Below are 230,686 nucleotides of genomic sequence, written 5' to 3'. Positions count from 1 at the left end.
ATGATGGTTGTTTCCAACCGTCGATGCATAGCTGAGAGTTGAATCGTTGTTCCTGTAAGCAGGACCGCGCAAATGATCATCACGATTGCAACCACGGCTGCAGCAGCCGAAGCAACGCGCACGAGCTGGAAGACCTTCTCTAGCAGGTCACGCTGGTCGATTACGGAGTCCACCCCGTCGACCGTCGAAAACGCTTCGTTGATCACCGGATACTTCTCCGGGTCAACCAATGCAACACGGAAGGATTCAGGCAGCTGCTCAGGAGTGATCTGGTCAACTAGGGAAGAGTTCTCATACTGATCCAAGAAGTTCTTGTACGCCTGATCTTTCGATTCATAGGCATATTCCTTGATATACGGAGCCAACTGTTCGGACTTGAGAACCTTCTCAATGTTCTGCCGCTGAGCATCAGTGGCTTCATTTCCGCCACAGTTCGGCGAAGTGCTGGTGTCGTCACAGAGATAGATCGCTACCTCCATGCGGTCGTACCAGTAGCCCTTCATCTGGTTAATCTGCAGTTGCAGAAGAATCGACGCGCCAACGAATGTTAGCGAAACGAAAGTCACCAGGACGACAGAAACGACCATCACGACATTCTGCCGAAGGCCTTTCGCCGCTTCGCGGAGAATAAATCCTAGTCTCACTGGTCCTCGTCTTTCTGGTCCTCAGCAACCTGTGAATCTTCGTGGTGTTCAACAGCCGAATCGCCCACGAGTAGCTCGCGAGATCCGTCTTGGTTCACCACCGTGGTCATTGGCGTGTATTGACCTTCTACTTCGTCGCGGATCACCTGTCCGCGCTGCAGTTCAATCACGCGATGACGGTATTCGCTAACAAGCTCGTGTGCGTGCGTTGCCATCAAAACGGTTGTCCCGTTCTGATTAATGCGATTCAGCACGTTCATGACTTCGATGCTGTTCTTGCGGTCGAGGTTACCGGTGGGCTCATCGGCCAAAAGGATCGACGGCTTATTCACAATGGCGCGCGCTATACCGACACGCTGCTGCTCACCGCCGGAAAGCTCGGTAGGCTTGCGACGAGCCTTGTCTTCAAGTCCCACCAGCTTCAAGGCATCTGGGACGCGTTCACGAATCTGAGCACGCGAGGCGCCGATTACTTCCATCGCGAAGGCCACATTGTCAAAGACTGTACGTTCGCGCAGGAGGCGGAAGTCCTGGAACACGAACCCGATATCACGACGCAGTTTTGGCACACGTCGACTTGGGATCCGGTTCAGGTTCTGCCCTGCAACGTAAACAGCCCCGTCGGTAGAACGCTTTTCGCGTAGCACCAAGCTCAGGAAGGTCGACTTTCCGGAACCGGATTCGCCGACCAAGAAGGCGAATTCGCCGCGGCTAATCTCGATGTTTATGTCGTCCAAGGCGGCATTCTGCTGTCTTGGCTCATAAACCATCGAGACGTTTTCGAATTTAATCATGTCTTCAATCGCTAGTTTTCGTCGGGGCGCGACCCACGAATACCAATCTCGAGATCAAACGTCAATAGATGCGCCAGTGTTCCAAACACTATCGGTGCAAGCCGTCGAACCAGCATAATTCCTAGGTGTGTTGCCATATTCATCCGATAAGCACAGCAAAGATAAACCACTGAGATCATGCATTACTTGATGTATTTCGCCCTTGGCCAATGGGCCCGGTGACGATACTTACACTGCTTTTGACAAGTCCGTACTACTAGATAGGTATTCGCAGCATCTGCTATTTGCTTGGGCGGCGCTGTCCTGCGCGCCAGCGGATCCCTGCATCGATGAAATCATCAATCTCACCATCAAGCACAGCTTGAGTATTGCCTACTTCGTGTTCAGTGCGCAGATCCTTGACCATTTGATATGGATTGAGCACGTACGAACGCATCTGGTCGCCCCACGAGGCTTTCACATCACCAGCAAACTCTTTTTTCTGTGCGTCTTCCTGTTCCTTTTTCAGGAGCAGAAGCCTGGACTGCAAAACGCGAAGTGCAGCAGCACGGTTCTGAATCTGTGACTTTTCATTCTGCATGGAGACAACAACTCCAGTTGGAATGTGAGTCATGCGAACCGCCGAGTCGGTAGTGTTGACGCTCTGCCCACCAGGGCCCGAAGAACGGAACACATCCACGCGAATTTCCGATTCTGGAATTTCGATGCTGTCGGTCTGTTCAATAAGTGGAACTACTTCAACGGCAGCGAAGGAAGTTTGGCGACGTCCCTGGTTGTCGAATGGCGAAATTCGGACAAGGCGATGAGTTCCAGCCTCTACGGACAACGTTCCAAAAGCGTAAGGTTCGTCGATTTCGAAGGTAGCCGACTTCAGTCCAGCTTCTTCAGCATAGGACGTGTCCATCACGGTAGCTTTGAATCCGCGCTTTTCAGCCCATCGCAAATACATTCGCATGAGCATCTCGGCAAAGTCCGCAGCATCGACGCCGCCAGCCCCGGAACGAATTGTTACCACGGCACCTCGGGAATCGAACTCGCCGCTGAGCAAAGTAACAATTTCCAGATCATCGAGGGCCTTGCGGATGCCCATAAGTTCTTTTTCGGCCTCTTGCAACGTTTCGTCGTCATCTTCGAGTTCGGCCAACTCGACGAGTACTTCTAGATCATCAATCCGCGTCTTGAGCTTCGTGAGGCGCTCTAGCTCCGACTGGCGGTATGAAAGCTTGCTAGTGACAATTTGCGCTGCGGCAGGATCGTCCCAGAGATCAGGGGCGCCCGCTTCCTCGGAGAGCGTTGCAATGTCAGCCTTGATCTGATCAACGTCGCTAACATCTTCAATTGCAGAGAAAGTTGAGCGCAGTGTGCGGATTTCAGCAGAGAAGTCAGTTTTTGCCATGGTCCTCTAAGACTACGTCATTTCACCTCCGATCCCGGAGTCCCCTGTCAGCGACTCAGGACCGTCTGCGCAGTGGAGTTCACTGAAATCGGGACTCCATTCGGCACAATCCAGCCGACGATTGGAGGTCGTACAGTTCCCGATAGTTCTAAAGTGGCACCCTGCCCATCGGGGCGGATCTCCACTGAAGCTATCCGCAAATCATCGACTCTTCCGGCAGCTCCAACATCGAGGAGGTACTTACCTACGGCCTGCTGAACCCGTTGTTGGCTCAACTCGATTCGGGGGTTGGGCCCATCTGCCACGAATTCGAACTCATCTACGGCCGCGACCACTGCCCCGTCTGCGATAGACAATAATTGGCGTGCTTTCAGATTTACCGCACTCGCCGCCAGAACTACCGAGATAGTCAACAGAGTAATTGCGCAGAGTCCAATAGCAAGCACTAAGGATTGCCCATCTTCTGCAGATGCCCACTTCTTGTAGTTGCCATGGCTATCCAAATTGATCAACTCTTTGGGAAGCTGCTGAATCAACTGAAAAGGCTGATACATCGAACATCGCCGAGACAAAGGGCAACGGAACGTCCAATTCGACGGTGACCGTCACTACGCTTCCAGGACTCAAGCATTCAGAATCGCAAGAAATACTCGTTTTCGCGTTGGAATAGCCAAAATTATTCATCGCACGGCGTACCGTTTCTTTGGCATCTGCTTGCGCTTGAATTGGGGTATCGGCTAGCGCAAACACCTTAGCTGCCTGGTCCGCGGCTCCAACCACCGCATAGCTACCTGCCTGGAGATGACTTGCGGCAAGAATTAAGTAGACCATTGGAATCAAAAGTACTGTCGCCGCGAAAATAAACTCAACGATCGCGCTTCCGGATTCGTCCTGCGAAGTTTTGCGCAAAGCTGCCGAGATAGTTCTCTGTAAATTAGCCATACTTCACAGCTTCACCTTGTACATGCAGGTTCCATCCGTTGGGTAGTAAACCGACCAACGGCACCTTCGTTTCAACCGACACTGTGATCACGCTGCCCTCGCCGACATTCGCGGAGCGAACGCTAATGTTTCCGGCAAATCCCGAATGAAGACTCTCAGTGATCAAGTGCCGTGTCCGATCTTGCGCATCTGCCGTGGACCGATTCGCTAGCGCACCATAATGTGCGCCGTTTGCAGCCGCATCGATCAACGTATTACGAACGTGCAGGACAAGTGCGAGTTGAATTAGCGTCAACGCGATGAGAACTAACAGCGTCGTGATCATGACAAATTCCGCTACGGCTGATCCCTTGGATTCACCAAAGAACCGCCTAAATACTGGCGGTATTCCATTCGGCACGACGCGGCGCATGTTTGCCTTCTATCCCAACCCCGAAACCCGATCAATGGCTTGATTGAAGAGGTCCTGCAATCGCGGTCCTGCGATAGCTAAAAGTGCTGCGACCAAGACAGCCGACATTAAAGTAATCATCACCCAACCAGGCACGTCGCCTCTAGAGTCTCCAATTTTGGGCGAGATTTTTCCCCACAGCCTCTTTGCCACAACCACTAATCGTAAAAAGAGACCAATGAAAAATTCCTGTATGTTCAACATGGCGTGCCTTCCAGTGTTCGTAATTTCAAGGTTCGGAGTTACATCACTACTAATTTCGTTCAATAGCTCATCTCCAATAGCGCTAGTCCCGGGAATACCGCGAATACGATCGTCAACGGCAAAATGCCAAAGACAACGGGTACGAGCATGAAAATTTCTCGTTTTCCCGCAACTTCCATTAATTCGCGTTTCGATGCGTCTCGAACGTCTTGAGCTTGGTCTCTGAGTACTTGGGCTAGAGGAGTCCCACGTTCAGTGGCAACCACAATTGCATCAACAAATCTTGAGATCGTTCCGACTTGCATTCGATCAGACATATTTTGCATCGCATGAACCATAGGAGTTCCGGAATGAATGTCGTTCAACGTCTTCACGAATTCTTCACCTATGACTCCGTGGCAGATTCGGGAGATACGTTCGATTGCACCAGTAGTTGATTCCCCTGCACCGACCGTCAAGGCCAGGACTTCAGCAACCGTTGGGAATTGGGTCAATATTTTTCGAGCTCTGCGATGAATTTGTTCGCCAAGCCACCAGCCTCGCAACGCGTAACCCAACATCCCACAGCAAATAACGGCCACGATAGAAAAGACCAGCGAAAGGTCGTATTGCATTGAAATAAACGCAGTACAAACGGCCCCTGCCACAACTCCGGCCATTGCACAGATGATCTCTTGTGAGCGATAGTCAATTATGCTCATCTCAAGGCCAGCGGCATGGAGCCTTTTCTTGAGAATGTCATTGGAAGGGCTATGGCTACTGGCAAACTTTCTCATTTGCGAGATCAATGGCGATGCAAGTTGGGCCAGCGCTGAATGCCCCGACTCTGAATGCCAAGAGTCCTCAAGCATCCGCGAACTTCTGACGCCGACGCGGACATGTGGGGCAATTCGTTCGGCGAAAGCCATTTTTCTCCATCCGGGCAGATTGACCAGGATGATCCATATCCCTAGCCCGAACCCGAGTCCGCACAGGGCAGCCCATGAAACGTATGAGTTCATGACAGAACTCTCTCTTCCGCCGGTAACGTGCCCAACCGCAGCATGATTCGGTAACAGACGATTGAGATTAATACTCCTAGACCCAGGACAAGCACTCCACCGGCCGTCATGTACGCGTCTTTTGCCGCGTCCTGGGTTCCCAGAATCAGGAGCAGAATCCATGGCGCTGCCACAGCCAACCGGGCTGCGGAGACTATCCAGGACTGCCGAGCGGCCAGTTCGCCACGCGTGCGTACGTCATCGCGAAGGAAAGCAGACAAAGTTGCTAGGGTGTGTCCCAAATCAGTGCCACCGACTTCGCGAGTGATTCGAAGAGTGGTCAAGATCTTGTCGGCAACTGGGTCGGCCATTCGCTCACCAAGCTGTTCCAGAGCTACGTTAAAGTTGGCGGTGGCTCGATAGTCCAAAGCAAAGTCCCCGAATAGCGGCCTAAGTATTTTTGGTCCCACTGTTGCGAGTTGGCTCAGGGCTTCAGGCAACGACAGCCCGGCACGTATGGCGCTTCGCAGATGATCAACGACTTCAGGCCATTGTTCCTGCAATGCAGCCCGCCGCCTAGACGCTTGACGACGCAGAAATGCCCATGGGGCGAAAATTCCAAAGCTGAAAAATAGAAGGGCAAACAGCCACGCGCCAGTTAGCCCCAAGGTCAATAATCCTGATGCGACACCACACACCAAACAAATCATGAGGAACTTGGGCGGTGTCACATTTGTCATTCCAGCTTGCAGCAGGGCCCCCTTGATCGCTGACCTCCGCTTCGGAGCACGCACCCACGGTGCGAAGAGTAGCCAATCGACCAAGACAGCCAGCCCGAGACCACCAAGCAATGCAAAAAACGCGATCATCGCTATACCGCCATCAGTTCCGCGACGTTGATCCCGGCAAGATCGAATTTTTCGTGCTCCCAATCCGCGCCTGGCGAGGCGCGAAGACTTCCATCTCGTCTTTCAAACAAAGTAGACGATTCGATTTGTCCTGCTTCCACCCGGTTACGAATGCTGAGGACTTCATTTACGTATCGATTCCCACCAGGGCTGCGTACGCAATGCACGACTAGATCTATACAAGCAGCAACAGTTTTGACCGTGAAGTCGCTTGTGATGTTCGGACCGGCTAATAAAGGTAAAGTGCAAATCTTCGTAATCGCGTCCCTCGCAGAATTCGCGTGAAGGGTACAAAGCCCAGAAATCCCTGAATTCAGGGCGATGAGCATGTCCAGCGACTCGGCCTCACGGACCTCCCCCACAATAATCCTGTCCGGTCTCATACGAAGCGCCTCTTTGACTAGGCGACGCATCGTAATTTCGCCCATTCCTTCAAGGTTTGCGAGCCGCGTTTGCATGGCCACCACATCGCGCAAAGAAAGATTAAGTTCAAAAATTTCTTCAATGGTAATGATGCGCTCACGAGGACCAATTGAAGAGGCCAAACAATTGAGCATCGTCGTTTTGCCAGCCTGTGTTGGTCCCGTGACAATCACGTTCAGTCCCGCGTTGATGGCCGTTGACAGGTACAAAGCGGCCTGCCTACTCAAGGAATCCAATTCCACCAGATCATCCAGTTTCCCTACGCGCGCGATGAATTTGCGAATATTCACTGCCCAGTGCTCATGCGTAATATCTGGAATTACTACATGTAGGCGGGACCCATCCGGAAGCTGGCAATCTACAAACGGCTGCGACAGATCCAATCGCCGTCCGGAAGACTTGAGCATTCTCTCGACCAATGCGGCAATCTCTGAAGATTCCATGCGGATATGGGTTAGTTGGCTTTGCCCACCTCTGGCGCAGAACACTTGATGTGGAGCATTTATCCAAATTTCCTCAACAGTAGGGTCATCGAGAAGTGGTTGTAACGCGCCAAAACCTGCGACATTATCAAAAATTGTTTGACGGGCAGCGTCAAGTGAGCCCAGGGATGGTACTGCACCAAGCAGCGCACGCTCGTCATAGTCCTTGATTACTTCTTCGATCAAGGACTTGATCAAAGTCGGTTGCTTAGCCGGATCCAGTCCGCGGCGTCTCACCAACTCACGAACTTCGTCCTCAACGATAGACAGAGCTTCCACGACGCACCCCTGTGGCTCTTCGTAACAAAGAATCCCGAAGTCGGGGACCATCGGCGAGCGCATCGTCGGTGCAGCATTCATATTCGTATGACAAGGGATGCTATAGGCACTTCGCTTAGCTTTCAAGAGGTTTTCCTTTTGTGGATAACCGAAAATTCTTTCTCCACAGGCCGTTTTTTAGTTATGCGAGCAGGTGGACCATCACGCTTTTATTGGTCATACAAGGCTTGTCACATACGATCAGGATTCTTCATGCCCCGCTACGAATTTCTCTTGATATCGCAACTTTTCCAGCATCCACGGCAATTTGAATTGGTCTCGGCCGGGAGACTGACTGGAGACAAATTGTCGTCAATTCTCCTGTCATCTTTTCCCAACCAGTATTGGTATTTCGGACAAGACAGCCTGGAAAGCTTGGGCTCTTTAGCATCAGGCCAAAAACTGATTCTGAGCGATATTCCTCAGGTGCAACCTGAATACATCGATCAATCAGCTACCTTAAAGCTCTATGTCCCCCACGGCCCAGATTCTGGAGCTTGGATTTCTCTCACTCAAGGAGAGCATTCAATTGGCCGGGGGGCTCCACTGTGGCTCGAAGACCCACTTATTTCACGATGCCACGCGACTTTAAATGTTTCTACGCGTCGCCTACGGCTGGTGGCAGCAGCCAACCACCAGATAGCTCGTGAGGATGGGATTCTCTGCAGCTCAATGGACCTAGTTCTAGGTTCTCGGTTTCGTTTAGGAAATACGTTTTTCGTGGTTGGCGACCCGGTCGCCACGGAATCCAAAAAAACAATTCGAGATGAGGACTTGGAAGTCCATGTCCCTCCCAAGCCTGAAATGAGCCGGCTGGTGATGCTCTCGCTGGCTGCCCTCGTCCCGATCCTGACCGGCGTTCTATTGGCAATACTGATGGGAACGATGTTCTTTCTGATCATTAGTGGGATCTCTGCCCTCATGGGCTTGGCCCCGGCAAGCCAATTGGTGTCTGAGCTCAGACGTTGGAAACGAGCCATGCGCGCCCAACGGAATGCAGTAATCCAGAATCGATCCACGTATGCCGCTCCGTTGGGGCAAGCAATTATTGCAGGGCTAGACGCGACCGCCTTGAACATTAACTCGCCGTCCGTACCTCCGTTGGTTTGGGGCGACGGGCTCTGGTCTCCACAATTGCATGAGTCTCCACAGTCCGATGCTACGCAAAGATCACGGTTCAAGCTCAAGAGCCGGAAGCTAGATGCGCCCTGGCATGGTCCTGTCTTTTCTCCGCCAGTTCCTGGAGTTTGGCATTTGGTCGGGGCTCAAGGTCCGGAAACTGGAGAAGTCTTGGCCAGTGTTCTTGCACGTTTCTTACCGCTGATCGCCACGGGAAAACTATCGCTCTATATCGATCCGAGCATCCGTTGTTTGCCGGCTTCCTTATTGCTGATGAAGAATGTCACCGCTTCCAGCCCACCGATGCCCTCGGAGCAGAGTCCCTGGCAACGCGAAGTTCCTTTGCTTAAGTCCATTTATCTAACAGCCGCGCCGACTCGGCTCCTCCCCGAGACCTTAATAATCGGCCTTGGCCCTAGGCTCCCGGAGGCCGCAGAACACTGGATCGAAATTAACTCCCAATCAACTCACCTTCCTGACCAGCGCTTCGTACTCAAGAATTTGCACCGATTAAGCTTGATGCGATTCGACCGAACCGTCCAGCAGTTATTGCGTTTGCTGCCATCAGCGCCTATTGCCGCGCAACAAGCATTATCGGAACCTGCAAACAGCGTGCGAGCTGCTATCGGAGTCACCGATGAAGGAACCGAGGTAGCACTTGACCTAGATTCGGACGGGCCACACATGCTGATCTGCGGAACGACCGGGTCAGGAAAATCGGAAGCCCTGCGCCGCATAGTTGCGGATCTTGCACATAGCTTCTCGCCGCAGCATATAGCTTTCGTCCTTATCGATTTCAAAGGAGGCGCAGGATTATCAGTTTTTGAGCCGCTCCCCCACGTTCAACTTTTCGCTAGTGATTTAGACGAGCCCTCCGCACAGCGCACCCTTGAACAACTTGAATTCGAAATACGTCGTAGGGAAAAACTCCTTGCTGATAGCGGATGTAGCGATCTCGGCGAATATCAAATGCTCACGCCAGTTCCGCAACCATTGCCACGGCTTGTAGTCGTGGTTGATGAATTTCGGGTATTTGTCGAATCCCTGCCTACAGCTGGTCAGCGAATTGACCGGTTAGCCGCCGTAGGTCGGGCGTTAGGGATTCATTTGATCCTTAGTACACAGCGCCCCGCTGGTGCTCTTACTGGCCAAACACGCGCGAATATCAATGCCGTCATCGCGCTTCGAGTCAATGATCCCAGCGAATCAGTCGAACTCATTGGCTCCACTGCGGCAACATTGCTAAATCAGCCGGGGCAGGCAATTATGCGAAGTTCTTCGCGGCCAACCGGAAAAGTCCAATTTCATCTCGCTGTTGAGCCCGATCTCAAAGGCGAAATTTTTGAGCGAAACCGCAACAATATGGCAGTAGCCCCGTTCTGCACATTTGAACCTGAACATGAGCTATCCGGGACAGACCCGCTTACGGTACTTCTGGAGCAGCTAACGGCCCGTTGGATATCGGTGCCTCAACCTGTCTCGGGATTTGCATCCCCTCTTCCTTTGACCTCCGAAGAGGCACTAATTCCAACAGGCTGGCCCGGGAAAGACACGGGCACCATCTTTTGCGGCGTTCGGGACAACCTATCGGGTGGCACGTTAGAACCACTGGTCGTTAACACCGCAAAAGGGCATTCTTTATTGATATGCGGTTTGCCGGAAGCTGGTGCTCGGAAGTCATTGAACTACTTGGTCTCATTGCGCCGCAAAATATTGTGTTTTGGACCAGAGCCGGTAACTGACGCACAGCAGCATGCAAATCTGAAGGTCATCACTGGCAATGACACATACGCTTTTTTGGATGCTCTGGATTACCTAGAATCGCTTCCGAGGGACGATGGCTTGATCATCATGGTTCATTCGTTGGCTCAACTTCAATCGGTGCTGCACCCGCAGCACTTTCAACGATTCGATGAGGCGTTGGGTTCGCTTTTGCGCTTAGGTTCTCAGCGGTCACCGTTCATAGTTTGCGCCGTCGATAGAGATCAGAATTGTCTAAAATCCACCGGCTTGTTCACGACCCAATGGTACTTTCCATACAATTCCACGGAATCACTAAAAATGATCTGGCCCAAAATTCCGGCTTGCGCTCCCATTACCGGCCGAGGAGTAATCGTAACTGCGGACAACCCGCCTCAGGTTTTTCAGCTTGCGCCAGCTCAAGCAGTTCCCCGCGAGGACGACAACTGGAACGTTGCCAGTCCAGAGGTCAGTGCGTATAGCCAGGCACCACACGAAGCATCCCAGCTACTTGGCTACTGCCCGTTTACCGGTCGCCCGATAGCCCGGCCACAACAAGCTCGCTTGATCATGATCTGTCCCGACGCTGACGAGAGGCTCAAGCTGTCGCTTCTTCTAGCGGATCGTTGGAATGCTTCCCACGCCAATGGCATAGAAGAATTAGCTTCAAGAATCGATGACTTCGAATCGGGGAAACAAGATAGTCCGGCCATGCTTTGCGTTTATTTGGAGAACACAGCACAGCCACGACTCATGCCTGCCATCGAAAAACTCGGAGCAATCAATGTGCCCGTCGTTTTCTTCACGCCGCCCTCGGCAAGGCTGGCGTATGAGCTCGGACTATCCGCGCTTGGATTAGATGACCGGGAATTCGCAGTCGTTGAGTCCGAGCATTCCCAGGACATGCAACCAATGCAATGGCCTGCACTTCATCATGAGCCATCGGCTGAAAACAGACCGTACTGGCGCGCCATCATTTCTCGCGATGGACAGCCACGGATGATTCACATCCCCCGGGACATTCGTAGGAAATAACTAATTTGATGGCCGATCGCCAAGAAAGGCCGTGGTCTTTGGAGCGAAAAGCAGGACCACGCTCGAACCGGCAATCACGATAGATGCAAGAGCAGCTATCTTGACCATCGGAATATTGGAGCTAAGGAATGAGACAGACAAGATCAGTTGGAACAATTGCCACACGATAATTGGGGCTCGCGTGAATGCCTTACCCTTGAAGAAGTTAGCGGCAACGGACCCCTGCCAGATGGCCAGTAAAAGGCAAAGTGCCAACATGAAGATTTGTCCGCCGACGTTCACCGCACCGTCGGTCGATAAGTTGCCTAGATAGCTAATGGCATATCCCAATACGGCCAGCGCTTCAAGCATTACTAATGCTGCAACGATGACTACACTGATCGGTCGGGGCATATTACTGTGTTGGTGGCTCACGTCAACAATCTTCGTTGACGTCTGGCAGGAACTCAAACTGCCCCGACTACTTCTTCTGTAGTGGACGCCACACCAACTGGCACTAGCGGACTTGCCACCCAAATGCCATGTGAGAAAGCACTCAGGCATTCAGCAACATTTCGCTATCATGACCCTTGTTTACTTCCTCGTAACATGAAAACCTTATGTGGTCGGTTAAACGAGGAGCCCAATCGGTCCTCACCGAAGATCAGAAGAGCCAATCGGTAACCATTGGCTAATCAGGATTTCATTTTTCCTAATTAGTTGTTGCCTCACCGTTGCCTGCCGTTGGCCCTTCAGACCCCCTCTCAGATTTCAAGGAGCATCAATAAGCATGGATTGGCGTAGCCGCGCGGCGTGTCTGGAAAAGGATCCGGAACTGTTTTTCCCAGTTGGGAACACCGGTCCGGCCCTGTTGCAGATCGAAGAGGCCAAGAGCGTCTGCCGTCGATGTGAAGTAACCGAAACTTGCTTGCAGTGGGCTATTGAGTCTGGTCAGGATGCAGGCGTATGGGGCGGTATGAGCGAAGATGAGCGCCGCGCTTTGAAGCGCCGCGCCGCACGTGCTCGTCGCGCTTCATAATTATGCGCTCGAGGTAAATCTCGCAACCCGAGACGCCAAACGAATTCCGCCAGAGGTCAACACCCCTGGCGGAATTCGAGTTTAACCGGCATTTTTCCAGCTCCCCTAGGTAGATTAAAAGTAGTATTCATGTTCGAAAGGATCTGTTAGTGACTTTGGCCTGCTTCGCGCGCACAATTCAGGCGGGTGCAGACGGGAAATGAGCTCAGCCCTGACAGACCCGCATTTGGGCAAGACTCTCGACGGCAGATATCGGCTCGACCATCTGCTAGCTCTTGGCGGAATGTCCCGCATCTACCGCAGCATGGATAAGCGGCTTCACCGCGCTGTCGTCGTGAAAATACTGAACGACAATTTCGCGAGCGAACCCACTGTCCGTGAGCGCTTTCAATCTGAAGCCGTAATCGCCGCGAATATCACGCATCCGAATGTCGTTTCTATTCGCGACCATAATGTCAGCGACAATCTCGTTTACCTCGTCATGGAGTATGTCCGTGGACGGAACCTCGATCAAGTTATCGCTGAGCGGGGTCATTTCACGCCCCGCCAGATGTTGAGCGTTCTGGATCAAATTTGCAATGGACTAAGCGCTGCTCACAGCGAAGGCATCATTCACCGGGACATGAAACCAGCAAATGTCCTGCTCGCGGACACCGGAGAGATCAAGCTGACCGACTTCGGCCTGGCGCGAGCAGCCAGCGCCCATACCCAATCAGCAACATTGCTGGCAACGCTGTCCCATGTTTCACCGGAGCTCGTTTCTGGGGCGGCAGCCGATTCTCGCAGCGATATCTACGCGCTGGGCATCATGATCTATCAAATGCTCACCGGCAAACTGCCATACTCGGAAACTAATCCGGCCGCCATGATGAAACACCATCTGGACTCCCCCATGCCGTTGCCTTCGCACACGGTTCCTGGTCTTGCCGAAGATCTGGATGAGCTGGTTCGCTGGTGCACCGAAAAAGACCCTGAAAAGCGTCCTCAAGATGCCTCGCTCTTGCTAGAGGAAGTCCGCCAGATCCATGCGACCCTCTCCGATGAACAGCTGGACTTTGGTGTCGAAACGCTGGGAACCGTCGCAGATCTGATTCCCAAAACCTTCACCCACATGCCGACCACCTTGCAGCAACGGCTCGACGACATGCAACGCGACCGGGAGATTGAACGTGAACAGCAATGGCTAGCGCTTAACTCCACTTCCGGTGACGGCGAATACGAGGTCGACGACGACCAGGCGAACGAATCGCCAACCACGATCATCGCTGCCGGCGCCGCGACCGAGGTCCTGGACCTGCGAGACGCCCAAGCAACCCGTGCACTGCCCCAAGGCGAGAGCATTCCGGATGGCGCAGGCCTGAATGCCACCACCGCTTATGCGCGCGATGAGCTTCCCCATAGCGCGCCAGAAGCTGCCGATACTGCGCCTTCCGCACGCGATGCAAAGCGCGCGCAAAAGCAGGCAAACAAGCGCTGGCGCAAAGAAGCCCAAATTCCAACGCACCGCCTGCGCAAGCCGCGCACGGGGACCCAGAAGATCGTCATCACCTTGATGTGGATCCTGATTGTGGCGCTCGTTGCCGGCGCTGGGTGGTTCTTCGGTCGCGGACCCGGAACGATCGTGCGCATTCCTTCGCTGAACGGCATGCTCCAAGAGCGGGCGATCGCCCAAATGGATAGCCAAGGCGTCCCCGTTAAGGTCAGCACGGCCTACGACGACGAGATCGCGATTGGCCGGGTGGTCGATTCACACCCGGGCACCGGGAAGAACATCATGAAGTTTCAGGGCATCGAGCTTACAGTCTCACAAGGACCGGAGCTCTTCGACGTTCCTGACGTTGAAGGCTTGGCATTGGAAAGCGCCAAAAAGTCATTGGCCAAGGCCGGCTTCAAGAACCTGAGCACCACCGAAGAGTATTCTTCGTCGGTGGATTCCGGCTCGGTAATCAGCGAAAGTCCTGGCACCGGGCAACGGGTGCCGAAGAAGAACACCATCAAGCTCACTGTTTCAAAGGGGCCGGCACCAGTTCAAGTACCCTCGGTGATCGGCCTGAGCCAGGAACAGGCCACGGAAAAACTTCGCGCGGCCGGATTGTCATTAAAGGCTGGTGCTGAAGTCCATTCGGCACAGGTGGAAAAGGGCTTGGCAGCTTCCCAAGATCCAGCAACAGGCACCGCCGAATTCGGCAGTTCCATCACTGTCAATTTCTCCTCCGGGCCAGAATACATTCAGATTCCATCGGTTGTCGGACTCGACGTCAATGACGCTACGGCACGGCTGGAGGAATCTGGTTTCCAGGTGAAGACCCACAGCGTTTTCGGTGGTCGCAACCAGATCGTGCGAATGCAAACTCCGCTCAATCAGGAAGCTGTACGCGGTAGCGAAATCAGCATCTACGCTTTCTAGCGGTTACGCCAAAGGCTCAGTTCCCTTATGGGGAACTGAGCCTTTGGGTTATGCCTTAGCGATTGCGGCTGCGGCTTTGCAGTGCCGAGGAGACCAAGAAGGCCATTTCCAGGGACTGGCGGTGGTTCAGTCGCGGGTCGCAGACCGACTCGTAGAGCGAGTCGAAATCTTCCTCACGAATTGGGTCAGCGCCACCGAGGCACTCGGCCACGTCGTCGCCGGTCATCTCGACATGCAGGCCGCCCGGGAAGGTGCCCAGCGAGTCGTGCACCTCGAAGAAGCCGCGGACTTCGTCCATGACATCCTCGAAGTTGCGGGTCTTGTAGCCGTTCTGGCTGGTGACCGTGTTGCCGTGCATCGGATCGGTAACCCACAGCACCTGGGCGCCGGAGGCAGTGACCTTCTCGACCAGGTTTGGCAGCTTCTCGCGAATGTTCTTCGCACCCATGCGGGTGATGAAGGTCAGTCGGCCTGGTTCGCGGTTCGGATCGAGCTTTTCAATCAGGCGCAGCGCGTCATCTGGCTCGGTGTTCGGGCCAAGCTTCACGCCAATCGGGTTGCGCACACGCGAGAGGAAGTCGATGTGTGCGTGGTCCAGCTGGCGGGTGCGTTCGCCGATCCACAGGAAGTGGCCGCTGGTGTCGTACGGCAGGCCGGTACGCGAATCGGTGCGGGTCAAGGCACGCTCGTAGTCCAGCAGCAAGGCTTCGTGCGAAGCGAAGAACTCGGTGCGCTTGAGCGCCTCGAAGTCCGCGCCGCAGGCATCCATGAAGCGGATGGCCGAGTCGATTTCGCCAGCCAGCTGCTCGTAGGCGGAGTGTGCCGGGTTGGCCATGAATCCGCTGTTCCACGAGTGCACGCTGCGCAGGTCGGCGAAGCCGCCCTGGGTGAAGGCCCGGATCAGGTTCAGCGTGGCCGATGAGGTGTTGTAGGCCTGCACCATGCGCTTCGGATCGTGGGCACGTGATTCCTCGGTGAAGTCGTAGCCGTTGACGATGTCGCCGCGGAATGCCGGCAGGGTTACGCCATCTCGGGTTTCGTCATTCGAGGAACGCGGCTTGGCAAACTGGCCAGCCATGCGGCCCATCTTGATGACCGGCATCGATGAGCCATAGGTCAGGACAACGGCCATCTGCAAGATGGTGCGCACACGTGCGGAAATCTTGTCAGCGGTAGCATCGGCAAAGGTCTCGGCGCAGTCGCCTCCCTGCAGGAGGAAAGCGCGGCCCTGGGCGGCCTCGGCGAGGCGTTCACGCAGGACATCTACTTCGCCGGCAAAAACCAGAGGAGGACGCGAACCCAATTCGTTGATGGAGGACTGATAGTCCTTGTGCTCGCGCCAGGTTGGCTGCTGGGCAATAGGCAATTCACGCCACAGGTCTAGTTGCGGATCAGTGGCGGGGCCGGCTACAGAGGAGCCTGGCAATGGGGTTCGGTTTACTTCGCTCACCTTGAAGATTCTACGTCGCTGATCGGCAAAGCACCGCGACGAATGTAACAACAGCGCGTAATACTGTGAACCAGCTTCTACTTTTTAGCTTTCCGGGGTGCATAAACGTCGACATAGCTCTGTCCAGACAGCGCATTGATAGCCTGCCGGATCTCATCGGCGCAGGCCCGTAGCGCCTGCGGATCGCCATGTTTGCCCGCCAAATGCTCGAAGTGCAACGGCTCGCCGATCTTGATTCCGATCTTCCCCGGATGAGGCAGGCCCTGCCCGATAGGCTGGACCTTTTCGGTGCCGATCATGGCCACCGGAATCACCGGCGCCCCGGATTCCAGAGCGAGGATGGCCACGCCGAGCTTTGCGCGGTACAGCCTTCCATCCGGTGAGCGGGTGCCCTCTGGATAGATCCCCAGAATTTTTCCTTCATCCAGGGCCCGCTTGGCACTAGCCAGGGAAGCGGCTGATTTCTGCCCGCCGGAACGGTCCATTGGCAGCTGATTGATATTGCGGAAGAACCATGCGGTGATGCGCCCCTTGAGTCCGCGGCCGTTGAAATACTCGTCCTTGGCCAGGAAGATTACCGGGCGATCGAGCATCGCAGGCAGGAACACCGAGTCGCTGACTGACAGGTGATTTGAGGCCAGGATGGCCGCTCCGGTGCCCGGAACGTTGTTGATGCCTTGCAGATCCACGCGGAAGAAGATCCTCACCAGTGGCCGAACGGCGAATCGCTTGAGGAAGTCATACAGCACGGCAGAAAATTCCTTTTTCTCGAGGTTCGGCTTTGTCACGGGACATGGATTGATCACAGAACTTGTGGCACTGTCCGCACCCTTCAATTGTGCACTACGCTCGGAGGTATAAGCAGAAAATTGGAGTGGTCACGATGAATAATGAAGCACGGAATAGCTCTGGGCACTCATTGCCCAAGGGCTCAGCAGTGCTGCTGATCCATGGCTTCACTGGCTCCCCCACGGCCATGGAGCCCTGGGCCAGATCCCTGCAGGGAGCAGGCTTCACTACAGCCGTGCCTCTGCTTCCAGGCCATGGCACCCGATGGCAGGACATGATTCCGGTGGGCTATAGCGAATGGATCCAGGCAACCGAGCAGGCTTTTGACGACCTGGCACGCACGCATGGCACCGTGTTCGTGGCCGGTTTGTCCATGGGTGGAGCGCTGGCACTGCATTTGGCCACAAGGCGCAATGTCGCCGGGATTTCATTGGTCAATCCCGGGCTCGTGGTTGACTCTGCGCTGGCCCCGATGACGCCATGGTTGAAGCACCTGATGCGCAGTGTGGCGCCGATCAGCAACGATATCGCCAAGCGCGGAGTGGACGAGGGGGCCTATCCGCGCACGCCCGTGGCCGCGGTGGCTCAGCTCCATGCGCTGTTCGCGCAAACCCGTTCACGGCTGGAACTCGTCACCGCTCCGGTGCAGCTGTTCAGATCGACCGTAGACAATGTGGTGTCCGAAGCTTCCATGCGGGAGCTGGTAGCAGGGCTCAAGCCAGGAACACTGGCCGAACACCACATGCTGCTTCACTCCAAACACGTTGCAACACTGGATTATGATGCCGAGCAGATTTTCCACGAATCGGCCCGATTCTTCTCCCAGCTCGCCAGCACGGCGCACACTCGGACAGGAGGGCCCGTATGAGCCAGTCCGATGCCACTCCGCCGGAGCGCGAAGATCCCCGCTGGGATGATCTGGTGAAAAATTTTCAGCAGCTTGATGCGCAGGCCCCTCGGGAACCTAGTGCCCAAGAACGAGCAGATCACCTCAAGAAGCTCTTTAACACTGGGCCAGGGGCCATGAATGGCCCGCGTGATTTCGCGCCCGAAGAATCCGATGAATCCTTTGTCCCCGACGAGCCGGCGGCACTGGGCTCCGGGGATCCGATGCTGAATCTCGCGTGGACCGCGGCAGCAGGTGGACCCATCGGCTTGTTGCTGTGCGTGCTGTTCTTCCGTTCAGCTCCGGCCTTCGTTGTCATTGGCTTGGCCCTGGCGACCGTCGCCGGGATCGTCTACTTGCTTAAACGTCTTCCTACTGAGCACGATCCGGGAGATGATGGGGCCCAGGTCTGAAGTGAACTTGGAGCGCCAAACATAGTAAGTTACCGTAAAGTAATAAAGTGTGATGCGGATTACCCGACATTGCTCATGGGGACACATACAGTTTCAGGAGATGAATACCAGATGCGCGAATATAGCTCGCCAATTCGCATCCATACGCCTCAGCAGTCAAATATCACCGATCTGTTGCTGCGGCACGCCAATTCGGCCGCGAATCCAGCCTTGTTCGCCAAACCTGGCGACGGCTCCTCCTGGCAGGATGTCACCGCATCGCAATTTGCCGCGGACGCGAAGGCCATCGCCAAGGGTTTCATTGCCAATGGCATCAACCCCGGCGCACGCATCGCGCTGATGGCAAAAACCCGCTACGAATGGACCCTCGTCGACTTCGCCATCTGGTTTGCCGGATGCGTCACCGTTCCCATCTACGAAACCTCCTCCCCCAGCCAGGTAGCCTGGATTGTCGCCGATTCCGAGGTCAAGGCGATCGTTCTGGAATCGGCAACCCACGAAGCCGTGGTGCGCCGCGCAGCCCATCAGGAACAGCTCGATACCCTCGATAACATCTGGCAGTTCGAGAGCGGCCTGGAACAGCTGGCCGAAGACGGCAAGGATATTGATGACGAGCAGCTCGAAGCCCGCCGCTCGGCTGTCGCCTTGAGCGACATCGCAACCATCATCTACACCTCGGGAACCACTGGACGGCCCAAAGGCTGCGAACTGACCCACGGCAACTTTGTGGAGCTGGCAGAAAATGCTGCCGCGTCCCTTCCCCAGGCGGTGTATCCCGGTGCCTCCACCATCATGTTCCTGCCACTGGCCCACGTCTTCGCACGATTCATCTCCGTGATCAACGTGGCTGCCGGTTGCCGCACCGGGCATACCCCTGATGTGAAAAACCTGCTGGGTGATCTCCAGTCCTTCAAGCCGAATTTCATCCTTGCCGTTCCCCGCGTCTTCGAGAAGGTTTACAACTCGGCCATGCTCAAGGCCGAAGACGGTGGCAAGGGCAAAATATTCCACGCTGGCGTCGACGTGGCCGTGGCCTATTCCAAGGCGCAGCAGGCCGGCAAGATTCCGCTGGCGCTCAACCTCAAGCACAAGCTCTTCGACGCCTTGCTCTACAAGAAGCTGCGCGAGGCCATGGGCGGCAATATTCGCCATGCCGTCTCCGGTGGCGGCCCGCTGGGAGAGCGCCTGGGCCATTTTTTCAACGGCATAGGGGTCACCGTGCTCGAAGGCTATGGGCTGACCGAAACCACCGCGCCGATCACCGTGAATACCTTGGAACGCATCAAGATCGGCACCGTCGGCAAACCGCTCCCGGGCAACGCGGTTCGCATTGCCGAAGACGGCGAAATTCTTGCCAAGGGCTTGTGCGTGATGCGCGGATACCACAATCGCCCGGAGCTGCAGGAGGAAACCTTCACCGACGGGTGGTTCCACACCGGCGACATTGGCGAACTGGATGCCGACGGGTTCCTCAAAATCACCGGCCGCAAGAAGGAAATCATCGTCACTTCCAGTGGCAAGAACGTGATTCCGGCACTGCTTGAAGACCAGATCCGTGCCGACGCCCTGGTATCACAATGCGTCGTGATCGGTGATGGCCGGCCATTCATCGCGGCTTTGGTCACTTTGGATCCTGAAGCGCTTCCGGGCTGGCTTGAACGCCACCAGCTCGATAAGAACACTTCGCTGGAGGAATTGGCCACGCATCCGACGGTGCTGGAAACCATTGAGAAGGTCATCGCCAAGGCCAACACCTCGGTGTCCAAGGCCGAGGCAATCAAGTCCTTCCGCGTAGTGCCCGCTGACTTCACCGAGGAAACCGGCCATCTGACTCCCTCGATGAAGATCAAGCGTGCTGTGGTGCTCAAGGACTATAACGAGCTGATCGAGGAGATCTACTCGGCTCCCAAGCCCACAGCGTAATCCAGCACTGCTGTAACCAGCTCCCACGATTCGCGTGCCGAAGCGGCCCAGGGCAACCTGAGGCCGCTTTGCTGTGTCCGGGCGAAGTAGCTGCGCGGCAAGACTACTCGGTTGAATGCAGGGAGTTCTGCAACGCTGTGCCCTTCGTCGAGCACCGCGAAGATCAGGTTCTCCGCCAAGGACTGGCGGCCATTGGCCAGCAGCCACTGCACCAATTCCATCAGCTGGTCTTCGCCTGCGGGCCCGGTTTCTCCGACGACCACGAGCACGTCAACGCCGGCGAACTTCCCCTCGAGGACCGACTGAACGCGTTGCGGTCCGGCGGTGGACACCTCGGCACGCAGCTCCAGCTCGCCAAATTGCTCAGCCAGATGCTCGGCAATTTCGAAGAATGGCAGATGGGTGCTGAGGGTGAATACCAGCACGCCCAGGCGATCGCGCCCGGCAGCGGCCTCGCTTGCTCGTGCTGCCACCTCTGCGGGCGCTGCCCCTGCTGGAGTTTTATTTGCTCGCCTCACGGCTCTCCTTGTGCTTGATCTGCGTTGTGAATCATTGCGGTGAGCACAGGGGCTCGCAACCATGGTTGCGAGCCCCTGTGCTCTATGTGGCGTGCTATGCCAGCTGCTACTTCGGTTCGATCACCAACAGCAGGTCGCCACCTTGGACCTGGCTGGTGCCATCGAGGGTGATCTGGGTGACGACTCCGGTGGCGTTGGCGGTAATGCCGGCCTCCATCTTCATCGCCTCGATGGTTGCCACCGACTGTCCTGCCTCAACCAGGTCGCCGGCCTTCACGGTCACCGTCACGGCGCCGGCGAATGGCGCAGCCACATGCCCGGCATTGTTCGGATCAGCCTTTGGCGCGGACTTGACGGTGGACTCCACCGACTCGTCGCGGACCTTGATCTGGCGCGACTGGCCGTTAAGCGTGACCACCACGGTACGCAGGCCCTTCTCGTCAGCCTCGGACACCGAAACCAGCTTGACCAGCAGGCGGACACCGGTGCCCAGCGAGATGACGTGCTCGAAGCCCGGGGTCAGGCCATAGAGGTAATCGCGGGTGTGCAGCACCGACAGGTCGCCGAAGTTCTCCACCGACTTCTCGAAGTCGCGAGTCGGGCCGGCGAAGAGCAAGCGGTTCAGGGTGGATCGGATCAATTCCGATTCCCCGCGCAGCGCCTGGGCGTCCTCTGCGGACAGATCCTCGACGCGGGCCTTGACGTTGCGTCCCTGGAGCGCCTTGGTGCGGAATGGTTCCGGCCAGCCTCCTGGAGGGTTGCCCAGTTCTCCGGAGAGGAACTGGATGACCGAGTCCGGGATGTCGTAGTTCTGCGGATTAGCCTCGAATTCAGCAGCAGAGACGCCCGATCCGACCAGCTGCAGGGCCAGGTCGCCCACCACCTTGGACGATGGGGTGACCTTGACGACGTTGCCGAGCATCGCGTTCACCGAAGCGTACATGGACTCGATGGCTTCGAAGCGCTCGCCCAGGCCCAGCGCGATGGCCTGCTGGCGCAGGTTGGAGAGCTGTCCGCCAGGGATCTCGTGCTGGTACACGCGGCCCGTTGGTGCTGGCAGTCCCGATTCGAATGGCTTGTACAGGGCACGCACCGCTTCCCAGTACGGCTCCAGCGAGGCTACGGCATCCAGGGACAGGCCCGGATCGCGCTCGGTGAATTCCAAGGCCGCGACGAGTGCGGAGGCCGATGGCTGGGAGGTGGTGCCGGCCATGGCGGCGCTGGCAACGTCTACTGCATCCACGCCGGCATCGATGGCTGCCATCAAGGTGGCCAGCTGCCCTCCGGAGGTGTCGTGGGTGTGCAGGTGGACCGGCAGGTCGAAGCGCTCGCGCAGCGCGGTGACCAGCTTGGTGGCTGCCGCAGGGCGCAACAGGCCAGCCATGTCCTTGATCGCAATGATGTGTGCGCCTGCGTCAACGATTTGCTGCGCCAGGTCCAGGTAGTAATCCAGCGTGTACAGCTTCTCGTTGGCATCGAGCAGATTGCCGGTGTAGCACAGTGCCACTTCGGCAACGGCCGTACCGGTCTCGCGCACGGCCTTGATCGCCGGCGCCATCTGCGACACGTCGTTCAGTGCATCGAAGATGCGGAAGATATCGATGCCGGCCGCAGCTGCTTCCTTGACGAACGCGTCGGTGACTTCCGTGGGGTACGGGGTATAGCCAACGGTGTTGCGGCCACGCAGCAGCATTTGCAGCGGGATGTTCGGAAGTTCGGCCCGCAGCAGTTCCAGGCGCTTCCAAGGGTCTTCGCCGAGGAATCGCAGGGCAACATCGTAGGTTGCTCCGCCCCAGACTTCCATGGAGAACAGCTGTGGCACGCTGTGTGCATAGGCAGGCGCGGCCGCGAGCAGGTCGCGGGTACGCACGCGGGTTGCCAGCAGGGACTGGTGCGCGTCTCGGAAAGTGGTGTCGGTGATGCCCACTGCCTTGGAATCGCGCAGCAACTTGGCGAAACCCTCGGGACCAAGTTCCAGCAGTTTCTGGCGCCATCCATCAGCCGGCACTGCCGACTTGGATGGGCCGTCAAAGGGCGAGCGCTCCGGCTCGTCGGACTTGTCCCCCGGGAAGGCAGGAAGCTTCTTGCGAGGGTCGATGCCCTCGATGCGTTCGCCATTGGGGTGGTTCACGGTGACGTGCGCCAGGTAGTTCAGGGCCTTGGTACCGCGGTCCTGGGACTCGTTGCCGGTGAGCAGATCCGGCCGCGAATCGATGAAGTCGGTGGCGACATCGCCGGCCAGGAACTGTGGATCGCCCAGCACGTTCTGGATGAACGGGATATTGGTGGCCACGCCACGGACACGGAACTCAGCCAGCGCGCGCCGGGCACGAGCCACGGCGGTCTGGTAGTCGCGGCCGCGGCAGGTGAGCTTCACCAGCATCGAGTCGAAGTGAGGTGAAACCTCTGCGCCGGTGTAGATGGTTCCGCCATCGAGGCGCACGCCCGAGCCGCCGGCGGAGCGGTACACGGTAATCGTTCCAACATCCGGGCGGAAGCCGTTTGCAGGGTCCTCGGTGGTGATACGGGACTGCAGAGCCCAGCCGCGCACCTGGATCGTGTCCTGGCTGATTCCCAAATCCGCCAGCGACTCGCCGGCAGCGATGCGCATCTGCGCCTGGACCAGGTCGATATCGGTGACTTCCTCGGTCACGGTGTGCTCGACCTGGATGCGCGGGTTCATCTCGATGAACACGTGCTGGCCGGCGCGCTCGCCCACGGTGTCCACCAGGAACTCGACGGTTCCAGCATTCTGGTAGCCCAGGGTCTTGGCGAACTTCACAGCGTCGCGGAACAGCGCCTGCCTGATCGATTCGTCCAGGTTCGGAGCCGGAGCGATTTCGACAACCTTCTGGTGGCGGCGCTGCAGCGAGCAGTCGCGTTCGTGGAGGTGGACGATATTGCCGTGTTCGTCAGCGAGGATCTGCACTTCGATGTGCCGCGGGCGAAGAACTGCCTGTTCCAGGAAGACGGTGGGATCGCCGAAGGCGGTGCCTGCTTCTCGCATGGCCGCACCCATCAGCTCTGGCAGATCCTCGCGCTTGTCCACGCGGCGCATGCCGCGTCCGCCACCGCCGGCCACTGCCTTGACGAAGATTGGGAAGCCGATCCGGTCCGCTTCAGCAATCAGGAAATCAACGTCATCGCTTGGCTCGGAGGATTCCAGAACCGGGATGCCCGCCTGGCGGGCGGCCTTCAGCGCGGCGACCTTGTTTCCGGCCAGTTCAAGCACGTCCGCCTTTGGACCGATGAACTTGATGCCTTCGGCCGCTGCAGCACGAGCCAGATCGGGGTTCTCGGACATGAATCCGTAGCCCGGGTAAATTGCGTCCGCACCGGCTTCTTTGGCGACGCGGATAATCTCGTCGATGTCCAGGTAGGCGCGGACCGGGTGGCCCTCTTCGCCGATCTGGTAGGCCTCTGCGGCCTTCTGGCGGTGAATCGAATTGCGATCCTCGTGTGGGTAAACCGCAACTGTCTTTGCACCTAGCTCGTAGCTGGCACGGAAAGCACGAATTGCAATCTCACCGCGGTTGGCGACCAAGATTTTTTCAAACATAGTGTCCCTACATCGAATCAGTACAGGTTGGTTGGGCTCGGTCCAAGGGTTTGATTTCCCTGGTCCGAAGTGAGACATCAACAGCCTGTCGGGTCTCGAAAAGCAGCAAGCTTTTGCCACTTCTGTGAAACACACTACACGGACGCCGAGTTGAACGTCCAAACATTTCACGATGTGGTCAGACCACATGAAATATTTGCCAGACGTGATCTTTTAATCACTAAGTTGGATTCATAACCAAAAACCGACGTTGCAAAGTCGGGGAAATGGACTCCGGCACACTATGATGATGAGAGACTAAATATTCGGTGGGACGTTAAATTAGCGAACAGTGAAAGGCGTGGTCTGGTCCGTGCACGTAGTGAGCATCAGCAGCCTCAAGGGTGGCGTGGGAAAAACCTCCGTAACGCTCGGCCTGGCTTCAGCAGCACTTGCCGCCGGCATCCCGACTCTCGTCATTGACTTGGATCCCCACGCGGATGCCAGCACTGGCCTCGGAGTCCGGGCGAATGGAAAGCAGCCAATTGGGCAGATGCTCAAAAACGCTCGCCGAGCCCGCCTGCAAGATCAGGTTGTCGCCAGCGCTTGGCAGTCGAAGGCAGCAGAGAAGAAATCGCGTACTCGCATTCCGGTGCTTGATGTAGCTGTAGGCGACGCCTACACCGGCATTTACGACCGTCCGGACCTGCGAACCAGGGATCTTCGCCGGCTTACCCAGATCCTCAGCCGCACCAGCGGTTATCAGCTGGTGCTGATCGATTGCCCTCCGTCGCTGAATGGCCTGACCCGCATGGCATGGAGCGCTTCGGATCAGTTGTTGCTGGTGGCAGAGCCAAGCCTCTTCTCCGTGGCTGGCACCGAGCGCACACAGCGCGCACTGGATCTTTTCCGTCGTGAATTCGCCCCTTCGCTTGGACCAGTCAAGGTCGTTGCCAACCGGGTTCGCAAGGATTCGGCAGAACACACCTTCCGCTTGGGAGAAATGCGCCAGATGTTTGGTGATTCCATGGTCAAGCCAGAAATCCCAGAGCACCCGGAATGGCAGCAAATTCAGGGTGCCGCCTATTCGGTGCACCATTGGCCTTCAAAGGCCACCGGGCCAATGCTCAACCAGTTTGACGCACTGCTCAAGGAAATCATGTCGACCGCTGGCTCTTCGAATTCCTGACGTTCATCAGACGTCGATCACATAGACTTTGGGCCGGACCACCGATCGGTGGTCCGGCCCAAAGTCTATGCAGCTCTATTTCAGATTGATTAGCCGACGTTGCGCGCGGCCTTGGCAGCACGACGGGCAGCCAGCTCATCTTCGGGCAACGTCTGCTCTGCAGAGCTTTCCGAAGGCAGTTGCGCCAGCGAGCCTTCTACTTCACGCCAGACTCGTCCTACGGCGATGCCGAACACTCCCTGGCCCTTCTGCACAAGATCAATGACCTCATCAGCACTGGTGCACTCGTATACCGAGGCGCCATCGCTCATCAGGGTGATCTGCGCCAGGTCTTCGACCCCGCGTTCCCGCAGGTGCAATACCGCAGCCCGAATCTGTTGCAGAGATACTCCGGTGTCCAGCAGGCGCTTAACGACCTTGAGCACCAAGATATCGCGGAAGGAGTACAACCGGTGGCTGCCGGACCCCTTGGCACCACGAACTGCCGGCTCTACTAAGCCGGTGCGTGCCCAGTAATCAAGTTGGCGGTAGGTGATTCCTGCGGCCCTGCATACGACCGGGCCGCGATAGCCGGCATGCTCATCGAGCTCGGGCAGGTCATCGGTGAAGAGCAGCCCTTGTGTATTGGAATGCTTGATGCCACCGTCGGCCCCATGACGAGGCTCTGTCTGGCGTGACTCCATCCAATTGCTCCTTGCGTATCAGCACGTTTCTAAGCGAGTAATGAGGCGACCAAATTAGAACCGTGCAGATGCGAGCGATGATCACAAAAACAGTTCCTGTTTAATGTCCCTATGCATCGACGGTACGGCCATCTGACCTAATGGTCAAAGACCTTCAAGCTTAACTTTAAGCCGTGTCGCGCAAGCGATTCGAATATCCCAAATGAGAGTCGATAATTCGCTGAATTCAGCAATGCTTCAACTACGAAGAAAAATCTTCGGGATCAATATTGTCCAAAAATTCACGGAACTCACGCAGTTGCTCCTCGGGAGCTTCTTCGCCATCGCTATCCGTCTCGATGGAAACGCCAGCTTCTTCCAATACGTCTTCTGCGCACATAATCGGGCACTTGGCACGAACCGCCAGAGCCACCGCATCGGAAGACCTGGAATCAACGCGCTTGCCATTGGAAAAAACAAGCTCGGCAACGAAAACAGCATTATGCACGGAAACGATTTCAATTCGTTCCAATGTCACGCCCAGCGCTTCAAATACGCTAATCATCAAGTCGTGCGTCATCGGGCGAGGCGGAGTCAGGCCTTGTTCCGACATGGCGATTGCCGATGCTTCAGGCGCTCCGATCCACAATGGCAGGTAGAGATTCTGTTCCGGATATTTAAGCAACAGCAGTGGCTGATTCGCAGGCAGTTGAATGCGAATCCCGGAAAACTCCAGTTCCAGCATGCCGGCCTCCTAGAGTTGTAAATGCCTGTTGAAATTCAGCCTAGCGATCAAGTTGCGAAATAGCACGCTGCACGAGGGCATCGTGAATTTCTAGGCACTGGCGAGAAATTTCTTGCGCTTCTTCGGCGGCCCGGGCCCTTGCCGAAACTTCAGGCTTCTTCAAGTCATTGCCGACGATTGATTCGATCAATGAAAATTCGCGATCAGCTGCGGTACGGAACTGGCGCAAATGCCTGGGCTCAACACCGTGACTCGCGAGTTGCACGGCAGATTGGGTCACCTTGATGCAGCTCGAATCAAAAAGTCCTGCCTGCGCTTCGACGAGTCCAAATTTGAGTAGTTCGTCAACTAGTTCTTCGCTGGCACCTGTCAGCCCCTGCAGCTCTGCTAGTGATACGAGACGGGTCTTGCGCTCTACAGCTTCAGCCATATCGCTATTGACCAATTGCGGAGCGGCTGGTGCTCCCCCAGGCAATGCCTCTGGAGCTTCACCTCGGTCGATGGCATCCAGGTGGTCCTTGATGACCTTCAGAGGCAGGTACTGGTCACGCTGCACGGCGAGGATGAAACGAAGGCGGCTGACGTCCGACGCGGTGTACTTGCGATATCCGGCAGAAGTGCGCTGCGGGATAATCAAGCCCTTGTCCTCCAAGAAGCGGATTTTAGAAGCCGTTACTCTCGGGAACTCATCTTTCAGTTCCGAGAGCACTTCGCCGATATTCAGCGCTGCCTGCCGGACAGGCTCGTGGCGCGATGCCTCGAGTCGTGGGCTGCGGGCTGCGTCAAAGATCGGCAAAGGGTCTACACCTCGGAAGTAAAAATATCTCGACGGACTGGCCGCCGGTGGAAATCTAGAACTCTACCAGTTTAAAGGTTCGGTACGCTCTGGTAGAAATTCAAGCGGAACTTGCCGATCTGCACCTGGACTCCACTGCTCAGCTGAATTTCGTCAATACGGTCGCCGTTGATGTAAGTACCGTTCAGCGAACCAATATCGCTGAGCAGGAAGCTCTCGCCATTTCTGGTGAACTTCGCATGTCGACGCGATACCGTGACATCGTCCAGGAAAATATCCGCGTTGGGATGGCGGCCAGCGATGCTTTCATCGGTATCCAGCAGGAATCGGGCTCCCTTGTTGGGACCCGAGTGAGCAATGAGCAAGGCCGAGCCCGATGGGAGTGCTCGAACCGCGTTCTTCTCATCTTCGCTGAGTGTGTAAATCACTGAAGGCTCTGAAGCCTTGTTCATCGAAGGAAGAGCAATATTGGTCGTCTCGGAGGCAGACTCATTATGCGGGGCAACCGGCCCATGTTCCGACATGTGGGATCCTCCAGAAAATCTTGCTTACAGTTCGTACGCGACGACATTGTGTTCTGATTTGGCATAGTACGCAATACCAAACTATCTACAGATTAGCCTACTCACCACCCAAGTGATAACAGAAATATCGATATTTTCCGATGCGTGGATTTCCTGTCGATCCTTCCACTGCTGAAAGACCATTGATGCGGCCGTCGCTATAGCATCAGTCTTTCGCGGTATAGGGTGGCAGTGCAAGCGTTGACCGGAACTTCGCAGGTGGACAATGACTGAAATACTGATTAAGCGCGCCTATGCGGAACCAGAGGACAAGGACGGCTACCGAATACTGGTTGACCGTTTATGGCCAAGAGGACTTACCAAGTCCAAGCTCAAGTTGGACCAGTGGGCCAAGTCCTTGGCTCCTAGTACCGAGCTCCGCAAGGCGTGGAACCACGACTCGGATCGTTTTGAAGAATTTGCCCGGTTCTACAGGGCCGAGCTAAATCAGAATCCGGCGGTCGACGACTTTCTGGAGCTGATCGAACACCTGCCCACGGTGACTCTGGTTTTTGCCGCTCGCAATGAACAGGCTAATCACGCGATGGTCCTGCGTGAGTATCTGCTTGACCAGTTGAAGCGCCAGTAGTCGGTACGAAACACACACCGTCGGCGCACACGAAGTCCGATTCAACAACTTGCTGAAGGTCAAAACTGAACTCCTGGCTCATTGCACCATCCTTTCAATGAATCATTTCACCGGTCACATGCTTCAACTTGCCGAACCCGCGGAATATTCCTCAGACAGACATCGGGAAACGCAGCAGAGGTAGCGGCCGCTGCCGACCGGACCTCTGCTGCGTTCTGAGGTAGCGGCCTAGATGCGTGGAACCAAGACATCGTCAAAAAAGCCTGCGAGATCCTGAATGGAATCCAACGGCAGAACATGGGACACGTACATATCCGGGCGGACGATGATGATCGCGCCCTCGCGCGAAATCTGGCGCTCTTCGAAAATATCTGACGATTCCCACGCCGCATAGACCTTTTCATAGTCCATGAGTCCCAGCTCGCCAACATTGGGCCGGAAGATTTTCGGAGCGTCATTGATGTTCATCGAGGCGTAATCCTGTTGGTAGATCACCTTCACGTCAAACAGGGAATCAAGATCAGCATCCTGCGGTGTGAAGCGGCGCACCGGGGATTCGTTCGATTCCAATAGCCAATTCGCCAGCGTGGCAACTTTGCCTGGTTCGCCTATTCGGGCTCGATCGGCAAAGACGTAAATTCGATAGCGGCCATCGGCCCGATGGTGGTGCCCCAAGTGCCTTGGACTGGCATCGGCGACCCGCATGACTTCCGAAGATCTGAATCGCTTCCCAATGGGGAATCCTGCCGCCAAGTCCTGGTGCTCGTGGACGGCCGTTAGCACCGAGGGAGCATATTCAGTCATGAAACCAGCGGGGAACTCGGCGGTACGCACGTAGAACTCGGCGGCGCCCTCTTGGCCCTGCAGCGCTTCCGGCGTGGCCGCCATGATGGAGGACCACTGCTTATCAAAGTCGATGAGGTCCCTGGCGATCATCTTTCGCTCTGTTGAATACGTGCGCAGAAGGCTTTGTGGGGACCGACCGGTCAGGACATACCCCAGCTTCCAGGCCAGATTGAACCCGTCCTGCATTGACACGTTCATTCCCTGTCCGGCCTTCGCCGAGTGGGTATGGCAGGCGTCGCCGGTGATGAAGACCCGCGGTTCTCGAATGCAAGTCTCATCCGGCGCAACGTCATCAAAACGATCTGCGAGACGATGCCCGACCTCGTAGACGCTATGCCATGCAATGTCCTTCACATCCAACGTGTAGGGATTCAGAATCGCTTTGGCACGTTGAATGATTTCTTCCAGCGGCGTTTCGCGAACTTTGCCGTTGTCACCTTCGGGGACTTCGCCCAGATCGACGTAGAGCCGGAAGAGCTGGCCGCCTTCACGCGGGATCAGCAAAATTGAACCGGCCCCGGAGTGAATCGCGCATTTGGTTCGAACGTCAGGAAAATCGGTGAGTGCCAAGGTGTCCATAACACCCCATGCGTGGTTCGCTTTGTCTCCAGAAAGCTTTGCTCCGATAGAACGACGGACGTTGCTTCGCGCGCCATCCGCGCCAACAACGTATTTAGCGCGCACCACTCGCTCAAGGCCCGCAGCTTCGCCTCCGCAGGCAAGCAGGGTGACCTTCACTGGATACTCGTGGCCATCTTCAACCACCAGTTCCTTGAACTCCCAGCCGAAATCCGGGGTGATCCGCGCTGGCGAGTTATAGGCATACTCGGCGAAATAATCAATCACGCGGGCTTGGTTGACCACCAGATGCGGAAATTCACTGACACCAGTTGGATCATCCGGGGTGCGGTCGGTGCGCATAATGCATTCCGGGTTTTCCGGGTCGGGATTCCAGAATGTGGTTTCTTTGATGATGTACGCCTCGGAGGTAATGCGTTCGGCAAATCCAAATGCCTGGAATGTCTCAACGGTTCGAGACTGGATGCCGTCGGCTTGTCCAATTTCCAGGCGGCTCGGGCGTCGGTCAATGATTCGCGTGTGCACTTGAGGGAACTGCGAGAGCTGGGCAGCGGCGATGATGCCCGCTGGCCCGGTACCGACAACCAGCACATCCATTTGATCAGGAAGCTGCTTTGGGCGGTCTATTCCCGTACCGGCAGCTGGCTGTTTACGCGGATCAGCGGAAACGTATCCGTTGTGGTGAAACTGCATTGTTCCATTCCCCATTTCTCTAGCAGTGCGATCAAGCATTTCGCTCAAAGTTCTATAAACGAACATAGTAATCATTTATCGCACACTAATCATATACAATCTGTGAGCTCACGCACAAGAAACCTGGCGGCGCCGCGAAATACGGCTGGCTCCGGGCATGGAAAACGCCCCAGCAAACCGCAAAGGTTTGTTGGGGCGTTCGAGCCGCGCCTAGTTGGCGCTGCTCGCAGGCGAAAGCCGATGAGGGCCATCGAGTTGGCAAACTCTACTGAATAACCTGTACGTGACCATCCTGTACCTGCAATCGGTGCAAGGAACCGTGCTCCTTGAGTTTCTGCTGCCATCGCCGATCATGGCTCACGGTGACTACAGTTCCGGGAAAGGCCACCAATGCACCTTCAAGCTGTTCGACCAATGCCGGCGAAATATGGTTCGTGGGCTCGTCCAAGAACAGGATGTGCGCCTGGGAGCTCACAGCGATTGCCAGTTCGAGCCTGCGTCGTTGCCCCACGGACAAGGCCAGGGGGTGGCGCAAGAAGTCCTGGGGCGCAAATAGCCCAAGCTTGGCCAGCACTTCGGCGGCATCTTCAACGTATTGATCTGTCGCCAGCGCAAAGGCTTCGATCAGGCTCTGCCCCGGCACCTCGCCGAGTTCCTGCCGCAGCCAGGCACAGCGCAATGGCTGGGTCAATTGAACCCGGCCCCTGTCATAGGACAATTCGCCGGCCAGCATTTTGAGCAGCGTCGTTTTCCCGGCCCCGTTCGGTCCGGTCACCATCCAGCGTTCGCCGAGCTTGATCTCGAACGATCCGGTGCGCAGCGCCGGCAGTTCCGAGCGTTGGGCCTTTTCCACGCGGATCAAGGTCTTGGCGGTTTCTGGAACGGTGGCGCCTGCCGGCATGGAAAATTCAAGTTCAGCGGCTGGTTTGGGCGCCGGACTGGCTTCCAGCTCTTCGATCCGCGACTTGGCCTGGCGGATTTTGGAGGCCGACCCGTGGCTCCGTTCCCGTAGACGGAAATTGCCGTGCCCAAAGCCAGCCTTTTCCATTTTTCGTGGAATCGCCGCGGCACGCGCCACGTTCTTCTCCACCAGCTTCCGCGAATGCTCCATTTCAGCCACCCAGGTGGCATAGGCTTCCTGAGCCGCGATCCGTTCCTGCTCCTTGGCATGGAGGTAGCCATCGTATCCATTGCCATATCGGCTCAGTTGCCCAACATGGACTTCGAGGATCGAACGTGCAAAGCGCTTGAGGAACATGCGGTCGTGAGTGATCAGCACCAAAGCCCCTCGGTGCCTGTCCATACTGCGTTCCAGCCAGGCCAACGCAGCCTCATCAAGATCATTGGTCGGTTCATCAAGCAACAGCAGCTGCGCGCCAGAACACAGCACGCAAGCCAATGCGAGCCGGGATCGCTGGCCACCGGACAGGCGCGAGACTCCGCGCTCTCGATCCAGCTCCCCCAATCCAAGTTGTTGCAGGGCGCTGTCCAGCCGCTGGGCCAGGGTATAGCCGTCGGCCGCTTCGTAGATATCAGTCACCTGTTGCAGCTGGGCCAACAGGCGTTCAGCAGCAGGGCCCTGTGCACCTTGGAGCTTCAGGCTGATGATCCGCATCAGATTCTCCAGCTCGCGAAAGCGGGCATGATACGAGTCGATGACTTGCTGAATGCTCATCGAAGCGGCGAAGCGCGGATTCTGCGCGGCATAGGCCACGCCGCCCGGGGCGTTGATGTGCCGTTCCCCTCGCTCGACCTCCAAGTTTCCAGCGATGACACGCATCAGCGTGGACTTGCCTGATCCGTTATCCCCGAGCACAGCTAGCCGCTCCTTGCCGGAAATCGACAAATCGCAGTCGACCAACACGTCGCGTTCGCCAAAGCTGACACTGAGGCTTCGAAGGGAAACGATGTAGTCAGGGCCGTGCTCGGGATTCTCGAGCGCTGGCTGGCGCTGATCATGTGGATGGGTCATGGGATATTCCTGCCTGACGCCAACGGCCCACCAGAGTACTTTCCGGAGGCTGGCGAAGATTGGGCATCACAATGATGCAAAAGAGAAGAGAGGGAAGGTGCGGCGTGCAATCGCCTGCTGCCTGGAGGAATCAGATCCCGGAAATTATCGTGCCCATCTTTCAAGGCTAGGCCTCTTGCCTGGAGCTGGCAAGAATTTTTGTGGCTAGAGCTCGATGGTTCCGCTGATCAATATCGAGGTAGCGCCGCCAACCCAGAGCTGATTGCCGGCCACGCTCACATGCACTTGGCCGTCGCGGCCAGCCTTTGCGCCTTGGCAGTTGACCAGTGGCGCACTGGCATATCCAGCGTCGATCAGCCATTGGGTTCCGGCACCGTTCAGGCTTCCAGTCACCGGGTCTTCGCGCAATGCCCCGTCTTCTATGGTCAACGCCCGGACTTCAAACTTTTCTGGCCATCGCTCCTGTGGCAGGGCACCGAAGACCCCGATCTTCCATCGGCCTGGCCGCTGCGGAATTTTCGGAACAATATCCAGGACCTGTTCCGAATTTTCCAGCAGTATCCCGGCCCACCCAGGCCCGTTGTCAACCCATTGGGCGTCCTTGACTGCGGCTGGATCAATGTCCAGAATCCCTACAAGTTCCGCTAGTTCCCCGGGCTCCAGCTCGCCGGAGCGAATGGCAGGCGGAGAAGCGAAGGAAAGCAAGTTCCCATCAATGTTGATGGGCACCAATCCAGCGCCGCACTGCGCGACGAGCTGGCGCGGATTGCGTGGCACTCCCCCTGCTTCCAGCCAAGCACGGGCGGTGCCGAGGGCAGGATGCCCGGCGAAACGGTACTCGTGCTGCCGGGCGAAAATGCGGAATCGGAAATCTGCCTGCTGTTCGGTGGCCGGCAGGACATAAGTGACTTCGGAAAGATTGGACCAGAGCGAATAATCTTGCATCGCTTCCTTCTGCAAGTCCTGTCCGTCAAGCACCACGCCCAGCGGGTTGCCCTTGTAGGGAGTGTCGCTGAAAACATCAACCTGGTAGAACCGACGCTGCATGGGGCTGGCCTTCCGAACTAGTTCCCGAATGCGCAAAACCCCGCCGAGACTGGTCTCGGCGGGGTTGCGCTATTTGGTCGGGCTAGCGGGATTTGAACCCACGGCCTCCTCACCCCCAGTGAGGCGCGCTACCAAGCTGCGCCATAGCCCGATGCCTCCGCAGCCGTTATCCCCGAGTCGTGAGAACCAAGGGTGCCGTCTGCAAAAGCTCCGTTATTACCCTACACCAAGTGAAGGGCTAATTTCGAACTCTAGCGCTTGCGACCGCGTCGTTCGCGGATTCGCATCGATACTTCGATCGGCGTTCCTTCAAATCCGAAGGTCTCGCGCAGGCGGCGCGTGATGAATCGGCGGTAGCCAGGATCGAGGAATCCGGTGGTGAACAGCACAAAGCGCGGCGGGCGGGCCGAGGCCTGGGTGCCGAAGAGGATGCGTGGCTGCTTGCCGCCGCGGACCGGGTGCGGGTGGGCTGCAACCAGTTCGCCGAGGAAGGCGTTGAGCTTTCCGGTGGGAATGCGCTTGTCCCACGAGTCCAGGGCGGTGTTCAGCGCGGGGACCAGCTTGTCCTTGTGCCATCCGGTTTTAGCCGAAATGTTCACCCGCGGGGCCCATTCGATGTGCGCGAGGTCGCGGTCGATTTCCTGGTCCAGGTAGTAGCGGCGGTCCTCGTCCACCTCGTCCCACTTGTTGTACACGATGACCATCGCGCGGCCGGCCTCGATGGCCAGCTGGATGATGCGCACATCCTGCTCGGAAACGATCTCGTTGGCGGCCAGCAGGATCACTGCGACCTCGGCCTTTTCCAGCGCAGTCTGGGTGCGCAGGGATGCGTAGTAATCCGAGCCCACAGCCATGTGCTGGCGGCGGCGGATGCCTGCGGTATCGACAAAGCGCCAGATGTTTCCGCCGAGCTCGATCAGTTCGTCAACCGGGTCGCGGGTGGTGCCGGCGTAGTCGTCGACTACTACGCGCTCGGAACCAGCCAGCTTGTTCAGCAGCGAGGACTTGCCCACGTTGGGGCGTCCGATCAGGGCCACGCGGCGAGGTCCACCGGAAGGAATCAAGCCGCCAAAGGCGGAATGCTCAGGCAGCTTCTCCATGACGGCATCCAGCAGGTCCGCGGTGCCGCGGCCGTGCAGCGCCGAGACCGGCCAGGGCTGGCCGAAGCCCAAGCCCCAGAGCATGGCCGCTTCGGCTTCCTGGTTGAAGTCGTCCACCTTGTTGGCAACCAGAAAGACCGGCTTGCCCTTCTTGCGCAGCATCTTGACCACGGCCTCATCGGTCGCGGTGGCGCCAACATGCGAGTCCACCACAAAGAGGATCGCATCGGCGACATCGGCGGCAATTTCCGCCTGGTCAGCCACCGAAGCGTGGATGCCCTTGGCATCGTGCTCCCAGCCACCGGTATCAACGATGGTGAAGGGGCGGCCCATCCACTCGGCAGAGTAGGACACGCGGTCGCGGGTCACGCCCGGGGTGTCTTCCACCACGGCTTCGCGGCGGCCCAGGATGCGGTTGACCAGGGTGGACTTGCCCACGTTGGGGCGGCCGATCACGGCGAGCACCGGTGGAATGACCACATCGGCGTCGTCGTCATCAAAGTCGTCCAGACCGGCGAGCAGGGCCGAGTCTTCCTCGTCCAGTTCGTAGTCTTCCAGTCCGCTGAGCAAAGCCTGCGCGCGGATGGCGGCTTCTTCCTCGCTCAGTTCGGCCAGGCGCTCGGCGATATCGTCGTCTCCAACGGGGATGTATTCCTCGTCGTGGGTGGAGTTGTTCTCGCTCATGATTTTCCCTTCACAGCGATCGTAATCTTCATCGGCTCTCGCCGAGGATGGGCACCAGCTTGTGGCTAGTTTTTCGTTGCAGTACTGATTGCGTCAAGCACCGCGGCGATGGTTTGTTCAAAATCCAGGTCCGAAGAATCCACGGTCATCACGCCGTCGGCAGCCTTGGTGAAGTTCACCACCGTGGAGTCCTTCGCGTCGCGAGCCAGCACCTGGTTGGCCAGCTGCGAATCGTTCTGCGTGCCGCCCAGCTGCAATCCGCGGCGGCGCAGCCGGGCCTCTTCCGAGGCGGTGAGCAGGATGCGGGCGTCGGCATCCGGGGCCACCACGGTGGTGATGTCGCGGCCTTCGGCAACAATGCGGAGGTTGGCCTTGATGATTTCCTGCTGGCGGCGCACCAGTTCGGCACGCGCGTCCAGGTTGGTGGCCACGGTGGAGACCTGTTCGGAAATGCGCGGCTCGCGGATCGCGGCGGTGACATCCACGCCGCCGATCTCTACCAGCTCGGCGTCCGGATCCACCGAGATTTCCAGCTGGGCATCGCGCACGGCCTGGGCAATGGCGTTGGCGTCCGACAGGTCCGTTCCGTCAGCGAGCACCGAGTAGGTGATGGCGCGGTACATGGCGCCGGTGTCCAGGTAGGCTGCGCCCAGTTCGCGGGCGACGGCCTTGGAGACCGAGGACTTGCCCGAGCCGCTGGGGCCGTCGATGGCGATGACGAGCTGGTCGTTGTTCAAGGTGCTCACTGGGCTACTTTCCATCCGTTCTTGGTCAATACGTCAATCAGTTCGTCCCGGCGTCCGGGAACCACCGAAACATCCACCATGCCGACCTGATGGCCAGCAGAGTGCTCCATGCGCAAATCTTCAATATTAATGCCCGCTTCGCCGATTTCGGCCAGCAACCGGGCGATCTGCCCCGGCCGGTCATCCACCAGCACCGTGACCAGGGCAAAGGCCTGCGGCGGGGCGCCGTGCTTGCCCGGGATCCGGGCCTTGCCGGCGTTGCCTTCGGTCATCAGCTGGGAGAGATCCAGCAGGGCCCCGGGGCCCTGCGGGTTCTGCAGGGTGTTGATCAGCCGGTCCAGGTCTTCTTTCATCCCGGTCAAGATCGGCACCAGCGCCTCGGCGTTGTGCGAGAAGATCTGGATCCAGAGCTTCTCGTCACTGGCGGCGATGCGCGTGGTGTCCCGCAATCCGTTGCCGGCCAGGGCCAGCTGGTGCGCTTCGGCATTGAGCAGGCGCGAGGCGATCATCGAGCTGGCCGCCTGCGGGAAGTGGCTGATGAGGGCCACCGACTGGTCATGGTCGGCCACCGACATCCGGTGCATCGTGGCGCCAAGGTCGATGGCCAGTGCTTCAGCCACCTTCACCCGTGCCGGATCCGCGCCGCCATGGGCGCAGATGACCCACGGCATCGAGGTGAACAGCTCGCCGCGGGCTGCGGCCGGGCCGGACTTTTCGCGTCCGGCCATCGGGTGCGTGCCCACATAGCGGGAGGTTTCGGCCTCGCCCAGTCGAGCATCGGCCAGCACTGCCGAAAGGATCGAGCCCTTGACGCTGGCGATATCCACCACGGTGGCATTGGGGTAGGCCAGCAGGGCGTCGGCCACCAGGGCGGCGGTGACATCCGGCGGAGCGCCGATCACCACAAGCTCCGGGGCAATGGCGCGCTGTTCAAGCAGGGCGCCGGCCCCGATGTCCTGGGCAACCCCAGCGGCCGTCGGGGAAACATCTGCAAGATAGACCGGCACGCCTTTGGCGCGCAAGCCCAATCCCACCGAGGTGCCCAGCAGCCCGGTGCCGATGACCAGAACTGGGCCGGCAAGGTGAGAGGACAGCATGGGCTACATCCCCACCATGGCCATCAGATGCCCGACTTCCTGGTTGCCCAGGGAGCGGATGGTGCCCTGTTTCTGGTCGCCGAGCAGGATCGGTCCCACGGCGACACGCACCAGGCGCTGGACCGGGTGGCCCACGGCGTCGAACATGCGGCGCACAATGCGGTTGCGGCCCGAGTGCAAGGTGACCTCGACCATGACATGCTTCGGGGTGGTGGCGATGATCTTCAGGTCATCGACCTTGATCCAGCCGTCTTCCAGCTTGATGCCCTCGCGCAGCTGGTTGCTCACCGCGCGTGGCAATGGCCCAGGAATCTGCACCAGGTAGGTCTTGGGGACCTCGTACTTCGGGTGCTGCAGGCGGTTGGCCAGCTCCCCGTCGTTGGTCAGGATCAGCACGCCCTCGGTCTTGTAGTCCAGGCGTCCGACGTGGAACAGGCGCAGCGAGTGGTGCTCGTTCTTGAAGTAGTCGGCGATGGTGCGGCGGCCCTCGGGGTCATCCATCGTGCACATCACGTGCTTCGGCTTGTTGAAGACGAAGTAGCGGTTGGCCTGGTTCGTCTGGATGCGCATGCCGTCGACGTGGATGGAATCCTTGGCAGGATCCACGCGGGAGCCCAGCTCGACCACCAGGTTGCCGTTGACCTCGACGCGGCCTTCGAGGATCATTTCCTCGCAGACGCGGCGCGATGCGACGCCGGCGTTGGCCATGGCCTTCTGCAGGCGGATGCCGTCCTGCTGCTCGCCGTTGATTTCGCGGGAGGCCTGGCTCTCGGCACGGGCCTGGGCGCGGGCGCGCTGGGTCGGGCGCGCGTAGTTGGTGGGCACGGAGTTGCCGAAGCGCTCCTTGCCGAAGGCGCGCTCGGAATTCTTGCGCGGGGCCGAGGTGTTGCGCTTGGCCGAATTCGACTTGGCGCCCGGCTTGCCCGAGGCCGACTTGTCATGGGGCTTCTCGCCGAAGGACTTGCCGCCCTGCTGCTTGCCGCGTCCGCCTGCTGGCTTGCCGCCAAAATTGGAATTGTTGCCGCGTGGTGTGCGGCCGGAGGATGATCCCCTGCTCATGCTTCGCTATGTCCCTTGCTGTTGCGTTTCACTGCGCGGGCCCATGGATTTGGGGCTTCACGCGTGGTTAGTCCGTTGTAGCCGCCAGCTGGCTGCTACTTAGTCGTCGTAGGTTGCCGAATCGAGCGATTCAAGATCGGCCACCCCAGGAAGATACGGGGATAGCGCAGGCAACTCATCTAGCGAGCCCAATCCCAGTCGTTCCAGGAAGTATTCAGTGGTCTGGTACAGCGTTGCACCGCCATCGCCAGTTTCCGGATACTCCGTGATCAATCCGCGGGTGAGCAATGTGCGCACCACAGAATCGACGTTTACACCTCGAATCGCCGAAATACGTCCACGCGAGACCGGCTGACGGTAAGCGATGACAGCCAGGGTTTCCAAGGCGGCCTGCGACAAGCGCGCGCTCTGCCCGTCGAGCACAAAGCTGGAGACGAAATCGGCGTAATCGCTGCGCGTATAGAAACGCCACCCGGAGGCGACACGACGCAGTTCAAATCCGCGCGGGCGATCCTTTCCATCATACTCGGTTGCCAGTTTCTCCAAAGCTTCGGCAACTCGCGCTGCCGGCACCTGGAAGATTTCGGCCAAACGCCCCGAGCTGACGGGGATATCCGCGACCATGAGCACCGCTTCCAGGCCCGATTCCAGGCCTCCTGGCAGCTGGTCAATGGGTGCAATCTCACTCATGATTCACCTCACCACCGCTCCCCTCATACTCGTCTTGTACTGCTTGGGCATCGAAGGAGGACTCCGAAGCCAGGGCGATCCGCAGCGGGCCGAGCGGGTCTTCTTGCTCAAAGCTGATCGCTCGTTGCCGGAACATCTCCAACAATGCCAGAAAACGCACCACAACCACCAGATGAACTGAAGCGTCGGCGACCAGTTCGCGGAAGTCCAGCGGTCCGCGCTCCTGCAGCAGGGCGGTGATGGACTCGGCTTCATCGGCAATCGTGACATTGGCCCCATGCAAGTGGCCGATTCCCACCTCGGTGATCGGCTCCGGCTTCGGCGCCAAAGCGCTGGCCGCCAAGGCTGCCAGGGCGTCGGGGCCAATGCTGAAAATCAATTCAGGCAGCAGGGAGGCAAACTGCGGTTCCAGGGAGACCTCGCGCGGATGGCGCGAACCTTCAGCCTCGTAGCGCTCGCCCAGGAATTCGGCGGCCTGCTTGAACGCCTTGTACTGCAATAGCCGGGCAAAGAGCAGGTCCCTGGCTTCGAGCAGCTCGAAGTCCTCTTCATCAGCCATTTCCCCGCGCGGCAGCAAGCGGGCCGCTTTCAGATCCAGCAGGGTGGAGGCAACCACCAGGAATTCGGTGGTCTCATCGAGCACCTTCATCCCGTCATTGCCTTCGGCGACGCTGGCCTGCAGCTCACGCAGGTAGGCAATGAATTCGTCGGTCACTTCCGCCAAGGCCACTTCGGTGATGTCCAGCTCGCGCTGGGTGATCAGGTGCAGAAGCACGTCAAAGGGCCCGTTGAAATTGTCCAGGGCAAGGCGAAAACCGCCAGACGATTCCTGCTCAGCTGCTGCTGGCTCGGCGGAATCGTTGGCGGTTTGCTCGGTGAGCGTGGTGCTCATTACGGGGCGCCACCGCGCCAAATCAATTCGCGCGCCAGATTGCGGTAGGCCTCGGCACCGGGGTGGTTGGCCGCATAGGTGGTAATCGGCTCGGCAGCCACGTTGGCATCGGCGAATTTAATGGTTCGCTTGATCACCGTTTCAAAGAGCTTGTCGCCGAAGGCCTCGTCCAGGCGGGTGATCACTTCGCGGCTGTGCAGGGTGCGCGCGTCGTACATGGTGGCCACCACGCCGTCGAGCTCCAAGACCTGGTTCAGCCGGTCCTTGACCTTGTCGATGGTTTCCATCAGCAGGGCCACGGCACGCAGGGCGAAAAATTCTGCAGTCAACGGGATGATCACGCCATGGGCTGCGGTCAGCGCATTGATGGTCAGCAGGCCCAGCGATGGCTGGCAGTCGATCAGCACTACGTCGTAGTCGTCGATCACGTGGCGCAGCGCGCGCTCGAGAACCTGCTCGCGCGCGACCTCGTTGACCAGTTGCACTTCAGCGGCCGACAGGTCGATGTTCGCTGGCAACAGGTCGATGTTTTCCACATCGGTGTGCAAGATCGCGTCCGTGATTTTCACCTGGCGGTCCATCAGCACGTTGTAGACGGTGATGTCCATTTCATGCGGGTTGGTGCCGAAGCCGGCGGACAATGCGCCCTGCGGGTCGAAGTCCACCAGCAGCACCTTGCGGCCGTACTCGGCGAGCGCCGCGGCCAGGTTGATGGTGGAGGTGGTCTTGCCGACGCCACCCTTCTGGTTCACCATGGCGATCACGCGTGCTGGGCCGTGCGAAGGCAACGGTGCTGGCACCGGGAAATCTGTCAATGGCTTGCCAGTTGGACCCATCGGACGAGGCTCCTTGAGCATCCCCGCCCCGCGGTGCTTATTTCCCTGTTCCTCGCTCACGATGGGTAAACCACACTTCCCGTTCGATACACCAAATTCTTTGAGCTGTAGGCTCATTTCAAGGTTATCGGTCGAAGCAAAAGATCCCGGTTTTTTGGGTTCATTCACGGCGAGCCTTTACCTTGAACCTTAGCTCTAATGTTGTATGCGAGCTGGATGCGCACTGGCATTTCACGAAAGGACACGATGAGCACCATTGTGAAGTTCATCAGCCTGGCCGAGGCCGAGCCGGAGAGCGAGGAAGTCAGCGTTTCCGTGCTGCTCCAGGCACAGCTGGATGACGGGCGGCTGGTCGTCGTGCTCGATGACCGGGGCTGGTCCACCAACTGCAGCTGGCCGCAGGCGGTACCGGCTGATATCCGCGAAACCGCGCTGGTGGTGGCGGGACCGGATGAACCGGCCCCTGGGGCAACCGCGGCCCAGGCCCTGCACGATTACTGGGAGTACATCCAGACGCTCCTCGCTGCGCAACAGCTGCACCTGCCGGTCCATGAGCTGATGGCCCTGGAGCATGAAGTCCAGTTCGGCCCGCGCCTGCAAAACCTGCTGGCCGCGTCCGGCCATTGACCCCGCCTGGGATTGGGCAGGAGACTTGAACCATCATGAACAAGGAATCCCGGACCATGCTCGCTTCCCTGGAGCACTCGTTGCAGCTCGGCGGCCGGCTCGTCGAGAACATTGCAGGCACGCAGTGGAACGCGCCCACGCCGTGCAGCGATTGGACGGTGCGCAAGCTGCTCGAGCATGTGGTGGGCATGAATCTGGTCTTTGCCGCCATGCTGTCCGGGCAGCGCCCGCCCTCTCGCGATGCCGATGTGCTGGGCGAGGATCCGGCCAGAGCCTACACCCGCTCAGCGCAGCTGCTGCTGGCCGCCTTTGGTGCCCCGGGGGTGCTTGAACAAAGCTTCCAGAGCCCGATGGGCACGGCCACCGGCTTCGAGCGGCTGCAGATCCGCAGCTACGATTTGCTCGCCCACCTCTGGGATCTGGCCCAAGCCACCGGGCAGGTGCTGGAGGATGATCCCGTGCTGGAATCCTCAGCGCAGCAGGCATGGGAATTCGCCCGCGGGCAGCTCGCTGATTCTCCGCGCTCCGGGCGCTTCGATCCACCGCAACCGGTCAGCGACGAGGCGCCGGCGCTGGACCAGCTCGCGGCGTTCCTCGGCCGGCCAGTGCCGTGGACCCCACACCGATAATTTGCCCTCGATCCGGCGAAGTCCTTGAACCGGGCGCACCCCGGTGGTCAAATGGTGCCACACACCAGGATCAGGCGGCATGAGGGGCGAGGCAGATGTTCACGGGAATGCTCGGCAATTGCACGGTATCGGATGTGGCCCGCGCCGAGCACTGGTATGCCCGGCTCTTTGGCAGATCCCCCGATCAGCGGCCCATGGACGGATTGCTCGAATGGCATCTGGCCCCGGGCTACGGCGTCCAGGTGTACTGCGAACCCGAACGCGCCGGGCACAGCACCCTGGTCTTGGAAGTTGCCGATCTCGACGCCCAGGCGTCGCGACTGCTGGAATCGGGCATCGAGCACCACGGGCCGCAGCCCGGCGGCGGGGCGCGAATCCTGCAGCTTCAGGATCCCGACGGCAACCGGATAGTGCTCGCCTCCCCATTGACCGGCCTCGCGCGCTGAGCCCGGCATCAGGAACTCAGGCTTGCTCCGCCGCCCAATCGAATGACAACGGCAGCAGCTCGCGGGCGCTGACGCTGCGTGGCCCGTTCGGGGTATCGACGATGACTCTCAGCTGCGGGTAGTTATCCGCCATCACCTGGCGGCAGCGACCGCACGGGTTCTTGATTCCGCGGCCCTCGTTGCCCACCGCAACTACCACCTGCGGATCCATGGCCCCGGCGGCACGGGCCGCCCCGAAAGCCACCAGCTCGGCACAGGGCCCACCGGTGAAGTGGTTGAAATCCACGCCCGCGTGCATCGTGCCATTGGCAGCCAGCACCGCGGTGCCCATGGTGTGCACCCCGTCCCCGCCATCGGGCGCATCGGTGGTGGCCTCGATTATCTGCCGGGCCAGCTCAACCAGAGCCTTTTCGTCATCAGCCAGTTCTCGATAGTGCAGCTGGTGCGGTGTCGCATTCATGGCTCCAGCCTAGCTGCCACATCCTGAAGCCAGGCATCCCAGGCCCCGCCGGCCCGACCGGCCAGCAAGTCGTATCCTGCGGCGCGTGGATGCGCCCCGTCATCGGCAGCTACTTCACGGCGCCACAGGTCATTGCCGGCCAGGTCTTCGTGGACGCCCAGATACGACACCATCTGCGAGCGGCAGAATGCCCGCATCTGCGCGTCCAACTCAAGCAGCTCCGCGTTCAAGGCATCATCGGCGATCGCTGGCGGCCCGATGATCAATATCGGCCAGTTCCGTTCCCCGGCCGCACCCAGGATTGCCGCGAGGTTGGGGATCCGATCTTCGACTGCCACCCGTGGCTTCGCTCCCCAGCGGATGACGTCGTTGACGCCGAAGGAAAACACCACGCCCACCGCATGGTCCCCTGGCGGAAAACGCGCAGCGCATTCAGCTTCGAATCGCTGCCTGATCATGGCGCTGGTATCGCCGCGCACCCCGAGGTTGTAGCCGGTGAGCGCGTAGCCGCGTTCGATTCCCCGGGCGATCAGCCGTCCTGCCCATCCGCGGTGGGTTTCATCGCCGACTCCCGCGACAAATGAATCCCCGACGAAGCACACTCGCAGCGCTGCACCCATGATGTCCTCTCGACCGGTTGGCTGTCTCGCCGCCCAAGGCCAATCCTCCCAAAGATTCCAAGACGCAAAAAATCCGCTACCCGAGCACTTCGGATAGCGGATTCTTCACTGCGGGCTAGTGGCCCTCGACGCTGGTTTCGTCGAACGGACGGTTGCCGGCCAGCACGGCCTTCGCCTGGTCCATGTCAATTTCCCTGGTCCACTTGCCGATCAGCAAGGTGGCCACGGCGTTGCCGGTGAAGTTGGTCAGCGCGCGGGCTTCGGACATGAACTTGTCGATGCCCACGATCACGCCCATGCCGTCCAGCAGTTCCGGACGGTGCGACTGCAGCCCGGCGGCCAAGGTGGCCAGGCCTGCACCGGTCACGCCGGCGGCGCCCTTGGAAGCGACGATCATGAAGACCAGCAGGCCGACCTGCTCGCCCAGGTTCATCGGCATGCCCATGGCGGTCGAAACGAACAGGGCAGCCATGGTCAGGTAGATCGCGGTGCCGTCAAGGTTGAAGGAGTAGCCGGTTGGCACGGTGATGCCGACGACCGGCTTCGAAACACCGGCATGCTCCATCTTGGCGATCAGGCGCGGCAGGGCCGACTCGGAGGAGCTGGTGGAGAAGATCAGCAGGTATTCGCGAGCCAGGTACTTGAGCAGCAAGAAGATGTTCAGACCGGTCACCACGCGCAGCAAGGTGCCAAGGATGACGACGATGAACAGGGCGCAGGTCAGGTAGAAGGCGCCCATCAGGATCGCCATGGAGCCGATGGCGGCCCAACCGGTGGCACCGACCACTGCGGCAATGGCGCCGAAGGCACCAATCGGGGCAACCCACATGATCATCATCATCAAGCGGAAGACCACGGCCTGGATGTGCTTGATGCCGTTGAGCACCGGCTCGCCGGCCTTGCCCATGGACTGCAGCGCGAAGCCGACCAGCAGGGCCAGCACCAGGGTTGGCAGCACCGGGATGTCGCCCGGGATCAGTTCCAGCAGGAAGGCGACGGTGGCGTTGTCTCCCCCGCCGGTGCTCGCCTCATAAGGCTCGAGCTTCAGTCCGGATCCGGGGTGGATGATGTTGCCGACGACCAGGCCGATGGCCAGGGCGAAGGTGGACATGGTGATGAAGTACAGCAGCGCCAGGCCGCCGACCTTGCCGACCGTGGCGGCCTTGGCGATGGAGCCGACGCCGAGGGCGATGGTGCAGAAGATCACCGGGGCGATCAGCATCTTGATCAATGCCACAAAACCGGTGCCCAGGGGCTTGAGCGCCTTGCCGAGGTCCGGGGCGAGCAGTCCGACCGCTGCGCCGAGCACCACGGCGGCAATCACCATGATGTACAGCCAGTGGGTCTTGTCTTTTTTCTTCGTTCCGGCCTGGGCTGAGTTGCCGCCCGGCTTCATGTCGTCAGTGACAGTCATGTGGTTAGTCCTACCCTTGAAAAGTGCCTGCAACCGCCCCTGGCGTCCTTGCCAAGCCGGTATTACGTAGAATCGTTCTGTTCAATGGTGCGCGCCGAGGTGATGTGCATCTCTATTGCGTTCATATTGGTCACGCGATAGCACTCCAAAGGAAGACACCGCAAGAGGAGGAGCGCAACATGACAGACCACTTCACGGACCTGTCCTCGCCCCGCGAGGCTCAGAACGATGCAATCCCCGCTCCCCTGAGCCGCAACGGCTGGTCTTTTGCGGTGCTGATCTTCGCCGCGCAGATGCTCGTGGTCATTTTGGTGGTCATTGGAATGGCGGTCTCCACCTACCAGCAACAGGCCCGGGTCATCCTCGACGACAAGCAAGCCACCGTTGCCACGATCTCCATTACGCTGGCCAACGACCCTTTCGTGGGCAACGCGCTGGCCGGGGATCACCCCTCGGAACTGCTGCAGCCCTACACCAACAAGATCCTGGACCGCGGCCAAGGTGTCGATTTCATTTCGATCATGACCCCGGACACCAAGCGCGTCACCCACCCCAATCCCGAGCGGATTGGCCAGAACTATGCAGGTTCGACCAAGCAGGCGCTCGCCGGCCAGACCTATAACGAGGTGGCGCTGGGAACCCTGGGACGCTCGGTGCGGACCATTGCGCCGGTGTACCACGACGGAAAGCTTGTCGGGCTGGTGGCCACCGGAATCACCCTGGAAAACCTGCAGACGATTTACCGCAGCGAGCTGCCGCAAATCCTGCTGGTTTCCGCACTCGCCCTGATCCTGGCCGGCTTCACCTCGTGGTGCTTCTCGCGCTACGTCAACCAGGCGACCTTGGGCTTCGGCCCGCATGGCCTGCGCCGGCTCTACGCCTTCTATTTCTCCGCGCTGCATTCGGTGCGCGAAGGGCTGGTGCTGCTCGATCGGCGGCATCGGATCGTGCTCTATAACCAAGAGGCCGCGAAATTGCTGGATTTGCCCGATGAGGTACCGCCTCATGGCCTGGATCTCGACCAGGTCCAGATGCCCGAAACCCTGCGCACGCTCATGGCCACCGGCCGCAGCTGCAAAGACGAAATCCATCTGGGAGCCCGCAGCGTACTGTCCATTTCCCAAGGTCCCGCACGCTTGACCAACGCGGGATTGCCCCGGAGAGGCGGCGCTCCCCGGCGCTGGCTTGGCGTGCAGCCGCTCACCGGCCAGGTTCTGACCTTGCGCGACCTCACCGAGGTGCAGGAACTGGCCGGCGAGGTCCAGTCGCTGAAAACCTTCTCCACCGCCCTGCGAGCGCAAACCCATGAGCATGCCAACCGGCTGCACACCATCGCCACGCTGATAGAAAATGGCCAGAACGAGCGGGCCTTGGCCTTTGCGGTGGACGACCGGCAGCATTCGCAAAAGCTTACCGATGCCATCGTGCATTCCATCGATGACGCCTACCTTTCCAGCCTGCTGGTGGCCAAAGCCGCCCAAGCCCATGAGCGCGGGGTCAAGCTGGATATCACCGCGCAGGGATTCATCCCTGCCGATGCGGTGGCAGCCAGCGATATGGTCACCATCGTGGGCAACCTCTTGGACAATGCCTTGGATGTTTCCGCCGGCACCAGGGAATCCACCGTCTGGGTGGAGGTCACCGCGGGGCATGGGGAGCTGATCATATCCGTGGCCGATTCCGGGCCCGGCATTGAACCGGAATTCCTCGACCAGCTGCTGCGTTTCGGGGTGAGCACCAAAAAGGGGGCACAGCCGCGCGGTCTGGGCTTGGCCCTGGTGCAGCAGGCCGTGCTGCGCCTAGGTGGCACAATGAATGTTGACAATGATGCCGGGGCGATCTTCACCGTGACCCTTCCGCTAGAGTCCAGCAGCTAGCCAAGGAGAGTTCCATGACAGGTCCCCGCATCGTCCCACCCGCCCCGTCTTCAAGCAGCGAGGACATCATTGTGCTCGTGGTCGACGACGAGCCCGAAACCGCGGCATCCCACGCCAAGTACGTTAATCGGGTCCCCGGATTCGCGACCGGCGCGATCGCCAACAACGGGCAAGAAGCATTGTCCCTGCTCACACGCGCCCGGAATTCAGGGGCTGCCTTCGATCTGGTCCTCCTGGACATGACCTTGCCCGATTTGCACGGGATCGACGTGGCCAAGCGGATGCGCGGGTTGGGCCTGACCACCGACATCATCGCCATCACCGCGGTCCGCGATCTTGCCGTGGTCCGCTCCGCTGTCGCCACCGGCATCACCCAGTACCTCATCAAGCCCTTCACCTTTGCGGCCTTCAGCGAGAAGCTTGAAAATCACCGCCGCTTCATCTCCACCATGCGGTCCACCGGGCCGGACACCAGCCAGGCCGCCTTGGACACCGCCTTTTCCGCGCTGCGCACATCTACCGCTTCCGCTTCCCTGCCCAAGGGCCTGATCCCGGAGACCTTGGCACAGATCAGCGAGCATCTGGCCCGGCAGGCCGAACGCTGCTTTTCAGCCACCGAACTGGGCGAAGAACTAGGCATCTCGCGGGTCACCGCTCGGCGCTACCTGGAGCACCTGTTCGAAACCAGGGCAGTGCTCAAACAACCGCGGCATGGCACCAGGGGCCGCCCGGAATATGAATACCGGGCAGCTCCTCGAAGCTAGGCCGCCGGCCTAGGCTTGCGCGCGCAGCAGCGGCATCAATTCATCGAGCACTGCGGGGTCCTCGATGGTGGATGGAACGGTGTACTCCTTGCCGTCGGCAATCTGCCGCATGGTCTTGCGCAGGATTTTGCCCGAACGGGTCTTCGGCAACGCGGCAACCACCGTGACTTCGCGGAAGTCCGCCACGGCGCCGATCTGCCGGCGCACCAGGGCGACAATTTCCCGCGCCAAGGTTTCGCCGTCGATCTGAACGCCGGATTTGAGCACCACATAGCCACTGGCGCGTTGCCCCTTGAGCGCATCGGCCAGGCCGATCACGGCGCATTCCGCGACCGCCGGATGGCTGGCCAGCACCTGCTCGATGGCGCCGGTGGACAGCCGATGCCCGGAAACGTTGATCACGTCATCGGTGCGGCCCATCACGAAGAGGTAGCCGTCCTCATCCAGGAACCCCGAGTCCCCGGTCAGGTAGCACCCCTCGATCTGCGCCAGGTACGTATCGATAAAGCGCTGGTCGTTGCCCCACAGCGTGGTCAACGCACCCGGTGGCAATGGCAGGCGGACAACAATATTTCCCTCCTGGCCCGCTGGCAGCTCCTCGCCCAGGCCATCGCGAATCTGCACCGCGAAACCAGGCACCGGGGTGGTGGGCGATCCCGCCTTGGCCGGCAGCGCTTCCAGCCCCAGCGGATTCGCGGCGATCGGCCAACCGGTCTCGGTCTGCCACCAGTTATCCACCACGGGAATCCGCAGAAGATCGGAGGCGAAGTGGAAGGTATCGGGGTCCAGTCGCTCTCCGGCGACAAACAGCGCGCGCAGGGTGGACAAGTCATGGCTGGCGATCAGCGCGCCCTGCGGATCCGCCTTGCGCACGGCACGCAACGCAGTTGGCGCGGTGAACATCGTTGTGACCCCGTGGTCCTCGATAATGCGCCCAAAAACTCCGGCATCCGGCGTGCCCACCGGCTTGCCTTCATAGAGCACCGTTGTCGCGCCGGCGATCAGCGGCGCGTACACAATGTAGGAGTGGCCTACGACCCAGCCGACATCGGAGGCGGTGAACATGGTGTCCCCGGGATGCACATCGTAGATTGCGTTCATCGAGTACTGCAGCGCCGTGCCGTAGCCACCTGTGTCGCGGACCACTTTTTTCGACGCCCCGGTGGTGCCCGAGGTGTACAGCACGTAGAGCGGGTGGGTTGATGGCACGGGCACGGCCGCGGCGGGTGCTGCCTGCTGCGCCTGCTCATCCCAGTCCAGCCAATTGACCTGTTGGCCGTTGATCGGCTGGTTCCGGTAGTCGGCGAGGCCATGCTCGAACCCATCGCGGTGGGCCACAATCACGTCCTTAACGGCTGGTTCCGCCAGGGACAGCGCCTCAGCCACCGCCGGCAGGTATTCGATGCGCCTGCTTGGCTCGATGCCGCCGGAGGCGGTGACCACCGCGACCGGCGCGCAGTCGGTAATACGCGCCGCCAGCTCCTTCGGGGCAAAACCGCCAAAGACCACCGAATGCACGGCACCGAGCCGGGCGCAAGCGAGCATGGCGATCACGGCCTGCGGGATCATCGGCAAGTAGATCAGCACCCGATCCCCCATGCCGACCCCGCGCCCTGCCAATACGCCGGCAAAGGTTTCAACTTCGCTCAGCAGCTGCGCGTAGGTGTAGCTGACGACGCTGCCCAGCATCGCTGAATCATGGATCAGCGCGGTGTGATCTGCGCGGCCGGCGGCAACATGCCGATCGAGCGCATTGCTGGAAAGGTTGAGCTTGCCATCGGGGAACCAGGAATAGAGCGGCTTGCGCGAATCGTCGATGGCTATTTGCGGCACCGTGTCCCATTGGAGATCCTGGGCCGCTTGCAGCCAGAAAGTGGCGGGGTCGTTGGTAGCCTGGGCGAAGGCCCGGCGGTATTCCTGTGCCATTGTTCTTTCCTCCCGGCACCGGGCGTCATTGCCCGGCCCCTGCGTGGTGACTGAGATCGTCCTCGCCGTCAACTCTATGAGCCAAGTCACTCCAACACAAATTTTATGTATACATAACTTGAAAGAATCTTGGGATATATTCTCAAATCTCCCAATTATCCACGGTCCGTGTATACAATTGCAGCATGAGAGCAAGCGACAAGGTCTACGAGAGCCTGCGCGCCGACATTGTCGAATGGCGCTTGGCTCCGGGCACCGTACTCGCAGAAGTCGAGCAGTCAGAACGCCTGGGCGTTTCGCGCACACCGGTTCGCGAGGCGCTGGGGCGGCTGGTTGCCGATGGACTGGCGGTAGCGCAACGCGGGCGAGGCACGGTGGTCTCGGAGGTCAGCGAAGATCACGTAGAAGACCTGTTCGTCCTGCGCGTAGCACTGGAATGCGCCAGCGCCCGGCAGGCAGCCGGCTCAGCGCAGCGAGCAAGCTTCGACGAACTGGCGCTGCGCTTTGAGGCCGCCGCCCTAGAAATAGAGATCCCCGGATCCCGCGAATCCTACTACCAGCTGGTGCAGCTGCTCGACGATTCCATCGACGAGGCTGCGAACAACAAGTACCTGTCCAACGCATTGCGCACCCTGCGGGTTCACCTGCAACGGATTCGGCGCATGGCCAAGGACAACCCCCAACGGCTCAAGGCCTCCGCCGGCGAGCATGCTGCCATAGCGCGAGCGATCGCCAGCGGGAATCCCGAGGTTGCCGCGGCGGCCACCACAGTTCACCTGCACCAATCCTTCACCCACATCATGGCCCACGCGGCCGGATCAGAAAGGCAATGACCATGATCAAGCACCCTGTACGCGTATACCGCTCCGAGGAAAACCTGGCTCGCGAAGACCAGCTGGCGCACAAGATCGCCACGGTGGCCGCCGATCCGGTAGAGGTCACCGCAGAAGTGGCCGACATGATCATCAACCGCATCATCGACAATGCCTCGGTGGCCATCGCTTCGCTGAACCGCGGACCGATCATTGCCGCCCGCGCCCAGGCACTGACCCACGCCCCATCCACCGGCGGGGCGGGCGCCAGCGTCTTCGGCATCTCCGAAAAGGTCTCCCCGGAATGGGCAGCCTGGGCCAACGGCGTGGCCGTGCGCGAACTGGACTACCATGACACCTTCCTGGCCGCCGAATACTCGCACCCGGGCGACAACATCCCGCCGATCCTGGCTGTCGCCCAGCACACTGGCGCCTCGGGCAAGGACCTGATCCGCGGCATCGCCACCGGCTACGAAATCCAGGTGGACCTGGTCAAGGCCATCTGCCTGCACAAGCACAAGATCGACCATGTCGCGCACCTGGGCCCATCGGCCGCCGCCGGCATCGGCACCCTGCTGGGCCTGGATGTCGAAACCATCTTCCAGGCCGTGGGACAGGGCCTGCACACCACCACCGCCACCCGCCAGTCGCGCAAGGGCGAAATCTCCACCTGGAAGGCCCACGCCCCGGCCTTCGCCGGCAAGATGGCCGTCGAGGCCGCGGACCGCGCGATGCGCGGCCAGACCTCCCCAGTGCCAATCTACGAGGGCGAAGACGGCGTCATCGCCTGGATGCTCGATGGCGAGGATGCCGCCTACGAGGTGCCGCTGCCAGAGGCCGGCGAAGCCAAGCGCGCCATCCTGGACACCTACACCAAGGAGCACTCGGCCGAGTACCAGGCCCAGGCCTGGATCGACCTTGCCCGCAAGCTGCACGGCGAGCACCCGGAGGCCACCGACCCGAAGAACGTCACCTCGGTGCTGATCAAGACCAGCCACCACACCCACTACGTCATCGGCTCCGGCGCGAACGACCCGCAGAAGTACGATCCCACCGCCAGCCGCGAAACCCTGGACCACTCGATCCCGTACATCTTCACCGTGGCCTTGCAGGATGGCGCATGGCACCACGTGGATTCCTACTCCCCTGAGCGTGCCGGCCGCGCCGACACCGTGGAGCTGTGGCACAAGGTCACCACCGAAGAAGATGCGCAATGGACCCGCCGCTACCACTCGCTCGACATCGCCGAGAAGGCCTTCGGCGGCTCGGTCGAGATCACCCTGGCCGATGGCACCGTGATCACCGATGAAATCGCCGTAGCCGACGCGCACCCGCTCGGCGCCCGTCCTTTCGCCCGCGAGCAGTACATCAACAAGTTCCGCACCCTGGCCGCCGGCCTGGTGGACGACGCCGAGATCGACCGCTTCATCGCGGCCGCAGAAAACCTTGAAAACCTGGCCGCCGGCGAACTGGACCAGCTGAACATCGCCGCCGCCGCGGGCGTCATCGACGCAGCGGCCGCACCGAAGGGCCTGTTCTAGCATGCTGTACTCGACAAGAACCCCTGCGGCAAAGCGCCTGGCGCTGCGCGAAATGCTCACCCCGGGTGCCGCCCGCCAGTTCCCCGGCGCTTTCAACCCGCTCTCGGCGAAGCTGATCAGCGAGAAGCAGTTCGACGGCATCTACATTTCTGGTGCGGTGCTCGCCAACGACCTTGGCCTGCCGGATATCGGATTGACCTCGCTGACCGAGGTAGCCACGCGTGCCGGGCAAATCGCCCGCATGTCCGACCTGCCCGCGATCGTGGATGCCGATACGGGATTCGGCGAGCCGATGAACGTGGCCCGCACCATCCAGGAACTCGAATACGCTGGACTTGCCGGGTGCCACATCGAGGACCAATTCAATCCGAAACGCTGCGGACACCTGGACGGCAAGAACGTGGTGGACACCGACACCATGCTCAAGCGCATCGCCGCCGCCGCTGATGCACGCATCGATCAGAACTTCCTGATCATGGCCCGCACCGATATTCGCGCGGTCGAGGGCCTTGATTCGGCCATCGACCGGGCCAAGGCGATGGTCGACGCCGGAGCCGACGCGATCTTCCCCGAGGCGATGAAAAACGTCGCAGAGTTCGAGGCGGTGTGCAACGCCGTGGATGTGCCGGTACTGGCGAATATGACCGAGTTCGGCAAGTCCGAGCTATTCAACCGCCAACAGCTGGCAGATGCCGGTGTCGCGCTGATCATCTACCCGGTCACCCTGTTGCGCAGCGCCATGGGCGCGGCCGAGCGGGTGCTGGATGCCATCAGCGAGGATGGTACCCAGCAGCGCGAAGTGGATAACATGTTAACCAGGTCACGCCTCTACGAGCTCGTGGACTATGAAGCCTACAACCGCTTTGATACCGGAATCTTCAATTTCCAGGTCCCGACCTTGGACATTGATTCCAATAGCGCCAACCTCTAGATTCGCACCATAGCAGTATCACCAATGCATTATTTCTCCGGCAATGAAGAGGAGCAAGAATGACTACCCCAGAGGAAATCAAAAAGGGCCTGGCAGGCGTTGTCGTTGACTACACCGCCGTCTCCAAGGTCAACCCGGAAACGAACTCGCTGTTGTATCGCGGTTATCCCGTGCAGGACCTGGCCGCTAACAAGTCCTTCGAAGAGGTCGCACTGCTCTTGTGGACCGGGGAATTGCCGAGCCAGAGCGAATTGACCGAGTTCACCGCCTTCGAACGCGCCAACCGCGCTTTGGATCCGCGGGTCAAAGCCGCCATTGATCTGCTGCCTGCCGACTGCCACCCCATGGATGTCGGACGCACCGCAGTGTCGGTGATCGGCGCAAACCACCCCGAGGCAGGCAATTCCTCGCCCGAGGCCGAACTGCTCAAGGCCAAGGAACTGTTCGCTGCTTTCCCGGCAGTGGTTGCCTACGACCAGCGCCGCCGCCGCGGCCTGGAGATTGTCGCCCCGCGTGAAGATCTAGACTACTCGTCCAACTTCTTGTGGATGACCTTTGGCGAAGAAGCCGCCCCGGAGGTTGTCGATGCTTTCCGCGTGTCCATGGTGCTCTATGCAGAACACTCTTTCAACGCCTCGACCTTCACCGCCCGAGTAATCACTTCGACCCTGTCGGATCTCCATTCGGCGGTCACTGGGGCCATTGGAGCGTTGAAGGGTCCGCTGCATGGTGGAGCCAACGAAGCGGTGATGCACACCTTTACCGAGATCGGCATCAACAAAGACGAATCTCGCGAAGATGCAGCAAAGCGCGCCAAGGCATGGATGGTGGAAGCACTGGCCGCGAAGAAGAAAGTCATGGGCTTCGGGCACCGTGTTTACAAGCACGGCGACTCGCGCGTCCCGACCATGAAGGCCGCGTTGGACCGGATGATTGAACACTACGATCGCCACGAAATACTGGGATTGTACGACGGCCTGGAAGCTGCCATGGATGAAGCCAAATCCATCAAGCCAAACCTGGATTACCCGGCCGGCCCGACCTATCACCTCATGGGCTTTGACACCGAGATGTTCACCCCGATCTTCATTGCGGCACGCATTACCGGCTGGACGAGCCATATCTTCGAACAGCGCGCAGCCAACGCGCTGATCCGACCGCTCTCTGCCTATAACGGCTCGGAGCAGCGCGCACTGTAAAAAGTTCAGCTCGCAACAAAGGCCACGGGGACAAAGCAAGCACTTCCACCTCGTGGCCTTTGCCATGTCCAGGACCGGAGTGCACCAGTTAGCCGCCACGCAGGCTTGCAGTATCGAACGAATCGACCTATCGTTTAACGATAGAAACACTTCGAAGAACGATAAGGTATCTTGCCATGGGAAAATTCAGCATTGTCGGGTTGAAGGTAATTCTGGCTGTGATTCTAGCTGGCACATTCTTTGTCCAGCTATTCATGATCCCGATGATTTTCATCCACGAATCACCGAGCGACGGGACGGAGAAGTTCTTTCAAGGTTCCTTCCTCAGCTACCTTTTTCTCGCAGGGCTCATCATTGAAACATGCGTTTACTGCGTGTGGAAATTAGCGACGAGAGTCAAACGCGGGACTGTTTTCGACCCGGCCTCTTTGGGTTATGTAACGCCCATCATCATCGCCTTCGCGGTCGGCGCCTTGGCCACGCTTGCACTCGGCGCCATCTTCGCTGCCAGCACCGAAATAGCCCCCGGCGTTGTGCTTCTTGTCGGTGGGGCCGGACTCCTGATGATCGGCATCAGCATCATCGTGCTCGTCCTGCGCCAGCTGCTCGAACAAGCGGCAATGACCGAAGCCCAAGCTGCCGAACTTCGCACCGAATTGGGTGGCGTTATCTGATGGGAATTCGAGTAGATATCGACGTGATGCTAGCCAAGCGAAAAATGGGGGTTGGCGAACTATCAGAGAAGATCGGCATCACGCCTGCGAATCTTGCCGTGCTCAAGAATGGACGGGCCAAGGCAGTCCGGTTTAGCACCTTGGAAGCGTTGTGCCGTGAATTGGATTGCCAACCTGGCGACCTGCTGATTTTTGAACCCGACGCCGGCTAGGACAGAGAACGGCATCGGATCAAGATCAATCCCAGGGGTCAAAATCAATCGTTTGCACCGAGATGTTGTCGGAGGCCAGAACTATCCTTGCGGTGAACCTCTGGCCGGCGGCCAGCTGGGGCAGCCAAGTTTTCGAGTCCTGCCACATCTCATCGACGGGCAATTGGTCGATGCGGAACCACAACGGTTCGAGCTCGTCGCTGCTGGCTGCTTGCCCCTCGGCAGATCGCGCGATAAAGGTCATGCAGTCCATGTCAGCGGCGGGCAGCGAACTGAACCTGAATTCAATTCTTGCCGCCAGTTGCAGTTCCGGGCCAGAGACCCTCAGACCCGTTTCTTCGAAAAATTCCCGAACAGCCGCTTGCCTGCTCGACTCGCCCGGTTCATTTTTCCCTCCGGGAAGGACGATCTTTCCTTGCCCGAATCCGCGCAACTTTCGCCCCAGCAGAATTTGGGCATTCCCATCCCGTTCAGCGAGCAAGGCAACCAACGCCACCGGGCGAGGATTAGACGAGTGGCTATTCCCAGACATGGTCATTCAACCCTTGGATGCGCCAGTTGATAGGACTCACGCAGCGAGTCCACCGTCACTTTGGTATAAATCTGCGTTGTAGTCACCGAAGCGTGACCCAGGAGTTCTTGCACTACACGAACATCGGCACCGCCCTCTAGTAAGTGGGTGGCGAAGGAGTGGCGCAAGGTATGCGGCGAAACTTCGACATTGATTCCCGATCGCTGCGCAGCCTTGCTGATCAAGAGCCAAACTGACTGTCGAGACAGCCGGCCACCGCGCTGATTGAGAAAGAGCGCAGGCGTGCCCTTGCCCTTCAGCGCCAACCCAGGTCGCGAACGCACCAGGTAGTCGCTGACCGCTTGCTGCGCGTAACCGCCTACGGGAACGATGCGTTCCTTGGACCCCTTGCCGAAGAGCCGGACCACCGCGTCGTCGGCAAAATGAAGATCGTCCACGTCCAGATCGACCACTTCAGAAATTCGAGCACCGGTGGCGTACAAGAATTCCAGGATGGCGCGATCACGCAGGCCCGCCGGAGTTTCGGTACTGATCGAATCCAGCAGTCGAATTACCTGCGCAATGGAAATCGCTTTTGGCAGTGATTGCCCGATTGCCGGGGGCTGAATCTCGCGTGCCGGATTGGGCACGCAAATCCCTTCCAGCTCCCAGTACTTGTGCAACTGCCGTATGGCCACTGCATGCCTGGCCACGGACCTCGCGCCCAAGGGCTTATGGTCGTCGTCGCCGCGGGAAAGCTCCTGCAGATAACCGCTAATGGTGGCCTCGGTGATTTGCTGTGGATCGTTCACGTTATAGGTTTGCAGCACATCTGCATAGCGGGCTAGGTCCCGGCGGTACGATGCAAGCGTATTCTCGGCTAGGCCTCGTTCGATGGCCAGGTGCTGCAAGTAGCGCTTGACCGCCTGCTCAAAGCCGTCGCTCATCCTTCGCGCAGATTGGGGTGAACCTCGAATGGTTCATTCGCGTCGCGCAAATTGGTGTACTTGCTAGCTCGTGCAGCTTGAGCAGCCAGGAGCGCGATCATTGCCGTTGGATTGTGAATCTTGCCGGCCAGTACTGCGGCAACAGCTTCTTCCAATGGAACCCAGGTGCTGATCATTTCAGCTTCTTCTTCGGTGCGTTCATGTCGCTGGCCCTCCGGCACGAGCTGCGGTTCGCGTGCTAGATATATTCGCACGGCCTCCGATGACGAGCCTGGCGAAAGAAAGACATCCGTCAAAATTGACCAATGATTTGCCGTTCGGTCCGCTTCTTCCCAGAGCTCACGCTTGGCTGCATCCAGCGGTGCCTCGCCCTCGATATCCAACAGCCCCGCAGGAATCTCCCATAAGCGCATCCCGACTGGATGGCGATACTGATTGATCATCAGCACTCGCTCGTCATCATCCATCACCAATACACTGACGGCGCCAGGGTGGTTGATGTAATCACGTTCAATGGTTCCGCCAGTCTCTGAAAGCTTCACCGAATCGTGGATGACGTTCCAGATTCGCCCTTCGTACACTGTTTCCCGGCCCAGTAATTCGCGCGGAGAGAATTCGTCGGAAATTGGAGGCATCGACACCAGGTTCGTCCTTTGGTAGGTAATAGCTGTCCTTCAATTCCAAGCTTAAACAGCCGCGCGCCGGTCAAGAGTAACCGGCGCGCGAGTGCTTGCAGAGAATTCGCTCTGCCCGAAGTTTGCTAGCTGCGCTGATCCAAGGCAGCAGCAACCAGGCCTGCGAACATCGGGTGTGGTCGTGTCGGGCGGCTGGAGAGCTCCGGGTGCGCCTGAGTGGAGACGTAGTAAGGGTGAACATCCTTTGGAAGTTCCACAAATTCTACAAGGCTGCCATCTGGCGAAGTGCCGGAGAAGACCAGTCCAGCTTCTTCCAGCTGCGCGCGGTACGAGTTGTTGACCTCGTAACGGTGACGGTGGCGTTCTGCTACGTCGGTCGTGCCGTAGGTTTCGGCCAGGACCGAGCCTTCAGCCAGCTTTGCCTCATAAAGGCCAAGGCGCATGGTTCCGCCCAAATCGCCCTTGCCATCCACGATCTCCAGCTGCTCCTCCATGGTCGCGATGACCGGGGTGGTGGTATCTGGATCGAATTCGGTGGACGATGCGCCTTCAAGGCCAGCAACGTTACGCGCGTATTCGATGACCATGGACTGCAGGCCAAGGCAAAGGCCGAGGGTAGGCAGCTTGTTCTCACGAGCGAAACGCAGTGCGCCCAGCTTGCCTTCGAGGCCGCGAATGCCGAAGCCGCCTGGCACGCAGATTGCTTCAACGCCAGCGAGAGCCTTGGCAGCTCCTGCTTCAGTGGCGCATTCATCTGCTGGAACCCAGCGAATGTTGACCTTGGCGTTGTTAGCGAATCCACCGGCGCGCAATGCTTCGGTCACCGAAAGGTAGGCGTCCGGGAGGTCGATGTACTTGCCAACCAGAGCTACGGTCAGCTCGGTGCTTGGGTTGTGCACAACGTCCAGCAGGCGATCCCACGAGCTCCAGTCGACATCGCGGAACTTCAGTTCCAAAGTCTGCACGATGTAGGCGTCCAGGCCCTGAGCGTGGATGACCTTGGGGATGTCGTAGATGCTCGGGGCATCAGCGCAGTTGATGACAGCTTCGGTGTCCACGTCGCAAGTGCGTCCGAGCTTGGCTCGCATCTCTGCAGGAATCGGACGATCGGAACGGATGACCAATGAGTCTGGCTGAATGCCGATGGAGCGCAACGCAGCTACGGAGTGCTGGGTTGGCTTGGTCTTCAGCTCATGGCTCGGGCCAATGAATGGCACCAGGGATACGTGTACGAAGAAAGCGTTCTTGCGGCCGATGTCCTGTCGAACCTGGCGCGCTGCTTCCAAGAATGGCTGGGATTCGATGTCGCCAACGGTGCCGCCGATTTCGGTGATGATCACATCTGGAGCTGACTTGCCGGCGGCAGGATCAGTGGCGGCCAAGCGCATACGGCGCTTGATTTCATCCGTGATGTGCGGGATCACCTGGACGGTATCGCCCAAGTACTCACCGCGACGTTCACGTTCCAGAACGGTTGAATACACCTGACCGGTAGTTACGTTGGCGGTACCAGGAAGGTTCTCATCCAGGAAGCGCTCATAGTGTCCGATATCCAGATCGGTTTCTGCGCCATCGTCAGTGACGAAGACTTCACCGTGCTGGAATGGGTTCATAGTACCTGGATCGACGTTCAGGTAGGGATCGAGCTTCTGCATGGTCACTGAGAGACCACGAGCTCGAAGTAGATGTCCAAGGCTGGATGCCGTCAATCCCTTACCAAGGGAAGAGGCCACACCGCCGGTGACGAAGATATGCTTTGTCGTTTCAGACGACCGAGAATCACGAGTTGAATTACGCTGCACCACGGGATTTCATCCTATCACCATTCCAATATTTAGCATCCTTCTAAAACTCTAGTGCACCATCACGCGAAGCCCTAGCCTCACCGTAATTCAGGCATTCACCAAGACTTTTAGCCGAAAATCTATTTCGCGGTGGTGAGCGATGACACTAGAATCTGGGCTTCGGAAAGCAATTCCTCCGCATGGGCCTGAGCTGTATCCGATTCCTCTTGGCCCGCGAGCATCCTGGCCAATTCCTTGACGCGTGCATCCTGATCGAGGCTAATCACATCGCTGGCGGTGTAGCCCGCACCTGATTTCGATGTAGCATCCGAATTCTTGATCACGCGAATATGGCGATCCGCATACGCGGCAACTTGGGGCAGGTGTGTCACGACGATGACCTGCACGTGCCTGGCGAGCATTGCCAGGCGTTCGCCAATGGCTACGGCAGCCTTGCCGCCTACACCCTGGTCGACTTCGTCGAAAACGAACGTCGGCACCGGGTCGACCGCCGCCAACACGACTTCAATGGCCAGCATGACACGCGAGAGTTCGCCACCGCTGGCGCCCTTGCCCAAAGCCCGTGGAGCGGCACCTGCATGAGGGGCGAGTAGCATCGAAATTGCGTCCTGGCCGAAGGCCCCCGGCTCGTCCAATTCGGCGACTTCAATAACGAGCTTTGCATCTGGCATCGCCAAGGCTTTAAGTTCGGCCGAAACCTGCGAGGAGAGCTTCTTCGCCGCTTTGCGTCGAGATTCCGACAGCTCGGAGGCAAGCGAAGCGACGCGATGCTCAAGCTCAACTACTTCATTCTCAAGCTCCGCAATCCGCGAATCATCGCCACCAAGCCGCTCCAGGCGGGAACGGGCCTCGGACGCCCAGCTGATCACTTCGTCGACGCTCGGAGCGTACTTCCGCATCAGCTTGTTCAAATCAGCGCGGCGGGCCTCGATCTGCGCAAGCCGCTCCGGGCCTTCCTCGTCGAGATCTGCGGCATAGGCCGCCAGATCGCTGGACAGCTCTGAGGCAAGAATGCCAAGTTCTGCAGCACGCTCGGAAAAGGAGGACAATACGGGATCGTCGCCACTGGCCTGCGCGAGCACTCCCCTGGCAGTTTCCACCAGCGTCGTGACTCCAGGGTTCTCGAAATCTTCGGAATCGATTACGGACTGCGCTTGCTGGCTGGCAGATCGAAGCGACTCAACGTTGCCCAACTTGATCGACTGCTCGCGCAAGGTTTCATCCTCACCCGGCTGCGGATCGAGCGACTCAATCTCATCCAGGGCCAAGCGCAAATTTTCGGCCTCGCGCACCCGATTGCGCGATTCGGTCTTCAGGCTCGATAGCTCTTTAGTTGCGGAGCGCCACTGGCGGTACGAACGCTGGTAGCTGCTCAAGAGGCGGGTGAGCGATTGTCCGGCAAAGCGATCGAGGGCATCGCGTTGAGCGGCTGGCTCCTTGAGCCGAATCTGATCGGATTGGCCGTGGACTGCGACGAGATCATGGCCCAGCTCGGCGAGCAGGCCCACCGGGGCGCTGCGCCCGCCAATGGTAGCCCTGGAACGCCCCTGGGCCGACAGCGATCGGGAAAGCAGCAGTTCGCTCTGTTCGCCAGCCGGTTCAATAAAGGCACCGGCTTGGCTGGCAGAATCAAGTACATGGTGATCCGGCGGCAAGTGCACCACGGCCTCGGCGAGGGCATGCTTGGCACCGTTTCGCACCGCCCCGGCATCGGCACGACGCCCCAGCAGCAAGGACAGCGCGGTGATCACCATGGTCTTGCCAGCCCCGGTTTCACCAGTGACCACTGTGAGCCCTGGGCCCAGTGGAAGGGTGGCCTCGGTAATCACACCAAGGTTGGAAATCTGGATTTCCTGAATCATTGCCTGCTCCCGAATGTCGAGTTCAAGTCGTACCGTGAGATTTTAGTATATGTGTTCTAACCCTGTTTTTCGTAGTTATGTTCGAGCGTGTGGAAAGTTTTTTCTGGAACTCGTTTATTCCGGGCCATCGTCGGTTCGCGCGACCATGGGGATTCCCGGTTCGTCACGGTGGTGCGGCTCGACACTCTGCAAGCCAGGACCGATAACCGGAAGGGCGGCAGTGGCTGATCGGCGTGCATCTACCTTTGCCGGCCCGCGCCATCCAGTGATCGGCAATTCAAACTTGTTGACCAGGCGCTCGGAAAATGGCGTGGTATTCAAACGCGCCAAATACACCGGGCGGCTGCTGCGCGTGACCTCCACGCGGGCGCCAGGCGGCAATTCGATAGTTCGCCGGCCATCGCACCACAGCACGGCGCCGGCATCGGTGCGGGTGAGGATCTCGACCGCCATCACTGAATCCGGCGACACGACCAGCGGCTTGGCAAAAAGAGCATGGGCCGAAATCGGCACCATGATCAGCGCAGCTACATCCGGCCACACCACTGGCCCGCCTGCGGAGAAGGAATAGGCGGTCGATCCGGTGGGCGTTGCCATCACGACGCCGTCGCAGCCAAAGGTCGAAATTGGGCGGCCATCAACTTCGATCACCACTTCGACCATGCGTTCGCGATTGGCTTTCTCCACGGCGGCTTCGTTCAACGCCCAGGTTTCAGCCAGGCATACATTATCGAGCCAGACCTTGACCTCGATGGTCATCCGCTCTTCGACGGTATATTCCTGATTGACCAGGGCGTCCACCGTTGCTGCGAGTTCGCTGCGTTCCGCTTCGGCGAGGAAACCCACATGCCCGAGGTTCACGCCCACCAGTGGAAGCGGTGCCTCGCGGACCAATTCGGCGGCGCGGAGCACCGATCCGTCTCCCCCAAGCACCACGCCCAGGTCAACGTCGTCAATCTGGCAGTCCTCGCCAAGGATTTCGATCGACTCGATGGCCTCGCCGATGGCGTCGGTCATGGCTTCGTGGTCCTTGCGCCGCATCACCGTGATGGCACCGGCAGCTTTGAGCAATGAACAGGTTTCTATGGCCGCGGCGATCGCTTCTTGGCGTCCGGTATGGGTGAAAACTAGAATTCGGCGCAAGGCGGGCGGCCCCTCTCAGGATCGTGAGATGCAAAATGACCGAGGCGTTCGACCCCGGCTAATGCACGTCACTTCTAAGAATAGTCAACGTTCTGCTCAATCAGCGCAACATCCGCCGGCTGTGCATTTTCCCCGGCCTTGAGCCACAAGAAGAATTCGACGTTGCCGTCTTGGCCGGGCAACGGGCTGCGCGCCAGGCCTTGCAAATGCAGCCCTGCCTTTCGTGCGCTGGCAATCACCGCTTCTACGGCTGTTTGGCGCAATTGGGGGTCGGTGACTACTCCGGTGCGGTTCAAATGCTCGCGGCCGACCTCGAATTGGGGCTTGGCCATGAGCACCAGCGAACCGCCGGGCTTGGTGGCCCCAGCCAGGGCATCGATCACCAGGCGCAAGGAAATGAAGGACAAGTCGGCTACTACGAGGTCGACAACTCCCCCAATATCTTCGGGCGTGAGGTAGCGGACGTTGAGTCCTTCATGGACCGAGACCCGGGGGTCTTCGCGAATTTCGGCGACCAGCTGTCCATGTCCGACATCGGCTGCGACCACATGTTCTGCACCGCGGCGCAGCAATACATCGGTGAATCCCCCGGTAGACGCACCAGCATCAAGGCAGCGCAGACCGGCAGGTTCGATAGTGGCAAAGACATCTAGTGCGCCGGCCAGCTTGTGCCCGGCACGAGAAACGTATTCTTCGCTGCCGCTGGGCAGCACCGCAAGTTCATCGGCGGCAGAAACCTTCTTTGAGGCCTTGGCGGCAGGATGCCCTGCCAGCAGCACGCGCCCGGCGGCAATCAGCTTGCCTGCTTCAGTGCGCGAACGGGCCAGACCTCGGGTGACGAGTTCTTGATCGAGCCTTGTCACCGGCTGTGCTCCGCGCGATTGAGTTCTTGCTGCAACCCTTCGAGCAACTGCTCATAGACCTCTGCATGCTCGGTAATATCGTGATCGGCCAACGATGACAGGGCCTGCTCTACCTGCGCATCGTCCATGCCCCGCGGGCCGGGAGCAGGCACTGGGTTCTGTGGAATCATGCTTAGCCTCGAACCCGGCGCAGGGTATCCAGTCCACGCTCGGTAAACCGGATTTCTGGAACTTCATGGCCGCTCTGGCGCGGGTGGGCAAGCCACCAGGCATGGCAGGCGGCGCGCCAGGCATTCAGGTCCGACTCGCTGCCAGAGACTTCGATCGCTCCGGCGTCAACCTTGGCCACCGCTTCGCCCACTTGCACGCCATAGCCCAAAACCTTGATGGTCGGGTACGGGCGGTACAGGTCAGCCAGCGTGTTGATGAGGTAATTGGGGCGTTGCTCCACTGGAGCTCCGAGAGCAGTACGCGGCGAATCCACGCCGGTCAGCACCAAGGCGGTGGAGAACCCGGCCCGGAATCCACCGAGAATGTCGGTATCCAGCCGATCGCCAACCACCAGCGGACGATGCGAATCCAGTCGATCCGCGGCACGGGCAAAAAGGTACGACTCGGGCTTGCCGGCGACCTGCGGCTCAGCTCCCGTCGCCAATTTCACCGCGTTGACCAGCGATCCATTGCCCGGGGCAATGCCCTCAGCGCGCGGGATCGTCAGGTCGGTATTAGTGGCAACCCAGATGGCGCCATTATTGATGGCGTAGCTGGCCTCGGCCAGGTTTTTCCACGACAGGTCGGGGTCGAATCCCTGGATGACCGCTACCGGTTCATCGGCATGGGATTCGACCACTTCCAGGCCGCGAACTGCAATGCATTCGCGCAGGTAGGGGGAACCCACCACCAACACCTTGGATCCCGGATTTAATTCGCGCGCGAGCATCTCGGCGCCGGCATCTGCCGAACCAAAAATTTGCTCAGCGCTGGTCTTCACTCCCAGCTGGCGCAGGTGCGCTGCGACAGACATCGGCGAACGCCCTGCATTGTTGGTAATGAAGGCCAGAGTGACATTCACTTCCGCAAGGGTGTTCAGCGACTCGACAGCTTCATCGATGGCGTTGGGGCCAGCGTAGACAACTCCGTCGAGGTCGGAGAGGACAGAATCAAATCCAGAAATCAGCATTCGGTGGTGGTTCCTACTACTTGTTGTTTTTGACTGCTACTGCCACAGCTTACTTCGAGGACTCGTCCTCGGACTCGGCTGGCTCGCCCTCCGTGCCGGATTCGGCAACTTCGCTCAGGCCGTCTTCCTCGTCGATACCGGTTGCAGCCTCTTCGGCTGCTGCAGTCTCGTCGTCGTCCTGATCTGAAACCTCGTCCTCGACCTCGGTCTCATCCTCAACCGGGTCGATCAAGTCCTTCGCACGGGGAGCTTCTTCCTCTTCATCCATTTCTGGAGCCAAGTCCATGATGAATGATTCGGTTTCCTGCTCGATGCCCAGCGCACGCTCGGCAACCTCGACCTGCTCGTTCCAGCGCTTTGCGTCCTCGGGACGGCCAGCGGCCGACAACAGATCCGCGTAGGCAGTGAACAGGCGCGGGCTGAAGGAGAACGCGCGGTTGAAGTTCAGCTGTTCCAAGGATTCCAGCTCTGCCAATGCCTCATCCAGCTTGCCCAGATCGCCAAAGGCGCCGGCAGCTACAATCTGCATCTCGACCTTCACGGCAGCTTCGAGGTTGGCGGACTCTTCCGAATGAGCCAACTCGATGGCCTTTTCCGGCCGGCCCAGCGCGCGCAGCGAATCAGCGATCAACGGCAGGTTGTAATCTGAACCGGAAATCCGGCGGTGGGTGCGCAATTCGCGCAGTGCGTCTGCATACTTGCCAGCGTGGTAAGCCGCGATGCCAACTGCTTCACGAACTACCGCCACGCGGCCACCACGACGCGAAGCTGCCAAGGTGTGCTCGTAAGCAAGCTCTGGATCTTCTTCCAACAGGCGCCCAGCCATCACCAGGTGCTTTGCAACCCAGCCTGCGGAACGTTCCTCAAGGTAGCGGAGCTGAGCGCGAGCAACACGATCCAGTTCCTTACCGGTGACATCCTCGTCGATATCCGGAGATTGCGTGCGGTCAGCACGGTTTGAGATACGCAGATCGCCTGGGTTATGAGCGCGCGCAGTTTCTGCACGTGGGTCTTCGAAACGCTGTCCGCGTGCTGGACGATCGCCCTTGGAGCGGTCGTCCTTGCGGAAGTTGCCGCGATCTTCATTGCGCTTGAAGCCACCACCGTTGTCATCGCGACGGTCATTGCGGAAACCGCCACGGTCCTCGTTGCGCTTGAAGCCGCCACCGTTGTCGTCACTGCGGTCATTGCGGAAACCGCCACGGTCCTCGTTGCGCTTGAAGCCACCGCGGTCATCATTACGGTCGCTGCGGAAGCCACCGCGGTTGTCGTCACGACGATCGTTGCGGAAACCGCCACGGTCCTCATTGCGCTTAAAGCCGCCACGGTCCTCGTTGCGCTTGAAGCCACCGCCGTTGTCATCACGACGATCGTTGCGGAAACCGCCACGGTCTTCGTTGCGCTTAAAGCCACCGCGATTGTCATCACGCTTGAAGCCGCCACGGTTGTCTTCACGACGGTCATTGCGGAAGCCACCGCGGTCTTCGTTGCGCTTAAAGCCACCACGGTTATCATCGCGATCATTGCGGAAACCACCGCGATCTTCATTGCCCTTGAATCCACCGCCGTTGTCTTCACGACGGTCATTGCGGAAACCGCCACGGTCTTCGTTGCGCTTGAAGCCACCGCGATTGTCATCACGCTTGAAGCCGCCACGGTTGTCTTCACGACGGTCATTGCGGAAACCGCCACGGTCTTCATTGCGCTTGAAGCCACTGCGGTTATCATCACGACGGTCATTGCGGAAGCCGCCACGATCTTCATTGCCCTTGAATCCACCGCGATTGTCTTCACGACGGTCATTGCGGAAGCCACCACGGTCCTCATTGCGCTTGAAACCGCCACGGTTATCATCACGACGGTCATTGCGGAAGCCGCCACGATCTTCATTGCCCTTGAATCCACCGCGATTGTCTTCACGACGGTCATTGCGGAAGCCACCACGGTCTTCATTGCGCTTGAAACCGCCACGGTTATCATCACGCTTGAAGCCACCGCGATTGTCTTCACGACGGTCATTGCGGAAGCCACCACGGTCTTCATTGCGCTTGAAACCGCCACGGTTATCATCACGCTTGAAGCCACCGCGATTGTCATCACGACGATCGTTGCGGAAACCGCCACGGTCTTCGTTGCGCTTGAAACCGCCACGGTTATCATCGCGATCCTGGCGGAAGCCACCACGGTTATCATCACGACGGTCATTGCGGAAGCCACCGCGATCATCATTGCGCTTAAAATCGCCACGATCATCGCGACGCTTAAAGCCATCACGGGAATTGTTGCGGTTTGTATCTGAATTCCGGAAGTCGCCTCGCCCGTTATCAGAACTACGGCGGAAATCGTTAGACATTTAATGTCCCCTTCAGCGGCAATCTCAATACCGCAACCTTCGTGATCGCTTGCACGATGCACTTCACTATTAACTAATCAGCGTGCTCCAACGGCACGAACAACTAACTTCAAGTCTACGGGAGCAAAGACTCATACCATAGGGATTAGAAGCCAATGTGGTAAGACACTCAGTCCAACAAACTCCAGCGTTGCTGAATGTAATTCCGTCAAAGCGCCGCGGTCCCCGGTCAGCATCCAAAGCCCGTTAAACAGGAAAAAAGGGGGGCCAGGCACCGACCCGAACCCCCACCAACCAAAAACACCAACCAACAAGCCATCCCAGCACCAACCACCCTGTTTTGCTGGTTAAACAAGTAAGGGCCCTGACACAAACTGTGTCAGGGCCCAAACCACATATTATTCAAGTTAAGTCCGGCGGTGACCTACTCTCCCACACCCTCACGAGTGCAGTACCATCGGCGCAATGGGCCTTAGCTTCCGGGTTCGGTATGGGACCGGGCGTTTCCCCCACGCTATGACCGCCGTAACAATCACGAAGCACACAAACCAACCATTCCTGGTCATATGTGTTTCCAGTGCCAGGACCGAAGCCCTGCACCTGCAAAAGTTTTATGGTTTCAGAGGTTGTTGTCTCGTAACCGCATAGTGAACGCGAGCAGCATTGAAAAATTGTTAGTTCAAATAATGCTTTATTGTGTGTTGAAAGTCATCGGCCTATTAGTACAGGTCAGCTACACAAGTCTTCAGTCCTTGCTTCCACATCCTGCCTATCAACCCAGTGGTCTAGCTGGGGGCCTCACACACTCAAGGTGCATGGAAATCTCATCTCGAAGCAGGCTTCCCGCTTAGATGCTTTCAGCGGTTATCCCTTCCCAACGTAGCTAATCAGCGATGCACTTGGCAGTACAACTGACACACCAGAGGTTAGTCCGTCCCGGTCCTCTCGTACTAAGGACAGCCCTTCTCAAATTTCCAACGCGCGCAGCGGATAGGGACCGAACTGTCTCACGACGTTCTAAACCCAGCTCGCGTACCGCTTTAATGGGCGAACAGCCCAACCCTTGGGACCTACTCCAGCCCCAGGATGCGACGAGCCGACATCGAGGTGCCAAACCATGCCGTCGATATGGACTCTTGGGCAAGATCAGCCTGTTATCCCCGAGGTACCTTTTATCCGTTGAGCGACGGCCCTTCCACGAGGTGCCGCCGGATCACTAGTCCCGACTTTCGTCCCTGCTCGAGCTGTCACTCTCACAGTCAAGCTCCCTTGTGCACTTACACTCGACACCTGATTGCCAACCAGGCTGAGGGAACCTTTGGGCGCCTCCGTTACATTTTAGGAGGCAACCGCCCCAGTTAAACTACCCATCAGGCACTGTCCCTGAACCAGATCATGGTCCGAAGTTAGGTGACCGATACAGCCAGAGTGGTATTTCAACGATGACTCCACCTGAACTAGCGTCCAAGCTTCACAGTCTCCCACCTATCCTACACAAGCTGCACCGAACACCAATACCAAACTATAGTAAAGGTCTCGGGGTCTTTCCGTCCTGCTGCGCGTAACGAGCATCTTTACTCGTACTGCAATTTCGCCGAGTTCATGGTTGAGACAGCGGGGAAGTCGTTACTCCATTCGTGCAGGTCGGAACTTACCCGACAAGGAATTTCGCTACCTTAGGATGGTTATAGTTACCACCGCCGTTTACTGGGGCTTAAATTCTCAGCTTCGCCTTACGGCTAACCAGTCCTCTTAACCTTCCAGCACCGGGCAGGAGTCAGTCCGTATACATCGTCTTGCGACTTCGCACGGACCTGTGTTTTTAGTAAACAGTCGCTTCCCCCTGGTCTCTGCGGCCCACACCCGCTCACAACTGCAAGAGCTGATCACGAGGCAGGCCCCCCTTCTTCCGAAGTTACGGGGGCATTTTGCCGAGTTCCTTAACCATGATTCTCTCGATCGCCTTAGTATTCTCTACCTGATCACCTGTGTCGGTTTGGGGTACGGGCGGACTGGGACCTCGCGCCGATGCTTTTCTAGGCAGCATAGGATCACCGAATCACCCACCAAAGCGGGCGCCTATCAGGTCTCAGAACATATGAGCGGCGGATTTGCCAACCACTCTTCCTACACCCTTGGACCAGGTCAATTCCATTGCCTGGCTCGGCTACCTTCCTGCGTCACACCTGTTAATACGCTGACCTCACTGCATCGGTTCCCACCACATCACACAACCAACAACCCGAAGGCTGCAACAATCATGATCCATCATGGTTAGCATCCACAGCTCAGTATGGGCGGTCCTTCGCCGGTACGGGAATATCAACCCGTTATCCATCGACTACGCCTGTCGGCCTCGCCTTAGGCCCCGACTAACCCAGGGCAGATTAGCTTAACCCTGGAACCCTTGATCATTCGGCGGACGGGTTTCTCACCCGTCATTCGCTACTCATGCCTGCATTCTCACTCGTATAGCGTCCACCGCTGGTTTCCACCGCGACTTCACCCGCTATACGACGCTCCCCTACCCATCCAAACACCCAATCGAAACCAGGTTAATATTTGAATGACGCAACTTCGGCGGTGTGCTTGAGCCCCGCTACATTATCGGCGCGGAATCACTTGACCAGTGAGCTATTACGCACTCTTTCAAGGGTGGCTGCTTCTAAGCCAACCTCCTGGTTGTCACAGCAACTCCACATCCTTTCCCACTTAGCACACGCTTAGGGGCCTTAGTTGGCGTTCTGGGCTGTTTCCCTCTCGACTATGAAGCTTATCCCCCACAGTCTCACTGCTGCGCTCTCACTTACCGGCATTCGGAGTTTGGCTAAGGTCAGTAACCTTGTAGGGCCCATCGCCTATCCAGTAGCTCTACCTCCAGCAAGAAACACGCAACGCTGCACCTAAATGCATTTCGGGGAGAACCAGCTATCACGAAGTTTGATTGGCCTTTCACCCCTACCCACAGCTCATCCCCTCCATTTTCAACTGAAGTGGGTTCGGTCCTCCACACGCTCTTACACGCGCTTCAACCTGGCCATGGGTAGATCACTTCGCTTCGGGTCTAGACCGTGCCACTCAAACGCCCTATTCAGACTCGCTTTCGCTACGGCTACCCCACACGGGTTAACCTCGCGACACAGCACTAACTCGCAGGCTCATTCTTCAAAAGGCACGCCATCACCCAGGAACAAGTCCCAGGCCCTGACGGATTGTAAGCGCACGGTTTCAGGTACTATTTCACTCCCCTCCCGGGGTACTTTTCACCATTCCCTCACGGTACTGATTCACTATCGGTCATCAAGTAGTATTCAGGCTTACCAGGTGGTCCTGGCAGATTCACACAAGGTTTCACGGGCCCCGTGCTACTCGGGTATCAACACTAGAACGGCAGACACGCATTACACCTACGGGACTATCACCCTCTATGGTCCGGCATTCCAACCGATTCACCTATACGCCTGCACCTCATCCCACCAGCAAGATAGCACTGGTACATGTCAACCCCACAACCCCGATGATGCAACGCCTATCCGCTATCACACACCAACCGGTTTAGCCCCATCCGCGTTCGCTCGCCACTACTAACGGAATCACTATTGTTTTCTCTTCCTGCGGGTACTGAGATGTTTCACTTCCCCGCGTTCCCTCCACACAGCCTATACATTCAGCTGCAGGTCACACCACATAACATGGTGCGGGGTTCCCCCATTCGGAAATCCTGGTATCAACGTCCGGTTATCGACTCCACCAGGCTTATCGCAGATTCCCACGTCCTTCATCGGCTCTTGATGCCAAGGCATCCACCGTGCGCCCTTAAAAACTTCAACACAAAACAAAGTTCTCAGAATTGAGCAATAAAACAATCTAACAAAATCACGCAGACAAGACTCAAACACCCCAGAATCCAAGGAAAAGGACCCCAAAGCTCATCTCATCTGCAAGATGCTCGCGTTCACTATACAGTTCCCAAACAACAACCCCGCACCCCCGCAAACACACCCCCGCGGCAACAACCCGCAACCCCCACCCCAAAGGATGAAAACCACAAACCACCACCACGCCAGGCACGCCCACGGCAAACACAGGACAAACACCGAAACACCAAGAACCCCTTGCAAACCCCAACCAGCAACCACCACCAACCCCCAACACGCACAAAACGCATCAAAGGCCAACAGCCAATCACCAGCCAGGCAAGGAGGCTTGTTGCCTCAAAACCCAACAGCATGCCAAACCATACAAGCCACACAACACCACCACCATCTTTCCAACACCCCAAAGGATGCGTACTCGACAACAACAGCGCCGCACAGCCACAGCCAGTACCCCGCCCGCACCACACAACCCCACCAAGGGGCCGATCAGGCACACGCGCTTTCCAGTACTGAGTTCATTGATATTCCACCCATGAGCAACCCACCCGGACAACACTCGTGTCCAGCATGGGCAACCAAAAAATGGTTAGCTCCTTAGAAAGGAGGTGATCCAGCCGCACCTTCCGGTACGGCTACCTTGTTACGACTTAGTCCCAATCGCCAGTCCCACCTTCGACGACTCCCCCCACACAAGGTGGTTAGGCCATCGGCTTCGGGTGTTACCAACTTTCGTGACTTGACGGGCGGTGTGTACAAGGCCCGGGAACGTATTCACCGCAGCGTTGCTGATCTGCGATTACTAGCGACTCCGACTTCATGGGGTCGAGTTGCAGACCCCAATCCGAACTGAGACCGGCTTTTAGGGATTAGCTCCACCTCACAGTATCGCAACCCATTGTACCGGCCATTGTAGCATGCGTGAAGCCCAAGACATAAGGGGCATGATGATTTGACGTCATCCCCACCTTCCTCCGAGTTGACCCCGGCAGTCTCCCATGAGTCCCCACCACTACGTGCTGGCAACATGGAACGAGGGTTGCGCTCGTTGCGGGACTTAACCCAACATCTCACGACACGAGCTGACGACAACCATGCACCACCTGTGAACCAGCCCCGAAGGGAAACCCCATCTCTGGAGCGGTCTGGCACATGTCAAGCCTTGGTAAGGTTCTTCGCGTTGCATCGAATTAATCCGCATGCTCCGCCGCTTGTGCGGGCCCCCGTCAATTCCTTTGAGTTTTAGCCTTGCGGCCGTACTCCCCAGGCGGGGCACTTAATGCGTTAGCTACGGCGCGGAAAACGTGGAATGTCCCCCACACCTAGTGCCCAACGTTTACGGCATGGACTACCAGGGTATCTAATCCTGTTCGCTCCCCATGCTTTCGCTCCTCAGCGTCAGTAAATGCCCAGAGACCTGCCTTCGCCATCGGTGTTCCTCCTGATATCTGCGCATTTCACCGCTACACCAGGAATTCCAGTCTCCCCTACATCACTCTAGTCTGCCCGTACCCACCGCAGATCCGAGGTTGAGCCTCGGACTTTCACGGCAGACGCGACAAACCGCCTACGAGCTCTTTACGCCCAATAAATCCGGATAACGCTTGCGCCCTACGTATTACCGCGGCTGCTGGCACGTAGTTAGCCGGCGCTTCTTCTGCAGGTACCGTCACTTTCGCTTCTTCCCTACTGAAAGAGGTTTACAACCCGAAGGCCGTCATCCCTCACGCGGCGTCGCTGCATCAGGCTTCCGCCCATTGTGCAATATTCCCCACTGCTGCCTCCCGTAGGAGTCTGGGCCGTGTCTCAGTCCCAGTGTGGCCGGTCACCCTCTCAGGCCGGCTACCCGTCGTCGCCTTGGTGAGCCATTACCTCACCAACAAGCTGATAGGCCGCGAGTCCATCCCCCACCGATAAATCTTTCAACAACCCACCATGCGGCAGGAAGTCATATCCGGTATTAGACCCAGTTTCCCGGGCTTATCCCAAAGTCGGGGGCAGGTTACTCACGTGTTACTCACCCGTTCGCCACTAATCCACCCAGCAAGCTGGGCTTCATCGTTCGACTTGCATGTGTTAAGCACGCCGCCAGCGTTCATCCTGAGCCAGGATCAAACTCTCCATAAAAAACAAAAAGCCACCGAAACCCCTCGGAAAATAAGGGAGAATCAATGAAAAAATCCTGGCGAATAAAAAACACTCAAGAACATCACACGGGGGTGCAATGCCTCAAGCAAATGTTATGTATTCACCAAATAAAAAATTCGGTATCAACAAACTTGGCACACTATTGAGTTCTCAAACAACAAACACTCTCGACACCACAACCACCACAAACTCGGCGACTGCTTCGCTCCGGAGCAACTTTTCAAGCCTACCATCATGTCAACCAAAGTCAACTCGATGTTTCCAGCTTGTTCACCCCGCTGTTCCCTGCAGGCCTTTTCGGCCCGTCCGGATCAGCGGCGCGAGATAAAACTCTACACGGATTCCCACCAGACGCAAAATCGGAAAGCGTGTCGGATTTTGGTCTAAAATCTCATGCTGACTTGGGTGTATCAGTTCCGGGTACAACAAAACCACCAAAAAAGTGTGCTGCTTCACATCATTTTTGGTGGTTTCGTGTAGTTCGCCGGTATTGCAGCTCTACTGCGCCAGCTCGATCACGGCCATGTTCTTCTTGCCGCGTCGAACGATGGCATAGCGTCCGTGCAGGAAGTCGGACACGCTGAGCACGGTATCGATGCCTTCAACCTTTTCGTTGTTCACGTAGGCGCCGCCCTCGCTCACTGTGCGACGAGCCTCCGACTGCGACTTGCTCAAGCCCGATGCATGCAGCACATTCAGGATGCCCAGATCGCCGGCCTCAACCTTGGCGGTGGGAAGCTCAGCGATGACCGATTCCAAGGTAGGCAAGTCGATCGCGCCCAGATCGCCATTGCCGAATACCGCGGCCGACGCAGCGATCACCTGCTCGGTGGCCTGCTCCCCATGGACCAGGGACGTCACTTCCCAGGCCAAGGTGCGCTGGGCAACGCGCTTGAATGGCCGCTCGGCAACTTCGGCCTCAAGCTCGGCGATCTGCTCGCGGGTCAAGAAGGTGAAGACCTTCAAGCGGTCGATCACATCAGCGTCAGCGGTGTTCAACCAGAACTGGTAGAAGGTGTATGGGCTGCACATTTCTGCATCCAGCCAGATGGCGTTGCCTTCGGACTTGCCGAATTTGGTGCCGTCCGAGTTGGTGATCAGCGGGGTGCCGTAGGCGTGCACCGAATTGCCCTGGACCTTGCGGATCAAGTCGGTGCCGCTGGTCAGGTTGCCCCACTGGTCCGAGCCGCCGGTCTGCAAGGTGCAGCCGTACTGGCGGTTCAGTTCCAGGAAGTCGTAGCCCTGCAGGACCTGGTAGGAGAATTCGGTGTAGCTGATGCCCTCGTCGGAGTTCAGGCGCGCGGCCACGATCTCCTTCTTGACCATGGTGCCCACACGGAAGTACTTGCCCACATCGCGCAGGAAGTCCAGCGCGGAAAGCTGCTGGGTCCAGTCCAGGTTGTTCACCAGCTGTACCGCGTTCTCCCCCTCGGCGGAGAGGAAGCGGGAAACCTGGGCCTGGAGCTTGGCGACCCATTCGGTCACGGTCTCCTTGGTGTTCAAGGTGCGCTCCGCGGTTTGGCGCGGATCGCCGATCAGGCCGGTGGAACCGCCGACCAAGGCCAGCGGCTTGTGGCCGGCCAGCTGCAGGCGGCGCATGTTCAGCAGCTGCACCAGGTTGCCCAGGTGCAGGGAAGGCGCAGTGGGGTCGAACCCGCAATAGTAGGTCACAGTCTCTTCGGACAGGGCGCGTTCCAGCTCGGTCTCATCGGTGGATACGTGCACCAGGCCGCGCCACTTCAGTTCCTGCCAGACGTTCTGAAAAGATGCGTCGTTGCTCTGACCCGCAATCACGGGATTCTGCTTGGTATCAGACATGCTCACTGTGACCATTTTCTGTCTTCGTTCTGCCCCTGTTGCGCGTGAAGATCTCACGCGGTTCTGCTTCTGCGCCGCGAGTTGGGGTTGCCGTCTCGGCGCGCAGTTCCCAGATTATCGCTTGGCCATGGACAAGTGCCAGTTGCCGGTCCCCGCCCTTGGTCACATCTGCTCGCGCCTAGTCCAATCCCTCGGGAAGCGGCTGGCTATGCACCAGATGCAGGCGCTGGGTGGTCCGGGTCATCGCCACATACAAATCCCCCACGCCGCCATCGACTTCGGCAACCAGCTGTGCGGGTTCCAGGATCAGCACGCCATCGAATTCCAGGCCCTTGGACTCCCGCGCGGTAATCACCACAATGTCCTGGCTCAATCCGCCCGATCCGGTGCCCACCCGATCGCCATGGACTTCCCTCACCGCAGAACGGATCCTGCCAAGGTCCTGTTGCGGAACGATGACCGCCTGCAGGCCGCCAGCGGAATAGGCCAGCTCCTGGGCGAGCGCCTCGAGAACCGCTGCGTCCAGGTGCTCCTGCGTGGTTTTGGTGATCACCGGTGGCCAGTCGCCCTCGCGCACAGCCTGCGGAGTGGTGATGCGCAAGCCCGCGGCCTGGGCCACGCGCACCGCGGCATCGGCAATCTGCGCCGGGGTGCGGTAGTTGACCGTCAGTTCCTCAAGGTCGAACCGCTCCCCGAAGAATGGCTTGAGCGCCTGGGACCAGCTGTTGGCGCCCGAAGCCGCCGAGGTCTGCGCGATATCGCCCACGATGGTGAAGGACTTCATCGGGCAGCGGCGCACCAGCAGGCGCCACTGCATCGGCGAAAGCTCCTGTGCCTCGTCAACGACGATGTGCCCGTAGGCCCAGGTGCGATCGGCCACCGCGCGCTCGGCAGCGGAAAGCTTCGCTGCGGTTTCCTGGTTCACCCCGGCCACCTGTTCGGCGGTGATCACGCCATCGATGCCGGCGTTTTCCAGCATGGTGTGCATATTGGTCAACGCGGCCTTGGCGTTTTCGACATCCGCCTCATACTGCGCGGTGTGGGCGGCCGCGTTAGGATCCGCAAAGTCGCCGAGCAGCTGCGCGGCCTCATCCAGCAGCGGCACATCGGCCTCGGTGAACGGTGAGTTGGCGCGGCGGTACAGGGCGTCGCGCTCGGCCTCCTTCAGGTGAGGCGCGGCGGCGGCGAGCAGGTGCGGGGTGGCAAAAAGCTCGGCCACCAGCTGCTGCGGGGTCATCGGCATCCAGCACAGGTTCAGCGCCACGCGCACATCGTGCGATTCGCGCACTTCCTGGGGCAGGTAGGAGCGGTCAGTGGTCGAGGACTGCCCGGCCGATTCCTCCAGCTTGCGGCGCAGCTGCTCGGCCAGGTCGCCCACCAGCACCTTCACGAAGGTTTCGCGGGCCTCGTTATAGGGCTTGTGGGTGTGGCGGGCGCGTTCGCGCGCGTTGCGGACCATCTTCGGGGTCAATGTCAGGCGGGTGCCTTCCACTACCACGGTGCGGTCAGCGGGAATCAGGCGCTGGCGGTTGCGCACGGCGTTGGCGATGACCTTGGCCATCGAAATCTGGCCCTTGAGCCGGGCGACGGTGCGGTTGGTTTCGGGCACCGCATGCAGGCCGTGGTACAGATCGCCCACCGAGGACATCACCACGCCGGTCTCGCCCAGCGAGGGCAGCACGCGCTCGATGTAGCGCATGAACGAGTTCGACGGGCCGACGATCAGCACGCCGGCGTTCTTGAGCCGTTCGCGGTATTCGTAGAGCAGGAAGGCGGCACGGTGCAGGGCCACCGCGGTCTTGCCGGTGCCCGGACCGCCCTGGACCACCACCGCGCCGGGCAGCTGCGCGCGGATGATCGCGTCCTGCTCGGCCTGGATGGTGCCGACAATATCGCCCATGCGGCCGGTGCGCTTTTCGCGCAGGGCAGCCATCAGCGCGCCCTCGCCGTGATGGGTATGCCCCTCATCCAGCCAGGTCTCGTCGAGCACGTCGTCTTCGATCCCGGCCACGGTCCTGCCCTTGAGCATCAGGTGGCGGCGGCGGCGCACCCCGCGCGGGTTCAGCGCGGTGGCCTGGTAGAAGGGGGCGGCCTCGGAAGCGCGCCAGTCGATCATCAGCCGGTTCAGCTCTTCGTCGGACAGGCCGATGCGCCCGATGTAGCGCGGGCCCTGATCCTGCTCCTGGTCTTTCATGTCCAGCCGCCCGAAAACCAGCCGGTCCTGGACCGCGTCCAGCTGGGCGATCCGGTCCTCGTACAAGGTAGCGAAGGAGTCGCGCTCGGACATGTTCTGGAAGGTTCCAACGGCTCCCTGGGCCCGGGTGCGCTCAAGCTGCTCGACCTTTTCGGCGCGCAGTTCGTCGAGCCGCTCATACAAGCGGCCCACATACTCGGATTCAGCCAACAAGTCGCGTTCGATCGTCTCGGTCAACCTGGTTCCCTTCGCGCTCACAATCTGCATCCTGCGCAAAATCACAGGACAGACAATGATACGCGCCTTTAATCGCTGGCCGGTAATCCTCCGGGCGGGCTGATGCGGCCCCTGGGCCATGTGGCGCCAGCTGTCCGCCTGCTGCTCGCTGTCTTGGCCGGCCGGCTGTTCGCCAGCGGCGTGAAACACTGCGCAGTATTACCGCGATCGGCCGTGAAATCAGGAGTGGACGACCTGCAGGGAATGCACTGTGTGGCCTTCCAGCTTTCCGCGGCCGTTCAAGCCATCCAGTTCCAGCACCACGCCGACTCCGGCGACCACGGCACCGGTTTTTTCAATCAGGCGCACCGAGGAGCCGACCGTGCCGCCGGTGGCGAGCACATCGTCGAGGATCAGCACGCGGGTGCCCGGCGCGATCTCGTCCTTGTGCACTTCCAGGCAGCTGGTGCCGTATTCCAGCGTGTACTCGTCGCGGTAGACCTCGCGCGGCAGCTTGCCGGCCTTGCGGATCGTGAGCATGCCCTTGCCCGAGGCATAGGCGGCGGCCGCGGCCAGCACAAAACCGCGTGCCTCAAGGCCAGCGACAATGTCGAACTGCCCTTCAAAGGGGGCGATCAGCTCGTCAACCATGCGGCGCAAGCCCACCGGATCGGCGAAAACCGGAGTCAGGTCCTTGAAGGAGATGCCGGGCTGCGGATAGTCGGGGACAATCTTGCTCAGTCGGTCCAGCAGGTCGCTAATGCTCTCAGAAGTAGTCACGCCTAGCAATTTTAGTCCTTCTGGCCGCCCGATGATGCGTCAGGTTGCATAATCATGAGCACATTTTGGGTGCTGCCCATGCCATGGAGCGGTTAACGTTCCATCAATCGGTCGCTGGGCCACGGCAGCAATTGCGGATCGGCAGCCCCGTCGGCGGCGGCCGTGACACGGATGGAACCAGGAATTTCGCGGCCGGCAAGCCACGCCGCCAGGTCGAAATCGGTGCCAGACAGCACCCACGACTTCTCGCCTTGCCCCAAGACCATGCGGGCCTTGCCATGCGGCTGGAGGACCAGTCGCGTTCCTTGCGGCACGCGGGCCACCAGCGCCCTGAATAAATGGGCGCAGAATTCTGCCGGCCAGGTGGCCGGGGGCCGGATTGCCCGATCAAGGTCCGTGGCGTGGATCAGCATTTCCCGCCACGATGCGTACATCATGTCCGCGACCTGCGCCCCGGGACGATATCCGACGCCCGCTTCCCACTTGTGCTCGGCCTGCGGCAAGGACGCACGCAGTTGGGCTAGCGCCTCAAGGGCCAACGCCTGCAAGGATTCGGGGCGCATCAGCGCGGTCATGTTGATGGCCTCGATCCGCCCTTCGGCTCCCCCGTCGTACATTGGCGGCAAATCCTCGGTGCCGGCACGCTCAAACTGGCGCACCGCCGCTTTGGCCAGGGAAGCCAAATGGGCGATCAGCTGCGCGGTGCTCCAGCCCGGCAGCGAACTGGGTTTGGCGTAATCGGCGGCCGGGACCCCGCGCAATTGATCGGCCAGTTCGTCCAATGCGGAGGTGACTTGTGCGATAAGGTCGGCGGGAGCCAAAAGTTGTGCCATAGCACACACTTTAGCGCGGGTTGCGGGTTAACGTGCAAGCGGCCACCGCGCGGAGCATTCCGCATGGTGGCCGCCGCAAGCGGGCAGGCCGCGTGGCTGGATTCTAGCTAGCCCAAGCCTTGATTTCTGCCAGCTGTCGTTCGAATTCCACCAGCTGGGCCGCAACGGCGCTCGGCGCGGTGCCGCCCTGGCCGTTGCGCGCGTTCAGCGAGCCTTCGGTGGAGAGGACTTCGCGGACCTGCGGGGTCAGGTGCTCGGAAATGCCGGCGTATTCCTCGTCGGTCAGATCCCACAATTCCACGCCTCGCGATTCGGCCAGCTGCACCGCGGCGCCGGAGAGCTCGTGCGCATCACGGAAAGGCACGCCCTGGCGGACCAGCCATTCGGCAATATCGGTGGCCAGCGCGAAGCCCTGCGGCGCCAATTCGGCCATGCGCTCGGTGTTGAAGGTCAACGTGCCCATCATGCCGGCGACGGCCGGGAGCAGGATTTCCAAGGTATCCGCGGCGTCGAATACCGGTTCCTTGTCCTCCTGCAGGTCGCGGTTGTAGGCCAGCGGCAGCGCCTTGAGGGTGGCCAGCAGGCCGGTGAGATCGCCGATCAGGCGCCCGGCCTTGCCGCGGGCCAGCTCGGCGATATCCGGGTTCTTCTTCTGCGGCATGATCGAGGAGCCGGTGGAGAAGGAATCGTGCAGCTTCACGAAGCTGAATTCCTTGGTGGCCCAGAGAATCACTTCCTCCGAAACGCGGGAGAGATCGACGCCGATCATCGCGGCGATCCAGGAGAATTCGGCAAAAACGTCACGGGCGGCGGTGCCATCAATCGAGTTGTGCACCGCAGAGTCGAAGCCGAGCTCGGCCGCGACGAAGTTCGGATCCAGGCCCAGGGTCTGGCCAGCCAGCGCACCAGAGCCATAGGGGGAAACCGCAGCGCGCTTGTCCCAATCGGCCAGGCGCTGCACGTCGCGCAGCAGCGGCCAGGAGTAGGCCAGCAGCAGGTGCGAAAGCAGGATCGGCTGCGCGTGCTGCAAGTGGGTGCGCCCCGGCATCGGCGCGTACGGGTGGGCCTTGGCCTGTTCGACCATGGCATTGAGGGTGTCGATCACGCCGCGGGCAATGATGCGTGCGTGATCCCGCAGGAACATCCGGCCCAGGGTCGCGATCTGGTCATTGCGCGAGCGCCCGGCGCGCAGCTTGCCGCCGAGCTGGGTGCCCGCGCGCTCGAGCAATCCGCGCTCGAGGGACCCGTGCACGTCTTCGTCGGATTCCGCGGCGACGTAGGCCTCGGATTTAACATCTGCTTCCAGCTGGTCCAGGGCGGCGATCATGTCGATCAGCTCGGCATCGGTGAGCAGGCCGGCGCGATTGAGCACCTTGGCGTGGGCACGCGAACCGGCAATGTCATAGCTGGCCAGGCGCCAGTCGAAATGGGTTGACTTGCTCAGCGCGGCCATTGCGTCCGCAGGGCCGCCGGAGAAGCGGCCGCCCCAGAGCGATCCTTCATTTGTTGACGAGGCCATGGCCCGTTCCTTTCTGCCGGTGAAAATTGCACTGCACCCCACTCTAGCAAAGTTTTATGCAATGTTGCTCATAAATATTCATTGCGTCGGGGATTCATGCATTTTCGCCGTCGCCCGACACGCAGAAAACTCGATGTTTAACCTCTTCCAGTCCACAGCGCCCGGGCGTAAGGTGTTGCCATAACCGAATCGGAACTATCTTCGGAGGTACGAAATGGAAATCCAGTTGTACCGTGGTGACATCACCACCCTGCACGTTGATGCCATTGTGAACGCAGCCAACCCTTCACTTCTAGGTGGTGGCGGAGTTGATGGAGCAATTCATGAAGCTGCCGGCCCCAGCCTGCTGGCTGCCTGCCGAGAAGTCCGCGCACAGCGCTACCCCGACGGAATCCCTTCAGGAATCGCCGTGGCCACGAAGGCCGGAGATCTTGAAGCGAAGTGGGTCATCCACACGGCCGCGCCGAATTTGGCGCTGATCAAGCCCAACCCAAAAATTTTGAACGATTGCTTCGTGAACTCGCTCTATGTGGCAGCACGCCACGATGCCCACTCCATCGCCTTCCCTGCCATCGGCGCCGGGGCCTTCGGCTGGGAGCCACAGCAGGTGGCAGACATCGCCCATGAAGCCATCGATCGCTGGATCGATACCAACAAGCACATCTCGCCGATCCACAAGATTGTGCTGGTGGCGCATACCGATGAAGTCCAGGCCGCTTTCGAGCGGGCCTTCGACCTCGACGCCGTCCAGGAACTGGCAGCCTGATCCCCGCAACGATCCTGGCAGAGCACTGCCGCGTCCTTCCTTAGCGAAGGGCGCGGCAGTGCTCATGTCCGGGGTGGTGGAAGCGCGCCTGGTCAGGTGCGCGCAAAATAGCTATTGCGCCGCGGCTGCTGTTCGGGATCCTGATGCCTGGGCAGGATGACGTAGGGCAAGCCCTTGATCTTCACCAGCCGCAAATACCCGCTGTGGACCATGACGTGATGGGTTGAGCAAAGTGGACAGCAATCTTGCAGCCGGGTATGCCCGCCTTTGGACCACGGCTTGAAATGGTGGAATTCCAGCAATGCCGGTTCGACCGTGCACCAGGCACCAGGCATCCGCCATCGCGGTCACGAGCGGCAAGCTTCATCCACCGCGGGAAGAGCCGGGCATCGCGGCCGATGTCCATGATCACCCCGTCGGCATTGTAGATCGGGCTCAGCACCTTCGCTTCGCACAGCATGGCGCGCAATTCGGGCGCGGAAAGCTTCACGCCGTGGGCGGTGATTCCGTGCAGCGAGGCCAGATCGTTGAGATCCTCATAGCTGGCGTGCACGACGATTTCCGGGGTGATGCGCTTGGTGCTGTTTTCAGGGTCGATATTGCGCAGCACAGCATTCAGGGCGTTGAGCCTTCGCTCCGGGATAGTGCAGGAGCCGGGCATTGCCGGCGCGGCGGCCCCGGGTGCTGTGCGATCGGGCGGATCTGCGTCGCTGGGCGGGCAATCTTCGCCGCGAGCCCATTCAGGCAGCGGATCGTCGCTGTGCCAGAGCTCATCGGGTGGTTCACTGGGTGGTTCGCCGGGCGGTTCGCCGGGTAGTTCGCCAGGTAGTTCGCCGGCGGGCTGTTCATCGATCGGGGTTCCTTGATCCGGGGATTCTTCGTGCGAGGTTGCTTCTTCCAGCGGCCCAGAATTCCCGGATCGCTCGGGCTGATCGGACTGCTCGGGCTGGGGATTTTCGGACGCCTGGCGGGCGGCGGCTCCAGCCTGGGTGCGCTTGTTGTCGGCCTGCGCGATCAGCGAGATCCACAGCTCGGCATCCAAGGCGCACACTCGGACAATGAATTCATGCACGCCATTGACGACCCTGCCGCGGAAGAGGCCCAGCGGCGGAGTGCGGGTCTGCGCATGGGCTTCCTTGTACTCCTTGATGAGCGTCGCCAAGTGCTTTTGACGGGTGCGCATCGGAATTTCGGCCAGCAGCGCGCTGGCATGCGCCTCTAAGAGCGCGCCGTCGGGCGCGGTGGCGGTGGCCGAGGTGGGGATGCCGTCGAAGGTGGTGTCCTCGGGTTCGAACTTATCCAGCGCTCGGGCGGTCTTGAGCACTTCGCGCGGATCGCGCAGGTGATGCAGATCAGGCGGCGACCAGGGCGAAGACGCGTTGGAGGACGCGGCAAGCGGATCCGAAGCGGTGGCGAAATGCTCGGCGAGCAGGGTGAAGCGCGGTGCGCAGGCGGCTCCGGTCACCTCGCGCCGGGCATGCACCAGATGCGCGTCGTCCACCCGGCGGGAAGCCTCGAAGTAGTTCAGGTCGAGCAGGTTGGCCAGCAGGTTTGCGGCGTCCTGGTAGACCGTGCGTCCGGCGGCAAAGCGCGGTTCGGCGCTGAAGTCGGTGCGGCCGGCGCACAGATCGTCGAATTCCTGGAGATGCAGGGCATGGGCGGCGGTGGTTTCCACGAGGCTGGCCGCGATGATATTCGAGCGGGCGGCCTGGCGGCTGAAGGCTTCGGCAAACTGGGCATAGGCCACGGCGGCGCGCGGGTCCGCCAGCTGTTCGGCCTGGCGGGAAAGGCGGGCCATCAGCTTCAGGCACAGGGATTGGGCCTGTAGCAATTGCGGCGCGCCGAGCAGCTGCTCATCGTCCCCCTGATCGGCCATCTGGTCGGCCAGCACGGTGAGCGTGCGCGAGATCTGCTGCATTTCCATGCATCGATGCTCCGGCGGCGGGCACGGATTAAGCAGCACGCCGCCGCGCACTGTGGATAAGTGCGCGGCGGCGTGGCGTGTTCAAGGGGCGCGGCTAGCGCGGTTCGGCCAGCTGCAGGAAGCGGGCGGCCACCTCGGCTCCCCCGTCGATATCCCGGGTGGTGACCATGATGGTGTCATCCCCGGCGATGCAGCCCAGGATCGAGGGCATCTGCGAGTGGTCGATGGCCAAGGCCAAAAGGTTCGCGGCCCCCGGCGGGGTGCGCAGCACCACGATGTTCCCGGAGGCTTCGGCGGTGACCAGCTGCTCGGCGCAGATCTTGGCCAGGCGCGCGTCGAGCACTTCCTGGGTGATGGCGGTCTGCGGGGAACGATCCCCGCCTTCCTGGCGCACGGCGTAGATCAGCTGGCCGGAGTGGTCGCGGATGCGCACCGCGCCGATCTCCACCAGATCGCGCGAGAGCGTGGCCTGGGTGACCTCCAGCCCGTCGTCCTTGAGCAGCCCGAGCAGCTCGGCCTGGGATTTGACCGAGTTGTTGCCCAGAAAGGCGCGGATGCGGGCCTGCCGGGCGGTTTTGGTGCTTGGCTGGGCGGACATCCTAGAGCTCCACTCGCGAATCTTCGGCCAGGCCCGAGGCAACCATCAGCCAGGCCATCACGGCCTTCTGGGCGTGCACCCGGTTTTCCGCCTCGTCGAAGACCACCGACTGCGGGCCGTCGATCACCTCGGCGTCGATTTCGTAGCCGCGGTAGGCCGGCAGGCAGTGCAGCACGATGGCGTCGTCCTTGGCCAGCTTCATCGCCGCGGTGCTCACCGAGTAGTCGGTGAACAGCTTCAGCCGCGCTTCCTTCTCATCCTCCTGGCCCATGGATACCCAGGTGTCGGTGACCACCACGTCGGCGTCCTCCAGCGCGGCGGCGGCATCGGTGGTGATCGTGACCGATCCCCCGGTCAGCGCGGCGCGCTCCTGTGCGGCGGCGATGATCGAAGCGGAAGGCAGGTAGCCCTCGGGGCCGGCGATGCGCACGTGCATGCCGGCGGTGACCCCGGCCAGAAGGTAGGAGTTGGCCATGTTGTTCGCCGCATCGCCCAGGTAGCTCATGATCAGGCCCGCGGTTTTTCCCTTGTGCTCGCGCACGGTGAGCAGGTCGGCAATCAGCTGGCAGGGGTGGTAGTCGTCGGACAGCGCGTTGATCACCGGCACCGAGGAATTCGCTGCCATTTCCTCCAGCCCGGACTGGGCATAGGTGCGCCAGACGATGGTGGAGACCATGCGCTCGAGCACCTTGGCGGAGTCGGCGATGGATTCCTTGTGGCCCAGCTGGGATTCGCCGGAGTTGATAATCAGCGGGGATCCGCCCAGCTCGGCGATGCCGGCGTGGAAGGAGACCCGGGTGCGCGTGGAGGTCTTGTCGAAGAAGACCGCGACGGTCTGCGGGCCAGCGTAGGGCTGGTAGCCGTACTTGTCGGCCTTCATTGCCGCGGCCAGATCGAGCACCTTGGACTGCTCGTCGGGGGTGAAATCCAGGTCGGTCAGGAAGTGGCGGGTGGCGCTCATGGGTGGTGCTCCTTTGATGCTGGGGGCCGCAATGGGCGGGGGCGAAGTTCTAGGCGGAGGCGATCAGCGGCGGCAGGGCGGCCAGGAAGCTGCCCAATTGCTCTTGGGTGATCACCAGTGGCGGGGCCAGGCGGATGGTGGAATCATCGGTGGCGTTGATGATGAATCCGGCCTCCAGCGCCGCGGCGACCAGCTTCGGGGCATTGGCCTGGGCCAGCTCGAAGGCGGTGAGCATGCCTGCCCCGCGCACCGCGCTGATCCCGGGCACCGCAGCGAGCTGTTCGCGCAGCCAGTGGCCGTTGGACCGGACCTGGTCCAGCAGGTTCTGGGATTCGATGGTGTGGATGACCGCCAGGCCGGCGGCGCAGGCCACCGGGTTCCCGCCGAAGGTGGTTCCGTGGTCCCCCGGGGTCAGCCAGGCGGTGTTCTCCTGGCCGAAGACGATCATCGCGCCGATCGGGAAGCCTCCGCCCAGCCCCTTGGCCAGGGTCATGACATCCGGGATCACCGGTGCCGAGGCGAAGAAGGAGCCGGTGCGGCCCATGCCGGTCTGCACCTCGTCGAAAACCAGCAGGGCGCCGGCTTCGCGGGTGATGTCGCGGGCGGCCTGCAGGTACTGCGCGGAGAGCATCTTCACCCCGGCTTCGCCCTGGATCGGCTCGATGAACACCGCGGATACGGTCTCGTCCACCGCGGCGCGCAGCGCATCGATGTCCCCGGCGGGGATCCAGGTGACATTCCCGGGCAGCGGGGCGAAGGGGGCGCGGTACTTTTCCTTGTGGGTCAGCGACAGCGCGCCCAGGGTGCGGCCGTGGAAGGCCTGTTCCAGGGCGATCACGCGGGTGCGCGGGGCCTCTTCGGTGCCGGCGTTGCGCCGGGTCAGCTTCAGCGCGGCCTCGTTGGCCTCGGTGCCGGAGTTGGCGAAGAAGACCTTGGAGCCGGCCGGGGCGGCAGAAATTTCCAGCAGCTTTTCGGCCAGGGCGATCTGGCTCGGAGAGGTGAAGAAGTTCGACACGTGCCCCAAGGTGGCCAGCTGGCTGGCGATCACGGAAGTGAGCAGCGGATTGGCGTGGCCCAGGGTGTTGACCGCGATGCCGCCGAGCAGATCCAGGTACTGGTTGCCGTCGGCATCCCAGACATGGCAGCCGGCCCCGCGCACGAGCACGCGCTGCGGGGCGCCGAAGACCCCCAGCAGGGATTGCTGGTAGCGCTCGGCGAGCACCGAGGAGGAGAGCTGGGCCAGCTCCTGCACCTGGTCGGTGGCCAGCTCGATGGTCTTGGGAGTGTGCGCGGTCTGCTCGCTCACTTGCCCTCCTTCAGGTTGGTGTGGGAGGCCGGGAGCACCTGGGTGCCCACGCCGGCGGTGGTGAAGATTTCCAGCAGCATCGAGTGCGGGGCCCGGCCATCGACGATGTGGGCCTGGCCCACGCCTTCGTCGACCGCCTTGAGGCAGGCGCCCATCTTGGGGATCATGCCCGATTCGAGGCTGGGCAGCATGCCGCGCAGCTCGTCGTTGGTGATCGAGCTGATCAGCGAGGACTTGTCCGGCCAGGCCGCGTACAGGCCCTCCACGTCGGTGAGGATCACCAGCTTGGTGGCGCCCAGCGCGCTGGCCAGGGCGGCCGCGGCGGTGTCCGCGTTGACGTTGAGCACCGCGCCGGTCGGATCGCCCTGCGCGTCGAATTCCGGGGCGACGGTGGAGATCACCGGGATCATCCCGGCGTCCACCAGCGAGTCCACCTGGTCGGTGCGCACCCGGGTGACCTCGCCGACCAGTCCCAGGTCCACCGGCTGCCCGTCGACCACGGTGCCGGTGCGGATCGCCTGCAAGGTGGCGCCGTCCTCCCCGGACATGCCCACCGAGTAGGGGCCGTGCGAGTTGATCAGGCCGACCAGGTCGCGCTGCACTTGCCCGGTGAGCACCATCCGCACCACGTCCATGGCTTCGGGGGTGGTCACGCGCAGCCCGCCGCGGAACTCGGACTTGATGCCCAAGGTGTCGAGCATCTTGTTGATCTGCGGGCCGCCGCCGTGCACCACCACCGGGTTGACCCCGGCATGGCGCAGGAACACGATGTCCTCGGCGAAGGCGCGGCGCAGCTCGTCATTAACCATGGCATTGCCGCCGTATTTGATGACCATGGTGGTTCCGGCAAAGCGCTGGATCCAGGGCAGCGCCTCGATCAGTGCTTCGGCTTTGGACTGGGCGATATCCAGGTTGGTGCGGGCGGTGTGGGCCATGGGTGATTCCTCGGGTGCAGCCTAGCTGGAGTAGGCGGAATTTTCGTGGACGTAGTCGTGGGTCAGGTCGTTGGTCAGCACGGTGGCTTCCTCGGTGCCGGCGTTCAGGTCGATCTCGATCGAGACATTGCGCTCCTCGAGCGAGACCAGGTTGCGGTCTTCGCCGACCCCGCCGTTCTTGCAGACCATGACGCCGTTGATCGCGACGTTGAGCTCATCGGGCTCGAAGGCGGCCTTGGTGGTGCCGACCTCGGAGAGCACCCGGCCCCAGTTCGGGTCCTTGCCGAAGACCGCGGTCTTGACCAGGTTGGAGCGCGAGACGGCCTTGGACACTTCCAGGGCGTCGGCCTCGGTCGCGGCGTTGTAGGTGCGGATCGCGATGGTGTGGTCCGCTCCCTCGGCATCCTCGATCAGCTTCGCGGCCAGCTCGCAGCAGGCGTCGGTCAGCGCGCCGGTGAACTCGGCGATGTCCGGGGTGGTGCCCGAAGCGCCGGAGGCCAGCAGGAGCACGGTGTCATTGGTGGACATGCAGCCATCGGAGTCCGCGCGGTCGAAGCTCATCGCGGTGGCGGCGCGCAGCGCGGTGTCGGCCTGCGCGCTGGTGAGCACCGCGTCGGTGGTGAGCACCACGAGCATCGTGGCCAGCGCCGGGGCGAGCATGCCCGCGCCCTTGGCCATGCCGCCGATGGTGATCTGGGCCGAGCCGGCCGGGCCCACCACGCGGGAAACCAGCTTGGGCACGGTATCGGTGGTCATGATGCCGGCGGCGGCCTCGTCAGCGGCGGCCTGGCCGCTGGCCAGCGCCTTCGCGGCGGCCTCGATGCCGGGCAGCAGCTTGTCCATGGGCAGCTGCACGCCGATCAGCCCGGTGGAGGCCACGGCCACGTCCCCGGCGGAGACATCGAGCAGCCCGGCCGCGTATTCGGCGCTCTGGTGGGTGTTGCCGAAGCCTTCGGCACCGGTGCAGGCGTTGGCACCGCCCGAGTTCAGCAGGACCGCGTCGATGCGGCCATCGGCCAGCACCTGCTTGGACCAGTGCACCGGGGCGGCGGCCACGCGGTTGGAGGTGAAGACCCCGGCCGCGGTGAACTGGGGCCCGAGGTTCTTGACCAGAACCACGTCGTTCTTGCCGGTGGACTTCAGCCCGGCTGGCACGCCGGCGGCGGTAAAACCGGCCGGGGCGGTGACACCCGTGGTGGCTGCCGATGGGTGGGTGCTGGTGTAGGCGAGACTCACGGTGCGACTCCTTGCATGAGCAATCCGGTATTTTCTTCCAGGCCGAGCGCGATGTTCATCGACTGGACCGCGGCACCTGCGGTGCCCTTGGTGAGGTTGTCCAGGGCGGCGGTGACGATGACGCGGTTGGCGTGCTCGTCGAAGGCCAGCTGCAGCTGGACGTGGTTGGAACCCTGGACCGCACCGGTGGTCGGCCATTGGCCCTCGGGCAGCAGGTGCACGAACTGCTCGTTCGCGTAGGCCTGTTCCCAGGCGGCGCGCAGCGCCCCGGCGCTCACCCCGGGCTTGGCCTTGGCGGTGGCGGTGGTCAGGATGCCGCGCGGCATCGGGGCCAGGGTGGGGGTGAAGGACACGGTGACCGGCTGGCCGGCGAGCTTGGAGAAGCCCTGCTCCATTTCCGGGATGTGCCGGTGGATGCCGCCCACGCCGTAGGTGCTCATCGAGCCCATGACTTCGCTGCCCAGCAGGTTCGGCTTCAGCGACTTGCCGGCCCCCGAGGTGCCCGAGGCGGAAACGATGACCACGTCGTCTGCTTCCAGCAGCCCGGCGGCAAAGCCCGGGGCCAGGGCCAGCTGCCCGCCGGTGGGATAGCAGCCGGGCACAGCGACGCGGCGGGTGCCCACGAGCTTTTCGCGCTGGCCCGGGAGCTCCGGCAGGCCGTAGGGCCAGAAGCCGGCATGTTCTGAACCGTAGAATTTTTCCCAGGCGGCTGCGGATTCGAGCCGGTGGTCCGCACCGGCGTCGATGACCAGGGTGTTTTCCGGCAGGGCGGCGGCGACGGCGGCCGAGGCACCGTGCGGCAGGGCCAGGAACACGACGTCGTGCCCGGCAAGGTTCTCCACCGTGGTGTCCACCAGGATGCGGTCGGCGAGCGCATGCAGGTGCGGCGCGATGGAACCGAGTCGCTGCCCGGCTTGGGAGTGCGCGGTGATCGCACCAATCTCTACTTCTGGATGGGCTGCAAGGATGCGAAGGACCTCACCGCCGGCGTATCCGCTGGCGCCGGAGACAGCTACTGAAATCGTCATGACCAGATTCTATCGCGAAATATTCATGTGCGCTAATAAATATTCATAAAATACTTCGTCACGTAACCGACATCCACCAAGTCCTGTCCCCACCATGGCGGGCAAAGTCCTAAACTGGCCGTAGAGGCCCGCCGGAACACCCCGCAGACACCGCGTATTTCAGGAGCACCGCATAATGCAGCAACAAGCCATCGTGGTCAACGAACCCACCGACGCCACCGGATTGCAGCTAACCCGAATCCCCGTCCCCGTCCCAGGGCCCGGACAGCTGCTGGTCAAGGTCGCAGCCACCGGCGTCAACTTCATCGAAACCTACCAGCGCAGCGGCGTCTACAGCGTCGACTACCCGTTTGTGCCGGGGTCCGAGTTCTCCGGAGTGGTGGAGCAGATCGGCCAAGGCGTCCAGAACTTCAAGCCGGGCGATCGCGTAGCCACCGCCTCAGGGGTGGCCGGATACTCGAACTATGCCGTGGTCGATGCCGAGCTGACCGCCAAGGTCCCGGACTCGGTGGACCTGCATATCGCTGCCGCCCTGCCCCTGCAGGGCATGACCGCCCATTACCTGGTCCACTCCAGCTACATGGTGCACAACGGCGATGTCATCCTCACCTATGCCGGCGCGGGTGGCGTGGGGCTGATCCTCACCCAGTTGCTCAAGCTCAAGGGCGCCACCGTGATCACCACCGCCTCCAGCCAGGAGAAGAAGGACCTGGCCAAGGCCGCCGGAGCCGACTACGTGGTCGACTACAACCAGGTCGCCGAAACGGTCGAGAAGGTCACCGGGGGCAAAGGCGTGAACGCGGTCTATGACGGCATCGGCAAGGACACCTTCGACACCTCCCTGGCAGCACTGCGCCGGCGCGGCACCTTGGTGCTTTTTGGCGGCGCCAGCGGGCAGGTCCCTGATTTCAACCTGCAGCGCCTGAACGCTGGAGGATCGCTGACCGTGACCCGCCCCAAGCTCGCCGATTTCCTGACCTCGGAGCAGGAAATGCACTGGCGCTTCGGCGATATGGTCGGCTGGGTGGCCACCGGCAAGATCGATGTGCGCATCGGAGCCCAGTACCCGCTGGCCGAGGCGGGCGCAGCACATGCGGCGCTGGAATCGCGGGCCACCACCGGCAAGGTCATCCTGCTGCCGTAGCTACCAGCTTTGGGCCCGGGGAACAACAATGTGGCCAGTGCCCCGGGCCCACGGCGTAGCAGTTGCGAAATCAGTGAGACTTAGCCGACAGTTCAGCCGAACCAGCCGCACCCGTTCATCCACTGCCCCTTAAGATAGGCACTGGATCTCCCGATCCGCCCCTCCAGCATCCATATCCTTTGTGGGACGCTCTCCCCCAGCGCCCCGATTCCATTTACGCAGTTAAATGAGAAGGGATGGGTCCGTTCATCATGGACAACGATCAAGCTACGGCGCCGGATCAAGAAATCTATGCTCCGCAGTTTCCTTCCGGTGCCCTGGCCCCGGCTCCTCGAACCCTTTTGGACATCCTGCGGGCCACCGCCCGGGCCTACCCCGACGCCCCCGCCATTGATGACGGGGAGCGCACCGAAAGCTACGCCGAGCTCATCGAGGAGGTCAAGGCCAAGGCCCGCCGCTTGCATGAGCAGGGGCTGGGCGCCGGCGACCGCATTGGCGTGCGCGTCGAATCCGGCACCCGCCACCTCTACGAATGGATCCTGGCGATCCTCTGGGTGGGCGCCGCCTACGTTCCGGTGGATGCCGATGACCCCGACGAGCGGGCCAAAACCGTCTTCACCGAAGCCCGGGTGGCCGGAATCATCAAGGGCACCGGCACCATCGTGGCCGAGTCCGGGCGGCCCAAGCCATACGCCGCGCCACGGATGCCGGGGCTGGAGGATGACGCCTGGATCATTTTCACCTCGGGATCCACCGGAAAGCCCAAGGGCGTCGCTGTATCCCATCGTTCTGCGGCAGCCTTCGTTGATGCCGAAGCGCAGATGTTCCTGGCCGCCGACCCGCTGAACACCACCGACCGCGTGCTCGCCGGGCTGTCGGTCGCCTTCGACGCCTCCTGCGAGGAAATGTGGATCGCCTGGCGCAACGGCGCCTGCCTGGTGCCCGCCCCGCGCGCCCTGGTGCGCAGCGGCATGGACCTTGGGCCTTGGCTGATTTCCCGCTCCATCACCGCGGTCTCCACCGTCCCCACCTTGGCGGCGCTGTGGCCAGCCCAGGCCCTGGACTCGGTGCGCCTGCTGATTTTTGGCGGCGAAGCCTGCCCGCCCGAGCTCGCCGGCCGCCTGGCGACCGAGGGCCGCGAGGTCTGGAATACCTACGGCCCCACCGAAGCGACCGTGGTGGCCTGCGGTGCCACCATGGACGGCAGCCTGCCGGTGCGCATCGGCCTGCCGCTGGCCGGCTGGGACCTGGCAGTGGTCGACCCCCAGGGCATTCCGGTGGCCGAGGGCGATTCGGGCGAGCTGATCATTGGCGGCGTGGGCCTGGCCCGCTACCTGGATCCCGAAAAGGACGCGGAAAAGTACGCCCCCATGCCCACCCTGGGCTGGGAGCGCGCCTATCGCTCCGGCGATATGGTCGTCAACGACCCGCTGGGGCTGATTTTCATCGGCCGCGTTGACGACCAGGTGAAAATCGGCGGCCGGCGCATCGAGCTGGGCGAAATCGATGCGGCCCTGAACTCCTTGGCAGGAGTATCCTCGGCGGCGGTGGCGGTGCGGGAAACCGCCACCGGCAACAAGGTCCTTGTCGGATACCTGCAAGCTCCCGAGGACTATGACCTGCCGGCGGCCCGCAGCGCGCTTTTGGATGACCTGCCGGCGCCCATGGTGCCGATCCTGGCCGTCATGGACAGCCTGCCGATGAAGACCAGCGGCAAGGTCGACCGCAATGCCCTGCCCTGGCCGCTGCCCGGCACCGAGCAGAACGATTCCTCCGGCGAACTGCCGCCACTGGACGAGGTGGGAGAATTCACTGCCGAAGCATGGCAGGGAGCGCTCGGTGCGCCCGTATCCGGGTTGGACGCCGACTTCTTCGCCGCCGGCGGGGGTTCGCTCTCGGCAGCCCAGCTGGTCTCGGCCCTTCGCGTGCGCTATCCGGATCTGACGGTGGCCGAGCTCTATGACTACCCGCGCTTCGGTGCCCTGGTTGAATTCCTCGGCGGGCAGCAAGTCACCAGCGAACCGGTGGCACCGCGTACCGTGGCGCGCACCAAGCGCATCACCCAATTGGCCCAGACCCTGGTGGCCTTCCCGCTGTTCATCCTTTCGGGACTGCGCTGGTTCACCTATTTGATGATCGGGCACGTGGCCATGGTGTCCATGGGAATTTTCGAAGACCCCTTGCCCACCCCGTGGTACGTGATCGCCGGATTATGGCTTCTCTTCGTCACCCCGATCGGCCGCATGGCCCTGTCCATCCTGGCCAACAAGCTGCTGCTGCGCGGGCTGCAGCCCGGGGTCTATCCGCGCTCCGGATCGGTCCACCTGCGCCTGTGGCTGGCTCAGCACGTCGCCGACGTAGTGGACCCGATTTCGCTGTCCAGCGCACCGCTGCTGCCCTGGTACGCCCGCATGCTCGGCGCGAAGATCGACCGCACCGCCACCTTGCACACCCTGCCGCCGGTGACCGGAATGCTCACCGTGGGCCCGGGCGCCACCATCGAGCCCGAGGTGGATGTCAGCGGCTACTGGATTGACGGGGACAAGGTGCACGTGGGCGCCATCGAGGTTGGCGCCCGCGCGTCGATCGGCGCGCGCAGCACCTTGGTCCCCGGAGCGGTGATCGGCGAAGACACCATCGTCGAGGCCGGTTCGGCTGTCTACGGAAGTGCCCGCGCGAACTCCCGGTACGCCGGCTCGCCTGCGACCCGGCAGTCCAAGGCCAAGCCCAAGTGGCCAGAGACCGAACCGGACTACCGCAAGCTGCCTCGAGTGCTCGCTGGCGCCGCCTCGATCCTGCTCAACCTGTGGCAGTGGATCCCCGTGGTTCTCGCCCTCCTGTCGGTCGCCCCGATCCTGCGGCCAGCCCCGTCGCTGGCCGAAATCGGCTGGCGTTTCGTCCCGGCCGTGATCGTTGCGGCGCTCGCCTGGTTCCTGTCGAGCATGATCCTGACCATCCTCGTGGTGCGCCTGCTGTCCATCGGCCTGGTCGAAGGATGGCATCCGGTCACCTCGCGCGTGGGATGGCAGGCCTGGGCGACCGAACGGGTCCTGGATACCGCCCGCGACCAGCTCTTCCCGCTCTATGCTTCGCTGTTCACCCCGATCTGGCTGCGCCTGCTGGGGGCCAAGGTGGGACGCGATGTGGAAATTTCCACCGTGCTGCTGATCCCGAAGATGACCACCATCTCCTCCGGCGCCTTCCTGGCCGACGACACCATGGTGGCCTCCTATGAACTCGGCGGCGGATGGATGCATATCGCCCCTGTGCGCGTGGGCAAGAAGGCCTTCCTGGGCAACTCCGGCATCCTGCATGCAGGACGCCGCGTGCCCAAGCGTTCGCTGATTGCGGTGCTCTCGGCCACGCCGAAGAAGATGAAGGCCGGTACATCGTGGATCGGTTCCCCTCCGAACAAGCTGCGCCGCACCACGGTGGAAGCCGAGTCGGAGCGCACCTACCGGCCAGCCCTGAAATTGAAGATCATGCGTACCTTCTGGGAGCTGGCCCGTTCACTGGCAGTCTTCACTACCGTGGCCATCGCCGGTGGCGTGCTGTGGACCCTGGCGACTTTGGCCACCCATGCCGGAGTCTGGGCGGGCATCTTGCTCTCCGGCGCGGTGCTGGTGCTCGCCGGCGCAGTGGCCGCGGCGATCGCGGTGGCAGCCAAATGGCTGGTGGTCGGCCCGATCCGCCCCGGCGAGCACACCCTGTGGAGCTCCTTCATCTGGCGCACCGAAATGGTCGATTCCTTCACCGAGCTGGTGTGCGCCCAATGGTTCGCCCGCCTCGCTTCGGGGACCCCGGCCCTGGTGTGGTTCCTGCGTGCCCAGGGAGCGAAGATCGGCCACGGCGTGTGGTGCGAAAGCTACTGGCTGCCCGAAGCCGATCTGGTGACCCTTCAGGACCATTCCACGGTCAACCGCGGCTCGGTGCTGCAGACCCACCTCTTCCACGACCGCATCATGTCCATTGACGCGGTGACCCTGGGTGCCGGAGCAACTCTCGGCCCGCACAGCGTGATCCTGCCGGCCGCGCAGATCTCCGAAGGCACCACCACCGGTCCAGCCAGCCTGATCCTGCGCGGCGAGGTTCTGCCCGCCAATACCTACTGGCGGGGCAATCCGGCAGTACGCTGGAACATCAACCCGGATACGCACCTTCCACAGCCCGCCACACAGGAAGCCTGAGGCAACACACCGATGCACCATCGCATATTGGATGAGTACACCAAGCACCACGGCTCCCCGGACTACACCGTGGAGCACTACGACGTGAACCTCGTGGTGAAGCTGGCCAGCAACCACCTCGATGGCCGGGCGATGCTGCGCATCCGCGCCCTTGAGGACCTCAACGAGATCGCACTGAACCTCAATGGGCTCAAGATCATCAAGGCCACCTGCCAGGGGCGCAAAGTCTCCGTGGCCAAGAAGCACCACCGCGTCGTGGTCTCGACCCCGAATCGGGTCAAGGCCGGCGAGCATATCGAGCTGAACCTGCGCTATGGCGGCAACCCCGCGGTGGATAACGGGCCTTGGGGCGAAGTCGGCTGGGAAGAGCTGACCGATGGCATTCTCGTTTCCGGCCAGCCGGTCGGGGCTTCCACCTGGTTCCCCTGCAATGACCACCCCAGCCACAAGTCCTCGTACCGCTTCGAGGTGTCCACCGACGCCGGATACCGGGTCGTTGCCAATGGCGATTTGCTCTCCCAGCGCCGTTCGGCCAGCCGCTCCACCTGGATCTATGAACAGCGTGAACCGATGGCGACCTATCTGGCCACCTTGCAGATCGGGCGCTATGCCGAAATCGCTTGTGACCGCGGGCACCATCTGCTGGCCTACTCGGTACCGGGCAACGACTTGGCGGTGCGTGGCGCCTTTGCCAAGCAGGGGCAGATGGCCGAGATCTTTGAACGCAAATTCGGCCCGTACCCCTTTGAGAATTACAAGATCGTGGTGGTCGACGACGAACTGGAAATTCCGCTGGAAGCCCAGGGCATGAGCATCTTCGGGCGCAACCACCTGTCCCTGGACTGGGAGGCACAGCGGCTGATCGCCCACGAGTTCGCGCACCAATGGTTCGGCAACTCGCTGACACCTGCTGGGTGGAAGGACATCTGGCTGAACGAAGGGTTCGCGTGTTTCAGCGAGTGGGTCTACTCGGAACACTGTGGCGCCATGCCGATGGAACAGCGTGCCCGGGCCGCCTGGGAGAAGCTCAATGCCCTCCCCCAGGATCTGCTGATCGGGGATCCCGGCCCGGAGGACATGTTTGACGATCGCGTCTACAAGCGCGGTGCGCTGGCCCTCTACGCGCTGCTCAAGGAGCTGGGCGATGAAGCGTTCTACGAGATGCTGCGCGATTGGACGGGCACCTATCAGCATGGAAGTGTCGATGCGAAAAAGTTCGGCAAGCACCTGAAAAAGCATGCGCCCGGCATTGAAACTGATCAAATTCTGCACAATTGGCTTTCCGAACTCCAGCTGCCGCCCTTCCCTAGCTGAACGCCGGGCCCGCCGGTGTCCTCGTTCAATTCCGATTCATTGGCTGTTCATCCACTGAATCTAGGCTTGCCACCATGAGCGTAGAAATCCCCCTGCTTGATGATGCTTTCCGCGGCTACTCGGTGCTCGACGATGATGATGACGATCCATTGTTGTTGCGCGCCGATGGCAGCGTGGTCGATACCTGGCGCGAGGACTACCCCTACGAAGAAAAACTCGACCGCGAAACCTACGAGCTCGAAAAGCGTGCCCTGCAGATTGAGCTGCTCAAGCTTCAAAAATGGGCCAAGGCCCATGGCCGGCGCATCATGATTGTTTTTGAAGGCCGCGATGCCGCAGGCAAAGGCGGAACGATCAAGAGATTCACCGAGCACCTGAATCCTCGTGGCGCCCGCGTTGTGGCCCTGGAAAAACCCAGCGACCGCGAATCCACGCAGTGGTACTACCAGCGCTACGTGCAGCATTTCCCGTCCGCCGGGGAAATCGTGCTGTTTGACCGCTCCTGGTACAACCGGGCCGGTGTGGAACGCGTCATGGGATTTTGCACGCCAGCCCAAGCGGGCCATTTCCTCAATCAGACGCCCCTGTTTGAACAACTCGTGGTGGACGAAGGCATTGATCTGGTGAAGTTCTGGTTTTCCGTCTCCGCCAGCGAGCAGCTCACCCGATTCACCATTCGCCGCCTTGATCCCGTGCGCCAGTGGAAGCTCTCCCCCATGGATCTTGAATCCCTGGACAAATGGGACAAGTACACGGAAGCAAAGAAGGAAATGTTCCTCAAGACGGACACCGACCACGCTCCGTGGACGGTAGTGAAGTCCAATGACAAGAAGCGCGCACGGCTTGCGGCCATGCGCCATGTGCTGAACCGCTTTGATTACGCGGGCAAGGACCATGAGCTGGTCGGATCACCCGACCCGCAGATCGTGGGCCGTGCAGCCAACGTCATCACCCACGGCGAAGAGTTCTAGGTCCTTGCAAATTGCTGCCGAACGGCAATCGCGGTAGCCAGCAATCCGTGCCCCACCCGATCCTCGGCCGTCCATTGCCCGGAAACCGCGGACAGGTCTGTGCCTTGGTGCAAGGTCCCGGACTGCAGGACTCGGGCGGTGAAGGCCCCGGGCCGCTGGCCCACAGTGATCTCGCATTCAAGGAAATCCAGCCATCGCCGTGCCATCGGAAACCAGGTCTTGAAGACGCTTTCCTTGGCGCTGAAAATCAGCCTGTCCCAGGCGATGCCCGGTTCCACGGTGGACAGCCGCTCTACAGCCTCTTGCTCAGCTGGCAGCAGGAGAATATCCACGGTGCCTGGCGGCAGGGCCAAATGCGGTTCGGCGTCAATGCCGATCGCGCTCCACAGATCCGAACTTGCCACGGCAGCGGCCCGCAGCCCTTCGCAGTGCGTCATGCTTCCCACCACACCCCGGGGCCAGACCGGTGCCCGGTGCTCATCAGGCACCAGAACATGTCCGCCGTGGCCCAGTTTTGCGAGCGCTTGCCGGGCACAAATGCGCACCGTGCGAAATTCTTGCTGGCGGGATTCGACCGCGTTGGCCACGTAGATCTCTTCGGGCCGGTATCTAGGTCCCTCGTCCAGCTCCGAACGTGTTTCTGCCACGTGTACTGACGCGGGCAGCAGCTTGTTGAAAATGCGCATCAATCCTCGCTAGAAGCGCGAAGACCCGCCGGAGCCAGAGAAGCTGCCGCCTCCGGAATATCCGGTAGACACCGACCCGGATGAGCTGGCGGATTCCCGCGACTGGTCTACCGAGTTCGCGCCAGAAGTGTAGCCGGCGTGGTAGCTGCTGACGCTCCAGTACATCGCGCCGGGGTTCAATACGTCCAGGATGGTCCCGCCACGCGGGCTATGGCTTCCGGTGGAGTTGCGCGAGCGTTCCATCGCCTCGCGCATCTGTTCCTTCTCCTCGTCATTTTCTGCATAGGCGTCGATTTGCGCCTTGGCAAACTCGTCCAGGCGCTCGGTCAGTCCTTGGCGAAGATCGGAGAGCTGGTCCAATGCCTGATCTACATCGATTTCCTCGGTCTTCAATTGGGTGCCGAGTGCTTCCAGCGATTCTGCGGCTGTCACCCGGTATGAAGCCAGCGCCGCGGCACTGCCTGCCAATCCGGGTTCGGCATCATCAACGAGCGTGGAAATCTGCGACAGGTCATCGGCGAGCGGCTTGGTTTGCGCACGCCATGCGTCTTCCCATGAAGCCGAGCGAGTGTAGAGGGCCGCGGCGGCAATGATGGCGTCGTCGGTGCGGTCGAGGTTTTGCGCGTCGTCCTTGAATTTCTTGGCGGCTTCCACGCCATCGGTTGATGACCGGTACTTCTTCTCAGCTGTGTCCAGTTTGGCTTGTGCATCGAAGGTTTCGCGATAGTTGGCCATGAAGTCGGCAAAGCGGCGTTCCAGCTGCGCGGCGTGCGCCGATCCTGTGGGCAGAGTTTTTGCGGCGAGCTCGGTTTCTTCCAGGTCCATCGTGACATTGGTCAGATGCTCTCGTCCTGCGTGAAAATCCTGGGCAAAGTTCTTGCGTCGCGAGGAACGCACTGCGGCAGTGGCTCCCAGGACAATTCCGGTGCCGCCGCCTCCGGCTGCTACGGTCCACCAGAGCGCAGGGCTCTTGTACCAGGGCCGATTCATGATGCCCGAGGCCTTGGTGGCTACGGCTATTACGCCATCGGTCCACCTCGACAGGTTGAAATCTTCGTAGCCTTTTTCTTGGATGCTTTCCATCTGGCCGGTGCTGACCTTGCGGTCTTCGCCGAAGTACGTGCCGATTTGCCCGTCTCCGGGTCCTTCGACGGACAGGGTGATGACCAGCAGCCCATCGGCCCAGTAGTCGCCGTAGTCCTCAGGCTTATCCGAAATCCATTCCGGATGGGATTCACGGGCGAATTCGAGGGTTTTCGCATTGATGTCATCCGAGTACTCGCCATTGCGCGTATACACCGCGACGTTGGTCGGTTCGTTGAAATCCAGATCATCGAGGGCATCTGAAAGCCGTTCACGATTGATCACGCCAGCGGTATCGTCGATGGTCACTGTCCCCAGGTTTTCACCGGCGTGGATTTGTACTGCCGGCACGGCGTGGGCCGGTGCCGCCGCGGTGAAGAATCCCCATGCCAGGATTGCCAAGGCACTGACAGCGGGCCCCTTTCGAATGCTACGTGTCATGCTCGCTTCTCCTTAGACCGATGCCAGATGGTGAGTCGACGACTGCTTCCACCAGTTTATCGATCAAAAGGGATTTTTGCCGCGGGACCAGCCGAGACGTGGATCTGCTCGTCACGATCCGCTGCTTCGCCGCTTTCTGGGGCACGCAGCAGCTTCTCCCCGGGCGCCATTCGCAACGACGTGATGCATTGCTCAGAGATGGGGCTCCCTTTCGGATTATTGCCTAATCAATAAGCAAAAACCGCTCCGGACTAGTGCTGAAAACCGAATCAGGCCTTTGATGCCAGAACCATGGCAAGGAAAACGGCGGTAAAATTGCAGAATGACTAGCATTGACGATTCAGGGGCATCCGTCCTTTCAGAACCAGAGCGCGAAATCCTCACCTGGGACACCTTCGGCGAGGCATCCCGCGAACTGGCACAGACCATTGTTGATAGCGGCTTCGAGCCGGACATCGTCCTGGCTGTGGCACGCGGCGGCCTGCTGCTGGCCGGCTCGATTTCCTACGCCCTTGGCGTCAAGGCCTGCGGCGCCCTGAACGTGGAGTTCTACACGGGCATCGGCACCGTGCTTCCCGAGCCAGTGGTGCTTCCGCCAATGCTGGATGATGGCCACCTGCGCGACAAGAAGATCCTGATAGTCGACGATGTCTCCGACTCCGGCCGCACCTTGGAGAAGGTCGTCGATCTGGTCTCCGCTTGGGGCGCAGATGTCAAGACCGTCTGCCTCTACACCAAGCCGCGAACCATCATGGTCCCGGACTACGAATGGCGCCGCACCGACAAGTGGATCACTTTCCCATGGTCGGACCGGCCACCGGTTACCGCTGGTGCAGCAAAGTAATTTTTTGATCTTCAGCAGGGGACGATGCCCATCGTTCCCTGCTTTTGCTTAATCATGCAGGTCGGTGTTCAGCATCTCGCGTATGTAGCTAGAGGTGCACAAGGCCATGCAATACGCTGAAGACATGACTTCCCCACTGCTGCTGACGGCAATCTCCGAAGCCGACACGGATTTCGTTGCGGAGCTGGCCGCGGATGAGCGAGTCACCGCCTACATCGGTGATGGCCAGCCGTGGAGCCGCGCATACTGCGAAGAGCGTGTAGCCCACGTCCTGGAAAGCCCTGGAATTTCGTGGTTCATTGCCTGGCACGGCAAGGTTCGCATCGGCCTATTCACGGCAACACGGCGCTCCGGGGCCATCGAGATCGGGTATTGGCTGGCGCCAGAGTTCTGGGGCCAGGGGCTGGCCAAGGACTTGGTCGCCCTGGGCATAGGGCAGCTGGAAAAAGCTGGAATCACCGACCTCATTGCCAGGGTGGCACCCGATAATGCGGCGTCGCTTAAAGTCCTTGAACGGCAAGGATTTCTCCTTCAAAGCCAGGACGCGTCGCTTCTCACCCTCACCAAAGCCGCAAGGCCGCTCTAATAGGTGCTCGCCTCATGCGGCAGCCCGAAGCTGGTAGGCCGCAAGGGATCCGGGGCTTCCTCTTCTGGCTGGTAGGTCGGAGTCGGTTCATCTTGCAGGTGTGCTCCCGCACCGCGCTCGATGAACACCACGACTGCCCAACCCGCTGCGATGAGCGCTGCGATTGCCAGCAGGCCGAGGAACAATACCAGCAGCACGGCGCCGCATGAACGCAGTCCCTTCACGAGCCGTCACTTCCTTAGCATCAAATAAAAATCAGCGGTTTCCCAGAATCAAGTGTAGACGCCTTCGGTGCAAAACCCGGACACGGAAAATCACAAATGCCCCGCCCATCGCCTTGAAATTAATCAAGGCAGCCGGCGGGGCATCTGCAGTTCCAGCTAGCGCTGGGTGGCACCAAACTTCTCGGCAGCCACAGCTACAGCGGCTGCGCGCGCCTCGGATGCCTCATCGGCGGTCAGGGTGCGATCGGTAGCGCGGAAGCGCAGGCCGAAGGCCAACGACTTCTTGCCATCTTCGATCCCCTTGCCCTGGTACACGTCGAACAAGGCGATATCTTCGAGCAGCTCGCCTGCGCCTTCGCGCAAAGCGGCCAGCACTTCCCCGGCGACAACGTCCTGGTCCACGACCAGTGCCACGTCCTGGGTAGCCAGCGGCTGGCTGGACAGGTGCTGGGCAACAACTACGGCAGGAGCCGCATCCATCAGCGCAGCAGCGTTCAGTTCCATGGCCACGGTGCGCGCTGGCAGGTCCCAATCCTTGAGCAGCTGCGGGTGCAGTTCGCCGGCGTAGCCGACAACTTCACCGGCAACCATCAGCTGTGCGGCACGGCCCGGGTGGAAGCCCTGGTGGCTGCCCTGGACAACCTCGAGCTGCACACCGAGGATCCCGGCAACTCCTTGGGCGGTGTCCAAGGCGTCAGCCCAGTCCCATGCGCGTGGCTCGAAGCCAGCGGCGGCCGAGGCTTCATGCCCGGTGAGGACAGCAGCCAGATGCCATGGCTGGCGGGGCACGCCGTTGAACAGCTCGGCCAGCACTTCATCACTGGGCTTGGCGCCCAGTGGCGGAAGCACGCTGGAGCCCAGTTGCTCGCCTGGCAGGAATACCAGGCCGCCCTCGTAGAGGGCCAGATCGCGGAAGCCGCGGCCGATATTGCGGCGCGCGGTGTCCAGCAGCCCTGGCAGCAGGCTGGTGCGCAGGAAGCGGAATTCCTTGGAGATCGGGTTGGCCAGCGAAATGGCCTTCACCGCGGTGCCCGCCGTTGCTGCGCCGAAGGTGTTGTTCTGCAGCTCGGAGACGAACGGGTAGGACAGGATCTCGGTCAGTCCTGCATCTGCCAAGCCCTGGAGCAAGCGGCGACGCTGGGACTGCGCGCGGGTCAAGCCACGGCCTGGAGGGGCCACTGGCAAGGTTGCCGGGATCTTGTCGTAGCCCACAACGCGGGCCACTTCCTCGACCAGGTCTTCCTTGATGGCCAGGTCCGGGCGCCAGCTCGGGGCGGTGACCAGGAAGCCGTCGGCGTTCTGCGCCACGGTGGCGCCGATGCCTTCGAGCGAGTCCACGGTCTGCTCATCGGTGTAGTCCACGCCGATCAGTGCGCTGGCGAAACCTGCTGGCAGCTGGATCTGCGTATCGGCTGGCTGCGCGCCGGCATCGGTGATCCTGGTGGTTTCGGTGCCACCGGCCAGCTGCACGAGCAGATTCACGGCGCGCTGGGCCGCGATCTGCATGATGCTCGGGTCCACACCGCGTTCAAAGCGCTTGGAGGCTTCGGAAGGCAGCTTGTGGCGGCGGCGCGATCGGCCGATGGACACGGCGTCGAAGTGCGCGGCCTCGATCAGCACCCGGGTGGTCGAATCCGAGACCTCGGTGGCCGCCCCGCCCATGACCCCGGCGATGCCCAGGGCACCGGATTCGTCGGTGATCAACAGGTCCTCGGCCGAGAGCTCGCGCTCCTTGTCGTCCAAGGTGGTCAGCTTCTCCCCGGCATTGGCGCGGCGCACGGTGATCGCGCCGGTGAGCTTGTCGGCATCGTAGAAGTGCAGCGGTGCGCCGAGCTCCAGCATCACGTAGTTCGAGATGTCCACCGGCAGCGAGATCGAGCGCATGCCCGCCAGCTGCAGGCGCGAAGCCATCCAGCGCGGGGTGGGCAGGGCCGGGTTGATGCCGGTGACCTCGCGGGTCACGAAGCGGGTGCAGCCAGGGACATCGTAAATTGGCGCCTGGTCGGCAAGCACGACCTCATGGCCGGCCTCGGTGGCTTCAGCGACCGCAACGGTGCTTGCCGGGTCGGTGAAGGAGGTGCCGGTAGCCAGCGCGTACTCGCGGGCCACGCCGCGGATCGAGAAGCAGTAGCCGCGGTCCGGGGTCACGTTGATCTCGGCGGCCTGGTCGTCCAGTCCGAAGAGCTCGAAGACGTCGGTGCCCAGTTCCGGATCCAGCCCGTAGTTGGAGAGCACGATGATGCCATCGTGGTCATCGCCGATGCCCAGTTCGCGGGAGGAGGCGATCATGCCGGCCGAGGTGTGGCCGTAGGTCTTGCGCGGGGAGATCTTGAAGTCTCCTGGCAGCACCGCTCCGGGCAGGGTGACAACAACCTTGTCGCCTTCCACGAAGTTGTGCGCGCCGCAAACGATCCCCTGCACGCCCGTCGGGTCGATGCCCTTGCCGGCCAGGGTCTGCTCGGTGCCCTCCGGGACCACGCGGACCTGGCACCAGTTGATGGTCTTGCCGTTGGAGGCGACTTCCTTCTCCAAGGAGAGCACCTGGCCGACCACGATCGGGCCGGAAAGCTCGTCGGAGGGGCGGTGCACGTCTTCTTCTTCGAGGCCGACCTTGACCAGGTCCGCCATGACGTCTTCAGCCGAGGCGTCGGCCGGTACCTGCGCATACTCGCGCAGCCATGAAAGTGGAATACGCATTGCTTAGATCTCCATCCCGAAGTGCTGGCTGAAACGGATGTCGCCCTCGATCATGTCGTGCATGTCGGGGACATCGTTGCGGAACATGAGCGTGCGCTCAATGCCCATGCCGAAGGCAAAGCCGGAGTACTCTTCCGGGTCGATGCCGGCAGCGCGCAGCACGTTCGGGTTGATCATGCCGCAGCCGCCCCACTCGATCCAGCGCGGGCCGCCCTTGGCACCCGGGTGCCAGATATCCAGCTCGGCCGATGGCTCGGTGAAGGGGAAGTAGGCTGGGCGCAGGCGGATCTGGGCTTCTTCGCCGAACATCTGGCGGGCGAAGTGCTCCAGGGTGCCGCGCAGGTCGGCCATGGTCAGGCCCTTGTCCACGGCCAGGCCTTCGAACTGGTGGAAGACCGGGGTGTGGGTGGCATCGAGCTCATCAGTGCGGAAGGTGCGTCCCGGGCACAGCACGTAGACCGGCAGATCGCGCTCGAGCATGGAGCGGACCTGCACCGGGGAGGTATGGGTGCGCAATACCAGGTGCGCGTCGGCAGGCTCAATGAAGAAGGTGTCCTGCATTTCGCGGGCCGGATGGTCCGGCTTGAAGTTCAGCGCGTCGAAGTTGAACCATTCGGATTCAACTTCTGGGCCCTCGGCAATTTCCCAGCCCATGCCGACGAAGATGTCGGACACCCGGTCCTGCAGGACCGAGAGCGGATGGCGGGCGCCAAGGGGGCGGCGGCGCGCGGCAGCGGTGACGTCAACGGTCTCTTCGATGAGGATGCGGGCGGCTTCCGCTTCTTCCAGCACCGTGGTGCGGGCAGCCAGCGCCTTGTTGACCCGTCCGCGGGCCGAGCCAACCAGCTTGCCAGCGACGGCTTTCTCGGACTTGTCGAGCTGGCCGATCTGGCGGTTGGCCAGGGACAGCGCCGACTTTTCACCGGTATGCGCCAGGCGGGCTTCCTTCAGCTCGTTCAGGTCGCCGGCAGCCTCGATGGCGGCCAGGGCAGCTTCAACGGCTGCCTGGATTCCTGCTTCATCGGTTGGGTGCGGAACGTTGGGCTCCCCGTCGGGAGCTTGTCCAGTTGTCTGATCAGACATGGGATCGATCGATCCTTACTCTTATCTTGTACTTACGCGTAGAACACATTGGTTCCATTCTATTGCCAAGGGCCCGTGATCGTTTCACCGATGACGGGCCCTTGACGTGAAGCTTCTTACCACGAAGCAGCTATCCGGATGCTTAGTGCGCTTCCTTGGCGCCCTTTGGCGCGAAAGCCAATACGAAGACCAGAGTCAGGACGAGTATTGCTCCCCCGAAGATCGCCGAGTAGAACAGCGAGTGGTCGAATTTGCCGGTCGCCTGGTACACCGGAGCGCCCTGAATCATGTCAAAGGTCACAGTGTGGTGCTCGACTTCGCCCGGGGCGTGGGAGGTGACTTCACCGGGGAAGTTCACGTGCAAGTTGGCCTCGGTGAAGGAGGAGTCAACGGCAGCCTTGTCGCCTGGCATGGAGAAGGTCACTTCCTTGCCGTCATCTGCCAGGTTGATCTCAAATCCGAAGACCTTGAACGCGTCTTTGAGCTGAGTGTAGGTTTTCACGCCATCGGTCTCAAAGCGCAGGCCAACGTTCTCGCCCTCCTCGATCTTCGAGTAGGTCCACTTGCCGCCAATCTGCTGTTCCATGGCAGCAGTGTCAACCTGTGAAGCCAGAAGTTCATCGAGGCTCATGCCCTGAAGGTTTTCCTTGTTCATGGTGACTTCAACGGCACCGGTCGTCTTGTCTTGACCCTGAACGTTGACTTCTGCATTCATGTTGACGCAGCCGGACAAAGCTAGGACGGCGGTAAAGACCAGCGCAATCACGCTCAAAAGTCTCTTCACGGAAAAGGGCTCCTCAAAAATGTTGGGGTTCAGAAAACGTGCATTGCCTCAACGGGCGCTAGTTCAAGCTTACGCGTCTTTATTTGGTCGCACTTGCACGTGCTTGCTCCAGGCATGCCGCGACTATCGGGGCATCCGCTGGGATCCATTCAACGGCCATGGGCAATGAGCCATCGAACGCCAGCCAGGCCAGCTGGTCATGTCCATCCAAGGTGTCGGGCACCCCAGCGGTGATCTGTGCAAACCACATCCGCATGGCTGCCTTCTCGTTCAGCGGCCACCCTTGGCGGTGGGGACCTGGAATGGGCGCGCCGAGCTGGATGGCGACTCCGAGCTCTTCGCGCAGTTCCCGGTGCACCGCGTCGATTTCGCTCTCCCCCGGCTCAACTTTTCCTCCGGGGAACTCCCACAATCCGGCCAGGGATTCAGGCCGGTTGCGGCGGGCCGCTAGCAGTTTGCCCGGAGCTTCAAGGTCATCAACGATGGCTACAGCGACAATTTGTTTCAGCATTCTTGTTTCCGGCATGGGCTAGCTCGACTTGGAGGCGTGCTGGGCTCGCGCTGATGCGTACAGGCATACGGTCGCGGCGGTGCCCACATTCAGCGATTCGGCCACGCCGTAGAGCGGGACGGCCACGGCATGGTCTGCGGCCTGCTTTTCGTGCTCGTCAAGGCCCTGCCCCTCGTTGCCGAAAAGCCATAGTGTTGGCGCTTCCAGGACTGGCTGGCCCTCAAGCCCCTGGTCTTCTTCCGCACCGCCGTGGTGCGCCCGGAGGACTGCTGCATCCTGGAGCGAATCAAGGTTGAGCGCACCATACCCATCGGCGGCCAGCACTTGGCTTCCGGTGGTTTTAGCGGCTTCGATGAGGTGGTCGAATTCGATGTTGTTCAGCACCGGCAGGTGGAACAGCGAGCCGACGGTGGAACGCACGGCCTTCGGGTTGTAAATATCAACGCTGCCCTTGGTCAGGATTACCGCGTCGGCCCCTGCGGCGTCGGCAGCGCGCAGCACGGTGCCTGCGTTGCCCGGGTCCTGGACTCGGCAGAGGACCGCAATGAGTTTCGGCTTGGAGGAGAGCACTTCGCTCAGTTGCGGCTGGGCGATCGCAGCGACGGCGAGAATGCCCTGAGGGGTCTGGGTATCGGCCATGGCATGCAGTACTTCGCCGGTGACGATGCGCGTTGGAACCTGCGCTTGCTCGAGCAGTTCTGCGAACTCGTCATGGCTTTCGAGGAAACCACCCACCACGTAGACGGCCTGGAGAAGGTTGTCATCCAGCAGGTGGGCCTTGAGTGCTTCCCGCACGGCCTGTGGTCCTTCGACCAGGAATTCCCCTGTGGCTTCACGCCCCTTGCGGTTGGCAAGCCGGGCAACGGCTTTGACTCGTTCGGCGCGTGGATTGGACATCACTTCGGGGGAAAAACTGCTCATACTTCGAGAATACCGGTAGAAACACTAATGGGCGGGTTCCGCGTCATGCGCGGAACCCACCCATCGGTGTGATCTGTCCTACCTGAGCATTAGCTCAAAGGGAGAAAAGATTTACTTCATCTGCTGGCGGGATTCTCCACCAGCTGGTTCGAAGCCTGCAGCCTTGGCAGCTTCAACCGAGTTGAACCAGAATTCAGCTTCGGTCTGCTCGTACCAGGTCGAGCCTGGAACGTGGTACTTGTTCGAGCCGGCGTTGCCCTTGATAACGAAGCCCTCAGGAGCGTCTTCGCCTTCAACAGCCTTGATTACGCCTTCGCCCTCGACGGACTTGGCAGCGGCAGCCTTAGGAGCCTTGGCAGCCTTTGGAGCAGCAACCTCTGCGGCAGCGCGTGGAGCGTTGACGTCAGCTGGAAGAGCTTCCTTTGCAACCTTAACCAGGGTTGCGAATGCGTTGGAGTCCGATACGGCCAGTTCGGCCAGCATGCGGCGGTCAACCTCGATCTCAGCAGCCTTCAGGCCCTGGATCAAGCGGTTGTAGGTCATGCCGTTGGCGCGGGATGCAGCGTTGATGCGCTGGATCCACAGGCGGCGGAAGTCGCCCTTGCGCTTACGGCGGTCGTTGAAGCTGTAAACGAACGAGTGGAGCAGCTGCTCCTTGGCCTTGCGGTACAGGCGCGAACGCTGACCGCGGTAACCCTTTGCGCGTTCCAGAACGACGCGACGCTTCTTATGGGCGTTTACAGCCCGCTTCACACGTGCCACGTGTGTACTCCTTCAAGTCAGTTCCCCAGTGCCCGCGATTTTGCGGGGTGGGAGAAATCTATGGGTGGTGGGGTATTGCTTCCCCGAATTGCGAAAGGGAGAGCTTAGAGGCCCAGCATCCGCTTGATGGTCTTTACATCGGCCTTAGCGACGATCTGGTCAGAAGCCAGGCGACGGGTAATGCGCGAGGACTTGTGCTCCAGGTAGTGGCGACGGTTGGCCTGCTGACGAACGAGCTTACCGCTACCGGTCAGCTTGAAGCGCTTCTTGGCGCCACTGTGAGTCTTGAACTTCGGCATAGCTGCCGTTCTCCTAACGTGCTCCACACGGCAAAATTACCGCGTGGGGATCATCCGAAGCGGGCCCCGTATAAGGTGACCGCTGTTGTTCTCTTGTAGTTGGAACTTCCCGGGGGAAGATCCTTCACCGTAAACGGTGACGGGCTCGAAAGCCCAACAGGCTTGGCTAGGCGTCGCCTTCAGCTGCTTGGCGGGCCTGCTCCAACTTGGCGCGGGCTTCGTCATCCATAGCTGCTGCAACGTTCTGGCCCTCGGTTTCAGCTGGAGCGTCGGTGCGGATCTTGCGCTTGGCCGAATTACGGCCACCGGACTTCTGCTGCTGCTGTTCGCGGCGAGCCTCTGCCTTGTTCTTCAGCGGACCAACAACCATGACCATGTTTCGGCCATCGATGCGCGGGCTGGACTCAATGATTCCAACCTCGGCGACGTCTGCTGCAAACTTTTCCAGCAAGCGGATGCCCATCTCTGGACGCTGCTGTTCACGACCGCGGAACTGGATCATGGCTTTCACCTTGTCGCCAGCGCCCAGGAAGCGCAACGCGTGCCCAACCTTGGTCTCGTAGTCGTGAGTATCAATCTTCAGGCGGAAGCGAACTTCCTTCAAGACCGTGTTGGTCTGGTTCTTACGAGCTTCACGAGCCTTAACAGCGGCTTCGTACTTGTACTTGCCGAAGTCCATCAGTTTGCACACTGGAGGCTTGGCGTTGGGTGCCACCTCGACCAAGTCCAGATCGGACTCATGAGCCAAACGAAGCGCGTCCTCGATGCGGACGATGCCTACCTGCTCACCATTGGGGCCGACGAGACGTACCTCTGGCACGCGAATGCGCTCATTAATGCGTGGATCGCTGATGTGTCACTCCTGAAATTCGTAATCCATAACCGCAAACGAAGAAGGCCCCCGTCTGCGATTGCAGGCGAAGGCCATAAGAGAACGACATGATGAGTGGCGCATTTCATTGCGCCTGCATCTGGGGATTGCACGAATGCGATCCTGCCGAAATACCCGGAAGCCTGGAAACGGCGACAGCGGGTGGGAGATGGCCTCCACTTGCATGGCTCAATACTAGTACGAATCTGGCATCCAGGGCTAACTGGAGAACATGAGAAGTACCGGCATCGAGTCGGTCTGTGACAAGCTTAGCAGTATGAGTACCGAAGACACCAACTCGCATCAGCACCTCGTCGATCAGCAGGTGCGCGATATCGCCGAAGTTCCGGCTGTAGAAATCATCACCACCGCGGCGGTTCACCTCATGAGCGCGGCCGCCGTTAAATGCGGTCTGGCCGAGGGCGAAGACGCCGTTGAGCTGAAGGATCTGGATGAAGCTCGAAAGCTGATCACCGCTCTTGCAGGCCTAGTCACCGCGGGCGCACCTGAGATCGGTTCTCAGCACGCAGCTCCGTTGCGCGATGGCCTGCGCAGCTTGCAGCTGGCGTTCCGCGAAGCTTCGCTGATCCCGGATGCTCCAGGCAAGGGCCCCGGCGAAAAGTTCACCGGCGCTGTCAACTAAGCAATCATCCTAGTTTTTTAAGAGATTAACATCATGGGCTCGGCTTCTTCGGAAGCCGAGCCCATCGTTGTATGCATCACAAGATTCCTTTTGCGCAGCGAGCCGTCCGCTTCGGGCTAGTGTTGTTCCAATGGAACTGATCGAACAGCCCGTCTTGGACGCAACGCCCTATTATCTGCGCCCGTTTTCGCTTGAGGACATCCCGCTCATCAAGCAGGCTTCGTCGGACCCCTACATCACAAAGATCACCACTGTGCCGCTACAGGGCGATCATCAACAATGCCTGGAATTCATCTATCGCCAATGGAGCAGAACCACGGATGGAACCGGATACTCATTCGCCATCGCGGATTCGACAACCCATCGGGCTGTCGGGCAGATTGGCCTGTGGTTCCGCGACGCCCGCCACGGACGGGCAAGCATCGGCTACTGGGTGGGACCGGAACATCGCCGTCAAGGCATTGCCGCCTGCGCGCTGAACACCCTCGCTGGTTGGGCCCTGGGTTATCCTGGCATCCATCGTGTCGAGCTCTACGTCGAGCCGTGGAACGAAGGCTCCTGGCGTGTGGCCGAACGGTGTGGATTCCAGCGCGAAGGGTTGTTGCGCGGCTGGGAGCTGATCGGCAATGAGCCCAAGGACCTGTATATGTACTCGCGCATCGCCGAGAGGGCGCAGGACTAGGCCGTAGTTTCCCAGCGCTGCCGGCGAGCCCGGCGCACCCGACGGCGAATCTGCTGGGCAACCAGGGCGGCCAGGACCACGATGGCGGCCATGATGCCAATGCCGACAAAGGCGTAGGCCGGGCCAACACTGTCCACGAAGAGCCCGGTGACCGGTGAACCCAATGCGGTGCCTGCGGTCATCGCGGAACCGTACCAGCCCATGGCTTCGCCACGGCGCTTTTCGGCCACCAAATCCGTGAGCCATTCCGAGGCGGCCGAGAGGGTCGGCGCACAGAGGAATCCGGGCAAGGCGGAGAAGAGGGCCAAGGACCAGGTGTCCCACGCGAAGTACATCGGGATCGTCAAAATCGCCATGAACAACAGCAGCAGCAGGGGCGAAACCACACGCTTCATGGAGCCGTAGACCAGGCCGCCAATCAGCGAAGCACCGCACCAGAAGAAGAACACCAATCCGAGGCGGTGGCTTTGCATGGCGGCATCGAGCTCGGCCACGATGGCCACTTCGGTGCCGGTGAGCAGCATCCCGGCTCCGGCTGAGGCGATGAAAACCGCCAGCACCGAAGCGCTGATCCAGCTGAAGCGGCTCTTGAAGGCCCGTCCGCGCTTCTTGATCCTGGCCCGCGCCGACTTCCAGCCAGCAACGATCAGTTCGCCTTCAACCTCCTGCACGCCCATTGGTGCTGCAGCAATGAAGCTGGCTTCGGCACCCAGCCGCTCTTCATGGGCATTGGGCTGCATGGCGATGGCCTTGGGGTCATCGCTGCGAGTTGGCGGGTTGAGGATCATCAGCGCCAATCCGGCCAGGGAGGCGGTCAGTCCAATGACGCTTAGGCCGATTACGCTGCTGATCTGGGTGGCAACAATGCCGGCAGTTGCCGGCCCGACGATGAACACCAATTCGGTGGCTGTCGCGTCCAAGGCAAATGCGGTTCGCCGCTGCTCGCCGGTGGTCATGATGCCCAAGGCCGTACGCACCACGGAGAATACTGGCAGGGCGAATAAACCGCCGACGAAGGCCAAGGGGTAAACCCAGACCAGCGGCACGTGCGGGACGGTGCACCAAACCAGGGTTTCGACGATGATCGAGGGCAGCATGGCCCGGCGCAATCCCCACGAGTCGACGCGTGATCCGCGCCAGGGCGCGCCGATGGCGATACCCAGGGTCATCAAGGCCGTGACCAAGCCGGCCGAGACCCAGCTCTGTTCAAGGTTGTTGACCAGATGCAGGAGCAAGAGCATGCTCAGTGCAGAGTGAGGAAGTCGGGCAATCATGCCAATCAGCAGGAGCATCGAGATCTGCGGCTGGCGCAGAATCTGCCAATAGCTTTTCATGCCCGAGGTGTTCCTTACTTCTAGGAGCCCGCCGAGTCTAGCTTGGCGCGCTATGCAAACTGAGTTCTAGGGAATCCACCGCTTCAGTGAATTCAGTGTTCTGGGCCAAGCGCCCCTGGATGGCGCCGGTGATTTCCTGCGCCTTCTCCCGGCTTGTTCCCGGTGCGAAAACGAACTGCAAATTGAGTTCTGGTCCGGATCCGCCGCCAGGAACCATCTGGCCGTCCCTGGTTCTTGAGCCTACTCCCCTGCCTGGAGCCAGCTTCACGGCCTGCAATTGGCTGAAGCCTTCGGTGGCGTCCTGCACGAGGTTGGCGATCTGCTGATTCTGATAGCTTGGAGTCCAGTCGATCTGCTTGGCGAGGTTCCAGACCCCCGGTCGGCGCAGGACGAAAGTGAAGTCGCTGCCCGGATCAAGGACCAGCAGCTGGCATTCCTCGCTGACCGCCGAGAGTGCCGCGCGCGGGGCAAACACTGCCACCGGCCGGGCCTCCTTGTGCCAGGCTTGCAGTCGTTCGACGGTGCTGAAGACAGGCAGGGCCATTCGGCCGTCCGGAGCATTGATCTTCACCAGCGCCATGTCGGCTTCCTTGTCCGAAGCGAAACCGTGCTCGGTCATGGCTTCTTCGCCGAGCTGGGCGACAACCGCCACGAACACCCGTGCAGTGGCCAAGGCCTTGTGGACTTCGGCCTCGGAGCCTTTGCCGTCGCGCAGCTGCGCCAGCGCCTCCATGGTTTGGGAGTCGGCGCTGCCGTCGTCCTTGTCGAAATTATGCAGGGGGTTGCCCTCGCCGCTAAGGTCGCGCCCTTCCCAATCCTGCCCCGCAGAGTCGGCGGGTGAACCGGCCTGGGCCAAGGCCGCGACGATATGTCCAGGCAGGTGGCGTTGAGGCGCTGATTCAGAATGCTCCGTGCTCATAGCTCCATGCTATCGGTGGATTTGCTTCAGTTGAAAGGACGGACGGAATCTTCTCCCATGAGCTTGAACACCACGAATGGGTAATTCAAGATTATTTGCGGAAATCAGCAGCTGGCGAATGCCCTCTGGTTTCATCGTGCGCTGTCCGCGCCAGAAAACAAATGACGGCTTGAATGCCCAGTGGCATTCAAACCGTCATTGTGGTGGAGCGAGCGGACTTAGCGGCGTCCTGCTACGTCCAGGGCCTCCTGCAAGGTGAACTGTCCTGAGTACAGGGCCTTGCCCATGATGGCGCCCTCGATGCCTTCTGGAACTAACTCGCGAAGCACACGCAGGTCTTCGAGCGACGAGATGCCGCCCGACGCTACGACAGGCTTATTGGTTTTTGCGGCGATTTCACGCAACAGCTCGACGTTCGGTCCGCGAAGGGTGCCGTCCTTGGTCACGTCGGTGACGACGTAACGGGCGCATCCCGCATCTTCCAGGCGCGCCAGGACCTCCCACAAGTCGCCTCCATCTTTGGTCCAGCCGTGGCCCGACAAGGTGGTGCCTCGAACGTCCATGCCCACTGCGATCTTGTCGCCATGACGGGCGATGGCCTGCTTGGTCCATTCAGGATTTTCTAGCGCAGCGGTTCCCAAGTTGACGCGGGTCGCGCCGAATTCCAAGGCGCGGTCCAGGGACGCATCGTCACGAATGCCACCAGAGAGCTCAACTTTGATGTTCAGTTCCTTGGCGATGCGCTGGACGATCTCCACGTTGCTGCCGCGGTCAAAAGCAGCATCCAAATCAACCAGGTGCAGCCATTCAGCACCTGCGTTCTGCCAGGAAAGGGCAGCTTCCAGTGGATCGCCGTAGCCCGTCTCGGAACCGGCTTCGCCCTGGACCAGACGCACTGCCTGGCCTCCGGCGATGTCTACGGCAGGCAAGAGTTCGAGAATTGGTTGCTCGCTCATAATGTCCTTTGTGAAGAAATGAATTTTTTAGAGGGCCAATACCCACGCGGCAATGATGCTCATTGCTGCGAGAGCCCATAGCGCGATGACCCAAGAGATATGGGCCTTCTGGCTTTTGAGGGAGATCGCTCCGCCAGCCAGGAATGCGCCAACGAACCCAAGCACGATGGTCCACATGCCTACAGGGTGCCCAACCAGTTGCGCAACAGCTGTGCGCCGGCTTCGCCTGACTTTTCCGGGTGGAATTGCACTGCCGAGAGTGGACCGTTCTCCACTGCGGCCACAAATGGCGTTCCGTGCGTGCTCCAGGTAACTTGAGGCGGAGTCATTGCAGGTTGCGTAACGTCGAATTCCCACTTCTGCACTGCGTATGAGTGCACGAAGTAGAAACGCTCGTTCTCGACGCCGGCAAAGAGCTTGGTGCTAGCTGGTGGCTGCACGGTATTCCAGCCCATGTGCGGAATGACATCGGATTTGAGCCGTTCGACGGTGCCGGGCCATTCGCCGATACCGGCCGTTTGGACTCCGTGCTCAACGCCTTCCTCGAAGAAGACCTGGTGGCCGACGCAAATCCCCAATACGGGTTGTCCTCCGGCGATGCGGCGGCCGATCCAGCGCAGGGCACCAATATTCGTCAGCTGTTCCATCACGGACGCGTAGGCGCCAACGCCAGGAACAACCAGCCCGTCAGCGCTCATGACCTTTTCGGGATCTGCGGTCAGCTCCACGTGAGCACCCGCGGCTTCCAGCGCCCGGACAGCCGAACGGACGTTGCCCGAACCGTAGTCGAGAACAACTACATTCTTCTTTTCCACTTACAGTGCACCCTTCGTGGATGGAATCTTGTCACCCATGCGTTCGTCGAATTCAACGGCTTCGCGCAGAGCTCGTGCAAAGGACTTGAACTGGGCTTCGACAATATGGTGTGGATCGCGGCCCGAGAGCACCTCGATATGTGCACAAATCTGGGCGTGGAAGGTGATCGCTTCAAAAACGTGGCGGGTCATGGAACCGGTGAAGTGCCCACCGATGAGGTGGTATTCCTGCCCCGCCGGCTCGCCGGAGTGGACGAGGTAGGGGCGTCCGGATACATCCACCACTGAACGCGAAAGCGCTTCATCCAATGGAGCATATGCGGTGCCGAAGCGCCGGATGCCGGCCTTGTTGCCCAGGGCAACGCGCAGCACTTCGCCGATGGTGATGGCGGTGTCCTCCACGGTATGGTGCACGTCGATGTGGGTATCGCCCGTTGACCGAACGGTCAAGTCAATGAGCGAGTGCTTGGACAGCGCGGTGAGCATGTGGTCGTAGAACGGCACGGACGTGCTGATCTCCGACACACCAGTTCCATCGAGATCCAGTTCTACGAATACGGACGATTCGCTGGTGACGCGTTCCATGCGGGCGCGACGTGCGCCAATCAATTCGGCAGCCATGTCTTCCTTCGCTTGTTCTTGATTACTTTTCCGCGCCGAGCAGCTCGGATAGACGATCCAAGAACGCAGTAGTTTCTGATTCGGTTCCGGCGGTTACTCGCAGAGTGCCCGGGATCCCATTGTCGCGGACGATAATGCCTGCTTCCAACAATCCTTCCCACACCGCGTGGGGGTTCTCCAGCCCGCCGAAAAAGACGAAGTTGGAGTCGGAGACGGAAGGCTTAAGCCCAAGCTCTTTCAAGCGGGCAACAATTCGATCTCGTTGCGTTTTGATGTCTTCCACCTGGGCTAACAACAAATCGATATTCTTCAGCGCCGCTACGGCAGTTGCCTGCGTGACGGCCGAGAGGTGGTATGGCAGCCGCACCAAGCGAATGGCATCGGTGACTTCAGGCGCCGCTGCGAGGTACCCGACGCGGGCACCGGCAAGGCCAAAGGCCTTTGACATGGTGCGCGTGACGATGAGCCGCTGGCGGCCTTCAAGCAAGGTGAGCGCCGATTTGGTGCTGGACAAGGAAAACTCGGCGTAGGCTTCGTCAACAATGACCATGCCATTGTGCTCGCTCATTGCGTCATATACGGCTGTGATCACGTCCAGGCCAAGCGCCGTGCCCGTGGGGTTGTTAGGAGAGCACAGGAAGACAATGTTCGGTTGGTGCCTGAGAACTTGTTCTGCCGCGGATTCTGCGGAGAGAGTGAAATCCTCGGCGCGCGTACCGGCGATATATGTTGTATCGGTCCCGCTAGCTAGGAGGGGGTACATCGAGTATGTTGGTCCGAAACTCATGACGCTTCGTCCTGGCCCGCCAAATGCCTGCAGGATTTGCTGGAGGATTTCGTTCGAGCCGTTTGCCGCCCAGATGTTCCCTGCGGTCAGGGAGTGGCCGAGATAGTCAGCCAGCAGTTCACGGAGTTCGGTGAATTCACGATCCGGGTATCTGTTGAGGCTGGTTGCTGCTTTTGCGACCTCTTGCGCAATGGCATCCACGACAGTTGGCGGAAGCGGATGAGTGTTCTCGTTGACATTCAGCTGAATGGGCACGTCGATTTGTGGTGCGCCATATGGGGATAGCCCGCGGAGATTCTCACGCAAGGGCAGCTGACTCAAAAGTTCACTGCGGTCATTCACGCAATAAGTCTACGTGCGTACCGGCTTGGCGGGTGAATCCGCTACGAGTCAAGGTAACAATCCCCTGCCTCGATCGATGCTCTAACCAGCGAGCACAGGGATCGACAGCGAGTCGCCAACGTGGATCTCGCTTCCCTGGAGGGAGTTGAGTTCCGAAATGTGGCTGACAGCAGAAGTGACGTCGTAGCCCTGGGCGTACTCCTTGGCCAAGCTCCACACGGTGTCGCCCGGGATAACGGTGACGTCCACAGTTTCGACGCCCGTTGGGAGTTCAGATGATGCCCTTGCATCTGAAGCGAACATCGAGAAGAAGAACGCTGCAGCTACGGTTAGCGCAAAAACTGGAATGCCCACCAAAACAGCCCAGCCGCGGCGGTTGATCCGGATCTTCAATGGGCTCTGGGTTTGATTTGAGTCAAGTGCGAGGGTTGCCATGACCTTATCTCCTCAAGATTGTGTAGCGATGCGAAGTTATATTCGATATGTAGATTTCGAAGACTTGTTCGAAACTAGTACATCTGTTCTAACAGAGCTTCGTCCGACTTGTCCAGAAGTTTTCGAACAAATCTTTGAAAGAAGCTCGCTTATCCACTAAGATTTCGAAGTAGACGAGCAATGAAAACATCACACCATCTGGCTCCGACAGTTTGGACTGCCGAACTTTCGACAGATAGCTAGGGAAGGCAAAATCTCATGTCAGCTTCACAACGCACTCCCCGATCGAATGCACGCTCGTTGACGATTCGCCAAAAGAAGATCCTGGAAACGATCCAGCGTGCCATCGGCAAGAACGGCTATCCACCATCCATGCGTGAGATTGGCGACTCGGTAGGGCTCAAGAGCCTTTCGAGCGTCACCCACCAATTGAGCCAGCTAGAAAAGCTCGGGTACATTCGTCGAGATCCACGCCGTCCGCGCGCCATGGAGATTTTGTTGCCACTGCAGTTGGCGGACGATGCTGAGAACTCAACGGCGTCGGAGGCTGCAGAGAGCAAGGCTGCCGAAGACGCGATGGTCATCGAGCTCAGCACGTCAGCCGATACGACCATGGTTCCATTGGTCGGCCGGATCGCTGCTGGTGGGCCGATCCTTGCTGATCAGTCTGTCGAAGATGTTTTCTCGTTGCCTCGCCAGCTGGTCGGACACGGCGAATTATTCATGCTCAAAGTCTCTGGCGATTCCATGGTTGATGCCGCTATCTGTGATGGTGACTGGGTAGTCGTCCGCCGTCAGCAGAATGCTGAAAACGGCGATATCGTCGCTGCATTGCTGGACGAAGAAGCCACTGTCAAAACCTTCCGGCAGCGCGATGGGCATACATGGCTGCTGCCCCAGAACTCACGCTACGAACCGATCTTGGGCGACGCGGCCAAGATCATGGGCCGTGTTGTTTCTGTGATGCGTTCGCTCTAATCGCATCTGGCATGAGGGGTGTTGGTGCGCAAGCATCGACACCCCTCAGTCGATTGCTCCCTGCGATTTCGGTTTCGATTCTCACCGTTGTGCTGCGCTGAAGATCATCCAACGCTGAACTGCCGCTGAGAGCCGTCGTGGTTCTTCGTTGACCAATCGGCTAGCTGTCGACGTCACCAAATCGCGTGCGATGCCCCGAACCTCCAGATCCATGCGCTCATCGTTTGCGCAGAGGGCCAGGTATCGGCAGAGAATCCCGGCAAATAGGTTGCCATCGCCTCCTCCATCAAGCAGCAGGGATCCGGCCTCGTCGGCCAGATGCCGGCGTGTGGCATGAACAAGTGCAGCAGCATGCTCCAGATCAGCTGCGGTACCTAATTCCAGCAGCGCGCCGAGCACCGGTCCCTGGTTATAGGTATAGAGGTGATCTTCCAGTTTTTGGCCTGCTGAAGTGAGTCTGAGCCCATCAAGATATAAACCGTGCTGGTCGCTGAAGATGTTGGAATGCATCCAGTCAAGCAGCTTCCTGGCTTGTTCGCGATCACCGATGCGTGCGAAAAAGAGTGCGGCAGGAGCGTTGGCAGGGGCATTCTTGAAATCGCGTTTCCTCGACCAGTACAAGCCGCCATCGAAGACTTCGTCGATGCCGCTTTCCAATTGCTTGCGCAAAGTCGTTATTGCTCGTTTTGCACCGAGATGGCTGTGCCCTTCCAGCTTCCGGGAAAAAGCCAGCAACCTCTGGCTCGCCAGCGCCAGCCATGCCATATCGTCAAAGAAGTAGTTCGGGAAGACTCCGAAATTGCGAATGCGGATTCCTGCCAGCAGGTCTTTGGCACGGTGAAGTTCGCACCGGGCTGCATCACGATCGCCAGCTTCCCAATAGCCCAGCCCGTCGTCAAGGATCGCATCCAGGTAGTGGGCCTGCCACCAGTAGTTCCACTCAGCAAACGGATGAGAAAATCCATTCATATCGCTGAGCATGCTTCCGTCATGCATCCGGTGCTGAAGGCTATAGGGCCGGCCAATCCACGTGCCTGGCAGGCAAAGGAGCCGATGGCCAAATCGCGCATGCGTATCTTCGGCTGCTTCACGCGCCAGTCCCCTCATGGATTTCATCTTGCCTTCCGGATTTTTCCTTCCCTGTGGCACAGACATTAGTGCATTCAACGAGCCCGAGTCACCGGGTCATTGCTTTCAAGCACTGGAAGTTACTTTTCAGCAGGCTTGAGGCGTTCCAGAACTCCAGAAATGACCTTCTTGTCTACTGTGGGCCACATCGGTGGCAGGGTAGCCTTCAGGAAGCTTCCGTAGCGCGCCGTGGCCATGCGCGAGTCCAATATGGCTACAACGCCCCGGTCGTTGACCGATCGGATCAGGCGTCCTGCGCCCTGCGCCAAGCGGATGGCGGCATGCGTAGCCGAAACCTGCATAAAGCCATTGCCACCGTGCTTGGCGACGTCTTCGGTCCGGGCCTTCGAAATCGGGTCGTCGGGGCGTGGGAATGGAATCTTGTCGATGATGACCAGACGGCAGGAATCCCCCGGGACGTCAACTCCCTGCCACAGCGTCATCGTGCCAAAGAGGCAAGTGTCGCGTTCGTCTGCGAACTGTTCGACCAGGGATTTCATGCTGGCCTCGCCCTGGCACAAGATGTCCACGTCCAGCCGCTCGCGCAAGATGCTGGCGGCCTCTTCCGCCGAACGCTTCGAAGTGAACAGCGCCAGTGCGCCACCGCCGGATGCCTTGATGAGATCTTCAATCTCGTCCAGGGTCTCAGCGGCAAGTTGACGGCCAGGTTTTGGCAAATGCCTGGCTACGTACAGGATGCCTTGTTTTGGATAATCAAAAGGGCTTCCCACATCGACGCCAGTCCATGTTGGCGCTCCGTTCCCCATCAAGCCCAGCGAACCGGCCACGGCATCAAATTGCGAACCGATAGCCAACGTTGCACTGGTGAGCACGACCGTGCGGCCATCAAATAGGCCTTCGCGCAGTTTTCCTGCCACCGACAGCGGTGCGACATTCAGCGTTGCCGGTTGGGATTCTTCGGCCTCCACGTAGCCTCGGCCTTCTACGAACTCCCGTGGGCGCGTTGTGTAGAGAACTTCGCGGCGCTCTTCAGATTCGAGCATGCGCAGAGAGTCATCCATAACAGCCTGCAGCTGGGAGCGTGCAGTCTGTCGTCCGCCATCGGCGGGCGCGTTCGCCTCTGGCTTGGACAGCGCCAATGCCAGGCGAGCCTGCTCAACAATGTCATTGAGTGCAATGCCCATGTCTTCGCGCAAGCCTTGCTCCAGCAGACCGGTGGGGATCCCCGTCAGGGACTTCTCCAGTCGGTTGGCCGCTTTGACCATTTCATCGACGTTGACGCCGCAGTGGCGCTTGGCGCCACCAGCAGCAGTCATCACCATTCGAGCCGACAGGGCGCCAGACACCGAGCTGGTCACGCGGTCCTGCAGTTCGTGGGCCTCATCGATGATGGCCACATCGAAATCCGGCAAGACCGACAGGCCTTCAAACGCAGACACCGCCAGCAAGGCATGATTGGTGATCACCACGTCAGATTCGGCCGCGCGGGCGCGTGCCATTTCCGAGAAGCATTCATCGGCCATCGGGCACTTTTGAGAACCCAGGCATTCCATCGCCGAAACCGAAACCTGCTTCCAGGCCTTGTCGCTGACGCCGGGCACCAATTCATCTCGGTCGCCGGTATCGGTGCGCTCGGCCCAATCGCGAAGTTTCATCACTTCACTGGCAAGCGGTGAATAGGTGGTTCCGGCGGGTACTGCCGGTTCATCCATCGAGAACAGCGTGCCTTCGTCATCGGGGTATCCGCCACCGAGCTTGTATTGGCACAAGTAGTTGGAGCGGCCTTTGAGCAGAGCCACATCCATGGGACGGGAGAGCTTGCCCTTGAGTGACTCAAGTAATCTCGGCACGTCGCGACCGACAATTTGCGACTGCAACGCGAGTGTAGCGGTTGAAACAATCACTGGCTTGGCACTAGTTTGCGCATGGGCCAGCGCCGGAATGAGATAACCCATGGACTTTCCCGTTCCGGTGCCAGCTTGAACCAGCAAATGTTCTTCGTCTTCCAAGGCAGCCACCACGTGCTTGACCATTTCCTGCTGGCCTGTACGCATGGCGCCACCCATGGAAGTTACCGCGGCCTCAAGAAGCTCAAGGGCCTGCTCTTGCTTATCCATGAATGTTGAAAGTCTCCAACTCTGCCGCCAGGGAATCGCGCACCTTGACGATCAATCGCGTGCCGTTGTCCAGGTGTTCGCTTTCCAGGATTTCAGATTCGCTCTGATGCAGCTTTGCGATCAAATCCCCGCGGTTGTACGGGATGAGAACTTCAAGCTGAATGCCTGGACGCGGAATCGACGAGCTGATCTTTTCCAGCAGCTCTTCGATGCCCTCACCGGTGTGAGCCGAAACCACGGAGGTATTGGATTCACGGTTGCGGATTCGTTCAATGACAAATGGATCCGCGACGTCAGCCTTATTCAGGACGATGATTTCCGGGATATTCAACGCGTCAACTTCGCCAAGCACGGTACGAACGGCCTGAATCTGCCCCTCCGGGTCAGGGTGCGAAGCATCCACTACGTGCAGGATTAGATCAGAATCGGCAATTTCTTCCAGAGTTGAGCGGAAGGCTTCCACCAACTGGGTTGGAAGGTTCGACACGAATCCAACGGTATCGGCCAACGTATAGGTCAGCCCGTCTTCAGTCGACGACTGGCGCACGGTTGGATCCAAGGTGGCGAACAGCGCGTTCTCCACCAGGACACCGGCGTTGGTCAGGCGGTTGAGCAAAGATGACTTTCCGGCGTTGGTGTATCCGGCGATAGCCACTGCGGGCACTTCATTGCGCTTGCGATTGGCGCGCTTGGCCTCACGAGCAGGCTTCATGGCCTTGATCTCGCGACGCAGCTTGGCCATGCGGTCGCGAATGCGGCGACGGTCCATCTCGATCTTGGTTTCACCCGGACCACGCGAGCCAATGCCGCCACCGGCGGCACCTACACGACCACCAGCCTGGCGGGACATCGATTCGCCCCAGCCACGAAGACGTGGCAGCAGGTACTCGAGCTGGGCCAGTTCAACCTGTGCCTTGCCTTCTCGGGACTTCGCATGCTGCGCGAAGATATCAAGGATCAGGCTAGTGCGGTCAATAACCTTGACCTTCACAATGTCCTCGAGGGCACGGCGCTGGGACGGAGCCAGCTCAGCATCAACCACCACGGTATCCGCGCCGGTAGAGACAACGATGCCGCGCAGTTCCTCGGCCTTGCCCGACCCCAGGAATGTCGACGGGTCCGGCTTGCTGCGGCGCTGCACCACGCCGTCGAGAACTTCGGAACCTGCGGTCTCAGCCAAGGCGGCCAGTTCGCGCAGGGAGTTTTCGGCGTCGGTGACGGTGCCTTCGCTCCAAATACCAGCCAGCACAACGCGTTCCAGGCGCAGCTGGCGGTACTCGACCTCGGTAACGTCTTCGAGTTCGGTGGACAGGCCCGCGACGCGACGCAAGGCGCGACGCTCCGCGAGGTCATCCTGGTCCCCGTCGTATTGGGTAAAGCCGGTCGAGAAGCGGTTGAGCGCAGTGGCCTGCCCGGAGAAGATTGAGGTATCTTCTTCTCCGAAGTGCTGGACCTGTGGGCTTTGGGCTTCATCGGCTTCGAGGATCCTGTCGATAGCGGCCTGGATCTGGGCATCATCCATTGATGCCGAATCGTGCTCGTGTGACTCGGAGTTAGTCATGGTCTCCTTAGAAGTACTTCGCATTCCAGAATAGTGCGGTTGACCCCCAGTTCGCGACGTGACGCGTTGGGGTTCTGTCGGTTCATCAAACATTCGTGGTCCTTTTGACAGCGCGCAAAAAATATAGGCAAGCAGGTGAATGCGGGGTTACCGAGGTGCGAAGGCGAATGGCAAGGCGTGTGATGCACAACTTGCGGAAAACAAAAAAGACTTCGCCGTCTGCCAATCCTTCAATGCCGGCACGCCAAATAGGCGCGTCGCCGGGGAGGATCGCGAGGTAACCGCTGCGGTTACGTATTAGACAAAAACGAAAGTCATAGGGAAAACTCTATCAGTCAATGCTCGAGCTGCCTATATCGCTTTGCTCACGTTGAATGCGCTGGTCTTTGGCCTCGGGAAGCACAACGATAAACTTTGCCTATGACCTCGGATCACTACTTCACCGCCAGCCCGGCCTCGGCCGATGAACGACGCACCATTGAAGTCGAACTCAACGGCACGGTGCGCAAGGTTCAGACAGCCGCAGGAATCTTCTCGCCTTCAGGCTTGGATAAAGGCACCGCGGTGTTGTTGCAGCATGTCCCCGCCCCACGCGGGCGCGTGCTTGACATCGGATGCGGCTGGGGACCGATTGCCCTGACCGCTGCCGAGAGGTCCCCCGAATCCACCGTTCACGGCGTGGATGTCAATGAACGCTCGATCGAATTGACCCGGCTGAATGCCCAGCATCTGGGGTTGGGCAACGTGGTAGTCGGAACCCCCGATTCCGTCGAACCCGGTCTCCAGTTCGATACCATCTGGTCCAATCCGCCCATCCGCATCGGCAAGGAAGCGCTGCACGAACTTCTGATGCTGTGGCTGCCGCGCCTGGCAGCAGGCGGGGAAGCCTGGCTGGTAGTGCAGAAGAATCTGGGGAGCGATTCCTTGCAGAAATGGCTGGCCGAACAGCTTCCCCAGGACTGGTCGATCACTCGCGAGGCCACGGCCAAGGCCTTCCGCGTCCTGAAGGTTTCGCGACCGGCCTAGAACCTCATTCCAGCAATTGCAGGCATCTGTCCATAGGACGAGATGCCTGCAATTTTTGCTTCACCGGCTACTTTGCGCCGATCACTCCGCGGGCAACTAGTTCTGCAGGGCCGGAAAGGATCGTGTCTTCGCCGCCGGCATCGTTGGCACGGAATTCAACGCCTACGAGGCCGCCTGGCACCGACACTGCCCACTGGTTGATCAGCGCGGTGCCTCGGGCCCAGTATCGAACCGCGGCGGCGGCAGCGCATGCGCCGGTGCCACAGGAAAGGGTCTCCCCTACTCCGCGTTCATGAACGCGCATCGTCACCTGGGCAACTCCGTCCTCTTCGATCAGCGGCTCGTTGGGAACCACGAATTCGACGTTGGTGCCGTTTTCAGGCTTTGGTGCGACTTCTGGTTCTGCGAACAGTTCAAGGCTGTCGAGCATGTCGATATCGGGAAGGGCCACCACTGTGTGCGGGTTGCCCATGGTGATGCTCAAAGCTGGCAGCGCCTGTTCCCAACCGCGTGGCTTGACCATGGAATCTATGGAGTCGGCCTCCGCCTGGTCCTCGAAGATCAGTCCCCACGGGCCCAGATTCACTGCATAGCCTTCAACAAGCCGGGTGATCATCTTGATGCCGGCGCGGCTGCCGATGTGGATGCTCTGGCCTACGGGAAGATCCACCAGGCCTTCAGCAATCAGGAAGTGGGCGAAGGCGCGCACCCCGTTGCCGCACATTTCGGCGATGGAGCCATCGCCATTCCGGTAGTCCATGAACCAGTAGGCCTCTGGATTCTGGGCGACCTGCTGTTCGTACCCGGGCATCTTGGATGTGGGAACCGCGCGAATCAAGCCGTCGCCGCCGATGCCGAAGCGCCGATGGCACAGTGCCGCCACCTGTTCGGCGGTCAGATCCACGTCAGCTTCTGGATCCGCAATCAAGACGAAGTCGTTTCCTGTGGCATGGCCCTTGGCGAAAGGCTGCCCCGCCAGTTGGCCTAGTTCGGTGCTGTACATCGATACTCCTAGCGTGTTGGTTCCTCGGTTGGCTTGCCGATGAGGGCCAGTGCTTTGCCAATGAGGTCCGATTCGGTGGGGTCCAGCCACTTGACCCGCGGGTCAGCGTTGAACCATGTGATTTGGCGTCGGGCAAATTTTCTGGTGGCAACCACCGTCTGGGTTATGGCCTCGGCCCGGGTGATTTTTCCGTCAAGATAATCCGTGTATTGCTGGTACCCGATCGCGCGAGAAGCCGTTTTGCCTTCGCGCAGTCCCAGTTCCAGCAAACCGGCAACTTCTCCAGCCAATCCCATCGCATCCATGGTGTGCACACGTGCTTCCAATGCTTCATGCAACGCTGAACGATCGTAATTTAGTCCGATCTGAAGAGCCGGAGCAACGTACTCGCGCTGCGGCATGTAGGAGCTGAACGGGCGTGCGGAGATTTCATGGACTTCAAGGGCCCGGATAGCCCGCCGCAGATCCAGGTTGCGCTCGGCGGACACGGGGTCCACTTCAGCTAGCCGGCGGCGAAGATCTCCGTCGCCCTTTTCCTGGACCTCTGCTTCCAGCTTCTTCCTGATGCCTGGATCGGTGGGCGGAAAATCGATGACATCCAGTGCCGCCCTGACATAAAGTCCTGATCCGCCGACCATGATCGGCACCTTGCCACGCGCGCGAATTTGCGCGAAGTGCTCGCGTGCTTCTTCTTGGAACGTGGCAACCGATGCTTCTTCGGCGATCGACAGGGTGTCCATCAGATGGTGTTCAATGCCGCCGCGTTCAGACACCGGCAACTTTGCGGTCCCAATATCCATGCCCCTGTAGAACTGCAGGGCATCAGAATTAACGATTTCCCCGCCGAGCTGTTGGGCCAGCGAAATCGCCAAGTCCGATTTGCCGGTACCGGTAGGTCCGACGATGGCGATGATCGGCAGATGAGTATCCATCATCGGGCTAGCTGCGCACCTTGAGAGTTGGCATGCCCAAATTTGTGCGGCCCGTGGCAGTAGTTTCACCCGGAGCAGGAACGCCACAGCTTTCCGCCTGCGCGCGGTCCCAGGCGTCTCCTGCGCGGGAACGGCGCAATGAGTACTGGCCGGATTCAGGGTCCGAAATGAGGTGGAATGCTGCCACTTCGGTAATGGGCAGGGTCACCAGATCGCCTGGACGCGGAGTTTGCGCTCCCTTTGGCACGGAGAAGTGCACCAGCCGCTGGTCCTGCGCACGGCCAGCAAGCCGGTGCGTTTCCTCGGCCTTGCGCCCCGACTGCTCGGTCACCATGACTTCCACGGTTCGTCCCAGCTGCTTGGCGTTTTCTTCCTTGGCGATGCGGTCCTGCAGCGCGGTCAGGCGCTCGTAGCGTTCCTGGACCACTGCTTTGGGCAGCTGGCCTTCCAGGGTTGCCGCGGGCGTGCCAGGCCGCTTGGAGTATTGGAAGGTGAAGGCCGAGGAGAAACGCGAAGCCTCGACAACGTCCAAGGTTGCCTGGAAGTCCTCTTCGGATTCACCGGGGAAGCCGACAATGATGTCCGTTGTGATCGCGGCGTGCGGGATTCGCTCGCGCACCTTGTCCAAAATTCCGAGGAACTTCTTGGAACGGTAGGATCGGCGCATTTCCTTGAGCACCTTGTCGGATCCGGACTGCAACGGCATATGCAGCTGCGGCATCACGTTAGGCGTTTCGGCCATTGCGTCGATGACATCGTCGGTGAAGGCTGCAGGGTGCGGGCTGGTGAATCGTACGCGTTCGAGCCCTTCGATTTCGCCGCAAGCGCGCAGGAGCTTGCCGAAGGCCAGGCGGTCCCCGAATTCAACGCCGTAGGAGTTGACGTTTTGGCCCAGCAGGGTCACTTCGATGGCGCCGTCGTCAACGAGCGCTTGGATCTCGGCCAGGATTTCGCCGGGACGGCGGTCGCGTTCCTTGCCGCGCAGCGACGGAACGATGCAGAAGGTGCACGTATTGTTGCAGCCCACGGAGATCGATACCCAGCCGGCGTACACGGACTCGCGCCGCGTTGGCAAAGTCGAAGGGAAGACGTCAAGAGATTCGAGGATCTCAAGCTCCGCCTTCTTGTTGTGTTCTGAACGAGCCAGCAATGCAGGCAAGGACCCGATGTTGTGGGTTCCGAAGACCACGTCGACCCAGGGAGCCTTTTTCAGGATGGTGTCGCGATCCTTTTGGGCCAGGCAACCGCCAACTGCAATTTGCATGCCTGGGCGCTCTGCCTTGATGCCCTTGAGGATGCCGAGGTTCCCGTAGAGCTTATTGTCCGCGTTTTCTCGCACTGCGCACGTATTGAAGACGACGACATCAGCAACGCCGTCCTTGAGCTCCTCGGGCTTTCGGCTCAATCCTGCGTCTTCCAAAAGGCCAGAAAGCCTCTCGGAATCGTGGACGTTCATTTGGCAACCGAAGGTGCGTACTTCATAGGTACGCGGCAATTCTTCGGTTTCCGGGATACTCACGGTTTGTTGCTCAGTCACCCTTCAAGATTACCGAAATTTCCATCGAGCTGAAATGTAGGCGACCCTAGGGCGAACGGCCCACGAATCGGAGATGGGTACTCGTGAATCATCTGGAGCGCAGTGCAGCGGTTTCCGATACGACCGGGTTGTTCCAACTGTTGACGATTTCAAGGAATGCGAGCAGAACCGCGGGTTGCGACGCTGGCGAACCACCAGCCAAGAGTCCAGCTCGGCGCGCCTTGCCGCTGTCGCGCTCCATGAAGGTTTTCCGTTGGTGGATGGCCTCGCTCACCGCGCTGTTCCTTTTTGCCGTTCCGATGGCGATTGGCGTAATCCCGCCAATGGATTACAGCACTGACGACCTGCTTTTGATATTGGGGCAGGTTCAATATTGGTTGCCATCGCGGTCATCATTTTGCCGGTTTGCCAAAGCTTGGATGACTGGCTATTTCGCTTGGGCAAGAGACCATTCATGCGAAAGAAAAATCGCTAGCCTCAGGACCTGAACCGTTCGTCCCATTCTTCGCGGGCTACCTTGAATGCCATCGAACCGTTGTAGCCTTTGCGTCCAAGCATTCCAACTAATCGGCGCAACGCCTTGTCGCGATCTGCTCCCATTGATTCTGGACGGAGTTTTGCGCGGACGAGTTCGCGGGCGCGCTGTTCTTCTGCTTCATCATCAATCTGTTCCAACGCTTCGGCGGCGAGTTCATCATCAACGCCTTTTGAGCGAAGCTCATGCTTAATCGCGCCGCGGGCCAGTCCCCTGGAGCGGGCACGAGTCACCACCCATGACTTCGCAAAACGCTGGTCATCGACGAGATTGATCTCGGCGTATCGCTCAATGACTTCGTCCGCGATTTCTTCCGGGCATTCCTTGTCCAGCAGCTTGTCTTTGAGCTGCTTTGCGGTCTTGTCGCTGGCAGTTAGCTGGCGAAGCAGGATGTTTCGCGCTTTCTCACGCCACTGTTCATCGGTGAGCTCTTCCGCTTCCCCCGCTTCGCGGGCCAGCTTGCGGGCTTCCCGCGCTTCGCGGCGTTCCTTCTTCGACGGCTTCGGGGGTGCTGGTGCGGCGACGATGCGTTCCATCGCTGCACGCAGTTCATCGACGCTTTCGGGCTTCTTGTCCTCCTGCAAAGCTGGCACAATGATGCGGCGATGGCCATGCTCGGGAAGTTTCGACGTGGACTCCGCTGCGCCTGCCGGTTCCGAGGCCGGCGCTTTCGCTGCCTGGGGGTCGGGCTTCGCCCAATCCGGCATGTCGTCGAGGCTTCCCTGAAACTCTTGCGAAACGGACGTAGCGTCCGCCCCGGATTTGTGTCCGGGGCGGACGCTACGTCGTTGGAAGTTTGAGGACACTACTTGTCGCCCTCGACGACTCGCAGTTCTGTCTCGTCTTCTTCAACCTCGTCCTTTGGCAGGACGCCGAGCTTCTGCAAGATCTGCCGCTCGAGTTCATCGGACAGGTCTGGATTATCGCGCAAGAATCGACGGGCGTTTTCCTTGCCCTGGCCCAGCTGGTCGCCATCATAGGTGAACCAGGCGCCGGACTTCTTGACCAGGTTGTGCTCGACACCCATGTCGATCAGCGAACCTTCACGAGAGATTCCGTGACCGTAGAGGATATCGAATTCAGCCTGCTTGAAGGGAGGAGCCATCTTGTTCTTGACGACCTTGCAGCGGGTGCGGTTACCCACCGGGTTGGTGCCCTCTTTCAAGGTCTCAATGCGGCGGATATCGATACGGACCGAAGCATAGAACTTCAGCGCCTTACCACCGGTGGTGGTTTCAGGGCTGCCGAAGAAGACACCGATCTTCTCACGCAGCTGGTTGATGAAGATGGCCGTGGTCTTGGATGCCGAGAGGCGACCGGTGATCTTACGCAGAGCCTGCGACATCAATCGAGCCTGAAGGCCAACGTGGCTATCGCCCATTTCGCCTTCGATTTCGGCGCGTGGCACCAGTGCAGCCACGGAGTCGATAACGATGATATCCAAGGCACCGGAACCCACGAGCATATCCATGATTTCCAGCGCCTGCTCGCCGGTATCCGGCTGCGAGACCAGAAGCGCATCGGTATCTACACCAAGCTTCTTGGCGTATTCCGGATCAAGGGCGTGCTCGGCGTCAATGAAGGCGGCGACGCCGCCAGCCTTCTGCGCGCTGGCAACAGCATGGAGCGCCACCGTCGTCTTACCGGAAGATTCCGGGCCGTAGATCTCCACGACGCGACCGCGTGGCAGGCCGCCAATTCCCAGGGCGACGTCCAATGCGACCGAACCCGTTGGGATAACTTCAATAGGGGCACGGGTTTCATCGCCCAGGCGCATGACCGAGCCCTTGCCATAGGCCTTGTCAATTTGGCCGAGGACAGCCTCTAGTGCCTTTTCTCGATCATTATTTGCTGCCATGGTTCACCTTTGCTCATGCAAGCCGGAAGCGACCTGCTCATGATTTATGTCCTGTTGTAGACAGTATGCTCATCCACCGACACTTTGGACTCTGATAGCCCGCCAGTGTGGACAATCTCAGTGCTTAAGTTTTTGGTGCAGTTTCCTGCGCTGCTTCTAGGATAAGCATATCCGAACAGATGTTCGAAATCCAACACGGCGTTTTCGAAGTATCGAAAACACCATTTTCGAATTCGGCGGTCAGGAATCCTTGGGTTCGATATCCACGCCGAGCCAACGTTCAACTGGAACGTCCTGGGCGCGGCACAGCGCCTCCCAGATTTGCTTGGGCTTGACGCCCTTGTTCAATGCTTCGGCCGGGGTGAGGCTGTCAAGTTCGGTCAAAGCCATGGAGTCGGCCAGAACGTGGGAGTACCGCGGCCCGAACTCGGCTTCCATATTGCGCCAGAAATCGCTGATTTTCACCTGATTATTCTCCCATGACATAGGCAAGGAGCCCACGCGATGAGCGTGGGCTCCTTGTTCGGCCCCGGCAAACTCGATTACTGAGCCGCGGAAACCATAAGATTTTTTGACTTAGACGGAAGCCAGCGGCTTTCCGGCGCTCTTCTCAGCGAACTCGTTGGCCATATCCGTTGGCACGGTATCAGGGATGGCGATACCTTCAGCCAGCGCTACTCGTTCGGAGACTTCACGCAACATGAGGGACAGTGGAATTTCCAGCGCCACGCAGATCGAGGAAAGCAGCTCCGAGGAGGCTTCCTTCTGACCGCGTTCAACTTCGGAAAGATAACCGAGGGAAACTCGGGCGCTATGTGAAACCTCGCGAAGGGTGCGTCCCTGGCGCTGGCGGACGTCACGCAGAACATCGCCGATTTCATGACGGAGTACTACCATTTTGTGCTCCTCCTTCTCGGGCTGGACCGTATGGGCTTCTCCCATATCGCGCCAACGGACGACACCATTGACAGTAACGGGTTGCTTGACCATAAATTTAGCCTTTGCTCCTAGGTCCATCTCGAAGATCTGTTTAATACGGGGGCCAACCTTGCGGCCCTGTAATTCGTACAACGACGGGTCATACGATTTTGTTCCCCGATCCTCAGCCTAATCTGAAAAATGCGACACTCGCCACATGAAGCAGGATTTTTGCGTAATATCTCGGGAGAACCAGTCTTGCGCGTCTTACTGTGAAGAAGCTTTATCCAGGATGGCAGCCAACTGTTGAAGTGCCGCATGGGTGCTTTGTTCACGGATCTGGGCGCGATCGCCCACAAAGTGGTGCACCGTAGACCCCGACTCGGCACTGCGGGCCCAGCCAATGTACACCGTGCCGACCGGCTTGCCATCGTGGGCCTCCGGTCCCGCCACTCCCGTTGCCGACACGGCCAGGTCCGCACCGCAAGCTTGCAGCGCGCCCACCGCCATCTGCCGAGCCACCTCGGGGTCAACCGAGCCCCGGGCATCGAGCAAGTGCGCATCCACCTTGAGCAGCGCTCGTTTCACGTCAGAGGAATAGCTCACGACTCCCCCGCGCAATACGGCCGAGGCCCCGGGCACTTCAGCCAAGCGCGCGGCGATCATGCCGGCGGTGAGGGATTCTGCCGTGGCCAGCTGGACGCCTTGTTCGATGGCCGCGGCGATGACGGCGGGAGCCTGGGGCTTCATCATGCGCCGCGCCCTACTTCTGCTTCTTGGCGCTTGCGACCAGCTGGCCGGCCTTGATGAGGTATTCAACGCCCGTCACCACGGTCACGGCCACGGTCAGCAGCATCAGGTACCAGGCAACAGCGTGCAGCCATTCGATGGTGTGGGTGTATGGAAGCAGGTACAGGCCAATGACCACCGACTGCAGGACGGTCTTGATTTTGCCGCCCATGTTCGCGGCGATCACGCCATAGCGGATCACCACCACGCGCAGCAGCGTAATCCCCCATTCGCGAACCAGGATCACGATGGTCACCCACCACGGAAGCTCCGCCAAGATGGAGAAGCATACAAGGGCCGAGCCGGTGAGCAGCTTGTCCGCAATCGGGTCGGCGATCTTGCCGAAGTTGGTAATCAGCCCGCGGCTGCGGGCCAGGTCCCCGTCGAGCTTGTCGGTGTACATGGCCAGGACAAACAGCACCAGGGCAACCCAGCGCCACAGCCCCTGCTGCGAGCCATCGGCCAGCAGCGCCCAGACGAAGAAGGGCACCATGATGATGCGAATGCACGTGAGCACATTGGCGATGTTCAGTGTCGGAACCGGTGGCTGGGCGCCGTGGCCAGCTTGCTCGCTCATGGGTTCTAGTTTCTTCCTGTCAGGTCCCAGGCGTCTTCGCCCGGTTCGTCGGAGCCGTCAAAGTAGTCAACAGCTTGCGGGCGATCATCCAGGTCCCTGGCCACCAGGTCTTCGGCGTATTCGGCCACTGGATCAGCGTGGTTCACGTTGGCTTCGGCCACCAGGGCCGCTTCGGTGGCCGATGGCGCGGTGGTTGCCGGGTCATCGCCGCGCATCGCGGCCAGGACCATTGGCAGGTCATCGGGCTGGATGAGCACGTCGCGGGCCTTGGAGCCCTCGGAAGGGCCCACCACTCCGCGCGATTCCATCAAGTCCATCAGGCGGCCTGCCTTGGCGAAGCCAACACGCAGCTTGCGCTGGAGCATCGAGGTGGAACCGAACTGGCTGGTGACCACCAATTCGGTGGCCTGCAGCAGCAGGTCCAGATCGTCTCCGATATCCTCGTCGATCTGCTTCTTCTTTTCGGCGGCCGGAATCACGTCGTCGCGGTACTCCGGTGCCAGCTGCGTCTTGACGTGTTCGACCACGCGCTGGATCTCGGACTCGGTGACCCAGGCGCCCTGCACGCGCATCGGCTTGGAGGTGCCCATGGGCAGGAACAGCGCGTCACCCTGGCCCAGCAGCTTCTCGGCGCCGGGCTGGTCCAGGACCACGCGGGAGTCGGTGACCGAGGAGGTGGCGAAGGCCATGCGCGAAGGCACGTTGGCCTTGATCAGGCCGGTGACCACGTCCACGGATGGACGCTGGGTGGCCAGCACCAGGTGGATGCCGGCGGCACGGGCCAGCTGGGTGATGCGAACGATCGACTCTTCCACATCGCGCGGCGCGACCATCATCAAATCGGCGAGCTCGTCGACAATCACCAGCAGGTACGGGTAGGGCTTGAGCACCCGCTGGGAGCCCTCCGGCGGATGGACCTTGCCGGCCTTCACCGCCTTGTTGAAGTCGTCGATGTGCTTGTAGCCGAAGTTGGCCAGGTCGTCGTAGCGGGTGTCCATTTCGCGGACCACCCAGCCCAGCGCCTCGGCGGCCTTCTTCGGATTGGTGATGATCGGGGTGATCAGGTGCGGCACGCCCTCGTAGGCGGTGAGTTCAACGCGCTTGGGGTCAACCATGACCATGCGGACCTCATCCGGGGTGGCGCGCATCAGGATCGAGGTGATCATCGAGTTCACGAACGAGGACTTGCCGGCGCCGGTGGCGCCTGCCACCAGCAGGTGCGGCATCTTGGCGAGGTTGGCGACCACAAAGCCGCCTTCGACGTCCTTGCCGACGCCCATCACCATCGGATGCTCGGTCTTTCGGGCGTTGTTGCTGCGCAGCACGTCGCCCAGGGCAACAACTTCCTTGTCGGTATTCGGAATTTCGATGCCGATGGCAGACTTGCCGGGGATCGGCGAAAGGATGCGCACGTCGGAGGAAGCCACCGCGTAGGAGATGTTCTTGGCCAGCGCGGTGACCTTCTCCACCTTGGTGCCTGGCGACAGCTCGATTTCGTAGCGGGTCACCGTCGGCCCGCGCGAGAAGCCGGTCACCTGGGCATCGACCTTGAACTGCTGCAGGGTGTTGGTCAGCGCGTCCACCACTACCTGGTTGGCCTCGGAAGCTTCCTTGGCTGGCGGGCCGGCCGGCAGGTAGCCGTCTTCTGGCAGGGTGTAGGTGACATCGCCGGAGAGCTGCAGCTGCTCGCTGCGCGCCGGGATCGGCGCCTGCGGGCTGGCCGAAAGTCCTGCGGCGCGTGAGGAAACCTGGTCCATGGCGGAGGTGGTTGCCTCCGGCTCGGCCTTCAAACCGATATTGGCCATGATCTCGGCCATTTCGCTTTCGGCCTTGGTGGGGCGCTTCACCCCGGGAGGCGGACCGGCAGGCGCGGGCCTCGACGCGGCAGGCATGGCCTGGGTGGCGGCTTCGGCGGCATCGTGGTCCTCGAAGTCCGGACGCGCGATGGCCTGGGTGGCGGCTTCATCGGCATCAAAGATCTTGCCGGAGTTGCGGTTGCTCACCGGCAGCGACGTGGTCGAGGCCTCGGAGAATTCTTCGGGCTCGATGACGGCCTTGTCGTAGGCGACGTCGCCCGGGCGCTCGGCGCTTTCGCTTCCGTCCACGTCGTAGACTTCGGTCACCTGGCGGGCCGCGGCAGCGCGGCGTTCGAAGAATCCCGGCTTCTTCTTTTTTGGTGCAGGGGCAACCGGCTCGTCCTCCGGGTAGAGGTAGGACTGGTCGTGTTCTTCGCGGGTTGGATCCAGTTCGGTTTGGGCCGGGTGGCGTGCCGGCTTGGCCGCGTCGGGGTCCTGGCCCAGCAGGCGGTTATAGCCCGCGCGGATCCGCTGCGGAATCTGGGTAAAGGGCGTTGCGGTGACAATCAAGAGGGACATGAATGCCAGGAAGATGAAGACGGCCATGGCGCCGGGGACCGTGATCAGCAGGCCCAGCGGCGTTCCGAGGATGGAGCCGGCCATTCCGCCAGCGTTCCACAGCAGCTCGAAGTCATCGGTGACCGCTGGCGAGCCTTGTGCCAGCGATGCGATGGACGAGCCGGAGAGCGTCATGATCAGCAGGCCAATGCCGATGCGGTTATTGGCGGTGACTTCTTCCGGGTAGCGGAAGAGCCGGAAGGCCCCGATGAACAAGATGACCGGCAGGAGCACGGCCATGAAGCCCAGGGTGCCGCCAGCTACGGCGTGCACGCCCTGTCCAAACCAGCCCGATGCGCGCAGCCCCCACCATTCGATGATGGCCACGGTAATCGAGATCAGGGCAAGGAAAAGCCCAGTGCCGTCGCGGCGCAGCTCGTAGTCAGGGCTCACCGTTCCGCCGATTCGGCGGAAGGCGCCACCAAAAATCCGGGCAATGCCCATCCATACGCTGCGCAGGGCGCGTAAGGGCAGGGCGAGTTCCTGTTCCGGATTCTCGGGCGTTTTCTTGGAGGACGAAGAGCTGGACGCCTTGGGTTTACGCGTCGCCGGCTTCTTCGTCCCCTGAGACTGGGTACGTGGGGCCATAGTTCTAGGGTATCGCCAACAGCTGTATGCGCCCCGAATTTACACGTCTGCACGGGGTTTGGCGGGAGCTAGAGATGGATCACGTGAAAGGCAGGCAAGCTATTTCGAGTAGTCGATCATCAGGGTGTAGCCTCCCGCGCTTTTCAGGCAGGCGTGGCCGCTGACGTCATAGCCGGAAGCCCTGAAGGCGTGGACTGTGGCGGTTTCCATTTTTGTGCAGGTACCGGCACTGGCCACTTCCTGCGTGTAGGTCTTGCCGCTGGCCTGGGCTGCCGGGATACCGCCCGCCCCCAGCGCCGCGGCCAGGATGCCGGCCGCTGCAGATGCGGCAAGATGGCTCTTCAACTTCATTATTCTTCCTCCTTGCTTTGCTTTGCATTCGGCGCAACCTGCCCCAAGCCACCGATCCGGAAGCACCGTGGCCACGGGCATTCCAGCGATTGCGCCAGGTGGCCAGGGCTGATCTGCACGTGCACGCAGTGAATTGCGCCTAGGAGAAGTCCAGGCCGAGCAATGCGTTTTCGGTGACCTCCGGCAGCGCCGGGTGGATCCAGTACTGGTTGCTGGCTACCTCCCTCACATCCAGATCGAAGGCCATGACGGTGATCATCTGCTGGATCAGCGTGGAAGCCTGCGGCCCCATGTAGTGGGCGCCGAGCAGCTTGCCGGTCTTCTTGTCGGCGATGAGCTTGGCGATGCCGCTGCGATCCTCCATGGCCCAGCCATAGGCCACATCGGCGTACTTCTGCACCTTGACGGTGATCTCGTGCCCTGCCTCGCGGGCCTCTTCCTCGGTCATCCCCACATAGGCGATTTGCGGATGGGTGAAGACCGCGGCGGGAACATGCTCATGGGGCATCTTCTTCATGTTCTGCGGGTTCAGCAAGTTGTGGCGCACCGCGCGCATTTCCGCGTTGGCAACGTGCTTGAGCAGGTATGGGGAGGAAATGTCGCCCAGCGCCCACACGCCCGTCGCCGAGGTGGAGCGCCCGAATTCGTCAACGCTGATGCGCCCGTCCGTGGAATCGATGCCAGCCAGATCCAAGTCCAGTTCATCGCCGTTGGGAATGCGCCCGGTGGCCACCAGCAGGACTTCTGCACTGATCTCGGACCCGTCGTCGAGCGTCACGGTGACCTCGTTCCCTTGCTGGCTGGCCCCGGCAATATTCCGTCCCTGATGCACGTCGTAGCGCTGGGCGGCAAGCTCATTGAAGGGCTCGCGCAGGTCGGCATCCAGGTGCCGAAGCAGTTCCGAGCGGGCGATGATGCTCACCTTGGTGCCCAGGGCCTCGAAGACGTGGGCAAATTCCATGGCGATATATCCGCCGCCAACGATCACCATGGATTTTGGCTGCCGGGCCAAGCGCATGATGTCTTCATTGGTGTGGAAATGAACCCCGGACTGGGTGATCACCTCGGGGATGAAGGGACGCGAGCCTGCCGCCAGAACGATCTGGTCGGCGCTGATGGTCTTGGCCGCCGTGCCCTGGCCGGTGCGCAGCGTGCGTTCGGCAACAAACCGGGCATGCTGGTCATACACGTCGATGTTCGGCGTCTTTTCACCCCTGCGGTATTCCTCCCCGCCCTTAGCGATCAAATCGATCCGCTGGTCGAAGACGCGATGGACGATGCCCGGCCAATCCACGGAACTCACCTGGGCGTCGATGCCCAAGCGCGAAGACTCCCGGGTTTCCAAGGCGGTGTCGGCCGCGTAGACATACATCTTGGTCGGGATGCAGCCCACGTTCAGGCAGGTGCCGCCAAAGGCCCCCTTTTCGATAATGGCAATGGACTTGCCATCGAACTCAGGTCCCGGAATCGAATTGCCCGAGCCGGTGCCGAGGATGATCAGGTCGTAGTGCTTGTCTACCGCATCCACATTGGAAGCCATGTTGTCAGGTCCCTTTCACGGTCTTGGCTTGGGACGGCAGGTCCTGGCCCTGCACGCTCCACCTACCGGGAGGCTATCATCTGGCGGCCCGCGCGCCCGCATCGTGCAGCTGCGGCTCGTCGGCGATGCTGAAGACCAATTGCAGGCAGCCCTGCACGTCCATCGGCTCGGCGCGAATGCCGTAGACATCCAGCAGCCGCTGCGCGGTGAGCACCTCTCGCGGGGTTCCGGCGGCGAGCGCCTGGCCGTCCTTGAGGATCACCAGCTTGTCGCAATACCGGGCGGCGAGGTTCAGGTCGTGGAGCACCACCACGGTGGTGACCCCCAATTGCCCGACCAGGCGCAGCAGTTCGTGCTGATAGCGGATGTCCAGGTGATTGGTTGGCTCATCGAGCAGCAAGTGGTCGGCCTGCTGGGCCAGGGTCCTGGCCACCAGCACCCGCTGCTTTTCGCCGCCCGAGAGGGTGGCGTAGCGGCGGTTGGCCAGGTCCCGGGCGCCGACCCGGGACAAGGCGGCCGCCACCGCTTGGTGGTCTTCGCGGGTGAAGGCGGCCAACGCCCTGCGCTGCGGGGCCCGGCCGAGCAGCACCATGTCAGCGACGCTGGCCGGCAGCTCCGAGGGCGATTCCTGGGCTACCACGGCCACCCGGCGGGCCAGCCGATTTCCGCGCAGCTCGCTGATCGGTTCATGGTCCAGGGCGACCAGCCCGGTTCGCGGGGGCAGGGCGGCGTACAGCGTGCGCAGGAACGTGGACTTGCCGCTGCCGTTGGGGCCGATCAGGCCGACCACTTCGCCGTGGTCCGCCTGCAGGCCGACCTCGCGAACCACCAGCCCTCCTCCGTAGCCGGCGGAAACATCGGTAGCTGTAATCATGATCTTGCCTTTCGAAGATGGCGGTGGCTCATTGGGCGGGGTTCAGCTTGCGCACCAGCATGAAGAGCAATGGCGCGCCAAGCAGCGCGGTGACAATTCCCAGGGGCAGCTCCTGCGGCGCCAAAGCGGTCCTGGCCAGGACGTCGGCCCAGAGCAGGAACAGCGCGCCCAGCAGCGCTGCCGCCGGAAGCAGCTGGCGGTGGGTCGACCCGACGCACAGCCGGGCGACGTGCGGGATAATGAGCCCCACAAAGCCGATGCCCCCGGAGGCCGCCACCAGCGCACCGACGCACAGCGCGGTCACGATCATCACCGCCGCCCGCAGTTTCGCAGGCTTGATCCCCAGTGTCTGGGCGGTGGCATCGCCGATGGCCAGGGCGTCCATCGGCCGGGACCAGCACATGAGGCATCCCAGCGTGCCCAGCACCACCACCCACGTGGCCAGGGCCGATTGGCCGGTGGCCTGGGCCAGCGACCCCAAGGTCCAGAACAGCACCGATCGGCCCGCATTGGGATCGTCGGAGGCAAAAATCAGCAGCGAGGTCAGCGCATGCAGGACATATCCGACCGAGACACCTGCCAGCACCAGCCGCGTGGAGGTCATCTGCGAGCCGACCCGCGCCAGCAGGAACACCGCGATGCCGGCGGCCAGGGCGCCGGAAAAGGCGCTGGTGGCCAGCGAAGCCGTGCCGATTCCCGCGGTGGCGCCGAAGAGGATCGAGGCCGCGGACAGGGTGGAGGCGCCCGAGGTCACCCCGAGCAGGTAGGGTTCGGCCAGGATGTTGCGGGTCAGGGCCTGCAGCGCCACCCCGGCGAGCGCCAGGCCGGCGCCCACGGCCGCTCCCAGCAGCACCCGGGGCACGCGCAAGAGCAGCACAATGGATTGCTCCGAGGCGCTCCAGTCCCCTGCTTCCGGGCCAGCCCCGAAGTTTTGCGCGAGGATCTGCAGCACCGTGCCAGGCTCGATGGAGACCGGTCCGAGCCCCACCGCAATGGGCAGGGTCAGCAGCAGGGCCGCCAGCAGGCCGGCATTCCAGATCCAGGCGTGCCGGGTGCGCTGGTCATGTTCCAGGTCGTCGCCGGAGAAAACCAGTGGCTCGAAGCCGGGGCGCTCGCGTGTTGGACTGTGCGTCATGGCTGTTGCCCCTGGATCTGGCCGGTGGTTCTGGCAGGAACGGCCAGCGCGGCGCCAAGGGCCAGCAGGGTCAAGGCGCCGAGCACGGCGGCTGCGCCCAGGTAGCCGGCGGCGGCCAGCGCGGCCCCGGAGGCGGCCGTGCCCAGGAACAGCCCCAGGCTCATGCCAGCGGCATTCATGCCCAGTGCGGTGCCGCGCACCTGGGTGCACCGGGCCACCAGCAAGGTTGTCACCGCGGCCGAGACCACGGCATGGCTGGCCGATAGCAGCGCGGTGCACAACAGGGCCAGCGGAAGCGCCGGTGACAGGTAGACCCCGAGCAGGGCTGCCAAGGCGGTGCCGAGGCAGATGGCCATCACCGCGCGGGTGCGCCGTTCGGATACTTCGGTGTTGAGCATCCTTCCGGCCAGCAGGTGGCCGAGGAAAAACGCCCCGCCGCTTACGGACCAGGCAAAGGCGAACTCGCTGGCGGTCAGCTGGAACTTGTCGGCGTACAGCGGCGCGAGGAATGCCAAGTGCCCCATCAACGCTCCGGCCCGGCCGAAGGAAACCAGCAGCAGGGCCCGTGCCCCGGGCACCGCGCCCAAGGCCCGGAAGGCCGCGATATAGCCCATTCGCGCCACCTGCCCGGATCCGCTGCCTGCGGCATCTGCGGTGCCGGCGCCATGGGCGCGGCCGTAGCGCACCACCGCGGGGATGAGCACGAGGCTCAACACGGCGATCGCGATCAGGTTCCCCTGCCACCCCCACCACAGGGCCGGGAGCACCAGCAGCGGCGCTCCGAGCGTGGAGGCCAAGGTCTGCGCCGTCATCACCAAGGTGGCCGCGCGCCCTGCGGCCGGGGTGGTGCCGAACCGGTCAGCTGCGGCGGTGGACAGCGCCGGGTAGAGCAGCGCATTGGATATGCCGGTGGCCAGGCAGAAGGCCGCCAATGCGGCCAGCCCGGAGAAGGTGCCCAGCACCGCGGCGACCCCCATGAGCCCCAGTGCGGCGGCGGCCACGGTGCCCGGGGCGATGCGGCCGATCAGCGGGGCGGCAGCCACGCCCGCCAGCACCGCGCCCACCCCGGCCAGACCGCGCAGGGTGCCGGTCTCGGCCACTCCTGCTCCGGCCCAATCCGCGATCGGCACCAGAAAGGTGCTGAGCACGGTGAAGGGCAGCAGCCCCAGCGCCGAGGCCAGCAGGGCCGGCCAGATTTCGGCGATGATCCGGCGCTCGCTGGGCAGCGGCTGCGTGGAATTCATTTCTGCTTGCTTCATGCCGCGCTCCTTGACGGGGAGCCGATCATGTCCACGTGATCGGAGAAATCCTCGACGCGGAACTGCGGCGAACACGGCTGGGGTTCCAGCTGCCGCGCCGCGTCTTCCAGTGCCCGCTCGTAGTTTCCGAGCAACTGGTCGATCATCGGGCAGGGCACCGCGTGTTTTCGCGCCAGGCCCTGGATGATCTTGGTCCGGTAGTAATCCTCCTTGGGCATCCGCGGGATGTCCCACTGGCCCTGGTCGTTGATGAAGATCGGACGGAAGGCGATGGCGGAGAAGTCGAAGTAGCGCCCGTGCTCGTCGGGCTGCGAGTAGGGGTCGATCAGCAACGACGCGTAGCGGACGTAGAGCAGGTATTCCTGTTCTGCTGCCGGGAGCTTGTCAAAATTGGCTGCCGCCTGCGGGGTGATGCTTTCGGGGCGCACCGGGTATCCGTCCTCCAGCATGAACTGCAGCAGATTGACGCCTTGGCCGCCCAGCGCCCCGGTGACAGCGTTCAGCTCCCGCCAGGCCTGCGCCATGGTGTGGATCAGGGCGGGGGCAACCGGGCCTTCGGGATAGAGCTTGTAGACGTATTTGGGGACCGGTCCCGGGGAGAATACCGCCTGCAGCGCCAGCTCGTTCATGAACAGTGCCGGGTGCACATACAGGGACATATTGCGGGCTTCAGCTTCCACCGGCGTGCTGGCAGCTTGCACGGCAGTACCTGCGGCTTCCAGTACTGCGGCCAGCCGGGCCGCCGCAGGGCTCTGGGTCCTTGTGCTCCCGAGATAAATCCGTTTTTTCACCCCCGCGGTGAGCACCTTGATTCCGCTGGTCCCGGCAATCTGGCGGCTATCTCCCAAATAGCTTGAGCAGCTGATGACTTCCGGATGCGCTGCCCTGCGCCGGGCATATTCGACCACGAGCTTGGCCGAGCCGAGGGTGGGCGAGAGCAGCACGATCCTTTTCATGGCGGACAAGGTTTCCTCGGGCAGCGCGCGAAGCGCCGGCAGGTAGGCATCGGCAGGCACGGCCATCACCAAGGTGTCCCAGTCCGGGCGCACCCGATGGTATCCGAGGTAGCGATGCGCCAGGCGCGCTTGGCCGGCCAGCGCACGGTGGGCCGGGTTCTGCACCTGGGCTTGCACGTGCTTGCCGTGGTGCTCCACGCTGGTGAAGAATTCGGCGGCCCGTGTCGAATCGCGTCCGGCGATTCCCAGTTCACCGGGCAATTGCGCGAGCAGCACCGCGCTCTGCACAGCAACTGGCCCGGTGCCGGCAATCAGGATATTTCCCAGTTCATCCATGGGCTAGTTGCCTTTCCTGTGGGGGCGCTGCTTGGAATACAGCGCGATATCGAATATCTGTTGCGGCTGCTCAATGGTTTCGGCCAAGTTCCAGCGCTGTGCATCCACCGGCTCCTTGGGATAGTTGAACAGCGATTTCAGGCCTTCGCCGTAGCGCATGGCCACCACCACGTCGTCGCGGGTCAATGGGTGCATCCGGTGCAGCATCTGGTACTTTGCCTGCACCGTGGAGCTGATGACCACATGCGTTGCCTCGCGCAAGAACTCCAGTTCTTCTATCGGCTCGCAGCTGAGCGTGGTCTTCAGATTGCCGCCCAGCAGCTGGACTACTTGGCGGCCAAGATCAAGGGCTTCGGGATCAATATCGATGCCTGCTGTCGTGGCCCCGGTGCGCGAGGCAAGATTCAGCAGGGTCATCGGGAAGGAGCCTGAGCCGATCAACAGGACCTTTGACTGGGCCTTCGGAGCGACCGCCCCGAACTCTTCATCGATGCATGATTCGATGTTGGCGAAATAGCCGTCGGCCCCGGTCTTCCCGTTGAGCAGATGCAATGCCCGGTACTTCTCGAGGATCGCAACGCACCGGGCGGATTGGGCGCGCAATTGCCCTGCCAGCATGCTCCCGGACTCGGTGGCTGCCAGCTTGGCATATTCCGGTTCATTGCCCGGATCGGTGATCAAGGCCGAGTATGCGCCCAGCAGCGCTTCCAGGCGTTCTGCTTGGTGCGTGGATCCGTCGTAGTGGTGGGCGGCTTCGGTGAATTTGCCGAGATAGCCATGCAGCGTGGCGGACAGCGGTTGCCGCACGGCGTCGGTGGTGGCAAGCGGGAAATCAGTCATGGATATATGCCGTTCCTTGGGCGACGATTTGGATGTCGGTGCTGATCCACAGATCAGTGATGGCGGCCTTGCTGCAACGCGCCTTGACGTGCATGGTGCCACCGGGTTGCTTGATCTCGGCTGCAATATCGCTTCCGGCTTGGGCCGCCAGGTAGGCGCCGAGCGCAGCCGTTCCCGATCCGCAGCTGCTTTCCCAGACCAGGCTGCCCAGCGCCGGGACGTTCACCAGCGGGGCCAGCTCGCCCCGACTGGGGTCGTAGAGCATGATTCCGATGACTGAAGTGCCCTGGGTGCTTGCCATCTCCAGCGCCAATCTTCGCGCCCGGTGGCGTTCAGCGCGATCCGATGCTTGGCATTCGATGATCAGGTGCACAGCGTCGGGATACCGGACTAATGCGCAGCCGGCAGCTCCGGAGAGCGGGTACGGTTCAATCTGCTGCGGCAGGGGCAATTGCAGTTGGCACCGGTACCCCGCTTCCAGCCGCTGGGCTGTGGAATGGAGCGGTTGTTCTGCACCGGAAGTTTCAATGCGCAGGCTCAGCTCGCCGCGCTCGGTGCTGGTCGCCGCATGCAATGCCGCTAGCGACATGCAGGCGTTGGCGCAAAGTTCGTCCCCGGCCATGTGCAGCCGGGTTTGGGCGGAGGGGGCGCGAGGCGGAAGGACAAACCCGACTTGCTCAGCATGGACATGCTCGGTGCGCATCAGCTGGCGGGCTATCGATGGGTACTGGCTTTTCGCATGGCGGCTGGTCACCAGGAGGGTGGTATTCGATGCCGGGCTCAGTTTCACGAATTCAATTGGCCGTGCCCCGTGGACCAGTTCCTGGCTTGGACGGCGAGGCCGGGCATGCGCGGATCGATGCCGCGCAATCCCCGCTGTTCGAGGGCGCAGATCAACGCGGGTCATCGCTGGGCCAGCTGCTTTGCCATGATTTCAACGCCGTCCACGGCCAGCGGCCCCGGCGAGGAATAGTAGTAGTTCAACGGCACGATAGCGTCTTTGTCCTGGAGAGCCGGCAGCCCTTTCAGCTCAGCTCGTTGGCGGACTTCGTCAAGCACTTGCTGATCCGTTTCCAGGCCGGAGGACCCAGTTGGCAGGTACATGCCGAAGAGCTTGTCGGCGGCACTGTTAACGAGTTCTTCGTTGGAGGGTTCGAAATAGCGTTTCGGCACGTCGCTGAAGACGTTTTGCATGCCCAGCAGATCCAGCTGCTCATCGATCAATGACTCATGTCCGTAGGATCCCAGTGCCCCCGAGGCCGGGACGTACAGCGGAAGCCCGCGTTGCCCGTCTTGCCCTTTGATGCCGCGTGCTGCCGCAGCTACGCGATCGCGCATCTGGTCGACTGATTCCTTGCCAGTCTCTTCGGTGCCGAAAAGCTGGCCGTAGGATTCCACGTCCTTGTAGATCTGCTCGAAGCCGCTGAGGCCTCCGGTCGAACGGTCCTCGAATCCGGCGCAATAACCGCTGACGGTGAGCATCTTGATGCCGGCGCTTTCCAGGCGCTCGGCCAGCGAATTCAAATCGACTCCGGCAGCAATATCCGTCCCAATCACTACATCGGCTCCGGAATCCAGGATCATTTCATAGGAGACGTCATGGGAATCCTCGGTGATCCGCTCGGCATTATCGACGATTGCCCTGGTCTGCTCGTCGAACGGGACGTTCAGGCTTCCCGCGTAATGCGTGAGCTTGTCGCCAGCCCCGGCGGCCACGAGCAAGGAAGGCGCTTCTGAGCCTACGGCCAGGACGCTCGATGGCGCCTTGTCGAATTCGACGGACCTGCCGCAGCTATCCAGCGTGATGTTCTCCGTGCCGGTGCTGGTGCCAGTGCTTGCGGGCAGGCTGCCCGATCCCGCCGGACTGCTGCAGCCAGTGGCAAAGGCCAAGACCACAGCAGGCATCGCCAGCATCCAAGGACTCATTCTCTTCATTGATCAGTGCTCCGTTCATTGCAGGCCATCTATCAGCACCGGATTTCGGCACCAATCCGGCCAACAAACCTAAACACTAATGCGAATCATTATCATTAGTCAAAACAAGCAAGCCTTGATCCAGGTGGCTATGAAAGAATTCCGCAGTTGGATACGGCAAACGGCCGCCATGCCAAGATTTCTCTTGTCATGGCGGCCGTTTGCGCAATAAGCGGCTCGTTGGACGGGCTACGAGTCAGAGCCCCTCAGAGGCCAACCACGCCTTGGCAATGTCGGCTGCTGATTTCTTCTCAACAGTGCTTTGCACGTTCAAGTCGATCAGGTCTTGGGCCGAAAGCTTCTCGCTGACCGGGTTCAAGACCTTCCCCAGAGTCGAGGACTGATCCGCTGTAACCACCGGCACCACGTTGGATGCGAGGAAGAGCGACTTGGGATCTTCGAGAACTACGAGATCTTCGGTCTTGATGCGCGGATCCGCGGTGAACACGTTGGCCACGTTGACCGTTCCTGCAACAAGATCTTCCACCGTGGTGTCTCCTGTCGCCGAGAAATCGGCCTTCACCCCGTAGGTGCTCTCCAGGCCCTTGGGCCCGTATGGGCGCTCGGCCAGTTCAGGTGGTCCGCCAAGGGTCAGCTGGTCCTCGACACGTGCGAGGTCTTCGATGCTCTTGAGATCATTGTCCTGGGCAAATTTGCGGGTGACCGTGTAGGAGTCCTGGTCAGAAGCTTCAGCCTCGTCCAAGACAGCCAGTGATTCAGGAAGCTGTTTCTCGAGCTCATTGTAGACATCGGCCGATGAGCGGGCCTCGGTGTCTTCCTTGAAGAACTGCAGCAGATTGCCCGTGTATTCAGGGAAGACGTTGATGCTGCCGTTCTCCAACTGGGGCATGTACGCGTCACGCTGTCCGATGTTGAACTGCCGTTCAACTTCGAGGCCGGAATTCTCCAGGGCCTGCGCGTAAATTTCAGCGACGATCTCATTCGAATAGTAGGCCTGCGATCCTACAACGACTTTCCCCGATCCCGACTGCTCAGAACTGCTCTGCGTAGCCAGAGGATCCGAGCCGGAGCAACCGGCCAAGGCCAGAGTCCCTGCTGCAGCCACCGCTGCCACCCGTGTTGCGTGTTTTAATCTCATGTCAGTTCCTTATCTTGTACTTGCAAGCGACCAGCATCTTGATTTTTTGGTGATGTTCTTTGGGAGCCCAATCCACGGGGAATCGCAGCTTTCTGCGCGAGAGCCAGGAGCAAATCGAGTATTAGCGCCAGGACCGCAACCATCACGGCGCCGCCGAGCACCATGTCAAAGCGCCGCAGATTCAATCCGGTGATAATCGGAAGCCCAAGTCCACCGAGATTCACATATGCGGCGATGGTCACCGTCGCAACGACTTGCAAGGCAGCTGCCCGGATCCCTCCGACCAGCAATGAAAGCCCCAGGGGGATTTCAACCTTCAACAAGATTTGCCATTCAGTCATTCCCATGGACCGGGCCGCATCAACGGTTTTGCGATCAATGGCTTCAAAACCGGTGTAGGCGCCGGCAAGGAGCGAAGGAATTGCGAGCACCACGAAGGCCACGAGCGCTGCTTCCGGCTTATGCGTGACTCCGAAAAGCAGCACCAGCAAAATCAGCAAGCCGAAGGAGGGCACTGCACGGGCAATGCCAGCAGCGGCCACCGCAATTTCGCGCCCCTTGCCGGTGTGGCCAATGGCCCAACCGGCGGGGATGGCGATGATTCCAGCAATGGCCACGGACAGCAAGGTGAAGAGCAAATGCTGTCCGAGCAGCACCTGAAGCCCGGTATTGCCTTCCCATTGCTCTGGAGCAACAAGCCATTTGAACGCTTCAACAAGCAAGTTCACGAGGACACCGCCTGCCTGCTGCCCGCAGCGCCGCGGGCCTTTTGCTTTCGGTCTTTCTGGCTCCACGGCATGAGCCAGCGGCCCAGCAGAACAAGCAGCATGTCGACGGCTAATGCAATGAGCGCCACGGCCAGCAGCCCTGAAAACACCTCGGCGATGATGCGTCGCTGCAGGCCATTGGTGAACAAGTAGCCCAGGTTGGTGACACCTACCAGAATCCCGACAGTGGCCAGCGAAATCGTGCTGACCGCTGTCACCCTCAAGCCCGCCAGGATCACCGGTCCAGCCAATGGCAGGTCAACGGCAAAAAACCGGCGGGCGCTGCCGTACCCCATGGCTGTGGCAGCAGAACGCGCTGCAGAATCAACAGAATCCAGGCCGTCAACGACCCCGCGCACCATAATCGCTACCGCATAGATGCTCAAGGCGACAATCAAGTTGGCTTCGCTGATGGCGCTCATGCCGGTGATCACCGGAAGAATCATCAGCAATGCCAGCGAGGGAATGGTGTAGAGCAAACCGGTCAGCGTGACCAATGGAGCGCCCACGAGCTTATAGCGCCAGGCGATCCAGCCCAAGGGAATGGACAGCGCAAACCCGATCATGATCGCGATCAGCGATTGGCGCAGATGCTCAAGGGATAACGAGGCAATCAGTGCCAGGTTTTCTGAAATCCAGGTCATGGTTGGGCCCTGCCCTCGACGAGCCGGCCCTGGGTCCTGCCCTGGTCATCGACCAGCACCGGCCCTTGGGCTGTCTGCTTGACGCTCAGCGCCCTGGATCCGCGCTCGGCGCCGATGAAGGATGCAACAAAGTCATTGGCGGGATTTTCAATGATTTCGCTCGGGCTGCCCACCTGGAGCTTTTGGGCACCGGCAGCCAGGATGACGACTTGGTCCCCCAGCAAGAATGCTTCATCGATATCGTGGGTGACAAATACGATCGTCTTGTCCAGTTCCTTCTGCAATCGCAGCAGCTCAGTTTGCAGTTCTGCGCGGACGATCGGATCCACCGCGCCAAAGGGCTCATCCATGAGCAAGATGTTGGGGTCCGAAGCCAAGCCCCGGGCGACTCCGACGCGTTGCTGCTGGCCACCAGATAGCTGGTGCGGGTATCTGTCGGCCATGGTATCGGAGAGCCCAACGGTATCCATCAATTCCAGCGCCCTGCGGCGTGAGGACTTCCTTGGCTCCCCCATCAGCCGGGGAACGGTTGCGATATTCTCTGCCACGGTGAAGTGCGGAAGCAGTCCTGAGTTCTGCATGACGTATCCAATGCTGCGTCGCAGCTCCACAGCGTTCTTCCCCGAAATGTCCTCGCCGTCGATGCGCACCGAACCAGAGCTGGGGTCCACCATCCGGTTGATCATCCGCAGCAAGGTCGTCTTGCCGCAGCCGGAGGATCCGACAAAAACGGTTGAAGTATGTGCCGGGATCTCCAGGCTGAAGTCGCTGACAGCAACGGTGCCATCAGGATAGTGCTTGGAAATATTTTCGAATTCGATCACTTCTCGACTCCTCAAGACGGCTCTGAAGTCATTCTGCCCCATCGAAGTACTTCCCGATACACGGCACAGGCTCAACACTGCACCCAAGTGGCTGGGAATTTAAAGGCAAATTAATAGATCAACAGTAGGATTGGTTACAATGCCCGACTCTCCCGGAGGAATATCGTGAAGCTTCGTACTCTGCTGATTCTTTGCCCGTCACTGCTTGCCGCAACCCTGGCATTTGCCGCCACCGCGTCGGCGAGTGAAGATTTCCCCGCCCCATCGGGTGATTGGGAATCCGTGAAACTGCTAGATGTCGGCACCGGCAAGGAACTGGGGCGGCTTGTCCCGTCCCAGTGGGATTCAGTGGTTGAAATGGAAGTGAAAACAGGACGCGTCCTGCAAAGAACCGACTGCAACGCTTGGCAAGACGCCAGAATTCCGGATGCCTGCGAGGGCGAAGCCGCAGGTCCCGTGCCCCTTCTTCCTGCGAATTTGGCTGGGCTGCTGGGCTTGGTATAAGACGCCGGGAAACATGGGCTGGCATTATCCAGAAGCAACTAAAGCCCCAAACCAAGTTCTTGGTTTGGGGCTTTAGTTGCAGAAGCCTAGGCTTCGAGAACGACCGGAACGATCATTGGGCGGCGGCGCAGCTTGCGCGAAACCCACGAGCCGATCACGCGACGGGTGATCTGCTGCAGCTGGTGCGTGGAGTGGTTCGGGTTATTCGATACCGCTTCCACAATCGCGGCCGCGATCTTCGGCTTGATCTCGTTGAAGACGGAGTCTTCCTCCGCCACACCGCGAGCGTGGATGTCAGGGCCGGAGATGATGGTGCCATTCTGGCGGTTGATCACGGTGATCACCGAAATGAAACCTTCTTCGCCCAGTGTGACGCGGTCCTTGAGGTCATCATCGGTGATGGTGCCGACCTTGGAACCGTCAACGTAGACGTAGCCGCATTCAACCTGGCCAACCAGCTGGGCGACGCCATCCTTCATGTCGATGACGGAGCCGTCTTCTGCCAGCAGCACGTTTTCCTCCGGAACGCCGGACTGCGCGGCCAGGCGGCCGTTGGCAATCAGGTGGCGGGTTTCGCCGTGGACCGGAAGCACGTTCTTCGGGCGCAGGATGTTGTAGCAGTACAACAGCTCGCCGGCCGAGGCGTGGCCGGAGACGTGGACCTTGGCCATGCCCTTGTGGATGACCTCGGCGCCCAGGCGCATCAGGCCATTGATCACGCGGAAGACAGAGTTCTCGTTGCCCGGGATCAGGCTCGAGGCCAGGATGACGGTGTCGCCCGGGTTGATCTGCACCTTGTGCTCGCCGTTGGCCATGCGCGAGAGCGCAGCCATTGGCTCGCCCTGCGAACCGGTGGACATCAGCACGACCTTGTGGTCAGGCAGCGAGTCGATCTGCTTGAGGTCAACCAGCACGCCCTGCGGGATGTCCAGGTAGCCCAAGCGTTCGGCGATGCCCATATTGCGCACCATCGAGCGGCCGATGAAGGCCACCTTGCGGCCGTGCATCGCGGCGGCATCCAGGACCTGCTGCACGCGGTGAACGTGCGAGGAGAAGGAAGCGACGATGATGCGGCGGCGGGCACGGGCGAACTTGGCTTCAAGCACTGGGCCGATTTCGCGTTCTGCCACGGTGAAGCCGGGCACTTCGGCGTTGGTGGAGTCAGGCAGGAACAGGTCCACGCCTTCCTCGCCCAAGCGCGCGAAGTGGCGCAGGTCGGTGATGCGGCCATCGAGCGGCAGCTGGTCCATCTTGAAGTCGCCGGTGTGCAGCACGGTACCGGCTTCGGTCCGCAAGAACACGGCCAGGGCGTCTGGGATCGAGTGGTTCACGGCCACGAATTCGCATTCGAAGTTGCCGATCTGCGCGATCTCGCCTTCCACCACAATGTTGGTGTTGGCCTTGATCCGGTGTTCTGCCAGCTTTGCTTCCACGAAGGCCAAGGTCAGCTTCGACCCGTACAGTGGGATGTCTTCGCGCAGGCGCAGCAGGTAAGGGACGGCACCGATGTGGTCCTCGTGGCCGTGGGTGAGCACTACGCCCACCACATCTGCCAAGCGGTTCTTGATGTAGGAGAAGTCCGGCAGGATCAGATCCACGCCAGGCTGGTGCTCTTCGGGGAACAGCACACCGCAGTCAACGACCAACAGTTTCCCGTTGAGCTCGAAGACGGTCATGTTTCGGCCAACCTCGCCCAAGCCTCCGAGGGGAACAATGCGCATTGTCCCCTTCTTCAGCCGGGCCGGAGTCTGCAAGCGTGCAGAGTCGGCCTTGCCTACTGAACTCTCAGTCATATGTAGTTAGTCCCTTTCGTTACAGATCCCATCCGCCTTCACGTAGGTCCGCGCGGATGGCATCGAGCTCTGCGTCCGACGGTGCCACAAGCGGCAGCCGGACGACGGTGTTCGGCAGGACACCCTGCCAGTGAAGTCCATATTTTGCGGCCACGGCGCCCTGAATGTGGCCCATGATGCCGCGCTGGATCGCGTCCAGCTCAAAGTGTGTGGTGCGTGCAGTCGCCAAATCACCTGCATGCATTGCATTAACAAGCGTACGGTACTTCGCGGCTGCAACGTGAGCCGTGACGGAAACCACGCCGGCAGCACCGGCTGCCATCAATGGCAGGGTCAATCCATCGTCGCCCGAGTAGACGTGCAGATCAGTCTTGGCCAGCACCGTGGTGGTGGACTGGTAATCGGCCTTGGCATCCTTCAGCGCGATGACCTGTGGAATCTTGGCGAGTTCGATAATGGTTTCCGGTGCCAGTGCGATCCCGGTGCGCCCTGGGATGTCGTAGAGCATGATTGGCAGCTCGACGGCTTCGGCAATGGCCTTGACGTGCGCGATGACGCCGGCCTGGCTTGGCTTGTTGTAATACGGGGTGGTCAACAGCACACCGTCAACGCCAGCTTCCTTCGCTGCGAGCGAGAGCTTGATCGAGTGTCGGGTGTCGTTGGTCGTCGAACCGGCCAGCACCGCGGCGCGGTCGCCGACTGCCGCGACGACGGTGCGGAACATCTGGATGTTCTCTTCGTCGCTCAGCGTCGAGGTCTCGCCGGTGGTGCCGGTGACAACTAGTCCGTCGCATCCATCATCGACGAGCTTCTGGGCCAATTTGGCTGCGAGCGCGTAGTCAACTTCCCCCGCGTCGGTGAAGGGGGTGATCATTGCAGTGAGCACGGTGCCAAACGGGTATGCCTGATTATCAATTGCACTTGTAGCCATGGCTTTAAATCTACACTCGCGCATGTTGCAATGGCATCCATCCCCACTTCCGTGGTGCGATGTTTCCATGGACATTTCGGGGAAGCCACGACGCATTCTGGCGGTTGATGCAGCACGCCTTGTGGCCATCTTGGGGATGTTCGCGGCACACATTTTCCCGCTCTATGAATACCGCGGTTCAGATGCCTACTCCCCTACATTTACCGGGGCTGTAGCCTCTGGGCGGGCCTCTGTTCTATTCATGGTTTTGGCCGGATTATCGCTGACGCTCATGACTGCTTCCCTGGCGCGCAGGGGCTTTTCCCACCCTAAGATTTACTCAGTCCTTGCCTTGAGAGCATTAATTATTGCCGTGCTCGGAATGGTAATTGGGACGATAAATGAAGGCATCGCAGTCATTCTTGTCCACTATGGGCTACTATTTCTGTTGCTTCCGCTGGTCCTCGGGCTCCCGAGAGCAACCATTTGGGTAGTCTCAGTGCTTTGGCTGGTCCTCGCGCCACTGATCTGGCGACCCTTGGCTGCAGGCGCTTTGGGGCAGTCCCTCGGCCACAATCCGAGCTTTGGCGACCTGCTGTCCCCGGGGCCGTTGTTCCAGGATCTCACCGTCACCGGCTACTACCCGCTTCTGGTTTGGTTTGGATACGGGCTCCTGGGTGTCGCGCTGGGACATTGCGATTTGGGGAGTAAAAAGACAGCCGCAGTGCTCACCGTGTCCGGCGGTGCCATCGCAGCGATCAGCTACATCGCCGGCCGCGTTATGAGCCTGGGTTTCACCGGTCAAATTTCGGCGGCTTCCGGAGCGCTTCCGTCTCTTGTCCCCACGCTCATTACAACCGGTCGATTGCCGGGGACATCACTGGACCCATATCTGGCCAGTGCCGAGTACCTGTGGCTTCCAACTGGGCACAGCAACGCCTTGCTTGCCACCGTGCATTCGGCGAGCTGCGCTGTTGCAGTGCTTGGGTTCCTGTTGCTTCTTGTGCCCCGCCTTGGCGGGCTCGGCCGGGTACTTGCTGGCGCTGGGCGCGCTCCGCTCACCTTGTATGCCGGACACCTGGTTCTGCTCCCGCTGCTCGATGACGTCCTGGAGCCTTCAGCCATCTGGTGGATCTTGTGCGCGGCGACCGCCTGCTGCGGTATCTGGCTGGGATTCACCAGGGCTTCTGGGCCCTTGGAATTCTGCGTGCGGGTTCTCAGCGGAGCCGATGGCCAGCGAATGCCAAAAGCGGAGCCCGGTCCGAGGTTCTGATTTGCCTGGGTTCCAGCTTGGCCTTGCTGGCAGCGCACAGAGATGATCCGCTGCCGGCCCCAGCCGGGAGCCAGTCCCGGCCGAAACCCGCAGCGGATCAGATCATCCTTGTTTTCATGCGTCCTGTTTGAATGCCGCATCGAAGGAGGTCGACGAAGCAGGGAAATCCAGCCTCTTCAACGCCGCCAGCGCCTCGGGCGCGCCGTAGAGCCGATCCATGCCAGCGTCTTCCCATTCGATGGAAATCGGGCCTTCGTAACCGATCGCGGCGAGGGCCCTGAATGCATCTTCCCAAGGCACGTCCCCGCGGCCGGCCGAGACAAAATCCCATCCCCTGCGCGAGTCGCCCCATGGCAGGTGCGAGCCCAGGCCGCCATTGCGGCCGTTGCCCATCCGCATGCGGGTGTCCTTGCAATCCACGTGGTAGATCTTCTCGGCGAAGTCCGAAATGAAACCCACCGTGTCGATGCCTTGCCACACCATGTGGCTCGGGTCCCAGTTCAGCCCAAAAGCCTTGCGGTGCCCGATGGCCTCAAGGGTCTTGACCGTCGACCAGTAATCATAGGCAATCTCCGATGGATGGACTTCATGTGCAAAGCGCACACCGCATTCGTCAAAAACATCCAGGATCGGGTTCCAGCGGTCAGCAAAGTCTTGGTAACCAGCGTCGATGACCTCTGCCGGCACTGGCGGGAACATCGCGACATACTGCCAAATCGAGGATCCGGTAAAACCGACGACTGTTTCAACGCCTAGGCGCTTGGCCAGCCGTGCGGTGTTCTTCATTTCCTCGGCAGCCCGCTGGCGCACTCCCTCGGGGTCTCCATCTCCCCAGACCCTGTCTCCCACAATGGCCTGATGGCGGAAGTCGATCGGGTTGTCGCACACAGCCTGTCCCTTGAGGTGGTTGGAGATGGCCCAGAGTTTCAAACCATATTTTTCCAGGATCCCCAGGCGCTCGGCGATGTAGTCGTCATCATCCCACCGCCACGCGTCAAGATGCTCACCGGAGACCGCGATCTCCAGGCCGTCATATCCCCAACCTGCTGCCAGACGTGCCACCTCCTCTAGGGGCAAGTCGGCCCATTGGCCGGTAAATAAGGTGAAATCGCGTGCCATCCGTTGGCTCCTTTTCGTTTGGTTCCCTCGTGCTGCCTTGGGGTGTTCCTTATGCTGTGGTGGTCCACGTGCTGTTGCTGGCTGCGCTGCGCTGGACCGCGTCCAGGACGCACTGCACTTGATGCCCATCATCGAATGACGGTTCTGGCTGCTGGCCAGCCCCGATGGCATCAATGAAATCCTTGGCCTGGTGCACAAATCCGTGCTCGTACCCCAGCGTATGTCCGGTGGGCCACCAGGCAGAGATGTAGGGGTGCTCCGGCTCCGTCACCATGATTTGCGTAAATCCTTGGCGGGTGGCCGTTGCCGTTGCATCGTAGTAGCCCAGCGAATTGTAGTTCTCCAGGTCAAAGGAAATTGCCCCCTTGGAGCCTGAGACCTCAATGCGCAATGAATTCTTGCGCCCGGTGGCCATGCGGGTCGCCTCGAATGTGCCGAGAATTCCCCCATCAAATCGAGCCGTGAACGCTGCAGCGTCATCCACGCTCACCGGACCCAGCTGCGTGGGTGCATCGGGCAACGGGCGTTCGTCGACAAAGGTCTGAAGCAGGCCGCTCACTCCAACAATCCTCTGGCCGGTGATGAATTGGGAGAGGTCCACGGCATGGGCTCCGATGTCCCCCAGGGCGCCGGTGCCGGCGTGCTCCTTTTGCAGCCGCCAAGTCAACGGCGAACGATCATCGTGCAGCCAATCCTGCAGATATGCGGCGCGCACCTGGCGCACCTGCCCGATCGCTCCGCTGGCCACCAGGTCACGGGCAAAGGTTGCAGCGGGCACCCTGCGGTAGGTAAATCCAACCATCGCCTGGACACCCTTGTCCGCGTTGCGGGCTGCGGCAGCCATGGCTTCGGCTTCTTCAAGGGTGTTGGCCAAAGGCTTTTCGCACAGCACGTGCTTGCCGGCAGCCAAGGCGGCAATGGCTATTTCTGCATGCGAATTCCCCGGCGTGACAATATCGACTACGTCAATGTCTTCGCGTTCTATGGCGGTGCGCCAGTCGGTTGACGTTTCAGACCAGCCCCATTTTTCCGCAGCAGCGTCGACGCCGGCGGCGTTGCGGCCAACCAGCAGCGTCATTTCTGGTTGAAACGGAAGATCAAAAAACCTTGGCGCGACTCGCCATCCTTGTGAATGCGCAGCACCCATGAATCCATGCCCGATGAGGGCGATTTTCAAGGCTGGTTTTTGGTTGGGCATGTGTTTCCTCCTGCTGTGGATCTTCATGGGATCGCGTTCGGGGCAGCTGAACCGTGCAAGGCAAGCCACCCCGAAACGCCTTGTGCTCGGTTTAGGAGCTGAACGCCGTCGGCAGGTACTGGTCGACGTTGTCCGAGGTGACAACCGGAGCATTCAAAACGATGCGCTTGGGCACCTCAACTTCGACCAGGTCGCTCATGGCCTTGTTCTGCGCGATCAGTCGTGCCAGGCGAACACCGTCTGCAGCCTGGGTGGATGGGTAGAGAACCGTGGCTTCCAGCACCGATTCACCGCCCTTGATCAGATCCATGGCGTTTTTGGAACCAGCGCCACCGACCATGAAGAATTCATCGCGGCCAGCGCTGTCGATGGCCGCGAGCACGCCATGGCCCTGGTCATCGTCGTGATTCCAGATGGCATCAATCTTTGGCGCGGCCGCGAGCAGCTGCGAAGCGGCCGCTTCGCCGCCGGCGACGGTGAAGTCAGCTGGCACGCGGTTATCGACATCCAGGCCACAGGTCTTCAGCGCGTCGGCGAACCCCTTGCTGCGGTCTTGAGTCAGCGGCAGGGAATCGACGCCCGGGATTTCCGCAACAACGGCATCGGGCTTGTCGCCGAGGCGCTCGCAGATGTATTCGCCGGCGCTACGGCCCATGCCGTAGTTATCGCCCAGAATGGTGGTGCGGGCGGCGGCAGGGCTGGAGAATTCGCGGTCCACATTGATGACTGGAATTCCCGCGTCCATGGCCTTGGTAGCCACGGCGGTCAGCGCAGCGCCATCGGTCGGCAGCAGAACGATCGCGTCTACCTTGTCGTTGATGAACTGCTCGACTTGGCTGATCTGCAAGTTGGCATCATTGGTGCCTTCGGCAACTCGCAAGTCGACATCCTCCAGCGAATCGCCTTGCGCGATGGCGGCCGAGTTGATTGCGCCGAGCCAGCCGTGGTCGGCAGCCGGGCCCGAGAATCCGATGACCACTTCGTCGCCCGCCGCGGCGTTGCCTTCGCTTGAGGCATTCGATGGCTGGGCGCTACCGCCACCGGAATCCGATGAGCAGCCGGTGATCAGTGCGCCGACCGCTAGGAGGGCACCGGTAGTGATGAGCATTTTCCGTCCGGAAGGAACTGCAAGCATGTCTATCTCCTCAGTGAGTAAGGTGCAGCGCCGCCGCGTGCAAACCGAACTGTTCGGGCACCAGCGTGCGTGACTATTGTCACAATAACAGAAGTTCGGGGAAAATCGACGAACTTCTACCGATTGCCGACATAATGTGTTAGATTCATCACATGATGCAAGATGAAAATCCACGTCCGCTCCTCGAAGTGCGCGGGCTCACGAAGCAATTCGGAGCCGTTCAAGCGCTCAAGGGCGTTGACTTGTCCGTGCTCCCTGGTGAGGTCCATTGCGTCATGGGACAAAATGGCGCCGGCAAATCCACCTTGATCAAAACCCTCTCCGGCGTACACCAGCCAGACGAAGGCGAAATTTTCTGGGAAGGAGAACAGGTCGGCATCCCCTCTCCCACGGCTGCGCTGGGGCTCGGCATCGCCACCATGTACCAGGAACTCGATGTGGTTGATGGCCTGAGCATTGCCGAGAACATCTTCTTGGGCCACGAGCGGGCCACCGGAGGGGTTCTGCATGTGAAAAAGGCCAATGCCGTCGCGCGAACCCTTCTGCGCCGACTGGGGCACGGCAGCCTCTCACCATCACGCGAGGTCGGAACGCTCTCGGCCGCCAACAAGCAAATTGTCAGCATGGCCCGGGCGCTCTCCCGCGACACCAAGCTGATCATCATGGATGAGCCAAGCGCGATCCTCGACGCAGGAGAGGTGCAGAACCTGTTCCGCGTGGTCCGGGAATTGACGTCCCAAGGCATCGCCGTCGTCTACATTTCCCACCGTCTGGAAGAGATCCGCGAGATCGGCGACCGTATCTCCGTGATCAAGGATGGGCAAAGCACCGCCAATAACCTGGACGTGGCAGACACCCCCAAGGCCGAGCTCATCCGGAGGATGACCGGACGCGATGTCGCCAACGTCTTCCCTGAACGGACCGCCATCCCGGCCGATGCCCCAGTGGTTCTCGATGTCGCCGATCTGGAGCTGGCCGGCCACTTCGAAAAGCTCAGCTTCAGCGTGCGCGCCGGAGAAATCCTCGGCTTTGCAGGACTTGTCGGCTCCCAGCGCTCGGAAATCGTGGAAACCATCTACGGTGCCCGGAAGGCCACCGGCGGGCAGGTCAGCGTGAAGGGAAAGAAGCTGACCGCCGGTTCGGTGACCTCCGCGGTGGACGCCGGCATCGGCCTGTCGCCGGAAGAGCGAAAGAGCCAGGGCCTGATCCTCGACGAGCCGATCTACAAGAACGTCACGCTCTCCACCTTCGAGCGCTTCGCGCGCACCGGATTGCTGGACGAATCGGCAGAGCGGCGCGCAGCCCGGGAGCAAATTGATGCCCTGGAACTGCGCCCCGCTGATCCGCAGCGACCGGCAAGAACCCTTTCCGGCGGAAATCAACAAAAGATCCTGCTGGCCCGCTGGCTGGTACACGGTACGACGGTGCTGCTGCTCGATGAGCCTACTCGTGGCGTCGACGTGGGAGCTCGTGCAGAAATCTATACGCTGATCCGCCGCTTGGCAGATGCCGGGACCGCCATCATCATCATTTCCAGCGAGATCGAAGAAGTCCTCGGCCTCTCCGACAATGTCCTGGTCATTGACGATGGACAGGTCCTGGCCCAGAAAACAGCAACTGAAATTGACGAGCACGGTGTGCTCGACCTAGTCATGAAGGGAAGTGCCGCGTGAGCAAGCAGAAGACCCAAGCTGCCGAGCAACTTGAACAGACCTCGGCCCAGAAGCCAATCGACCACCTCTCGGCAACCGGACCCTCCGGCGGCGTGCTGCAGAACCTGATGCACGGGCCAGCAGGGCGGAGCCTCGGCCTGGTTGTCGCCTTGGTCGTGCTGGTACTGATCGGCCTGGTCACCAGCGGTGATCGTTTCACGTCTTCGGAGAACATGCTTGTCATCCTGCGGCACGCTTCGATCATCGGAGTGTTGAGCATCGGCGTCACCTTTGTCATCACCGCTGGCGGCATCGATTTGTCGGTCGGATCCGTCTTGGGGCTGACCTCCGTGGTCGGCAGCTTGACGGCGGTCCAGGCTGCCGCGTCCGAGTCCACCTGGCTGCTGATGGTTGTCGTTTCGCTGCTCGTGGGCGCCGTGGCCGGCCTGATCAACGGCGTCATCATTGCCTACGGCAACGTGGTGGCGTTCATTGCCACCCTGGCCACGCTGGTGGCAGCCCGCGGGCTGGCCGAAATCATCTCGGAACGCCGGACCCTGCTGGTAACCAATACCGGCTTCACCAAGTTCATGCGCGCCGACTTCCTGGGAGTGCCGGTACTCGTGTGGATCTTCGCCTTGGCCGCGGCCGCCGGGTGGTTCTTGCTGAACCGGACCACCTTCGGACGCCGCACGGTAGCCATCGGCGGAAACCTCGAGGCATCGCGCCTGGCCGGTATCAAGGTCAAGCGGCACATCGTCTCGCTTTACGTACTGGTCGGCATCGCCGCAGGCATTGCCGGGCTGATGATGATGGGACGCACGACCTCCGGGACCTCGACCCACGGCTATCTCTACGAGCTGGACGCAATTGCCGCGGTCGTTGTCGGCGGAACGCTGCTGGTCGGCGGCCGAGGAACCATCATGGGCACCGTTCTCGGCGTCCTGATCTTCAGCACCCTGACCAACGTGTTCACCCAGAACAACATGGACACCTCGGTCCAGGCACTGGCCAAGGGCGCGATCATCGTGCTGGCCGTCCTGCTGCAGCAGCGCTTCGCCTCCGGCAAAATGCGCAAGGCCAAAAAGCAACCTCTCAAGGCCTAGGAGTCACGCGTGGACCTCGATGTTGGCCTGGCGCTGGTTGAGCAGCGGCTGCACCGATTTTTCATGGAATCGAAACTTCGTGCAGCCGCTCAGGGGCCAAGCTACCTGCAACTGTGGGAAGCGCTCGAACGCACCTCGCGTGGAGGCTCCCGCTCCCGTCCACGCCTAGTGCTCCTTGCCTATTCCGGCTTCGGTGGCACAGCTGCCACCGAGGCGACCGGGGTGGCAGCCGCCTTCGAGCTGCTGCATAACGCCCTGCTGGTCCACGATGACGTCATCGACCGGGACCTGCTGCGCCGCGGCTCGCCCAATGTCGCGGCCACCTACAGGAACGCAGCCCTGCAACGAGGTGCCAGCCCCGTCGCGGCCGATCATGCCGGGGCCTGCGCTGCAATCCTCGCCGGCGACCTGGCCCTGGCCGGCGTCTACCAGGTGATCCGGTCCTTGCCGGTCTCCGAGGCCCTCCACCGCGAGCTGCACTGCGTTGTGGACCAGGCGATTTTCGCTTCGGTGGGAGGCGAGTTATTCGATATTGAATCCAGCCTCGGACCTGACATGCCGCCGCTGGAAGAAATCCTGAACACTGCGCGCCACAAGACGTCCGCCTATTCATTCGAAGCCCCGCTGCACGCCGGAGCGATACTGGCTGGCGCCCCCGAACAGGCGAGATCCGCGCTGGCGTCTTTTGGCCGGTTCGCCGGCATCGCCTATCAGATTGCCGACGATGTGCTGGGCGTGTTCGGCGAGCAAAGCCAAACCGGCAAATCCCGCTGGGGTGATCTGCGCGAAGGCAAGCGGACCATCCTGCTCTCCTACGCTGCGACCCAGCCACAGTGGGACAGCGTCGCCGGGCTCATTGGCACACCGCAAATGACTGCATCTGAAGCAGAAAAAATCCGCGCCATGCTTATTGCCTGCGGCGCCAAGGACTACGCCATCGCCTCAGCGGTTCAGCATGCCGAAAAAGCGCTGGGCTGCTTGGCCATTGACGAAATTCCCGATCGCCTGCGCGAGCGCCTGGGCAGCCTGCTCATGGCATCAGTCAATCGCGTCCACCTGTCCGCAACTGCAGTCTGAACCGCCGAGAGCACGAGCGTATTTATCGCTTTGGTGCAGATACGATGGTGGTGGGAGCAGGCGCAAAGGTCCTGCCAAGAAGGGACCATCCGGACGTGGAAAGCAATTCGAGGAAACCTGCGAGTGCCCGTGCAAGCGGTGCTGGGCTCGGCAGCAATCGCGACACAACCCGGCAGCATAATCTCTCCACCGTCTTGACACTGGTGCACTGCTCCGCGGGAATCTCCCGTGCCGAACTGACTCGGCTCACTGGCCTGAACCGCTCGACCATCGCCGCGCTCGTTGGCGAATTGGCGCAGCTGGGATTGGTACTTGAAAACGAACCGGATCAACGACAGCAGCACGGCCGCCCTTCCATCATGATCAGCCCCGGCCCCGGCGTGCTCGCCTTGGCCGTGAATCCTGATCTGGACGCCGTGAATGTCGCCTTGGTGGCCCTGGGCGGAAGCATCGTGAACCCGGTGCGCTTCCACACTGTTGCTCCCCCATCCACCGCCGAAGTAGTGAATATCGTTTCGGCAATCTACACCGGCATGGCCACGTCCTTGCCCGAGAATCGTCGAGTCGTCGGCGTCGGTGTTGCCGTGCCCGGTCTGGTGGATCCGGCCGACGGAACTGTTATCGAGGCCCCGCAGCTGGGGTGGCAAGAAGAGCCCCTGGCCGCGCACCTGTCCGCTGCGCTCAACCTGCCCGTCTCATGCGCCAATGACGCGATTGTCGGGGCACGCGCGCAAGCAGCCTTCGGCGCGGGCCGCGACGTCTCGGATTTTGTATACCTCTACGGCGGCGCCAGCGGCATCGCAGGCGGCATCCTCAGCGGCGGCCAGTTGCTGCAGGGGGCTACTGGTTTTGCCGGCCAGATCGGCCACCTGCTGGTACGCACCGATGGCGCCAGTTGTTCTTGCGGTTCTGCAGGCTGCCTGGAAGCAGAAGTGACCCGCGAGGAACTTCTGCGCGCGACCGGGGTTCCATCCGGACAAGCCGAAGATCTCGAATCCACGGTTCTCGGGCTCTTTGAATCGGGCAACGCCCCGGAAGCGCTGCTTGAAATTCTCCAAAGGCAGTCCCGCCTCCTGGCCGTAGCGCTGCGGGCCCTGGTGCATCAGCTGAACCCATCGGTGTTTGTGCTCGGTGGATTCCTGCGCATCTTGGCCAGGACGATGCCCGCGCTGCTCGAAGACGCCGTCCGTGTCGGCGGGGCACGTTCAGCGCGGGAACAAGTTGCCATCGAGCTGGCGCCATTGGGTGACGATCCGGTTTTGGTCGGAGCGGCCGAGCTGGCGTTCACCGAGCTGCTGGCTGATCCAGCCCGCGTGCTTGGCACGGCATCACCGGCGCCCATCGATTCCTGAACTGCCAGCGCTGGACTAAAAACTCGCAGGCTGTATTGCACAGGCCAAAAAAGGCGGTTGGCCCCTTCCCATCAGGGAACGGGCCAACCGCCTTTTTGCCTGGAACAGCCAATTTGCTTCTAGTTGCTGGCCGCTTCCAAAACCACTTCGGCGGTACCGGTGAGCGGCTTCGAGCCGCCGTCGCCCTGGTCCGTGTACGTGGCATTGAATACTGCAGAAAGATCATCTACTGCAGGGTCGTGGCCCTCTGGCACCGTGGTGACGAAGGAGCCGGTGCAGCCCTTGGTGGTAGTCTGCGGATGTCCGTGGGTATGGTGGCCCAGGATGTAGCTCACTTCCACCAGCGAGCAATCAACTGGCTGGTCATCGGAAACCTTGACTTCGTAGCTGACGGTATCGCCAAATTGGAAGGCCTGGCCCGGAACCGGGGTGATGAACTCGATGACCGGCTGCTGGTTGCCCACTTCAATTTCTACTTCAGCTGAAGAATGGCGCCCGCGATGCTTGCCACCGAAGTCGGTTACGGTCAGCGTGGCAGTGTACTTTCCATCTTCCTGGTAGGTGTAGGTCGGGGATGCCTCGGTGGAATCCACAACGCCATCGGAATCGAAGTCCCAAGCGTACCGCAGCTTGTCGTTGTCGGCGTCGGCGGTGCCTTCGCTGGAGAATTCAACAGTCAGCGGCGAAGTGCCAACAGTAGGCGTTCCCGAGGCCACTGCGACGGGACTGTGGTTGCCGCCCTCACCGATATAGTCGATGCGCGCGACCTGGGCATCCTCGTTTTCGCCGAAGTAGCCGTCGCCGTATTCGAGGATATACAGTGCACCGTTCGGGCCGAATTCCATATCGATCGGATTGTCGGTCACAATCGAGGAAATCACGTTCTCGATGGAAACTAGTGAACCATCTTCAACCGTCATGCCCTTGATGTAGTCGCGAGTCCACTCGTAGAAGAGCGCTTTGCCGTCGAAGTAGGATGGCCAGGCCACCGGGCGTGGTCCACGGGTTGCTTCTGCGTTGAATTCATAAGCTGGCCCTGCCATGGGGCCGATGCCTCCGGTGCCAAGCTCTGGGAACTGCTCCGACTGGCCGTAGGTGTACCAGACATCTGCAGTGGCCACAGGTGGCAGCTGCGTCAGGCCGGTATTGTTCGGTGACTCATTCACCGGTGCAGCGCAGTTGAATTTCTCGCCGGAAACGCCGGTGACAAAGTCATAGTCGTTGTACGGGAGGCTTTCGGTGGCGCAGTATGGCCATCCATAGTTGGCCGGTTCCGTGGCGATGAGCCACTTGCCGGTTCCGGCAGGTCCCCGGTCAGGGTTTGCGCTCCTGGCATCGGGCGAATAGTCGCCAACGTAAAGCTCTCCGGTGCTCTGATTGACATCGATGCGGAATGGGTTGCGCAGGCCCATCAGGTAAATCTCCGGGCGGGCACCGTCGGTGCCTTCGTCGAACAGGTTGCCTTCGGGGATGGTGTAGCCGCCGCCATCCTTCGGGGTGATCCGCAAGACCTTGCCGCGCAAGTCGTTGGTGTTTGCCGCAGTGCGCTGGGCGTCGTATCCCGGATTGGACTCGGGGTTCTCGTCGATCGGAGTGTACCCGCCGGACACGAACGGGTTGGTGTCGTCTCCGGTTGAGAGATACAAGTCGCCCTTCGCGTCGAAGACGATATCGCCGCCAACGTGGCAGCACAGCCCGCGGGTTGCCGAAACATCGATGATCTGCTGCTCGGTGTCCAGATCGATTGACTTTCCATCAAATTGGAATCGTGACAGCCGGTTGACGCCGTTGAAGGGTTCAAAGTCGGCTGCGGTGCCGCTGACCGGGGCGTCCCCCTCGTTGATATCGGCGGTTTCAGGATCGTCGACTGGGGTGTTCATCGGCGGTGCGTAGTACAGGTAAACCCAGTTGTTGCCATCGGTACCGAACTTGGGGTCCAAGGCGATGCTCTGCAATCCCTCTTCGTCGTGGCGGTATACGTCCACTTCGGCTGCCAAGGAGTTGACGCCGCTGGTGGCATCATTGAGCCACACTTCGCCACTGCGGGTGGTGTGCAGAACACTCCCATCGGGCAGGACTGCGAGATCCATCGGCTCGCCAGGAGTGTCATTGAGCGTTACCTTCTGGAAGGCCGAGTCCGCTGGCACAACCGGCACCGGGGCCTTGGGTTGGGCAGAAGCTGGCACGCCGGCCAGGGCCGAGGCAAGCACAGCTGCTGTAGCAAGCCCGGCGCTCGCGCGCAGCATATGTCGTTTGGAAAAGTGCGCGGAAACCACGCCGTGCGGAGCTCTGTCCGCGTTCCCTGTTCGGTTGACTTTCATGGTTCACTTCCTTGTCGCCATTGATTCGGAGCTGGTCGAATCGGGTCAATTGGAACGTTAGTGGCTTGTCTCACAATTTGCTAGTGGTTTCACAAAACAAACTCAGAAAAATCTAATATTTCCACTCGTCCATATCTGCTAGATTACGCACAAAATCAAGGTCAATAGGCAACCTTGACCTTGATTTTATTTTGTTGCATCAAACGCTAAAATACGTGTTGGTGGATATCAAAGCGATGAAGCCACCGACGATTCGAGGCCCTGCGCATGCAGGACCAGGGACTTCACCGACGCTGCCGGCACGGCTCGGCCCGACTCCAAAAGGGCCGAAATCTCGGTTGACACCGAGACATCCGAGCAGAGGATCAATGGCATATCCTGGGCAGATTCCGCCAGGCGCCCATGTGTGCCTTTTACGCAGGAAGGATCCAGCGGAACGGTGCTCATGGCATACCGCAAGCCCGCTTTCTTCTTGAGCAGGTTTACACCGGCCTTGGCCTTCGCCCAACGATCAGCAGGGTCAAAGAACAGCTCAGCCGGGTCGTAGCCTGGCTTGCGATGGATATCCACCCCGCGGGCATATTCTGGCGCGCGCGAGTCGTCCAGCCAGAAGTAATAGGTGAACCACGCACCGGGTTCAGCCACGACAACCAGTTCCCCGGAGCGCTGGTGATCCAGCCCATACCGGGCCTGCGCCTGCCGATCAAGCACTTCGTCAACACCGTCCAGGGCACGCAATATAGCCGCCACTCGTCCGATGTCGGCCTCGTGCTTCACGTAAACATGGGCGACCTGATGATCCGCGACGGCGAATGCCCGCGAGGTCCAGGGGTCCAACTGCTCCCGTCCGTCTTGAACGTAGACTTCGAGCAGGCCCTCGCGCCGAAGCTCGCGATTGATGTCCACCGGCGTATGCGCATCTTCGATGCCGTATTCAGCGACCACCATCACGGTGTAGCCATCCGCTTCAGCCTCATCAATCAATGGGGCCAACGCGGCATCCAGTTCGGCCGCAGCGGCGTCCGCCTCTGCCGAGCGCGGGCCGAAACGCTGCAGGTCATAATCCAGGTGCGGAAGGTAGGCAGTCACCAGGTGCGGTGCACGGGTACGAATTACATGCCTGGTTGAGTTGATGATCCATCGGCTGGAGGCTATGGACGCGGTCGGACCCCAATACTGGAACAGCGGGAATTCGCCATGGGCATCGACCAATTCATCATGCAGCTCGGGCGGCCGCATGTATGCGTCAGGGGATTTGCGCCCGTCAGCATGATAGATAGGTCGCGGAGTCACGGTCAGGTCGGTGCTCATTCCCATCGCGTACCACCAGCAGATATTCGCCGAGGTGTACTCGGGTTTCTGCAGCCGGGCAGTCTCCCAAATGCTTTCTCCAGCCACCAGGCGATTGTGCTGGCGCCACAGGTGCACCTCCCCCAGTTCCCGGAAATACCAGCCGTTGCCAACAATTCCATGCTCGGACGGAGGCAGGCCGGTCAGCATGGTCGCCTGGGCCGAGCAGGTGACGGCAGGCAAAACGGTGCCCAGCCTTGCCGACCAGCCTTGGTTGGCCAATTTCGCAAGCCGCGGCATGCGCGCCAGCGCCCGGGACGTCAATCCGACGACGTTAAGTAGCAGTACTGGTTTCACATTGCTCCTGTACAAAATTGGTAGGACGTACTCGATGCCATCAGTGGCACTATTCAGCTCGCGTGCACCGGAGCCATCAGATTCTCTTCAGCCCATACCAGTTCGGCGGCGATTCCGTCGACGATGCCGACTTCCTCGGCATTGCCATGCTGCGGAAGCACGCTCCAGGTATAGGTTTCGACATCCAAATGAACCTCGTCCGCATAGGGAAGCTTGCCTGCCTCGCTCACCGTCGCTTGCAATACATCGGTGGTCGTTTGCAAGGGAGCGGCCGGAACATGGTGCAAAGGAATATGGAAGTGCACCCGCCACGGACCTGACCCAGGCAGTTCGGCGAGCGCGGTGTCCAGGTCATCGGCCGGAATCACTCCTGCAGCCGAGGATTCGCGCACCTGGTGCAGGTATTTCGGTTCAACAAAACTTTCCAGCGCGGCACGTGCCGTGCGGTCCTTCGGGTCGAGCACGTGCAGAGCTGCCGAGGCCTGGACCTTGACGACTCGCAAGCCCGCATTCTGGATCTGCGCGATGGCTCCGGCAGGATCAGCGAACGAGACAGCCAGGTGGCAGGTGTCAACGCAAACCCCGACAAACTCCGGATCGATGCCCCGTTCCAGCCGGGCACCGAGCCATTGGACAATGTCGCTGATGGTGTCGAGCACGCATCCCGGCTCTGGCTCGATGGCCACCCGCACGGTGCGGCCGGTACGTTCCTTGAGCTCGCGAAGCCCCTGGCTCAACTGCGCAAAAGCGTTGGTCGCTGCCTGGTCCTGGGCTTCATCCCATGGGTCGCGCCAAGCCAGCGGAAGCGTGGAAATCGATCCGACTTCCCCTTCCGGCAGCAGATCCGCGAGGATCTGCGCGCAGCGCAGCGTATATTCCAAGCGCGCTGGCTCGGCCCACGTAGGCAGATAGACTGCATGCTTGACAACTTCATCGTGGAATCCGCCATAGGGAAAAGCATTGATGGTGTGCAGCTGCAGGCCCTCAGCCTCTAGCACTTCGCGCAGGGCCTGGCGGTCCTGCTCGCTAGCTGCCAATCTCGTGGCCAGTGCGGAGGGGATCCACAGCCCAACGCCGAGGACCTGCAGGCCGGCTCGGCGCCGGATATTGCCGGCGTAGTGGCGCAACTGGGTGATGACGCCTTCCAAATCCTCTGCGGGATGGACGTTGGTGCAGTAGGACAGTCTCATGAGACTCTCTCCCCTCGTAGTACGGAATTCCCCTCAAAGCCAGCAGCAGGGTCAGGGAAAGCACTGCTTTCGAATCCGGGAATAGGATCAAGGATCAATTGGCCGCTTTGCCCGTAGAACTCCACCGGATTGCGCCATAGGACCTGGTCCACATCTTCTTCGCTGAATCCAGCGGCCAGCATCGCTTCTGCTGTGCGCCTGGTTTTTAATGGATCAGACCGTCCCCAGTCGGCAGCCGAGTTCACCAGCATGCGCTCGGTGCCGTAGCGCTGCAGCAAGTCGACCATGCGCCGTTCATCCATCTTTGTGTCCGGGTATATGGAGAAGCCCATCCAGGAACCAGCCTCCTTGACCATTTCGATATTGGTTTCGTTGAGGTGATCCACCAGCACGGTGCCGGCCGCGATCCCGGATTCGCGCACCACGTCCAGGGTGCGCCGGGTTCCGGCGAGCTTCTCGCGGTGCGGCGTGTGCACCAGGACCGGCAAGTCGTACTCGCGGGCCAGTTGCAGCTGGGTCGCAAAGGCATGGTCCTCGGCAGGTGTCATGGAGTCGTAGCCGATTTCGCCGACCGCGACGACACCCTCCTTCACCAGGTAGCGAGGCAGCTCTTCGAGCACGGGTACGCAACGAGGGTCGTTGGCCTCCTTGGGATTCAAGGCAATCGTGGCATGATGCCGAATTCCGAATTGGGCGGCCCTGAACCGTTCCCACCCGAGCAATGAGTCAAAATAATCCAAGAACGACTCAACGCTGGTGCGCGGCTGCCCCAGCCAGAACGCCGGTTCAACCAGAGCACGCACCCCCGAAGCAAACATTGCTTCATAGTCATTGGTGGTGCGGCTGCTCATGTGGATATGAGGGTCAAAGATGCGCATGCTTATCCTTCTTAGGGTCGTGAGGTGTGGCTGGCCAGGTCCTGCAGCAAGCCAACGTCTGTGGGAACAGGTCGGTGGGCGGCGCGGCGCTCTGCTGCGAAGTCCTCGGCCATTCGGGCTAGTTCGGCATCAGCACGGATTGACAGGTCGCTGACCGCGCTCAGGCTCACGCCCATGAAAATGAGCTTGAGCACCGCATGGCGCCAGGCGTGCTGGTCAAGGTGCGATGCCGCAAACGCTCCAACAGCCGCGGCAACCAGCGAGGTCTCGTTGGTGCGCAACGCATCAGAGGTGAGTTCCAGGCCCGTGGCAATTATTCGGCCGTCCAGCTCGGGCATCGACTGCGCAAGCAAATTGATGCCACGCAATACGCCCCTTCGTTCAGCTGAATCTCCGCGGTAGTACAAATCCCGAATTTCCTGGGCGAATGGGCCGGGCTCATGAATTCGGGACAGTTCACGGATCAGCCGGGCACGGGCCGTGTCATCCGCAGTCCCGTACAGGACCCCAGCGGGGTCGGCCTGCGGAGAATTTGGAGCCCTGCCCACACGGCGTCCGGCACTGGCGAAAATCCGAGGCAAGCCGCTGGCATTTTCGGCCACAGCCGATAGGCATTCGCGCAGCCAAGCTTCGATTGTCCTTTGCGCTTCCGAAGCAGCCCATGCCTCGCGCAGGGCGGCCATGCTGTCCAGGGCCAAAGCCGGCGCATCCCAAGAATGGCGTGGCAATTCCACGGCAGCTATGCCCCGGTAATCCATATCGGCCAAGGTGTTCAGCGCCGCGGACAGGTCGACGATGCCCTGCCCAAACGGAAGGTGCTCGTGGGCGTGCGCCATCATGTCATCAAGCTGCACATTGGCCAGCAATTCCCCTGCTTGGCGCAATGCCGCTTCCACCCCATGCGGCTCAACCACGACGCAGTGCCCAATATCCACGGTGACGCGCAACCCCTGCGGGTTCCCCAGCTCGGTTCGCAGTCGCAACGCGTCGGCCACGGTTTCCACGAGCATCCCCGGCTCAGGTTCGATGCTGAGCAGCACGCCGTTCGAAGCGGCATAGTCGACCAGCTGGCCAACGCGCGCAATCAAGCGCTGCCAGCCAAGTTGCGCCGATGTCCCCTCCGGCAGGATCCCCGAGAAAAAAGATACGCACTCGGCGTCCAAAGCAGCCGCGATATCAATAGCGCGGCGCAGGAATTCAAGGCGGACTTCGGCATGTTCTTCAACAAGCGCCGGGCGGTGCTTGTGCCTGGCATCGAGCAGGAACCGGGTTCCTGTTTCGATGACAACTCGCATTTGGTGTTTCCCAAGCAGGCTGCGGATTTCGGCGACCTGATTTTGCACGTCCGGGGCAAACGGATCCAGATGCGGGTGCCCCAAAGTCAAAGCCACCGCGGTGTAGCCCTGCTCAGCCAGCAGCCGCACCGCCACTGGCAACGGGTGATCCGCCCAGCCGTTGGTTCCGTAGCCGATTGCGAAAGGAAAGTCCTGGGCTGGTTGTTGTTGTACAGCTGCGCTCATGATTCGCTGATCCTCTTCACTCTGCTGCCCGAACGCAGCACCTTGCCGACTACGTCCAGGGAACCGATAATCGCTCCGGCGACTGGACTGCCATGGCTGAGCGCCAGCGCTGCCTGCAGCGGGATCATCGACCGGATGCCCGCTTTGGTGGCGTCCAAGGCGTTGCCCGCGCTCGGCTCGTGGATGGCTCGCCATTGAGCTGAGCCGCAGCGGCTGGCATAGACCGCAATGGCTGCCGTGGTCGCGGCCAAGTGCCGGATCAGGATGCTGGCCTCGGAAGAGGTTCTCCCCGGCTTCTGGGCACCGGCGAGCGCTGCTCCAGCTAGCACACCGGCTGACACTACGACCGTGGTTGCTGTGGCGCCGGAGGCCACCGCGACGCTGGTGCCGCTGACTTCGCCGCGTGATAGAGCCGTGACGGCCACGGTATGTCCGCCCATGATCGCGGCCGCTGGCAATGCGGTGCGAACCCGATCCGATCCTGCCCCCATTAAGACGTCCAGTGCCCGGCACAGCCCCATGGACAAGGCACCGGTCACCGGGTTCCGTTTAGCTACAAGGTCATAGGCCCAGATCGAGGCAGCCAAGGGCAGGCCGAGCGCTACCGCGCTTCGCCCGCCGCCGAAAGCGCTCAGGCCCAGGCCGGCCGCGGTAAGTCCCGCAGCAGTGGCCAAGGCTGCGCCGGGTGCTACCCGCCCTGAGGGAATGGGCCGCTCTGGTCGTTCAACGGCATCAAGGTCACGGTCGGCGTAGTCGTTGAGAGCCATCCCCGCTGCGTACAGGCAGGCACTGGCCAGGGGCAGTGCAATCCTTCGCCCAAACGGGGAGCGATTTGCCGCGGCACCGCCGGCGAGGGTATCCCCGATTACGGTTAATACGGCTGGGGCACGCAGCAATTCCAGGTAGTCATTTGTACGGCTCATCGGGCTGCGGCACCCTGCGAAATGCGGCCGTCTGGCATCTGGGTCATGGCGGAAATCCGTGCACCTGCCTGCTGTGCCCAGTCCAAGAGAAGCCGGCTTTGCTCGGCAAAGGCATGCTCATCGCTGCCCCATGGATCCTTGAAGAAGAACCCGAGCTGGCCGACCTGCCCCTGTTGCCCAGCGGCATCGGCCAGGCCCATGAGCCTGGCGAGATCGAGGATCATCGGGGCTGCCAGCATTGAATCGTAAGCGCTCCACGTGGTCTGCAAGGTCAGGCGGGATCCGAGGAATCCTTCCACATTAATGTGGTCCCAAGCGACTTTGGTTTCCCCGAGGTCCGGGACGTTGTCAATATGCAAAGGCGTAGTTGCGGCATTGGTTAGGGACTGGAGGCCACGGTTCTTGGATTGGAGCTTACCTGCCACAGCCTGCGGGTCAGCCAAAGTGGCGCCGTCTCCTCCTCCGAGCAAATTGGCACCAGCCCATGACAGGACCCGCAATCCGCGCGCGGCCAAGCCTGGCGCCAGTACCGAGCGCAGCCAGGTCTGCCCGGTTTTGCCATCCTGGCCCGCAGTTGGAATACCGCGCTCGGCGGCGAGCTGCGCCAGTGCCGGGATGTTCAGGGCAGGCGAGGGCGTGAAGCAGATATATGGCGCTTCGGCGAGAATCGCTGCATAGGCGCTGAGCGAGCTAGGGGGAAGGATCTCTTGTGCGGGATCCTCAAGAGCCGCCATGAGCAGGTCCAGATCATCAAATTCGGGCAGGTGATCAATCGGTGCTTCCGTCGAGGACACATCGATCACAACTACCCGATCCAAGCCATGGCCATTCCGGAATTGGCGGATGTCTACGGCAAGGCGGCGTGCTATCTCGGCCTGCGGTACACCTTCAGCGCCCGGAAAGTATCCGGGCCGGACCCGGGAATCGGCGTCTTCCAATTCGGCCTGAATGGCCTGAACCAAATGTTGCGGCAACATTCCGGTGCTGACCAAGTGCTCTGCTCGCTTGGCTATCGAAACGTCGCTAATATCATGACCGCCAATGACCAGGTCAGAGAATCTAGGTAGTGGAATAGTTGAAAATTCGTCCTGGCTGGTCACGCAGCCGACGGCTGGTGCCAGCCCAGCGCAGATCGCAGCGAGTCCGGTCGTGGCAGTGGTCGCCACGGATCCGCGGGCGCCGATGAGCCACAAGCCCACTCGGCCTACTTTGGATTCCCCTCGATCATGCTCTGGTGTGGCCATGGTTTCATCGAAAGTGCTGCCAGCTGGCATATCCACGTCATTGTCCTTTCAGCTGTGGTGTATCGAGCACACGTGCTCTGTAATGGTGCTCAAGCGCTATGTTGTTGGAATTCTGAATTCAGCAGGTGTAGCAACTGAGGAATTCGAAGCTGTCACGCGCGAATTCCGCAGTGGATGGCGCAAGATCGCGTTCCACAATGAAGTACTTGACCTGTTTTTGGGCGGCGTCGAGAATCGGTGTCCACTCAAGTTCCCCTTCGCCCAAGTCAGTTGGAACCGCTCGCTCGTCGCCATTGAGGAAACCGTCTTTGACGTGCAATAGTTCAACCCTTTCGCCGTAGTCGCTCAAAAGCTGAACAACATCGACTCCCGCATCCGCGGCCCAGAGGACATCAAGTTCAAACGTCACGTATCTGGGGTCGGTGAACTCGGCCAGCAATTCCCACGCGCTGGTGAGCTCCCCCGTCCGAGGATGCGGAAACTGGCGAGTGAATTCCCCTTGATGGTTATGAACAAAGATTTTTCCCGTACCGGAATTTTTCGACTTTTCGCCCAAGCGATTGAGGGTTCTCGCAGTTTCGAGAGTGTCACGGAGCGTATCTGTTCCAGGTGAGGCTGAGCCCCCTGACCCCGTGTACCGCTGTCCCACGGTTTTGGCGAAATCTATAGTCTCTGCGAAAGTTTTCTCGTCTGTGCTTCCATGAGCTGTTGGCGCATTTAGTCCGTGCCGTTCAAGAAGTTCGGAGAATTCCTTGGCTGTGCGGCCTTCGTAGGTTCCGTCAAAGGGCTCGACGTTTTCATATCCAATGGCGGCCAGCTCGGCAAAGATCTTCTCAGTGCCGATGACGTTCCCCCAGTTCGAATAGCTGAACATTTGGATCGAAATCTTATTTGCAGGTATGCCGCGCCCTTGGCAGTGATCACTCCCTGCATTATCTGCAGCTCGATGGCGGCTCTCCGATTGGGTCGCACCATTTAGCGTGCCAGTCGCCAGTGTCAGCACAGCCACCGCACCCAGTGCGCGCAATGGCAACTGTTTCTTAGGTGTTGCCCGCGGGCGATTGGCCATGAGCTCCTCCTCGAGTGGTGGCGTGAAACGGCACTGGTCAGACGCGGTGTGCGATCGCCAACAAGACGAATGAGATGCCGGTCACATGAACCTAGCACGGCTAATGACGACATTCAACGGATCTATGAAATTCTCCGATATATGTCAGTGGAATTAGAGCTTTCTTTTGTTGCCAGATGCGGTAGTTGAGTTAACTCTCAACATATTGATGAAATCAAAAGCACTGCAGCAATGCACTCATCGTTGTTGATTCATCCAACAAAATGCTCGATACGACACCCTTTCTCGGTGGTAGCGCGTTCTGTCGATTTGTATGTTGTAATTAGTCGATGAATGACATAAGTAATTTCAGTGGCCTTAGCGGCTCCGGCGCCAGTGAACTTTTCCAAATCCTTCGAGACGGACGACCGCGAACCCGCACCGAATTGGCCGACCTCATGGGCCTGGCTCGCTCAACCATCACTTTGCGCATCGAAGCGCTAATGGACCTGGGGCTCGTTGGGTACGTGGATGACGCCATTTCCACCGGCGGTCGCCCTTCAACCCGCATTGCCCTCAAGGCCGGGAGCAAGGTCGTCCTTGGAATCGATATCGGCGCTTCCCACGTTCGAGTTGCCCTGACCGACCTGCTTGGGCACCGCCTGAAAGAGAACAGCCAGAGTATCGAAGTTTCCAAAGGGCCAGACGTCGTCTTGGAGTGTGCGGTCAACCTGGGCAAGGAGCTCCTCGAGTCAACCAATCATTCCCTGAGCGACCTGCTATCGGTGGGAGTTGGCGTGCCCGGACCCGTCGAGCATCGCACCGGTCGCCCATTCAACCCACCCATCATGCCTGGCTGGAACGGGTTTGACGTCCCTGGGCTTCTAAAAGATCACTTCAACGTTCCCGTTCTCGTGGATAACGATGTAAATATCATGGCCCTCGGCGAACGCAACGCCTCTTGGCCAGATGTGGACAACATGTTGTTCGTAAAAATCGCCACAGGCATTGGCTCAGGGATCATTTCAAACGGAAGACTGCAGCGCGGCGCAGACGGCGTCGCCGGCGATATCGGGCACATAAGAGTTCACAACGGCACCGGAACCCCTTGCCATTGCGGGAACCTGGACTGCCTGGAGGCAGTTGCCTCCGGCCCGGCAGTCGCCAAAAAGTTGCGCGCCCTTGGGCACGAGGCCAACAGCAGCGAGGACGTGATTGCCCTGGTCAGTTCCGGCAATGCGGAAGCCGTACACGCCGTCCGGCAAGCAGGTCGAGACGTTGGCGAAGTCCTCTCCGCCTGCGTAAGCCTCATAAACCCTTCCGTAATTGTGATCGGAGGCTCCATGACACTGACCGGCGAGCACTTCATTGCAGGCATCCGCGAAGTCGTGTACTCCCGCGCCATACCCGTCGCAACCCAGCACCTGCGAATCGTCCAGTCCGGATCGGGATTGGATGCGGGAGTGCTTGGCGCAAGCATGCTCGCCATCCACCACGCCATGTCACCAAAACATATTGATGCGTTGGTCAATGGCCTTAAGAGCGACTAAAGATGTCACTTCGTCGACCTTTTGTCGATTTCCGACAACTTTTGCTTGACAGACAACAAAGTCCGAAAATAGTGTTGTGTCCGTCACATAACCAAAGCGCTGATGCTTCATGCATCTAGCGTTTGTCGCACGCTAGAAAGGCATCACTATGTGCTTCGGATTCAATGCTCCAGCCGCCCTCAAACGCTCACTGGAGCAAAAAGAAGTCGGCCGACGAGGCTTCCTCAGTGGTGCCGCCGCTCTGGGCGCCACCATCGGACTGGCCGGAATGGGCGTTGCCCCAGCCATGGCGGCTCCAGCCGGCGTCCGCCCGGTGCCCCCGGGACTGATCAGCATCCAGCTGTACACCCTTCGCTCGATCATGAACGGTGACGGAGTGGACCAAACCCTGGCCGCGCTGGCCAACTACGGTTACAGCAAGGTGGAACTGGCCGGCTTCTACGGACGCACCGCCGAGCAACTGCGTGCAACCCTCGATTCATTCGGCATCACCCCTTCCTCCAGCCACTCCGGACTCAGCGATTCACCCGCAGCCTTGGAAACCAAGCTGGCCGACGCGGTCACGCTGGGCCAAACCCACATCAACGTGCCCTACCTCGTCTCCAGCAACGGTGACGACTGGCGCCGCTGGGCTGACCAGATGAACGAAGAAGCAGCGGCAGCCAACGCTGCCGGTCTGAAGTACGGCTACCACAATCACGCCCACGAGTTCACGACGGATCTGGGCAACGGCGAAACCCCGTGGGACATTTTCACCAGCCGCTTGGATCCACGTCTCGTCCATCTCGAAGTTGACCTTTACTGGGCCGTCACCGGCGGCGTGGGTGTTGGCGCCGCGGATCCAATCCAGTTCGCCATCGACACCATCAAGCAGGCACCACAGAAGACCCTGCAGTACCATGTCAAGGACCGCGACGCAGCTGGCGACTTTGCCGACCTCGGTACCGGAGCCATCGATTTCTCGCGCATCTTCGCGGCCCACCGCCCGAAGGAGTTCATCGTGGAGAATGACCGTCCGGACGTCACCCCGCTGCAGACTGCAGAAGTAGGCTTCAACTACCTGCGAAAGCTGCGTTTCTAGCCCGAGCTGAGCGCGCGGTACAACGCAGCAAAGCTTCAAGAGATAGAAGTGCCGGCTTCAAGAGATAGAAGTGCCGTGGCCCGCCCCACCATTTGGTGGGGCGGGCCACGGCACTTCTATCTCAAATCTCGCCCTGATCCACTTTCAAGGCGCAAATCGACGCGATCTACTTGCTGACTTTTTCGTCCTGAAGCCAGTAGCCGATTGCGGTGCGCATGGATTTGCGAGCGCGAGCCTTGTCGCCACAGGCTTCATAGGCCAAGGCCAGCCGGTACCAGGATTTCCAAGATTCTGGATTTTCTTCCACGTCACGCTGGTGATGAGGAAAATCCTCATCAGCGGCTGCACGAACGAATCGACCCGAAGGCGTGCGAGGCAGATCCAGCGGGAGCTCGCCCGACGCAGCCAAGGACTTGCCCATCTTCTCCGTGCGAAGTCCGAAGAGCACTTCTCGAATCAAGATCCACGTGCAGAATGCTGGAATCACCAGAATGGCCACGCCCATGATCTGGGCGATCAGCGTGCCGGTGCTCATGAAGCGCACTGCCTGGGTGAAAGTCATCCCAATGTACAGGGCAAAGAGCAGAAGGATTCCGGCAACCCAAAGTTTGGTCTTCACTGGCCAAGCTCCAGGTAGCCATCCAGGCCATAGGTCAGGCCCGGACGTGATGCCACGGTGCGCAAGCCCAGCAAAACGCCTGGCATGAACGAAGCACGGTCAAATGAATCATGGCGCAAGGTGAACTGCTCGCCAGGGCCACCCAAGAGAACTTCTTGATGAGCCACGAGCCCGCGAAGACGCACCGAGTGAACGTGGATTCCGTCAACCACGGAACCCCGTGCCCCCTCCAGCTGGGTTTCCGTCGCGTCGGGGCTGGCTGGCACGCCAGCAGCCTCGCGGGACTTGGCAACCAGTTCTGCGGTGCGCACGGCAGTGCCGCTCGGAGCATCGACCTTGTTAGGGTGGTGCAATTCGATAATTTCCACTGATTCAAAGTACTTTGCAGCAGTTGCCGCAAACGCGCTGGCCAGGACCGATCCCAAGGCGAAGTTGGGAGCAATCAAGACGCCAGCGTCCGGGTGATTTTCCAGAAGCGAGGCAAGTTCGGCACGGCGATCATCGTCCCAGCCCGTCGTTCCCACCACTGCGTGAAGACCGTTTTCCACTGCAAACCGGACGTTGGCTTCCGTGGCTGCCGGAACCGAAAGGTCAACCACGTGGGTTGCTCCTGCTTCGAGAATCTGGGCAAGGTCGTCGCCTCGACCCAAGCTGGCCACCAATTCCATATCGGAAGCTTCGGAAACAGCTTTAACCGCTTCGGCTCCCATCCGTCCGGCCGCGCCGAGCACGGCTACCTTGATCTGTGCACTCATGGAGTTAAGCCTATCGTTCCGACAGGCCCCGGCTTGCCAACGATGACGTGAAATCCGACCTGTTTGACCAGAGCGTCCGGCCGGTGGTGAATGAATTATTTTGAATAGGTCATTGCGCTACGGCCAGTCCAGCTTGTATTGCCCTGCGACACGGGGAAAAATAAGTCCCAGGAGTCTCCAAATAGATAGCAGGGCCATGGGTCAGAAAATTGGGCGTTTCAGTCTGGGCATCAGTGTCATGCTTGCCGTCAGTTTTGCAGTCACGTCGTGTGGTTCGCAGACCGAACCCATTTCCTTGCCAGACCAGGAATTGGCAGACGTTGTTAATGCCGTTCAGGATGACGGCACCGTAATTGACTCTGCTTCTTGCCAGGTAGAGGTCTTCCGGATCGATGGCTCAACGACATATGGCTGGGCCACCTGCGCTCCTTCAAGTGAAACCGCTTCGGGTGCCGGCGCCCAGGTAGATGCCTTCCCATTCCGCCTTGACGGCCAAGAACTGCGCCGTCCGGATGAAGGCAAGAACTACCAGAAGGATATTGACGAACTTTTCCCCGAAGATTTGCGCTCAGCTATCAGCCAGCACACCACGGGGATGGCCAAGTAACACCCCGTCATCGGCCAGCCCTGCCATTTCGCAAGCTGGGCGCCACAATTACTATCGTTTTTAAGCGCACGTTTGGCGCAAGGAAAGGCCACCGTGCGCCACGAATATTTCGGGCAATTGCCTGAAGCTCTAAAAACCCGCCTGTCTGTCCGCGTGGCTGGGCACGGACGAGATGTCGTTCTCATTCACGGGTTGGGCGCTTCCAGCCGCTACTTCACGCCACTGGCCAACATCCTGGCCAAAAAGTATCGCGTCATCGTTCCGGAGCTCCCCGGACACGGCAAGAACCTGGATGATGGCCGTCCGGTAACAGTGCCGCGCTTTGCCCACGAGATCGCGCTGGCCTTGCGCGAGTTAAGGGTGGAGAACGCCATCGTGCTGGGTCATTCCATGGGTGCCCAGGTTTCCATCGAGCTCGCACGCACGTGGCCTTCTCTGCTCAAACGCCTGGTCATTGCCGCGCCGGCTGTTAATGACCGCGAGGCGACGCTGTTTCGCCAGGCGCGTCGGCTGATTCAGGACTTTCCCCATGAACTGAATTCTGTCAAAGCCATCCTGATGGTCGATTACCTCCGCTGTGGAATCCCGTGGTGGGCCAAAAGCTGCGAGCAAATGCTGGATTACTCCACCGTCGAATTGCTCAAAACCGTCCGTTGCCCCGTTGATGTTGTCTGCGGAACGCGTGACCCGCTCTCCCCTCCTGAATTCGGCCTTCGCCTGATCGCAGGCATTGATCACGCGAAGCTCACGATCATGCAGCAAGGAGCCCACGGCTTCAATTTCTCCCATGCCCCGGAGCTGGCAGCATTGATTGACGCCGCCAGATAAACGGCGAGGATCCTTAAACTGAAAACCGTGGCATCCCTACTTGGAATGCCACGGTTTTCCGATGCTCGCTTAAAGTCCCAGCGCTGCTTCGTTTTCGAACGGCCCGACCACGGTAATGACCCGATCTTGGGCCGCCAATTCCTGGGCAAGTTCTTGAACCTGCTTGATGGTCACAGCGTTGACTCGGTCAAGGGCTTCATCGATGTCCTGGAACTCCCCAGTCACCATTTCTGCCCTTCCAAGCCGCGACATGCGGCTTCCTGGATCTTCGAGAGCAAGCACGGTGCCGCCGGCCAGCTGCCCCTTGGCCTGGGCGAGTTCCTGCTCCGTAATGCCGTGGCTTGCAAGCCGGTCAAGCTCGGCACCGAGCAAGGCAATGACCTCGGCCGCCTTGGAAGGCGCGCAGCCTGCATACATGCCGAAGTAGCCAGCATCGGTATAAGCTGCGGAGAACGAATACGTGGAGTAAACCAATCCGCGCTTCTCCCGGATTTCCTGGAATAGGCGTGAGCTCATCCCGCCACCGAGTACGGCGTTGAGCACGGCCAGCACCTGGCGACGGTCATCATGTCCGGTGATGCCAACGCAACCCATGATGATATTCGCCTGCTCAACCGGGCGATTGATAACTTCGATGCCCGCATTGGACGATATCTGGGCCGGTTCTCCTCCACGACGCGGCTGGGGCACCGCTAGCGGATCAAGGTCCCATCCTGCCTCGGCTAGGGCATTAAGAACCATCGAGCACAGCTGGTCATGTTCCAGTGAACCTGCAGCGGCAATGATCAGTTCGCTGGGGCGGTAGTGGGCGCGATAGTGTTCCATCACCGCTTCGCGGCTGATCTTGTTAATCTCTTCCGGGGTGCCGCCGATTGGGCGTCCCAGCGGGTGGTCACCCAGTACCCGGGCGACAAAACGCTCGTGGGCCACGTCCGTGGCATCGTCAGCGTCCATCGCGAGTTCCTCGATGATCACGCCGCGTTCCTGCTCCAGCTCCTGCGGGTCGATGACCGCAGATGTCACCATATCGGCAATGACGTCCAACGCCATCGGCAAGTCCGTATCAAGCACGCGGGCGTAGTAGCAGGTCGATTCCTTGGCGGTAGCCGCATTCGACTCGCCACCCACCGCGTCAAAGGACTGCGCAATTTCCAAGGCCGAACGCTTCTTGGTTCCCTTGAACAACAAGTGCTCGAGGAAGTGGGTGGAGCCGTAGTGGCCGGCCTCTTCATCGCGGGAACCTACTGGCACCCAAAAACCGACGGTCGTGGAGCGCTGTCCTGGCATGGCCTCGGTCAGGACGCGGACGCCCCCTGGCAAGATGCTGCGCCGGACTTCAGAGCCGCCTTCGCCGCGGTGGACCAGGGTGGGGTCCGCCGGATCGATCGGAGAGAACTGTGTCGTCTCCACCGAATGTAACGGCAATGGAATCATGGCCACGAAATACGTCCTTAGTTCTTCGGGGTTGAGCCGCTATCGGGCTCGGAACATTGTCCTCATTCTCCCACAGAACCGTTGCCGCAAGGCAACAGTCCAGTTTGTCGAAGAGGTTGGAATCTCGGGTCAATATGCGCCTGGCGAACTGCGGTTCAAGGCTTTTCGTGCCACCCAGAATTCAGCCAAATCCTTGCTCGATTTGAAGTTTCTGCCCGTCAGCTGTTCGATCCGGCCGATTCGATATCCAAGAGCTTGCCGGTGGGTGCCCAGCCGGCCGACGCGGCGTTCCAGTTGCGGTTCTCATATAGATAAGCGCAGAGCGTATCCATGAGTGCCTGCTTGGAGGCACCCGCCTGTTGAAGGGGGCCGAGAACGCGTCAGGCAATTTCCTTGGCTTGGCTCCCGGAGCGCGGGACGATGGCGCCATAGCCGGCAACGCCGGTATTAGTTCCGCCCCGCTTCAAGGGCCATTTGTGCCCGTCGGACCGCACCGAGCACCTTTAAAGCGGGCAATGGTTTGAAGCTTGATGGACCATTGTGTCCACGGTCAGCCAACGGTGATCAAGATTCTAGGATTCATCGAGGTATCCGCGTTTTGCGGCATCAGCGCACACCGGAGTTGCGCGTTCGGAATCTACCGATGAACATGCCAAGTAGACGGAATTAGCTGCTTCTTCGAGGCTCAGTTCCTCGTATCCCACCGAACCCGGGTTGTACGAAACCGCGGTGCTCCATTCATCCAGATCCTTGCAATCTTTCAGGCCCTTGGTTTCGGCCTCCTGGATTTTGGACTCCGAAGCATCAGGGTCCGACCAAGCTTCGTTTTGCTGTTGGATGGCCTTTTGGCAGGCGTCGCCAATCGTGGTTGTCCGCGCTGAGTCCAGATCAGCACATCCGCTGGTTGAACAAACAATGAAAGCTAGAACGGCGGCGGTGGAAATGGCTTTGCGCATATCAACCATGCTACCTAGGCCAGATATGGTTTTGCTGAGACCACCGTTATTGCTTCGCCAGCTTGTGCTTAATACGCAAAAGACCTCGCGCTTCGGTGTTGAAGCGCGAGATCCCTTGTACCCGTTGGTTATCTAGGCGAGCCTGGAACGCTTAAAAGCGTCAAGGCTAATTCCCTGTTCCAAGATCACCTTGGCCCACTCGCGGGCCGAGTGCAGGGAGTGGTCACGGTAGTTGCCACAGCTCTTTGCCTCGGTGCCTGGGACGTCCTCCCAGGTAATGCGCTCGGCGATGTCCTCCAGGGAGCTTTTCACTGCAGCGGCAACCTCCGCAGGCTCTGGCTCGCCCCACAAAATCATGTGGAAGCCGGTGCGGCAGCCAAATGGCGAGAAATCAATCAGGCCGTCAATACGGGTGCGCAACAGGCCAGCCATCGTGTGCTCGATGGTGTGCAAACCAGCGGTTGGGATTTCGCCATGGTTAGGCTGCACAAAACGAATGTCATAGTTGGTGATGGCATCGCCCTTCGGACCACGCTCCACGCCAATCTTGCGTACATAAGGTGCCTTGACCTTGGTGTGGTCTAAGGCAAAGCTTTCAACTTCTGCAAGTTCGATATCACTCATGAATTAAGTGTATCGGTTGGGTCAACGGCGACTCGACGACTGTTAATGAGCCGTAACCGGTAGACTTCTTAGGACGTTCGGGCACAGTAGACTTCCCGAACTGACTTCTTTAGAGGGGAAATTCATGTCGGAACAGAAGTCTTTGCTCGTCTTTGCGCACGCAGACGAAGCGGTTGCCTTCGCAGATGTCGAGCACCTGGTTTCAGGGGTCGGCAAGATCAATGCGTCGGTGGCTTTGGCAGGCGCGATTGCCGACGGAAATATCAAGAATGTCATCGTGCTCGGCACTGCTGGCGTGGTCGGCCACGCAGGAGAAGACCGCCCCAGCTTGGACACCATTTACCAGGTCACCAAGTTGATCCAGCACGATTTCCCGTTGCCATCTGCCGACGTGGATCCGACTGGCGAGGTCCTGCTTCATGATTACCAGGTCACCATGGCCACTGGCGATGTCTTCGTTTCGGATGACCAGCAGCGCGCCCACGTGCAGGGCCTCGGAGCATCATTGGTGGATATGGAAGGCTACGCCTACGCCAGCGTTTGCCAGCGCTTTAATGTGCCATTGCAGATCTTCAAGATCCCTTCTGACTATGCCGATGATTCGGCATCCATCGATGAGTGGGACGAAATCGCCAAGCAGAAGAGCGTTCAGTTGCGCGAGTTCTACGACAAGCACCTGGTCTGAGAAAAACCAACAGCTGACCAGCTGCTGAAGCAGCCTGCCAACGCCTGACCGTTAACCGGTCGGGCGTTTGGTTTTTCTCCAGCAGTTCTGCCATCCGCGACCCGCGAGCGAAGCACCGCACCTTGGATACCGAAACATCTGGCTACTATGGGGCACGTCACCATACGACACTCGCAACCGTTGTATATCCCTAGTCAATGATGATGTGAGGTAGCAGAAAACATGAGTGTGCCTTCAACCAAACGTGGCGGTACCGTCGCTTCCCGGGCAATGCGCCCGGTCAATAATCTCGTCGAAAAATTCATTCCGTCGGCATTGGTCTTCGCCATCGTGCTGACCTTCATTGTGGCGATTCTCGCGCTGCTGGCCACGGACTCCAATCCGGTGCTCATCGTGCAAAGCTGGGGTGATGGGCTGGCCGGGCTGCTGGGCTTCATCACCCAGATGGCCTTGGTTTTGATGCTGGGATTCATCCTGGCCAATACTCGCCCGGTGCGCAAAACGCTCCGTGCCCTGAGCCGGGTTCCCAAGAGCGCCCTATCCAGTTACGTCTTCGTTTTCCTGGTAGCGGCCATTGCCTCGCTGATCACGTGGGGACTTGGTCTCGTGGTGGGAGGACTGCTGGCCCGCGAAGTCGCGGCCCAGGCTCGTGAACGCAATGTGCGAGTCCACTTCCCGCTGCTCGTCGCCTCCGGATTCGCCGGGTTTGTCATTTGGCACATGGGCTATTCCGGTTCCGGGCCGCTTACTGCTGCAACCCCGGACTCGTTTATCGCCAAGCAGCTTGGTGCACCGCTGCCAATCTCTGAAACGCTCTTCGCCCCGTGGAACCTCATCGCGATCGTGGCAACCATCGTGTTGGTGGGTTTGGCCTTGTACCTCGTTGCGCCACGAGGCGAAGACAAAATCTACGAGCTGCGCACCGATGCGCGAGAAAAGCTGTTGGACATCGATGATGAAGTAAGCACCCCAGCCGATCGTGTGGATGCCAGCCGCCTGCCAACGCTACTGCTTGGACTGATGCTGCTGGCATATCTGGTCATCCATTTTGCCAAGGGCGGCACGCTCACCTTGGATATCGTGAATTGGTCTTTCCTCTGCCTGATCCTGCTCTTGGTGCGCAATCCCTTCGAATTGATGGCCCTGACAAGGCATTCGGCATCAAATGTTGGCGAGATTCTCCTGCAATTCCCGCTCTACGCGGGAATCCTCGGCATCATGACAGGAACTGGCCTCATTGAGGTGATCTCGGAAGCCATGATCGCAGTGTCGACCCCGCAAACATTTGGCCTTCTGGCCTTCTTGTCGGCCGGAGTGGTCAACTTCTTCGTTCCTTCCGGGGGCGGCCAGTTCGCGGTGCAGGCGCCGATCATGCTGACCGCCGCCGCGCAGCTGGGTGTTGATCCATCAATTCCCATCATGGCAGTCGCCTACGGGGATCAGTGGACGAACATGATCCAGCCGTTCTGGGCTTTGCCATTGCTGGCCATTGCGGGGTTGAAGATGCGCGACATCCTTGGCTACACCACCATGGTGCTGATCGCTTCAGGCATTGTTTTTGCCGCCACCATGGTTTTTGTGTCCTTGTAGGTTTGCACCGCCGAGTTTCTGGATAGACAAAACCCCGGTTCATCAATCGATGAACCGGGGTTTTCCGCAGGAATCTAAAGACTACTCAGCAGCAACTGCTTCTTCGGCTTCTTCTTCCACGACTGGTGCCAGCGACAGCTTGCCGCGGTCATCAATCTTGGTGATCTCCACCTGCAGCTTCTGGCCAACGCCGACGACGTCTTCAACGTCTTCAACGCGCTTGCCATCGTTGATCTTGCGCAGCTCGGAGATGTGCAGCAGACCGTCCTTGCCAGGGGTCAGCGAAACGAACGCACCGAAGGTGGTCAGCTTCACGACGGTACCCAGGTAACGCTCGCCGACCTCAGGAACCTGAGGGTTGGCGATGGCGTTGATGGCCGAACGGGCAGCTTCAGCGGACTCGCCGTTGGTTGCGCCGATCAGCACGGTGCCGTCATCCTCGATCGAGATGTCAGCGCCGGTGTCTTCCTGGATCTGGTTGATCATCTTGCCCTTAGGGCCGATGACCTCGCCAATCTTATCCACTGGAATCTTCACGGAGATGATTCGCGGAGCGTTGACGTTCAGCTCATCCGGGGTGTCGATGGCCTGGTTCAGCACGTTCAGGATGTGCAGACGTGCTTCGCGAGCCTGGGTCAGCGCAGCGGCCAGAACCGAAGCTGGAATGCCATCCAGCTTGGTGTCCAGCTGGATCGCGGTAACGAACTCGGAGGTACCTGCAACCTTGAAGTCCATGTCGCCCATGGCATCTTCGGCGCCGAGGATATCGGTCAGGGCAGCGTAACGGGTTTCGCCGTCAACGGTGTCCGAAACCAGGCCCATAGCGATACCTGCAACGGCAGCCTTCAGCGGCACGCCGGCGTTCAGCAGCGACAGGGTCGAAGCGCAAACCGAGCCCATGGAGGTCGAGCCGTTGGAGCCCAATGCCTCGGAGACCTGGCGGATTGCGTAGGGGAATTCCTCGCGGCTTGGCAGCACTGGAACCAGTGCACGCTCGGCCAGCGCGCCGTGGCCGATTTCGCGGCGCTTAGGCGAACCAACACGGCCGGTTTCACCGGTCGAGTATGGAGGGAAGTTGTAGTTGTGCATGTAGCGCTTGGACTTCACTGGGGAGAGCGAGTCGATCTGCTGCTCCATCTTCAGCATGTTCAAGGTGGTGACGCCCATGATCTGGGTTTCGCCGCGCTCGAAGATGGCCGAACCGTGCACGCGAGGCAGAACCTCGACCTCGGCTGAGAGCTGGCGGATGTCAGCCAGTCCACGTCCGTCGATGCGGACCTGGTCGGTCAGGATGCGCTGGCGCACGATGTGCTTGGTAACAGCACCGAAAGCCTTGGAGATTTCACCGTCGCGGCCTTCGAAGGCGTTGCCTTCGCCAGCCAGCGAAGCAAGGACCTCGTCCTTGTAGGCGCCGGCAGCGTTGTCGCGTTCCTGCTTGTCAGCGATGGTGTAGATCTCTGCCAGGCGGGTCGAAGCAGCAGCCTCGACAGCGGCGAAGGCATCTTCTTCGTAATCGCGGAAGACTGGGAACTCAACGGTTTCCTTGGCAGCGCGGGAAGCCAGGTCAGCCTGGGCCTCGCACAGGACCTTGATGAATGGCTTGGCAGCCTCAAGGCCTTCTGCAACAACCTCTTCGGTTGGTGCCTGGGCGCCGCGTTCCTTGATCAGTTCCCAAGCGTTGTCGGTAGCTTCAGCTTCCACCATCATGATGGCAACGTCGTCGCCAGCGATGCGGCCGGCAACAACCATGTTGAAGACAGCGTTCTTCAGCTCGGAGTGGCGTGGGAAGGCAACCCACTGCGCGCCGTTTCCGTCGTCAACCAGTGCAACGCGAACGCCGCCGATTGGGCCGGAGAATGGCAGGCCCGAAAGCTGGGTGGACATCGAGGAAGCGTTGATTGCTACAACGTCGTACAGCTCATCTGGCTCGATGGACAGGACGGTGACGACAACCTGGACCTCGTTGCGCAGGCCCTTGACGAAGGCTGGGCGCAGCGGGCGGTCCATCAGGCGGCAAGCCAGGATGGCCTCGGTCGATGGGCGGCCTTCGCGGCGGAAGAAGCTGCCCGGGATGCGGCCGGCTGCGTACATGCGCTCTTCGACGTCCACGGTCAGTGGGAAGAAGTCGAAGCCCTCGCGCGGGTGCTTGCCTGCGGTGGTTGCCGAGAGCAGTGCAGTCTCGTCGTCGATGTAGACCATGGCCGACCCAGCAGCCTGCTTGGCAAGGCGGCCGGTTTCGAAGCGGATGGTGCGGGTGCCGTAGCGACCGTTGTCGATCTGCGCTTCGGCGAATTGGATTTCTGGACCCTCCATTAAGGGGGTGCTCCTTTCGATCGCTCCCAGCTAGGTGGATGAGCGAACCGCGTGGCCCTACCCAGATCTGGTCTTCGATCGAGACCCGCGCTGGAACCCTGAATGGTCCTAGCGAAAGCCACTACCGAGGACCGCGAAACTGGCGGTCGGGACCAACGGTCAGTCAGCCCTGGGAGTTATTTTCATTCGGGACCGGCATAGAACATGCAGGCCCAGGTACTAGCCTACCGGGAATTGGCCAAAGGTGCAGATCCCGGCTGGGCGGCGCTTGGCTGTGTCCTTCGGAATCTGCTGTTTTCACCGCTAGGCATCAAGAGCCCAAGACCCGCCAGCAGCGGGCCTGCGCCTAGGCTTTTGCCGTTGGCTCGGTGCTGGTTGTCAGCGCCCAGCTGGAGAGCATCTTGAGTCCTTCTTCACTCGGGCTTCCTGGCTGGGCAACATAGATGCTCATTTCGTGGCTGGCCCGCGGCACCTGGGTAATGTCGAAGGAACGATAGGCCAGATCCAGCCGGCCGACCACAGGATGTTGAATTCGCTTGGTGCCTTCATGGGTGAATCTGATGTTGTGGGTGGCCCACAGGGTACGAAAGTCTTCGCTGAGCGTGGAGAGTTCCCCGATCAGATCATGCAGCGCCTTGTCATTCGGTTCCCGCCCTGCCTCTGCGCGCAAGAGTGCCGCGGTAGCCGCCGCTCCGCCTTCCCAGTCAAGGAAGAAGTCCTTGGCTGCCGGATCTAAAAAGTGGAAGCGCGCAAAATTCGCGTACCCATTGGCAACCGTGGTCGCGCTATTGAACATCGGCGCATGCAGTGCCCGGCCCAGCTCGTTCGACGCAACCACATCAAGGCGTCCATTGCGCGCAAATCCGGCCGAGAGCGTCGCCGAATCCAAGAACCATTGAACCGGCTCTGCAATGGGTCCGGCTTTCTTCCGCCGTGCCGGCTTTCGTGCACTGCCTTTGGCCGTGTGCGCCAGTTCGAAGAGATAGATGCGTTCTTCCTCATTCAGCTGAAGCGCAGAGGCCACTGCTGTCAACACATCTTCCGAGACACCGGCGATATTGCCCTTTTCCAACCGGGCGTACCATTCGGGGCTGACCCCGGCGAGCACAGCCACTTCTTCCCGGCGCAGTCCCGGCACTCTTCTGCGGTTGCCGGCCGGCAATCCGACTTCCTCCGGACGCAGCCTCGCGCGGCGGCTGGTCAAGAAATCTTTAATATTGCTGCGCTGGGCATCGGGTTCGGTCATGCTTCCACGGTAAACGACGTTCACGGTTTTTCGGGGGTACAGATAATACCCCTATAAGCTCGCCCTTCCTGGCAGCTGGCAACCACGATGTAATTGAATTACATCCGCTGCGAGTCCAGAGAACAGGAACTTGATGAACGTCGACGAACGTCGTCCTTCGGTGCCAACCGGCACCAGTACGCGAGGCGCCACCGGGCGGCCGATCCCGCTGGTGGTCTACATCCTTGCTGTTGGCACTTTTACGATGCTCACTACCGAGTTCATCGTTGCTGGAATCCTGACGCAGCTTGCGGCGGATTTGGAAGCCAGCGTTTCGCAGGCTGGCCTGCTCATCACCGTATTTGCCGCGGGCATGGTTATTGGCGCTCCGCTAATGGCGCTGCTCACCTTGCGGCTGCCCCAACGCCTGACGCTCATCTTGGCATTGGCAGTTTTTGCTGCCGGGCACGTCGTCGTTGCATTGGGCACGAGCCTTCAGCTGTTGCTCGCGGCACGTTTCGCCACGGCTCTTGCCACGGGAGCGTTCTGGGCCATTGCAGGAGTCGTGGCTGCCAAAAGCGCAGGCCCTGGAATGGCTTCGCGAGCCTTGGGAATCATCAATGCTGGCGGCATGCTCGCCACGGTTCTGGGGGTGCCCTTGGGCGCCTTTGCCTCCCAATACTTTGGATGGCGCGGATCGTTCTGGGGCCTGGCGGGACTCGCGGTCATCTCGGCATTCCTCATTGCCCGGCATGTGCCTGGCAATTTGGCACCGCATTCCGCCGTATCAATACGCAAAGAAATTTCCGCGCTTCGTTCTGCGCGATTGTGGCTCGTCTTGGCCGCCTGCGCCACCACAACCGGCGGTGTATTAGCTGCCTATTCCTATATTTCTCCATTGCTCATTGACGGCACAGGATTCAGCGCGCCAGCCATTCCGCTGGTGCTGATCGGATTTGGCGTCGGTTCCCTGATTGGTTCCCTGGTCGGTGGCAGGCTAGGAGATGCGCACCCGCATCTGCTCACCTTGATTGCCCCCGCTGCTTCAACGGTGATCCTGCTGGCCATGTGCCTGCTCTCGGATCTGCAGTTGCCGATGATCATCTTGATTGCGCTGCTGGGGTTCTTCGGGCTCGGCGCCAACCCGATTCTTGCGTCCTTGGCCATTGCCTATGGCAAGAATGCTCCAACACTGGCATCTTCACTAACTGTCGCCGGCTTCAACGCTGGCACAGTGGTTGCCTCATGGGCTGGTGGCAAGGCTTTGGACTCGTCATTGGGCAGCATTGGTCCAGTCCTGCTCGGAGCCAGCGTCGCAATACTGACCTTGATCCCGGTGATCGCCCTGTCCGTTATTGCTAAACGCGGCGCCCGCCAAGATTTGCTGCCAGCATCCAGCAGCTAGCCTGCCAGCTGCCAGCCCGCTGAAAATAAAAGGCAAAAATCTCGTCCAGGTGGGATTATTTGCTGATCGACCGCTGTTGTCGCTAAAGGGAATTAGTCATATTTCTCCCGCTGGACATCAGATCCCACAGGACCAGCCAGCGGCAATGCGCGAAAATCTGGATTCGCCAGCAACTGAATACCTCCGTGAACCGACATCGGTGAACGGTAACAAGTAAACAGAAAAACAAAGGAAGAACACTCCTATGACAACTATGGCCAACGCCTACGCAGCCCCATCAGCAACTGAGCCACTGGCTCCGATCCAGATCGAACGTCGCGAAGTCGGCCCGCACGATGTCTTGATTGACATCAAGTTCGCGGGCATCTGCCACTCCGACATCCATACCGTCCGCGGCGACTGGGGACCACAGTCCTACCCGCTGGCTCCAGGCCATGAAATTGCCGGCATCGTGGCGGAAGTTGGTTCCGAAGTCACCAAGCACAAGGTCGGCGACCGCGTCGGCGTGGGCTGCATGGTCAATTCCTGCGGCAAGTGCGAGCAGTGCCTCGAGGGCCTGGAACAGTTCTGTGTTGAGGGCATGGTCGGCACCTACGGCGCCATCGACCGCGACGGCACCGTAACCCAGGGCGGCTACACCACCAACGTGGTTGTGACCGAGGATTTTGTGTTGAGCATCCCGGACAGCATCGACCTTGACGTTGCCGCTCCCCTGCTCTGCGCCGGAATCACCACCTACTCGCCATTGCAGCACTGGGGCGCAGGTCCAGGCAAGAAGGTGGCCGTGATCGGCCTTGGCGGCTTGGGCCACATGGCAGTAAAGATTGCCAACGCGATGGGTGCCGACGTGACTGTCCTGTCGCAGTCGCTCAAGAAGAAGGAAGATGGTCTCAAGCTTGGTGCCAGCGACTACCGCGCCACCAGCGATGAGAGCACTTTCAAGGATCTGCACAAGAAGTTCGACCTGATCATCAACACGGTCAGCGCGTCCATCGACATCAGTGCCTTCCTGCAGCTGCTACGCGTTGACGGCACCTTGGTCAACGTTGGCGCTCCAGCCGAGCCACTTCCAGTCAACGCTTTTGCCCTGATCGGTGGCCGGCGCTCCTTCGCTGGCTCCAATATTGGCGGCATCAAGGAAACCCAGGACATGCTGGACTTCTGTGGCGAGCACGGCCTCGGTGCAGAAATTGAAGTCATCTCCGCAGACCAGATCAACGAGGCCTACGAGCGCGTCCTGAAGTCGGATGTTCGCTACCGCTTCGTCATCGATACCGCGACGATGGCCTAAGCCTCAAAGCGATAGCGGCGTCCGATTCATCAGCTGATATGTTGGTGTTTCGGACGCCGTTCGCTTATCCAATAATTCTTTTTCGCCGGAAAGTTTCCACGTGGCTGAACCAAATTTTGCAGAACATTCATGGGACTACCTGGAACGCGGAAGCGTCCTGGTGGTGACACTCAGCGGACCGGCCAATGTGCGGTTGATGGATCCGGAGAATTTCGCTGCATTTGAAGACGGTGAAAAATACGCATTCCACGGTGGAATCGCTCGCCGGGCACCCTATCGGCTCAAGGTTCCCCATTCCGGTCCCTGGTTCCTAGCCATTGATCTTGATGGCTTGCCTGGCCGAGGCGTGCGCCATGAAGTCAGCATCGTTCCACCGCAGAAACTCGAAGAACGCAGAGCCTAGGGACCGGCTCCGAGCTCCAGGATCAAAAGCCCACCCCGGGAAAAGCAACGCGCAAAAACCAATAAAAGCTACTGGTTCTTGCGCGTTGCCTTGGATCTGTGCCTGTGGTGCAGGCCTGGTCGATCAGGCCGCTGCAGTTACGGAGTTACGAGTACTTCCGCCGCGGTATCCATGTGGGCGCTGATGACCGCGGCAGCCAGGGTTTCCAAGGCAGCACGAACTGCAAAGATATCCCTGATCTCTTTTACGTCCAGGCTGCGTACGGCCAGCCGGCCTCGCCGGCCAGGTGCAACCAGGCCCTCCTGCTGCAGCTGGCGCAAGGCTTCGCGCAAGGTGCCACGGGAAATGTTCAGCATTTCGGGCAGCTCGGTTTCCACCAAGTGCTTTTCTGGTGCCAGTTGACCGGTGATGATGGCTTGGCGCAAAGCGGTCAGAGCCTGTTCCCTCAAGCTCGTTTTTCCAAGCCCTGACAAAGGCATTGGTTCAGCGGCCATGGTTGCACCGTCGAATGAGCCTTGCGGGCAAGCCACCTGTCCATGAATAATCTGGGCAACAGGAAGTGCCCTTGGTTCTTTCGCATCATGTCCATTGCCACGCGATTTCAACAACTTGGACGCCAGGGTGCCGTTGACCGGTTGGCTGGCGTTCCATCAATACGGCGAAGGCCGCTCCCCCCAACTCAACGTTGGTGGAGCGGCCGTTGCCACTGCCGGCAATCATGCGCAAATTTTCATCCGACGCGCATTCTCGCGGCCATGGATGCAAATTACTTTGCTACTGCCTTGCCATTCTTCAGCTCGCGGTTGGCTGGAATATCTGCCCATGCGCCGAGCCCGTTATCGCCATAGTTGTAGTCGACCGTTGCCGAGTCGCCCTTGATGTCCAGCTTCACGGTTGGGCCCAGGGTGCCACCGCGAACGAAATTGTCCTTGGTGCCGATGGTGTCGATGAATGACTGCACCAGACCACCAGGCATGACGTAGTGCGAGTATGCCTGGAATTGCCCCGGGTGCTGATTATAGTCAGGAGCGAAAGGGCTGCCTGCGGCAAAGTTCAGGTTCGATGGACTGCCCAATGCCAGGCCCGAACCACGGTTCAGCGGCTGGTAATCGCTGCGGATGCCGTTGCCGACGAAGCCATAGACGCCTTCTGGGCCATCGATGCCAGCGGCGAAGGTGGAGCGGTGGCTAATGGTGAACAGGTAGTACTTTCCATCCTGCATGTAGATCTGCGGACGTTCGGTCTGGTCGGTGACGCAGTTAGCAGACAGGATCGGCGGCAGGAACTCCCACTCGGTCAGCTCCTTGTTCTTGGCACGGGCCAGGCCGACGTTGCCGATCTGGTAGGTTGCGCCGGACTTGTTGACCTCTTCCACGGTTTCGCCGTTGGTTTCACCCTTGCGGTAGCCAAGGTCTTCGGAGGTGCACTTGGCTTCGTCGCGCTTCTGAGCGGTGTTGCCCTCGAAAACCATGTAGGTTTCGCCTGGATGCGCTGGATCCTCAAAGGTGAATGGATCACGGAAGTTGAAGTACGAGTTCTGCTCAGCAGTCTGGTAGTACTTTCCGTCTGCTTGAAGCAGTTCCGTGACCTTGTTGAAGCCGGTGAGCTTCACGCCATTCTTGTTCGAGTGGACGTGGCCAACGCTCAATGCGATGCGCGGGTCGTACGGCTTGATGTCCTTGCCGTCCTTGTCGCGGTAGAACGCAACGTCGGTGAAGAACAGCTTGATTTCGCCATTTTTGGTTACTCGCGCCGAACCGGACCACTGGGTCTGGTGGCTGAAGGACTGGTCTTCGAAGATCTTTCCGGTGACGCCCTCGTCGAAGACCTGGCCGCCATAGGTCCAGCCACCATCTTCAGGACGCTCATCGGCAGGAACGCCGGCTGGACGGTAGAAGTATCCGATGCGCGCGTACTGGTGTCGCTCATCGAAACCAAGGTCGCGATCAGCAACCAGCGAGAAGATGATCTCCTGGCCATTAACGCTGTACTGGTTGGCGTGCTCGTCAGTCAGTGGCCAAGTATCCCAAACCCAGACTTCCTCGTTGCTCATGTCAGGGAAATCCTGGGGCACGGTAGGCATGGTGTACTCCTTTGGCATGGAGTTTTCACGCGATCCCGCGTTCGGGTCGGACATGGCCTTGATCTGCTTTGCATCGGCACGGGTCCAACGCGAGGTGAAATCGTCGGTGGGGCTGTACGCCTTCTGGGTGTGCTCGGTTGGCTGGGGGAAGCCAGGCACTGGTTCGGTGGCAGCCATGGCTGGCCCCGAAATCAAAGTTGCTCCGAGCGCTCCGATGCTCAATGCTGCGGCAAGAATGCCGCGTTTGGTGCGTTGCTTGTTCACGATTGTTTGCCTTTGTTCGATATGGAATCGGACAATCTCTCGTACCGCGACACACGCTCTCTCCACAGTCGAATCTAAGGAGTTGCATAGGTTCTGTCAATCAATCCAAAACGTTTTGGAAGCAGGATCACATTTTTTAGGAAACCTTACGAAATCTCCATCACATTGTTTGCAAAACGTTTTGGACGTTCGCTAGCGTGAATAGTGGTCACTCGTAGTGACGCACGATCTCTCCCCAAAAATTTTGCGACGACGCAGACGCGCCGTTCATTTAGCCTGGCGTTCGAACCCGACCATTGGAAAGAGCGATGACAGAACCACAGCCCAGGAACTCCAGAAAGCTTTTAGCGATAGCTGTACTGTGCTTGGTGGTGCTCGGAGCGGCGGCGACAGGGCAAATCCTGTGGTCCAAGCCGGATGCTTCTTCGCCCGGCGCGGTACCGCCCACCCAGGTTGATTCGAAATTCCAGCGCCCTGGGGCCTGGTCCGAATATCGTCCGGCAACCCACCTCACGCCTGGGCAAAACTGGATGAACGACCCGCAACGCCCCTTTTTCCTCGACGGCCGGTGGCACTTCTACTACCTCTATAACGCTGATTACCCTGCGGGTAATGGGACCGAGTGGTATCACGCCACTTCCACTGACCTCGTTCATTGGAAAGATGAAGGCGTGGCCATTGAAAAATACAAGAATGGCCTTGGCGATATCTGGACTGGCAGCGCGGTGGTCGACACCGAGAACACTGCCGGCTTTGGCAAGAACGCGGTGATCTCCCTGGTAACCCAGCAGGTGGATGGCGTGCAGCGCCAGTCGCTGTTCTATTCGACTGACGGCGGCTACTCTTTCACCTCCTATGAGGCCAACCCTGTGATGGACAACCCCGGGGTCGAAGCCTGGCGCGATCCAAAGGTCGTGTGGGATCAAGAACGCAGCAGATGGCTCATGCTTCTGGCTGAAGGAAGCAAGGTCGGCTTCTACACGTCCAAGGATTTGAAGTCCTGGGACTACCAGTCGGGCTTTGAAACCACGGGCTTGGGCATCGTCGAATGCCCTGACATATTCCAAATGCCAGTGGACGGAGACCCTGAACGCACCACCTGGGTCTTGGGCATCAGCGCCAACGGCACAAGCTCCGGACGAACCACGGGCTATGCCTATTGGACCGGTTCCTTTGATGGCAAGAACTTCACTCCCGAGGAAAAAGACCCGCGTTGGCTCGATGCCGGCTCCGACTTCTATGCAGCAGTTACCTGGGAAGGCCCAGCGGCGCACACACCTCCGGAGCACCGCTACGCGATGGGCTGGATGAATAACTGGGCCTACGCATCAGACCTGCCTCTGGGCGATTGGTCCGGCGGAACCATGTCCACGGTTCGACAGCTCTCGCTGCGAGACGTTGAGGGGCACCCCCAGCTATTCTCGGAACCCATCGGCGCCCTGGACGAGCTGGAAGGCGACCCTGCAATGACCCCGCCTCAGCTGGCGACCGAGGATCAGGTCGCTCCACTGGGCAAGCCAGAATCTGACGCCTATCGTCTTCATGTTGATCTCGCGCAGGATCCGACGGCTCCATCCGAAGAAACCCGAGTTGAGCTGAAAGACGCCCAGGGCGCGTCCGTCATTGTTGGCTATAGCTTCAAGGACCAGAAGCTGTTCCTAAACCGGGACAAGGACAAGGTTGCTGGCACCATGCCCGAGACTTACCGCGAGATTCGCAGCGAGCAGCTTCCTGCGCACAACGGAAAGGTCTCCCTGGATATCATCGTGGACACGACCTCCGTGGAAGTTTTCGCGCAGGATGGGCAAGCGGCGCTAAGCTCCACTGCCTTCCTGGCCCCCGGCGGTCACGAGCTCACGGTCAAGTCGCTCGGTGGCACTACAGAAGTGAGTGAATCAACCACGACGCCGTTGGCCGTAGCCGCAACCCAACGCCAATAAGACCTAGCCCTTCGGAGCCTTGACTGAATCTCGTTGAACCAGCTGGCAAAGCAATCGTTCTGCCTTGTGGGCGTTTGGCTCGGCCGCTGCTTGGGCAAAAAGCTGTGACACAGCCCAATGGCCCATCTGGTAGTGCGGCAAGGCGATAGTAGTCAGGTTTGGGACTAGCGCCTGGGTGATCAATTGAAGATCATCAACGCCAATGACAGATAGGTCCCCGGGAATCGACAGCCCAAGATCATTGGCTGCTTGATACACGCCCATCGCCATTTCATCGTTAAAACAGAAAATGGCGGTGGGCCGGTTTTCCCGGTCAAGAATGGCACGACCGGCTTCCCGGCCACCCTTGGCATCACCGGTGGACGCAGAAATCCAGGCCTCATTCACTGGCAGACCGGCCGCCTGAATGGCCGAACGATAGCCAAGCTCGCGGCCCGCGGCGGCCGGAACGTTCTCCGTCACCGTTGCAAACCCAATGCGCTCATGGCCGACACCGAGCAGATGGCCAGTTGCATCCAGGCCGATTTGCTGTTCATCGGGAACCACCGATGAATATTTCGATTCGGCGCTGGAGGCATTGGCCAGCACCACCGGGATCCCGTCGAGCTCCCGGGGAACCGTGACCGATTGATGGGACATTCTCGCGTAAACCAGGCCATCGACGCGGTGGTCAAGCAATGTTCGTATGCCCATCAATTCACGTTGTGCATCCCCGGTGGAATCCAGCGCAAGAACCACGCTCTCATGCTCTGCGGCTGCATCTTGCGCGCCGCTGATGATCAACCCGGCATAGGGAGTGACCGCAATCGTGTCGCTCAGCAGACCGACGTTGAAGGTTCGAGAACTTCTCAGGCCCCTGGCCCGCAGATCCGGGGAATATCCAAGCTTCTGGGCGATCTCCAGGACCCGCACGCGGGTTTCCGGATTGATGGCGCGCGCCCCGCTCAGCGCATGCGAAACCGTTGTGGGAGAGACACCTGCGGCGGCGGCAACATCTCGGATGCCTACCCGGGCAGACTTTCCGAGCTTATTGTCCATGCTTTATTTTTTCACATTCCCTATTAGCGCGTTAAACCGAAAATAAACCGGCCGGGGCAATTTTTTTATTGCTCTGAAAGGCGCTGTCCTAAAGATTGGCGGTGCCGCTCAAAATGACCTCGGCACGGCCGCCAACCCACAGTTGCTCGTCCTGTGCGCTGATGAATATTTCTCCGTTGCGTCCCATCGCGCTTCCCTGGCCAGCAATGTACGGAGCTGTGGCACGGCCAGTGGCAATGAGCCATTGTGCAGCTGAGGCATTGAGGCTTCCAGTCACGGGATCTTCACGCAGCGGTTCGGTGCCTTCGGTGAAGAAACCACGGACTTCAAAGGCTTTTTCTGAACCTTCGGGGTGTGCACCTATAACGCCGATATCCCATCGTCCAGGATAATTTGAGGCATCGGGCCACAGGTCCAGCACGCTCTGGGCACTATCCATCAGAACACCAACCCAGCCCGGGCCATTATCCAGCCACTGCATATCAAGAACCCGTGCCGGATCCGCGCCAAGGATGTCCAAGAGCTCATCAGCTAATTGTGGATCTACCGGTCCAGACCGCTGGAGTGGTGGCGCGGCGAAGGACAACAGGTCTCCTTCAATGCGGATGGGCACTAGCCCTGCTTCGCATTCTTGAATAATCATGCCGTCGTTTGCAGGCACTCCCCCGGCATCCAACCAGGCACGAGCCGTACCCAACGTCGGGTGCCCGGCAAAGGGCAATTCAAGGTTCATGCTGAAGATCCGCACGCGATAGTCCGCTCCGGAAATGGTGGGCGGAAGCACGAAGGTGCATTCAGACAGGTTCGTCCAGACCGAGAATCGCCGCAAGGTGGCATCATCCAGCTCTTGCGCGTCCAGTATTACTGCCACGGGGTTGCCCAGGCAGGGATCCGAGGAGAAGACGTCCACCTGGCTAAAGCGATAGGTCATGGCTGAAATCCTACTGCGGCTATCGCAGGAAATGAATTTACCCAGGGTGGATTCCAGTGAGCTGTCTTTCCGAATCGAAGCCCGGCCAGCCTGGTCAATAGGCTCCCGCGGGAACCCCACCGACGTGCTTTTGGCTCTGCGAGGAGCACTCTGCCTTCTGCGTTGGCCTCATCCGATTTCGAGTGCAGGTCGAACAGCCAAGTTCCCGCGCCAGCGGCTGCTTTGGAAAATGATCTTGATTTTCACTTCAGGTTGACCGGAGCAACGAGCTGGCTTGCAGGGCCCCGCTCGCGATACACCGCGAAAATCTGCGCCATCGCCTGATGCGAGATGGGGCTCCTTCCATGAATCTCAAAGGTCAACTCTGTAGGATCGGCTTAGTCTGCGTTATTCCCATTTCGTGCCCTCGGCTGAAATCGGCTGCTCAAGTTCTTCTCACAGCCGGTCAAGGAATAATGTAGAAGAGCAACCTTACCGTCGGCGTTTCGCGCGCCCACTCGGTTAAGACGTTTCATCGCAGTATGCAACACACAGATAGTCCAGCAGAAACGAAGGCAACACTTTGAACGGCAATGCCACCTTTAAACACCACAACGTTGCGCTTTTATCAGTGAACAGCGTTCTCGCGCCAGAGGTGGTGAGCTCAGCAGAATTTGATGAGCGGCTGGCTCCAAGTTTGAAGCGGCTGCGGCTATCCAAGAAACTCCTCGAGCGCGTTTCCGGTGTCAAGGAACGCCGCTGGTGGGCTGATGGCGTCGAGTTCGACGATGCGGCAATCCTCGCCGGCAAAAAGGCCTTGGCCCAGGCCGGCGTTGATGCCAGCGAAATCGGCCTGCTTATTAATACGTCGGTGACCCGGCGCAACCTCGAACCATCGGTCGCGTCCAAGGTGCACAATGGCCTGGGCCTGCCGTCCTCGGCAATGAACTTCGACGTGGCCAACGCATGCCTCGGATTTGTCAACGGCATGAGCCTGGCGGCAAACATGATCGACTCCGGGCAGATCAAATACGCGCTGATCGTCGCCGGCGAAGATGCCAAGGCCACGCAGGAAACCACTTTTGAGCGCCTGAACGCCGAAACGTCCACCCGCGATGACTACATGCGCGAATTTGCCACCCTGACCCTGGGTTCTGGTGCCGCAGCAGCGGTGATCGGCCCAGCCGACGCACATCCAGAGGCCCACCGCATTCTCGGTGGCGTCTCCCGCGCGGGAACCGAGCACCATGAACTGTGCGTTGGCGGACCAAACGGCATGTACACCGATACCAAGGGCTTGCTGGACAACGGCCTGGACTTGGTGGTCAACGCCTGGGATGAAGCGCACCGCACCGGATGGAACTGGAAGAGCATGGATCGCTATGTCACCCACCAGGTCTCCAAGTCGTACACCAATGCCATCATCAAGGCGGTCGGCCTGATCAAGGACCGGGTCCCCATCACGTTCTCGAAGTGGGGCAATGTTGGCCCGGCTTCGCTGCCCATGACCCTCTCGCAGGAGGCTGAATCCCTCAAGCCAGGCGATCGCGTACTGTGCATGGGCGTGGGATCCGGATTGAACACCGCGATGATGGAGATTGTCTGGTGACCGAGATTTTCCCCGGCGTCAAGGAAATCTACTCAAAATATCTGTCCGTTCCATCAACTTCCGAAGTTGACGGACAGGGCGCCACCTACCGCTGGCATGTGCTGGATAACCAGGAGGAACTGGCACAGCGCGGCATCACGCCGGTGGGTACGCTGGTCTGCGTCCACGGCAATCCCACCTGGTCCTACCTATGGCGAAGCCTGTTCAACCACGTCTCGGATCACCATCTGGCGTGGCGCATCGTCGCAGTCGACCAGCTGGATATGGGCTTCTCTGAACGCACCGGAAAGTTCCGCCGCCTCGCCGACCGCGTCAACGACCTCGGCGATCTGATTGATGCCCTGGATCTTGGCGATGGCATCACGACCGTCGGCCACGACTGGGGCGGGGTCATCTCCCTTGGCTGGGCAACAGGTCATCAGGAGCGGCTGGAACGTGTCGTGCTGACAAACACCGCCATCCATCCTGCCGGCTTCCAACTGCCTCCCGCCTTGAAGCTGGCCTCGCATCCTGCAGTCCACAGCTGGGGCACCAAAACCACTCGCGCATTCCTGCAGGTGACCCATTCGCTGGCCCAGCCTGCCCTGGCGCCACAGGTGCGCAAGGCGTTCATGGCGCCCTATACCAGCGCTGAAAAGCGTGACGGCGTAGCCAACTTCGTGGCAGATATTCCCTTTGACCCCCAGCATCCCAGCCGAGCGGCGCTGGACGGGATTTCCGAAGCGGTCCGCTCGCTCACGGTCCCTGCGCTGATGCTGTGGGGACCCGGTGACCCGGTGTTCTCCGACCGCTACCTGCGCGACCTGATGGACCGGCTGCCCCAGGCCCAGGTGCACCGCTTTGAAGGTGCCAGCCACCTCGTGGGTGAAGACCGGGATATCGCCTCCCCGATTTTCAGCTGGCTGGACAGCCAGCCCGACTCCGCTGGATCCTCCCGGGTCCAGGGTTCCGGCGAATACCGGCCGATGCTCGCCGAAATGGATTCGCGCCAAGCAGACCAGGGCACCGCGGTAGTCGACATCCATCCTCCGCGCTCGTTGTCCTGGGCCGAGCTCGGCGCACGGGTCAACGCCCTGGCCGCCGGGCTGCAGCAGATCGGCGTGAAGGCCGGAGACCGGGTGAACCTCCTGGTTCCGCCGGGCATCGAGCTGACTTCCCTGATCTATGCGTGCCTGCGTCTGGGCGCGGTGATTGTTGTCGCCGATGCAGGACTGGGCACCAAGGGCCTGGGCCGGGCCATCAAGGGTGCCGGTCCCAGCTTCCTCGTCGGAATTAACAGGGCCTTGGCCGGTGCACGGGTACTGGGATGGCCGGGCACCCGGATTGCGGCAGGAAATCTGTCCGCTGCCAAGCGCAAGGTGCTGGGCGTGGCCCATACCCTGGATGAGCTGATGGAGGCCGGAAGCAGGATCCCGGCCGATGCGCCGAACTTTGCTCCGGCCGACCCCGACGCCGATGCGGCGGTGCTATTCACTTCCGGGTCCACCGGTCCTGCCAAGGGGGTCGTGTACACCCACCGGCAGCTGGCCGCCATGCGCGATACGCTGAGCGAAACCTACAATCTGAAAGCCGGATCGGCCCTCGTTGCCGGGTTCGCTCCCTTTGCCTTGCTGGGCCCTGCGCTAGGTGCCACCTCGGTGACCCCCGACATGGATGTCACGGCGCCGCGCACGCTCACCGCCAGCGCCCTGGCCGATGCCGCCGTCGCGGTTAATGCGACCACGGTCTTCGCCTCCCCGGCAGCCCTGGCCAACGTCCTGGCCACGAAGGGCGAGCTGAACACCGCGCAGCGCAAGACCCTGGCCGGCGTCGAGCTGATGCTCTCGGCCGGTGCCCCGATTGCCGAACCGCTCTTGGCCCAGGTCCAGGAGCTGGTTCCCAACGCCAAGGTGCATACCCCCTATGGGATGACCGAGGCCTTGCCGGTGACCGATATCGATCTGGATGGCATCCGCGCGGCCGGCCACGGCAACGGCGTCTGCGTTGGCACTGCCGTAGCCGGTGCCACCGTGGCCATCGCGCCGATTGACGAACTGGGCGTGGCCGGGGATCAGCCGCAATACACCCCGAATGCCACCGGAGAAATACTTGTCCGCGCTGCGCATGTCAAGGACCGCTACGACCGCTTGTGGATCACCGAGCAGGCCAGCAGTTCCATCCCCGGATGGCATCGCACCGGCGATGTCGGACACCTCGATGATGAAGGGCTGCTCTGGGTCGAGGGCCGGCTGGGCCATGTCCTGAGCACCCCTTCCGGGGCGATCACTCCGGTGGCAGCCGAGCATGCGGCGCAGTCAGTCATCGGTGCCGGGCGCGCTGCCCTCGTGGGAGTTGGACCAGCCGGGACCCAGGCCGCTGTGGTGGTCATGGAGACCGTGCCCGCTGCGCGCAAGGCCGGACCGGCATCCAGCGAATTGGCCAGCAAGGTCAGGGCCGCGGTCGCCTCCACCGGCACCGATGTGGCCGCCGTGCTGGTGCTGCCCACCCTGCCCACCGATATCCGCCATAATTCCAAGATCGACCGTGCGGCATTGGCCCAGTGGGCCAGCGCAACGCTTGCCGGCGGAAGGATCCGCACGCCATGAGCGCAACCGAGACCTCGCTCAACGCCCGCAGGGTCCTGGTCACCGGTGCCAGCGGCATGCTCGGCGGTGCCGTGGCCCAGCTGCTGCGCGACCAGGGCCATCACGTTCGCACCTTCCAACGCCGCGCTTCGGCCGGCGCCGTGGACGAAGTCCAGGGTTCGCTGACGGATCAGAAAGCCGTGGAACAAGCCGTAGGCTCCATGGACGCTGTGATCCACCTTGCGGCCAAGGTGTCCTTCACCGGCCACTGGCAAGAGTTTGTCGATACCAACATCACCGGCACCAGCAATCTGCTCAAGGCTGCACGCAACGCCGGGATCAAGGACTTCGTTTTTGTTTCCTCTCCGTCGGTAGCGCACTTCGGGGATTCCTTGGCTGGAGCGGCAGCCGGGACCGCCAACCCGCAGCTGGCCCACGGCAATTATGCCCGCTCCAAAGCGGCAGCCGAGCTGGAGGCACTGGCCGCTGATTCTGCGGATTTCCGGGTGGCGGCCATCCGCCCGCATGTGGTGTGGGGTCCCGGGGACACCCAGCTCGTGGAACGGGTCATCCAGCGTGCCAAGGCCGGACGCCTTCCGCTGCTTGATCACGGTGCGGCGCTGATCGACACCACCTATATCGATAACGCTGCGGCGGCGATTGTCCGTGGCCTGGAGCGCATGGACCACGCGCACGGACGCGCCCTGGTGGTCACCAATGGCGAGCCTCGTCCGGTGGGCGAGCTGATGGCCGGGATCTGCCGGGCCGGGGGCGCACCAGCTCCCAAGCTCAATCTCCCGGGCTGGATGGCCCGTGGCGCTGGATCGGTCATTGAAAAGATCTGGCTGGCCGCAGGCTCACGGGGCCTGGTCCACGATGAGCCGCCAATGACGCGCTTCCTGGCTGAGCAGCTTTCCACGGCGCATTGGTTTGACCAGCGCGAAACCCATGAGGTTCTGGATTGGAAGCCTGCAGTGGGCATCGATGAAGGCCTGCACAGGCTCTCGGCCCACTATTCGAAGGATCGCGCGTAGCCACCCGCAGCGGCTTGCTGCCTAACGCGATGTCATGAAGCGGCGCCAACAAGGCGCTTGGGGCCAAACAGCGGTACCTTGAAATGATGGGCAACAAGATTTCTTACCAAGGTGAAGCCGGCTCCAACTCGAATATGGCCTGCACCCAGCGATTCCCCGACATGCAGGCTGTACCATGCGCCAGCTTCGAGGACGCCTTCGCCATGGTCGAAAACGGCGAGGCCGAGCTGGCCATGATCCCCATTGAAAATTCATTGGCGGGTCGAGTCGCGGACATTCATGTTTTGTTGCCCGAATCGAACCTCCAGATTGTGGGCGAGCATTACCTGCGAATCCGTTTTGACCTTTTAGGACTGCCTGGCAGTTCCGTTGGCGAAGCAACTGAAGTGCACAGCCACATCCATGCTCTGGGCCAGTGCCGCAAAATCATCCGAGAACACCAGCTGACCCCGGTCATTGCCGGTGACACCGCCGGTTCTGCCCGCGAAGTCAGGGACTGGAACGACCCGACAAAGCTTTCCCTGGCCCCGCCTTTGGCGGCCGAACTGTACGGGCTGGAAGTCCTTGCCTCGTCGGTGGAGGACGATCCCACCAACACCACGCGCTTCGTGGTCCTCGCGCGCAAGCAAGAACTGCCAACTCGCAGCGAGCTTCCCGAAACGGCTGTCACCACCTTGGTTTTCCAGGTCCGAAACGTTCCCAGTGCGCTGTACAAGGCACTAGGCGGCTTCGCAACCAATGGAGTGAATATCACCCGGCTGGAGAGCTACATGGTTGGCTCTTCGTTCGCCGCGACAACTTTCATGATCGATATCGAGGGTCATCCAGAAGACCTGCCCGTGCGCCTGGCCTTGGAAGAGCTGGAGTTCTTCACCTGGGAAATCAAGATCCTGGGCACCTACGCGGCCAGCGAGCACCGCAGCAGCGTTTCCGCGGCATTCGTCTAGGAGCTCAGCGGGCGAAAGCGATTCGAAAAGTGCCAGCCATCAGCCAGTCGCGCATGGTTTCCAAGACGGCAAAAAGTGCATCTCCATCCCACGCCAGAAGATTTCCAATCAATCCGCCGGCTACGATTTGGGCAGAACTGGCTCATGCGAACTAGCACATCAGCGTACACTTCGGAACAAGAAGCCAACCTGCCGACGAGGCCTACTTGTTCCAGGAATAGCGGCGCTCGGGCCGGCCCACTCCCCCGTAGCGAAGGTTCACCTGGGCCAAGTTTTCCTCGGCCAAGTACTCCAGATACCGGCGAGCACTCACCCGCGACGTGCCGAGCTTTTCAGCAGTTTCACTCGCGGAGATCGGCTCGCTTGCGTCTTTGACGATGTTTTCCACCAGCGTCATGGTTTCAGCGCTGCAGCCCTTGGGCAGCGGACGCCGATTCTGTCCACCGAGGCCGAAAAGGCGATTCACATCCGCCTGTTCCAGCTCCTGGTCCGCGGCAGCATGCAGCGGCTGGTAGGTCTTGGCGTAGTGCTTCAACCGTTCACGCAGGTCGTCCCAAGAAAATGGCTTCATCAAGTAGTGGACGATTCCACCGCGAAGGGCTTTGCGAACGGTGTCCATTTCCCTGGCTGCGCTAATGACAATGACGTCCAGCTCTGGCTGGACTTCGCGTAGTCGCTGCAGCAGGTCAAGCCCGTTCATATCAGGCAGGTGAATGTCGAGCAGGGCAAGATCCGGGGATAGCTCGGTAGCAGCCTTGATGGCATCGCTGGCAGTATGCGCTATCCCTACCACGGTGAAACCCGGCTCTTTGCTGACGAATCCGGCATGCACCTTTGCCACCATGAAGTCGTCATCGATGACCAAAACTTGGATCAAGAGTCTTGCCCTACTTTCTGAGTGTGGCGGTAAATTGTGCGCCATGGTCATTTACTGCTGTGATATCCCCGTTGCGGCGCCGGCAGACCAGCCGGCTCAACGCCAGGCCGAACCCCCGGCCTCCGGAAACCGTTGCGTCCTTGGTCGAAAAGCCTTGGGTGAAAATTTCCTTCATCGCGTCATCAGCAATCCCGGGCCCATTGTCGCTGACTCTTACGGTAATGAGATTATCGGCTTCGTGCACTGAAAGCATGATCTTCGGCTTCGGCATCTCGGCAACGGCATCCATGGCATTATCAATGAGATTTCCGACGACCGTGGTCAGGTCCCTTGCGATTTGCTCATCACCACGGCCCAGCCGGGAATCTTTTGAAACTTCGAGCAGGATTCCGCGCTCGGTGGCGACGCTTGCCTTGGCAATCAGCAGCGCTGCGATGGTCGGCTCCTGAATGTGCGCCGATACGTCTTCGAAAACCTTGCTGCGGCTGAAGCTAACGCCGTCGATGAACCGGATGACTTCCTCGTACTCCTGCAACTGGATCAGACCGGAAATGGCGTGCAGGTGATTGGCAAATTCATGGGTCTGCGCCCTGAGCATGTCTGCTGTGGCCTTGCTGTCGCCCAGTTCCTGCTCCAACAGTGTCAGCTCAGTGCGATCCCTGAAGGTCGTCACTGATCCGAGGTCCTTGCGGGCCGTTTTCACGGGCATGCGGTTGAAAACAACAACTCGTTCGCCGATGAGGAACTGGCGGTCGGGTTGCTGTTGTTGCGTTGTGAGCGCCCGGGTGACTTGTGGTGCCACATCCAGTTCGGTCAAGGTCTGGCCCACGCAGGTCAACGGAAGCTGAAGCAGTTCAATGGCAATGTCATTGGCCAGCATGATCCGGCTATCCGGGGAGACAGAAATGATGCCCTCCTTGACGCCATGCAGCAAGGCTTCGCGGTGTTCAAATAGTTCTGCGATTTCGCGTGGTTCCATGCCGCGGGTTTGGCGCCTGACCCTGCGCGAAAGCATCACCGACCCGGTAGCGCCCAAAACCACGGCAATTATCAGGGTGCTCAGCGCGCTGGGCGCAATTTCCTGGATCAACTCCCGTGTGCTGGGGTAGCTTTGCCCGGCGCTGACTATTCCGACCATTTGCCCTGTGTCATCCAGGACTGGAACTTGCGCGATGAGCACATGGTTGCCGTTACGGGTGATTTCACCCGTCCATCCCCTGCCTTCTTCCACTTTTGATTCAGGGTGCAGGATTGAGGTACCGACATCGTCGGGGTAGGTAGAAGTAATAACCGTTCCGTATCGGTCGGCCAGGATAACAAACTGCAAGCCGGAGATGCTTCGAGTTGTTTCTGCCATCGCTGGCAGAGCCGAGCCCATTTCCGGGGCCGCGCTGGGTATCAGTGCCCTGAGCAGCGGGTTGGACGCCAGGGATTCCGCTGCGGACAGGCTGCGGCGTCCTTCAATTTTTTCGAAGTTATTGGTGGACTGGGTCAGGGAAACAACCACGACACCGGCCAGGACGACGGCAATAATCAGCAATTGGAGAATCAGGTACTGCCCAGCCAAAGAAATCCGGTGAGCAAAAACGTTGCCAAGCCGTGATGCCTTTATTTCCACCACTGCGCTCCTTGTCGCTGAATCCCCGATCGCCCATCTTTGGGGCACTGGGCAACCTTACCGAACTTTTAGATGATCGAAATCACTGTTATTGGTTACACAATGAACAGTATTTTCTTTGAGTACGCAAGCGTGACCCAGTTCACAACATTGCCTACTGTGGAGTTACTCGCAACTCCGATGAAAGCAACGAGGCTGAAATCAATGAAAAACTTCAAATCCTTCCGTGCGCTGACGGCCCTGGCAGCCACTGCCGCTCTCGCTTTGGGGGCGACCGGCTGTGGCGTCACCTCCGAATCCTCCAACGATGACGCCACCAAGTCAGAGGGTCCCATTGCCAACCTGCGCATCATGGTTCCCAACACCCCTGGTGGCGGCTACGACACCACCGCACGTGTTGCCGCCAAGGTCATGGATGATGCCAGCCTCGCCAGCAACCCGGAAGTCTTCAACCTGGCCGGTGCCGGCGGCACCGTGGGTCTGGCCCGCCTGATCAACGAAAAGGACAATGGCGACCTGGCCATGCTCATGGGCCTTGGCGTGGTGGGCGCCAGCTACACCAATGACACCGATGCCAAGCTGACCGAAACCACTCCCATCGCCAAGCTCATCGAAGAGCCGGGTGCGATCATGGTTTCCAAGGACTCCCCATACAAGACCATTGACGATCTGGTGAAAGCTTGGAAGGAAGACCCAAGCAAGCTCTCGGTCGGCGGCGGTTCCTCGCCGGGCGGTCCGGACCACCTGCTGCCGATGCAGCTGGCCGAAGCCGTAGGCGTTGACCCCAAGGAAGTGAACTTCGTTTCCTACGATGGTGGTGGCGATCTGCTTCCGGCCATCCTGGGCAACAAGCTGGCATTTGCCGCTTCCGGCGCTGGCGAGTACATGCAGCAGATCGAAGAGGGCTCGGTTCGCGTACTGGCCACCAGCGGCGAAGAACGCCTTGAGGGCGTTGACGCGCCAACTCTGAAGGAATCAGGAATCGACCTGGTCTTCTCGAACTGGCGCGGCCTGGTTGCCCCACCTGAGATCTCCGACGAGGACAAGGCCAAGTGGGTCGACCTTGTTACCAAGATGCATGATTCCGCCGAATGGAAGGAAGCCCTGGAGACCAATGCCTGGACCGATGCGTTCATGACCGGCGACGAGTTCTCCAGCTTCCTCACCGATCAGGATGAGCGCGTAGCCAGCGTCCTGAAGACCCTGGGTCTGGCGTGAGCGAAGTAAGCACCGCAAAGAACAAACGCGTCGAACTCCTGTTCGCCGCGTTTCTTCTTATCGTCGGAATCATCGTGTTCGTTGATGCGTCACAGCTGCACGTGACGTACTCCCAGGCGGATGTCGTCGGCCCCAAGGCCGTTCCCTACGCCGTCTCGGGCATTCTCATCGCCTCGTCCATCGCCTTGGTCATTACTATTCTCCGCGGAAATCTGGCCGAAGGAGAAGAAGGCGAAGATGTGGACCTCAGCCAGCCATCGGACTGGAAAGTCCTGCTGCCGCTGCTGGGCGTTTTCGTCCTGAATCTCCTGCTGGTCAATTGGGCCGGCTGGGTCATTTCCGGAACGATCATGTTCTTCGGTGCCGCCACGTGCCTGGGCGCCCGGCGCTGGGTGCTGACCCTGGTCATCTCTCTGGCATTGGCCCTCGGGTCGTTCTACGGCTTCTACATGGGTCTGGGAATCAAGCTCCCAGCCGGAATACTCTCGGGGGTGCTGTAAGTGGATACGCTCAGTCTGTTGATGGATGGCTTCGCTGCGGCGCTGACTCCAGTCAACCTCCTCTTCGCGTTGGCAGGTGTCATCCTGGGCACCGCCGTCGGCGTGCTGCCCGGCATCGGTCCGGCCATGGCCGTGGCCCTGCTGCTGCCGCTGACCTTCGGCATGGAGACTTCCAGCGCACTGATCATGTTCGCTGGCATCTACTACGGCGGCATGTACGGCGGTTCAACCACCTCCATCCTGCTCAATACGCCGGGTGAATCGGCCACGGTGATCACAGCCATCGAGGGACACAAGATGGCCAAGGCCGGACGTGCTGCCCAGGCATTGGCTACTGCGGCCATTGGTTCCTTCGTGGCTGGCACCATCGGCACCGCGCTGCTGGTAACCGTGGCCCCGATCGTCGTGAAGTTCGCGGTCAGCCTCGGCGCACCGAGCTACTTTGCCATCATGGTGCTCGCCCTGGTCACGGTCACCGCGGTTTTGGGATCCTCCAAGATTCGCGGCTTCGCAGCCCTCGGGCTGGGATTGGCCATTGGCCTGGTCGGCATGGATCCGGTTTCCGGGCAGCAAAGGCTGACCTTCGGTTTCGCGCCGCTGGTTGACGGACTGGATATCGTCGTAGTGGCTGTGGCCATCTTCGCCATCGGCGAGGCGCTGTGGATTGCAGCGCACCTGCGCAGCAATCCTGCGCGGACCATCCCGGTGGGCGCTCCGTGGATGGGCAAGGAAGATTGGAAGCGTTCGTGGAAGCCTTGGCTGCGCGGCACTGCTTTCGGATTCCCCTTCGGCGCCCTGCCAGCTGGCGGTGCCGAGGTGCCAACTTTCCTTTCCTATGTCACGGAAAAGAAGCTGTCCAAGCATCCCGAAGAATTCGGCCATGGAGCCATTGAGGGTGTTGCCGGTCCGGAAGCAGCCAACAATGCGTCGGCCGCCGGAACGTTGACCCCGATGCTGGCCTTGGGGCTGCCGACCAACGCGACTGCCGCCGTGATGCTGGCCTTCCTGACAATGAAGGGCATCCAGCCAGGTCCGCTGCTCTTCGAGAACGAGCCGGATTTGGTGTGGGCGCTGATTGCCAGCCTGTTCATCGGCAACACGCTGCTGCTGCTGATCAATCTTCCCCTGGCACCACTGTGGGCCAAGCTGCTGAAGATCCCGCGTCCTTACCTGTACGCAGGCATCTTGTTCTTTGCTACCCTTGGCGCCTTCTCGGTGAACATGCAGGTGGCTGACCTCTGGCTGCTGCTGATCATCGGCTTGCTGGGCTTCGCCCTGCGCCGCTTCGGCTTGCCGGTGCTTCCATTGATACTTGGTGTCATCATCGGCCCGATGGCCGAGGAGCAGTTGCGAAAGACCTTCCAGCTCTCTGCAGGCAGCGTCAACGGTTTGTGGGGTGAACCTCTCGCAGTGGGAATCTACATCCTCATCGCAGTCCTGTTGCTGCTGCCCGTGCTGATTTCCGTAATCCGCCGTGCCCGTGGCAAGGATTCGATCCTGACCGCCGGATTATCCGAAGGCGGGGAAATCACCGAAGACGAGGTGGAACAGTTCGATGCCGCTACCGCGGCAAAGCACAAGGCCGAAGGCAAGCACGGGCGTAGCGCCGGTACCGAAAGGGATGAATCATGACCATAGTAGTTGGCTACATTCCCTCGCCTGAGGGTGAAGCTGCCCTGGAACGAGCCATCGTCGAGGCGAGCCGCAATGATGCAAAGCTGGTCGTGGTGAATTCCTCGAAGGGCGATCAGCTGGTGGATGACCGTCTGATCGATGCGAAGCAGTTTCACGAGCTGGAGGCCAGGCTGAGTGCTGCCGGGATCAATTTCTGGATCGAGCGCCGTTCCCAGGGGGCCGATGCGGCTGACCAGATACTCCAGGTGGCCCAGGCGCAGCGGGCCGAGCTGATTATGATCGGGTTGCGCAAGCGCAGCGCCATGGGCAAGTTCCTCATGGGGAGCAACGCGCAGCGCATCCTGCTCCAGGCCGAATGCCCGGTGCTTTCCCTGAAAGCGTATGCCGACTGGTAAGCACGAAGTACTTGAACCGATACCGACAGCGGGCCTGCACCATCTGGTGCAGGCCCGCTGTCGTTTCTCTTACTGCTGGTAGGGATTTGCCGGTGGCGCATTTCCGCCGCCGGGCTTGGGCGTGTTGCCCGGGACCGGCAAGTTGCCGGCCTCCGCTGGCGGTGTTCCACCAGCCAGGCGAACCAGCTCGGCAGTATTCTGCGCGGTGCGAATCTGGGCGATCAGCGACTCAAGGCCTGCACGAGCCAGTGCCAAGTAAACCAGTGCAAACAGCGGGCCGACGATGAGCAGCATCAAGAAACCAACGGCAGTGTTAAATTGGAAACCGGTCACGACTATTCCGATATAGCCAAAGGCCAGGAAAATCATGATCAATATATAGACAATCTTGATGATTGACGGCGTGACAAACTTCCTGAATTCGAAATCAAAGAGGGCCTTCATCGCTATTCCTTACTTTCGGCCGACGAAATGAATGGCAAAGCTGACGTTACCCAATTCTTCGTCTCAGGGATAGTGGATCTAGAAAATACTCCCTACTCGCCGTGGCGAATCGGCTGATCTATCACGGATATTTTGATACCTGGCCGAGCCCATGGATACTCATGAAACCGATCGGAACTTGGCCTGCCTGCTGCCGACGCTCGGCGCGCTGGAAAGCTCGGTCGCAGCAGTCCGGAGAAATCCGTTCACCCCTGGGCCGATTGCGGGCTTCGCACGTGAACAAATAGTTGCCAAAATCCCCATGCACAATAAGTGCGGACTGCGCAGAGGCGCCGTTTGGACGCTCAGGGCTTACTCGGGATTCTGCTGGCTGGCAAAGCTGTGCTCTGCGCGCTGAGCGATTCCTGAGATATGCGCCTGCATGGCCTCTTGGGCAGCCGAAGGATCATCGGACCGGAAGGCCTCAATGATCTTGGCATGTTCCTCAATGGTGTGCTCGCCGCTCATGACGTTCTGCACCACCAGCCGGAAGCGCTGGATGTGCCCCTCGATGGACGAGTAGGCCCTATCGAGGAATTCGTTGTCCGCGGCCTCGACGATTGTCCGGTGGAATAATTCGTCAGCTTTCCAGTAGGCCCGGTAGTCCGCGAAGGCTTGTCCCCCACGCGCCGCGTTGAGCTCCGAGTTGCACGCTTCAAGCTTGCTGATCAGCTCGTCGTCCTGGTGCGCGCAAGCCAGCGCGGCGATGCCTGGTTCCAGCATGGACCGTGCCACGTGCAGTTTCTGGATGTCATCTGCCGTCGGCTCGGGCGCGACGCGGTAACCGCGCAAGGCTTCGCGCCGCACCATGCCTGTTGCCTCCAGGCGTGCCAGGGCTTCGCGAACCGGAGTTGAGGAAACCTGGAACTTCTTCGCCAGGCCGTCAATGCCAAGCTGCGACCCAGTAGGCAATTTGTCATCCAGCAGCAGCATCAAGATGGCGTCGAATACCTGATCTGCCAGCATCGGGCGTGCGGCAATCAGAGGTGTTGACTCTTCTGACGGCATTGCGTTCATGTTGAAATCCTATCCAACGTAAGCTCCGGACCAATCTTGCGCAACGAATCAACGGCCGAGCTTCATAAGGCGCTCAAGCTATTGAAACTAAATCGTGCACGATGTACGGTACATGATATCGGAAAACATGACCTTCCTCACTAAATGACCACGGTCATTGTTCTGACGTTCGGACCATTTCCCCATAAAAACAGAGAGGGCATGATCATGCACTCGCACTTCAAGATCTCGTCACTGGCCGTAGCCGGGCTTCTGGCACTGACACTGGCCGGCTGCTCGAACCCCGAATCGCCGACCAGCGAATCTGGTGCCGCAACCGATGGCAAAGACGCTATCGGGGTGGAGGTCAATCAGGCTGCCCACGACGCCCTCCCCCAGAAGTACAAGGACAGCGGCAAGATGGTTGTCACCATGAGCGAAAGCTCCCCGCCGCTGCATTTCATCTCCGATGACGGGCACACCACAGTCGGTGTCGACCCAGACCTGGCCAAATCCCTCGGTGAGGCAATGGGAGTTGAAGTCACCATTGAAAGCGGCAGTTTCGATGCCATCATTCCAGGAATATCTGCCGGAAAATTTGATCTTGTCGTCTCCCAGATGTCCCCTTCCAAGGAGCGCATGAAGGTGCTGGACTTCGTTGACTATTACCAGTCGGGCAGCGGCATCGGCGTCGCACCTGGCAATCCCAAGAAACTTGCGGTTGATGAGTTGTGCGGAGTGAAGGTCGGCGTGCTGAAGGGTTCGTTCCAGGATCTCAAGCGGGTTCCGGAAGCCTCGAAAAAGTGCGTCGCTGATTCCAAGCCGGCTATCGATGTCATGACCTACCCGGACATGCAAGCCCCCATCCTCGCCTTGTCATCCGGGCGCATCGACGCAGTCTACGTTGACGGCCCGACCTTGGGCTACGCCATCAAGCAGGGAGGGAAAGTCGAACTGCTCGGCGAGAAGGATGTCACGCCCGTCAGCATCGCCTTTGCCAAGGACGCCGGGCTTGAGAAAGCCGTGCAGCTGGGGCTGGAATCCTTGACCGAAAGCGGCCGCTACCAGCAGGTCCTCGACGACTGGGGCGTAGGCAGCGGCGCTGTCACCGATTTCGCCTTCAACAAGGCCCAGTAGTTTCCGATGACTAGCATTTCAAGGTATCCGGATTCTGCCCCGGCCTCCGTCGATGAGCAGCACGAACTGCTGATGACCCGCCCGCGGACCAGCCACAAGATGATGTGGCTGACCGCGGGGATTGTACTCGTGGTAGTGGCCCTCATAGCCACCTCGCTGATCACCAATCCGAGGTATGAGTGGGACGTGGTCTTCAGCTGGTTCGCTTCAGAGAGATTATTTTCAGGACTCGTCAATACGCTGATCCTGACCGTGATCTCCATGTCGGTCGGCATTGTTGTCGGCATCCTGCTGGCGCTCGCCCGGCTGGCACCGAACTACGTCATCGCTTCGGTAGCTGCCTTCATGATCTGGTTCTTCCGCGGCGTGCCCGTATTCGTTCAGCTGCTGTTCTGGGGATTCATTGCAGCGATTTATCCCCGCATCGAAATGGGAATTCCGTTCGGCCCCGAATTTTTCTCGGTCGACGCAAATGCCGTCATCACCCCCTTTCTGGCCGCGATTCTCGGACTTGGCCTGAACGAGGGTGCCTACATGTCCGAGATCGTCCGGGCAGGATTGCTCAGCGTTCACAAGGGCCAGACCGAAGCAGCCAAGGCGCTTGGGATGAAGCGTGGCTTGATTCTTTGGCGCATCGTGCTGCCGCAAGCCATGAAAATCATCATCCCTCCCACGGGCAATCAGACGATTTCCATGCTCAAGACGACGTCGCTGGTCAGCGTCCTGGCCTTCCCGGAACTGTTGTACTCGGCGCAAATGGTCTACAGCTCCAATTTCAAAACCATCCCCCTGCTGATCGCTGCAAGCTTGTGGTACCTGGCTATCACCAGCCTGCTGAGCCTGGGACAGTTCTACATTGAACGCCATTTCAATCGCGGCTCGGGAAACAGGACTGAGCAAAAGCTCTCCTCGCGATTCAACCCGCTGAAAAGAAGCCAGCCAACAGTCCAGAAAGTCCAATTATGAGTGACGTCATTGCCGAAGCACGCGAAGTGCGCAAGCACTTCGGGCACCTGGAAGTGCTCAAGGGAATCAATCTCACCGTCAAGCGAGGTGAAGTCACCTGCATCCTGGGGCCCTCCGGCTCGGGGAAATCCACCTTCCTGCGTTGCTTCAACCAGTTGGAAACCATGGACGGCGGATACATCAAGATCGATGGCCAACCGCTGGGTGTCCGAATCAAGAACGGCATCCTGCGCAAGCAGGCCGAAGCAGAGATTGCCAAGTCACGCGAAAACATCGGCATGGTATTCCAGGGCTTTAACCTCTTTCCGCACATGACCGTTCTGGAGAATATCTGCGAAGCCCCCATTCGCGTCAAGAAGGAGGAGCGCAAGACGGTGACCGCCCGGGCACACGAGCTCTTGAAACGAGTGGGACTGTCTGAAAAAGCTCACTCCTACCCGGTGTCCCTCTCTGGCGGCCAGCAGCAACGTGTCGCCATAGCCCGTGCGCTGGCCATGGAGCCCAAGCTCATGCTGTTTGACGAGCCGACATCAGCCTTGGACCCCGAGCTTGTCGGCGAAGTACTCGATGTCATGCGGGACTTGGCCAAAGCCGGCATGACCATGATCGTGGTGACCCATGAAATCGGATTTGCCCGCGAGGTCGGGGACAACCTGGTCTTCATGGACGGCGGCTACGTGATCGAGCAGGGCGATCCGCGCGAGGTCTTGAGCAATCCGCAGCATGAACGCACCCAGCAATTCCTCGCCAAAGTCCTCTAAACCATTCCAAATTGGAGTTTTCTCACCATGCGTAACAAATGGATTGTCAGTATCGATGACTACCGTCGAGCATCACGTTGGCATCTTCCAAAAATGATCACCGACTACCTGGACGGTGGCGCTCTCGATGAGATCACCACACGGGCCAACCGCGAAAGCCTCGACGCGCTGATGCTGCGACAGCGGTCCATGGTGGACCTCAGCGACTTGCGCACCGATGCCACCGTCTTGGGCCAGCAGATCGATCTGCCATTGATCGTTGCGCCCATGGGCATGCTGACCATTTTCCATCCGGGATCGGACCCAGCGGTCGCCCGTGCGGCGGTGAACGCCGGTTCGATTTTCATCCACAGCGCTTGGGCAGGGTGCGCCTTGGAAGAGGTAGCGCCCATTGCCGGCGACAAGCTCTGGGCACAGGTTGCCTTCTGGAAAGACCCCGAGGAAACCGAAAGCTACATCAAGCGCGCCCGGAATGCCGGCGTCAAGACCCTGGTCGTGGCCGGCGACGTCGGATCCTCGAGCAAACGCGAAAGGGACCTGCACCACGGGCTGTCCATGCCGCCGCGGCCGCCGGTGGTCGACTACCTGACCACCGCCATGCGCCCGCAATGGATCTACCGCTGGCTCACCGGACGCAAAATGACCTACGGCAACTACTCCATCGACGGCCAACCGCTGCGCATGGACGAAATGAACCAGTGGATGGCCAAGAACAAGAACCCTGGTGCCAACTGGGCCGATTTCGCCCGGCTTCGCGAGCAGTGGGATGGAAATTTGGTCATCAAGGGAATCATGGATCCCGTGGATGCCGCGCGGGCCGTCGATGAGGGCGCCGATGGAATTTTCATTTCCAACCACGGTGGCCGCCAATTCGATGCCCAGCCTGCCACCATCGATGTCCTCCCCTCGATCGTTTCGGCGGTCAACGGCCGGGCGGAAATCTATCTCGATGGCGGGATCCGCCGAGGCCACGACATGGTCAAGGCCATCGGCCTTGGAGCGACCGCAGTGATGGCTGGACGCCCCTTCGCCTATGCCCTGGCCACCGGTGGCGAACCAGCTGTCAGCAAGGCGTTCAAGATCCTGCACGACGAGTTCAAGGGCGCCATGGGATTTGTCGGGAAAACACGTGTATCCGGGATTGACGAGTCCGTCTTCGCCCAGTGCAACCGCATCACCGATTACGTCTAGAAACACCGCAATAACTACAACGCCAACGGCCCGGATTCCCCGCAAAGGAAATCCGGGCCGTTGGCGCATGCTTATTGGGCCTGGTTGGCAACAGATTCTTGCTGCAGCCAGAACATCGGGCTATGCCTTGGCAATCGCTTCTTTCAGGGCCGCCAGCAGCAAGGCTACCGAACCCGGGTTGGCGTTCGGTCCCATCATCCCGATGCGCCACACGGTGCTGGCATACTGGCCCACGCCACCGCCGATTTCAATATTGAATCGCTCCAGCAGGTAGCCTCGAACCTTCGCCGATTCCACTGCCTCAGGTACGTAAACGGTAGTCAGCTGCGGCAAACGGCTGCCTTCCTGGGCAAACAGTTCCAGCCCCATCTCCTGCAGGCCCTGTTGCAACAGGCTGCCCGCCTCCTGATGCCGAGCGGTTACCGCGTCCAGGCCTTCGGCGAGAATCCGGTCAATGCCAGCTTCAAGCGAAGCAACCATCGCCACCGGTGCAGTGTGGTGGTAGGTGCGCCCGCCACCTGTGGCGCCGGTGGCATACCCGCCCAGCAGGCCCAAATCCAGGTACCAGGACTGCGGCTTCTGGACCCTGCGCTCGAATGCGCGGTCCGAAATGGTGAACGGTGCCAGGCCAGGTGCCACTCCGATGCATTTCTGGGTTCCGGCGTAGCCCACATCGATCCCCCACTCATCGGCCAGCACCGGCATGCCGCCGATGGAGGTCACGGCGTCGGTGATCAGCAGGGCATCGCCCTTGATGGCGCCCAGAGCGGCAATATCCGAAACCACGCCGGTGCTCGTCTCGGCGTGCACACCGGCAATCACGGCCGGGTTGGGGTGGGCGTCAGCCACGCGCTGGGCGTCAATTGGCGTGCCGTAGTCATGTTCAACGCGCACCACCTCGGCGCCCACACGCGAGGCAACTTCGCACATGCGTTCACCGAACAGGCCGTTGATCGCAATGACTGCGACATCACCTGGGTTGATGGTGTTGACAAAAGCTGCCTCCATGCCGGCCGAACCGGTGGCGCTCAAGGGCAGGGTGCGCACGTTCTTCGTTCCCCACAGCGTGCGCAGCCCCTCGCCCACGCGATCCATGCGGGCAATGAATTCGGGGTCGAGGTGGCCGAGCAGCGGCAGGCCAAGGGCGGCGGTGGCTTCCGGGTACGGGTTGCATGGACCCGGACCAAAAAGGTGGCGCTGAAGAACGGTCTTGCTCATGACGGCTCGCTTTCATCTCATAGGGGTATCCCAACTGCGCTTCAGCTTATCCCGCCTCCAGCTGCATGGCGAAAGGACCAAGCTGAATGACATCATCTCCAGCTCCGTTCCTTGCTTCCGCCGAGTTTGCCCAGCTGGCAGGCAGGCCTGGCCGTGGGGACGCACCAGCGGTGCACTTCACCGTGCCAGTTCGACGCCCCTGGTGGAACAAGGCAGCACTCCTGGCTCATGGATTGCGGCGGCAGCCCAAACGGTGGCCCGGATTCATCTGGGTTTCTACAGGGCTATCCGACGTCCTAAGTTGGATCAATTCGCAGATGTAACAACTGTTACTCTAGAAATCGTGACTGAATCCATCAAATGGCTGGTACTGCTGGTGCAGGTGCCCGCCGAACCATCCCGGCATCGCGTGGCAGTCTGGCGCCAGTTGCGCAAAACCGGTGCGGCACCGATCCAGTCCGGCTCCTGGGTCATCCCCGACGCGCCAGCCTTCACCAACGGCATCGAGCGAGCCAAGGGGCTGTGCCGGAACGCCGGCGGAAGTTTCACCATCCTGCACGCCTCGCCTGACGATGCCCAGTCCGCCCACGCCCTGGACAGTGCCTTCCGCGCGGCACGCGTTGATGAATGGAATGAATTCCTGGGCGACTGCAATAAATTCATGCAGGAAATCGCCAAGGAAATATCCATCGAGAAATTCACCTACGCCGAGCTGGAAGAAGAAGACCAGAGCTTGGAACGGCTGCGCCGATGGTACCGGGAACTGAAGAAACGCGATGTGCTCTGGCTGGAAGAAGCCGTCCAGGCCGATGAAGCGCTGCGCGCTGGATCGCTCGCGTTGGAAGAGTACGCCCGTCTGGTCTATGCAGCCGAGAACGAAATCTGATGGCCACGAATACACTGGGAAATTCCAGAATCGCGCCGCTGTATGCCGCCGGGTTCACCACCGCTTTTGGCGCCCACAGCATCGCGGCCGGCCTCGGCTCCGAATTTGAATCGCTGGGCAGCAGCCTGCTTGCCTTGGGCATCCTGCTGGCACTCTACGATGTCGCCGAGGTCATCCTCAAGCCGGTCTTCGGCTCCTGGAGCGACCGCATCGGTGCCAAGCCGATCATTCTTGGCGGTCTCGCCGCGTTCACCCTGTTCTCGTTCCTCGGGGTTTTTGCGCATGATCCTCTGGCTTTGGGGCTGGTTCGGCTGGGCCAAGGAGCCTCGGCTTCGGCCTTCTCGCCGGCAGCTTCCGCCGCCGTGGCCAGGTTCTCCGGCAACAGCACTGGGCGCTATTTCGGCCGCTACGGTGCGTGGAAAACCCTTGGCTATGTCTGCGGTCCGCTGCTCGGGGCGGTGTTGATCTGGTGGGGAGGATTCCCGGCCTTGTTCATGTGCATGACCGCGATTTCGCTGGCAACCGCAGTTTGGGTCGGCGTGGGCATGCCGAAGCTGCCTGTGCTTCCCAAGGTCCGCTACACCCTCAAGGACCTGGCACGCCAAACCGTGGAGCCGGGATTCATGGTGCCCACGATGGTTCTGGCCGCATCGACCGGAGCGCTGGGGACCGCCGTGGGATTCCTTCCGTTGATGGGCACGAACGTGGGGTTGAACAGCGTACAGAGCATGGGCGTGGTTTCCCTGCTGGCGATCAGCTCGGCATTGATTCAGCCTTGGGTGGGCAAGCTGAAGGACCAGTCGCGCCTGTCTTCTCTCACCGGCATGGTGTCGGGGCTTGTGCTGATCACCGCCGGGCTTGCCTGCGCAGCCCTCTGGCCTGCTTTCCTCTCCCTGCTGGCCTGCGCCGTGCTGTCCGGGGCAGGAATCGGAATCACCACGCCACTGGGCTTTGCCCATTTGGCCGCTTCGACCCGACACGACCGCATGGGAAGAACCATGGGTTCCGCGGAGCTGGGAAGGGAGCTGGGCGATGCCGGCGGCCCCCTCCTGGTCGGTGCCATCGCTGCCGCCATCAGCCTGTCGGCCGGATTATGGGCGCTGGCTTCGGCAGTTCTGGCCGTAGCGCTCCTGGCCCTCTGGCTGCTCCGAGCCCCTAAAGCGCTGTGAACCGTGGCACTTGCTGGCAACGAGCTGCAATGGCTTGCGACTTCGCAGTGAATGTACAAGGGTGGGAGGACGAGTCTGAAAGGAGAATGCCGTGAAGAAAATCCTCATGGTCCTGACCAGTGTTTCAGAGATGGGCGAAAGCAAGGAACCCACCGGATACAACGTCGCAGAAGCCTCGCATCCTTGGAAGGTGTTTCGTGATTCCGGGCATTTTGTCGACTTCGCCTCCATCAAGGGCGGCCAGCCGCCGCGTGACACCGTGGATCAGGACGACCCGATCCAGGTCCAGTTCACCACGGATGAAACGGCCCGTGCCGGCTTGTACAACACAGCCAGGGTCGGAGTAATTGATCCCGAACAATATGATGCCGTGTACCTGGTTGGCGGCCACGGAACGATGTGGGATTTCCCGAACAACGAAGGCCTGCAAAAGCTGGTCGGCGCAATTTACAACAAGGGCGGGGTGGTCGGCGCGGTCTGCCACGGTCCGGCCGGGTTGCTTGATGTCGAATTGCATCACGGCCTGAAACTGCTCAGCGGCAAGGATGTAGCGGCATTCACCAACGACGAGGAAGTTGCAGTGGGCAAGGACAAGATCATCCCGTTTTTCCTCGCCGACAAATTGGCAGAGCAAGGTGCCAACCACATTCCGGCAGAAAATTTCGCGGAGAACGTCCAGGTCTCCGAACGCCTGGTAACCGGGCAGAACCCGGCCTCTGCAGCGGGCGTTGCCAAGGAAATGGAAAAGCTGCTGGCCGAGGCGATCCACCAGGAAAAGGCAGCAGAGGCGCGGGCTGCTGCTGAAGCCGAAGATTCCGAATAAAGAAGATCCCGGTTCCTTCAGAAGGAACCGGGATCAACTTGAACTGCTGGGGACTACTTGCGCAGGCCCAGACGCTCGATCAGCGAACGGTAACGCTCGATGTCGGTGTTCTTCAGGTAGCCGAGCATGCGACGACGACGACCAACCAGGGCCATCAGGCCACGGCGGGTGTGGTGGTCATGCTTGTGCATCTTCAGGTGCTCGGTCAGGTCCGAAATACGGCGGGACATGACGGCAATCTGAACCTCAGGCGAACCGGTGTCACCCTCGTGGGTAGCGTAAGCCTTGATGATTTCGTTCTTGATAGTGGCATCCAATGCCATAACAAACTCCTAGAGTTGGACCGCGTTCATAAGTCGGTGCAAACGCCGAAGCGTTCACGGTGGATACTCGCAACCGCGGACTGCAGCGAGAACCATCGTCAATCATATCACCGACGGGTGCGCCGGCGGGACCTCCAGGCATGGGTGAGATAGGGCACCTGCACCTTCTCGGACCGCTGATATCCAAGGTGCTCGGTCCAGTACCATTCGAGATTTGCTTCGACCTTGGCTCTAGTTGTTCCTGTCGCCTTGCGGTAATAGCTGCGCGATTTGGTCAGTTCGATGATCTCCTGGAAATCCAAGGGCATCGACCAATGCCATATGCCGTGCTCCGGCTTGCCGAATTCCGGCCCCAAGGGAGGTTCGAGCTCCGGGCGGTGGACATCACCGGCATGCATGATCCGTGCCAACCGGTGAACCCACGGAATGGACACATCAAGCTGGTTCCACAAGAGAGTTAGCCAGCCATGGCCATGCAACAGCCTGGCAGCTTCCGCGCTGGCTTTGGGATGATCGACCCAGTGCCAAGCCTGGGCATAGGTGACCAAGTCAAAATGGTTTTCAGCCAGTCCCGTGTCCTCCCCGGAGGCACAGTGCGTAGCTACGTCCGGCAGGCGCTTGGCCAGGACCGAAAGCATGTCCCGGGAAGGATCAACGGCGGTGGTCTCCACGCCGCGGGCCACAAGCTGTTCGGTAAAAATTCCCGAACCGCACCCGATATCTACCGCAGTGGCAGGATGATGCTGCAGCGCAAAATCCAGTGCGGCCCCAGGATAGGACGGACGGATCTTGTCATAGCTTTCGGCATCCGACTGGAATGCCGAGGCCAACTCATCACGCCGCTGAGCGCTCACCACGAAGGCCCGCTGCGGCAGGGAAGGAATTTCTGCCATGGCTTCTAATGGCGTTCGGAAGCCAAGACTGTCCGAGCCTGGTCGACGTCTTCGGTCATTTGCTCGATCAGTGCTTCGATGCCGCGGTAGGCAACCATGGGGCGCAGGTGTGCAATGAATTCCACCACGATCTGCTGGCCGTACAGGTCGAAATCTTCCACGCCCTCTTCAGGGCGGTCGATCACGTGGGCCTCGACAACTCTCGACACCCCGTCAAAGGTGGGGTTCGAGCCCACGGAAATTGCCGCAGGCCACCGAACATCAGCCTCGTCGATGACCCAGCCGGCGTAAACCCCGTCAGCCGGGATGATGCCGGTGGCCTCATGATCCAGGTTTGCGGTCGGGAATCCCAATTCGCGCCCTCGGGCGTGGCCATGGACCACCTCGCCGCGCATCCGGTGCGGCCTGCCAAGAATCCCGGCGGCGGCTTCGACGTTGCCGGCGGCAAGTTCTTCACGGACCCAGGTCGATGAGAGGCGGCGCTTGTCCCCCACGTCTTCAACGCCAATCACGTCAAAATCATATTTCTTGCCCAGCTCTTGCATGTAGCCGAAGTCGCCGGAATTGTTCTTGCCAAAGCGCACATCGTGGCCAACCACTACGGCCACCGCATGCAGTTTCTCCACGATGATGGAGCGGACAAATTCTTCGGCGCTTTGCTCAGCAAAATCCAGCGTGTAGTGGATCATCACGGTGGCGTCCAATCCAACGCCCGCCAGGGTATCAATCCGGTCGGCTATGCCCATGATCAGTTCCGGGGCATTATCCGGACGGTGGACCAATGCAGGATGCGGGTCGAAAGTAATGGCCACCGATAGGGCAGAGCGCGCTTTTGCCTGCGTCACCGCGGCATCCAGGACTTCGCAGTGCCCCAAATGAACACCATCAAAGTTGCCAATGGTCACGACAGTGGGAGCCATATCCGCGGGGACGGCGTCCAAGCCCTTCCAATAGTGCACTTTGCTCCTTTAGAAATTCTTCTGTGGCAGGAGGGAAACCCGCCGAGGCAATTCTTACACGTCTTTAGGCGCGACGCTCACTGCGGTTACGGTAAAGCCACCACAAGCCGACAATCGGAAGTACCAGCGGAATGTACCCGTAGCCTTCCCCGAATCCGCTCCACACCGAGGGGTGGGCAAAGATTTCCGGATGCGTGAGCGACAAAATACCCACGACGATTACGCCGGCAAGCTCGATGCTCACTGCCCACAAGGACAGCAGCCAGGCCTTCGGCTTGGCAGAAGACAAGGAGAAGGTCGCCAAAATGTAGATCAATCCCGAAATCAAGGACAGCGTATACGCCACGGGAGCTTCATCGAATTTGCTCGCGATCTGATACACGCCGCGGACCGTGGCGGCCAGGGCCAAGATGCCATACACGGCGATGATGACCCGTCCCAGACCGGTGGACCGGCTTGGCTTGGGTGCTTTGCCTCCCGAGCGCGCTTCTGCGGCTTGAAGGATGCGCGAGTTGCGTGGCTTGTCGCCCATGGCTTTAACTCCTAGTGCCAGATCTGTTCCATGCGGAACAGCATGATGAAAGTGACCAGTGCCGAAGCGCCAAGAACCGCATTGGACCAGCGGCTCTTTTCGCTGATTGCCCAGAAGAACGCTACCGGTGGCATGACCAATGCAGTGACCAGATATCCCCAGAATTCCCACGGGTCGCCCTGCACCGCGTTGCCGGCCCCTTGCCTGATCGCCGCGGCAATGCCGTAGACCACCAGAAAAACCTCGGTGCAGGCGGCACCGATCAGTGCCCAATCATCTGGATGCTTCCGGATCGCCGTAGCGACCACGGCCACCACAAGGGCCAGCGCGCAGATCACTGCGCCAGCAATAAAAAATCCGTTCAAGGCAAACAACGGCTCGTCCTTTCGGGATTACTTCGCGGTGAATACGAGGGCAGTGCGAGCTTTGTCGCCCTTGTCCTCCAGCAAAGCCACCAGCACGCCGTTGGGCGCGAACGCCGCGACAGTCTGCCCCGGCTCGATCTCCATATCCAGGTGCGAGGCCGGGATGGTTCGGCCAAATGACAGCTCGATTGCTTCATCCACGCTGACCGTCCGGTTGGGGAACAAGGCAGCGGCGGCCTTCTCGATAGGCAGCATGGCAAATTCCTCTGCCAGCTGTTCGAGCGTACGGGTGAGCTCGATCTTGTATGGGCCCACCTCGGTCCGGCGCAGAGCAGTCAGGTGGCCGCCCACGTCCAGGGCTTCGCCCAGGTCGCGTGCCAGGGCACGAATGTAGGTGCCGGATGAGCATGAAACAGTGACGTCCACGTCGAGAATCTTGCCGCCGTTCTCGCGGCGGATTTCGTGGATGTCGAAGCGCGAGATGGTGACCGGGCGGGACTTGAGCTCGACCTGCTCGCCGGCGCGCACCCGCGCATAGGAGCGCTTGCCGTCCACCTTGATGGCCGAGACCTGGCTTGGGACCTGCTCGATTTCACCGCGCAGCTTGGCCACTTCGCGTTCAATGTCTTCGTCCGAGACGGCCGCGGCAATGCGCTCGGAAATGATCTCGCCTTCGGCATCGTCGGTGACGGTGTTCTGGCCCAGGCGGATTGTGGCGGTGTACGTCTTGTCGTGGCCGACAATGTAGGTCAGCAGCCGGGTCGCCTTGTTGACGCCGATCACCAGAACGCCTGTGGCCATCGGATCCAGGGTCCCAGCGTGGCCCACCTTGCGGGTGCCAGCAAGCCGCCGGATGCGTCCTACCACATCGTGGGAGGTCATTCCCTGATCTTTGTCGACTAATACGAGGCCCGAGGCCTGCTCTTCAGTGTTCTGCCCGGCTTTACTCACGCTTTCCAGTATATGGCTTCGGCCGGAAATTAGCCTGCCACTGGTTGCAAGCGTGGCCGATCCCACGTGCCGTTCGCTGCCATGGCACCTGAGGCGCCAGGCCTGCGCCCAGGCGACGGAAACTCATCGCAGTTGCGGTCTTCCCCTCTGGCACTGCGCGGTTCAGGGGACACTTTTTATAAGTAGTTCCAGGAGATTCCAATCCGCTTGGGCCTGTGCCCCGAATGCTTCATGAGAACCCGCTCCGCTCGGACGGGAGAAGGACCGACGACGACTGTCGCGGCGAAGCAAGGAGAACATCATGAAGCGCACATACAGCAAGGTCGCTGGGGCTTTCGGGATCATCGCGGCCGCCGCCATGGGACTCAGCGCCTGCTCCACCGGTTCGGAAACCATGGAATCGCCAATGGCATCCACCTCGGAATCCAGCTCCCCGATGGCCAGCGAATCAGCCATGGATCCAGCCGGCAATCTCGTTGGATCCGGCTGCGCCGCCTACGCCGAAGCCGTCCCGACAGGTGATGGTTCGGTCGCCGGAATGGCACAGGACCCTGTGGCCGTAGCAGCATCGAACAACCCGCTGCTGACTACCTTGACCGCAGCCGTCTCCGGCAAGCTCAACCCGGATGTGGACCTGGTGGACACCCTCAACGGTGGCGAATTCACGGTTTTCGCACCGGTTGATGATGCGTTCGCCGCGATCCCCAAGGATGATCTTGCTGCCGTCGCCAAGGATGCCGACACCCTGACCAGCATCTTGACCTACCATGTGGTCCCCGGCCAAATTGCTCCAGAGGATCTTTCCGGAAAGCTCACCACCGTCCAGGGCGGGGATGTTGAGGTCACCGGCAGCGGTGATGATCTCGAAGTCAACGGTGCATCGGTGATCTGCGGCGGAGTGCAGACTGCCAACGCGACCGTGTACCTGGTGGACACGGTCCTGATGCCTCCGGCAAAGAAGTAGCTTCCACACCCGGAAGGCCGCGGGCAACCGTCAACGATGATGCTTGGTGTGTGCTCCAGGCATCACCGTTGACGGTGAAGCGGGTTCTTCGTGCCTTGGCCATTGCAATACGCAAAACGCCACGCCACAGGAGACAAGCAGAATGACACAGATGCGTGAGACCCTTAGATTCATGAGTTCAAATAGGCTCGATGCGAAGGAAGACGACACTGTGCAGACACCAGACGCCCTGATGCAACAGGTCGCGCTGGGGCAAGAAGCCGCCTTCGAGTTGCTCTACGATGCCATGGCATCCCGGGTTTTCGGACTGGTTTTGCGGGTGCTCAGGGACAACGCGCAGAGCGAAGAGGTCACCCAGGAAGTTTTCGTCGAAGCTTGGCAACACGCACGGCGCTTTGATCCCGTGCGCGGCAGCGCTGCTTCCTGGCTTTTGACCATTGCCCATCGCCGGGCGGTGGATCGGGTCCGATCGAGCCAAGCGAGCCAGGATCGGGACTTGCGCATTGGAATCAAGGAATTCCAGGACAGCTACGACGATGTCGAAGAAAACGCCATCCTGCACGATGAGTCCCTCCGCGCAGTCCAGGCGCTGCAACGTCTCAACCAGGCCCAACGCGAGGCCATACACCTTGCATACTTTGGCGGGTACACGCACACGGAAGTCGCGGAACTGCTGAAGATCCCGGTGGGAACAGCTAAAACGCGAATACGCGATGGAATGAACAAACTTCGAGAACTGATGGGAGTAGCGTGATGGATAAGCATGAGAATGAGCTGGCCAACAGCTTCGCCCTGGACGCTCTGGGAGACAAGGAGCGCGAGGAGCTCCTGCATGGCCAAGAGCCTTCCCCGCAAGCACGCGGGGAACTGGACGCCCTGCAGGAAACCGCCGGGCTGCTCGGCCTGGCGGCCGCGCCCGTCGCTCCCCCGGCACGGCTCAAGAACAGCGTCATGGACGCCATTCGCCAAACCAAGCAGCTGGAACCGGTGGAAGATATTTCCTCCGTCGAGGACAGCGCGCCAGCAGCGGATGCCCCTCCGGCGGCTGAACAGGAATCCGGGCCCTCTGTTCCACCGGGCACGGTTGAACATGGCGGGGGCCGCGGAACTCAACGGTTCTTCGCCCTGGCCGCCGGCGTCCTGCTGTTGGCTGCGGTAGCCCTGGGCGGCTTGGCCATCAACCAGAATTCCGAGCAGCGCGAACTGGAAAGCCAGATGGCAGCCATGGCTGCCCATCAAGAAGAGCTGGCCAGGATCATCAGCGCCCCCGACACCCAGTCCAAGACGCAGACCCTGGAAGACGGTGCCCGGATCACCCTTTCCTATTCGGCGGGTGAAGGGCTCATGGCAGTGTCGACCTCCGGGATGCCGAGCCTGCCCAGCGACAAGGGGTACGAGCTGTGGCTGATTTCTTCTGACGGAGCGGTTTCGGCAGGAATGCTTGACGGCAGCAATGCCAACGGCATGATGCTGGTTTCCGACCCCATGAAGGGAATGACCCATTTCGGGATCTCTGTGGAGCCAGCGACGGGCTCGCCTGCCCCGACCACGGAGCCGATCATGGTCCAGTCGCTGTGATCCGGCAGGAATTCTTGTAGCCGAATCCAATCCATTTCATTGGCTGTTCCGAAAACACTGTGAGTGGTTGTTCCCCTGCACACCGCAGGGGAACATGGATCGCAACGCATGAGGTGAGTAGCAGTGGGTATTCCGAAGAAGGCCAGCAGCAAGGTCCTTGTTTTTCACGCAATTGCCGGGTTCTGTTCGGCAGCAGTCATGTTTGCCGTTGCACAGTTTGCCTCGGCGTTCCTCAGCAGCGCTTCCTCGCCGTTCTTCGCGCTGGGCTCGGCCATCATCGATTTGACTCCGCCATGGCTCAAGGACTTCGCCATCGCGACCTTCGGCACTAATGACAAGCTCGCATTGTTCGTCTCTATCGGCATTGTGGCAACACTGCTGGCTGCCCTGATCGGAGTGCTGGCCAAACGGAGTTTTGCCTGGGCCTGCACCGTCATCGTGGCCCTCGCCGTCGTGTTGGGCAGCGCTGTGGCAGCTCGTGCGTCAACCGGCGCCCTCGATATAGTTCCGACAGTGCTCGGTGCCATTGCCGGCATCGGGATTCTGCGTTGGCTCACCAATCTGGCCGGCGCTGCGGCCCCGGGATCGCCAGCGGGTGCAAGCTCCAACAATGCCCCTGCCGCTGGCACCAGCCGCAGGAACTTCCTGCTGGGCTCGGCAGCGTCGCTTGCTGCTGCGGCCCTGGCCACCGGCGTTTCCACGTCGTTGTCGGCAACCCGCAACATGGCTGCCGCTGCCCGCAAGGCGCTGAGGCTGCCAGCGGCCCGCACCAAGGTCAAGGATCTGCCCCAAGGCGTCCAGATTGACGAGCCTGGCATGCCGCGCTTCATCACTCCCAACCCGGATTTCTACCGGATCGACACCGCGCTGTCGGTACCCCAGATTGATCCATCCCAGTGGTCCCTGCGCATCCACGGCATGGTGGAGAACGAATTCACGCTGAACTTCGACGAGCTGATGGCCGAAGAACTCGTGGAAACCTATCTCACGTTGACCTGCGTTTCCAACCCGGTGGGCGGCGATCTGATTGGCAATGCCAAGTGGCTGGGCTATCCGCTGCGCAAGCTCTTGGAACGGGCAGCTCCGCAAGCCGGAGCCGATATGGTCCTGTCCACCTCCCATGACGGATTCAGCGCGTCCACGCCCCTGGAAGTCCTGACCGATGACCGGATGGCCCTGCTGGCCGTGGGCATGAACGGCGAGCCATTGCCGTTCGAGCACGGCTTCCCGGTGCGCATGGTGGTTCCCGGACTTTATGGCTACGTCTCGGCCACCAAATGGGTGGTCGATTTGGAAGTGACGAGGTTCCAGGACAAAACCGCCTACTGGACCACGCGCGGATGGTCAGAACGCGGCCCCATCAAGATGTCCTCGCGAATCGATACCCCGCGGTCCTTTGCCAAGGTCCCTTCGGGAGAGGTCGTGCTTGGCGGAACGGCTTGGGCCCAGACCCGGGGCATTTCGCGGGTGCAGGTGCAGATCGATGATGGCCCGTGGGAAGATGCGCAACTGGCTGAAGAGGCCACCTTGGATACCTGGCGGCAGTGGCGCCATGTCTGGTCCGGGGCACGCCCCGGAATGCACACTGGCCGGGTGCGGGCCTACGACGCATCCGGAGAATTGCAGACCAGTGACAGGGCCAATCCGGTACCTAATGGTGCCAGCGGCTGGCATCAGGTGCAGTTCTCGGTGGAATGACCTCGTCGATGTCCAGGGTCGTTCCGCCGGCGCCAGCAGCCTGCGGTCTTCGCTAGGTTTCGGACGGACGACGAGCGAGCCACTTTTCGCGGGCCACGTCAACTCCTGGTCCTTGCAGCAGCTCCCAGCGCGGTGCCCGTCCGGCCCGCAGCATGACCAGTTCGGCGATGGGGCCGGAGATCTCATCGCCGCTGCCCTGGCTGTAATCAGCGTCAGTTGCCACCATGCGCAGGGATTTGAGCATGGGGCGGCTTCCGAGCAGAAGTCCCGTGTGCGCCAACCGGCGTGCGACCTCCACCGCGGCGTCCAGCGGCATGTCGTGCTCAATGGACAAGGGGCGACCGATGTCCTGGAAATGCACCAAGGAATCGGTCAGGGTTTCGCGCATGCTCACCACGGCCGGTCCGCGAGGCACCGTGGCAAAGCGATCGAATTGGCTGAGTATGGATGCAGCCCCGGCCCGTCCACGCCGCTGCCCGTCATGCAGCGTCGTCCCGTTGTAGCCGTAGCGCAGCATTTGCGGCATCAGCTTCAGGATGGCGGCGGGGCCCAGCTGCGGAGCACTGATCATGTGTGCGGCCACGTCTTGCACCGTCCACCCGACACAAAGTGATGGCGTTGCCCATTGCTCGGGATCCAGCCTGCGCAGAATTCCTGCAAGCTGCAGCCGCTGCTCAATGACGGTTTCCCAGATCCGCCCCTTGTTCATCACTCACGCACCTTCCAAAGTAGTCAGTGACTCTGACTAAATAGTCAGCTATTCTGACTACTATGTCAATGGAATCGCCCGAGGAAATATCGGTTGGAACGCTTCTGTTCATCGCGCAACGGGCCTTCGAAGAAGAAATCGCCGCTGAGCTGCATGAACAAGGATTCCAATTCACTATGGCGCAGGGCCGGCTAGCCGCGCGCATCGCCCAACAGGGCAGCCGGCTGACCGACCTGGCAGACGCCGCTGGAATCACCAAGCAAAGCGCGGCCTATCTGCTCAAGGAGCTGAAAAGCTCTGGCCTGGTGCAGAGCCAGCCAGACCCCCAGGATGCGCGTGCCCAACGAGTGCTGCTGACCGATCGGGGCCATGCCGCCCAGCAAGCCGCACGCGATATTGAACGAGGCATCGAGCACCGCTGGTCGCAGCTGATCGGCGCCGCAGACTTCGCGCACTTGAAGAGAATCCTGGAAAGCTTGCGCCCGCACCTGGATCGGCATCAGCCAGGAGCAGACTAGGATTCCACGTGCTGCAGGATTTCTGCGCTGTCCGGCCACTTCCCCTGCAACCGTGATCAACGGCCCTTTGCTTGCCCGGTGCCCTTGAAGCTCCCGAGGCTCGCGCGCGAACCGGAGAGCATTTCGCCCCAGCGCCTTGGCCACGTGGACCAGGTCGCCGCGGGACCTCCACTTCGCGTTGCGGGCTATTGGCTGCGCAGCGCCTTGATGACCTTCTCGACCCGGCGCGTCCTGGTGTCCTCGCCGCGGGCTGCCACGATGGGATCCACGTGGCCTCGCTGCTTGCTGTAGGACAGCTTGTTCCAGGCTTCAAGGAGCTCTGGCTCCGCGGAGAGCAGCACGGCCAGCGGTTCAGGTACTTCGACTGTCCGCGGCTCTTCGTCCAGTTCGAGGTTGACCGTGACTTCGTCGCCCGCGCCCTTGCCCGTGGCCGCCCTGGTTTCCGCGTTGAAGGAAATAAGGAACTGTCCATGCATGGAAGAAATGCTGTTCCGGTAGGTGTAGTCCCCGTCAATGCATACGACGACCGGGACGCGTTTGCCACGGCCGAATCCAAGCACGATGTCATCGGGAACGACGATGCCCACGTTGTTCCCGCCAGTGGCGCTGAGCGTTGTAGTGAATTCTGGCATGTGCGGCACCTTTGGTCGGATCCGGCGGTTTCTGACCACGCTATCCCACGGCCTGCCCGGCGACCAGCCCCTTGCCGGGATTACCGCTTCGCTATGAGGGGAACCGGGCTTAAAGCACAACGCCCCGGCCAGCACGCGATGCGTGTTGTCCGGGGCGCTGGCTCGGGAAGGGTTCAGCCCAGAAGCCTTTAGGCTTCTTCGGCGTCTTCGTCCTTCTTGTACGGGTCCTGGTCACCGGCGAAGTCCTTGCCTTCGCGCAGCGCCGCAACCTCGGCGTCCTTTTCGCGGGCCTTGGCCAGCAGCTCCTCCAGGTGCGAGGCACCCTCGGGGATTTCGTCAGCAACGAAAGCCAGCGTCGGGGTCAGGCGAATGGTCAGATTGCGGCCCAATTCCTTGCGCAGTGCACCGCCACGCTTCTCGAGCATGGCAGCGACGTCTTTCTTCATCTCGTCATCGCCGAAGACGGTGTAGTACACCGTGGCGTGCTGCAGGTCGTTGGTGACGCGGGCATCGGTCACGGTGACATTGTCGATGCGCTCGTCCTTGATGACATTGCGCAGCGACTGGGCCATGAGGACCTGCACGCGCTTGGCCAGGCGTGCGGCGCGGGCTGAATCAGCCATGGTTTTCTCCTAATGGTTCAAAACTCGTGGGCGCTTGACCAAAGCCTATCGGTCAAACGCCCACGAATCAGTGAGTCACACTGCTAATTGCTGATGGGCAATTAGTCGCGTGGCTTTTCGCGCATCTCGAAGGTCTCGATGATGTCGCCTTCCTTGATGTCGTTGAACGACCCCAGGCCGATGCCGCATTCGAAGCCCTCGCGGACCTCGGTGACATCGTCCTTTTCGCGGCGCAGCGAGTCAATCGACAGGTTGTCGCCCACGACGTTGCCGTCGCGTACCAGGCGCGCCTTGGAATTGCGCTTGATGCTGCCCGAGCGGATGATCGAACCGGCAATGTTGCCGAACTTCGAGGAACGGAAGACCATGCGGATCTCGGCGGTACCGAGGGCCACTTCTTCGTATTCCGGCTTGAGCATGCCCTTGAGCGCAGCTTCGATGTCGTCGATTGCGGAGTAGATGACCGAGTAGAAGCGCATATCCACGCCTTCTTTGTCAGCCAGTTCAGACACGCGCTCGGCTGGGCGGACGTTGAAGCCAATGATGATGGCGTTGTCCACGGTAGCCAGGTTGACGTCGTTCTGGGTGATAGCACCCACGCCGCGGTGGATCACGCGCAGCTGAACGTCGTCGCCAACCTCGATCTTCATCAGCGAGTCTTCCAGCGCTTCAACAGCACCCGAAGCGTCACCCTTCAGGATCAGGTTCAGGGTATCGATCTTGCCATCTGCAACGGCCTTGTCGAAGTCTTCCAGCGTGATGCGCTTGCGGCGCTTGGCCAGCATGGCGTTGCGCTCTGCGGTTTCGCGCTTGTCAGCGATCTGACGGGCGGTGCGCTCGTCTTCGGTGATCAGGAAGCCGTCGCCGGCGCGAGGCACCGAGGACATGCCCAGTACCTGAACCGGGCGCGAAGGCAGTGCCACGTCCAGGTTCTCGCCGTTTTCGTTGAACATTGCACGCACTCGGCCGTGGGCGGTGCCCACCACCATGGTGTCGCCAACGCACAGGGTACCGGACTGAACCAGAACGGTAACCACCGAACCGCGGCCCTTGTCCAGGTTCGCTTCAATGGCTACACCACGAGCGGACTTGTCCGGGTTGGCCTTCAGTTCCAGCACGTCGGAAGTCAGCAGGACGGCGTCGAGCAGATCGTCGATACCCTGCTTCTGCAGTGCCGAAACCTTCACGAACATGGTGTCGCCACCGTATTCCTCGGGAACCAGGCCGTACTCGGTCAGCTGGCCCATGACCTTGTCAGGGTTGGCGCCTTCCTTGTCGACCTTGTTCACTGCGACGATGATCGGCACGCCAGCAGCCTGTGCGTGGTTCAGTGCTTCCACGGTCTGCGGCATCACGCCGTCGTCCGCTGCAACGACCAGCACGGCCACGTCGGTGACCTCGGCACCACGGGCACGCATGGCGGTGAACGCCTCGTGGCCCGGGGTATCGATGAATGTCATCGCGCGCTCGCGGCCCTCATGGGTGTGGTTGATCTGGTAGGCACCGATGTGCTGGGTGATGCCGCCGTGCTCGCCCTCGATAACGTTCGACTTGCGGATAGCATCCAGCAGTCGGGTCTTACCGTGGTCGACGTGGCCCATGATGGTGATGACTGGGGCGCGCTCTTCGAGCACGTCTTCGCCTTCAGCCTCAAGTTCGGCATCCAGGTCCAGGCCGAAGCCTTCGAGCAGTTCCTTGTCCTCGTCCTCCGGGGAGACGACCGAAACCTTGTAGCCCAGCTCTTCGCCGAGCACTTCGAAGGTTGCCTCGTCCAGGGACTGGGTGGCCGTAGCCATTTCGCCGAGGTGGAACAGCACGGTGACCAGTGCTGCCGGGTTGGCGCCGATCTTGTCAGCGAAGTCGGTGATCGAAGCACCACGGCGCAGACGGATCTCGGTGTCGCCGGTACCGCGAGGTACGTTCACACCGCCCAGGCTTGGAACACTCATCTGCTCCAATTCCTGGCGCTTTGCACGCTTGGACTTGCGCTGCTTGCCGCGGCCGGCGCCTCCCTTGCCGAAAGCACCGCCAACGCCACCGCGACCACGAGGTGCACCTGGGCGGAAGCCGCCACCGGTACCGCCGCCGCCGTTGCCACCGCCGCCACCTGGGCGACCGCGTCCGCCGCCACCGGCACCTGGACGTCCGCCACCGGCTGGTGCTGGACGATCAGTGCGGTTAGGCATCATGCGCGGGGTGGCAGTGGTTCCAGCGCCAGCGCCTGCGCCTGGACGTGGACCGCCGGCACCTGCACCAGCTGGGCGTGGACCACCCTGGCCGGCTGGGCGTGGGCCGCCCTGGCCTGCTGGACGCGGGCTGCGCTGGCCGTCGCGTGCTGGACGTGGACCGCCCTGGGCATCGCGTGGTGGACGTGGACCGCCCTGGCCCTGTCCTGCTGGACGCGGGCCGCGCTGGCCGTCACGCGGTGGACGCGGGCCGCCCTGGCCGCCTTCGCCGCGCATTCCCTGCTGGGAGGAGAACGGGTTGTTGCCTGGACGTGGGCCGCCTGGGCGCGGTGCGCCCGGACGTGGTGCGCGGTTGCCATCGCGGTTCTGGCCACGACGTTCACCGGAGTCAGTCGAACGCATGCCCTGCTGGGATGAGAACGGGTTGTTGCCTGGACGTGGTGCCCCTGGCTTTGGTGCTGGCTTGCTGCCTGGCTTTGGTGCTGCGCCGGGCAGTGGTGCACCCGGGGTGGCCTTCGCTGCCGGTGCCGCAGGGGCGGCCGGCTGGGACGGTGCCGGGGTTGCTGCTGCCGGCTTGGCGGCAGGCTTTGCTGCAGAGCTTGCAGCCGGGGTTGCCGCTGGCTTGGAAGCCGGCTTTGGCGCACTCGGGGTTGCTGGCTTTGCTGCTGCCGGCTTGGCAGCTGCCGCATTGTTGGAACCTGGGAAGGCGTCGCGCAGCTTGCGCGCTACTGGAGGTTCAACGGTCGAGGATGCCGAGCGAACGAATTCGCCCATGTCCTGCAATTTGGTTAGTGCTTCTTTTGAAGTGATTCCGAGCTCTTTGGCGAGCTCGTGAACGCGGGGTTTAGCCACATCTCTCCTGTATTGATGTGATCTGCTCAAACCCCAGCTTCAAAGAAAAATCTTTAATCAGGAGGTCTGGCAAATCAGCTGTGTAATTCGTGAAATTCTTCCGTCGCACGGTGGATCACGCAGAACTGATAATTCATCGTTGTGCGCTCAACATTGCCGACTCATCGGGTTGCCATCAGATTTCTGACCCGCTTTCATCATGTTTGCCAGATTGCTGGCGTGCTGCCAGCTGATCTTCGTATGCGGCGAATTCCTGCACAACCTGCGAATCGTCCACGGCGGACCGGAAGGTCCTCGCGAACGCTTTTCGCTGTACAGCTTGCCGCACACACTTTTCTGTACCGTGGGTCCAGGTTCCTCGCCCAAAGGCAGAACCCTGCAGGTCCAGGCTCACCACACGCGGTGATGCGCCTTCCTTGAGAACCCAACGGAGCAGCTCGTTTTTACCGGTAACAGTTCGACAGCCAATGCACGTTCGTTGCTGATGCAGCTTCATGCGAGCGCCGTCGCCACCTTCCCTAGTTATGCGAGCCAACTACTAGTCTAGCGCGTTTGGCAGCCATAGCGCGCATGAGTTGTGGCTCACACAGCGCCAGGCTGCCGTTCGCTCGACCAGATTTTCCTGGAACAGCAGCTTTAGAGCTGTGGCTCCTTGCCACCGGAGGCCGCCAGGATGTCAATGCGCCAGCCGGTCAGCTTGGCGGCCAGGCGGGCGTTCTGCCCTTCCTTGCCGATAGCCAGCGACAGCTGGGAGTCGGGAACCACTACGCGGGCACGGCGTTCGGCCTCATCCAGGATCTCCACCGAGACAACCTTGGACGGCGACAGGGCCGCTGCGATGAACTTCGCTGGATCCTCGTTGTAGTCAACGATGTCGATCTTCTCGTCGTTCAGTTCGTTCATCACGGCGCGCACTCGGGTGCCCATTTCGCCAATGCAAGCGCCCTTGGCGTTAACGCCAGGCTTGGTGGCCCGCACGGCGATCTTGGTGCGGTGTCCGGCCTCGCGTGCCAGCGCCTCGACAACAACGGTGCCGTCGGCGATTTCTGGAACTTCCATTTCGAACAGCAGTCGCACCATGCCCGGGTGCGAACGCGACAGCGTCACTGCCGGCCCCTTGTTGCCGCGCTCGGCGGAAACTACGAAGGCACGAAGGCGATTGCCGTGAATGTACTTCTCGCCTGGGGACTG

Annotated in this window: 209 protein-coding genes, 1 tRNA gene, 3 rRNA genes and 2 pseudogenes (2 of these 215 cut by a window edge); 66 read left to right on the top strand and 149 right to left on the bottom strand. The window is 60.4% G+C overall.

What is annotated here, in order from left to right; all coding sequences use genetic code 11:
- From ftsX to AOZ07_RS06360, 10 genes are all read right to left on the bottom strand, one after another.
- Positions 1–644 carry the 5' portion of a permease-like cell division protein FtsX gene (ftsX, locus tag AOZ07_RS06400; protein WP_060701252.1) on the bottom strand. The gene continues 271 nt to the left of window position 1, outside the view, so only the first 644 of its 915 coding nucleotides appear in the window; its start codon is at positions 642–644; its stop codon lies off the left edge, out of view.
- Positions 641–1,438 carry a cell division ATP-binding protein FtsE gene (ftsE, locus tag AOZ07_RS06395; protein ID WP_060701251.1) on the bottom strand — a complete coding sequence of 266 codons (798 nt, stop codon included), beginning with the start codon at positions 1,436–1,438 and terminating at the stop codon, positions 641–643. The genes ftsX and ftsE overlap by 4 nt, the downstream gene beginning before the upstream one ends.
- A gap of 280 nt (positions 1,439–1,718) precedes the next feature.
- Positions 1,719–2,834, bottom strand: a complete 1,116-nt coding sequence (gene prfB, locus AOZ07_RS06390) for a peptide chain release factor 2 (RefSeq protein ID WP_060701250.1) — start codon at positions 2,832–2,834, stop codon at positions 1,719–1,721.
- A gap of 47 nt (positions 2,835–2,881) precedes the next feature.
- Positions 2,882–3,370, bottom strand: a complete 489-nt coding sequence (locus tag AOZ07_RS06385) for a hypothetical protein (protein ID WP_194943818.1) — start codon at positions 3,368–3,370, stop codon at positions 2,882–2,884.
- Entirely contained in the window at positions 3,330–3,776 is a 447-nt protein-coding gene (locus tag AOZ07_RS18745; RefSeq protein WP_075972433.1) for a TadE/TadG family type IV pilus assembly protein, read from the bottom strand. The genes AOZ07_RS06385 and AOZ07_RS18745 overlap by 41 nt, the downstream gene beginning before the upstream one ends.
- The gene (locus AOZ07_RS06380; RefSeq protein WP_075972432.1) at positions 3,769–4,188 is read right to left on the bottom strand and encodes a TadE/TadG family type IV pilus assembly protein; all 420 of its coding nucleotides are present in this window, start codon (positions 4,186–4,188) and stop codon (positions 3,769–3,771) included. Before AOZ07_RS06380 ends, AOZ07_RS18745 begins: the two co-directional genes overlap by 8 nt.
- Positions 4,189–4,197: 9 nt before the next feature.
- Positions 4,198–4,431: a hypothetical protein gene (locus tag AOZ07_RS06375; RefSeq protein ID WP_236995318.1), complete on the bottom strand. Its 234-nt coding sequence runs from the start codon at positions 4,429–4,431 to the stop codon at positions 4,198–4,200.
- 59 nt (positions 4,432–4,490) lie between these two features.
- Entirely contained in the window at positions 4,491–5,432 is a 942-nt protein-coding gene (locus tag AOZ07_RS06370) for a type II secretion system F family protein (protein ID WP_060701247.1), read from the bottom strand.
- Positions 5,429–6,280, bottom strand: a complete 852-nt coding sequence (locus AOZ07_RS06365; RefSeq protein ID WP_060701246.1) for a type II secretion system F family protein — start codon at positions 6,278–6,280, stop codon at positions 5,429–5,431. The genes AOZ07_RS06370 and AOZ07_RS06365 overlap by 4 nt, the downstream gene beginning before the upstream one ends.
- A 2-nt stretch (positions 6,281–6,282) precedes the next feature.
- Complete coding sequence (locus AOZ07_RS06360) at positions 6,283–7,503, bottom strand: TadA family conjugal transfer-associated ATPase (protein ID WP_060703337.1); 1,221 nt, start codon at positions 7,501–7,503, stop codon at positions 6,283–6,285.
- A 252-nt stretch (positions 7,504–7,755) separates the two neighbouring features.
- Here AOZ07_RS06360 and AOZ07_RS06355 point away from each other — a divergent pair, with 252 nt between their 5' ends.
- Complete coding sequence (locus tag AOZ07_RS06355; protein WP_194943817.1) at positions 7,756–11,436, top strand: FtsK/SpoIIIE domain-containing protein; 3,681 nt, start codon at positions 7,756–7,758, stop codon at positions 11,434–11,436.
- On the opposite strand, the gene AOZ07_RS06350 is transcribed toward AOZ07_RS06355, so the two are convergent.
- The gene (locus AOZ07_RS06350; RefSeq protein WP_146274787.1) at positions 11,437–11,850 is read right to left on the bottom strand and encodes a hypothetical protein; all 414 of its coding nucleotides are present in this window, start codon (positions 11,848–11,850) and stop codon (positions 11,437–11,439) included.
- A gap of 355 nt (positions 11,851–12,205) precedes the next feature.
- On the opposite strand from AOZ07_RS06350, the gene AOZ07_RS18125 reads away from it, so the two are divergent.
- Positions 12,206–12,454 carry a WhiB family transcriptional regulator gene (locus AOZ07_RS18125; RefSeq protein ID WP_013348560.1) on the top strand — a complete coding sequence of 83 codons (249 nt, stop codon included), beginning with the start codon at positions 12,206–12,208 and terminating at the stop codon, positions 12,452–12,454.
- A 199-nt stretch (positions 12,455–12,653) separates the two neighbouring features.
- Positions 12,654–14,861, top strand: coding sequence for a Stk1 family PASTA domain-containing Ser/Thr kinase (locus tag AOZ07_RS06340; RefSeq protein WP_084793155.1), 2,208 nt, complete (start codon positions 12,654–12,656; stop codon positions 14,859–14,861).
- Between the two features lie 55 nt (positions 14,862–14,916).
- Here the strand turns inward: AOZ07_RS06340 and AOZ07_RS06335 are convergent, their stop codons facing one another.
- Together AOZ07_RS06335 and AOZ07_RS06330 are read right to left on the bottom strand one after the other, a co-directional pair.
- A complete protein-coding gene (locus tag AOZ07_RS06335; RefSeq protein WP_060701237.1) occupies positions 14,917–16,311 on the bottom strand; it encodes a class II 3-deoxy-7-phosphoheptulonate synthase in 1,395 nt (464 codons plus the stop codon).
- Between the two features lie 77 nt (positions 16,312–16,388).
- Positions 16,389–17,099 carry a lysophospholipid acyltransferase family protein gene (locus AOZ07_RS06330; RefSeq protein WP_372628297.1) on the bottom strand — a complete coding sequence of 237 codons (711 nt, stop codon included), beginning with the start codon at positions 17,097–17,099 and terminating at the stop codon, positions 16,389–16,391.
- 95 nt (positions 17,100–17,194) lie between these two features.
- On the opposite strand from AOZ07_RS06330, the gene AOZ07_RS06325 reads away from it, so the two are divergent.
- From AOZ07_RS06325 to AOZ07_RS06315, 3 genes are all read left to right on the top strand, one after another.
- The gene (locus tag AOZ07_RS06325) at positions 17,195–17,968 is read left to right on the top strand and encodes an alpha/beta hydrolase (RefSeq protein WP_060701233.1); all 774 of its coding nucleotides are present in this window, start codon (positions 17,195–17,197) and stop codon (positions 17,966–17,968) included.
- Positions 17,965–18,399: a hypothetical protein gene (locus tag AOZ07_RS06320; protein ID WP_060701231.1), complete on the top strand. Its 435-nt coding sequence runs from the start codon at positions 17,965–17,967 to the stop codon at positions 18,397–18,399. Before AOZ07_RS06325 ends, AOZ07_RS06320 begins: the two co-directional genes overlap by 4 nt.
- A gap of 111 nt (positions 18,400–18,510) precedes the next feature.
- Positions 18,511–20,322, top strand: a complete 1,812-nt coding sequence (locus AOZ07_RS06315; RefSeq protein ID WP_060701230.1) for an AMP-dependent synthetase/ligase — start codon at positions 18,511–18,513, stop codon at positions 20,320–20,322.
- On the opposite strand, the gene AOZ07_RS06310 is transcribed toward AOZ07_RS06315, so the two are convergent.
- Together AOZ07_RS06310 and AOZ07_RS06305 are read right to left on the bottom strand one after the other, a co-directional pair.
- On the bottom strand, positions 20,295–20,840 hold the full coding sequence (locus AOZ07_RS06310; protein ID WP_194943816.1) for a hypothetical protein: 546 nt from the start codon (positions 20,838–20,840) through the stop codon (positions 20,295–20,297). The two genes, AOZ07_RS06315 and AOZ07_RS06310, sit on opposite strands and share 28 nt — an antisense overlap.
- Before the next feature lie 106 nt (positions 20,841–20,946).
- Positions 20,947–24,399: a pyruvate carboxylase gene (locus tag AOZ07_RS06305; protein WP_060701226.1), complete on the bottom strand. Its 3,453-nt coding sequence runs from the start codon at positions 24,397–24,399 to the stop codon at positions 20,947–20,949.
- A 352-nt stretch (positions 24,400–24,751) separates the two neighbouring features.
- Between AOZ07_RS06305 and AOZ07_RS06300 the strand changes: the two genes are divergently transcribed.
- Positions 24,752–25,567 carry a ParA family protein gene (locus tag AOZ07_RS06300; protein WP_060703336.1) on the top strand — a complete coding sequence of 272 codons (816 nt, stop codon included), beginning with the start codon at positions 24,752–24,754 and terminating at the stop codon, positions 25,565–25,567.
- 89 nt (positions 25,568–25,656) lie between these two features.
- Here AOZ07_RS06300 and AOZ07_RS06295 read toward each other — a convergent pair whose 3' ends face one another.
- The 4 genes from AOZ07_RS06295 to AOZ07_RS06280 all read right to left on the bottom strand — a co-directional run bounded on the left by AOZ07_RS06295 (position 25,657) and on the right by AOZ07_RS06280 (position 28,294).
- Complete coding sequence (locus AOZ07_RS06295) at positions 25,657–26,250, bottom strand: MerR family transcriptional regulator (protein ID WP_060701224.1); 594 nt, start codon at positions 26,248–26,250, stop codon at positions 25,657–25,659.
- Positions 26,251–26,491: 241 nt separating this feature from the next.
- Positions 26,492–26,974 (bottom strand): bifunctional nuclease family protein, encoded by a 483-nt coding sequence (locus AOZ07_RS06290; RefSeq protein WP_060701222.1) that lies wholly within the window; start codon positions 26,972–26,974, stop codon positions 26,492–26,494.
- Between the two features lie 40 nt (positions 26,975–27,014).
- Entirely contained in the window at positions 27,015–27,770 is a 756-nt protein-coding gene (ftsR, locus tag AOZ07_RS06285) for a transcriptional regulator FtsR (RefSeq protein WP_084793154.1), read from the bottom strand.
- Between the two features lie 71 nt (positions 27,771–27,841).
- The gene (locus tag AOZ07_RS06280) at positions 27,842–28,294 is read right to left on the bottom strand and encodes an FHA domain-containing protein (RefSeq protein WP_060701220.1); all 453 of its coding nucleotides are present in this window, start codon (positions 28,292–28,294) and stop codon (positions 27,842–27,844) included.
- Between the two features lie 265 nt (positions 28,295–28,559).
- Here AOZ07_RS06280 and AOZ07_RS06275 point away from each other — a divergent pair, with 265 nt between their 5' ends.
- A complete protein-coding gene (locus AOZ07_RS06275) occupies positions 28,560–28,922 on the top strand; it encodes a DUF488 domain-containing protein (protein ID WP_060701217.1) in 363 nt (120 codons plus the stop codon).
- 228 nt (positions 28,923–29,150) lie between these two features.
- Here AOZ07_RS06275 and AOZ07_RS06270 read toward each other — a convergent pair whose 3' ends face one another.
- The 11 genes from AOZ07_RS06270 to AOZ07_RS06220 all read right to left on the bottom strand — a co-directional run bounded on the left by AOZ07_RS06270 (position 29,151) and on the right by AOZ07_RS06220 (position 41,223).
- A complete protein-coding gene (locus tag AOZ07_RS06270) occupies positions 29,151–31,040 on the bottom strand; it encodes an FAD-dependent monooxygenase (RefSeq protein ID WP_060701216.1) in 1,890 nt (629 codons plus the stop codon).
- A gap of 265 nt (positions 31,041–31,305) precedes the next feature.
- On the bottom strand, positions 31,306–33,012 hold the full coding sequence (locus AOZ07_RS06265) for an ABC-F family ATP-binding cassette domain-containing protein (RefSeq protein WP_060701215.1): 1,707 nt from the start codon (positions 33,010–33,012) through the stop codon (positions 31,306–31,308).
- Between the two features lie 204 nt (positions 33,013–33,216).
- Positions 33,217–34,059, bottom strand: a complete 843-nt coding sequence (locus AOZ07_RS06260; RefSeq protein WP_060701212.1) for a PhzF family phenazine biosynthesis protein — start codon at positions 34,057–34,059, stop codon at positions 33,217–33,219.
- A gap of 74 nt (positions 34,060–34,133) precedes the next feature.
- Positions 34,134–34,210 (bottom strand) — tRNA-Pro (locus tag AOZ07_RS06255).
- Positions 34,211–34,310: 100 nt separating this feature from the next.
- The gene (gene der / locus AOZ07_RS06250) at positions 34,311–35,843 is read right to left on the bottom strand and encodes a ribosome biogenesis GTPase Der (protein WP_060701211.1); all 1,533 of its coding nucleotides are present in this window, start codon (positions 35,841–35,843) and stop codon (positions 34,311–34,313) included.
- A gap of 65 nt (positions 35,844–35,908) precedes the next feature.
- Positions 35,909–36,619 carry a (d)CMP kinase gene (cmk, locus tag AOZ07_RS06245; RefSeq protein WP_417935218.1) on the bottom strand — a complete coding sequence of 237 codons (711 nt, stop codon included), beginning with the start codon at positions 36,617–36,619 and terminating at the stop codon, positions 35,909–35,911.
- Positions 36,586–37,686, bottom strand: coding sequence for a prephenate dehydrogenase (locus AOZ07_RS06240; RefSeq protein ID WP_060701207.1), 1,101 nt, complete (start codon positions 37,684–37,686; stop codon positions 36,586–36,588). Before AOZ07_RS06240 ends, cmk begins: the two co-directional genes overlap by 34 nt.
- A gap of 3 nt (positions 37,687–37,689) precedes the next feature.
- Entirely contained in the window at positions 37,690–38,745 is a 1,056-nt protein-coding gene (locus AOZ07_RS06235; RefSeq protein WP_060701206.1) for a pseudouridine synthase, read from the bottom strand.
- Between the two features lie 99 nt (positions 38,746–38,844).
- A complete protein-coding gene (gene scpB, locus AOZ07_RS06230; protein WP_060701205.1) occupies positions 38,845–39,435 on the bottom strand; it encodes an SMC-Scp complex subunit ScpB in 591 nt (196 codons plus the stop codon).
- Positions 39,428–40,327 carry a segregation and condensation protein A gene (locus tag AOZ07_RS06225; protein WP_060701203.1) on the bottom strand — a complete coding sequence of 300 codons (900 nt, stop codon included), beginning with the start codon at positions 40,325–40,327 and terminating at the stop codon, positions 39,428–39,430. The genes scpB and AOZ07_RS06225 overlap by 8 nt, the downstream gene beginning before the upstream one ends.
- Entirely contained in the window at positions 40,327–41,223 is an 897-nt protein-coding gene (locus AOZ07_RS06220) for a ParA family protein (protein ID WP_060701201.1), read from the bottom strand. The genes AOZ07_RS06225 and AOZ07_RS06220 overlap by 1 nt, the downstream gene beginning before the upstream one ends.
- Before the next feature lie 186 nt (positions 41,224–41,409).
- Here AOZ07_RS06220 and AOZ07_RS06215 point away from each other — a divergent pair, with 186 nt between their 5' ends.
- From AOZ07_RS06215 to AOZ07_RS06205, 3 genes are all read left to right on the top strand, one after another.
- Positions 41,410–41,790: a hypothetical protein gene (locus AOZ07_RS06215; RefSeq protein ID WP_194943815.1), complete on the top strand. Its 381-nt coding sequence runs from the start codon at positions 41,410–41,412 to the stop codon at positions 41,788–41,790.
- Positions 41,791–41,825: 35 nt separating this feature from the next.
- Positions 41,826–42,419 carry a TIGR03086 family metal-binding protein gene (locus AOZ07_RS06210; protein ID WP_060701198.1) on the top strand — a complete coding sequence of 198 codons (594 nt, stop codon included), beginning with the start codon at positions 41,826–41,828 and terminating at the stop codon, positions 42,417–42,419.
- 95 nt (positions 42,420–42,514) lie between these two features.
- Positions 42,515–42,865: a VOC family protein gene (locus tag AOZ07_RS06205; protein WP_060701197.1), complete on the top strand. Its 351-nt coding sequence runs from the start codon at positions 42,515–42,517 to the stop codon at positions 42,863–42,865.
- Between the two features lie 16 nt (positions 42,866–42,881).
- Here the strand turns inward: AOZ07_RS06205 and AOZ07_RS06200 are convergent, their stop codons facing one another.
- The 3 genes from AOZ07_RS06200 to AOZ07_RS06190 form a co-directional block, all read right to left on the bottom strand.
- Positions 42,882–43,325, bottom strand: coding sequence for a cytidine/deoxycytidylate deaminase family protein (locus tag AOZ07_RS06200; protein ID WP_060701196.1), 444 nt, complete (start codon positions 43,323–43,325; stop codon positions 42,882–42,884).
- Positions 43,322–43,945 (bottom strand): GDSL-type esterase/lipase family protein, encoded by a 624-nt coding sequence (locus AOZ07_RS06195; protein ID WP_060701195.1) that lies wholly within the window; start codon positions 43,943–43,945, stop codon positions 43,322–43,324. The genes AOZ07_RS06200 and AOZ07_RS06195 overlap by 4 nt, the downstream gene beginning before the upstream one ends.
- A gap of 115 nt (positions 43,946–44,060) precedes the next feature.
- On the bottom strand, positions 44,061–45,359 hold the full coding sequence (locus AOZ07_RS06190) for a cation:dicarboxylate symporter family transporter (RefSeq protein ID WP_084793153.1): 1,299 nt from the start codon (positions 45,357–45,359) through the stop codon (positions 44,061–44,063).
- A 179-nt stretch (positions 45,360–45,538) separates the two neighbouring features.
- Here AOZ07_RS06190 and AOZ07_RS06185 point away from each other — a divergent pair, with 179 nt between their 5' ends.
- Both AOZ07_RS06185 and AOZ07_RS06180 read left to right on the top strand, forming a co-directional pair.
- Positions 45,539–47,236: a sensor histidine kinase gene (locus AOZ07_RS06185; RefSeq protein WP_060701194.1), complete on the top strand. Its 1,698-nt coding sequence runs from the start codon at positions 45,539–45,541 to the stop codon at positions 47,234–47,236.
- A gap of 14 nt (positions 47,237–47,250) precedes the next feature.
- Positions 47,251–48,000, top strand: coding sequence for a response regulator (locus tag AOZ07_RS06180; RefSeq protein WP_060701193.1), 750 nt, complete (start codon positions 47,251–47,253; stop codon positions 47,998–48,000).
- Between the two features lie 9 nt (positions 48,001–48,009).
- Here AOZ07_RS06180 and AOZ07_RS06175 read toward each other — a convergent pair whose 3' ends face one another.
- On the bottom strand, positions 48,010–49,926 hold the full coding sequence (locus AOZ07_RS06175) for an AMP-binding protein (protein ID WP_060701192.1): 1,917 nt from the start codon (positions 49,924–49,926) through the stop codon (positions 48,010–48,012).
- A gap of 185 nt (positions 49,927–50,111) precedes the next feature.
- Here AOZ07_RS06175 and AOZ07_RS06170 point away from each other — a divergent pair, with 185 nt between their 5' ends.
- The 6 genes from AOZ07_RS06170 (at position 50,112) to AOZ07_RS06145 (ending at position 55,295) form a co-directional block, all read left to right on the top strand.
- Complete coding sequence (locus AOZ07_RS06170; protein ID WP_060701191.1) at positions 50,112–50,759, top strand: GntR family transcriptional regulator; 648 nt, start codon at positions 50,112–50,114, stop codon at positions 50,757–50,759.
- A gap of 2 nt (positions 50,760–50,761) precedes the next feature.
- Positions 50,762–52,279, top strand: coding sequence for an MmgE/PrpD family protein (locus tag AOZ07_RS06165; protein WP_060701190.1), 1,518 nt, complete (start codon positions 50,762–50,764; stop codon positions 52,277–52,279).
- Between the two features lies 1 nt (position 52,280).
- A complete protein-coding gene (prpB, locus tag AOZ07_RS06160; protein ID WP_060701189.1) occupies positions 52,281–53,210 on the top strand; it encodes a methylisocitrate lyase in 930 nt (309 codons plus the stop codon).
- A 59-nt stretch (positions 53,211–53,269) separates the two neighbouring features.
- Positions 53,270–54,409, top strand: coding sequence for a bifunctional 2-methylcitrate synthase/citrate synthase (locus AOZ07_RS06155; protein ID WP_060701188.1), 1,140 nt, complete (start codon positions 53,270–53,272; stop codon positions 54,407–54,409).
- Positions 54,410–54,585: 176 nt separating this feature from the next.
- Positions 54,586–55,083: a DUF2975 domain-containing protein gene (locus AOZ07_RS06150; RefSeq protein WP_060701187.1), complete on the top strand. Its 498-nt coding sequence runs from the start codon at positions 54,586–54,588 to the stop codon at positions 55,081–55,083.
- A complete protein-coding gene (locus AOZ07_RS06145; protein WP_060701186.1) occupies positions 55,083–55,295 on the top strand; it encodes a helix-turn-helix domain-containing protein in 213 nt (70 codons plus the stop codon). Before AOZ07_RS06150 ends, AOZ07_RS06145 begins: the two co-directional genes overlap by 1 nt.
- Positions 55,296–55,320: 25 nt before the next feature.
- Here the strand turns inward: AOZ07_RS06145 and AOZ07_RS06140 are convergent, their stop codons facing one another.
- From AOZ07_RS06140 to argH, 19 genes and pseudogenes are all read right to left on the bottom strand, one after another.
- A complete protein-coding gene (locus AOZ07_RS06140) occupies positions 55,321–55,827 on the bottom strand; it encodes an 8-oxo-dGTP diphosphatase (protein WP_060701185.1) in 507 nt (168 codons plus the stop codon).
- A gap of 2 nt (positions 55,828–55,829) precedes the next feature.
- Positions 55,830–56,753, bottom strand: a complete 924-nt coding sequence (gene xerD, locus AOZ07_RS06135; RefSeq protein ID WP_084793151.1) for a site-specific tyrosine recombinase XerD — start codon at positions 56,751–56,753, stop codon at positions 55,830–55,832.
- Entirely contained in the window at positions 56,750–57,388 is a 639-nt protein-coding gene (locus tag AOZ07_RS06130) for an NUDIX domain-containing protein (protein ID WP_060703333.1), read from the bottom strand. The genes xerD and AOZ07_RS06130 overlap by 4 nt, the downstream gene beginning before the upstream one ends.
- 125 nt (positions 57,389–57,513) lie before the next feature.
- Positions 57,514–59,193, bottom strand: coding sequence for a CTP synthase (locus AOZ07_RS06125; protein ID WP_060701183.1), 1,680 nt, complete (start codon positions 59,191–59,193; stop codon positions 57,514–57,516).
- A gap of 119 nt (positions 59,194–59,312) precedes the next feature.
- Positions 59,313–61,055 carry a DNA repair protein RecN gene (gene recN / locus AOZ07_RS06120; RefSeq protein WP_060701182.1) on the bottom strand — a complete coding sequence of 581 codons (1,743 nt, stop codon included), beginning with the start codon at positions 61,053–61,055 and terminating at the stop codon, positions 59,313–59,315.
- 114 nt (positions 61,056–61,169) lie between these two features.
- Positions 61,170–62,198 (bottom strand): NAD kinase, encoded by a 1,029-nt coding sequence (locus AOZ07_RS06115; RefSeq protein ID WP_060701181.1) that lies wholly within the window; start codon positions 62,196–62,198, stop codon positions 61,170–61,172.
- A 74-nt stretch (positions 62,199–62,272) separates the two neighbouring features.
- Positions 62,273–63,061: a TlyA family RNA methyltransferase gene (locus tag AOZ07_RS06110; protein ID WP_060701180.1), complete on the bottom strand. Its 789-nt coding sequence runs from the start codon at positions 63,059–63,061 to the stop codon at positions 62,273–62,275.
- Positions 63,058–63,231, bottom strand: coding sequence for a hypothetical protein (locus AOZ07_RS18740; RefSeq protein WP_171919494.1), 174 nt, complete (start codon positions 63,229–63,231; stop codon positions 63,058–63,060). The genes AOZ07_RS06110 and AOZ07_RS18740 overlap by 4 nt, the downstream gene beginning before the upstream one ends.
- A gap of 2 nt (positions 63,232–63,233) precedes the next feature.
- Positions 63,234–64,241 carry an HAD-IIA family hydrolase gene (locus tag AOZ07_RS06105; protein ID WP_060701179.1) on the bottom strand — a complete coding sequence of 336 codons (1,008 nt, stop codon included), beginning with the start codon at positions 64,239–64,241 and terminating at the stop codon, positions 63,234–63,236.
- Positions 64,242–64,290: 49 nt separating this feature from the next.
- Positions 64,291–65,067: a tetratricopeptide repeat protein gene (locus tag AOZ07_RS18530; protein ID WP_098945498.1), complete on the bottom strand. Its 777-nt coding sequence runs from the start codon at positions 65,065–65,067 to the stop codon at positions 64,291–64,293.
- A gap of 201 nt (positions 65,068–65,268) precedes the next feature.
- Positions 65,269–66,594 (bottom strand): annotated as a pseudogene (locus tag AOZ07_RS19275) (hypothetical protein); the annotation flags it as partial.
- 411 nt (positions 66,595–67,005) lie between these two features.
- Positions 67,006–67,122 (bottom strand): 5S ribosomal RNA (rrf, locus tag AOZ07_RS06095).
- 170 nt (positions 67,123–67,292) lie between these two features.
- Positions 67,293–70,424 (bottom strand): 23S ribosomal RNA (locus AOZ07_RS06090).
- A gap of 646 nt (positions 70,425–71,070) precedes the next feature.
- A 16S ribosomal RNA gene (locus AOZ07_RS06085) occupies positions 71,071–72,596 on the bottom strand.
- The 16S, 23S and 5S rRNA genes sit together here, the layout of an rRNA operon.
- A 519-nt stretch (positions 72,597–73,115) precedes the next feature.
- Entirely contained in the window at positions 73,116–74,435 is a 1,320-nt protein-coding gene (gene tyrS, locus AOZ07_RS06080) for a tyrosine--tRNA ligase (RefSeq protein WP_060701178.1), read from the bottom strand.
- A gap of 178 nt (positions 74,436–74,613) precedes the next feature.
- On the bottom strand, positions 74,614–76,887 hold the full coding sequence (locus tag AOZ07_RS06075) for a HelD family protein (protein ID WP_236995280.1): 2,274 nt from the start codon (positions 76,885–76,887) through the stop codon (positions 74,614–74,616).
- Positions 76,888–77,085: 198 nt separating this feature from the next.
- Entirely contained in the window at positions 77,086–77,634 is a 549-nt protein-coding gene (locus AOZ07_RS06070; RefSeq protein WP_060701176.1) for an adenine phosphoribosyltransferase, read from the bottom strand.
- An 83-nt stretch (positions 77,635–77,717) separates the two neighbouring features.
- A complete protein-coding gene (locus tag AOZ07_RS06065; RefSeq protein ID WP_060701175.1) occupies positions 77,718–78,458 on the bottom strand; it encodes a maleylpyruvate isomerase family mycothiol-dependent enzyme in 741 nt (246 codons plus the stop codon).
- Between the two features lie 103 nt (positions 78,459–78,561).
- Positions 78,562–79,977 (bottom strand): argininosuccinate lyase, encoded by a 1,416-nt coding sequence (argH, locus tag AOZ07_RS06060; RefSeq protein WP_060701174.1) that lies wholly within the window; start codon positions 79,975–79,977, stop codon positions 78,562–78,564.
- A gap of 214 nt (positions 79,978–80,191) precedes the next feature.
- Here argH and AOZ07_RS06055 point away from each other — a divergent pair, with 214 nt between their 5' ends.
- Positions 80,192–80,743, top strand: a complete 552-nt coding sequence (locus AOZ07_RS06055; RefSeq protein ID WP_060701173.1) for a macro domain-containing protein — start codon at positions 80,192–80,194, stop codon at positions 80,741–80,743.
- 92 nt (positions 80,744–80,835) lie between these two features.
- Here the strand turns inward: AOZ07_RS06055 and AOZ07_RS19230 are convergent, their stop codons facing one another.
- The 7 genes from AOZ07_RS19230 to argC all read right to left on the bottom strand — a co-directional run bounded on the left by AOZ07_RS19230 (position 80,836) and on the right by argC (position 88,731).
- Positions 80,836–81,078, bottom strand: coding sequence for an HNH endonuclease (locus tag AOZ07_RS19230; protein WP_084793150.1), 243 nt, complete (start codon positions 81,076–81,078; stop codon positions 80,836–80,838).
- Positions 81,079–82,761: 1,683 nt separating this feature from the next.
- On the bottom strand, positions 82,762–83,265 hold the full coding sequence (locus tag AOZ07_RS06045) for an arginine repressor (RefSeq protein WP_060701171.1): 504 nt from the start codon (positions 83,263–83,265) through the stop codon (positions 82,762–82,764).
- 1 nt (position 83,266) lies between these two features.
- Positions 83,267–84,226, bottom strand: a complete 960-nt coding sequence (gene argF, locus AOZ07_RS06040; RefSeq protein WP_060701170.1) for an ornithine carbamoyltransferase — start codon at positions 84,224–84,226, stop codon at positions 83,267–83,269.
- A gap of 49 nt (positions 84,227–84,275) precedes the next feature.
- On the bottom strand, positions 84,276–85,532 hold the full coding sequence (locus AOZ07_RS06035) for an acetylornithine transaminase (RefSeq protein WP_060701169.1): 1,257 nt from the start codon (positions 85,530–85,532) through the stop codon (positions 84,276–84,278).
- Positions 85,529–86,467, bottom strand: coding sequence for an acetylglutamate kinase (argB, locus tag AOZ07_RS06030; RefSeq protein WP_060701168.1), 939 nt, complete (start codon positions 86,465–86,467; stop codon positions 85,529–85,531). The genes AOZ07_RS06035 and argB overlap by 4 nt, the downstream gene beginning before the upstream one ends.
- A gap of 21 nt (positions 86,468–86,488) precedes the next feature.
- Complete coding sequence (gene argJ / locus AOZ07_RS06025) at positions 86,489–87,703, bottom strand: bifunctional glutamate N-acetyltransferase/amino-acid acetyltransferase ArgJ (RefSeq protein WP_060701167.1); 1,215 nt, start codon at positions 87,701–87,703, stop codon at positions 86,489–86,491.
- Positions 87,700–88,731 (bottom strand): N-acetyl-gamma-glutamyl-phosphate reductase, encoded by a 1,032-nt coding sequence (gene argC / locus AOZ07_RS06020; RefSeq protein ID WP_060701166.1) that lies wholly within the window; start codon positions 88,729–88,731, stop codon positions 87,700–87,702. The genes argJ and argC overlap by 4 nt, the downstream gene beginning before the upstream one ends.
- A gap of 175 nt (positions 88,732–88,906) precedes the next feature.
- On the opposite strand from argC, the gene AOZ07_RS06015 reads away from it, so the two are divergent.
- From AOZ07_RS06015 to ppk2, 4 genes are all read left to right on the top strand, one after another.
- Positions 88,907–89,875, top strand: a complete 969-nt coding sequence (locus tag AOZ07_RS06015) for a quinone oxidoreductase family protein (RefSeq protein WP_060701165.1) — start codon at positions 88,907–88,909, stop codon at positions 89,873–89,875.
- A 251-nt stretch (positions 89,876–90,126) separates the two neighbouring features.
- On the top strand, positions 90,127–94,062 hold the full coding sequence (locus AOZ07_RS06010; RefSeq protein WP_060703332.1) for a Pls/PosA family non-ribosomal peptide synthetase: 3,936 nt from the start codon (positions 90,127–90,129) through the stop codon (positions 94,060–94,062).
- 12 nt (positions 94,063–94,074) lie between these two features.
- Positions 94,075–95,376: a M1 family metallopeptidase gene (locus tag AOZ07_RS06005; RefSeq protein ID WP_060701164.1), complete on the top strand. Its 1,302-nt coding sequence runs from the start codon at positions 94,075–94,077 to the stop codon at positions 95,374–95,376.
- 74 nt (positions 95,377–95,450) lie between these two features.
- Positions 95,451–96,347, top strand: a complete 897-nt coding sequence (gene ppk2, locus AOZ07_RS06000; RefSeq protein ID WP_075972429.1) for a polyphosphate kinase 2 — start codon at positions 95,451–95,453, stop codon at positions 96,345–96,347.
- On the opposite strand, the gene AOZ07_RS05995 is transcribed toward ppk2, so the two are convergent.
- On the bottom strand, positions 96,344–97,033 hold the full coding sequence (locus tag AOZ07_RS05995; protein WP_060701163.1) for a 4'-phosphopantetheinyl transferase family protein: 690 nt from the start codon (positions 97,031–97,033) through the stop codon (positions 96,344–96,346). The two genes, ppk2 and AOZ07_RS05995, sit on opposite strands and share 4 nt — an antisense overlap.
- A gap of 9 nt (positions 97,034–97,042) precedes the next feature.
- Positions 97,043–98,557, bottom strand: coding sequence for a DUF5129 domain-containing protein (locus tag AOZ07_RS05990; RefSeq protein WP_060701162.1), 1,515 nt, complete (start codon positions 98,555–98,557; stop codon positions 97,043–97,045).
- A gap of 322 nt (positions 98,558–98,879) precedes the next feature.
- Here AOZ07_RS05990 and AOZ07_RS05985 point away from each other — a divergent pair, with 322 nt between their 5' ends.
- Together AOZ07_RS05985 and AOZ07_RS05980 are read left to right on the top strand one after the other, a co-directional pair.
- Positions 98,880–99,401, top strand: coding sequence for a phosphoribosyltransferase (locus AOZ07_RS05985; RefSeq protein ID WP_060701161.1), 522 nt, complete (start codon positions 98,880–98,882; stop codon positions 99,399–99,401).
- Between the two features lie 124 nt (positions 99,402–99,525).
- Positions 99,526–99,987: a GNAT family N-acetyltransferase gene (locus AOZ07_RS05980; RefSeq protein WP_194943814.1), complete on the top strand. Its 462-nt coding sequence runs from the start codon at positions 99,526–99,528 to the stop codon at positions 99,985–99,987.
- Here AOZ07_RS05980 and AOZ07_RS05975 read toward each other — a convergent pair.
- The 9 genes from AOZ07_RS05975 to infC all read right to left on the bottom strand — a co-directional run bounded on the left by AOZ07_RS05975 (position 99,984) and on the right by infC (position 108,088).
- A complete protein-coding gene (locus AOZ07_RS05975; RefSeq protein ID WP_060701159.1) occupies positions 99,984–100,211 on the bottom strand; it encodes a hypothetical protein in 228 nt (75 codons plus the stop codon). The two genes, AOZ07_RS05980 and AOZ07_RS05975, sit on opposite strands and share 4 nt — an antisense overlap.
- Positions 100,212–100,367: 156 nt before the next feature.
- On the bottom strand, positions 100,368–102,908 hold the full coding sequence (pheT, locus tag AOZ07_RS05970; protein WP_060701158.1) for a phenylalanine--tRNA ligase subunit beta: 2,541 nt from the start codon (positions 102,906–102,908) through the stop codon (positions 100,368–100,370).
- 3 nt (positions 102,909–102,911) lie between these two features.
- Positions 102,912–103,991 (bottom strand): phenylalanine--tRNA ligase subunit alpha, encoded by a 1,080-nt coding sequence (gene pheS, locus AOZ07_RS05965; protein ID WP_060701157.1) that lies wholly within the window; start codon positions 103,989–103,991, stop codon positions 102,912–102,914.
- A gap of 142 nt (positions 103,992–104,133) precedes the next feature.
- On the bottom strand, positions 104,134–104,775 hold the full coding sequence (locus tag AOZ07_RS05960; protein ID WP_146278078.1) for an LppM family (lipo)protein: 642 nt from the start codon (positions 104,773–104,775) through the stop codon (positions 104,134–104,136).
- A 79-nt stretch (positions 104,776–104,854) separates the two neighbouring features.
- Positions 104,855–105,286: a (deoxy)nucleoside triphosphate pyrophosphohydrolase gene (locus AOZ07_RS05955; RefSeq protein WP_098945496.1), complete on the bottom strand. Its 432-nt coding sequence runs from the start codon at positions 105,284–105,286 to the stop codon at positions 104,855–104,857.
- Positions 105,287–105,304: 18 nt separating this feature from the next.
- A complete protein-coding gene (locus AOZ07_RS05950) occupies positions 105,305–106,207 on the bottom strand; it encodes a TrmH family RNA methyltransferase (protein WP_060701154.1) in 903 nt (300 codons plus the stop codon).
- Between the two features lie 111 nt (positions 106,208–106,318).
- Positions 106,319–106,969: a 50S ribosomal protein L20, sunset domain variant gene (gene rplT, locus AOZ07_RS05945; protein WP_060701153.1), complete on the bottom strand. Its 651-nt coding sequence runs from the start codon at positions 106,967–106,969 to the stop codon at positions 106,319–106,321.
- Positions 106,970–107,073: 104 nt separating this feature from the next.
- Positions 107,074–107,268, bottom strand: a complete 195-nt coding sequence (rpmI, locus tag AOZ07_RS05940) for a 50S ribosomal protein L35 (protein ID WP_060701152.1) — start codon at positions 107,266–107,268, stop codon at positions 107,074–107,076.
- Between the two features lie 166 nt (positions 107,269–107,434).
- Complete coding sequence (gene infC / locus AOZ07_RS05935; protein ID WP_060701151.1) at positions 107,435–108,088, bottom strand: translation initiation factor IF-3; 654 nt, start codon at positions 108,086–108,088, stop codon at positions 107,435–107,437.
- Between the two features lie 328 nt (positions 108,089–108,416).
- Between infC and AOZ07_RS05930 the strand changes: the two genes are divergently transcribed.
- Positions 108,417–108,782 carry a DUF1844 domain-containing protein gene (locus tag AOZ07_RS05930; RefSeq protein ID WP_060701150.1) on the top strand — a complete coding sequence of 122 codons (366 nt, stop codon included), beginning with the start codon at positions 108,417–108,419 and terminating at the stop codon, positions 108,780–108,782.
- Positions 108,783–108,912: 130 nt separating this feature from the next.
- The gene (locus AOZ07_RS05925) at positions 108,913–109,464 is read left to right on the top strand and encodes a GNAT family N-acetyltransferase (protein WP_060701149.1); all 552 of its coding nucleotides are present in this window, start codon (positions 108,913–108,915) and stop codon (positions 109,462–109,464) included.
- On the opposite strand, the gene AOZ07_RS05920 is transcribed toward AOZ07_RS05925, so the two are convergent.
- The 8 genes from AOZ07_RS05920 to AOZ07_RS05890 form a co-directional block, all read right to left on the bottom strand.
- On the bottom strand, positions 109,461–110,798 hold the full coding sequence (locus tag AOZ07_RS05920; RefSeq protein ID WP_060701148.1) for an MFS transporter: 1,338 nt from the start codon (positions 110,796–110,798) through the stop codon (positions 109,461–109,463). The genes AOZ07_RS05925 and AOZ07_RS05920 overlap by 4 nt on opposite strands.
- A gap of 37 nt (positions 110,799–110,835) precedes the next feature.
- Entirely contained in the window at positions 110,836–111,717 is an 882-nt protein-coding gene (locus AOZ07_RS05915) for an SseB family protein (protein WP_060701147.1), read from the bottom strand.
- Positions 111,718–111,935: 218 nt separating this feature from the next.
- Positions 111,936–112,673, bottom strand: a complete 738-nt coding sequence (gene priA / locus AOZ07_RS05910; protein WP_060701146.1) for a bifunctional 1-(5-phosphoribosyl)-5-((5-phosphoribosylamino)methylideneamino)imidazole-4-carboxamide isomerase/phosphoribosylanthranilate isomerase PriA — start codon at positions 112,671–112,673, stop codon at positions 111,936–111,938.
- Positions 112,674–112,700: 27 nt separating this feature from the next.
- Entirely contained in the window at positions 112,701–112,850 is a 150-nt protein-coding gene (locus AOZ07_RS18735; RefSeq protein WP_171918751.1) for a hypothetical protein, read from the bottom strand.
- 2 nt (positions 112,851–112,852) lie between these two features.
- Complete coding sequence (hisH, locus tag AOZ07_RS05905) at positions 112,853–113,488, bottom strand: imidazole glycerol phosphate synthase subunit HisH (protein ID WP_060701145.1); 636 nt, start codon at positions 113,486–113,488, stop codon at positions 112,853–112,855.
- Positions 113,489–114,109, bottom strand: a complete 621-nt coding sequence (gene hisB, locus AOZ07_RS05900; RefSeq protein ID WP_060701144.1) for an imidazoleglycerol-phosphate dehydratase HisB — start codon at positions 114,107–114,109, stop codon at positions 113,489–113,491. It abuts the gene before it with no gap.
- 22 nt (positions 114,110–114,131) lie between these two features.
- On the bottom strand, positions 114,132–115,238 hold the full coding sequence (locus AOZ07_RS05895) for a histidinol-phosphate transaminase (RefSeq protein WP_060701143.1): 1,107 nt from the start codon (positions 115,236–115,238) through the stop codon (positions 114,132–114,134).
- Between the two features lie 81 nt (positions 115,239–115,319).
- Complete coding sequence (locus tag AOZ07_RS05890) at positions 115,320–115,673, bottom strand: LysM peptidoglycan-binding domain-containing protein (protein ID WP_060701142.1); 354 nt, start codon at positions 115,671–115,673, stop codon at positions 115,320–115,322.
- Positions 115,674–115,931: 258 nt separating this feature from the next.
- Here AOZ07_RS05890 and lexA point away from each other — a divergent pair, with 258 nt between their 5' ends.
- A complete protein-coding gene (gene lexA / locus AOZ07_RS05885) occupies positions 115,932–116,651 on the top strand; it encodes a transcriptional repressor LexA (protein ID WP_060701141.1) in 720 nt (239 codons plus the stop codon).
- Positions 116,652–116,732: 81 nt separating this feature from the next.
- On the opposite strand, the gene AOZ07_RS05880 is transcribed toward lexA, so the two are convergent.
- The 3 genes from AOZ07_RS05880 to hflX all read right to left on the bottom strand — a co-directional run bounded on the left by AOZ07_RS05880 (position 116,733) and on the right by hflX (position 121,418).
- Positions 116,733–117,620, bottom strand: a complete 888-nt coding sequence (locus AOZ07_RS05880; protein ID WP_075972573.1) for a glycoside hydrolase family 76 protein — start codon at positions 117,618–117,620, stop codon at positions 116,733–116,735.
- Positions 117,621–117,859: 239 nt separating this feature from the next.
- The gene (locus AOZ07_RS05875; RefSeq protein WP_060701139.1) at positions 117,860–119,857 is read right to left on the bottom strand and encodes an ATP-dependent DNA helicase; all 1,998 of its coding nucleotides are present in this window, start codon (positions 119,855–119,857) and stop codon (positions 117,860–117,862) included.
- Complete coding sequence (hflX, locus tag AOZ07_RS05870; RefSeq protein WP_060701138.1) at positions 119,850–121,418, bottom strand: GTPase HflX; 1,569 nt, start codon at positions 121,416–121,418, stop codon at positions 119,850–119,852. Before hflX ends, AOZ07_RS05875 begins: the two co-directional genes overlap by 8 nt.
- Positions 121,419–121,838: 420 nt before the next feature.
- On the opposite strand from hflX, the gene AOZ07_RS05865 reads away from it, so the two are divergent.
- Positions 121,839–122,444, top strand: a complete 606-nt coding sequence (locus AOZ07_RS05865; protein ID WP_060701137.1) for a class I SAM-dependent methyltransferase — start codon at positions 121,839–121,841, stop codon at positions 122,442–122,444.
- 67 nt (positions 122,445–122,511) lie between these two features.
- On the opposite strand, the gene dapF is transcribed toward AOZ07_RS05865, so the two are convergent.
- The 24 genes from dapF to AOZ07_RS05745 all read right to left on the bottom strand — a co-directional run bounded on the left by dapF (position 122,512) and on the right by AOZ07_RS05745 (position 146,194).
- Entirely contained in the window at positions 122,512–123,447 is a 936-nt protein-coding gene (gene dapF / locus AOZ07_RS05860) for a diaminopimelate epimerase (protein WP_060701136.1), read from the bottom strand.
- An 8-nt stretch (positions 123,448–123,455) separates the two neighbouring features.
- Positions 123,456–124,382 carry a tRNA (adenosine(37)-N6)-dimethylallyltransferase MiaA gene (gene miaA, locus AOZ07_RS05855; RefSeq protein ID WP_084793148.1) on the bottom strand — a complete coding sequence of 309 codons (927 nt, stop codon included), beginning with the start codon at positions 124,380–124,382 and terminating at the stop codon, positions 123,456–123,458.
- Between the two features lie 4 nt (positions 124,383–124,386).
- Positions 124,387–125,916 carry a tRNA (N6-isopentenyl adenosine(37)-C2)-methylthiotransferase MiaB gene (gene miaB, locus AOZ07_RS05850; protein WP_060701135.1) on the bottom strand — a complete coding sequence of 510 codons (1,530 nt, stop codon included), beginning with the start codon at positions 125,914–125,916 and terminating at the stop codon, positions 124,387–124,389.
- Positions 125,917–126,004: 88 nt separating this feature from the next.
- Positions 126,005–126,190, bottom strand: coding sequence for a hypothetical protein (locus AOZ07_RS05845; RefSeq protein ID WP_060701134.1), 186 nt, complete (start codon positions 126,188–126,190; stop codon positions 126,005–126,007).
- Between the two features lie 203 nt (positions 126,191–126,393).
- Positions 126,394–127,158 carry a regulatory protein RecX gene (locus AOZ07_RS05840; RefSeq protein WP_098945494.1) on the bottom strand — a complete coding sequence of 255 codons (765 nt, stop codon included), beginning with the start codon at positions 127,156–127,158 and terminating at the stop codon, positions 126,394–126,396.
- A 98-nt stretch (positions 127,159–127,256) separates the two neighbouring features.
- Complete coding sequence (gene recA / locus AOZ07_RS05835) at positions 127,257–128,309, bottom strand: recombinase RecA (protein ID WP_022875856.1); 1,053 nt, start codon at positions 128,307–128,309, stop codon at positions 127,257–127,259.
- Between the two features lie 240 nt (positions 128,310–128,549).
- Entirely contained in the window at positions 128,550–128,774 is a 225-nt protein-coding gene (locus AOZ07_RS05830; RefSeq protein WP_060703328.1) for a DUF3046 domain-containing protein, read from the bottom strand.
- 111 nt (positions 128,775–128,885) lie between these two features.
- Positions 128,886–129,299: a helix-turn-helix domain-containing protein gene (locus AOZ07_RS05825; protein WP_060701133.1), complete on the bottom strand. Its 414-nt coding sequence runs from the start codon at positions 129,297–129,299 to the stop codon at positions 128,886–128,888.
- Positions 129,300–129,494: 195 nt separating this feature from the next.
- Positions 129,495–129,980: a CinA family protein gene (locus tag AOZ07_RS05820; RefSeq protein WP_060701132.1), complete on the bottom strand. Its 486-nt coding sequence runs from the start codon at positions 129,978–129,980 to the stop codon at positions 129,495–129,497.
- 10 nt (positions 129,981–129,990) lie between these two features.
- On the bottom strand, positions 129,991–130,593 hold the full coding sequence (gene pgsA, locus AOZ07_RS05815; RefSeq protein WP_060701131.1) for a CDP-diacylglycerol--glycerol-3-phosphate 3-phosphatidyltransferase: 603 nt from the start codon (positions 130,591–130,593) through the stop codon (positions 129,991–129,993).
- Between the two features lie 5 nt (positions 130,594–130,598).
- Positions 130,599–133,595, bottom strand: a complete 2,997-nt coding sequence (locus AOZ07_RS05810; RefSeq protein ID WP_060701130.1) for an FtsK/SpoIIIE family DNA translocase — start codon at positions 133,593–133,595, stop codon at positions 130,599–130,601.
- A gap of 99 nt (positions 133,596–133,694) precedes the next feature.
- Positions 133,695–133,946, bottom strand: a complete 252-nt coding sequence (locus tag AOZ07_RS05805; protein ID WP_060701129.1) for a hypothetical protein — start codon at positions 133,944–133,946, stop codon at positions 133,695–133,697.
- A 139-nt stretch (positions 133,947–134,085) separates the two neighbouring features.
- Positions 134,086–135,486 (bottom strand): mycothione reductase, encoded by a 1,401-nt coding sequence (gene mtr, locus AOZ07_RS05800; protein ID WP_060701128.1) that lies wholly within the window; start codon positions 135,484–135,486, stop codon positions 134,086–134,088.
- A 76-nt stretch (positions 135,487–135,562) separates the two neighbouring features.
- Positions 135,563–136,360: an ABC transporter ATP-binding protein gene (locus AOZ07_RS05795; RefSeq protein ID WP_060701127.1), complete on the bottom strand. Its 798-nt coding sequence runs from the start codon at positions 136,358–136,360 to the stop codon at positions 135,563–135,565.
- A 28-nt stretch (positions 136,361–136,388) separates the two neighbouring features.
- Positions 136,389–137,495 (bottom strand): FecCD family ABC transporter permease, encoded by a 1,107-nt coding sequence (locus AOZ07_RS05790; protein WP_060701126.1) that lies wholly within the window; start codon positions 137,493–137,495, stop codon positions 136,389–136,391.
- Positions 137,492–138,754: an MFS transporter gene (locus AOZ07_RS05785; protein WP_060701125.1), complete on the bottom strand. Its 1,263-nt coding sequence runs from the start codon at positions 138,752–138,754 to the stop codon at positions 137,492–137,494. Before AOZ07_RS05785 ends, AOZ07_RS05790 begins: the two co-directional genes overlap by 4 nt.
- Positions 138,751–140,046, bottom strand: coding sequence for an opine metallophore biosynthesis dehydrogenase (locus AOZ07_RS05780; protein WP_060701124.1), 1,296 nt, complete (start codon positions 140,044–140,046; stop codon positions 138,751–138,753). Before AOZ07_RS05780 ends, AOZ07_RS05785 begins: the two co-directional genes overlap by 4 nt.
- A 3-nt stretch (positions 140,047–140,049) precedes the next feature.
- Entirely contained in the window at positions 140,050–140,886 is an 837-nt protein-coding gene (locus AOZ07_RS05775; protein WP_060701123.1) for a class I SAM-dependent methyltransferase, read from the bottom strand.
- Entirely contained in the window at positions 140,879–141,793 is a 915-nt protein-coding gene (locus tag AOZ07_RS05770; RefSeq protein WP_194943813.1) for a histidine racemase CntK family protein, read from the bottom strand. The genes AOZ07_RS05775 and AOZ07_RS05770 overlap by 8 nt, the downstream gene beginning before the upstream one ends.
- Positions 141,790–142,821, bottom strand: a complete 1,032-nt coding sequence (locus AOZ07_RS05765) for an ABC transporter substrate-binding protein (RefSeq protein WP_060701121.1) — start codon at positions 142,819–142,821, stop codon at positions 141,790–141,792. The genes AOZ07_RS05770 and AOZ07_RS05765 overlap by 4 nt, the downstream gene beginning before the upstream one ends.
- Positions 142,822–143,056: 235 nt before the next feature.
- Positions 143,057–143,959 (bottom strand): ABC transporter substrate-binding protein, encoded by a 903-nt coding sequence (locus AOZ07_RS05760; RefSeq protein WP_060701120.1) that lies wholly within the window; start codon positions 143,957–143,959, stop codon positions 143,057–143,059.
- Positions 143,956–144,687, bottom strand: coding sequence for an ABC transporter permease (locus tag AOZ07_RS05755; RefSeq protein WP_060701119.1), 732 nt, complete (start codon positions 144,685–144,687; stop codon positions 143,956–143,958). The genes AOZ07_RS05760 and AOZ07_RS05755 overlap by 4 nt, the downstream gene beginning before the upstream one ends.
- Complete coding sequence (locus tag AOZ07_RS05750) at positions 144,684–145,370, bottom strand: ABC transporter permease (protein ID WP_060701118.1); 687 nt, start codon at positions 145,368–145,370, stop codon at positions 144,684–144,686. Before AOZ07_RS05750 ends, AOZ07_RS05755 begins: the two co-directional genes overlap by 4 nt.
- A complete protein-coding gene (locus tag AOZ07_RS05745; protein WP_084793147.1) occupies positions 145,367–146,194 on the bottom strand; it encodes an ABC transporter ATP-binding protein in 828 nt (275 codons plus the stop codon). The genes AOZ07_RS05750 and AOZ07_RS05745 overlap by 4 nt, the downstream gene beginning before the upstream one ends.
- 165 nt (positions 146,195–146,359) lie before the next feature.
- On the opposite strand from AOZ07_RS05745, the gene AOZ07_RS05740 reads away from it, so the two are divergent.
- Positions 146,360–146,698 (top strand): hypothetical protein, encoded by a 339-nt coding sequence (locus AOZ07_RS05740; protein ID WP_060701116.1) that lies wholly within the window; start codon positions 146,360–146,362, stop codon positions 146,696–146,698.
- 86 nt (positions 146,699–146,784) lie between these two features.
- Here the strand turns inward: AOZ07_RS05740 and AOZ07_RS05735 are convergent, their stop codons facing one another.
- Together AOZ07_RS05735 and dapA are read right to left on the bottom strand one after the other, a co-directional pair.
- Positions 146,785–148,491 carry a ribonuclease J gene (locus tag AOZ07_RS05735; protein ID WP_060701115.1) on the bottom strand — a complete coding sequence of 569 codons (1,707 nt, stop codon included), beginning with the start codon at positions 148,489–148,491 and terminating at the stop codon, positions 146,785–146,787.
- Positions 148,492–148,510: 19 nt separating this feature from the next.
- Positions 148,511–149,422: a 4-hydroxy-tetrahydrodipicolinate synthase gene (gene dapA, locus AOZ07_RS05730; protein ID WP_060701114.1), complete on the bottom strand. Its 912-nt coding sequence runs from the start codon at positions 149,420–149,422 to the stop codon at positions 148,511–148,513.
- Between dapA and AOZ07_RS05725 the strand changes: the two genes are divergently transcribed.
- Complete coding sequence (locus AOZ07_RS05725) at positions 149,421–150,674, top strand: heparan-alpha-glucosaminide N-acetyltransferase domain-containing protein (protein ID WP_084793146.1); 1,254 nt, start codon at positions 149,421–149,423, stop codon at positions 150,672–150,674. The two genes, dapA and AOZ07_RS05725, sit on opposite strands and share 2 nt — an antisense overlap.
- Before the next feature lie 114 nt (positions 150,675–150,788).
- On the opposite strand, the gene AOZ07_RS05720 is transcribed toward AOZ07_RS05725, so the two are convergent.
- From AOZ07_RS05720 to AOZ07_RS05710, 3 genes are all read right to left on the bottom strand, one after another.
- Positions 150,789–151,793, bottom strand: coding sequence for a sugar phosphate isomerase/epimerase family protein (locus tag AOZ07_RS05720; RefSeq protein WP_060701112.1), 1,005 nt, complete (start codon positions 151,791–151,793; stop codon positions 150,789–150,791).
- A gap of 49 nt (positions 151,794–151,842) precedes the next feature.
- A complete protein-coding gene (locus tag AOZ07_RS05715) occupies positions 151,843–152,991 on the bottom strand; it encodes a Gfo/Idh/MocA family protein (RefSeq protein WP_060701111.1) in 1,149 nt (382 codons plus the stop codon).
- A 91-nt stretch (positions 152,992–153,082) separates the two neighbouring features.
- A complete protein-coding gene (locus tag AOZ07_RS05710; protein ID WP_060701110.1) occupies positions 153,083–154,126 on the bottom strand; it encodes a substrate-binding domain-containing protein in 1,044 nt (347 codons plus the stop codon).
- Between the two features lie 152 nt (positions 154,127–154,278).
- Here AOZ07_RS05710 and AOZ07_RS05705 point away from each other — a divergent pair, with 152 nt between their 5' ends.
- From AOZ07_RS05705 to AOZ07_RS05690, 4 genes are all read left to right on the top strand, one after another.
- Entirely contained in the window at positions 154,279–155,799 is a 1,521-nt protein-coding gene (locus AOZ07_RS05705; RefSeq protein WP_236995278.1) for a sugar ABC transporter ATP-binding protein, read from the top strand.
- Positions 155,796–156,884: an ABC transporter permease gene (locus AOZ07_RS05700; RefSeq protein ID WP_417935208.1), complete on the top strand. Its 1,089-nt coding sequence runs from the start codon at positions 155,796–155,798 to the stop codon at positions 156,882–156,884. The genes AOZ07_RS05705 and AOZ07_RS05700 overlap by 4 nt, the downstream gene beginning before the upstream one ends.
- 9 nt (positions 156,885–156,893) lie before the next feature.
- Entirely contained in the window at positions 156,894–157,961 is a 1,068-nt protein-coding gene (locus tag AOZ07_RS05695; protein ID WP_060701109.1) for a polyprenyl synthetase family protein, read from the top strand.
- A 95-nt stretch (positions 157,962–158,056) separates the two neighbouring features.
- Positions 158,057–159,313, top strand: a complete 1,257-nt coding sequence (locus tag AOZ07_RS05690; RefSeq protein ID WP_075972568.1) for an ROK family protein — start codon at positions 158,057–158,059, stop codon at positions 159,311–159,313.
- A 119-nt stretch (positions 159,314–159,432) separates the two neighbouring features.
- Here the strand turns inward: AOZ07_RS05690 and AOZ07_RS05685 are convergent, their stop codons facing one another.
- The 8 genes from AOZ07_RS05685 to AOZ07_RS05650 all read right to left on the bottom strand — a co-directional run bounded on the left by AOZ07_RS05685 (position 159,433) and on the right by AOZ07_RS05650 (position 170,105).
- Positions 159,433–161,634, bottom strand: coding sequence for a PQQ-dependent sugar dehydrogenase (locus tag AOZ07_RS05685; RefSeq protein WP_207758470.1), 2,202 nt, complete (start codon positions 161,632–161,634; stop codon positions 159,433–159,435).
- Positions 161,635–161,862: 228 nt separating this feature from the next.
- On the bottom strand, positions 161,863–163,281 hold the full coding sequence (locus AOZ07_RS05680) for an alkaline phosphatase family protein (RefSeq protein WP_060701107.1): 1,419 nt from the start codon (positions 163,279–163,281) through the stop codon (positions 161,863–161,865).
- 53 nt (positions 163,282–163,334) lie between these two features.
- Positions 163,335–164,471 (bottom strand): metabolite traffic protein EboE, encoded by a 1,137-nt coding sequence (eboE, locus tag AOZ07_RS05675; RefSeq protein ID WP_060701106.1) that lies wholly within the window; start codon positions 164,469–164,471, stop codon positions 163,335–163,337.
- Complete coding sequence (locus tag AOZ07_RS05670) at positions 164,468–165,349, bottom strand: TatD family hydrolase (protein ID WP_060701105.1); 882 nt, start codon at positions 165,347–165,349, stop codon at positions 164,468–164,470. Before AOZ07_RS05670 ends, eboE begins: the two co-directional genes overlap by 4 nt.
- Positions 165,350–165,360: 11 nt before the next feature.
- Positions 165,361–166,869 carry an EboA domain-containing protein gene (locus AOZ07_RS05665; RefSeq protein ID WP_060701104.1) on the bottom strand — a complete coding sequence of 503 codons (1,509 nt, stop codon included), beginning with the start codon at positions 166,867–166,869 and terminating at the stop codon, positions 165,361–165,363.
- Positions 166,866–167,792, bottom strand: coding sequence for an SCO3242 family prenyltransferase (locus AOZ07_RS05660; protein WP_060701103.1), 927 nt, complete (start codon positions 167,790–167,792; stop codon positions 166,866–166,868). The genes AOZ07_RS05665 and AOZ07_RS05660 overlap by 4 nt, the downstream gene beginning before the upstream one ends.
- A complete protein-coding gene (locus AOZ07_RS05655; protein ID WP_207758481.1) occupies positions 167,789–169,066 on the bottom strand; it encodes an inositol-3-phosphate synthase in 1,278 nt (425 codons plus the stop codon). Before AOZ07_RS05655 ends, AOZ07_RS05660 begins: the two co-directional genes overlap by 4 nt.
- 88 nt (positions 169,067–169,154) lie before the next feature.
- Complete coding sequence (locus tag AOZ07_RS05650; protein ID WP_060701102.1) at positions 169,155–170,105, bottom strand: sugar phosphate isomerase/epimerase family protein; 951 nt, start codon at positions 170,103–170,105, stop codon at positions 169,155–169,157.
- 329 nt (positions 170,106–170,434) lie between these two features.
- Between AOZ07_RS05650 and AOZ07_RS05645 the strand changes: the two genes are divergently transcribed.
- On the top strand, positions 170,435–171,634 hold the full coding sequence (locus AOZ07_RS05645; protein WP_060701101.1) for an ROK family transcriptional regulator: 1,200 nt from the start codon (positions 170,435–170,437) through the stop codon (positions 171,632–171,634).
- Between the two features lie 148 nt (positions 171,635–171,782).
- Complete coding sequence (locus AOZ07_RS05640) at positions 171,783–172,715, top strand: sugar phosphate isomerase/epimerase family protein (RefSeq protein WP_060701100.1); 933 nt, start codon at positions 171,783–171,785, stop codon at positions 172,713–172,715.
- 166 nt (positions 172,716–172,881) lie between these two features.
- Here AOZ07_RS05640 and AOZ07_RS05635 read toward each other — a convergent pair whose 3' ends face one another.
- Together AOZ07_RS05635 and dapB are read right to left on the bottom strand one after the other, a co-directional pair.
- Positions 172,882–173,334 (bottom strand): tetratricopeptide repeat protein, encoded by a 453-nt coding sequence (locus AOZ07_RS05635; RefSeq protein WP_060701099.1) that lies wholly within the window; start codon positions 173,332–173,334, stop codon positions 172,882–172,884.
- The gene (gene dapB, locus AOZ07_RS05630; RefSeq protein WP_060701098.1) at positions 173,331–174,089 is read right to left on the bottom strand and encodes a 4-hydroxy-tetrahydrodipicolinate reductase; all 759 of its coding nucleotides are present in this window, start codon (positions 174,087–174,089) and stop codon (positions 173,331–173,333) included. Before dapB ends, AOZ07_RS05635 begins: the two co-directional genes overlap by 4 nt.
- Positions 174,090–174,285: 196 nt before the next feature.
- Here dapB and AOZ07_RS05625 point away from each other — a divergent pair, with 196 nt between their 5' ends.
- Complete coding sequence (locus AOZ07_RS05625; protein ID WP_060701097.1) at positions 174,286–174,696, top strand: hypothetical protein; 411 nt, start codon at positions 174,286–174,288, stop codon at positions 174,694–174,696.
- 93 nt (positions 174,697–174,789) lie between these two features.
- On the top strand, positions 174,790–175,524 hold the full coding sequence (locus tag AOZ07_RS05620; RefSeq protein ID WP_060701096.1) for an alpha/beta fold hydrolase: 735 nt from the start codon (positions 174,790–174,792) through the stop codon (positions 175,522–175,524).
- A gap of 69 nt (positions 175,525–175,593) precedes the next feature.
- Here the strand turns inward: AOZ07_RS05620 and AOZ07_RS05615 are convergent, their stop codons facing one another.
- The 4 genes from AOZ07_RS05615 to AOZ07_RS05605 all read right to left on the bottom strand — a co-directional run bounded on the left by AOZ07_RS05615 (position 175,594) and on the right by AOZ07_RS05605 (position 178,538).
- A complete protein-coding gene (locus tag AOZ07_RS05615; RefSeq protein ID WP_417935207.1) occupies positions 175,594–176,964 on the bottom strand; it encodes a M16 family metallopeptidase in 1,371 nt (456 codons plus the stop codon).
- A gap of 123 nt (positions 176,965–177,087) precedes the next feature.
- Positions 177,088–177,180 (bottom strand): hypothetical protein, encoded by a 93-nt coding sequence (locus tag AOZ07_RS19225; protein ID WP_417935217.1) that lies wholly within the window; start codon positions 177,178–177,180, stop codon positions 177,088–177,090.
- Positions 177,181–177,530: 350 nt separating this feature from the next.
- Positions 177,531–177,914, bottom strand: a complete 384-nt coding sequence (locus AOZ07_RS05610; RefSeq protein ID WP_194943812.1) for a hypothetical protein — start codon at positions 177,912–177,914, stop codon at positions 177,531–177,533.
- 132 nt (positions 177,915–178,046) lie between these two features.
- Complete coding sequence (locus AOZ07_RS05605; RefSeq protein ID WP_060701094.1) at positions 178,047–178,538, bottom strand: S-ribosylhomocysteine lyase; 492 nt, start codon at positions 178,536–178,538, stop codon at positions 178,047–178,049.
- Positions 178,539–178,662: 124 nt separating this feature from the next.
- Here AOZ07_RS05605 and AOZ07_RS05600 point away from each other — a divergent pair, with 124 nt between their 5' ends.
- Together AOZ07_RS05600 and AOZ07_RS05595 are read left to right on the top strand one after the other, a co-directional pair.
- Positions 178,663–179,223 (top strand): phosphorylase family protein, encoded by a 561-nt coding sequence (locus AOZ07_RS05600; RefSeq protein WP_060701093.1) that lies wholly within the window; start codon positions 178,663–178,665, stop codon positions 179,221–179,223.
- 222 nt (positions 179,224–179,445) lie between these two features.
- Positions 179,446–180,813 (top strand): short-chain fatty acid transporter, encoded by a 1,368-nt coding sequence (locus AOZ07_RS05595; protein ID WP_060701092.1) that lies wholly within the window; start codon positions 179,446–179,448, stop codon positions 180,811–180,813.
- An 81-nt stretch (positions 180,814–180,894) separates the two neighbouring features.
- Here the strand turns inward: AOZ07_RS05595 and AOZ07_RS05590 are convergent, their stop codons facing one another.
- Both AOZ07_RS05590 and AOZ07_RS05585 read right to left on the bottom strand, forming a co-directional pair.
- The gene (locus AOZ07_RS05590) at positions 180,895–183,126 is read right to left on the bottom strand and encodes a polyribonucleotide nucleotidyltransferase (RefSeq protein WP_060701091.1); all 2,232 of its coding nucleotides are present in this window, start codon (positions 183,124–183,126) and stop codon (positions 180,895–180,897) included.
- A gap of 346 nt (positions 183,127–183,472) precedes the next feature.
- Positions 183,473–184,372, bottom strand: a complete 900-nt coding sequence (locus AOZ07_RS05585; protein ID WP_060701090.1) for a helix-turn-helix transcriptional regulator — start codon at positions 184,370–184,372, stop codon at positions 183,473–183,475.
- Positions 184,373–184,505: 133 nt separating this feature from the next.
- Here AOZ07_RS05585 and AOZ07_RS05580 point away from each other — a divergent pair, with 133 nt between their 5' ends.
- The 3 genes from AOZ07_RS05580 to AOZ07_RS05570 all read left to right on the top strand — a co-directional run bounded on the left by AOZ07_RS05580 (position 184,506) and on the right by AOZ07_RS05570 (position 187,450).
- Positions 184,506–185,756: an MFS transporter gene (locus tag AOZ07_RS05580; RefSeq protein ID WP_060701089.1), complete on the top strand. Its 1,251-nt coding sequence runs from the start codon at positions 184,506–184,508 to the stop codon at positions 185,754–185,756.
- 244 nt (positions 185,757–186,000) lie between these two features.
- A complete protein-coding gene (locus AOZ07_RS05575; RefSeq protein ID WP_060701088.1) occupies positions 186,001–187,047 on the top strand; it encodes an NAD(P)-dependent alcohol dehydrogenase in 1,047 nt (348 codons plus the stop codon).
- A 100-nt stretch (positions 187,048–187,147) separates the two neighbouring features.
- Positions 187,148–187,450: a DUF1883 domain-containing protein gene (locus AOZ07_RS05570; RefSeq protein ID WP_060701087.1), complete on the top strand. Its 303-nt coding sequence runs from the start codon at positions 187,148–187,150 to the stop codon at positions 187,448–187,450.
- A gap of 158 nt (positions 187,451–187,608) precedes the next feature.
- Here the strand turns inward: AOZ07_RS05570 and AOZ07_RS05565 are convergent.
- The 3 genes and pseudogenes from AOZ07_RS05565 to AOZ07_RS05560 form a co-directional block, all read right to left on the bottom strand.
- Positions 187,609–187,944, bottom strand: a pseudogene (locus tag AOZ07_RS05565) (GntR family transcriptional regulator); the annotation flags it as partial.
- A gap of 85 nt (positions 187,945–188,029) precedes the next feature.
- The gene (locus AOZ07_RS18730) at positions 188,030–188,170 is read right to left on the bottom strand and encodes a hypothetical protein (protein ID WP_194943811.1); all 141 of its coding nucleotides are present in this window, start codon (positions 188,168–188,170) and stop codon (positions 188,030–188,032) included.
- 46 nt (positions 188,171–188,216) lie between these two features.
- Positions 188,217–189,797 (bottom strand): glycoside hydrolase family 68 protein, encoded by a 1,581-nt coding sequence (locus AOZ07_RS05560; protein WP_060701086.1) that lies wholly within the window; start codon positions 189,795–189,797, stop codon positions 188,217–188,219.
- A 308-nt stretch (positions 189,798–190,105) separates the two neighbouring features.
- Between AOZ07_RS05560 and AOZ07_RS05555 the strand changes: the two genes are divergently transcribed.
- Entirely contained in the window at positions 190,106–191,737 is a 1,632-nt protein-coding gene (locus AOZ07_RS05555) for a glycoside hydrolase family 32 protein (RefSeq protein WP_075972428.1), read from the top strand.
- A 3-nt stretch (positions 191,738–191,740) separates the two neighbouring features.
- On the opposite strand, the gene AOZ07_RS05550 is transcribed toward AOZ07_RS05555, so the two are convergent.
- A complete protein-coding gene (locus tag AOZ07_RS05550) occupies positions 191,741–192,775 on the bottom strand; it encodes a LacI family DNA-binding transcriptional regulator (protein ID WP_060701085.1) in 1,035 nt (344 codons plus the stop codon).
- Between the two features lie 88 nt (positions 192,776–192,863).
- A complete protein-coding gene (locus AOZ07_RS05545) occupies positions 192,864–193,706 on the bottom strand; it encodes a PhzF family phenazine biosynthesis protein (protein ID WP_060701084.1) in 843 nt (280 codons plus the stop codon).
- A gap of 562 nt (positions 193,707–194,268) precedes the next feature.
- Here AOZ07_RS05545 and AOZ07_RS05540 point away from each other — a divergent pair.
- The 4 genes from AOZ07_RS05540 (at position 194,269) to AOZ07_RS05525 (ending at position 199,839) form a co-directional block, all read left to right on the top strand.
- The gene (locus AOZ07_RS05540; RefSeq protein ID WP_060701083.1) at positions 194,269–195,294 is read left to right on the top strand and encodes a 3-oxoacyl-ACP synthase III; all 1,026 of its coding nucleotides are present in this window, start codon (positions 194,269–194,271) and stop codon (positions 195,292–195,294) included.
- Entirely contained in the window at positions 195,291–197,879 is a 2,589-nt protein-coding gene (locus tag AOZ07_RS05535) for an alpha/beta fold hydrolase (RefSeq protein WP_084793143.1), read from the top strand. Before AOZ07_RS05540 ends, AOZ07_RS05535 begins: the two co-directional genes overlap by 4 nt.
- Complete coding sequence (locus AOZ07_RS05530) at positions 197,876–198,892, top strand: NAD-dependent epimerase/dehydratase family protein (RefSeq protein ID WP_060701082.1); 1,017 nt, start codon at positions 197,876–197,878, stop codon at positions 198,890–198,892. The genes AOZ07_RS05535 and AOZ07_RS05530 overlap by 4 nt, the downstream gene beginning before the upstream one ends.
- Before the next feature lie 86 nt (positions 198,893–198,978).
- On the top strand, positions 198,979–199,839 hold the full coding sequence (locus tag AOZ07_RS05525) for a prephenate dehydratase (RefSeq protein WP_060701081.1): 861 nt from the start codon (positions 198,979–198,981) through the stop codon (positions 199,837–199,839).
- A 202-nt stretch (positions 199,840–200,041) separates the two neighbouring features.
- Here the strand turns inward: AOZ07_RS05525 and AOZ07_RS05520 are convergent, their stop codons facing one another.
- Positions 200,042–200,716, bottom strand: coding sequence for a response regulator (locus tag AOZ07_RS05520; protein WP_060701080.1), 675 nt, complete (start codon positions 200,714–200,716; stop codon positions 200,042–200,044).
- Between the two features lie 10 nt (positions 200,717–200,726).
- Complete coding sequence (locus AOZ07_RS05515) at positions 200,727–202,334, bottom strand: sensor histidine kinase (RefSeq protein ID WP_236995277.1); 1,608 nt, start codon at positions 202,332–202,334, stop codon at positions 200,727–200,729.
- Between the two features lie 204 nt (positions 202,335–202,538).
- Here AOZ07_RS05515 and AOZ07_RS05510 point away from each other — a divergent pair, with 204 nt between their 5' ends.
- Genes AOZ07_RS05510 through AOZ07_RS05495 form a run of 4 tightly spaced genes read left to right on the top strand, consistent with a single transcriptional unit; the run spans position 202,539 to position 206,082 of the window.
- On the top strand, positions 202,539–203,552 hold the full coding sequence (locus AOZ07_RS05510; RefSeq protein WP_098945492.1) for a Bug family tripartite tricarboxylate transporter substrate binding protein: 1,014 nt from the start codon (positions 202,539–202,541) through the stop codon (positions 203,550–203,552).
- A complete protein-coding gene (locus tag AOZ07_RS05505) occupies positions 203,549–204,052 on the top strand; it encodes a tripartite tricarboxylate transporter TctB family protein (protein WP_060701078.1) in 504 nt (167 codons plus the stop codon). Before AOZ07_RS05510 ends, AOZ07_RS05505 begins: the two co-directional genes overlap by 4 nt.
- Positions 204,053–205,684, top strand: coding sequence for a tripartite tricarboxylate transporter permease (locus AOZ07_RS05500; protein ID WP_075972427.1), 1,632 nt, complete (start codon positions 204,053–204,055; stop codon positions 205,682–205,684).
- The gene (locus AOZ07_RS05495) at positions 205,681–206,082 is read left to right on the top strand and encodes a universal stress protein (RefSeq protein ID WP_060701077.1); all 402 of its coding nucleotides are present in this window, start codon (positions 205,681–205,683) and stop codon (positions 206,080–206,082) included. The genes AOZ07_RS05500 and AOZ07_RS05495 overlap by 4 nt, the downstream gene beginning before the upstream one ends.
- 69 nt (positions 206,083–206,151) lie before the next feature.
- On the opposite strand, the gene AOZ07_RS05490 is transcribed toward AOZ07_RS05495, so the two are convergent.
- Positions 206,152–206,526 carry a DUF4282 domain-containing protein gene (locus AOZ07_RS05490; protein WP_060701076.1) on the bottom strand — a complete coding sequence of 125 codons (375 nt, stop codon included), beginning with the start codon at positions 206,524–206,526 and terminating at the stop codon, positions 206,152–206,154.
- Between the two features lie 351 nt (positions 206,527–206,877).
- Entirely contained in the window at positions 206,878–207,582 is a 705-nt protein-coding gene (locus AOZ07_RS05485; protein WP_236995276.1) for a GntR family transcriptional regulator, read from the bottom strand.
- Between the two features lie 201 nt (positions 207,583–207,783).
- On the opposite strand from AOZ07_RS05485, the gene AOZ07_RS05480 reads away from it, so the two are divergent.
- The 4 genes from AOZ07_RS05480 to AOZ07_RS05465 are packed head-to-tail and all read left to right on the top strand — an operon-like array spanning position 207,784 to position 211,616.
- Positions 207,784–208,698, top strand: a complete 915-nt coding sequence (locus tag AOZ07_RS05480) for an ABC transporter substrate-binding protein (RefSeq protein WP_194943810.1) — start codon at positions 207,784–207,786, stop codon at positions 208,696–208,698.
- Positions 208,699–208,704: 6 nt separating this feature from the next.
- Positions 208,705–209,664 (top strand): amino acid ABC transporter permease, encoded by a 960-nt coding sequence (locus tag AOZ07_RS05475; RefSeq protein WP_060701073.1) that lies wholly within the window; start codon positions 208,705–208,707, stop codon positions 209,662–209,664.
- Positions 209,661–210,425 carry an amino acid ABC transporter ATP-binding protein gene (locus AOZ07_RS05470; protein WP_060701072.1) on the top strand — a complete coding sequence of 255 codons (765 nt, stop codon included), beginning with the start codon at positions 209,661–209,663 and terminating at the stop codon, positions 210,423–210,425. The genes AOZ07_RS05475 and AOZ07_RS05470 overlap by 4 nt, the downstream gene beginning before the upstream one ends.
- Positions 210,426–210,452: 27 nt before the next feature.
- Positions 210,453–211,616: an alpha-hydroxy acid oxidase gene (locus AOZ07_RS05465; RefSeq protein WP_084793142.1), complete on the top strand. Its 1,164-nt coding sequence runs from the start codon at positions 210,453–210,455 to the stop codon at positions 211,614–211,616.
- A 120-nt stretch (positions 211,617–211,736) separates the two neighbouring features.
- Here AOZ07_RS05465 and AOZ07_RS05460 read toward each other — a convergent pair whose 3' ends face one another.
- A complete protein-coding gene (locus AOZ07_RS05460; protein ID WP_060701070.1) occupies positions 211,737–212,834 on the bottom strand; it encodes a pyridoxal-phosphate-dependent aminotransferase family protein in 1,098 nt (365 codons plus the stop codon).
- A 343-nt stretch (positions 212,835–213,177) separates the two neighbouring features.
- Here AOZ07_RS05460 and AOZ07_RS05455 point away from each other — a divergent pair, with 343 nt between their 5' ends.
- The 3 genes from AOZ07_RS05455 to AOZ07_RS05445 all read left to right on the top strand — a co-directional run bounded on the left by AOZ07_RS05455 (position 213,178) and on the right by AOZ07_RS05445 (position 215,712).
- Complete coding sequence (locus AOZ07_RS05455) at positions 213,178–213,720, top strand: Chromate resistance protein ChrB (RefSeq protein WP_236995275.1); 543 nt, start codon at positions 213,178–213,180, stop codon at positions 213,718–213,720.
- Entirely contained in the window at positions 213,720–214,889 is a 1,170-nt protein-coding gene (locus tag AOZ07_RS05450; RefSeq protein ID WP_060701069.1) for an MFS transporter, read from the top strand. Before AOZ07_RS05455 ends, AOZ07_RS05450 begins: the two co-directional genes overlap by 1 nt.
- Positions 214,890–214,980: 91 nt before the next feature.
- Positions 214,981–215,712: a type 1 glutamine amidotransferase domain-containing protein gene (locus AOZ07_RS05445; protein WP_060701068.1), complete on the top strand. Its 732-nt coding sequence runs from the start codon at positions 214,981–214,983 to the stop codon at positions 215,710–215,712.
- 53 nt (positions 215,713–215,765) lie between these two features.
- Here AOZ07_RS05445 and rpsO read toward each other — a convergent pair whose 3' ends face one another.
- The 6 genes from rpsO to truB all read right to left on the bottom strand — a co-directional run bounded on the left by rpsO (position 215,766) and on the right by truB (position 219,735).
- Complete coding sequence (gene rpsO / locus AOZ07_RS05440; protein ID WP_013348393.1) at positions 215,766–216,035, bottom strand: 30S ribosomal protein S15; 270 nt, start codon at positions 216,033–216,035, stop codon at positions 215,766–215,768.
- 107 nt (positions 216,036–216,142) lie between these two features.
- A complete protein-coding gene (locus AOZ07_RS05435; protein WP_060701067.1) occupies positions 216,143–216,928 on the bottom strand; it encodes a class I SAM-dependent methyltransferase in 786 nt (261 codons plus the stop codon).
- A gap of 5 nt (positions 216,929–216,933) precedes the next feature.
- Complete coding sequence (locus tag AOZ07_RS05430) at positions 216,934–217,887, bottom strand: bifunctional riboflavin kinase/FAD synthetase (RefSeq protein ID WP_075972426.1); 954 nt, start codon at positions 217,885–217,887, stop codon at positions 216,934–216,936.
- A 64-nt stretch (positions 217,888–217,951) separates the two neighbouring features.
- On the bottom strand, positions 217,952–218,419 hold the full coding sequence (locus AOZ07_RS05425) for a hypothetical protein (RefSeq protein ID WP_171920231.1): 468 nt from the start codon (positions 218,417–218,419) through the stop codon (positions 217,952–217,954).
- 11 nt (positions 218,420–218,430) lie between these two features.
- Positions 218,431–218,793, bottom strand: coding sequence for a hypothetical protein (locus tag AOZ07_RS05420; protein ID WP_060701066.1), 363 nt, complete (start codon positions 218,791–218,793; stop codon positions 218,431–218,433).
- Between the two features lie 18 nt (positions 218,794–218,811).
- Positions 218,812–219,735 (bottom strand): tRNA pseudouridine(55) synthase TruB, encoded by a 924-nt coding sequence (gene truB / locus AOZ07_RS05415; protein WP_075972425.1) that lies wholly within the window; start codon positions 219,733–219,735, stop codon positions 218,812–218,814.
- 301 nt (positions 219,736–220,036) lie between these two features.
- On the opposite strand from truB, the gene AOZ07_RS05410 reads away from it, so the two are divergent.
- The 4 genes from AOZ07_RS05410 to AOZ07_RS05395 all read left to right on the top strand — a co-directional run bounded on the left by AOZ07_RS05410 (position 220,037) and on the right by AOZ07_RS05395 (position 223,975).
- A complete protein-coding gene (locus AOZ07_RS05410; RefSeq protein WP_060701065.1) occupies positions 220,037–220,699 on the top strand; it encodes a fasciclin domain-containing protein in 663 nt (220 codons plus the stop codon).
- Positions 220,700–220,871: 172 nt separating this feature from the next.
- The gene (gene sigK / locus AOZ07_RS05405) at positions 220,872–221,453 is read left to right on the top strand and encodes an ECF RNA polymerase sigma factor SigK (RefSeq protein WP_060701064.1); all 582 of its coding nucleotides are present in this window, start codon (positions 220,872–220,874) and stop codon (positions 221,451–221,453) included.
- Positions 221,453–222,277 carry an anti-sigma factor gene (locus AOZ07_RS05400; RefSeq protein ID WP_060701063.1) on the top strand — a complete coding sequence of 275 codons (825 nt, stop codon included), beginning with the start codon at positions 221,453–221,455 and terminating at the stop codon, positions 222,275–222,277. The genes sigK and AOZ07_RS05400 overlap by 1 nt, the downstream gene beginning before the upstream one ends.
- 198 nt (positions 222,278–222,475) lie before the next feature.
- Positions 222,476–223,975 (top strand): molybdopterin-dependent oxidoreductase, encoded by a 1,500-nt coding sequence (locus AOZ07_RS05395; RefSeq protein WP_084793368.1) that lies wholly within the window; start codon positions 222,476–222,478, stop codon positions 223,973–223,975.
- A gap of 52 nt (positions 223,976–224,027) precedes the next feature.
- Here the strand turns inward: AOZ07_RS05395 and AOZ07_RS05390 are convergent, their stop codons facing one another.
- On the bottom strand, positions 224,028–224,684 hold the full coding sequence (locus tag AOZ07_RS05390; RefSeq protein ID WP_060701062.1) for a maleylpyruvate isomerase family mycothiol-dependent enzyme: 657 nt from the start codon (positions 224,682–224,684) through the stop codon (positions 224,028–224,030).
- A 62-nt stretch (positions 224,685–224,746) separates the two neighbouring features.
- Here AOZ07_RS05390 and AOZ07_RS05385 point away from each other — a divergent pair, with 62 nt between their 5' ends.
- The gene (locus AOZ07_RS05385) at positions 224,747–225,202 is read left to right on the top strand and encodes a MarR family winged helix-turn-helix transcriptional regulator (RefSeq protein WP_075972424.1); all 456 of its coding nucleotides are present in this window, start codon (positions 224,747–224,749) and stop codon (positions 225,200–225,202) included.
- Positions 225,203–225,387: 185 nt separating this feature from the next.
- On the opposite strand, the gene AOZ07_RS05380 is transcribed toward AOZ07_RS05385, so the two are convergent.
- From AOZ07_RS05380 to nusA, 5 genes are all read right to left on the bottom strand, one after another.
- Positions 225,388–225,834, bottom strand: coding sequence for a YdeI/OmpD-associated family protein (locus tag AOZ07_RS05380; RefSeq protein WP_060701060.1), 447 nt, complete (start codon positions 225,832–225,834; stop codon positions 225,388–225,390).
- Between the two features lie 188 nt (positions 225,835–226,022).
- On the bottom strand, positions 226,023–226,457 hold the full coding sequence (gene rbfA / locus AOZ07_RS05375; protein WP_060701059.1) for a 30S ribosome-binding factor RbfA: 435 nt from the start codon (positions 226,455–226,457) through the stop codon (positions 226,023–226,025).
- A 101-nt stretch (positions 226,458–226,558) separates the two neighbouring features.
- The gene (gene infB, locus AOZ07_RS05370) at positions 226,559–229,495 is read right to left on the bottom strand and encodes a translation initiation factor IF-2 (protein ID WP_060701058.1); all 2,937 of its coding nucleotides are present in this window, start codon (positions 229,493–229,495) and stop codon (positions 226,559–226,561) included.
- A gap of 175 nt (positions 229,496–229,670) precedes the next feature.
- A complete protein-coding gene (locus AOZ07_RS05365) occupies positions 229,671–229,991 on the bottom strand; it encodes a YlxR family protein (protein ID WP_075972423.1) in 321 nt (106 codons plus the stop codon).
- Between the two features lie 140 nt (positions 229,992–230,131).
- Positions 230,132–230,686, bottom strand: partial view of a transcription termination factor NusA gene (nusA, locus tag AOZ07_RS05360; RefSeq protein ID WP_060701056.1) — the 3' portion only. Its footprint extends 429 nt past the window's final position; 555 of the gene's 984 nt are visible here — the last part of the coding sequence; the start codon falls outside the window, past its right edge; it ends in the stop codon at positions 230,132–230,134.

This window comes from Glutamicibacter halophytocola, from assembly GCF_001302565.1.
Classification (GTDB): Bacteria; Actinomycetota; Actinomycetes; order Actinomycetales; family Micrococcaceae; genus Glutamicibacter; species Glutamicibacter halophytocola.
This window is presented reverse-complemented; position numbering and strand designations above follow the sequence as displayed.

Coding starts and splice junctions, on each gene's coding strand:
- ftsE (WP_060701251.1), bottom strand. CDS start 1,438: ATGATTAAATTCGAAAACGTCTCGATGGTTTATGAGCCAAGACAGCAG.
- prfB (WP_060701250.1), bottom strand. CDS start 2,834: ATGGCAAAAACTGACTTCTCTGCTGAAATCCGCACACTGCGCTCAACT.
- AOZ07_RS18745 (WP_075972433.1), bottom strand. CDS start 3,776: ATGGCTAATTTACAGAGAACTATCTCGGCAGCTTTGCGCAAAACTTCG.
- AOZ07_RS06380 (WP_075972432.1), bottom strand. CDS start 4,188: ATGCGCCGCGTCGTGCCGAATGGAATACCGCCAGTATTTAGGCGGTTC.
- AOZ07_RS06375 (WP_236995318.1), bottom strand. CDS start 4,431: ATGTTGAACATACAGGAATTTTTCATTGGTCTCTTTTTACGATTAGTG.
- AOZ07_RS06370 (WP_060701247.1), bottom strand. CDS start 5,432: ATGAACTCATACGTTTCATGGGCTGCCCTGTGCGGACTCGGGTTCGGG.
- AOZ07_RS06365 (WP_060701246.1), bottom strand. CDS start 6,280: ATGATCGCGTTTTTTGCATTGCTTGGTGGTCTCGGGCTGGCTGTCTTG.
- AOZ07_RS06355 (WP_194943817.1), top strand. CDS start 7,756: ATGCCCCGCTACGAATTTCTCTTGATATCGCAACTTTTCCAGCATCCA.
- AOZ07_RS18125 (WP_013348560.1), top strand. CDS start 12,206: ATGGATTGGCGTAGCCGCGCGGCGTGTCTGGAAAAGGATCCGGAACTG.
- AOZ07_RS06340 (WP_084793155.1), top strand. CDS start 12,654: ATGAGCTCAGCCCTGACAGACCCGCATTTGGGCAAGACTCTCGACGGC.
- AOZ07_RS06325 (WP_060701233.1), top strand. CDS start 17,195: ATGAATAATGAAGCACGGAATAGCTCTGGGCACTCATTGCCCAAGGGC.
- AOZ07_RS06320 (WP_060701231.1), top strand. CDS start 17,965: ATGAGCCAGTCCGATGCCACTCCGCCGGAGCGCGAAGATCCCCGCTGG.
- AOZ07_RS06315 (WP_060701230.1), top strand. CDS start 18,511: ATGCGCGAATATAGCTCGCCAATTCGCATCCATACGCCTCAGCAGTCA.
- AOZ07_RS06305 (WP_060701226.1), bottom strand. CDS start 24,399: ATGTTTGAAAAAATCTTGGTCGCCAACCGCGGTGAGATTGCAATTCGT.
- AOZ07_RS06295 (WP_060701224.1), bottom strand. CDS start 26,250: ATGGAGTCACGCCAGACAGAGCCTCGTCATGGGGCCGACGGTGGCATC.
- AOZ07_RS06290 (WP_060701222.1), bottom strand. CDS start 26,974: ATGCTGGAACTGGAGTTTTCCGGGATTCGCATTCAACTGCCTGCGAAT.
- AOZ07_RS06280 (WP_060701220.1), bottom strand. CDS start 28,294: ATGTCGGAACATGGGCCGGTTGCCCCGCATAATGAGTCTGCCTCCGAG.
- AOZ07_RS06275 (WP_060701217.1), top strand. CDS start 28,560: ATGACTGAAATACTGATTAAGCGCGCCTATGCGGAACCAGAGGACAAG.
- AOZ07_RS06270 (WP_060701216.1), bottom strand. CDS start 31,040: ATGCAGTTTCACCACAACGGATACGTTTCCGCTGATCCGCGTAAACAG.
- AOZ07_RS06265 (WP_060701215.1), bottom strand. CDS start 33,012: ATGACCCATCCACATGATCAGCGCCAGCCAGCGCTCGAGAATCCCGAG.
- AOZ07_RS06260 (WP_060701212.1), bottom strand. CDS start 34,059: ATGCAGCGTCGGTTCTACCAGGTTGATGTTTTCAGCGACACTCCCTAC.
- der (WP_060701211.1), bottom strand. CDS start 35,843: ATGAGCGAGAACAACTCCACCCACGACGAGGAATACATCCCCGTTGGA.
- AOZ07_RS06240 (WP_060701207.1), bottom strand. CDS start 37,686: ATGCTGTCCTCTCACCTTGCCGGCCCAGTTCTGGTCATCGGCACCGGG.
- AOZ07_RS06235 (WP_060701206.1), bottom strand. CDS start 38,745: ATGAGCAGGGGATCATCCTCCGGCCGCACACCACGCGGCAACAATTCC.
- scpB (WP_060701205.1), bottom strand. CDS start 39,435: ATGAGTGAGATTGCACCCATTGACCAGCTGCCAGGAGGCCTGGAATCG.
- AOZ07_RS06225 (WP_060701203.1), bottom strand. CDS start 40,327: ATGAGCACCACGCTCACCGAGCAAACCGCCAACGATTCCGCCGAGCCA.
- AOZ07_RS06215 (WP_194943815.1), top strand. CDS start 41,410: ATGAGCACCATTGTGAAGTTCATCAGCCTGGCCGAGGCCGAGCCGGAG.
- AOZ07_RS06210 (WP_060701198.1), top strand. CDS start 41,826: ATGAACAAGGAATCCCGGACCATGCTCGCTTCCCTGGAGCACTCGTTG.
- AOZ07_RS06205 (WP_060701197.1), top strand. CDS start 42,515: ATGTTCACGGGAATGCTCGGCAATTGCACGGTATCGGATGTGGCCCGC.
- AOZ07_RS06200 (WP_060701196.1), bottom strand. CDS start 43,325: ATGAATGCGACACCGCACCAGCTGCACTATCGAGAACTGGCTGATGAC.
- AOZ07_RS06195 (WP_060701195.1), bottom strand. CDS start 43,945: ATGGGTGCAGCGCTGCGAGTGTGCTTCGTCGGGGATTCATTTGTCGCG.
- AOZ07_RS06190 (WP_084793153.1), bottom strand. CDS start 45,359: ATGACTGTCACTGACGACATGAAGCCGGGCGGCAACTCAGCCCAGGCC.
- AOZ07_RS06185 (WP_060701194.1), top strand. CDS start 45,539: ATGACAGACCACTTCACGGACCTGTCCTCGCCCCGCGAGGCTCAGAAC.
- AOZ07_RS06180 (WP_060701193.1), top strand. CDS start 47,251: ATGACAGGTCCCCGCATCGTCCCACCCGCCCCGTCTTCAAGCAGCGAG.
- AOZ07_RS06175 (WP_060701192.1), bottom strand. CDS start 49,926: ATGGCACAGGAATACCGCCGGGCCTTCGCCCAGGCTACCAACGACCCC.
- AOZ07_RS06170 (WP_060701191.1), top strand. CDS start 50,112: ATGAGAGCAAGCGACAAGGTCTACGAGAGCCTGCGCGCCGACATTGTC.
- AOZ07_RS06165 (WP_060701190.1), top strand. CDS start 50,762: ATGATCAAGCACCCTGTACGCGTATACCGCTCCGAGGAAAACCTGGCT.
- prpB (WP_060701189.1), top strand. CDS start 52,281: ATGCTGTACTCGACAAGAACCCCTGCGGCAAAGCGCCTGGCGCTGCGC.
- AOZ07_RS06155 (WP_060701188.1), top strand. CDS start 53,270: ATGACTACCCCAGAGGAAATCAAAAAGGGCCTGGCAGGCGTTGTCGTT.
- AOZ07_RS06150 (WP_060701187.1), top strand. CDS start 54,586: ATGGGAAAATTCAGCATTGTCGGGTTGAAGGTAATTCTGGCTGTGATT.
- AOZ07_RS06145 (WP_060701186.1), top strand. CDS start 55,083: ATGGGAATTCGAGTAGATATCGACGTGATGCTAGCCAAGCGAAAAATG.
- AOZ07_RS06140 (WP_060701185.1), bottom strand. CDS start 55,827: ATGTCTGGGAATAGCCACTCGTCTAATCCTCGCCCGGTGGCGTTGGTT.
- xerD (WP_084793151.1), bottom strand. CDS start 56,753: ATGAGCGACGGCTTTGAGCAGGCGGTCAAGCGCTACTTGCAGCACCTG.
- AOZ07_RS06130 (WP_060703333.1), bottom strand. CDS start 57,388: ATGCCTCCAATTTCCGACGAATTCTCTCCGCGCGAATTACTGGGCCGG.
- recN (WP_060701182.1), bottom strand. CDS start 61,055: ATGATTCAGGAAATCCAGATTTCCAACCTTGGTGTGATTACCGAGGCC.
- AOZ07_RS18740 (WP_171919494.1), bottom strand. CDS start 63,231: ATGATTCCACAGAACCCAGTGCCTGCTCCCGGCCCGCGGGGCATGGAC.
- AOZ07_RS06105 (WP_060701179.1), bottom strand. CDS start 64,241: ATGCTGATTTCTGGATTTGATTCTGTCCTCTCCGACCTCGACGGAGTT.
- AOZ07_RS18530 (WP_098945498.1), bottom strand. CDS start 65,067: ATGGCTGGGCGCCTGTTGGAAGAAGATCCAGAGCTTGCTTACGAGCAC.
- tyrS (WP_060701178.1), bottom strand. CDS start 74,435: ATGTCTGATACCAAGCAGAATCCCGTGATTGCGGGTCAGAGCAACGAC.
- AOZ07_RS06065 (WP_060701175.1), bottom strand. CDS start 78,458: ATGGCACAACTTTTGGCTCCCGCCGACCTTATCGCACAAGTCACCTCC.
- argH (WP_060701174.1), bottom strand. CDS start 79,977: ATGGCCTCGTCAACAAATGAAGGATCGCTCTGGGGCGGCCGCTTCTCC.
- AOZ07_RS06055 (WP_060701173.1), top strand. CDS start 80,192: ATGGAAATCCAGTTGTACCGTGGTGACATCACCACCCTGCACGTTGAT.
- AOZ07_RS19230 (WP_084793150.1), bottom strand. CDS start 81,078: ATGCCTGGTGCCTGGTGCACGGTCGAACCGGCATTGCTGGAATTCCAC.
- AOZ07_RS06045 (WP_060701171.1), bottom strand. CDS start 83,265: ATGTCCGCCCAGCCAAGCACCAAAACCGCCCGGCAGGCCCGCATCCGC.
- argF (WP_060701170.1), bottom strand. CDS start 84,226: ATGAGCGCCACCCGCCACTTCCTGACCGACCTGGATTTCACCCCCGAC.
- argB (WP_060701168.1), bottom strand. CDS start 86,467: ATGGCCCACACCGCCCGCACCAACCTGGATATCGCCCAGTCCAAAGCC.
- argC (WP_060701166.1), bottom strand. CDS start 88,731: ATGACGATTTCAGTAGCTGTCTCCGGCGCCAGCGGATACGCCGGCGGT.
- AOZ07_RS06015 (WP_060701165.1), top strand. CDS start 88,907: ATGCAGCAACAAGCCATCGTGGTCAACGAACCCACCGACGCCACCGGA.
- AOZ07_RS06010 (WP_060703332.1), top strand. CDS start 90,127: ATGGACAACGATCAAGCTACGGCGCCGGATCAAGAAATCTATGCTCCG.
- AOZ07_RS06005 (WP_060701164.1), top strand. CDS start 94,075: ATGCACCATCGCATATTGGATGAGTACACCAAGCACCACGGCTCCCCG.
- ppk2 (WP_075972429.1), top strand. CDS start 95,451: ATGAGCGTAGAAATCCCCCTGCTTGATGATGCTTTCCGCGGCTACTCG.
- AOZ07_RS05995 (WP_060701163.1), bottom strand. CDS start 97,033: ATGCGCATTTTCAACAAGCTGCTGCCCGCGTCAGTACACGTGGCAGAA.
- AOZ07_RS05990 (WP_060701162.1), bottom strand. CDS start 98,557: ATGACACGTAGCATTCGAAAGGGGCCCGCTGTCAGTGCCTTGGCAATC.
- AOZ07_RS05985 (WP_060701161.1), top strand. CDS start 98,880: ATGACTAGCATTGACGATTCAGGGGCATCCGTCCTTTCAGAACCAGAG.
- AOZ07_RS05980 (WP_194943814.1), top strand. CDS start 99,526: ATGACTTCCCCACTGCTGCTGACGGCAATCTCCGAAGCCGACACGGAT.
- pheT (WP_060701158.1), bottom strand. CDS start 102,908: ATGCGTATTCCACTTTCATGGCTGCGCGAGTATGCGCAGGTACCGGCC.
- pheS (WP_060701157.1), bottom strand. CDS start 103,991: ATGTCTGATCAGACAACTGGACAAGCTCCCGACGGGGAGCCCAACGTT.
- AOZ07_RS05955 (WP_098945496.1), bottom strand. CDS start 105,286: ATGCTGAAACAAATTGTCGCTGTAGCCATCGTTGATGACCTTGAAGCT.
- AOZ07_RS05950 (WP_060701154.1), bottom strand. CDS start 106,207: ATGAGCAGTTTTTCCCCCGAAGTGATGTCCAATCCACGCGCCGAACGA.
- rpmI (WP_060701152.1), bottom strand. CDS start 107,268: ATGCCGAAGTTCAAGACTCACAGTGGCGCCAAGAAGCGCTTCAAGCTG.
- AOZ07_RS05930 (WP_060701150.1), top strand. CDS start 108,417: ATGAGTACCGAAGACACCAACTCGCATCAGCACCTCGTCGATCAGCAG.
- AOZ07_RS05925 (WP_060701149.1), top strand. CDS start 108,913: ATGGAACTGATCGAACAGCCCGTCTTGGACGCAACGCCCTATTATCTG.
- AOZ07_RS05920 (WP_060701148.1), bottom strand. CDS start 110,798: ATGAAAAGCTATTGGCAGATTCTGCGCCAGCCGCAGATCTCGATGCTC.
- AOZ07_RS05915 (WP_060701147.1), bottom strand. CDS start 111,717: ATGAGCACGGAGCATTCTGAATCAGCGCCTCAACGCCACCTGCCTGGA.
- priA (WP_060701146.1), bottom strand. CDS start 112,673: ATGAGCGAGCAACCAATTCTCGAACTCTTGCCTGCCGTAGACATCGCC.
- AOZ07_RS18735 (WP_171918751.1), bottom strand. CDS start 112,850: ATGTGGACCATCGTGCTTGGGTTCGTTGGCGCATTCCTGGCTGGCGGA.
- hisB (WP_060701144.1), bottom strand. CDS start 114,109: ATGGCTGCCGAATTGATTGGCGCACGTCGCGCCCGCATGGAACGCGTC.
- AOZ07_RS05890 (WP_060701142.1), bottom strand. CDS start 115,673: ATGGCAACCCTCGCACTTGACTCAAATCAAACCCAGAGCCCATTGAAG.
- lexA (WP_060701141.1), top strand. CDS start 115,932: ATGTCAGCTTCACAACGCACTCCCCGATCGAATGCACGCTCGTTGACG.
- AOZ07_RS05880 (WP_075972573.1), bottom strand. CDS start 117,620: ATGAATGGATTTTCTCATCCGTTTGCTGAGTGGAACTACTGGTGGCAG.
- AOZ07_RS05875 (WP_060701139.1), bottom strand. CDS start 119,857: ATGGATAAGCAAGAGCAGGCCCTTGAGCTTCTTGAGGCCGCGGTAACT.
- hflX (WP_060701138.1), bottom strand. CDS start 121,418: ATGACTAACTCCGAGTCACACGAGCACGATTCGGCATCAATGGATGAT.
- AOZ07_RS05865 (WP_060701137.1), top strand. CDS start 121,839: ATGACCTCGGATCACTACTTCACCGCCAGCCCGGCCTCGGCCGATGAA.
- dapF (WP_060701136.1), bottom strand. CDS start 123,447: ATGTACAGCACCGAACTAGGCCAACTGGCGGGGCAGCCTTTCGCCAAG.
- miaA (WP_084793148.1), bottom strand. CDS start 124,382: ATGATGGATACTCATCTGCCGATCATCGCCATCGTCGGACCTACCGGT.
- AOZ07_RS05840 (WP_098945494.1), bottom strand. CDS start 127,158: ATGCCGGATTGGGCGAAGCCCGACCCCCAGGCAGCGAAAGCGCCGGCC.
- recA (WP_022875856.1), bottom strand. CDS start 128,309: ATGGCAGCAAATAATGATCGAGAAAAGGCACTAGAGGCTGTCCTCGGC.
- AOZ07_RS05825 (WP_060701133.1), bottom strand. CDS start 129,299: ATGGTCAAGCAACCCGTTACTGTCAATGGTGTCGTCCGTTGGCGCGAT.
- AOZ07_RS05820 (WP_060701132.1), bottom strand. CDS start 129,980: ATGATGAAGCCCCAGGCTCCCGCCGTCATCGCCGCGGCCATCGAACAA.
- pgsA (WP_060701131.1), bottom strand. CDS start 130,593: ATGAGCGAGCAAGCTGGCCACGGCGCCCAGCCACCGGTTCCGACACTG.
- AOZ07_RS05810 (WP_060701130.1), bottom strand. CDS start 133,595: ATGGCCCCACGTACCCAGTCTCAGGGGACGAAGAAGCCGGCGACGCGT.
- AOZ07_RS05805 (WP_060701129.1), bottom strand. CDS start 133,946: ATGAAGTTGAAGAGCCATCTTGCCGCATCTGCAGCGGCCGGCATCCTG.
- mtr (WP_060701128.1), bottom strand. CDS start 135,486: ATGGCTTCCAATGTGGATGCGGTAGACAAGCACTACGACCTGATCATC.
- AOZ07_RS05795 (WP_060701127.1), bottom strand. CDS start 136,360: ATGATTACAGCTACCGATGTTTCCGCCGGCTACGGAGGAGGGCTGGTG.
- AOZ07_RS05790 (WP_060701126.1), bottom strand. CDS start 137,495: ATGACGCACAGTCCAACACGCGAGCGCCCCGGCTTCGAGCCACTGGTT.
- AOZ07_RS05785 (WP_060701125.1), bottom strand. CDS start 138,754: ATGAAGCAAGCAGAAATGAATTCCACGCAGCCGCTGCCCAGCGAGCGC.
- AOZ07_RS05780 (WP_060701124.1), bottom strand. CDS start 140,046: ATGGATGAACTGGGAAATATCCTGATTGCCGGCACCGGGCCAGTTGCT.
- AOZ07_RS05775 (WP_060701123.1), bottom strand. CDS start 140,886: ATGACTGATTTCCCGCTTGCCACCACCGACGCCGTGCGGCAACCGCTG.
- AOZ07_RS05770 (WP_194943813.1), bottom strand. CDS start 141,793: ATGACCCGCGTTGATCTGCGCCCTCGAACAGCGGGGATTGCGCGGCAT.
- AOZ07_RS05765 (WP_060701121.1), bottom strand. CDS start 142,821: ATGAAGAGAATGAGTCCTTGGATGCTGGCGATGCCTGCTGTGGTCTTG.
- AOZ07_RS05760 (WP_060701120.1), bottom strand. CDS start 143,959: ATGAGATTAAAACACGCAACACGGGTGGCAGCGGTGGCTGCAGCAGGG.
- AOZ07_RS05750 (WP_060701118.1), bottom strand. CDS start 145,370: ATGACCTGGATTTCAGAAAACCTGGCACTGATTGCCTCGTTATCCCTT.
- AOZ07_RS05735 (WP_060701115.1), bottom strand. CDS start 148,491: ATGACTGAGAGTTCAGTAGGCAAGGCCGACTCTGCACGCTTGCAGACT.
- AOZ07_RS05725 (WP_084793146.1), top strand. CDS start 149,421: ATGGCTTTAAATCTACACTCGCGCATGTTGCAATGGCATCCATCCCCA.
- dapA (WP_060701114.1), bottom strand. CDS start 149,422: ATGGCTACAAGTGCAATTGATAATCAGGCATACCCGTTTGGCACCGTG.
- AOZ07_RS05720 (WP_060701112.1), bottom strand. CDS start 151,793: ATGGCACGCGATTTCACCTTATTTACCGGCCAATGGGCCGACTTGCCC.
- AOZ07_RS05715 (WP_060701111.1), bottom strand. CDS start 152,991: ATGCCCAACCAAAAACCAGCCTTGAAAATCGCCCTCATCGGGCATGGA.
- AOZ07_RS05710 (WP_060701110.1), bottom strand. CDS start 154,126: ATGCTTGCAGTTCCTTCCGGACGGAAAATGCTCATCACTACCGGTGCC.
- AOZ07_RS05705 (WP_236995278.1), top strand. CDS start 154,279: ATGATGCAAGATGAAAATCCACGTCCGCTCCTCGAAGTGCGCGGGCTC.
- AOZ07_RS05685 (WP_207758470.1), bottom strand. CDS start 161,634: ATGAAAGTCAACCGAACAGGGAACGCGGACAGAGCTCCGCACGGCGTG.
- eboE (WP_060701106.1), bottom strand. CDS start 164,471: ATGAGACTGTCCTACTGCACCAACGTCCATCCCGCAGAGGATTTGGAA.
- AOZ07_RS05670 (WP_060701105.1), bottom strand. CDS start 165,349: ATGCGCATCTTTGACCCTCATATCCACATGAGCAGCCGCACCACCAAT.
- AOZ07_RS05665 (WP_060701104.1), bottom strand. CDS start 166,869: ATGAGCGCAGCTGTACAACAACAACCAGCCCAGGACTTTCCTTTCGCA.
- AOZ07_RS05660 (WP_060701103.1), bottom strand. CDS start 167,792: ATGAGCCGTACAAATGACTACCTGGAATTGCTGCGTGCCCCAGCCGTA.
- AOZ07_RS05655 (WP_207758481.1), bottom strand. CDS start 169,066: ATGCCAGCTGGCAGCACTTTCGATGAAACCATGGCCACACCAGAGCAT.
- AOZ07_RS05650 (WP_060701102.1), bottom strand. CDS start 170,105: ATGGCCAATCGCCCGCGGGCAACACCTAAGAAACAGTTGCCATTGCGC.
- AOZ07_RS05645 (WP_060701101.1), top strand. CDS start 170,435: ATGAATGACATAAGTAATTTCAGTGGCCTTAGCGGCTCCGGCGCCAGT.
- AOZ07_RS05640 (WP_060701100.1), top strand. CDS start 171,783: ATGTGCTTCGGATTCAATGCTCCAGCCGCCCTCAAACGCTCACTGGAG.
- dapB (WP_060701098.1), bottom strand. CDS start 174,089: ATGAGTGCACAGATCAAGGTAGCCGTGCTCGGCGCGGCCGGACGGATG.
- AOZ07_RS05625 (WP_060701097.1), top strand. CDS start 174,286: ATGGGTCAGAAAATTGGGCGTTTCAGTCTGGGCATCAGTGTCATGCTT.
- AOZ07_RS05610 (WP_194943812.1), bottom strand. CDS start 177,914: ATGCGCAAAGCCATTTCCACCGCCGCCGTTCTAGCTTTCATTGTTTGT.
- AOZ07_RS05605 (WP_060701094.1), bottom strand. CDS start 178,538: ATGAGTGATATCGAACTTGCAGAAGTTGAAAGCTTTGCCTTAGACCAC.
- AOZ07_RS05600 (WP_060701093.1), top strand. CDS start 178,663: ATGTCGGAACAGAAGTCTTTGCTCGTCTTTGCGCACGCAGACGAAGCG.
- AOZ07_RS05595 (WP_060701092.1), top strand. CDS start 179,446: ATGAGTGTGCCTTCAACCAAACGTGGCGGTACCGTCGCTTCCCGGGCA.
- AOZ07_RS05590 (WP_060701091.1), bottom strand. CDS start 183,126: ATGGAGGGTCCAGAAATCCAATTCGCCGAAGCGCAGATCGACAACGGT.
- AOZ07_RS05585 (WP_060701090.1), bottom strand. CDS start 184,372: ATGACCGAACCCGATGCCCAGCGCAGCAATATTAAAGATTTCTTGACC.
- AOZ07_RS05580 (WP_060701089.1), top strand. CDS start 184,506: ATGAACGTCGACGAACGTCGTCCTTCGGTGCCAACCGGCACCAGTACG.
- AOZ07_RS05575 (WP_060701088.1), top strand. CDS start 186,001: ATGACAACTATGGCCAACGCCTACGCAGCCCCATCAGCAACTGAGCCA.
- AOZ07_RS18730 (WP_194943811.1), bottom strand. CDS start 188,170: ATGATTGCCGGCAGTGGCAACGGCCGCTCCACCAACGTTGAGTTGGGG.
- AOZ07_RS05555 (WP_075972428.1), top strand. CDS start 190,106: ATGACAGAACCACAGCCCAGGAACTCCAGAAAGCTTTTAGCGATAGCT.
- AOZ07_RS05550 (WP_060701085.1), bottom strand. CDS start 192,775: ATGGACAATAAGCTCGGAAAGTCTGCCCGGGTAGGCATCCGAGATGTT.
- AOZ07_RS05545 (WP_060701084.1), bottom strand. CDS start 193,706: ATGACCTATCGCTTTAGCCAGGTGGACGTCTTCTCCTCGGATCCCTGC.
- AOZ07_RS05530 (WP_060701082.1), top strand. CDS start 197,876: ATGAGCGCAACCGAGACCTCGCTCAACGCCCGCAGGGTCCTGGTCACC.
- AOZ07_RS05525 (WP_060701081.1), top strand. CDS start 198,979: ATGGGCAACAAGATTTCTTACCAAGGTGAAGCCGGCTCCAACTCGAAT.
- AOZ07_RS05510 (WP_098945492.1), top strand. CDS start 202,539: ATGAAAAACTTCAAATCCTTCCGTGCGCTGACGGCCCTGGCAGCCACT.
- AOZ07_RS05495 (WP_060701077.1), top strand. CDS start 205,681: ATGACCATAGTAGTTGGCTACATTCCCTCGCCTGAGGGTGAAGCTGCC.
- AOZ07_RS05490 (WP_060701076.1), bottom strand. CDS start 206,526: ATGAAGGCCCTCTTTGATTTCGAATTCAGGAAGTTTGTCACGCCGTCA.
- AOZ07_RS05485 (WP_236995276.1), bottom strand. CDS start 207,582: ATGAACGCAATGCCGTCAGAAGAGTCAACACCTCTGATTGCCGCACGC.
- AOZ07_RS05480 (WP_194943810.1), top strand. CDS start 207,784: ATGATCATGCACTCGCACTTCAAGATCTCGTCACTGGCCGTAGCCGGG.
- AOZ07_RS05475 (WP_060701073.1), top strand. CDS start 208,705: ATGACTAGCATTTCAAGGTATCCGGATTCTGCCCCGGCCTCCGTCGAT.
- AOZ07_RS05470 (WP_060701072.1), top strand. CDS start 209,661: ATGAGTGACGTCATTGCCGAAGCACGCGAAGTGCGCAAGCACTTCGGG.
- AOZ07_RS05465 (WP_084793142.1), top strand. CDS start 210,453: ATGCGTAACAAATGGATTGTCAGTATCGATGACTACCGTCGAGCATCA.
- AOZ07_RS05460 (WP_060701070.1), bottom strand. CDS start 212,834: ATGAGCAAGACCGTTCTTCAGCGCCACCTTTTTGGTCCGGGTCCATGC.
- AOZ07_RS05450 (WP_060701069.1), top strand. CDS start 213,720: ATGGCCACGAATACACTGGGAAATTCCAGAATCGCGCCGCTGTATGCC.
- rpsO (WP_013348393.1), bottom strand. CDS start 216,035: ATGGCATTGGATGCCACTATCAAGAACGAAATCATCAAGGCTTACGCT.
- AOZ07_RS05435 (WP_060701067.1), bottom strand. CDS start 216,928: ATGGCAGAAATTCCTTCCCTGCCGCAGCGGGCCTTCGTGGTGAGCGCT.
- AOZ07_RS05425 (WP_171920231.1), bottom strand. CDS start 218,419: ATGGGCGACAAGCCACGCAACTCGCGCATCCTTCAAGCCGCAGAAGCG.
- AOZ07_RS05410 (WP_060701065.1), top strand. CDS start 220,037: ATGAAGCGCACATACAGCAAGGTCGCTGGGGCTTTCGGGATCATCGCG.
- sigK (WP_060701064.1), top strand. CDS start 220,872: ATGAGTTCAAATAGGCTCGATGCGAAGGAAGACGACACTGTGCAGACA.
- AOZ07_RS05400 (WP_060701063.1), top strand. CDS start 221,453: ATGGATAAGCATGAGAATGAGCTGGCCAACAGCTTCGCCCTGGACGCT.
- AOZ07_RS05395 (WP_084793368.1), top strand. CDS start 222,476: ATGTTTGCCGTTGCACAGTTTGCCTCGGCGTTCCTCAGCAGCGCTTCC.
- AOZ07_RS05390 (WP_060701062.1), bottom strand. CDS start 224,684: ATGAACAAGGGGCGGATCTGGGAAACCGTCATTGAGCAGCGGCTGCAG.
- AOZ07_RS05385 (WP_075972424.1), top strand. CDS start 224,747: ATGTCAATGGAATCGCCCGAGGAAATATCGGTTGGAACGCTTCTGTTC.
- AOZ07_RS05380 (WP_060701060.1), bottom strand. CDS start 225,834: ATGCCAGAATTCACTACAACGCTCAGCGCCACTGGCGGGAACAACGTG.
- rbfA (WP_060701059.1), bottom strand. CDS start 226,457: ATGGCTGATTCAGCCCGCGCCGCACGCCTGGCCAAGCGCGTGCAGGTC.
- AOZ07_RS05365 (WP_075972423.1), bottom strand. CDS start 229,991: ATGAAGCTGCATCAGCAACGAACGTGCATTGGCTGTCGAACTGTTACC.